General features: G+C 61.4%; 152 protein-coding genes and 2 pseudogenes. 66 read left to right on the top strand and 88 right to left on the bottom strand.

Going from position 1 to position 203550, the window contains the following annotated elements:
* Positions 1-41: 41 nt before the first annotated feature.
* The 6 genes and pseudogenes from CFE428DRAFT_RS20495 to CFE428DRAFT_RS20520 all read right to left on the bottom strand — a co-directional run bounded on the left by CFE428DRAFT_RS20495 (position 42) and on the right by CFE428DRAFT_RS20520 (position 8659).
* Positions 42-1559 (bottom strand): IS110 family RNA-guided transposase, encoded by a 1518-nt coding sequence (locus tag CFE428DRAFT_RS20495; RefSeq protein ID WP_006981552.1) that lies wholly within the window; start codon positions 1557-1559, stop codon positions 42-44.
* 324 nt (positions 1560-1883) lie between these two features.
* A complete protein-coding gene (locus CFE428DRAFT_RS20500; RefSeq protein WP_006981553.1) occupies positions 1884-3131 on the bottom strand; it encodes a hypothetical protein in 1248 nt (415 codons plus the stop codon).
* Positions 3132-3160: 29 nt separating this feature from the next.
* A complete protein-coding gene (locus CFE428DRAFT_RS20505; protein WP_006981554.1) occupies positions 3161-4510 on the bottom strand; it encodes a neutral/alkaline non-lysosomal ceramidase N-terminal domain-containing protein in 1350 nt (449 codons plus the stop codon).
* Between the two features lie 28 nt (positions 4511-4538).
* Positions 4539-5534, bottom strand: coding sequence for a DUF4838 domain-containing protein (locus tag CFE428DRAFT_RS20510; RefSeq protein WP_006981555.1), 996 nt, complete (start codon positions 5532-5534; stop codon positions 4539-4541).
* A 79-nt stretch (positions 5535-5613) separates the two neighbouring features.
* Positions 5614-6357: pseudogene (locus CFE428DRAFT_RS41245) on the bottom strand (DUF4838 domain-containing protein); the annotation flags it as partial.
* 196 nt (positions 6358-6553) lie between these two features.
* Positions 6554-8659 (bottom strand): alpha/beta hydrolase family protein, encoded by a 2106-nt coding sequence (locus CFE428DRAFT_RS20520; protein WP_006981556.1) that lies wholly within the window; start codon positions 8657-8659, stop codon positions 6554-6556.
* A gap of 152 nt (positions 8660-8811) precedes the next feature.
* On the opposite strand from CFE428DRAFT_RS20520, the gene CFE428DRAFT_RS20525 reads away from it, so the two are divergent.
* The 6 genes from CFE428DRAFT_RS20525 to CFE428DRAFT_RS20550 all read left to right on the top strand — a co-directional run bounded on the left by CFE428DRAFT_RS20525 (position 8812) and on the right by CFE428DRAFT_RS20550 (position 17072).
* Positions 8812-10311 (top strand): hypothetical protein, encoded by a 1500-nt coding sequence (locus CFE428DRAFT_RS20525; RefSeq protein ID WP_006981557.1) that lies wholly within the window; start codon positions 8812-8814, stop codon positions 10309-10311.
* Complete coding sequence (locus CFE428DRAFT_RS20530; protein WP_006981558.1) at positions 10308-12947, top strand: PVC-type heme-binding CxxCH protein; 2640 nt, start codon at positions 10308-10310, stop codon at positions 12945-12947. The genes CFE428DRAFT_RS20525 and CFE428DRAFT_RS20530 overlap by 4 nt, the downstream gene beginning before the upstream one ends.
* Before the next feature lie 186 nt (positions 12948-13133).
* Positions 13134-14180, top strand: coding sequence for a Gfo/Idh/MocA family protein (locus tag CFE428DRAFT_RS20535; protein ID WP_042725436.1), 1047 nt, complete (start codon positions 13134-13136; stop codon positions 14178-14180).
* A 28-nt stretch (positions 14181-14208) separates the two neighbouring features.
* Positions 14209-14985, top strand: coding sequence for a PIG-L deacetylase family protein (locus CFE428DRAFT_RS20540; RefSeq protein WP_006981560.1), 777 nt, complete (start codon positions 14209-14211; stop codon positions 14983-14985).
* A complete protein-coding gene (locus CFE428DRAFT_RS20545) occupies positions 14982-15920 on the top strand; it encodes a sugar phosphate isomerase family (RefSeq protein WP_006981561.1) in 939 nt (312 codons plus the stop codon). Before CFE428DRAFT_RS20540 ends, CFE428DRAFT_RS20545 begins: the two co-directional genes overlap by 4 nt.
* Before the next feature lie 21 nt (positions 15921-15941).
* Positions 15942-17072, top strand: a complete 1131-nt coding sequence (locus CFE428DRAFT_RS20550; RefSeq protein WP_006981562.1) for a glycosyltransferase family 4 protein — start codon at positions 15942-15944, stop codon at positions 17070-17072.
* Positions 17073-17509: 437 nt separating this feature from the next.
* Here the strand turns inward: CFE428DRAFT_RS20550 and CFE428DRAFT_RS34095 are convergent, their stop codons facing one another.
* Genes CFE428DRAFT_RS34095 through CFE428DRAFT_RS20560 form a run of 3 tightly spaced genes read right to left on the bottom strand, consistent with a single transcriptional unit; the run spans position 17510 to position 20953 of the window.
* Positions 17510-17722 carry a hypothetical protein gene (locus CFE428DRAFT_RS34095; RefSeq protein WP_162145294.1) on the bottom strand — a complete coding sequence of 71 codons (213 nt, stop codon included), beginning with the start codon at positions 17720-17722 and terminating at the stop codon, positions 17510-17512.
* On the bottom strand, positions 17676-19763 hold the full coding sequence (locus CFE428DRAFT_RS20555; RefSeq protein WP_006981564.1) for a hypothetical protein: 2088 nt from the start codon (positions 19761-19763) through the stop codon (positions 17676-17678). Before CFE428DRAFT_RS20555 ends, CFE428DRAFT_RS34095 begins: the two co-directional genes overlap by 47 nt.
* Positions 19760-20953 carry a sialidase family protein gene (locus tag CFE428DRAFT_RS20560; protein ID WP_006981565.1) on the bottom strand — a complete coding sequence of 398 codons (1194 nt, stop codon included), beginning with the start codon at positions 20951-20953 and terminating at the stop codon, positions 19760-19762. Before CFE428DRAFT_RS20560 ends, CFE428DRAFT_RS20555 begins: the two co-directional genes overlap by 4 nt.
* Positions 20954-21070: 117 nt before the next feature.
* Between CFE428DRAFT_RS20560 and CFE428DRAFT_RS20565 the strand changes: the two genes are divergently transcribed.
* The 5 genes from CFE428DRAFT_RS20565 (at position 21071) to CFE428DRAFT_RS39015 (ending at position 27274) form a co-directional block, all read left to right on the top strand.
* Positions 21071-21535 (top strand): RidA family protein, encoded by a 465-nt coding sequence (locus tag CFE428DRAFT_RS20565; protein WP_006981566.1) that lies wholly within the window; start codon positions 21071-21073, stop codon positions 21533-21535.
* 6 nt (positions 21536-21541) lie between these two features.
* Positions 21542-22642, top strand: coding sequence for a D-TA family PLP-dependent enzyme (locus CFE428DRAFT_RS20570; RefSeq protein WP_006981567.1), 1101 nt, complete (start codon positions 21542-21544; stop codon positions 22640-22642).
* A gap of 51 nt (positions 22643-22693) precedes the next feature.
* A complete protein-coding gene (locus tag CFE428DRAFT_RS20575) occupies positions 22694-26182 on the top strand; it encodes a DUF7133 domain-containing protein (RefSeq protein ID WP_006981568.1) in 3489 nt (1162 codons plus the stop codon).
* A 105-nt stretch (positions 26183-26287) separates the two neighbouring features.
* Positions 26288-27103 carry a Gfo/Idh/MocA family protein gene (locus CFE428DRAFT_RS20580; protein WP_006981569.1) on the top strand — a complete coding sequence of 272 codons (816 nt, stop codon included), beginning with the start codon at positions 26288-26290 and terminating at the stop codon, positions 27101-27103.
* Between the two features lie 9 nt (positions 27104-27112).
* A complete protein-coding gene (locus CFE428DRAFT_RS39015) occupies positions 27113-27274 on the top strand; it encodes a hypothetical protein (protein WP_202797474.1) in 162 nt (53 codons plus the stop codon).
* On the opposite strand, the gene CFE428DRAFT_RS20585 is transcribed toward CFE428DRAFT_RS39015, so the two are convergent.
* From CFE428DRAFT_RS20585 to CFE428DRAFT_RS20600, 5 genes are all read right to left on the bottom strand, one after another.
* Entirely contained in the window at positions 27271-28722 is a 1452-nt protein-coding gene (locus CFE428DRAFT_RS20585; protein ID WP_006981570.1) for a DUF1501 domain-containing protein, read from the bottom strand. The two genes, CFE428DRAFT_RS39015 and CFE428DRAFT_RS20585, sit on opposite strands and share 4 nt — an antisense overlap.
* A 121-nt stretch (positions 28723-28843) precedes the next feature.
* A complete protein-coding gene (locus CFE428DRAFT_RS20590) occupies positions 28844-30937 on the bottom strand; it encodes a DUF1549 and DUF1553 domain-containing protein (RefSeq protein WP_157447585.1) in 2094 nt (697 codons plus the stop codon).
* A complete protein-coding gene (locus CFE428DRAFT_RS35960) occupies positions 30873-31517 on the bottom strand; it encodes a c-type cytochrome domain-containing protein (RefSeq protein ID WP_083805262.1) in 645 nt (214 codons plus the stop codon). Before CFE428DRAFT_RS35960 ends, CFE428DRAFT_RS20590 begins: the two co-directional genes overlap by 65 nt.
* 173 nt (positions 31518-31690) lie before the next feature.
* Positions 31691-33664, bottom strand: a complete 1974-nt coding sequence (locus CFE428DRAFT_RS20595; RefSeq protein ID WP_162145295.1) for an O-linked N-acetylglucosamine transferase, SPINDLY family protein — start codon at positions 33662-33664, stop codon at positions 31691-31693.
* A gap of 19 nt (positions 33665-33683) precedes the next feature.
* Positions 33684-35768, bottom strand: a complete 2085-nt coding sequence (locus tag CFE428DRAFT_RS20600; RefSeq protein ID WP_157447586.1) for an O-linked N-acetylglucosamine transferase, SPINDLY family protein — start codon at positions 35766-35768, stop codon at positions 33684-33686.
* Between the two features lie 595 nt (positions 35769-36363).
* Here CFE428DRAFT_RS20600 and CFE428DRAFT_RS37615 point away from each other — a divergent pair.
* The 4 genes from CFE428DRAFT_RS37615 to CFE428DRAFT_RS20620 all read left to right on the top strand — a co-directional run bounded on the left by CFE428DRAFT_RS37615 (position 36364) and on the right by CFE428DRAFT_RS20620 (position 65249).
* Positions 36364-60957 (top strand): autotransporter-associated beta strand repeat-containing protein, encoded by a 24594-nt coding sequence (locus CFE428DRAFT_RS37615; RefSeq protein WP_006981574.1) that lies wholly within the window; start codon positions 36364-36366, stop codon positions 60955-60957.
* 246 nt (positions 60958-61203) lie between these two features.
* Positions 61204-61410 (top strand): metal-sensitive transcriptional regulator, encoded by a 207-nt coding sequence (locus tag CFE428DRAFT_RS20610; protein WP_006981575.1) that lies wholly within the window; start codon positions 61204-61206, stop codon positions 61408-61410.
* A complete protein-coding gene (locus CFE428DRAFT_RS20615) occupies positions 61407-63920 on the top strand; it encodes a heavy metal translocating P-type ATPase (RefSeq protein ID WP_006981576.1) in 2514 nt (837 codons plus the stop codon). The genes CFE428DRAFT_RS20610 and CFE428DRAFT_RS20615 overlap by 4 nt, the downstream gene beginning before the upstream one ends.
* 186 nt (positions 63921-64106) lie before the next feature.
* Positions 64107-65249 (top strand): GTP-binding protein, encoded by a 1143-nt coding sequence (locus CFE428DRAFT_RS20620; RefSeq protein WP_131989498.1) that lies wholly within the window; start codon positions 64107-64109, stop codon positions 65247-65249.
* Between the two features lie 87 nt (positions 65250-65336).
* Here CFE428DRAFT_RS20620 and hpf read toward each other — a convergent pair whose 3' ends face one another.
* From hpf to CFE428DRAFT_RS34100, 8 genes are read right to left on the bottom strand one after another with little or no spacing between them, the layout of a single operon-like run.
* Positions 65337-65912 (bottom strand): ribosome hibernation-promoting factor, HPF/YfiA family, encoded by a 576-nt coding sequence (gene hpf / locus CFE428DRAFT_RS20625; protein WP_006981578.1) that lies wholly within the window; start codon positions 65910-65912, stop codon positions 65337-65339.
* A 25-nt stretch (positions 65913-65937) separates the two neighbouring features.
* Positions 65938-66699 (bottom strand): LPS export ABC transporter ATP-binding protein, encoded by a 762-nt coding sequence (lptB, locus tag CFE428DRAFT_RS20630; RefSeq protein WP_006981579.1) that lies wholly within the window; start codon positions 66697-66699, stop codon positions 65938-65940.
* Positions 66696-66893, bottom strand: a complete 198-nt coding sequence (locus CFE428DRAFT_RS37620; protein ID WP_006981580.1) for a hypothetical protein — start codon at positions 66891-66893, stop codon at positions 66696-66698. Before CFE428DRAFT_RS37620 ends, lptB begins: the two co-directional genes overlap by 4 nt.
* Positions 66881-67255 carry a hypothetical protein gene (locus CFE428DRAFT_RS20635; RefSeq protein WP_006981581.1) on the bottom strand — a complete coding sequence of 125 codons (375 nt, stop codon included), beginning with the start codon at positions 67253-67255 and terminating at the stop codon, positions 66881-66883. The genes CFE428DRAFT_RS37620 and CFE428DRAFT_RS20635 overlap by 13 nt, the downstream gene beginning before the upstream one ends.
* 1 nt (position 67256) lies before the next feature.
* Positions 67257-67724, bottom strand: a complete 468-nt coding sequence (locus CFE428DRAFT_RS20640) for a hypothetical protein (protein WP_006981582.1) — start codon at positions 67722-67724, stop codon at positions 67257-67259.
* The gene (locus CFE428DRAFT_RS20645; RefSeq protein ID WP_006981583.1) at positions 67721-68470 is read right to left on the bottom strand and encodes a hypothetical protein; all 750 of its coding nucleotides are present in this window, start codon (positions 68468-68470) and stop codon (positions 67721-67723) included. Before CFE428DRAFT_RS20645 ends, CFE428DRAFT_RS20640 begins: the two co-directional genes overlap by 4 nt.
* Entirely contained in the window at positions 68454-69260 is an 807-nt protein-coding gene (gene kdsA, locus CFE428DRAFT_RS20650; protein ID WP_042725465.1) for a 3-deoxy-8-phosphooctulonate synthase, read from the bottom strand. The genes CFE428DRAFT_RS20645 and kdsA overlap by 17 nt, the downstream gene beginning before the upstream one ends.
* Positions 69261-69281: 21 nt before the next feature.
* Positions 69282-69743: a DUF1844 domain-containing protein gene (locus tag CFE428DRAFT_RS34100; protein ID WP_006981585.1), complete on the bottom strand. Its 462-nt coding sequence runs from the start codon at positions 69741-69743 to the stop codon at positions 69282-69284.
* A gap of 166 nt (positions 69744-69909) precedes the next feature.
* Here CFE428DRAFT_RS34100 and CFE428DRAFT_RS20660 point away from each other — a divergent pair, with 166 nt between their 5' ends.
* A complete protein-coding gene (locus CFE428DRAFT_RS20660; protein ID WP_006981586.1) occupies positions 69910-70605 on the top strand; it encodes a DUF4336 domain-containing protein in 696 nt (231 codons plus the stop codon).
* A 373-nt stretch (positions 70606-70978) separates the two neighbouring features.
* Here the strand turns inward: CFE428DRAFT_RS20660 and CFE428DRAFT_RS20665 are convergent, their stop codons facing one another.
* From CFE428DRAFT_RS20665 to CFE428DRAFT_RS39030, 3 genes are all read right to left on the bottom strand, one after another.
* Entirely contained in the window at positions 70979-72580 is a 1602-nt protein-coding gene (locus CFE428DRAFT_RS20665; RefSeq protein ID WP_006981587.1) for an FAD-dependent oxidoreductase, read from the bottom strand.
* A gap of 373 nt (positions 72581-72953) precedes the next feature.
* Complete coding sequence (locus tag CFE428DRAFT_RS39025; protein WP_006981588.1) at positions 72954-73466, bottom strand: substrate-binding domain-containing protein; 513 nt, start codon at positions 73464-73466, stop codon at positions 72954-72956.
* The gene (locus CFE428DRAFT_RS39030) at positions 73463-73999 is read right to left on the bottom strand and encodes a LacI family DNA-binding transcriptional regulator (RefSeq protein WP_006981589.1); all 537 of its coding nucleotides are present in this window, start codon (positions 73997-73999) and stop codon (positions 73463-73465) included. Before CFE428DRAFT_RS39030 ends, CFE428DRAFT_RS39025 begins: the two co-directional genes overlap by 4 nt.
* A gap of 83 nt (positions 74000-74082) precedes the next feature.
* On the opposite strand from CFE428DRAFT_RS39030, the gene CFE428DRAFT_RS34115 reads away from it, so the two are divergent.
* The 6 genes from CFE428DRAFT_RS34115 (at position 74083) to CFE428DRAFT_RS20705 (ending at position 80965) form a co-directional block, all read left to right on the top strand.
* Positions 74083-76431 carry a sialidase family protein gene (locus CFE428DRAFT_RS34115; RefSeq protein ID WP_006981590.1) on the top strand — a complete coding sequence of 783 codons (2349 nt, stop codon included), beginning with the start codon at positions 74083-74085 and terminating at the stop codon, positions 76429-76431.
* A 503-nt stretch (positions 76432-76934) separates the two neighbouring features.
* A complete protein-coding gene (locus tag CFE428DRAFT_RS20685; protein WP_006981591.1) occupies positions 76935-77777 on the top strand; it encodes a phosphate ABC transporter substrate-binding protein in 843 nt (280 codons plus the stop codon).
* A 6-nt stretch (positions 77778-77783) separates the two neighbouring features.
* Positions 77784-78653: a phosphate ABC transporter permease subunit PstC gene (gene pstC, locus CFE428DRAFT_RS20690; protein ID WP_006981592.1), complete on the top strand. Its 870-nt coding sequence runs from the start codon at positions 77784-77786 to the stop codon at positions 78651-78653.
* Entirely contained in the window at positions 78646-79494 is an 849-nt protein-coding gene (gene pstA / locus CFE428DRAFT_RS20695) for a phosphate ABC transporter permease PstA (RefSeq protein ID WP_006981593.1), read from the top strand. Before pstC ends, pstA begins: the two co-directional genes overlap by 8 nt.
* A complete protein-coding gene (locus CFE428DRAFT_RS20700) occupies positions 79487-80284 on the top strand; it encodes a phosphate ABC transporter ATP-binding protein (protein WP_006981594.1) in 798 nt (265 codons plus the stop codon). Before pstA ends, CFE428DRAFT_RS20700 begins: the two co-directional genes overlap by 8 nt.
* Positions 80285-80515: 231 nt before the next feature.
* Positions 80516-80965 (top strand): type II toxin-antitoxin system VapC family toxin, encoded by a 450-nt coding sequence (locus CFE428DRAFT_RS20705; protein WP_042725438.1) that lies wholly within the window; start codon positions 80516-80518, stop codon positions 80963-80965.
* Between the two features lie 61 nt (positions 80966-81026).
* Here the strand turns inward: CFE428DRAFT_RS20705 and CFE428DRAFT_RS20710 are convergent, their stop codons facing one another.
* Entirely contained in the window at positions 81027-81515 is a 489-nt protein-coding gene (locus tag CFE428DRAFT_RS20710) for a hypothetical protein (protein ID WP_131989495.1), read from the bottom strand.
* A 194-nt stretch (positions 81516-81709) separates the two neighbouring features.
* On the opposite strand from CFE428DRAFT_RS20710, the gene hprK reads away from it, so the two are divergent.
* The 5 genes from hprK (at position 81710) to CFE428DRAFT_RS20730 (ending at position 85512) form a co-directional block, all read left to right on the top strand.
* Complete coding sequence (gene hprK, locus CFE428DRAFT_RS20715; RefSeq protein ID WP_006981597.1) at positions 81710-82672, top strand: HPr(Ser) kinase/phosphatase; 963 nt, start codon at positions 81710-81712, stop codon at positions 82670-82672.
* Positions 82672-82980 carry an HPr family phosphocarrier protein gene (locus CFE428DRAFT_RS20720; protein ID WP_006981598.1) on the top strand — a complete coding sequence of 103 codons (309 nt, stop codon included), beginning with the start codon at positions 82672-82674 and terminating at the stop codon, positions 82978-82980. Before hprK ends, CFE428DRAFT_RS20720 begins: the two co-directional genes overlap by 1 nt.
* Before the next feature lie 35 nt (positions 82981-83015).
* Positions 83016-84146 (top strand): phosphoenolpyruvate-utilizing N-terminal domain-containing protein, encoded by a 1131-nt coding sequence (locus tag CFE428DRAFT_RS40560; protein ID WP_006981599.1) that lies wholly within the window; start codon positions 83016-83018, stop codon positions 84144-84146.
* The gene (locus CFE428DRAFT_RS40565) at positions 84043-84786 is read left to right on the top strand and encodes a putative PEP-binding protein (RefSeq protein ID WP_272941131.1); all 744 of its coding nucleotides are present in this window, start codon (positions 84043-84045) and stop codon (positions 84784-84786) included. The genes CFE428DRAFT_RS40560 and CFE428DRAFT_RS40565 overlap by 104 nt, the downstream gene beginning before the upstream one ends.
* A 111-nt stretch (positions 84787-84897) precedes the next feature.
* Positions 84898-85512, top strand: a complete 615-nt coding sequence (locus CFE428DRAFT_RS20730; RefSeq protein WP_006981601.1) for a hypothetical protein — start codon at positions 84898-84900, stop codon at positions 85510-85512.
* On the opposite strand, the gene CFE428DRAFT_RS20735 is transcribed toward CFE428DRAFT_RS20730, so the two are convergent.
* The 6 genes from CFE428DRAFT_RS20735 to CFE428DRAFT_RS20755 all read right to left on the bottom strand — a co-directional run bounded on the left by CFE428DRAFT_RS20735 (position 85494) and on the right by CFE428DRAFT_RS20755 (position 91734).
* Positions 85494-86240, bottom strand: coding sequence for a M14 family metallopeptidase (locus tag CFE428DRAFT_RS20735; RefSeq protein ID WP_006981602.1), 747 nt, complete (start codon positions 86238-86240; stop codon positions 85494-85496). The two genes, CFE428DRAFT_RS20730 and CFE428DRAFT_RS20735, sit on opposite strands and share 19 nt — an antisense overlap.
* Entirely contained in the window at positions 86237-87622 is a 1386-nt protein-coding gene (gene mpl / locus CFE428DRAFT_RS20740) for a UDP-N-acetylmuramate:L-alanyl-gamma-D-glutamyl-meso-diaminopimelate ligase (protein ID WP_006981603.1), read from the bottom strand. Before mpl ends, CFE428DRAFT_RS20735 begins: the two co-directional genes overlap by 4 nt.
* 276 nt (positions 87623-87898) lie before the next feature.
* Positions 87899-88540, bottom strand: coding sequence for a hypothetical protein (locus tag CFE428DRAFT_RS20745; RefSeq protein WP_006981605.1), 642 nt, complete (start codon positions 88538-88540; stop codon positions 87899-87901).
* 314 nt (positions 88541-88854) lie between these two features.
* Positions 88855-89793 carry a thiamine pyrophosphate-dependent enzyme gene (locus tag CFE428DRAFT_RS20750; protein ID WP_006981606.1) on the bottom strand — a complete coding sequence of 313 codons (939 nt, stop codon included), beginning with the start codon at positions 89791-89793 and terminating at the stop codon, positions 88855-88857.
* A 134-nt stretch (positions 89794-89927) separates the two neighbouring features.
* Positions 89928-90089, bottom strand: a complete 162-nt coding sequence (locus CFE428DRAFT_RS39045) for a hypothetical protein (RefSeq protein WP_202797476.1) — start codon at positions 90087-90089, stop codon at positions 89928-89930.
* Positions 90073-91734 carry a 2-oxoacid:acceptor oxidoreductase subunit alpha gene (locus CFE428DRAFT_RS20755; protein ID WP_006981608.1) on the bottom strand — a complete coding sequence of 554 codons (1662 nt, stop codon included), beginning with the start codon at positions 91732-91734 and terminating at the stop codon, positions 90073-90075. The genes CFE428DRAFT_RS39045 and CFE428DRAFT_RS20755 overlap by 17 nt, the downstream gene beginning before the upstream one ends.
* Positions 91735-91942: 208 nt before the next feature.
* Between CFE428DRAFT_RS20755 and CFE428DRAFT_RS20760 the strand changes: the two genes are divergently transcribed.
* Together CFE428DRAFT_RS20760 and CFE428DRAFT_RS20765 are read left to right on the top strand one after the other, a co-directional pair.
* Entirely contained in the window at positions 91943-92410 is a 468-nt protein-coding gene (locus tag CFE428DRAFT_RS20760; RefSeq protein WP_131989492.1) for a hypothetical protein, read from the top strand.
* 11 nt (positions 92411-92421) lie between these two features.
* Positions 92422-93201, top strand: a complete 780-nt coding sequence (locus CFE428DRAFT_RS20765; RefSeq protein WP_006981610.1) for a CE1 family esterase — start codon at positions 92422-92424, stop codon at positions 93199-93201.
* Positions 93202-93290: 89 nt separating this feature from the next.
* Here the strand turns inward: CFE428DRAFT_RS20765 and CFE428DRAFT_RS20770 are convergent, their stop codons facing one another.
* The 6 genes from CFE428DRAFT_RS20770 to CFE428DRAFT_RS20795 form a co-directional block, all read right to left on the bottom strand.
* Positions 93291-95696 (bottom strand): protein translocase subunit SecDF, encoded by a 2406-nt coding sequence (locus CFE428DRAFT_RS20770; RefSeq protein WP_006981611.1) that lies wholly within the window; start codon positions 95694-95696, stop codon positions 93291-93293.
* 48 nt (positions 95697-95744) lie between these two features.
* The gene (yajC, locus tag CFE428DRAFT_RS20775) at positions 95745-96077 is read right to left on the bottom strand and encodes a preprotein translocase subunit YajC (RefSeq protein WP_006981612.1); all 333 of its coding nucleotides are present in this window, start codon (positions 96075-96077) and stop codon (positions 95745-95747) included.
* 240 nt (positions 96078-96317) lie between these two features.
* Positions 96318-97220 (bottom strand): N-acetylmuramoyl-L-alanine amidase-like domain-containing protein, encoded by a 903-nt coding sequence (locus CFE428DRAFT_RS20780; RefSeq protein WP_006981613.1) that lies wholly within the window; start codon positions 97218-97220, stop codon positions 96318-96320.
* Between the two features lie 120 nt (positions 97221-97340).
* Positions 97341-98633 (bottom strand): glucose-1-phosphate adenylyltransferase, encoded by a 1293-nt coding sequence (locus tag CFE428DRAFT_RS20785; protein WP_006981614.1) that lies wholly within the window; start codon positions 98631-98633, stop codon positions 97341-97343.
* Between the two features lie 147 nt (positions 98634-98780).
* Complete coding sequence (locus CFE428DRAFT_RS20790) at positions 98781-101060, bottom strand: response regulator (RefSeq protein ID WP_006981615.1); 2280 nt, start codon at positions 101058-101060, stop codon at positions 98781-98783.
* Positions 101045-101599 carry a thioredoxin domain-containing protein gene (locus tag CFE428DRAFT_RS20795; protein WP_006981616.1) on the bottom strand — a complete coding sequence of 185 codons (555 nt, stop codon included), beginning with the start codon at positions 101597-101599 and terminating at the stop codon, positions 101045-101047. Before CFE428DRAFT_RS20795 ends, CFE428DRAFT_RS20790 begins: the two co-directional genes overlap by 16 nt.
* Before the next feature lie 295 nt (positions 101600-101894).
* On the opposite strand from CFE428DRAFT_RS20795, the gene CFE428DRAFT_RS20800 reads away from it, so the two are divergent.
* Together CFE428DRAFT_RS20800 and CFE428DRAFT_RS20805 are read left to right on the top strand one after the other, a co-directional pair.
* Complete coding sequence (locus CFE428DRAFT_RS20800; RefSeq protein ID WP_006981617.1) at positions 101895-102512, top strand: DUF1326 domain-containing protein; 618 nt, start codon at positions 101895-101897, stop codon at positions 102510-102512.
* 31 nt (positions 102513-102543) lie between these two features.
* Positions 102544-103344 carry a DUF2182 domain-containing protein gene (locus CFE428DRAFT_RS20805; RefSeq protein ID WP_006981618.1) on the top strand — a complete coding sequence of 267 codons (801 nt, stop codon included), beginning with the start codon at positions 102544-102546 and terminating at the stop codon, positions 103342-103344.
* A gap of 49 nt (positions 103345-103393) precedes the next feature.
* On the opposite strand, the gene CFE428DRAFT_RS20810 is transcribed toward CFE428DRAFT_RS20805, so the two are convergent.
* The 6 genes from CFE428DRAFT_RS20810 to CFE428DRAFT_RS20835 all read right to left on the bottom strand — a co-directional run bounded on the left by CFE428DRAFT_RS20810 (position 103394) and on the right by CFE428DRAFT_RS20835 (position 108780).
* Positions 103394-104050 (bottom strand): class I SAM-dependent methyltransferase, encoded by a 657-nt coding sequence (locus CFE428DRAFT_RS20810; RefSeq protein WP_042725475.1) that lies wholly within the window; start codon positions 104048-104050, stop codon positions 103394-103396.
* Positions 104051-104094: 44 nt separating this feature from the next.
* Positions 104095-104577, bottom strand: a complete 483-nt coding sequence (locus tag CFE428DRAFT_RS20815) for a GNAT family N-acetyltransferase (RefSeq protein ID WP_006981620.1) — start codon at positions 104575-104577, stop codon at positions 104095-104097.
* Between the two features lie 77 nt (positions 104578-104654).
* Positions 104655-105248, bottom strand: coding sequence for a hypothetical protein (locus CFE428DRAFT_RS20820; RefSeq protein ID WP_006981621.1), 594 nt, complete (start codon positions 105246-105248; stop codon positions 104655-104657).
* A 57-nt stretch (positions 105249-105305) separates the two neighbouring features.
* Positions 105306-105701: a hypothetical protein gene (locus CFE428DRAFT_RS38285; protein WP_162145296.1), complete on the bottom strand. Its 396-nt coding sequence runs from the start codon at positions 105699-105701 to the stop codon at positions 105306-105308.
* Positions 105702-106050: 349 nt separating this feature from the next.
* Positions 106051-106917, bottom strand: a complete 867-nt coding sequence (locus CFE428DRAFT_RS20830) for a glycoside hydrolase family 18 protein (RefSeq protein ID WP_006981623.1) — start codon at positions 106915-106917, stop codon at positions 106051-106053.
* Between the two features lie 120 nt (positions 106918-107037).
* A complete protein-coding gene (locus CFE428DRAFT_RS20835; protein ID WP_131989491.1) occupies positions 107038-108780 on the bottom strand; it encodes an alkaline phosphatase family protein in 1743 nt (580 codons plus the stop codon).
* A 1047-nt stretch (positions 108781-109827) separates the two neighbouring features.
* Here CFE428DRAFT_RS20835 and CFE428DRAFT_RS20840 point away from each other — a divergent pair.
* Positions 109828-110007, top strand: coding sequence for a hypothetical protein (locus tag CFE428DRAFT_RS20840; protein WP_042725443.1), 180 nt, complete (start codon positions 109828-109830; stop codon positions 110005-110007).
* A 3-nt stretch (positions 110008-110010) separates the two neighbouring features.
* Here the strand turns inward: CFE428DRAFT_RS20840 and mbfA are convergent, their stop codons facing one another.
* Positions 110011-110964: an iron exporter MbfA gene (gene mbfA, locus CFE428DRAFT_RS20845; protein WP_006981626.1), complete on the bottom strand. Its 954-nt coding sequence runs from the start codon at positions 110962-110964 to the stop codon at positions 110011-110013.
* Between mbfA and CFE428DRAFT_RS20850 the strand changes: the two genes are divergently transcribed.
* Positions 110963-111385, top strand: a complete 423-nt coding sequence (locus CFE428DRAFT_RS20850; protein ID WP_042725444.1) for a hypothetical protein — start codon at positions 110963-110965, stop codon at positions 111383-111385. The genes mbfA and CFE428DRAFT_RS20850 overlap by 2 nt on opposite strands.
* Positions 111386-111466: 81 nt before the next feature.
* Entirely contained in the window at positions 111467-113317 is a 1851-nt protein-coding gene (glmS, locus tag CFE428DRAFT_RS20855) for a glutamine--fructose-6-phosphate transaminase (isomerizing) (protein WP_006981628.1), read from the top strand.
* A gap of 105 nt (positions 113318-113422) precedes the next feature.
* On the opposite strand, the gene CFE428DRAFT_RS20860 is transcribed toward glmS, so the two are convergent.
* Positions 113423-113833, bottom strand: coding sequence for a hypothetical protein (locus CFE428DRAFT_RS20860; RefSeq protein WP_006981629.1), 411 nt, complete (start codon positions 113831-113833; stop codon positions 113423-113425).
* Between the two features lie 171 nt (positions 113834-114004).
* Here CFE428DRAFT_RS20860 and CFE428DRAFT_RS20865 point away from each other — a divergent pair, with 171 nt between their 5' ends.
* The 5 genes from CFE428DRAFT_RS20865 (at position 114005) to ligD (CFE428DRAFT_RS20885) (ending at position 118211) form a co-directional block, all read left to right on the top strand.
* Positions 114005-114310, top strand: a complete 306-nt coding sequence (locus tag CFE428DRAFT_RS20865) for a hypothetical protein (RefSeq protein WP_006981630.1) — start codon at positions 114005-114007, stop codon at positions 114308-114310.
* Positions 114311-114459: 149 nt separating this feature from the next.
* Positions 114460-114612 (top strand): DUF3309 family protein, encoded by a 153-nt coding sequence (locus CFE428DRAFT_RS36045; RefSeq protein WP_006981631.1) that lies wholly within the window; start codon positions 114460-114462, stop codon positions 114610-114612.
* 99 nt (positions 114613-114711) lie between these two features.
* Positions 114712-115560: a non-homologous end joining protein Ku gene (gene ku / locus CFE428DRAFT_RS20875; protein WP_006981632.1), complete on the top strand. Its 849-nt coding sequence runs from the start codon at positions 114712-114714 to the stop codon at positions 115558-115560.
* A 132-nt stretch (positions 115561-115692) separates the two neighbouring features.
* A complete protein-coding gene (gene ligD, locus CFE428DRAFT_RS20880) occupies positions 115693-117279 on the top strand; it encodes a non-homologous end-joining DNA ligase (RefSeq protein ID WP_006981633.1) in 1587 nt (528 codons plus the stop codon).
* 2 nt (positions 117280-117281) lie between these two features.
* Positions 117282-118211, top strand: coding sequence for a non-homologous end-joining DNA ligase (gene ligD / locus CFE428DRAFT_RS20885; RefSeq protein ID WP_006981634.1), 930 nt, complete (start codon positions 117282-117284; stop codon positions 118209-118211).
* A 191-nt stretch (positions 118212-118402) separates the two neighbouring features.
* On the opposite strand, the gene CFE428DRAFT_RS34120 is transcribed toward ligD (CFE428DRAFT_RS20885), so the two are convergent.
* On the bottom strand, positions 118403-119311 hold the full coding sequence (locus CFE428DRAFT_RS34120; RefSeq protein ID WP_006981636.1) for a site-2 protease family protein: 909 nt from the start codon (positions 119309-119311) through the stop codon (positions 118403-118405).
* 72 nt (positions 119312-119383) lie between these two features.
* A complete protein-coding gene (locus tag CFE428DRAFT_RS20895) occupies positions 119384-120349 on the bottom strand; it encodes a site-2 protease family protein (protein WP_237705537.1) in 966 nt (321 codons plus the stop codon).
* 263 nt (positions 120350-120612) lie between these two features.
* Between CFE428DRAFT_RS20895 and CFE428DRAFT_RS20900 the strand changes: the two genes are divergently transcribed.
* The 3 genes from CFE428DRAFT_RS20900 to hemC all read left to right on the top strand — a co-directional run bounded on the left by CFE428DRAFT_RS20900 (position 120613) and on the right by hemC (position 123395).
* Positions 120613-121410, top strand: a complete 798-nt coding sequence (locus CFE428DRAFT_RS20900) for a cytochrome C assembly family protein (protein ID WP_006981638.1) — start codon at positions 120613-120615, stop codon at positions 121408-121410.
* A gap of 69 nt (positions 121411-121479) precedes the next feature.
* Positions 121480-122475: a glutamyl-tRNA reductase gene (gene hemA / locus CFE428DRAFT_RS20905; protein ID WP_272941130.1), complete on the top strand. Its 996-nt coding sequence runs from the start codon at positions 121480-121482 to the stop codon at positions 122473-122475.
* Positions 122472-123395, top strand: coding sequence for a hydroxymethylbilane synthase (gene hemC, locus CFE428DRAFT_RS20910; protein ID WP_006981640.1), 924 nt, complete (start codon positions 122472-122474; stop codon positions 123393-123395). The genes hemA and hemC overlap by 4 nt, the downstream gene beginning before the upstream one ends.
* A gap of 349 nt (positions 123396-123744) precedes the next feature.
* Here the strand turns inward: hemC and CFE428DRAFT_RS20915 are convergent, their stop codons facing one another.
* From CFE428DRAFT_RS20915 to CFE428DRAFT_RS20950, 8 genes are all read right to left on the bottom strand, one after another.
* A complete protein-coding gene (locus CFE428DRAFT_RS20915; protein WP_049975705.1) occupies positions 123745-124893 on the bottom strand; it encodes a sensor histidine kinase in 1149 nt (382 codons plus the stop codon).
* 338 nt (positions 124894-125231) lie between these two features.
* Positions 125232-126266, bottom strand: coding sequence for a zinc-binding alcohol dehydrogenase family protein (locus tag CFE428DRAFT_RS20920; RefSeq protein WP_006981642.1), 1035 nt, complete (start codon positions 126264-126266; stop codon positions 125232-125234).
* Position 126267: 1 nt separating this feature from the next.
* Positions 126268-127200, bottom strand: a complete 933-nt coding sequence (locus CFE428DRAFT_RS20925; protein WP_006981643.1) for an aldo/keto reductase — start codon at positions 127198-127200, stop codon at positions 126268-126270.
* 9 nt (positions 127201-127209) lie between these two features.
* A complete protein-coding gene (locus tag CFE428DRAFT_RS20930) occupies positions 127210-127632 on the bottom strand; it encodes a hypothetical protein (protein ID WP_006981644.1) in 423 nt (140 codons plus the stop codon).
* A 176-nt stretch (positions 127633-127808) separates the two neighbouring features.
* Entirely contained in the window at positions 127809-128255 is a 447-nt protein-coding gene (locus CFE428DRAFT_RS20935; RefSeq protein WP_006981645.1) for an RbsD/FucU family protein, read from the bottom strand.
* Between the two features lies 1 nt (position 128256).
* On the bottom strand, positions 128257-128742 hold the full coding sequence (locus tag CFE428DRAFT_RS20940; protein WP_006981646.1) for a hypothetical protein: 486 nt from the start codon (positions 128740-128742) through the stop codon (positions 128257-128259).
* On the bottom strand, positions 128739-129554 hold the full coding sequence (locus CFE428DRAFT_RS20945) for a sugar phosphate isomerase/epimerase family protein (protein WP_006981647.1): 816 nt from the start codon (positions 129552-129554) through the stop codon (positions 128739-128741). The genes CFE428DRAFT_RS20940 and CFE428DRAFT_RS20945 overlap by 4 nt, the downstream gene beginning before the upstream one ends.
* 207 nt (positions 129555-129761) lie before the next feature.
* Positions 129762-131012, bottom strand: coding sequence for a tagaturonate epimerase family protein (locus CFE428DRAFT_RS20950; protein WP_006981648.1), 1251 nt, complete (start codon positions 131010-131012; stop codon positions 129762-129764).
* Positions 131013-131118: 106 nt separating this feature from the next.
* Here CFE428DRAFT_RS20950 and CFE428DRAFT_RS20955 point away from each other — a divergent pair, with 106 nt between their 5' ends.
* The gene (locus CFE428DRAFT_RS20955) at positions 131119-132012 is read left to right on the top strand and encodes a helix-turn-helix transcriptional regulator (protein WP_006981649.1); all 894 of its coding nucleotides are present in this window, start codon (positions 131119-131121) and stop codon (positions 132010-132012) included.
* Between the two features lie 25 nt (positions 132013-132037).
* Here the strand turns inward: CFE428DRAFT_RS20955 and CFE428DRAFT_RS20960 are convergent, their stop codons facing one another.
* Together CFE428DRAFT_RS20960 and CFE428DRAFT_RS20965 are read right to left on the bottom strand one after the other, a co-directional pair.
* Entirely contained in the window at positions 132038-132631 is a 594-nt protein-coding gene (locus CFE428DRAFT_RS20960; RefSeq protein ID WP_006981650.1) for a hypothetical protein, read from the bottom strand.
* Positions 132632-132880: 249 nt separating this feature from the next.
* Entirely contained in the window at positions 132881-134536 is a 1656-nt protein-coding gene (locus CFE428DRAFT_RS20965; protein WP_006981651.1) for a beta strand repeat-containing protein, read from the bottom strand.
* A 282-nt stretch (positions 134537-134818) separates the two neighbouring features.
* Here CFE428DRAFT_RS20965 and CFE428DRAFT_RS20970 point away from each other — a divergent pair, with 282 nt between their 5' ends.
* The 5 genes from CFE428DRAFT_RS20970 to CFE428DRAFT_RS20990 all read left to right on the top strand — a co-directional run bounded on the left by CFE428DRAFT_RS20970 (position 134819) and on the right by CFE428DRAFT_RS20990 (position 141937).
* The gene (locus tag CFE428DRAFT_RS20970) at positions 134819-136324 is read left to right on the top strand and encodes an inorganic phosphate transporter (protein ID WP_006981652.1); all 1506 of its coding nucleotides are present in this window, start codon (positions 134819-134821) and stop codon (positions 136322-136324) included.
* Positions 136325-136521: 197 nt separating this feature from the next.
* Entirely contained in the window at positions 136522-137073 is a 552-nt protein-coding gene (locus CFE428DRAFT_RS20975; protein WP_006981653.1) for a thioredoxin family protein, read from the top strand.
* A gap of 103 nt (positions 137074-137176) precedes the next feature.
* Entirely contained in the window at positions 137177-137713 is a 537-nt protein-coding gene (locus CFE428DRAFT_RS20980; protein WP_006981654.1) for a sigma-70 family RNA polymerase sigma factor, read from the top strand.
* On the top strand, positions 137714-139294 hold the full coding sequence (locus CFE428DRAFT_RS20985) for a LamG-like jellyroll fold domain-containing protein (RefSeq protein WP_006981655.1): 1581 nt from the start codon (positions 137714-137716) through the stop codon (positions 139292-139294).
* A gap of 3 nt (positions 139295-139297) precedes the next feature.
* Positions 139298-141937 carry a DUF7133 domain-containing protein gene (locus tag CFE428DRAFT_RS20990; protein WP_006981656.1) on the top strand — a complete coding sequence of 880 codons (2640 nt, stop codon included), beginning with the start codon at positions 139298-139300 and terminating at the stop codon, positions 141935-141937.
* Positions 141938-142019: 82 nt separating this feature from the next.
* Here the strand turns inward: CFE428DRAFT_RS20990 and CFE428DRAFT_RS20995 are convergent, their stop codons facing one another.
* Positions 142020-143183, bottom strand: coding sequence for a sialidase family protein (locus tag CFE428DRAFT_RS20995; RefSeq protein WP_006981657.1), 1164 nt, complete (start codon positions 143181-143183; stop codon positions 142020-142022).
* A gap of 201 nt (positions 143184-143384) precedes the next feature.
* Between CFE428DRAFT_RS20995 and CFE428DRAFT_RS34125 the strand changes: the two genes are divergently transcribed.
* Together CFE428DRAFT_RS34125 and CFE428DRAFT_RS21000 are read left to right on the top strand one after the other, a co-directional pair.
* Positions 143385-143735 (top strand): SGNH/GDSL hydrolase family protein, encoded by a 351-nt coding sequence (locus CFE428DRAFT_RS34125; RefSeq protein ID WP_006981658.1) that lies wholly within the window; start codon positions 143385-143387, stop codon positions 143733-143735.
* On the top strand, positions 143698-146766 hold the full coding sequence (locus CFE428DRAFT_RS21000) for a DUF7133 domain-containing protein (protein WP_006981659.1): 3069 nt from the start codon (positions 143698-143700) through the stop codon (positions 146764-146766). The genes CFE428DRAFT_RS34125 and CFE428DRAFT_RS21000 overlap by 38 nt, the downstream gene beginning before the upstream one ends.
* 43 nt (positions 146767-146809) lie before the next feature.
* Here the strand turns inward: CFE428DRAFT_RS21000 and CFE428DRAFT_RS21005 are convergent, their stop codons facing one another.
* A complete protein-coding gene (locus CFE428DRAFT_RS21005) occupies positions 146810-148903 on the bottom strand; it encodes a discoidin domain-containing protein (protein WP_083805272.1) in 2094 nt (697 codons plus the stop codon).
* A gap of 211 nt (positions 148904-149114) precedes the next feature.
* On the opposite strand from CFE428DRAFT_RS21005, the gene CFE428DRAFT_RS21010 reads away from it, so the two are divergent.
* Positions 149115-151913, top strand: a complete 2799-nt coding sequence (locus tag CFE428DRAFT_RS21010) for a DUF7133 domain-containing protein (protein ID WP_042725451.1) — start codon at positions 149115-149117, stop codon at positions 151911-151913.
* A gap of 4 nt (positions 151914-151917) precedes the next feature.
* Here the strand turns inward: CFE428DRAFT_RS21010 and CFE428DRAFT_RS21015 are convergent, their stop codons facing one another.
* The 4 genes from CFE428DRAFT_RS21015 to CFE428DRAFT_RS21030 all read right to left on the bottom strand — a co-directional run bounded on the left by CFE428DRAFT_RS21015 (position 151918) and on the right by CFE428DRAFT_RS21030 (position 159055).
* Positions 151918-153228 carry a DUF1552 domain-containing protein gene (locus CFE428DRAFT_RS21015; RefSeq protein WP_006981662.1) on the bottom strand — a complete coding sequence of 437 codons (1311 nt, stop codon included), beginning with the start codon at positions 153226-153228 and terminating at the stop codon, positions 151918-151920.
* On the bottom strand, positions 153225-155768 hold the full coding sequence (locus tag CFE428DRAFT_RS21020) for a DUF1592 domain-containing protein (protein ID WP_006981663.1): 2544 nt from the start codon (positions 155766-155768) through the stop codon (positions 153225-153227). The genes CFE428DRAFT_RS21015 and CFE428DRAFT_RS21020 overlap by 4 nt, the downstream gene beginning before the upstream one ends.
* A 54-nt stretch (positions 155769-155822) precedes the next feature.
* Complete coding sequence (locus CFE428DRAFT_RS21025) at positions 155823-157478, bottom strand: arylsulfatase (RefSeq protein WP_006981664.1); 1656 nt, start codon at positions 157476-157478, stop codon at positions 155823-155825.
* Positions 157479-157978: 500 nt separating this feature from the next.
* The gene (locus CFE428DRAFT_RS21030; protein ID WP_006981665.1) at positions 157979-159055 is read right to left on the bottom strand and encodes an ADP-ribosylglycohydrolase family protein; all 1077 of its coding nucleotides are present in this window, start codon (positions 159053-159055) and stop codon (positions 157979-157981) included.
* A gap of 504 nt (positions 159056-159559) precedes the next feature.
* Here CFE428DRAFT_RS21030 and CFE428DRAFT_RS41250 point away from each other — a divergent pair.
* A pseudogene (locus tag CFE428DRAFT_RS41250) lies at positions 159560-159920 on the top strand (cupin domain-containing protein).
* Positions 159921-159993: 73 nt separating this feature from the next.
* Positions 159994-161697 (top strand): transglutaminase-like domain-containing protein, encoded by a 1704-nt coding sequence (locus CFE428DRAFT_RS34130; RefSeq protein WP_006981668.1) that lies wholly within the window; start codon positions 159994-159996, stop codon positions 161695-161697.
* 8 nt (positions 161698-161705) lie between these two features.
* On the opposite strand, the gene CFE428DRAFT_RS21045 is transcribed toward CFE428DRAFT_RS34130, so the two are convergent.
* Positions 161706-162128, bottom strand: coding sequence for an OsmC family protein (locus CFE428DRAFT_RS21045; protein WP_006981669.1), 423 nt, complete (start codon positions 162126-162128; stop codon positions 161706-161708).
* Between the two features lie 137 nt (positions 162129-162265).
* Here CFE428DRAFT_RS21045 and CFE428DRAFT_RS21050 point away from each other — a divergent pair, with 137 nt between their 5' ends.
* Positions 162266-163375, top strand: coding sequence for a cellulase family glycosylhydrolase (locus CFE428DRAFT_RS21050; RefSeq protein ID WP_006981670.1), 1110 nt, complete (start codon positions 162266-162268; stop codon positions 163373-163375).
* Here CFE428DRAFT_RS21050 and CFE428DRAFT_RS21055 read toward each other — a convergent pair.
* From CFE428DRAFT_RS21055 to CFE428DRAFT_RS21070, 4 genes are all read right to left on the bottom strand, one after another.
* Positions 163372-163917, bottom strand: coding sequence for a VOC family protein (locus CFE428DRAFT_RS21055; RefSeq protein WP_006981671.1), 546 nt, complete (start codon positions 163915-163917; stop codon positions 163372-163374). The genes CFE428DRAFT_RS21050 and CFE428DRAFT_RS21055 overlap by 4 nt on opposite strands.
* Before the next feature lie 21 nt (positions 163918-163938).
* Positions 163939-164190 (bottom strand): hypothetical protein, encoded by a 252-nt coding sequence (locus CFE428DRAFT_RS21060; protein ID WP_006981672.1) that lies wholly within the window; start codon positions 164188-164190, stop codon positions 163939-163941.
* Positions 164191-164338: 148 nt separating this feature from the next.
* Positions 164339-164938, bottom strand: coding sequence for an NAD(P)H:quinone oxidoreductase (gene wrbA / locus CFE428DRAFT_RS21065; protein ID WP_006981673.1), 600 nt, complete (start codon positions 164936-164938; stop codon positions 164339-164341).
* A 90-nt stretch (positions 164939-165028) separates the two neighbouring features.
* Entirely contained in the window at positions 165029-165724 is a 696-nt protein-coding gene (locus CFE428DRAFT_RS21070) for a pirin family protein (RefSeq protein ID WP_042725485.1), read from the bottom strand.
* 85 nt (positions 165725-165809) lie between these two features.
* On the opposite strand from CFE428DRAFT_RS21070, the gene CFE428DRAFT_RS21075 reads away from it, so the two are divergent.
* From CFE428DRAFT_RS21075 to thpR, 3 genes are all read left to right on the top strand, one after another.
* Positions 165810-166691, top strand: coding sequence for a LysR family transcriptional regulator (locus CFE428DRAFT_RS21075; protein WP_237705538.1), 882 nt, complete (start codon positions 165810-165812; stop codon positions 166689-166691).
* Positions 166692-166763: 72 nt separating this feature from the next.
* Entirely contained in the window at positions 166764-167189 is a 426-nt protein-coding gene (locus CFE428DRAFT_RS21080) for a hypothetical protein (RefSeq protein ID WP_131989485.1), read from the top strand.
* 161 nt (positions 167190-167350) lie between these two features.
* Positions 167351-167890, top strand: a complete 540-nt coding sequence (thpR, locus tag CFE428DRAFT_RS21085; protein WP_006981677.1) for an RNA 2',3'-cyclic phosphodiesterase — start codon at positions 167351-167353, stop codon at positions 167888-167890.
* A gap of 110 nt (positions 167891-168000) precedes the next feature.
* Here thpR and CFE428DRAFT_RS21090 read toward each other — a convergent pair whose 3' ends face one another.
* Positions 168001-170244 (bottom strand): redoxin family protein, encoded by a 2244-nt coding sequence (locus CFE428DRAFT_RS21090; RefSeq protein ID WP_006981678.1) that lies wholly within the window; start codon positions 170242-170244, stop codon positions 168001-168003.
* 122 nt (positions 170245-170366) lie between these two features.
* Between CFE428DRAFT_RS21090 and CFE428DRAFT_RS21095 the strand changes: the two genes are divergently transcribed.
* Positions 170367-170669, top strand: coding sequence for a hypothetical protein (locus CFE428DRAFT_RS21095; protein WP_131989484.1), 303 nt, complete (start codon positions 170367-170369; stop codon positions 170667-170669).
* Between the two features lie 37 nt (positions 170670-170706).
* On the opposite strand, the gene CFE428DRAFT_RS21100 is transcribed toward CFE428DRAFT_RS21095, so the two are convergent.
* On the bottom strand, positions 170707-171948 hold the full coding sequence (locus tag CFE428DRAFT_RS21100; RefSeq protein ID WP_049975706.1) for a tetratricopeptide repeat protein: 1242 nt from the start codon (positions 171946-171948) through the stop codon (positions 170707-170709).
* Between the two features lie 184 nt (positions 171949-172132).
* On the bottom strand, positions 172133-172927 hold the full coding sequence (locus CFE428DRAFT_RS21105) for a PEP-CTERM sorting domain-containing protein (RefSeq protein ID WP_006981681.1): 795 nt from the start codon (positions 172925-172927) through the stop codon (positions 172133-172135).
* 166 nt (positions 172928-173093) lie between these two features.
* Here CFE428DRAFT_RS21105 and CFE428DRAFT_RS21110 point away from each other — a divergent pair, with 166 nt between their 5' ends.
* The gene (locus CFE428DRAFT_RS21110) at positions 173094-174110 is read left to right on the top strand and encodes a capsular polysaccharide export protein, LipB/KpsS family (RefSeq protein ID WP_006981682.1); all 1017 of its coding nucleotides are present in this window, start codon (positions 173094-173096) and stop codon (positions 174108-174110) included.
* Between the two features lie 63 nt (positions 174111-174173).
* Here the strand turns inward: CFE428DRAFT_RS21110 and CFE428DRAFT_RS21115 are convergent, their stop codons facing one another.
* A complete protein-coding gene (locus tag CFE428DRAFT_RS21115; RefSeq protein ID WP_006981683.1) occupies positions 174174-175031 on the bottom strand; it encodes a sterol desaturase family protein in 858 nt (285 codons plus the stop codon).
* Between the two features lie 133 nt (positions 175032-175164).
* Between CFE428DRAFT_RS21115 and CFE428DRAFT_RS21120 the strand changes: the two genes are divergently transcribed.
* The gene (locus CFE428DRAFT_RS21120) at positions 175165-176781 is read left to right on the top strand and encodes an FAD-dependent oxidoreductase (RefSeq protein ID WP_006981684.1); all 1617 of its coding nucleotides are present in this window, start codon (positions 175165-175167) and stop codon (positions 176779-176781) included.
* Positions 176782-177152: 371 nt separating this feature from the next.
* Here the strand turns inward: CFE428DRAFT_RS21120 and CFE428DRAFT_RS21125 are convergent, their stop codons facing one another.
* From CFE428DRAFT_RS21125 to CFE428DRAFT_RS21165, 9 genes are all read right to left on the bottom strand, one after another.
* Positions 177153-179798 (bottom strand): outer membrane protein assembly factor BamB family protein, encoded by a 2646-nt coding sequence (locus tag CFE428DRAFT_RS21125; protein WP_006981685.1) that lies wholly within the window; start codon positions 179796-179798, stop codon positions 177153-177155.
* A 15-nt stretch (positions 179799-179813) separates the two neighbouring features.
* Positions 179814-180560 (bottom strand): cadherin-like beta sandwich domain-containing protein, encoded by a 747-nt coding sequence (locus CFE428DRAFT_RS21130; RefSeq protein WP_083805269.1) that lies wholly within the window; start codon positions 180558-180560, stop codon positions 179814-179816.
* Positions 180505-180861: a fibronectin type III domain-containing protein gene (locus CFE428DRAFT_RS21135; RefSeq protein ID WP_006981687.1), complete on the bottom strand. Its 357-nt coding sequence runs from the start codon at positions 180859-180861 to the stop codon at positions 180505-180507. The genes CFE428DRAFT_RS21130 and CFE428DRAFT_RS21135 overlap by 56 nt, the downstream gene beginning before the upstream one ends.
* Positions 180804-182948 (bottom strand): outer membrane protein assembly factor BamB family protein, encoded by a 2145-nt coding sequence (locus tag CFE428DRAFT_RS21140; RefSeq protein ID WP_042725453.1) that lies wholly within the window; start codon positions 182946-182948, stop codon positions 180804-180806. The genes CFE428DRAFT_RS21135 and CFE428DRAFT_RS21140 overlap by 58 nt, the downstream gene beginning before the upstream one ends.
* A gap of 132 nt (positions 182949-183080) precedes the next feature.
* Positions 183081-185618 (bottom strand): PQQ-binding-like beta-propeller repeat protein, encoded by a 2538-nt coding sequence (locus tag CFE428DRAFT_RS21145; RefSeq protein ID WP_006981689.1) that lies wholly within the window; start codon positions 185616-185618, stop codon positions 183081-183083.
* Between the two features lie 208 nt (positions 185619-185826).
* Positions 185827-187089 carry a PQQ-like beta-propeller repeat protein gene (locus CFE428DRAFT_RS21150; protein ID WP_006981690.1) on the bottom strand — a complete coding sequence of 421 codons (1263 nt, stop codon included), beginning with the start codon at positions 187087-187089 and terminating at the stop codon, positions 185827-185829.
* Positions 187090-187223: 134 nt separating this feature from the next.
* On the bottom strand, positions 187224-187787 hold the full coding sequence (locus CFE428DRAFT_RS21155; RefSeq protein WP_006981691.1) for a hypothetical protein: 564 nt from the start codon (positions 187785-187787) through the stop codon (positions 187224-187226).
* A gap of 50 nt (positions 187788-187837) precedes the next feature.
* Positions 187838-189415, bottom strand: coding sequence for an outer membrane protein assembly factor BamB family protein (locus tag CFE428DRAFT_RS21160; RefSeq protein WP_006981692.1), 1578 nt, complete (start codon positions 189413-189415; stop codon positions 187838-187840).
* A 45-nt stretch (positions 189416-189460) separates the two neighbouring features.
* Entirely contained in the window at positions 189461-189811 is a 351-nt protein-coding gene (locus tag CFE428DRAFT_RS21165) for a cupin domain-containing protein (RefSeq protein WP_006981693.1), read from the bottom strand.
* A gap of 135 nt (positions 189812-189946) precedes the next feature.
* On the opposite strand from CFE428DRAFT_RS21165, the gene CFE428DRAFT_RS21170 reads away from it, so the two are divergent.
* A complete protein-coding gene (locus CFE428DRAFT_RS21170) occupies positions 189947-190441 on the top strand; it encodes an asparaginase domain-containing protein (protein ID WP_006981694.1) in 495 nt (164 codons plus the stop codon).
* A 6-nt stretch (positions 190442-190447) separates the two neighbouring features.
* Here CFE428DRAFT_RS21170 and CFE428DRAFT_RS21175 read toward each other — a convergent pair whose 3' ends face one another.
* The 6 genes from CFE428DRAFT_RS21175 to CFE428DRAFT_RS21200 form a co-directional block, all read right to left on the bottom strand.
* The gene (locus CFE428DRAFT_RS21175) at positions 190448-190918 is read right to left on the bottom strand and encodes a hypothetical protein (protein WP_006981695.1); all 471 of its coding nucleotides are present in this window, start codon (positions 190916-190918) and stop codon (positions 190448-190450) included.
* 54 nt (positions 190919-190972) lie between these two features.
* Complete coding sequence (locus CFE428DRAFT_RS21180) at positions 190973-191311, bottom strand: hypothetical protein (protein ID WP_042725455.1); 339 nt, start codon at positions 191309-191311, stop codon at positions 190973-190975.
* Positions 191312-191445: 134 nt separating this feature from the next.
* Positions 191446-191943 (bottom strand): hypothetical protein, encoded by a 498-nt coding sequence (locus tag CFE428DRAFT_RS21185; protein WP_006981696.1) that lies wholly within the window; start codon positions 191941-191943, stop codon positions 191446-191448.
* 488 nt (positions 191944-192431) lie between these two features.
* Positions 192432-195011, bottom strand: coding sequence for a DNA gyrase subunit A (gene gyrA / locus CFE428DRAFT_RS21190; protein WP_006981697.1), 2580 nt, complete (start codon positions 195009-195011; stop codon positions 192432-192434).
* A 54-nt stretch (positions 195012-195065) separates the two neighbouring features.
* Entirely contained in the window at positions 195066-195338 is a 273-nt protein-coding gene (locus CFE428DRAFT_RS21195) for a hypothetical protein (RefSeq protein ID WP_006981698.1), read from the bottom strand.
* 119 nt (positions 195339-195457) lie between these two features.
* On the bottom strand, positions 195458-198019 hold the full coding sequence (locus tag CFE428DRAFT_RS21200) for a DNA gyrase subunit B (RefSeq protein ID WP_006981700.1): 2562 nt from the start codon (positions 198017-198019) through the stop codon (positions 195458-195460).
* Positions 198020-198319: 300 nt separating this feature from the next.
* Here CFE428DRAFT_RS21200 and CFE428DRAFT_RS21205 point away from each other — a divergent pair, with 300 nt between their 5' ends.
* From CFE428DRAFT_RS21205 to CFE428DRAFT_RS21225, 5 genes are all read left to right on the top strand, one after another.
* Positions 198320-199828: a glycosyltransferase family protein gene (locus tag CFE428DRAFT_RS21205; RefSeq protein WP_131989482.1), complete on the top strand. Its 1509-nt coding sequence runs from the start codon at positions 198320-198322 to the stop codon at positions 199826-199828.
* Positions 199825-201246: a dihydrolipoyl dehydrogenase family protein gene (locus CFE428DRAFT_RS21210; RefSeq protein WP_006981702.1), complete on the top strand. Its 1422-nt coding sequence runs from the start codon at positions 199825-199827 to the stop codon at positions 201244-201246. The genes CFE428DRAFT_RS21205 and CFE428DRAFT_RS21210 overlap by 4 nt, the downstream gene beginning before the upstream one ends.
* 173 nt (positions 201247-201419) lie before the next feature.
* A complete protein-coding gene (locus CFE428DRAFT_RS21215) occupies positions 201420-201818 on the top strand; it encodes a bactofilin family protein (protein ID WP_006981703.1) in 399 nt (132 codons plus the stop codon).
* A 12-nt stretch (positions 201819-201830) separates the two neighbouring features.
* Complete coding sequence (locus CFE428DRAFT_RS21220) at positions 201831-202646, top strand: polymer-forming cytoskeletal protein (protein WP_006981704.1); 816 nt, start codon at positions 201831-201833, stop codon at positions 202644-202646.
* 94 nt (positions 202647-202740) lie between these two features.
* Positions 202741-203466, top strand: a complete 726-nt coding sequence (locus CFE428DRAFT_RS21225; protein WP_006981705.1) for a DUF7796 domain-containing protein — start codon at positions 202741-202743, stop codon at positions 203464-203466.
* Positions 203467-203550 lie beyond the last annotated feature (84 nt).

Consider the following 203550-nt stretch of genomic DNA (forward strand, 5'->3'; position numbering starts at 1 on the left):
GGCAGTTGGCCCAAGCTTCCATCCAGGGAGTTGTTGGAATTTCAGTCGCCAAAGACGCGACGGCGGATGACTGGAACAGCTACCATCCGATGGAGGTCCTCTCGACGTTTGCGGATCGCGCGCAGCTTCGAGATAGAGGCCGGTTCCGGCCATTCTTTTTTGTACCGGAGAGTCGAAAATACGCCAGCATCAGCCGTCAGCTTCCACCGCCCACCCGCCCCCGCTTCGCTCCCAAAGAACCTTAGAGGGAAGCAGGTGCCGGAGCGAGGTGGAAGCCGAAGGCTTTTGCGGTCTTTTCCAAGTAGCGGAGTGTTTGCTGACGGTATTTTTCTTCGTAGCGGCGGACGCCTTCTTCCACATAGTTCAAGCCCTTGGTGAAGAGGTTGTAGTAGAGGACGGCCAGCTTGCGGGCAATGGCGACCATGGCGACGGGACTGCCCTTTCTCGCCTTGATACCGGCGGTAGGCTGCGCCCAAGGCCAGGTGTTTGCTTTTGGCGAGGCTTAGCACCGCTTCGCGAAAGATCTGCCCAGCGACGGTTTTCTTGCGGGCCAGGCGTTTGCGTCTCTTGCCGGATTGCGAACTGCCGGGCGACAACCCCAACCAAGAGGTAAAGTGCTTGGCCGTTTGCCATTTGCGCAAGTCGGTGCCGATCTCGGCGATCAATTTCATGAAGCCCAGCGGGCTGATGCCCGGCAACTGCGTGGCATCGCACCCGCCGGTCATGGTGATCAAGAACCGATGCAGCCCTTCGATCTGCGGCGCATTGTGCCGCACGACTTTGACCTTCTGCCCGGGGGCGGGCGTTTGCGGCGGCTGATCCTTGGTGATCCGCTGGAGCAACGCCTCGATCTGCCGATCGCAGGCCACCATCTGGCGCAAACAGAACTCGTAGCTCTCCAGCGCCTGACCCAAGGCAAAGAGATGATGCTCCTGCCAATGGCCCTGCAGGCTCTGGATGACCTCCGCCCGTTTGCGTTTGAGGATCTGGCAGTCGCACAGCGCGCTCAAGGCCACCGGGTCACGCTCTCCAGCCAGGATCGCCTTGATCACCCGCAACCCGCTGACCCCGTGCAATTGGCTCAAGACCACGTGCAGTCGCACGTTCATCAGGTCCAGCGCCCGCTGCATGTGCTGGATGTGCTCGGTGGCAATGCTCAGGTGATCCTCCCGCAAGCGATAGTAGCAGCGCAGTTGGCGGATCTCCTCCGAGGGGATGAAACAACTCACCAGCAGCCCATGGCTGTGCAGCATGGCATGCCACTGGCAGTCCTGCACATCGCTCTTGCGCCCCGGCATATTGCGGGCGTGCGCGCCATTAAAGACCGTCACCTCGATCCCCTTCTTCTCCAGCAAATCGTGCAGGGGAATCCAATAAACTCCCGTGGCCTCCATCGCCACTCGTCGGATTCCCCGCTGCACCAAGTGGTCTGCGGCCAGCTCGAGCTCCGCACTGAAAGTACCAAAGCTCCGGACCGCTTCCTCCCCACTGCAAGCAATGAAGATCTTTTCCTGGCCAATATCGATGGCCCCATAACCAGCAAGTATTCGTTGAATCATGAATCGTCAGCTATTGAAAATGCCGACGTGCCCTGCGGAGAAAAGGAAAGAGCAAAGCTCCCAAACGGGATCACCCCAAAGCCCCAGCTTTGAACCTGAGGCCAGTGGTGTCACCAAACAAACAATCTCACGCGCAGGAACCAGTCTCAGGAACGGGCAGCTTGCACCAAGCTAAGGCCGGCCACTTCGCACGCCAACCCCGCGAATCTACACCGGTTCTTGCGTCAGCAAACAATCTCGCGCAGCGGTTTGGGGTCTCAGGATGACAGGTTTTTTTGGGGGCGCTTCGCGCTTCTTTGCCGTACGCCCTCTGCGAATCCAAAATCACCGCGGCGTAAGCTCCTTCAACAACTCACCCGCCTTCGCACCGCGCGCCGCGCCCCAGAGCCCATTCTTCTCCGGCGCCAGGCCGAAGACCGTATCTTGAGCGATGATCTTCCCATCATCCACGGCGAGTAGGTGAAAACCGAGCATGGTCACATGCTGTAGATCGAGCGTCGCATCCTTGCCCACGCGCGCTTCCGCGGGTGCCACATCGCGACGAATGAAGACGTTGTCCAGAGTCAGCGAAAGCTTCCCCGTATTCGGCTCAGCCGTGTAAACGGAAGCCACGGTGTGGGCATGCGAGAGAACCACGCCGTTGTGAATGGCGTGGCGATTGGCACCGAAGAAGAGCAGGTCGACACCGAGGATGCCATCGATGTAGACGTGATCGTATTCGGTGATGCTATCGCCAGTGTCCGCGATGCCCGTGGAGTTACCGATGGAAACGAGCCCATCGACCTTGTACTGGCAATCGTCATGGGCGCTGATGCCGTCGTCGCCGCATTCGAAAGCGCCAATGTGCTCGAAGAGCACATCGCGGCACTTGCCGTGAATGTTGTAGCCGTCGTTGTAGACGTGGGTGGCGTTGATGTTGCGAATGGTGATCCAACTGTTATCACCGCTGATGGCCACACCGGCGGAACGGATCGGCGCCGCGATGTGTGCGTCAGCCAGCTTCTGGCCGGGAGGCAGCTTGACGAAAAATGCACCATGGATTTGCCCATTCGGTCCGTTCTGCGCCGGATCCTTGATGAACGACCACTCGCCGGGTTGCAGGTCCGCGGGCTTTTTGAAATCGGGGCGCAGGCCTTTCGAAGTGCGGCCCATGTGGTTCATCTTGCCGTCCCACAGAAAGAACCAGCGCTGGATGACCGCGTCGTCGAGACGTAGCAGGTTGTCGTTGTGGAAGAGTCCCGGGGAGACTTCCTTCCAGTCATCCGGGTTGAGCGCGTCCGCGCCGTCGAGCATCGCACCGTGGCCATCGAGCGTGATCGGTTTGCCCGCTTCGCCGGCGCGATTGTGGAAGATCGCCGATTCCTTGTAGTTGGCCTTGGCGAGGTTCACCGTATCGCCCGGTTTCGCGGCCTTGATGGCGCGGGCGATCGTCTTCATCGGACCGTTGGCCCCCTCGGGCTTGGCGGCAAGGCCATTGGCGTGATCGTCGCCGACCGCGGGATCGACGTAGTATTCCGTGGCGTGCAGCGACAGGGCGGAGGCAAACAGGGCGGCAAGAAACAGGCGGGGCATGCCTCGATGACCTTCGAGCCCGCAATTTCTTATGGGGTGAGTCCGCGAAGCAAAGTGTGCACTTCGCCGACGATCCGCTCCTCGGTGGTCGGAGCCCACGGCCCGGGCAGACTGCCAAATTTCATGGAATCGCCTGCCTCGTAGCCGCCCTCCTCGAGCACGCGCCGGCTCGGGATGTAACCCATCACGTCGTTGCAGTAACCGGCGATCCACACTGGCGGCCCGGCTAGTTCGCGTTTCAAGCGCAGCGAATAGTCCACGACCGTCTCTCCGGCGAGGCCGACGAAGGTGAGCCCATCGCCAAAGCGCAACACTTGCACCGGATACGGGTAGTGCGTGGGCAGCGCCTGACCGGCGTCGAGTTGCTGGAGCAAGCGTTGTGCGTGGCCCACGGTATATTTGTCCTTGGACTTCGTCTGCGCGTCCAATTCAGCCCGCGTCGGTACCGCGGCGAAGTCGATATCGACGTCCGCGAACTTCTCCCGCAATGGACCGTGGACGGGTTGTGTAGTCGCGGTTAGCGCCGCCTCGACAGATGTGGCCAACGATTGCCCATGCATCTTCGCCAGTTCGAGTTTGCTCCGCGGATATGGATTTTGATCACCACCGCAGCCCTGCATGAAAAGGGCGATTGCCCCCGGATGTGCCTCCTCGATATCCGCCTCGGCGAAGCCGGCGTAATCGCCGCACCATTGGTAAAAGCCGAGCGTGGTATTGTGACAGGCGTAGCCGAAAAGAACGGCGCGGATGTTGCCGTCCACATCGGTGATGCGTAGGACGGGCACGGCCTGATCGACCGGGCCTTCGGGATTGGGTGAGTTGGCGTATCCGCCATTGAGGGGCAGCCGGCGATTCATGGAGAACCCGCAACGTGCGTGGTGATAGCTCACGTTTGCCGGAGCGAGATGGGTGAGCGCCTCGCCGATAATTTGAAACAACGTGTCTTCCAGAAATTTACCGTACGCTTCCGCCTGCGCCGCGGCGGCACTGTTGAATTCCGCGAAGATACCCGGCTTACTATCGACACGATACTCCGGCCCGCAATGGGTATGGGAGGCATTCAGGAGCAGCCCTTCCGGTGGCAGGTGATACGCCTCGGTCAGCCGCTTTTCCAAATGGGTGTGCAACGTGCGCGGCACGCCGATGAGGTCCAGCGTGACGAAGACGAAGCGCGTGCCCTGCTTGTCTTCGAGGGCCAGCGCCTTGGCGAAGAGATCGGAAGCGGTGCCTTCGGCGGGTTTGGTGCGCCCCGCGTAGCCGGCCATGGCCATCGGTTCCTTGGGCGTAATGACTGCTTTCGTCGCGGCCGCTTTCCATTCGGTGTCCACGGCGTAGAGAGGAATCGCCGCGAGGGTCAGAAAAAGAAGGATGAGTTTCATGAGGGGAAAAGAAGGTTCGTTACGGTGGTTAAGGTTCCTTGATCTCGAATGTCTTCCGCCAGCCGCTCCACATCTCCAGCCTGCGCAACACCGCCATGTTCGCCGCTTCGAATGCCGAAGCGTGCTCGGCTCGATAGCGATCGAGGGTTTGTTTTGTTTCCGCGAGAGCGGCTTTCAAAGCGGGGTCTTTCGGGCTGGCCTGCAGCGCGTGATAGGCGGTCAGGGTCTTCATGCACAGCTCCGCATGCGTCAGCCAGGTGGCCAGAAATTCCACGCGCTTGGTAACCTCCTCGGAACCGGCAGCGGCCCGTGCGGCCTCTTCCAGGAGTCGGTGGCCCTCCGCGAACGCTTCCGGGGTAAAGATGACGTCACCTTCCCGGCTCATCGCGGCCCAGCCTCCTTTGTGGGTCGCCAAAAACTCGGCATTCATCTTCCGGGTCACTTGTTCCCAATGGGCGAAATAGGCTCGGACCTGATTCGCGGCCGGACCGAAGCTCGAATAGAACTCGTCCAAAATCGCATCGATCTTCATCTCCGGTTGTTCTTGCAAGCGTCCGAGCAGGTAGAGATTCGGGCTCTGCGTTCCCCACATGCCGGTCAAGGAATCAAAATCCGTCGCCACCATCCCGTGCGCCCGGGCATACTGGAATTCTTCCCCGAACTCCCGGGAGAAAATGTACGGCATGCAATAACCCCCGAGGAAATAGTTGGGCCGCAGGAAGAGGCGCGCCCCCGTTTTGGCCCAGCCATCCCAAAGTTTCCTGAAGGCCTCCCGGTCCTTTTCCTCCAGGGGAAAATAGTACGGCGGCACGATGCCGACGATGATGTGATCGTTTAACTGGACGCCTTCCGGCGGCTCGCTGTAGCCCGCATAGGCCAGCCCAAAAACCGTCGCTTCCGGATCGTGTTTGCGGCCTTCTGCCTGGAGAGCGAGCCAGAATCGGGCGTAGCGGTTGGAGAGCGAAACCGAGCTCCCGCTGACATCCCACGCACGGCACTGGGCACAGTTGCAAGGCGGATCCATGGCGGTTTTGTCGTTCTCGCAACCATTGATCCAGGGGCGGGGAGGAAGGTTGTGCCGATCCTTGAGCCAGTTGGAGATGGATGAGCCGGTGCAGGTCGGGATTCGACACACACATTTGCACGAGGTGTCCGTCGTTCACCGGCTCGCGTTTACCGTCCGGGCGCAGGGCAAAATACTCCGGATGCTCCTTGCCGTACTTCTCCCAGTATTTTTCAAACGCATGAGGATAGTCAAAGTTCACGCCGCGAGCGATCCGGTGGCGCCGGAGCCACACGTTGGTCTCCTGCATGTAGCGATCGCCCACCGTAGCGTTCATGTCGGCGAACCCAAACCCAATGCGGAGCCGCGTGTGCAGAAAAGCAGGAAGCACCGTCCGTTCGCTGCTGGGTCCACTGGAGAGATCCTGCGTGTGAGTCACCACCGTCCCGGAATCGCCCGGCCAGAGCCAGCGCGCGCCTACATGGCTTTCCAACCAGTCGTAGACCGCAAATAGCGACCCCATCGAAGTCGCGTCGTCACGCGGTGGGATTCCCGGTCCGTCGTTGCCGGCTAGAAAAATGGCATCCTTCGTCGTGCAGACCCGAAAAGCGTTTGCCGCCAGGTCTTTCACTTCGATGTCGGCTTTTCCGGTGGCCGCGCAGGGCCCGACATAAATGCGCCCCGTTGCGTCGGCGGCCTGCCTCTCCGGGACAATGGCCAGGCGCGCGCCAGTAGCGAGGGCGATGTGTGTTTGCAGTTCCTGAGCTGCATACTGCGCCACTGGAGACGCGTTATCCGGCTGCACGATCACTGCGCGGGGTTCCCCATTCACCACGATATCCATGGCGTGGAGGGTGAACGTCGCGAGGACGAAACTGAGGAGGACGAATTTCACAACGGCCGGGGGGTAGTAATTAGTATTCAGTGGTCAGTAATCAGTTCAGCACCGCGGCTACTAATCACTGATCACTGATTACTGATTACTGATTACTGATTACTGATTACTGATTACTGATTACTGATTACTGATCACAGAGTGACTACTTGGTCGCCGCATCGAGCGGTTCGCGGATCTGGACACGCTTATCACCGAGGTTGAGTAGCGCGGCGATGCTCTTCGCATACTGCCATGGTGTGCCGTCATTGGTGTAGAGCGCGAGGGTGGAGCGCTCGGCCGCCATGGCCGCAGCTTGCGGCAGATCGAGATGACGCAGGACGTTCAGGTAGATCGGTCCGTCGTGTTGCGAAGCGGGCAGGGCGTGCAGGTCGAGACGCTTGACGTCGGGGATGAACAGCGAGGCGTAGAGCGCATTTGCCGCCATGGTCTTTTCGGCTTGGATCCACAGCGGGGTCTTTTCAAAACCGCGCACCGAACGCAGCGCCGCAGCGGCGCGGGTGATGTCCCAGACACGCCCGCTGTCCAGCGATTCGCCGAGCAGGAGCAGGCGGCGGCGCAATTGCGTTTGCTTGACCGGCGACAAATTTGTGATGCTGGTCGGGCCGTAACCGCGAGGGCAGAAATAGGCCATCGCCCACTTTGTGCCTTTCAGCATCTTTTGCTCCTCGGCGAAGGCTGCGGCGTCGGGCTTCGCGCCGGGAAATTGATCGCCGAAAGCCGTGGCGGCCAGATTGCGAAACTCTTCCCAGCCGCTGTCGTCCAAGGCGTTCAGAACGATGAGATCGAGGTCCCATGGTTTCGTATCCGACCGATGGAGCAGGTAGAGCGTCAGCGGGATGTCCTCTTCGCTTTTGAAATCGACCTTGGTCAGGGTGAGGCCTTCGAGGACAAAACTGTCCGTGCGGATGTCAGGTGCCTTCGTGTTGTTCGGCCATGCGCGGAAGGATTCCTGACGCAGCGCCTGCATCCAGCTGTCGCGCAACTGCGGCCATTCCGCCGCCGTGGGCGGCTCGCTCTTTGCGGTGAAAGCGGGGGCGAAAGATTGGTCGATCGTCGTGACCTTCTCGTCCTTCGGGATCTCCGTGAAGACCTTGAGCTCATGCGGCTTGAACGCTGGGCGGGCGGGTTCGTCGATGAGGTCATCCAGCTTGCCACCCTTGAGAAAGCGGTTGATCCAATTGAAGGCGCCGAAGTTGAGCTGCTGTGTGTCCTTGTGTGGTCCTTCGGCAATGTGAATCCCAATGTTCGCTTCGTGACCGAGCTTGCGATAGAGTGCGCGGGTGTCGTTGTAGATTTCGACCACGCCATCGAGCGGAAAAATCCCATCCTTGTCCGTATTGGCGATGAGCAGGCCACGCGGCGCGACGAGCGCGGCCACGCGATCGAAATTCCAGCGCTCCGTGTTCACCATGAACATGCAATCGCAGTGGCCCTCGATCGCGCCGTCGAGAATGTGATTCTTCAGCGTGGTGATGCCAGCCGTCGGCACCGCGACCTTGATGCGTTCATCGAGCGCCGCGATGTACCACGAATACGCGCCGCCGCCCGAGCGGCCAGTCAGGCCGAATTTGGTGCGATCCACTTCGGGGCGCGTTTCGAGATAATCGAGCGCGCGGATGCCATTCCACGCTTCCACGCCGGCGGGCGTGTAGCCGCGCTCGGCCCACCACCAGCGGCCTTTATTGTAAGTACCGTGATGCTCGCCGTGGATTTCGCCGAGTTCGATCGTATCGATGATCAGGCACACATAGCCATGCCGCGCGAACCACACACCGTGGTGTTGATAGCCGGTCTTGTTGCCCATGCTCACGCCGTCCTCGGTGACATTGGCGTGGCCGCAGACGTAGAGGATCGTCGGCAGCGGCTGGGTGACTTCCTTCGGCCGATACAAGTCGCCGGTGACATACAGGCCGGGCAGGGATTGGAACTGCAGTTTCTCCACCACGAACCCGTCGCCTTGCACCGTGCCGGTGATCACCGGATGCAAATCGTCGCGGGCCGGCCAGGGATCGAGCCCGAGCATCCGCTGGAGTTGCTGGCGCATCTCGGTCTTTTTGGCCGGCCAATTTTCCGGGGTGATGTCCTTCTGCCAATCGGTGCTCGAGAGCTCTGCCACGCGGCGCGCGCAGTATTGATCAAACGGCGCCGGGAGGAATTCGCGCGGCTCGTGTTTGGGCGTCTGCGCGGGGAGCGCCGTGGTCAAAGCAAGGAGGGCGAGGGCGGCGAGGAAGAACTTGGGGAGGAACATGATCTGGGACGTTTTAGGCCGGGGATACGTGGGAGATGAGAAACATCGAATATGACATCTTAGGCTAAGAAATTTCAGAAACGACGATTTTCACGCTTGCACGGATTGGGGCCAAAGCTTCAATAGCCGCGCTGTTTCCTAGAAAGCACCCCATGAACAAAATTTTCTTTGCCGCCTTGATCTGCGCGTGCCCGCTGCTCGCGCGCGCTGGTGTGAAAGCGGGATTTGCCGAGCGCGACATTACCCCCGAGCTGGGAATGGAAGTGCCCGGTGGCTACGGCAAGGCGTTTGCCAAAAAGATCCACGACCCGTGCAAGGTGCGCGCGTGCGTGTTTGACGATGGCCAGCATCGCGTAGCCATGGTGGGGCTCGACGCGCTGGGCGAACCGCGTGCGCTGGTACTCGAGGCGCGGGCGAAGATTGCCGAACGTTGTGGCATCCAGCCGGATTCGGTGTTGATCAATTCGTCGCATTCGCATTCGTCGGGACCGTTGGTCATGATCCAGCCGGGCGATTTCGACCAGGCATCGGAGCTGGTGAAAGACCTCGCCTATAACAAGTCGTCCAATGCGAATCCCGCCTACATCGCCAGGGTGCGCGATGCCATTGTCGACGCGGTGGTAGCGGCGAATGACGCGCGCGCCGAAGGGACGCTGAGCTTCGGCGTGGGACACGAGCCGACGGTGGCCTTCAACCGCCGCATCCGCATGAAGAATGGGCTGAGTTATTCGCACCCCGGCAAGGGTAATCCGGATAACGTGGATTTCGCGGGGCCGGTCGATCCGGAAGTCGGCGTCATCGGCTACTGGAGTCCGGAAGGAAAGCTGCTCGGGTGTGTGGTCAATTTTGCCTGCCACGGGACGGCGAGCGGTCCATGGGTGAGTGCCAACTGGATCTATTATATGGAGAAGGCGATCCAGGGCTTCTATGGAACCGACGCGAAAGTCGTCTTTCTGCAAGGCGCATGCGGCGACGTGACGCAGGTCAATAATCTCGACCCGCACGCCAATCCCGACGGCGATGCCTGGTCGCAACTGGTTGGCGGTCGGGTGGGCGCCGAGGCGGTAAAAGTGCTCGTTGGCATGTCGCAAACGCGAATCGCCGATGTGCCCGTCGCCGCCCTGCAAAAGACCTGGCAGATCACCCGCCGCGTGCCGGCTCCGGAGCGGGTGAAAGCCGCGCTCGAACTGGCGCCGAAAGATCCGAAGACTGCCGGCCCCGATTGGGTGTGGGCGAAGGAAACCGTGCTGCTCGATGCGATGATTGCGAAGAGTCCGAAAGTGGAAGTCGAAGTGCAGGCGATCCAGGTTGGGCCAGTGGTATGCATCTCCGATCCCGCGGAATACTTCTGCCAGTATGGTCTCGAATTGAAGAAGGGGAGCGGATTCCCGATGACCTTCCCCTGCGAGTTGGCGAATGGCGATGTCGGTTACGTCCCCACGTTGGAATCGTTTGGCCCGCACGGGGGCGGTTACGAGACGCGGCTGAGTAGCTACAGCAATCTCGACATCACCGCCGGCGATCAGTTCCGCGACGCCGGTCTGGAACTCGCCCATAAATTGAAGCCAGCACCGTTGCCGGAAGTGCCGATGGCACCCCCGTTCAAAGGCTCGGGATGGCTCTACGGAAATCAACCCCCACAACTAAAATGAAAACCATTATGAACCGTCGAGGCGCCGAGATGCCGAGAAATTCGCGCCCCATCCTTTCTGGTCCTCTGCGTCTCTGCGTCTCTGCGTTTTTCCTTTCGGCTGTTTCGCTCTTCGCCAACGACACGGCGAATTCTCCAGCGGACGAACTCAAGACCTTCAAGGTCGAGGCACCGTTGAAGGTCGAGCTCGTCGCCGCCGAGCCGCAAGTCGAGTCGCCCTGTGCGATGGCCTTCGACGACCAGGGCCGTATTTATGTCGCGGAGAATCGCGGCTATCCGCACACGGACGAGCCCCCGCAGGGGCGCATCGTCATGCTCGAATCCACCCATCATGATGGGCACTACGACAAGAGCACGGTGTTCGCCGATGGCCTGACCTATCCGAACGGCGTGATGCCGTGGAAAGGCGGCCTCATCGTGACCTCGGCGCCGGACGTCTATTTCCTGAAAGACACCAAGGGCACCGGCCACGCCGATGAGAAGAAGGTGTTGCTCACCGGTTTCGATTACGCGAAGAGCACGCAGTTGCGCGTCAATTGTCCCACGCTGCGCCCCGACGGCTGGATCTATTTTGCTGCGGGACTGGTCGGCGGGACGATCACCTCGCCGGAGCATCCCGAAAAGCCGGCGGTGAAAATGACCGGCGACTTGCGGTGGAATCCGCAGACCGGCGACATCGAGACGCTCGATGGCCGTTCGCAATATGGCATTTCCTTCGACGCGCTGGGGCGTCGATTCATCTGCATGAATCGGTTGCCGGTCCAGCATGTGGTCATCGAGTCGCGCTGGTTGCGGCGGAATCCGCACCTGTCCTTTGCCGAGACCGTGCAGGACTGCAACGAGCGCACGGTGAAGACTGGCCTGCGCGGCGGCGGTGACGGCGTGCGCGTGTGGCCGATCAGTCACAACATCACCACCGCGGATTCGCATGCCGGTTCATTTACCGCGGCCTGCAGCGTGCGAATCTGGCCCGGGGGCGCATTGGCGATGATGTATGATGGCTGCGCCTTTTCCTGCGAACCGACGGGCAATCTGGTGCACGTGGACCGGCTCGTGCCGCATGGTGCGACCTTCATTGGCGAGCCACTGCTCGATAAACGCGAGGTGTTCGCCTCGAGCGACGATTGGTGCCGGCCGGTCTTCCTCACCCGCGGCCCCGATGGCGCGCTCTACATCTGCGATATGTATCGCAAGATCATCGAGCATCCGGATTATCTTCCCGCGGAAATTCGCAAGCACAGCGACTTCGACGCGGGCAAGACCTTGGGGCGCATCTGGCGCATCACCTCCGCGGATGCCAGTGGACGCAAAGCGAAAGCGCCGGTCGCGTCGCCGGAGCAAAGTCTCGAGCGCGAGGATGTGGATAAGGTGCCGATCGATCAATTGCTCGCCGGCGCGAAGAATCCCAGCGCGCGTGTTCGGTTCCGTGCCGCTCTGGGTCTCGGCAGCTCCCAGGATCCCCGGGCAGTCGCCGCCCTGACTCATGTGGCCTTGGCGGAAGCGGATGACAAATGGACGCGAGCCGCGGTGCTCAGCGGCGTCGGTGGCCGCGAGCGCGAATTTGCCGCCGAACTTTTCAAGGAGGCCAAGGAAGAACCCGGCGTTTCGGATTTGATGGAAGGACTGGGAATGCTCTTTGGCCGGGCGGCGCTCGCCGAGAAGCGCGACGCCCTGGCGAAAGAATCTCTGCCGCTGAATGACAAAACGCCCGCGGTGTTGCGGATCGCTTTTCTCGCCGGCGTGGCGGATGGCGCGAATGCCCACATCGGCGACAACGCGTCACCCTCGCTTTCGGCGGCGATCGCCGATTCCGCCAAGCTCGCGCAGCAACACGATGCCGCGATCGAGAGCCGCGAGCGCGCCATTGGTCTGCTCAAGCATGCAGATTGGCAAACCGCTGGTCCGGCGTTGCTGGCGGTGATCATGAGCAAGGAACCCACGGAATTGCGGACCGCAGCCATCCGGGCGGCGGCGAGCTTCGATGGGACCGATGTCACGAATGCTCTGCTTTCTGCGAAACACTGGGCGGCCATCGCTCCCATGGAACGCGAGACCACGCTGGCTGCGTTGCTGGCCAAGCCGGCGCACATCCCACGAGTGCTGGATGCGATCGAATCCGGCGCCCTGCCGAAGAATGCGCTCAGCGCTGTTCAACGCACGGCTCTTTCCAAGAGCAAGGATGCCGCAGTGCGCGATCGCGTGACCAAGCTGCTCGGCGCCGCCGCCGATGGCGACCGCATGAAAGCTTACGAAGCGGAAAAGGTTGTGCTGACCCTGACGCCGAATCCCAAGCACGGCGGCGAAATTTTCAAGAACATCTGCTCGACCTGCCACCGTCTCAATCAAGAGGGACATCAAGTGGGGCCCGATCTGCTCGACATTCGCAGCCAGCCAAAGGAGTCGATTCTCCTGCACATCGTCGTGCCCGATTACGAAATCGCACCCGGCTTCGCCGCGAGCAACGTCGAGCTCAAAGATGGCAGCCTGCGCCTGGGGATCGTGATCTCCGACACGGCGGAGTCCGTCACCTTGCGCGAACCGGCTCGCCGTGGAAGGAAAACATTCTGCGCTCCAACATCACCTCGATCACCGCCAGCGAGCATTCGCTCATGCCGCCCGGCCTGGAGGCCGCCATGAGCAAGCAGGACATGGCCGACCTGCTCTCCTTCCTCAAGGGCGAGAACTAATAACCACGGAACCGCCTCAAGGGAATGGCCACGAAAAAGCACAAAATGCGCAAAAGGGAGTATGCGGCATCGCTTCCCTTTTTTGTGTTTTTTGTGCCTCTTTGTGGCCAACCCTCCACTTACCCACACCCTTCAAATGAACAAAAAATATAAAGTCGCCATCATCGGTTATGGTTGGGCTGCCACTGCTCACATCGCCGCGATCAATGCCACCACCAACGCTGAAGTGTGCGCAATCTGGTCGTCGCGAACGCTCGATTCCGAGGAATTGAGCCGGAAGCACGGGAGCAAGATCACGGCTTACACCGATCTCCAGAAGATGCTGACCAGCCCGGAAGTGCAGATCGTGGATATCACGAGCTATCCCAATCAACACGCGGAGCAATTCATCGCCGCGGTGCGTGCGGGCAAGCATGTAATCATCGAGAAGCCGCTGGCCATCGAGTGGAGTGAGATCCTTGCCATGAAAAAGGCCGCGGACGAGAGCGGGGCGAAGGTGTGCGTGTGCTTCGAGTGCCGCTGGTCCTCGCAGTTTCTCGCCACCAAGGCGGTGCTCGATGCCGGACTCATCGGCTCGGTCCACTATGGCGAGGTCGATTACTATCACGGCATCGGACCGTGGTATGGGCAGTATCGCTGGAACACGAAGCGTGAGCTGGGCGGCAGCGCGCTCCTTACGGCAGGTTGCCACGCGCTTGATGCGCTGCTGCTCTGCATCGGCGGGGATGTCGAGGAAGTCACCAGTTACAGCGCACAAAGCCAGAACGCGGTCTTCAAGCCCTACGAATATGCGACCACGAGCACGACGCTGCTGAGGTTTGCCAATGGCGCGGTCGGGAAGAGCGCGGCGGTGGTCGATTGCCTCCAGCCTTATTACTTCCACTCCCATCTCGTGGGCAGCGAAGGCTCGATCCTCGACAACAAATTCCACAGCCAGAAGCTCAATGGCCTGAACCGCCATGCGTGGTCGCAGCTTTCCATGCAGATGCTCGACAGCGGCGATGTGGATGATCATCCGTATCAGTCCCAATTCCAGGCCTTCTTCGACGCGCTGGAGCAGGGCAAGGACATGCCGCTGACCAGCTTCGCCGATGGCTTTGCCACGCACCGGGTCATTGCCGCCGCGGATCAGTCCGCCGCGGAAAAGCGCCCGGTGAAGATCAGCGAAATACCTGTCGCCTAAAGGCTGCAGCCTCGCGCACTCTGCGGACATGCCCTCGGCCCTCGCTATCGCCGCGCACCCGGATGACATCGAATTTGTCATGGCGGGAACGCTCCTGCTGCTCAAAGAAGCTGGCTGGCAGATTCATTATTTGAATCTGACCGACGGTGACATGGGCAGCACTGTCATGAATGCCACCCAGACCGCGCGGACGCGGCGGAAGGAGGCGCAGGCCGCGACCAAGCTGATGGGCGCGAAATGGCATGCCCCATTCTGCCCGGACCTCGGCGTTTTCTACACGGAGAAGAACATTCGCCGTCTCTGCGCTGTCGTGCGCCAGGTGAAACCCACCGTGGTGTTGACCCACGCGCTGGCGGATTACATGGAGGATCACATGATCACCGGTCGTCTTGCGGTGACGGCGACTTTTGCGCGGGGCATTCCGAATTACCGCTCGAACCCGCAGCGCCCAACGACGCTCGAGCCCTGCGTGATCTATCACGCCATGCCGCACGGACAGTGCACGCCGTTGCGCGTGCCGGTGAAGCCGGAGATCTACGTCGATACTTCCAGCGTGCATGCGCAGAAGCGCGCGGCGCTGGCCTGTCATATTTCGCAGAAACAGTGGCTCGATGACACCCAGGGGATGGATAGCTATCTCATCACGATGGATACATTTTCCCAGCGACTCGGGAAGCAGACGCGCAAGTTCGCGCAGGCCGAAGGCTGGACGCGCCATCTGCATTTCGGTTTCGGCGCCGAGGAGGATGATCCACTCCGCGACGTGCTCGCCAAAAAATATCTCCGCAATTCCCAATATCCATGAACCTCCGTACCTCCAGCATCAGCCCCGATTGGTGGGACTACACTTGCCTGCCGCTCGACATCGTCGAAGAAGTCGCCCGCCTTACGCTGCGCGATGTGGAAAAGCTTTCGCGGCCGGGATTCAAGGTCGTCTTCTACGACACGCTCGAGGATTTCTATCTCGCCGAGGCGCTGGAATACATCAGCGCCTGGAAGCAAAGTACGGATGACAATCCGGTGGGCATTTGCGGTCCCATCGGGCCGACCGAACAGCTTCCGCTGGTCGCGCGATTGGTGACCGAACTTGGGCTCGACGTGCGCAGCGGGCATTTCTGGGGGATGGATGAATGGTTCGACGCCGCGACGGGCAAGGAGGTGCCGGTTTCGCACCCGCTGTCGTTTGAAAAGGCGGATCGCGAAATGTGTTTCAATCGCATTCCGAAAAAGCAGCGCATGCCCGATGCGAACCTGCACTTCCCGAAGGCGGACACGACGGCTTTTCGCAAGACGTGGGATGCGGGTGCGCGTTGTGCGGTGATCCAAGGTGGCCAGGGCGACGTGAAGCACTGGGCCTTCAACGATCCGCTGCAGCGCAACGGTAAATACAAGTCGGCGCCGCCGACGCCGGAGGAGTATCGCAAGCTGGCCACGCGGGTGGTCGATTTGCATCCGTTGACCATCGCGCAAAATGCCCGCACCAGCGGTGGCGGCAACATCTCGATGGTCCCGACCCAGGCGATCACCGTGGGCCCAGTGGAAACGTGGAAGGCGGAGAAGGTCTCGATCTGGCAGGCCGGCACGCACGACAATCCTTTTGGCCAGCGGCTCACAGCTTATCTCATTTCCAAGCGCCTGCCGACATCCTGCGTGCCGATGTCGCTGCTCGCCGATCACCCCAACGTGCAGTTTAACTATTACCGTGGCGGCCTCGGCACTTGCGCGGTGGAGATGCACTAGGAACTCGCACCGTTAAGCTGGATGAGGATCGGGTTCGGTGAATTCTCCAAATGGGACTTCCACGCCTGCAGCGTGGAGACGATGCCCCTTGGTGGCTCGCAATCGGCGGCGTGCTATCTCACTCAAGCGCTCGCGCGACAAGGGCATGACGTCTTCCTGCTGAACAGCACGTCGACGCCGGGTTCGTACGGCAACGTGACTTGCCTGTCGTTGCCAAAAACATCGCAGAAGGAGCTGCGCGACCTGGGGTTGGATGCGTTCGTCTGTCTGCCAGGCGCGGGCTTTGGCAAGCGCCTTCGCGAGGTGCTGGGTGACAAAACGAAGCTGGTGCTGTGGACGCAGCATCGCATCAACCAACCCGCCGTGGAGGCCCTTGCCGATGTCAATGAGAGCGGAAGCTATGATGCGTTTGCCTTTGTCAGTGAATGGCAGCGTGAGGAATTCCGGCTGGGATTCGGCTTGCCGGGGGCGCGGACACACGTCTTGAGAAATGGTGCTGCGCCGGCATTCGTAGAACTGTTTCCGGAGGATCAGTCGATCCTGCCGCAGAAGTCGATGCCGCCCGTGCTTGCTTACACGAGCACGCCGTTTCGTGGATTGGATCTGCTGATTGAGGCATTCCCATCGATTCGCGCCCAAGTGCCGGAGGTGCGATTGCGCGTCTTTTCCAGCATGTCGGTTTACCAGGTGGCAGCCGCCGAGGAGCAGGCGGAATTTGGTGCACTCTATGAGCGGTGCCGACAAACGGCCGGTGTCGAATATGTCGGCTCGATGGCGCAACCAGCGCTCGCTCGCGAAATGCGTTCCGCGGCGATGCTGGCCTATCCGAACACGTTTCCCGAAACCTCCTGCATCGCTGCCCTGGAGGCCATGGCCAGCGGTTGTCGCGTTGTCACGAGTGGGCTCGGTGCTTTGCCCGAAACGACTGCGGGTCTTGCGCAGTTGATTCCCCCGCGCCAGGAGCGCGGCGCATATCTTCAACAATTCGTGGAACGCACGGTCGCCTCGCTGAGCGAGATGCAGACGAACCCGGCCGCGACGGAAGAAACGTTGCGCCAGCAGGTGCATTACATTCGCGAGAATGCGACCTGGGACGTGCGTGCGCGGGAATGGGGAAGCTGGTTGGAGCGGCTCGGCGGTGGAGCGGTTTAGATCGGCAGGTATTACGACTTCGAGAGCGCGAGCTTCGGACGCTTGCGTGCTAGTAGTGCGGCGCTGCTGCGCCGCTTTTTGAGAATTCGCTTCCGAAGCACCGAAGCTCCCCCACCTACGAAATTGTTTTCTCCCCGCGGTCATTCTGAGCGAAGTGCCCCGGTGGAAGGTGGCGGGGCACGCAGTCGAAGAACCCCGTCGAATAACCGGCGAGCATCTCTGGTAAAGCGACGGGGTTTGCCCCACAGTCCCATAGGCGTCTCGCAAGCTCCGCTTTCGACTGCGTTCCAGTCGTTACACTCCCTCCACTTCGCTCAGGATGACACCGAGGAGAAAACGTCTTTCCGGCCTCGATGACCAGTCCCCGAAGCGGCACGGCAGCTCCGCACTAAAACGCTGCCGCGTTACGCCTCGCGCAGCGCAACTCATAGCGGGTCCTAAAACTTCAACTGCTTGTGCAGGAACTCGAAGGTGCCGACGCCATGAATGGTGTGTGGCCCATCGAACCACTCGATCTCCGTGCGGTCGCCGACGCCGAGTTTGTCGTAGCCGCGCTTCACCTTGGCGAATTCGTAGCCGACCCACTCGTCGAGGCCGACACCGTCATTGTGTCCGCGCTCGACCATGAAGGGGCGCGGTGCGATGAGCATGGCCATCTCGGCGTAGTTGGCGTTGTTGGCCAGGTTCCATTCGGGCATTTCGTACTCCGGTGAGACCATGTACGTGCCACGATAGGTGAGGCTCACATTTTTGCGGATCCACTCGTTGAATCGCCGGACAGATCGAGAGACAATAGCGATCGAGCATCGCGGGCACGCGCATCGCGGTCTTTCCTCCGTAGCTCAGGCCGTAGAAGGCGATGCGCTGTGGATCGACGAACGGCAGGTTGGCCAGCCACTGCGTGGTGACGTCGTGCTGGGCGATGATGAAAGAGAAGAGCGAGAGCCCGAGTGGGTTGGCACGGCGCTGCAGGACGCGGAATTTGTCCTGTCCGCGATACGGATTGTGCGGCGCATAGGTGATGAAACCTTGCTCGGCGAGTTGAGTGGCGAAGCCTTTGTAGAAATGATAGTTCGGCCCCTTGGGGTCCGGATTCACCGCATCTTCCGGGAGGCCTTCGAGTCCGTGCTGGCAGACGACCACGGGGCGCCGCTCACCGGGCTTGAGGTCCTTCGGCACAAGCAGCCAGCCCCAGGCATAGACATCGGGGTAGACATCGAGCATCACCTCATAGGCGCGCACTTTGTCGGTCTCATAAAGCAGGCGGGTGCGCGGATTGGGCGGAAGAAATGGCGCGTCGATCTTGCCGATCGAACCGCGTGAGACGCGCTCATAAAGCGCGTGCCGGGCGGTGTCCCATTCCGGACCGGGCTTCACTTTGGACCACACATCCGCATCGCGCTGGATCTCGATAGGGGCGACCAGACTTTGTGTGAAGCTTTCCAGTTCCTTCACCGTACGCTTCTGGCGAGCGTCGATGAAATCGGCAGTCGGCGCAGGGAAGCTGGACACCGGCGTGCTTGGCGGAGGAGGGGGAGAGGAACTGCTCAAGGTTGCGGCGAGATAGGACCAGGCGTCCGGACCCGATGCGCCGCAAACCTTGATCTCCGGCGTGCCCAGGGAATGCAAAATGGCATTGGCTCGCGTGCTTTCTGCGGTGACCTCGTCGTTGGAGAATGCCGTAATCGCGCCCGGCGCCGCCCCTTTCCGTTGGCCGGTTGCGGGTGGCGGTCCGCTGACCGTTGGAGTGCCGTTGGGATCGACGAAAAGAGGATGCGGTGCGGCTAGGGCGGCCAATTCCGCGTTCCCAAAATTGCGGAGCAGGGCGAAGACGTTGCGATAAATCGGCTCGGAGTAGAGACGGTCGTGCGGTCCGAAATATCCGGCGACGGTCGCCGCCTGAATGCGCGGATCGAGCGCGGCGGAAACCAGCGCCACCAAACCGCCTTCGCCGCTTCCGGCCACGCCGAGGTGCTCGGCGGCGGTGGCATAAGGAGATCCGGGCGCGCGCAAGGCGTCGATGGCCGCGAAGACTTTCTGCGCTTCGTAACCGATGAGCGTGCGGCCCAATTCAAAGGCCTGCCGGTAAATCCACTCGCGATGGGGCTGATTCGTCACCCGCTGCAACACTTCGCTGCCGGACCAATTGTCGCGGCGATCCACGAGCGTCGGCGCCAGCACGAGCCAGCCCTGCGCGGTCAACGCCGCGGCGTGGGGCGCACGCTCGGGAATTTCATCCGCATCGGGCAAAATGATGATGACGCCACGCGGCGTTCCGGCGGGACGAAAGAGCACGCCTTCGCCGTGCACGCCTGGAAAAACCGGCCAGCAAACGTGAATCGCGCTCGGGGCGTTGTGGTCTTCCGCAGAACTCACGCCCGCGGTCCGAATTTCTTCGATCAATCCGGATTCGCGTTTATCGACGATTCCCAAAATTTGCCGCAATTCCTCGCGGCGGGCGTTGGCGAAGTCGTCCCAGTGCGCGCGATCACCCGCAGCCTTTCCCCAGGTGCGCGCCCGCTCTTCGGCAGTGTGAGTGGTTTCTCGATCCAGCCAATGATCGATGCCTTCGACCATCCTGGCGGAAAGATCGCCAGTGGCTTCGAGCGGTTGCGTGCCGGGGAGGGGATCGGCCTGCGATATTGAACCGAGGAGGACGGCGAAAAGCGAAGCGAGGGCGAGCGTTTTCATGTGGTGATTTTCCAGCGGGCCTGGCGCAGGACGGCGTAGGGGGATTCTTTGAGATGTTCGTACCAGACGGTGAGCAGCGACCCGTCGTCGAACTCAACGGTGCTGGGATAGCCAAGATCGCCGGAAGGACCGTCACCGTAGATGATGAGCGGCTCGGACCAGGTGCGGCCGGCGTCGGTGCTCACCCGCGCCTGATTGCCGAGCGGCGCGCGGCGATGACCGTAGGTCATGAGCAGGCGGCCATCGTGCAGGCGATTGAGGAATGAAGGCAGGCCCCACACGCCAATGGAATGCGGCTCGCTCCAGGTCTTGCCGCCGTCGGTGGATTCCGTCTGCAACGTCTCGCCGTGGCCGTTTTTGTTTTCGTTGCGGATATGGACGAGAAGGCGTCCCTCGCCGGCTTCGACCGCGTGCAATTCGTGATACTGCGCCACCGAATCTCCTGCTCGGGCCGGAATCTCGGCGAGCCATTGCCAAGCCGTGCCATCGTCGTTCGAGACGCACACGCCGACTCGCTTTTCTGGCGTCCAGAGTTGCTTGCCGGCGTAGAGCAGGCGGCCATCCGAGAGTTGAATGGGGCCGTGCGGACTATTCACGATCGTGGGATAGCGCGCCGACCAGGTGATGCCGCCGTCGTTTGAGCGGATCATCCATTCGCCGAGATTGGCTTTGCGCTCCTCGGCATTGAACCGGGTATAGGCGAGTTGCCAGGCCCGCAGGCGTTCCTCGGGCCATGCTCCGGGCTGACCCTGCTTCTTCTCCGCATCGAGCAGCAGACGCTCGTAGGCCAGCGAAGTGAAGGTGGTGGCCAGCAGCGTGCCCTTGGCCGTTTCGAGAATGCCGGCGTCGCGATCGTCACTCGGGCTGTCGAGGATCACTTGCGGCCAGTGCCAGGTCGCGCCCTGATCACGCGAGACCATCATTTCCACGCGGCCGAAAGGACAGATATGGCCCTGGCGTCCGCCGGAAACGACAAGCGCGAGGTCGCCGTTGCGACGACGCGTCACCGTTGGCCAGCCGTGGTAATATTGCGGCTGCAGGCTGATCGTTCGCACGTCCTCGACCACGGCGCGCGGCGCGGCGGATTGTGCGCGGACGTGGGCGCCCAGCACGGCGGCGGTAGTGGCGAGCCCTGCTCCATGGATGAAGCGACGGCGTGAGGTGACGATGGAAAAGTTGGGGGGAACCATGGTTGCCATTTATGGTAAATTATTGCCTTATGTGGCAAGAAACGATGAAGTCATTCTTTTGGGGATTGGCTCTGCTTTTCCTCCCGATTTCATAACCTCCACCCGCACTCATTTCTTATGACTCCCGAAGCCCGTGTTGCCGAACTGCATCTCGAACTCCCTCCCGCGCCCGAGCCGGTCGCCGTCTACAAGCCGCTCGTCGTGGTCGAGCGCATGGCCTATGTCTCCGGTCACGGTCCGCTGCGGCCGGACAAGACGCTCATCACCGGCGTCGTCGGGCGCGATCTCGATCTCGAGCAGGGCAAGGCGGCGGCGCGGCAGGTGGGGCTCGCGATCCTGGCCACGCTGCGCAAGCATCTCGGCGGTCTCGATCGCGTGAAGCGCGTGGTCAAGGTGCTCGGCATGGTCAATACCGCGGCGGATTTTTACGATCACCCGAAAGTCATCAACGGCTGCAGCGAACTCTTCGCTGAAATTTGGGGGCCGGACAATGGTGTGGGCGCGCGCAGTGCCGTCGGTATGGGGCCGCTGCCGGGCAACATCGCGGTGGAAATCGAAGCGATCTTCGAGCTCAACGACTAAGCCGCCATGGACTGGTTTCGCCTTTCAAACGAAGCGGAAGTCGCTTCTCCCGCACTGCTGATTTTTGAAGAACGCGTCGAATCGAACCTGCGGCGCATGATCGAGATCGCCGGCGATCCCGCGCGTCTGCGGCCGCACGTGAAGACGCACAAGCTGGGGCCGCTGGTCGAGCGGCAGCTCGCGCTCGGCATCAATAAATTCAAGTGCGCCACCATCGCCGAAGCGGAGATGTGCGCGCAGGCCGATGCGCCGGATGTGCTGATCGCCATGCCGGCTGTCGGGCCCAACGTCGCGCGACTCTGCAAGCTGGCGAAGAAATATCCGGCCACGCGCTTTTCCACGCTGATCGATGATGCCGGCGCCATGCAGGCGCTCGGCTTGGCCGCGGTGAAGGCGGGGCTGACGCTCGACGTTTTCCTGGACCTGGATTGCGGGCAGAACCGCACTGGCATCAAACCGGGGAACGAAGCGCTGGAGTTGTATCGGCAGGCCACGACCACGGCGGGACTGAAAGTGGCGGGTTTGCACGCTTATGACGGGCACATTCATGAAGCGGACCTGACGAAGCGGCGCGCGCTGTATGAAACGGCCTTCGGGCCCGTGCTCGCCTTTCGGCAGCAACTCGAAAGCGCCGGTCTGGCGGTGCCGGTGTTGGTCGCCGGTGGCACGCCGACGTTTCCCTTCCATGCAGAACAAACGGATCGCCAGTGCAGTCCGGGGACCACGGTGTTGTGGGATTTCGGTTACGCGGACAAGCATGTCGATATGCCTTTCCTCCCGGCGGCGCTGCTGCTCGCCCGGGTGGTCAGCAAGCCGGGGGCAAATCGGCTGTGCCTCGATCTCGGACACAAATCGGTGGCGGCGGAGAATCCGCATCCACGGGTGCGTTTCATCGAACTGCCGGACGCGCCGGCCATTTCGCAGAGCGAAGAGCATCTCGTCATCGAGACGCCGCGGGCGGCGGAGTTTTCCGTGGGCGACACGCTGCACGGCATTCCGCGGCACGTCTGCCCTACCGTGGCGCTCTACAATGAGGCGACCGTGGTGCGCGGCGGAGCGGCCGTAGGCACCTGGCCGATCGCTCGAGCGCGTCGACTGACGGTGTAACGCGCAATTGTTGTCAAAGAGTCGGCGCGGGTGCTGATTATCGCTTGTGCTATGAAGCGTCTTCATTCCCTCCAAAGCGCTGCTCTTGCCGCGATCGTCATTTTCGCCTCCCTGCCGGCTTGGGCGGAATGGCAGCAGATTCCCATGCCGACCACCGCCGCCTCGGCGGCGAGTTCACAGCCGGTGTGGTATCGCTGTTTCATCCGCGTGCCGGACAACCTGGCCGTGCCGGCGGAAAAAGACCTCATGCGCGATTCGATCCTGCTGAATGTCGGCGGGATCAGTGGGCCGTTTCGGGTTTTGTTGAACGGACAGAAGATCGCCGAGGGCGGTGCGATCAAGGCGGGCGAGCGCGAGCGCTTCAAAGTGCCGAAGGACATTCTGCAGAAGAAGGCCTTCAACGTGCTCGCCATTGAGCTCACTTCCGAAGCGGCGCCCGGCGGCGTGACGATGACGCCGATCCTCGCCAGCTATCACGATGAGTTGCCGCTGGAGGGAACATGGGAGCGCATGACTGGCGAACCCTCGCCGGACGATCTCAAGCCGCTCCCGGCTCAGCCCGCGGCCGCGTTCTTCCTCGAAACCCGTTTTCGCCCCGCTTCGACGGTAATGGGACCGAATCTCCAGCCGATGCCCACGGCGAAACTGCCGCCGCAGGAATCGCTGGCCAAAATGACCACGCCCGCCGATCTCGCGGTGGATCTGGTTTTGAGCGAACCAGAAGTCGCGCAGCCCACGCATATCAGCTTCGATGAACGCGGTCGCATGTGGGTTTCGCAGTATCGGCAGTATCCCTATCCAGCCGGCGTGAAGATGCTCAGCCGCGACAAGTATTACCGCGCGGTCTACGACAAGGTGCCGCCAGCGCCGCCGCACAACGATCGCGGCCGCGATATCATCACGGTTTCCGAATCCACGAAGAACGACGGTGTTTTCGATAAGACCAAGGTCGTGCTCGATGGGCTGAACATGGCCAATGCCGCGGTGCGCGGCCACGGCGGTATCTGGGTGATGAACACGCCCTACCTGCTTTTCTATCCGGATGCCAATGGCGACGACGTGCCCGATCGCGACCCGGAAGTGCGTCTGGCGGGGTTCGGCATGGAGGACACGCACTCCGTTGCGAATGGGTTGGTGTGGGGGCCGGATGGCTGGCTCTACGGCGCCCAGGGCAGCACGACCACGAGCCACGTCGTGCGACCGGGGATCGACCCGCCGAATTTTCCGGGTGTCTATCACGAAGGCGCGATGGCGTGGCGTTACCATCCCGAGAAGAAAATCTATGAAATCTTCGCCATCGGTGGCGGCAATGCCTTCGAGTTGGATTTCGATTCCGAGGGGCGGATGTTTTGCGGGCACAATGGCGGCACCACCTTTGGCTGGCACTACATCCAGGAAGGCATTTTTCCGAAGGGCGGCGCGGACCCGGGCAAGTACGGCCCGCCGGTGAACCCGTTTGCGTTTGGCACGCTGGGCGAAATCAAGAGTCACAATCCGATCTCGCGCTTTCGCCATGCCACGATCATCGGCGAAGGCTCGGCACTGCCCTCGAACTACCTTGGGCACTTCTTTGGCGCGGATCCGCTGCATCGCAATGTGGCGGTCGGCGAACGCTACCCGCATGGCTCGACGTTTGAGTCGAGTGACTCCGCGATTGCGCTGGCGGGAGGCGATCCTTCGTTCCGCCCCGTCTATATTACGAATGCGCCGGACGGTGGCATCTACGTTGCGGATTTCTGCGAGGAGTTCATTGCCCACGGGCAGCATTACCAGGGACAGATCGACGTGAATTCCGGTCGTATCTGGCGCATCCGCGGGAAGGACATGCCGCTGAACAAGGATGTGAAGCTCGCGGAGAAGACGAGCGCCGAACTGCTCCCTATGCTCTCGCATCCGAATCGCTGGCATCGGCAGACCGCGGTGCGCTTGCTCGGCGAGCGGCGCGATCCCTCGACGGTGAAACCGTTGCACGATCTACTGAAGCAGCCGGCTGAGCATCCAGCACTGGAAGCGCTGTGGGCGTTGCATCAGATGGGACAATTCGACGAAGCCACCGCACTGGAGGCCTTGCAGCATCCGGAGTTTGCGGTGCGGGCTTGGGCGATCCGTTTGCTGGGTGACGGCAAGACGCTGCCGCCGGCCTTCCTTGCCGCGGTCGAGCGCCTCGCGGCCACGGAACCGAATCCCGAGGTGCGTTGCCAGATGATTTCCACCGCGCGACGGCTGTCCGCAGCCCAGGCGTTGCCGTTGGTTAGCGCCATTTTGAAGCGCGATGTGGACAGTGACGATCCGGACATCCCGCTCATGTGCTGGTACACGCTGGAGTCGCATTGTGCGACGGATCGCGATGCGGTGATTGCCGCGGTGCCGATGGATTCGGCGATGGCCAGGCAATTCATCGTCCCGCGCCTCATGCGGCGTTTCGCCGCGGCGGGCGGACGCAATGATCTGCTCACGTGCGCCAAGCTGTTCAATAGCGCGCCATCTCGGGAGCATGAGAAGTTGCTGATGTCGGGATTCGAGGAAGCGTTCAAGGGACGCGCCTTGCCGCCGCTGCCGGATGAGTTGCTGGCGGCGTTGGCGAAGACCGGTCTGGCCTCGCCGTATTTGAAAGTGCGCCTGCACGATCCGCTGGCCATCGCGGAGGCACTGAGGGTCGTGAATGATCCCAAAGCGAAGATCGATGATCGGCTGCTGTGTGTGCGGCTCTTCGGTGAAGTGAAGGTGCCCGAGTCGGTGCCGGTCTTGCTGGCCGTGGTTGAGGCGAAGAATACCGCCCCGTTGCAGAAGTCGGCGCTCACCGCGCTACTGCTTTATCCGGATGCGGTGATCGCGGATCGCGTCGCCGCGGTCTATGCGAGCCTGCCCGCCGATGTGCAGGCGGCGGCGCAAACCTTGCTGACCAGTCGCCCGGCTTGGACGCTGGCTTTTCTGAAACTCGTGGAAGGCGGACAGGTACAGGCGACGATGCTTCCTCCCGCCACGATTACTGCTCTGCGGAACAGCAGTGATGTGAACGTCGCGGCACAGGCGAAGAAGATCTTCCACGCGCCGGTGCAAACTTCGAAGCCGGCGGCGCGAGCGGAGATCGAGCGCGTGCGCACGGTCCTCGCGGCGGGCACGGGCGATCCCTACAAAGGCGAAGCGACCTTCATGCAGCGGTGCTCGGTCTGTCACACGCTCTTTCACAAGGGCGGCCATATTGGGCCGGACCTCACGCCCTATCAGCGCGATGACCTCGGCACGTTGTTGACGAGCGTGGTCGATCCCAGCGCCGAGATTCGCGAGGGGTTTGTGAACAACACCCTCACCACCACGGATGGCCGGACGTTAAATGGGTTCATTGTCGACAAGGACAATGCGGTGATCGTGTTGCGCGGACTGGATGGGCAGGACGTGAGTATCCCGCAAGCGGAGATTCGCGACGTGAAAGCCTCGCCGATCAGTGTCATGCCGGAAGGCCTGCTGAACGGCCTGAACGATCAGGACCTGCGCGACTTCTTCGCCTACCTGCGGATCTCCCAGCCGATCACGCGATAGCATTGTGCTGACGAATCACATTGAGCGAACGAGTCCGCGACAGCGTTTTGGAGTGCGGCGCTGCTGCGCCGCTTTGAGGGGCGGGCTTCGAAAACCAGCACGGCTATGAGTACCGACTCCGCAGCTGATCTCCGGATCGGCACCATCGGCCTCGATACCTCGCATAGCGTCGCCTTTGCAAAATTGCTCAACGATCCCACGGCGCCCGCACATATTTCGGGTGGCCGCATCGTGGCAGCTGTGAAGACCTTCAGTCCCGATATGCCGGCGAGCGCGGAGCGGGTGGAAGGTTTTGCGGCGACGATGGTGAAGGACTTCGGTGTGGCGTTGGTTCCGTCGATTGAGGAACTGTGCGGGATGGTCGATGTGGTGTGCATCGAAAGCCTCGATGGCCGGGCCCATCTCGAGCAGGCCCGGCGCGTCTTCGCCGCGAAGAATCCGGTCTTCATCGATAAGCCGATCGCCGGAACGCTGCGTGATGTGATCGAGATCTTTCGCCTCGCGAGAGAAGCAGGCGTGCCCGTGTTTAGTTCCTCAGCGTATCGATTTCACGAGAGTCTTGCCGCGGTGCGAAGAGCGGACGTCGGTGAGGTGCGTTCGGCGATCTCCTACGGCCCGGCCTATCTCGATCCGGATCATCCCGATCTCTTCTTCTATGGTGTCCATCCGGTCGAAGCGCTCTACACGGTGCTGGGGCGTGGCTGCGATTCGGTGGTGCGTTCGCACACCGCAGATAGCGATGTGGTGACCGGGACGTGGAGCGGGGGACGGCTTGGGGTGCTGCACGGGCTGCGCACGAAGGCGATCTCGCATAAAGTGATCGTCTTCGGTTCTACTGGCTTTGCGGAGCAACAACCGACGGGAGACCCGTTGAGCCGCTTCGGTGCGCTCGGTGCCGCGCAGTCGAGTGGGGGGCGATAGCTATGTCCCTTGCTCCGGCAGATCATCGAGTTCTTCCAGACGAGCAGGCCACCGGTCGAAGCCGAGGAGACCATCGAGATGTTCGCCTTCATGGAAGCCGCCGATGAAAGCAAACGCAGGGGTGGGCAACCGGTGCGGTTATCCGAGGTGATGGAGAAGGCGCGACGCTAGGTGATGATCTCCTTCACCAGACGCCCACCCTGGTTGTCCGTGAGCGACATCGCGGTGCCGTTGCGGGTGAAGGTGAGCTTCGTGTGATCGAGGCCGAAGAGGTGCAGGATCGTGGCGTGATAGTCGTGATGGCTGACGATGTCCTTCACGGCGTGGTGGCCGAACTCGTCGGTTTCGCCATAGGTCATGCCGCCCTTGAAGCCGCCACCGGCCACCCACATGGAGAAGCCGTAGGTGTTGTGATCGCGGCCAACCTTGGCGCGGCCGGAATCGTATTGAATCACCGGCAGACGACCCATTTCGCCGCCCCAGTGCACGATCGTGGAATCGAGCAGGCCGCGCTGCTTGAGATCTTTCACCAAACCGGCAGCGGGAATGTCCACGTATTTACAAGCGGCTGGCAGGCTGCCGATGATGCCCATGTGGTGGTCCCAGGTTTGATTGGCAGTGAAGAGTTGCACGAACCGGACACCGCGTTCCACCAGGCGACGGGCGATGAGGCAGCGCGTGCCGAACTCCGCCGTCGCCGGATTGTCGATGCCGTAGAGCCGCTTTGTTGACTCGCTCTCTTTCGAAATATCGAGCGCTTCCTTCGCGGCGGTCTGGAGCTTGGCGGCGAGAGTGTAGCTGGCGATGCGGGCTTCGAGATCGCTTTCGCCGGGATGCCGGTCGAGATGCTCGTGATTCAATTGATTGAGAAAGCCGAGATAGTTGTCCTGCGCTTCGCCGCGCAGATACGGCGCGGCATCGAGATTCGGGATGCGCGGCTCCTTGGAACGCACGGCGGTGCCCTGGTAGATCGAGGGCAGCCAGCCATTCGTCCAGTTATCCACGCCGAGCACCGGCAGACCGCGCGGATCGGTGAGCGCGACGTAGGCAGGCAATTCCTGCGATTCGGAACCGAGCGCGTAGGTGAGCCAGCTCCCGATGGTCGGGCGTCCGCCGAGGACGCGTCCATTTTGCAGCGCGTAAATTGCCTGGCCGTGATTGTTCACGCTGCTCTGCATGCCGCGCAACAGCACCGCGTCGTCGACGATACTGGCAAAGCCCGGCAACAGTTCGCTGACCTCCGTGCCGCACTGGCCGTGCTTTTGATACTTCCACGCGCTGGCCATCACGGTGGTGCTGGCGTGCGCCGCGTCGTCGTACTTGATGTCGCCGGGGAATTTCTTACCGTCGAGCTTGTCGAGCTCCGGCTTGGGATCGAAGAGGTCGATCTGGCTCGGCCCGCCCTGCATGAACATCGAGATCATCGCCTTCGCCTGAGGCTCGTAATGCGGCTTCTTCGGCAGCAGATCGTAGTGCGGGACTTCGAGATCGGGTTTGTCCGGCGCGCCGAGCAGCCCATCCTGCTTCAGCAGATACGCGAGCCCGAAGGCGCTGAGATGAAAGCCGCTGGTGGCGAGGAAATGGCGGCGGCTCAGACAGCCGGAATTTTGCGGATTCATGAGATGGTGGAGAGGCAGAGATTTCTTAATCTTACTCTTAATCGTAATCTTAATCTCCGCTGCTGACGGTGGAGAGTAAGATTAAGATTAAGAGTAGGATTAGGATTAGGATTAAGAGTAATTAGTCGACGTAGAAGAACTCATTGGACGTGAGCAACGCCTGGCAGAAGCTGGAAAGCGCCTGCATGGCCGGCTCGGTGGGCGGCCCTTCCTTGCCCTTGGCCACTGCCTCCGGTTTCACGGGATCCGTTTTGAAGTGCGCGGTTTGCTTGGCGAGGAACGCGATGGAGTCTTTCAATTCCGCATCTGTCGGCGCGCAACCGAAGGCGAGCAACCACGCGTGCTTGATTTCCGTTGTGGGATCGGCGCCCACTTCGCGCGTCACGCGTTCGGCGAAGTATTTCGCCTCATCCAGGGTGAACTCCCCATTCATCATGGCCAGCGATTGCGGGGCGATGGTCGAAGCATTGCGCCGCTCGCAATTCGGTTCCATGCGCGGCAGATCGAAAGTCTCCAGCATGCCGAGCGGCTTGCTGCGGCGCATCTGGATATAAACGCTACGGCGAAACTCATCGCCGTTGAGCGGGATGTATTTGCCCGTCGGGCGCCCGGCCGTGTCGGTGGTGTCCACGCCGACGACGATCTGGCCGTCCTCATCGGTCTTCACCGGCACCGGCGCGCCAAACATCTTCGGGTTCAGCTTGCCGCTGATCGCGAGCATGGCGTCGCGCAGCGTTTCCGCTTCGATGCGCTGGATGTTCATGCGACCGAGCAGATAGTTGTCCGGATCGACGTGATCTTGCGCCGCGGTGTGCTCGGAAGATTGGCGATACGCGGTGGAGGTAACGATGAGCCGGTGCAGTTGCTTGAGGCTCCAGTGCTCGGCGACGAATTCCGAGGCCAGCCAGTCGAGCAACTCGGGATGTGTCGGCTTGTCGCCGAGGTGGCCGAAGTCGCCGACCGACGCGACGATGCCGCGGCCGAAATGGTGGTGCCACACGCGATTGACGAACACCCGCGTGGTCAGCGGATGCTTGCCGTCTGTCACGCTCATGGCGAAGGCCAGGCGGCGGCCGGTGGTCGGTTGCGCCGGCGTGGAATCCGGGATGTTGCTCGGATGAAAAGTGGTGAGCACCGTGAGATCGCTTGGCTCGACTTTGTCCTTCGGTTGCTGCGGATCGCCGCGTGAAAAAACGAAGGTCGGCGGAGGCGTCTTCGCCGCCGTGGCCGTCTCGGTGAAAGCGGGGATGAAGATCTCGGCCGGCTTGCGTTTGCGAATCTCCGCCTCCTTGTCGCTGAAGACCTTCAACTCGGCCTGATGCTTCGTGCCGTAAGTGCGGTCGTAGAGATAGAGCGAGCCGGGACTGAGTTGATTGATCGTCGGGTGTTCCTTGAGCAGCTTAAGTTGTTCAGGCGTGCGCTTCTTGGCCTCGGTGCGATAGGCCGTGCGGAGCGGTTCACGCAATTCCTCGGGCTTCTTTTCCAACTCCCACGTGAGCACTTTCTCAATGAATTCGTTCTCCTTGGCCTTGCGTTCGGTTTCGACGACCTGGGCCTCCTTCTCGACAGCGGCGGCCTTGGCGCGCTCCTCGTCGGTCATGAGCGAGATCAGGCGCGCATTGGGGGTGCGCCAATGCTCGAGATCGAAGCCCGGTTCGAAGATGGCGCGCAGGCGGTAGTAATCGACCTGCGGGATGGGGTCGTACTTGTGGTCGTGGCACTGCGCGCAACCCACGGTGAGGCCGAAGAGCGTGGAGGAGACGACCTTCAGCGTCTCGCTGACCACCGCATTGCGCGCCACGGTCTGTTCGCCGGTCGCGGCGGCGGCGGTGCCGTCGGGCACCATGCGGAGGAAAGCGGTGGCGGTGAGCTTGTCGATGTCGCCCGGCGAAAGGTTCTTGTAGGGCTGCTTGACCATTTCATCGCCGGCGAGTTGTTCGCGGATGAATTCGTCGATCGGCTTGTCGGCGTTGATCGAGCGGATGACATAGTCGCGATAGCGATACGCCCACAATCGCGCGGGATCGGAGTCGGTATAACCGTCGGAATCCGCATAGCCGGCGATGTCGAGCCAGTGGCGCCCCCAACGCTCGCCATAGTGCGGCGAGGCGAGCAGGCGATCGACCAGCCGCTCGTAGGCATCGGGCGCGTCATCGGCGAGGAAGGTGGCGACTTCCTCGGGCGTGGGCGGCAGGCCGGTGAGATCGATCGTCACCCGGCGCAGAAGGGTCTGCTTGTCCGCCCTCGGGACTGAAAGTGAGGCCCTTTTGCTCGAGCTTCGCGAGGAGGAAGGCATCGATCGGTGTGCGCACACGGGCCACGTCGGCGGCGTTCTTGAGCTGCGGCACCTTGCCGCGGCGGATCGGTTGAAAGGCCCAGTATTCGCGTTCCTCCTCGGTGATCCACACCTTCGGTACCTGCTCGGGTTCGGGGCGCAGCGTCTTCGCGCCTTGGGCGATCCATTGCTCGAGAGTAGAGATTTCCGCAGGGGTGAGCTTCTTGCCCTTCTCCGGCATGTCGCCATCGCGGACCAACTGAAGCATCTCGCTCTCCTCGGGCTTGCCGGGGACCATGACCTTGTCACCGTCCTTCGTCGGCTTTTCCATGAAGCGTCGCAGGCGCAGGTCCACGCCGCCCTTCAGCTTTTCGCCCTCACCGTGGCAGTGAAAACAGTGCTCCTTGAGGATGGGGCGCACGTCGCGCTCCAGAGTCAATTCATGCGGCTCGGCGAAAGCCAGGGCCGGTAGGAAAATGGCGGCGGCGAGCAGGATACTTTTGCTGGGGTGCGGGTGCATGCGGAACGCTCAAAAGCTTATGTCCGAGCACTATCCATCGCTAACGAAATCCTTAGAGTGGTTAAAGTGGTGAAGAATTTGGCCGGGGTGATGGAAAAGGGCCTTCGTCTCGGAAGTAGTAGGGCAGCTCTCCGGTCCCGCCCACACTGCGACTACAGTTTGTTTAAAATGTCCTAATCCTGCGACCGGCACCAATCGCCCCACATCTCCCGGTAGGCGGCTTCGAGATGGCGGGCGAAGCGCGCGGGATCGAGCAGGGGAGAGCGCATCACGCGATCGCGGAGCGTGCCGCGGAGGTGCGCAAGGCGGTCGCGATCGCCGGCGAGGGCGACGGCCGTTTCGCAATACTCGTCTTCCGAGGCGACGGCATATTCGGGCAGGCCGAGATTAGCCAGCAAGCTGAAGGAGGCGCGGCTGATGCCGAGGGTGCCGCGGAGTGCGATCACCGGCACCCCCATCCACAGGGCATCGCAGGTGGTCGTCATTCCATTATAGGGAAAAGGATCCAGGGCGATATCCACCTGCGCGTATCGCTGCAGAAAGTGGCTGGCACTGCGCTCGAGGGAGGCGGGTTCGTAATCGTGAAACACCAGTCGCTCGGCGGCGATGCCGTGCCGTTGAATCGCCTCGAGCGTCTTTTCCCGATGCGCTCCCGTCTTGAGCAGCAGAATGAGTCGCGAGTCGGGAACTCCCTGCAAAATCCGCGCCCAGAGCTGGAGGACACGCTCATTGATTTTGGAAAAGTTATTGAAGCACCCGAAGGTGATCTGCCCGGTGCGCGCGGAGGGCAGGTCGGTGACTTCGGGAGAGCTTTCCGGCGCTGGGTAGCAGCACCAGGCATCGGGTAAACGAATCGGACCATCGGCGTTTTCCGGGAGGTCGAGGTCGGGCGGGGAGAGGAAACGATCTGTGAGCCAATGATCGATCGTCTCGACCCCGGTCGACCCGGGGTAGCCCAGCCAGGAAACCTGGACCGGCGCCGGTCGGCGGGCGAAGACGGTCAGGCGGTGATACGCCGTGTGCAGGCTGAGATCGACGAGGATGTCGATGCCGTCCGTGCGGATTTGCTCGGTGAGCTGATCGTCGCTCCAGTGTTCCATATCGCGCCAGAGATGGGCTTTGGCCTGAAAGCGCTGGCTCACTGCGTCTGTCTGGCCGCTGGCATAGCAGACACACTCCACCTGCGTGGGATCGTGAGCTTCGAAGATGGGGAGCAGCGTTCTACCCACCACGTGGTTGCGCAGGTCGGCCGAGACGTAGCCGACCCGCAGGCGGCGCTCGGGGGAACGATCGCGAACGTGGGGAAGCCGCGCGGAGCGGAGAGGAACGGCGAAATGCGCATTCCAGAGACGCTTTTCCTCCTCGATGGCGCTGGGAGCGGCGTCGGGGTCGAAATGTAGATTGAAAATGAGATTGCTGTGCACGTCGGCGTTCGCTTCCACGGCGAGGCTCTGCCGAAGGACGTTCAGGGATTCGGCAATCTCGCCGCGGTCTTTGAGCAGGATGGCGAGATTGTTGAGGGTGACGAAACTCTGCGGCGCAAGCTCGACGGCGGCCTGATAGGCTTCGATCGCTTCGTCCAGCCGGCATTGCGCACCGAGGAGATTGCCGAGATTGGCCGCCAACGAGTATTCGAAAGGCAGCACGCGGCGGGCTTCCTGGTACATGGCGATGGCTTCCTCGGGACGGTTGGCGGAATGCAGCGCCATGCCAAGATTCAGCCACGCTTTCAGGTAGCGCGGATTCAACTGGAGAGCCTGACGGTAAGCGTCCATGGCGGGTTCCCACTCCTTCTGGCGGCTACGGGTATTTCCGAGATTGAAGTGGATATCGGCGTTCCCGGGTTGGAGTTGCCGCGCGGTTTCCAATTGGCTGGCCGATTCCTCGAGCTCGCCGCAATCGAGCAGGATGACTCCGTAGTTGCTGCGATAGCGGGCCACCTGGGGCTGTGCGGCGATGGAGCGTTTCATCCATTCGATGGACTCCGGATAGCGACGGGTGTCTCCCGCGACGATGCCGAGCAGGTGGATGATATCCACATTATCCGGATGCAAGGCATGCAGTTGCCGGTAGATCGTTTCCGCCTCGGCGAACTGACCGGCGCGATGGCGATCCATGGCCAGGTTGAGGGCTTGTTGGGCAGTCATCAGCGGCATGGAGATCCTCTCAAAACGAAGCCTCCTCCTGGCACCAACGCCGCCAGGCCGAGCGCAGGAGCGTGCCGAAGTTCTTCGCGAATCGTTCTCCATCGCAGAGCGGGGAAGAGGCGAGCTTCTCGCGCAAGCCGGCCCGGAGGGTGGCGAGTCGCGGAAGATCCCTCGCGAGGTCGACGGCGATTTTCACGTAATCGTCCGGATCACGCGCGATGGTTTCGGGAACACCGGCGGCGGTGAGATGGGCCAGACCGTGCCGGCTGGCGAAGGTTTCGCCGGGGCAGGTGACAACCGGGACGCCCATCCACATTGCTTCGCAAGTGGTTAGGCCGCCGTTGTAGGGGAGGGTGTCGAGAGCAATGTCGGCCTGGTTGTAGGCGGCGAGCAGCTCGGCGCGCGGGACCCAGCCTTGAAAAATAATCCGGCTGGGATCGATGGCGCGTTCGGCAAATCGCTTCCGCACGCGCTCGACTGCGGCCGGTGTGCCGAATCCGCGATTGCCCAAGGTCAATCGCGCTTCGGGCAATTCGCGCAGAATGCGGCTCCAAAGCTCGATCGTTTGCCCGGTGGTCTTGGGCACGATGTTGTAGCTGGCGAAGGTCACGAAGCCATTCGCGGCCGCTGGCAATGGACCCACCGGTGGGGCCTCCAGCGGAGGGTCGAAACAAATGTAATCGTCCGGCATGCGCAGCACGCGTTCGCGATAGAAGGGTTCGGCTTCCGGCAGGATCTGGCGCGCGTCCGCGACGATGTAGTCCATTGCGGCCAGACCGGTGGTGCCCACGTAGTCCAGCCAGGTGATTTGAATCGGCGCGGGTTTGCGCGCGAAGAGGAGCAGTCGATTGCCGGCGGTGTGACCGGCGAGATCGAAGAGGATGTCGATTTGGTCCTCGCGAATACGCTGCGCCAGTTGTCCATCGGAATTTCCGTGGACGCCATGCCAGTCCGTGGCGCAGGCCCGCAGGCGGGCGGTGAGGGGGTCGTCTTTGGTGCCGTCGTGATAGCAGACGATTTCGAACTGCGATCGGTCGAGATTTTCCAGCGGGCGGACGAGGAAGAAACCGACGGGGTGGATGCCGAAATAGGGCGAAAGAAAACCAAGGCGCAGCTTGCGATTGGGTTCGCGCGAGTGGGTGTGCGGCTGCCACGAAGCGCGCAGGGGTTCGGCGAAGCGGCGGTCGTAGGCGGCGTGGGCCTCGGCGATTTTCGCGAGGGTCATCTCTGCGCCGAAGTGCAGGACCGCGAGGTAATTGCTGTGCGCGGCGGACGAGCAGCGCGGCGATGCGATGGCGCGCTCGTAAAGCGCGAGGGAGGCTGCGCGTTCGCCGATCTGGTCGAGTTCGTTGGCCAGGTTGGTCAGCGCGAGCACCTGTGTCGGGTCGCGATCCAGGGCGCGCCGGTAGGAGGCGATGGCCTCGTCGACTTGCCCGAGAGACTTGTAGGCGGTGCCGAGATTGTTGTGCGCGAGGGCGAGATCCGGCTGAAGGGCGATTGCCTGCTGCAGGGCTGCGATGGCTTCGGGCACCTGGCGGTTGTCGAGCAGCGCGTGACCCAGATTGTTGTAGGCCATCGCGTAGGTGGGCTTCAGTTCGATGGCGCGTCGCAGCGTGGCGATGGCCTCGTCCAACGCGCCCTTGCGCCGCAGCACCGTGGCGAGATTACTGTGGATTTCCGCAAAACCGGGCTCGAGCTGCAGGGCCTGGCGATAGGCCGTGATGGCTTCCTCGAGGCGGCCCTGCGCATTGAAGTTATTTCCAAGATTGTTCTGGATCGGTGCGGATCGTGGCTGCAGGCGCAACGCCTGCCGGTAGCACCCCTCCGCTTCGGCATAGCGCGCCTGGGATTGCCACACGTCGCCGAGGTCATTGTGGTAAGCGGCATCCGCGGGATTGGCCGCGATCGCCTGCTGCAGCCACCGCTCCGCTTCGGCGGGCGAACCGGCCTGGAAGGCAATGGCCCCGAGCAGATGCAGCGTGCTGGCATTCCCGGGATACACGGACAACAACTGGTGGCACAACGCCGTCGCTTCCGCGAAACGCCCCTCATGATGGTGTCGTCTGGCGAGATCGAAGATTTGCTGGGGGGTGAGGGCGGCCACGGTGGAGGAAGGGCGGAACATCCAACATCCACTGTCGAACAGCCAACACCCAATTGGGAAAATCCGCGGAGATGCGTTTCCTTCCGGCGTAATGGACCGGTAATATCGGAGGCCGACAGCCGAGTGGATGGGTGAAGTTCGCAAATTTGCGCGAATGCAAAAGAGACAAATGGCGATAAAAACAAGACGGAACCGATGGATGTTTTACAGTGTGAAATATACGCACTAACACGGATTATTCCGTTTAGGTGTTAATTTTATGGTATAAAATATGCTATCAAAATGGCGAGTGGAGGGTCAGGAAAAACCATTACAGCTGGGCGAGGACTTGCTGTCAGGGGTGGAATTTTCAGAGAAAAACCGGCACTTTCGGCCGCGTTTTTTGGCTCCAATGTAGCCTTCTTGTGGCGAAAAAAATGACAGATGACGCCGGTGGTTTGGTGGCTGTCAATCGAGGGAACTTACGTAATGAAGAATTTATCTGTAAATTTTTTTTGACCCGCCCCATACGAGCCGTTACATCCCGTTCGTCAATTAGTGTCCAGTCCCCCACCCCCCCCGTCTCTCGAAGCCCCGTATTCGCACATCCCCAAATATGTACACGTCAACCGCTGCCAAATTCCGTAAAGGCGCCAAACCCTCCCGGTTCTTCATTCGCCGCCTTTCCTCCTGGCTCGTGCTCTCCACCGCGCTGACCCTGGGTGCGTCGAAAGTCGCGCACGCGAGCACACTGTACTGGGATGCCGACGGCAACGCATCGGGCGATGTCATCAGCTCCGGCGCCGGTCTCGGCGGCCCGGGAACTTGGGATACCAGCACCTCGCTGTGGTGGGACGGGGTTTCGTTGGGGGACGTGGCGTGGAGCAACAGCACCAACGCGTTTGATACGGCTTTCTTCACCGGCACCGCGGGGACGGTCACGGTGAGCGGCACGATCGACGCGGGGGTCTTGGCGTTCAATACCTCAGGTTATTTGCTCTCGGGCGGGACGATCAATCTGGACGGCACGTCGACCGGTGGCGCCTCGGCGGTCAACGTCGCTCCGTGGTCGCGGGACACGATTGCCTCGCTCCTCTCGGGATCGGCGGGCTTCGTCAAGACGGGTCGCGGCACGCTGGTGCTGACGAACAACTCCAATAGCCTTAGCGGGGATTTCACCATCAATGATGGCTCGGTGGTCATCACCAATGTCGCCCAATTGGGCATGGGGACGACGACGATTGCGGTCACGGGTATTGCCGGCACTGGCAACCCGGGCTACAGCGGCGGTCAGCTCGTGCTGCAGGGTGGTTTGGCGGGGACGACGTTCAATCGCGAGATCAGCCTCCTCGGGCGCGGTCCGGATGCGGCGAACTCCAGCGGGGCCCTTGTCAGCATTGGTAACAATACTTTCACCGCGGACGTCACCGTGGGAAGTGCCGCTTCCGAAACGCGCCTGGTTTCGGCTTTTGGCAATACCACGTTGAGTGGCGGGCTGCTCACGATCGGCACTGGCGGGGGCAGCGTGTTTTACGGCAACGGCAACTGGATCATCAATGACCAGGTGACGGGCTTCGATACCAGCACCGATCGCTTTATTAAGACGGGCAACACCATCAGCACCACGCTGACGTTGACCAACACGAACAACAACTTCCTCCAAACGGTTCGTCTCGATAGCGGCACGGTCCGCGTGAACGCTAACGCGCAGCTCGGCAACAGCACTGTGGCTACGACTAGCCAAGGGGCGGTGGACTTCAACGGCGGCGTTTTGGAAGTGCGCACGGATTCCACCAGTGACTTTGCCAACCGCAGCTTCCGCCTTCGCGGCAATGGTAACAATACACTGGTTGTAGGCCGGGCTGTCGGTGGTTCGGCGTTGAACCAGGCGATCCAATTCGGGGCGATGGATTTTGATGCCAACGGCACGCTGAACGTCAGCGGTATCGATGGGATCGGTGCCTCGTTTACTGGCACTGGGGCCACGGGATTGATTACTTTGGCGACTGGCGGCACGCTAGCGGTCAATAACAACAGCAACGGGACGGTGAAGATCGATGCCAGCATCACCCGGGCGACGGAAGGCTCGGTGCGCAACGTGACCTTCGGCGGCAACGGCGACATGTTGCTCACCGGTTACATATTGCAACCGGGGACGGCGGGCACGGGAAATATCCAGTTCGTCAAAACTGGCAACGGCACGTTCACGCTGACTGGCGCGAACATCACCGCGGCGAGCGCGAGCACCTACAATGGCAGCACGTTCGTTCAGGGTGGCACGCTGCAGATCCTGGGGGCCACAGCCACGATCAATAACCTTCTGAATGGCACGAATGGCGGGGCGCTGCAGTTGGGTAATAGCGCTACCTTTGGCGCGTTGGATTATCGCGGCGCAGGTGAGACGACGTCCAAGGTCCTCAATCTCCCGGGTTCGACGGGTGCAGGCATGGTCCTGGCTAACGAAACCGGAGCCACACCGCTGGTCTTCAGTAGTGCGGTGGGAGCGAGCGGTGTGGGCGCCAAAAACCTGTACCTCGGCGGCAGCAGCACACTGGCAAATGAAATTGCCGGCGTGATTAATAGCAGTTCGTCCGGTGCCACCTCGCTGGTGAAGATTGGTTCCGGCACCTGGCTGTACGATCCGGCTGCCAGTTCCTACGCCGCGGGGGGCGCGAGTGTCGCGTGGGTAAGCGGTGGTGGCACCAACACAAATACCTTTACGGTGGCGGCGAATACACCTGGCATCGCGATCGGTGAGACGGTCAGCGGTGATAATGCAGGTGGCGTCGTGATTGGCTGGGTTCCGGCGACCGGGGTGGTGACGATCAGCAACAACATCAGCACCGCGATGGCCGCGGGCAATGTGACCTTCGGGGCCAACAACAATTTCACTGGTGCCGTCACGGTCACGAACGGCACCTTGCAGGTCAAGCCCACCGCGGCGAGCGGTGCCAGTGGCGGCAATCTGTTCTCGACGACGAACAACCTCGTCTTCAATGCCGACAGCGGCGCGAGCAATGGTGCCGCGGGCGGCACTTTCGAGCTGGCCACGCCGACGGCTGCCACCCTCACCGCGAATCTGGCCCAGACCATGGGTGCCCTGACCGCCACGGCGGGCACGGGCAAGGTTCAGGTGGATTCGGGCAATGGCGGCTTCAGCAATATCCTCAGCTTCAATACGTTTGGCACCCGCTCGGCTGGTGCGGCGCTCAATTTTGCTCCGGCGGGCAGTCTCGCCGGCATCCAGTTTGTCACGGCTCCGACCGGGACGGCCATTTCGAACGGCATCCTCGGTGGCTTCGCTTACATTACCAATCCGACCAACGGCTCGATCGATTTCGTGGCCGCGCCTTCCAATGCCACTAACATCGCCGCGTTGAATTCGGTTACCCCGCTGCCGACCGCGACCGGCGGCGCCGCGAACGACTACGTCCTCAATGCATCCACCGCCACGACGGCTGGTGTGGCTGCGAACTCCATCCGCATCACCGGGACTCCGACCTTGGCGCTCGGTGGCACGTTGACGATTACTTCCGTCTCCGCGACTCAGCTCGGTGGCATCCTTTTCGACAATAGCTCGGGTGCCGCGACGATTAGCGGCGCGCAGAATATCGCGTCGTCCACTGCCGGTCAGGAATTGGTCTTCGTGGTTGGCGGAGCCGGCGGCACCGGTTTGGCGAATGCGCTGACCGTCAGTTCGACGATTGGCAATGGCAGTTCCTCGGCTGTAACCAAGGCCGGCAACGGTATGCTGATCGTTGGTGGGACCAATACCTTCACCGGTAACCTGACTTTGGATGAAGGCACGATCAAGCTGGCGGGTGGCACGGCGGCCACGCTGGGCAGTCCGGCGGCAGGTTCGCTGGCGGTCATGCGTCAGGGAACGGTGTTGGACGTAAATAATTCGGGCGCTTCGCTGGCTCCATACACCGGGGCGTCGGCGTTGAATACCACCATCATCGGCGTGCTCGCGGGCACCGGCACGATCGACAATACAAGTGCCACGGCTTCCGCCATCTCTCTGGGCAACAGCGCCAGCACTGGCTCGCAGAACTTCTCCGGCATCATCCAGAATAGCGGCGGCGGCGCGTTGACGGTGATCAAGGATGGCGCATCGGGCGTCCAATCGCTGAGCGGTCTCAATACCTACACTGGCGCCACGGTGATTCGCACCGGCACCTTGCAGGTCACTTCGCTGGCGGATGGCGGGCACTCCAGCTCCATCGGCGCCTCGAGCAATGCGGCCAGTAACCTCATTTTCAAGGGTGGCACGCTGCAGTACACCGGCGACACCACGACCGGCTCCAATATCTATCAGACGTCGCAAACGCCGTCGGTTTCCACGGATCGTCTCTTCACCTTGGAAGGCAATGCGACGCTCGATTCGTCGGGCACCTACGGCAACGTCGTAGCGGCCGCTCGCGTGGCCAACAATGCCGCGCTGGTCTTCAGCAACGCGGGGGCAATCGCGTACAGCACTACGGGAGCCAAGACCCTCACCTTGCAGGGTGACTCCATCGGCGACAACCAGATCAACCTGCAATTGGCCGATCCCACGGGTGGCGCCCTGTCCGTGACCAAGACGGGCACGGGTCACTGGATCCTCGGCGGCACGAGCAATTCCTACACGGGCACCACCACTGTCAGCAGCGGCGCCTTGGAAGCGGTGGACGGCTCCAGCTTGCCGTCGACCAGCAACCTGACTCTCAACGGCGGTGTCTTCCAGACCTCCGGCAACTTTACCCGCGCGTTCGGCACGGGCGCGGGGAAGGTGCAATTGACCGGCGGCGTCAGCGGCTTCGCGGCCTCGACCGCTCCGTTGAACATCACCCTCGATTCCGGCAACACGCTCACTTGGGGTTCGGCGACCTTCAACCCGACCGGTCTCGACTTCGGTTCCTCTTCGGCTCTCTTCGGCACGACGCTGACCAACAACATCAACCTCGGCAGCGCGGCTCGCGCCATTCAGGTCGATACCAATAGCAACACCAGTACCGCCCAGACCCAGGCGACCGTTTCCGGAGTGATCAGTGGTGTCGCGGGTGGCACCCTGACCAAGAACGGCGCCGGCAACCTGATTCTGGGTGATTCGAATACCTACGTCGGCAACACCATCATCACCAACGGTTCGCTGACCGTCTCGTCCATTGGCAACAGCACCGGCACCGTGTCTAGCAGCCTGGGCGCGAGCGGTGGCTCCCTGGTTTTCAACAGTGGCACTAACACTGCCAACCTGCTCTACGTTGGCCCTGGCGAAACGCCCTCCCGGCCGATCAGCATCACGTCGGGCGCCGCGACGATTCAAATCGATTCTTCGGGCAGCGGCGCCTTGGTTTTGCCGAGCATTACGAATGGCGGCACGAGCACCCTCACATTGCAGCTGCGCGGCACGAACATGGATAACAACATGGTCACCTCCCAGTTGACCAATGGGGTGGGCGTGTTAACCGTGACGAAAGCCGATGGCGGCGTCTGGATTCTCAATCCTTCCGTAGCCAACACCTTCTCCGGCAACATCAACATCAACGGCGGCACGCTGGGTTTGACGGCCAACGCGATCGGCAACGCCGCGGCCATTACGATCCAAAACGGCGCGCTGCTGGCGTGGGGGGGCGATCTCTCGACCACCAAGCCGCTCACGTTGACCAACAATTCGACGGCAGTGTTCGAGGGTTCGAACAACATCACCTTCACTTCGAACGTGACCAAGGCGGCCGGCGCCAATGACCAGACCATCAGCAACAACCTCGAGAACGGGGCGCTGCTGACGATCAACGGCAATTTGATTGACGCGGAAACTGGCACCAACGCCACGCGGACGATCAGCGTCCGTGGCAACGGCTCGACGGTTTGGAACGGCATTATTCAGGACAACACCTCGGTTACGACCAACATCATCAAGATGGATTACCGCATGGCGAACGGCACGACGTTCACCCTCAGCGGTGGGGCCAATACCTACACCGGCGGCACTGTGCTCGGTCAGGGCACGCTCATTCTGAACAAGGTGGGCGCTCTCGGCGGCACGAATGGCACCACCACGGGTGTTTTCACTTGGGATGGCGGTGTGATCCAGGCCTCCACGGATCTCAGTGGTGCGACCAATAAGATCGCCAACCCCGTCAATATGCAGGGCGACTTCATGACGGTGATCGGCACGAACAACATCGAGTTCGGCGCCGCGGCGGCCCTCAACGCGAGCCGGACCCTCTACAATAACCTCAGCTCCGGCACGCTCACCTTCTCCGGTTCAATCACCAATAGCGCAGCGGCGACCCTGACCATCGCCGGCACCGGAAACACCGCGATCACCGGCGTGGTGGGGACGGGCACCGGCGCGCAAGCCCTGACCTATTCTGGCACCGGCACACTTTCGCTCACCGGCACCAACACCGCTACGGGTGTCCTCACGGCGAACCGTGGTCTGATCACCTTGAGCGGGACCTCGGGTGGCACCTGGAATGCCGGCACGGTGGCGATCAATTCCGGCGGCATCCTCCGCCTCGACAACGGCGGTGGGGACAACGCCGCGGGACGCCTCCAGGACGCGGGCGCCATCACGGTCTCGGGCGGCACGCTCGACTTCATCGGCTCGGGCACCACGGCAGAAATTGCCGGCGCGGTGACGGTCAACAGTGCTCCTTTCCGTATCACCACCAGTTCGGGCACCGGCGGTACCCTCACCTTTGCCTCGATCAGTTTCGGCGCCTCCGGTTCGGCGCTCGACCTCAATGGTGTGACGGGCCTGGGGAGCACGAATAAAATCAAGTTTGCCAGCAGCACCGGTCTGGGTGCCAGCAACAACGTGCTGGCCCGCGTCTTTATCGGCGGCAGCGATTTCGCGGCTTACGATTCGACCAACGGCGTCGTCGCCTTCAGCGCTTACAACACGGCCAATAACATCGACGGAGCGGCGGCCGTCGACACGCTAAAGATCACTACCGGGACCACGGAAACGCTGACCAAGACGGTCAACGCCGTAATGCTTAATGGCGGAGTGACCCTGGGCGCCACCGGCGTCCCCGTGCTCACCGTGACCAGCGGCGGCTTCCTCGCCAACGGCGGGGCGAATACCCTGAGCGTTCCGGACATTGCCCTGACCACGACCGGCACCTTCCAGGTGGCCAACGGTTCGTCGCTCAACCTGACCGGCTCACTGACCGGCGCGCAGACCTTCTCCAAGGCGCTGCCCGGTTCGATGACCTTCTCGGCTCCGCAGTACTTCACCAGCACGATTAACGTGGTCGATGGCACCCTGAATCTCGCCGGGGGCCTGAACACCATCTACAACGCCGGCGGCGCCACCCTGTCTATCGATCGCACTGCGACCGTGGACCTCAATGGCAACACGCAGTACGTCGGCGCTCTGTCCTCGCCAGGCACCCTGTCCAATATTGGCGGCACGGTGACCTCAAGCAGTGGCAGTCCGTGGCTCGTCACTAACAACGGCGGTTCGACCTTTGCCGGGCAGATCACCGGCAGCGGCTTGAACTTCGCCCGCGTCGGTACGAACTCGACCATGGCGCTGGAAAGCGCCCAGACCTACCAGGGCCGCACCGTGCTCATGGCCGGCACCCTCACGCTGGAAAACGACGCCACAATCCTGAACACGAGTGCGATCGACATCAATTACGCCACGCTGAACCTGAGCAACAACAGCAGCCTGCAGATCGATAACACCAATCGCATCAGCGATTCCGCGCCGATCACCATGCGCGGTGGCACGCTCACCTTGACCGGTCGCGTGGATTCGAGTTCCGCGGAAACAGTCGGCGCGGTGAGCCTGACGGAAGGCGCCAACTCGATCAACTCCACCTGGGGCAGCACCGGTCAGGCTGGCGCTTTCTCCACGACGGAATTGACCCTGACCAGCCTGAGCCGCAGCGCGGGCACGACCGTCAATTTCTCGAACACCTCGGCCTCGGGTGGGACCCTCGGCGCTCCGGGTAACAACCCCCGCATCTTTATTACCTCTCCCTTGACGGCGCTGGGCGTCGGCGTGCTGGGACCGTGGGCTATCGCCAACAGCGGCGACTATGCAGCCTACAATACCACCAATGGTATCGGGGTGGTTGGCACTGGCGGGTTCGCCGGCTACGACGTCACCTTCGGCAGCGGCAAGATCGTGAACCTGGGCGGCAACTCGGCCGTGGCCGTCTCGACGACGCTGCCGGCGGGAACGACCGTCGCGGCGATGTTGCGTCTGTCCGGTGGTTTCCAGGATGACCTGCTCTTCACCAATAGCGGCGATCTCCTCGATTTGGAGATGGGCGGCTTATTGCGCAGCAACAACGCCAACAACTCGAACATCGGTTCGGTGGCCACTCCGGGCATTCTCACCGCGGGCACCAATGCCAGCACGAGTACGGAACTCGTGGTCTACAACAACCAGGGCACGGTCACGATCAACTCCACGATCCAGGATACGGCTGCGACCGCCATCGGCGGCACTGGTACCGTGTCGCTGGTCAAGTCCGGCGCGGGCACTCTCACTCTGACCAATTTCAACGGCTACTCCGGTGGCACGGTGGTCGACCAGGGCACTCTGAACCTGAGCGGCGGGGCCACGGCCAACGGCTCCACCAACGTGGTGATTCCGGGGAACCTGACGATCAACGGCGGCGTCACCGGCACCGGCACGACGGTGGCGATGGTGACCAATCAAGGCCAGATTGCTGCGACCAGCAACGTGACGATGAACGGTCACTCCACCTTGACTTTGGTGGGTAACAACACCCTCAACAGCCTCACGCTCAACGACGATGGCGGCGACACGGCCGGACCGACGGTGACGCCGACCGGCATCCTAACTCTCACCTCGACCACGCCGATCACCGCGACCTCGAGCAACGCGGCCACCGCGCCGACCCTCGGCACGGGCACGCTGGCCCTGGCGGCTGGCACGGATACGATCAGCGTGGGTGCGATCCAACTCGGGGGCCAGACCTACACGAAGATTGCGCCTGGGTTGATCATTAACTCGGCCATCATCGGCAACAGTGTCTCGCTGCTCAAAACCGGTAACGGCCTCCTGCAATTGGGTGGCAACGCCAGCACCTTCGCTGGTGGCGTTACGGTCAATGCCGGCGGACTGATTATCGCTGCTTCGAGTGTACCGGCGCAAGGCGGGGCGGGCCTCGCTTCCGGGCCGTTGGGCACCGGTACCCTGACGATGGGTGCGGGATTGCCGCTGCTCGTCAATGCCAGCCAGTCGGTCGGCAACAGCGTCACCTTTGCGGACGGCACTCCGGTCTTCGATACGAATGCGGCCGCGAACGCGACGATGTCGCTCAATGGCTCGCTGAGCTTCGGCAGCGCCACCTCCATCAATGCGTCCATTGCCAATCCTTTCCTGACGGTCGCCCTGCTGGGCCCGATCTCGAACATCAGCAACATCACCAGCATTTCGCGCACGGGTCTCGGTAACCTGGTCTTCAACTCCGCCGGTTACACCGGCAACTTCGTGTCCGACAATCTTGTCATGCAAGGCACCGCGGTGTCCTTGCTGAACGATGGCGACGGCTACGGCGACGTGCAGACGATCAGCCTCCCTGGCTCGGTGATCTTCGATACCGGAATCGTCCCCAATATCGCGGTGGGTCGCGCGGGCGGCACGCTGCCGCTGAACCAGGCGCAGAACAAGATCATCGCGCCCGCCAGCATCAACAACGCCAACCTGGGCATCACGGTGACCAACAACAACGGCTACGGCTTGCAGTCGTCCGATAACGTGACGTTGATCAACACGTCGACCTTCACGGTCGCGAATGCCACCAACTCGAACGTGGTTCAGGGTCTGTATCTCGAAGGCGTGCTCGGCGGCACGGGCTTCATCAAGACCGGCGCCGGCGCGGTGGTGTTGGGCAATGCGGGCAACACTTTCACGGGGAATGTCAACATCCAGCAGGGCGTCGTTTCCGTGGACGCGGACGCCGAACTCGGCACCTCCACGAACAAGGTCCTGCTGAATTCGTTGACCTCAACCTCGACCCTGCGGGCGACGAGCACGTTCACGCTGAATCACACGATCCAGTTGACGAACACGGCGAATACGCGCGCCATCGAAGTCACCGCGGGCAACACGTTGACCCTCAATGCGCCTTTCGATCTCAACAGCAACCCGACGGCGACGCTGGCCAAGAGCGACAACGGTACCCTCTCCTTCGCCAGCGGGGTGAACAACACCGGTTGGACCGGTATCTTCAGCATCAACGCCGGCGCCATTCTGCTCAACGCTGCCAACAACCTGGGCGGCGCCACGGTGAATATTACGAACGCGGTCGGTGGCGCGGTCCAACTGACGGGCGGCATCACGGTGGCCAACGCGCTGACGGTCAATGCGACGGGGAGCGGCGGCATCAATAGCGGCGGCGTGATCGAAAGCGTTTCCGGCAACAACACCTGGAGTGGCGCGATCACCCAGACCAGCGGCGATTCCACCACAGTCGGTGCGGATGTAGGGGCGACCCTCAACATCACCGGGACCTGGACGGCGGGGAATTCGGTGACCTTTACCGGCGGCGGCACCATTAACCTGCAAACGGCCCTGCCTGGGTACAACACCTTCAACATCCTCGGTGATGCGGCGGGCGATCCCACGACGGTCAACCTGACCACGAACAGCAGCGCGGCCTTTGCACCGCCGATCAACATTCGCAACGGCACTTTTAGCATCAGCGGAGCGGGAGTGAAGACCGCGGGCACAGGCCTCATCACGGTTTCGCAAGGCAGTGTCCTGTCCGTGGATGATACCGCGGCGACCACGAGCCGGTTCTCCGGACGTCCGCTGACTTTGGAAGCGGGCGTGTTTAACTACAAGGTGTCGGCCACCTCGTCCACGGAAGTGATGGGCGCTCTCGCGCTGAACTCGGGCGGTTCGACGATCAATATCGATGATTCGCTCGGCGGCAACAATACACTGACCTTTGCCAGTTTCACGAGCGGCGGCGGCGCCGGCAGTGCACTGAACGTGACCGGCACGTTTGGCACGGCGAGCAACAAGATCACCTTTACGACCGCACCCACGTTGTCGCCGGCGACCACGGGCATCCTGGCTCGCGTCACCACGAACGGCAACGAGTTCGCGACTTACAACGCCTCGACCGGGCTGACTCCGTTCGCGGGTTATTCCTCGGCGACGGATATCTCCACTACGGCCGCGACGGATACCTACAAAGCGACGACTTCGACGGCCAATACGGTCCCGACCTCTCAGACCCTGAATGCCCTGACCTTGAATGGCGGTCTTTCGGTCGACTCGGTGGATGGTGTCGTGCCCACGACCCTCACGCTGACCAGCGGCGCGGTCCTGAACCAGGCCGGCAATAACAGCCTCGACGTCCAGGTCGTGGCCTTGGGCGCCACCGAAGGCCTCATCCACGTGGCCAATGGAACCACCCTCAGCGTTTCCTCCGGCTTCTCCGGCACGGGAGGCATGACCAAGGCGCTCCCGGGCTCACTCGTCCTGACCCAGCAGCAATATGTCAGCGGCAATACCACGGTGGAGGGCGGGACGATGCAATTGGCCGGCGGCACCAACACCTTGCTGTTCAACAATGGCCTCGTCGTGAACAACGGCGGTACCTTGGATCTCAACGGCACCGCGCAATATGTCGGCAACCTTGCCAGCCAGTCGGCAGGTGCGGGCGTCGGTGCGGGTGGTGGCATCATCACCACCACCGGGGGCAGTGCCACGCTGGTGACTAATTCCGCGGCCAGCACGACCTTCGGTGGCCAGATCACTGGGGCTGTCTCTCTGATCAAGGCGGGAACGGCCGGTACGCTGACGCTCGTCAACTCGAGCAGCTACACGGGCCCGACCATCGTCACCGGTGGTACCCTCACGCTGACAGACGGCGGCGCATTGACGGGCACGAGTTCCGTGACCCTGAGCTACGGCTCGTTGAGCATCACCGACTCCGGTTTGTTCACCAGTACCAACCGGATCAACGATAGCGCGCCAATCACCATGCGCTCCGGTGTCATCGTCTACACCGGTCGCTCGCAAACGGCCTCCTCGGAGACCTTGGGTGCGCTGACTATCGATCAGGGCGGCAGCAACATCAACGCCACCACCGGCACGGTCACCGGGGTGCAATCGGTCGACCTCACCTTCGCCAGCATTACGCGGATCAACAACGGCACGTTGAACATCAACAACGGCAACGGTCAGCTCGGTAACGCGAGCCGCATCCTCTTCACCTCGGCTCCGACCCTGGTGAACAACCTTGTCACGGGCGGCGCGCCTGGGGATCGTGGCGGCTGGCTGGTTAACGGTGGCGCGGACTTCGTGACCTACGTGCCCGGCCTCGGCCTGGCGCCTCTCGGCGCGGTTGGTGCGCCGAACTACGATTCGACCGGCCTGCCGGTGCTCGGCGGCGCGACGCTCAACGTCAAGCTCAGCAGCAACAACTTCGTCATTCCGGACATCGGCGGAGTGGGTACGGCGGGCACTTATGCGCTGAACGCCCTGAACTTCACGACGAGCGCCAACCAGAACCTGACCTTCACGGATAATGCCGATACGCTGAACCTGACCTCGGGCGGCTTCCTGAAGAATGGCGCCAACACTTCCTTGATCGGCAGTGCGGTGGGGAATGGCATGATCACTGCGGGTGGCACGGTGGCGACCGGCACCGGCACGGCGCAATTGATCTTCCAGCAGACCGGTGCGGCAACCACGACGATGAACTCCGCGATCGTGGACAACGCGGCGACTGGCGATGCGGTGCGACTCGTCTACACCAGCTACAACACCGGCGTCCTCAGCCTGGCTGGGGTGAATACCTACAGCGGCGGCACCGTGGTCAATGGCTGGACGGGTGGCTCGTCGGGCAGCCTGCAGATCGCCAGCGGCGGCGTCCTGCCGGGCGGCGGTTTGACCATCAATGGCGGCACGGTGATTCAACAGACCGGCGGCGTGATTACGTCGCAGGCAGTGACGATCAACGGCGCTGGCACCCTCACGCTCGCGGGCAATAACACGTTGACCAGCCTGACGTTCAACAACAACGGCGGCGGCGCCTCCACGGTCACGCCCACCGGCGTCCTCACGCTCACTGGCAGCATCACGTCCAGCCCGTCGAACGTGGGTGGCATCGCCACCATCGGCACCGGCACGCTGGACCTCAACGGCAGCAACACCTTCTCGATCGTCGTCAATCCGACCCTGGTCAATACTGTGGACGTAGCTCCGTGGCAGGCCGGCTTGATCATCAATTCGGTCATCCAGAACGGTGGCATCGTGAAGACCGGCAGCGGCGTTCTGCAGCTCGGCGGCCAGAGCACCTTCACCGGTGGTGTGACAATCAGCCAGGGCGGGCTGTTGCTCGCCGCGGATAGCACGCCTCCGGGTTCGGGTCCGGTGACCTCCGGCCCGCTCGGCACCGGCACATTGACGATGGCCAGCGGCACCTCGCTGATCTCCAACGTCGCAGTCCGCAACATCGCCAACGACATCGTCTTCCAGGGCAACACGACCTTCAATGGCACGACCAATGGTGCGGCGGCCATCCTGAACCTGAACGGCAATACCACTCTGCCCTCGACGTGGAATGCCACGATCACGGCTCCGCAGTTGACGGTCAATATCGCCAACGTGATCGGCTCCACGATCAGCGACGTCATCAACAAATCGGGTCTCGGCGTCCTCAACGTCGGCAACTACCTCGGCACCCTGCAGATCAGCGGTGGCTTGGTGATCAGCGGTGACGGCAATACGCTCGGCACGGCCGAGAACGTCAACCTCGGTGGTCCCATCAGCATCACCGGCAACACGGCAATCGCCATCAACCACTCCGGTGGTGCGATCACCGCGCTGAACAAGACGCTCCAGAAATCCGGTCTGACGATTGGGACAAACACCCTGGCACTGACCAACAACAGCGGCTACGGCCTCGAGATCACTGGCACGACCACCCTCACCGGCACGCCGACGTTCACCGTCGCCAACGCGACCGCGTCGAATGTGACGCAGGGTTTGATTCTCACCGGCCCGGTCGTCGGGGCCGGGGACGGCATCGTGAAATCCGGCAACGGCACGCTGGTGCTCTCGAACGTGGGCAACAGCTTCGGCGGTGTGGGTTCCAAGGTGGAAATCCGCAAGGGCGTGCTTTCCGTTTCGAACGACGGCGCCCTCGGCGATTCGCACAACTCCGTGCTCCTCAACGTGAACGCCCAGACCGGCGCGGGCTTCCGCGCGACCGGCACCTTCGCCTCGTCGCGCCTCTTCACGCTGAACCAGGCGTCGAACGCCTTTGAAGTGACGGTGGGTAACGTCCTCACCTTGAACACCGCCTTCGGCATGAGCGCGCCGAGCGATGCGCTCTACAAGAACGACAACGGCGTGCTCGAACTGGCAGCGGACAACACCGCCTCCGGTTGGAACGGCGGCATCTTCATCAATGCCGGCGCGGTGCGTCTCAGCAACAGCAACGCGGCGGGTATTTCGACGAGCGTCATCACCATCACGCCGGCGGTGGCTGGCGCGGCCCTGCAGTTGAACAACGTCACGATCGCCAACCCGATCGTCCTGGCGAGCACCGCGAACGTGAAGTTCGGCGGTCTCGACTTCGGTGGTCAGGTGGAAGGCGTTGCCGGAACCAGCACGATCACTGGCCAGATCACCAAGAGCGCGGATAACGCCATCGGCGTGGACAGCGGCGCGGTGCTGAACATCAACGGCGGCATCAACGATGTCACCGTCACCGCCCACGCGGAAGTCTTCAACACCGCCGGTAGCGGTATCATCAACCTGAACAGCAGCCTCACTTCGGCCACTCCCACGGCGAATCAATACTTCAGCGTGGAAAAGCACGGCACCGGCACGCTGAATATCACCACGGCCAACCCGATCATCTTCACCAGCAACTTGACCATCTTCGCGGGCACCGTTTCGCTGAATGGTGCGGGTACCCTCACTGGCGGCAATGGTATCGCGGCGACGGTCAATCCGGGCGGCACCCTGGTGGTCAACGACAACTCGCTGACCCCGACAAACAACCGCCTGGGTTCGCGTCCGCTGACCATGGTCGGTGGTAACTTCACCCTCGTTGGCAACACCAGCGGCAATACCTTGGAAACGCTCGCGGTGCCGACTTTGAACCGCGGCTATTCGGTGATCACCGTTACCGCGCAATCCGGTGAGCAGGCCAATCTCGTCTTCACCGGCTCGTCCAACGTGCCGGCGGGCGCCCAAAACAGCGGCACCACCCCGAGTGGCACCTCGATTCTGTTCCGCGGCACGAGCCTCGGCACGGGGGCGGGCCCCGGCATAGCGACCATCCAGGACACCAACGCCACCAACGGCTTCGCGATCGACGGTTCCACCGGTGCGACCAACACTACCACCAAGAGCATCCTTCCCTACGCCATCCTCGAAACCAGCGATACCGGGACCGGCGCCACGGCGCAATTTGCGACCGGCGACACGGTCGCCGGCGCGGCGGGTACCACGGCGATCCTGCGCCAGTTGAGCGCCAACGAAATGTCCACCTTGAACGCGGCATTTGTGGCCAACGTGAACGAGCATCTGAATGGCAACGTGAATGTCACCGCGTCAGTCGCGCCCAACTCCCTCACCATGGACAGCGGCGGCCAGGTCACGATCAGCCCGTTGATCTCGCTGAACCTTGCCAGCGGCGGTATCCTCGCCAAGTCGGGCAACGGTGGCATTAGTGGCGGTATCATCAACCAGACGAACGGCTTCTCGCCGCTGGAATTCTGGACCATCGGCGACCTGACCGTCACCAGCCTCTTCAACGGCGGTAACGGCACGACCAACGGCGCCATCAGCCTGGTCAAGGCGGGCGCGGGCACCTTGACGCTGAGCACTCCGCTTTCCCTCATCCCTGGCCTCACCTCCATGAGCGCCAACTCGATGTCCGGCCTCACGGTCATCAACCAGGGCACGATCAAGCTCAACGGTGGCAAGAACACCCTCCTGGCCAATAACTTCATGGAAATCGGGCTGGGCGGGACGCTGGATCTGAATGGCAACTCGCAGCAGGTCGAAGGCCTCTTCACCGATGGCGCGGTCCCGAATTCGGGTGGCACCGTCACCAGCAGCACGGGCACCGGCAACCTTGTAGTCAACGCGGACAATACCAGCCGCATCTGGGCCGGTTCCATCACGGGCAATGTCAACTTCACCCGTTCCGGTCAGAACACCCTGACCTTGGAGAGCGACAATACCTACGTTGGCCTGACTCTCATCAGCGGCGGCACCACCGTCCTGCGCGATAGCGCCAAGCTCAGTGGCACGACCGGCATCGAGATCGATTACGCGACCCTGACCGTCGACAATAACGCGAACTACGGGACGAATGTGGCCGATCGCATCAACGACGCCGCGCCGATCACGATGCGCGGGGGCACGTTTACGATCAATGGCCGCGCCCAGGCGGCGTCTTCCGAGACCATCGGAGCCGTCACCCTGGCCCAGGGCTACAACGTCTTCACGCCCACCATCGGTGGCACGGGCGTCAGCTCGATGGACCTCACCCTCGCCAGCCTCACGCAGAATGGCGATGCGACGGTCAACTTCAACGCCACGCTGGGCCTCATTGGCAGCAATCCGCGGATCCTCATCAACACCCTCAACGGGGTCTCGTCCTCGACTGTGGGTGCGGGCCTGACGAACAACATCATCGGCGGCTGGGCGATCGTGGGCAACGATTTCGCCACCTACATCCCAGGCCTCGGCGTGGCCGCGCTCGCTCCGGTCAGCACCTCGACCGGCGCCTTGACCTACGACCTGAGCACCATCGCCCCAGGCAACAACTCCACCCTCAACGCCCGCCTCACCGCGTCGGCGGCCGTGCCCAACGGCGGCGCCACGCTGAATGCGTTGAGCATGACGGGTTCGAACATCGCGATCACGTTCACCACCGCGACGGATACCCTGAACCTGACCAGCGGCGGTCTCATCGGGCCGAACAACAACCAGAGCATCGGTGGCTCGGTCGATTCCGGCCGCCTCACCGCGGGCGGCCTCACGCCGACAACGCCGAGCAACCTCTATATTTACAATCGCGCCAACACGCTGACCATCAACTCGCGCATCATCGATAACCCGAACAATGGCGGGTCCTCGGTGCGCGCGGTCTTCAACGCCAGCGGCGGTGCGATTTCGCTGACCGACACAAATAACAGCTACACCGGCGGCACGACGCTCAACGGCGGCACCCTCAACCTGCTCGCTTCCGCGACGGGATCGGTCATCCCGCTGGCTGCCAATCCTGCCAACGGCCTCGTGATCAACAACGCGACGGTCACCATGGGTTCGTCGACCAACTCCGTTTCCCAACAGATCGCCGCAGGGAACGTTGTCACCCTCAATGGCAGCTCCACGCTGAACCTCTTCGGCAACAACACCCTCGCCGGCCTCGTCTTCAATAACGAAGGCGGCACGGGCAACCCGACCGTCCAGACGTTCTCGACGGCCACGTCGACCGGCCTGGGTTCCACTGGCGTCCTGACCATCGGCAGCTCCGGTATCGTCGCCACGTCCTCGAACATCGGCACCATCGCCTTCATCGAAGGTCGCGTCGACTTCGGCAGCGGTGCCAACACCATCAGCGTCGCCACGATCAACGCCAACGGTGTCACCGACATTGCTCCGCTCCAGCGCGGCTTCCTTCTTCGCAGCGTGGTGAACTCCACCGGCGGCATCACCAAGCTCGGCAACGGCGTGCTCGAAATCGGCGCCCAGGATACGTTCACGGGAGCCTTCACCGTGGCGGCGGGCGCGATTCGCAACGGCCTGACCAATGCGGGTTCGCGTTATTCGGATCTGACCCTGAACTCCGGCACTCGCTACGACCTGAACGGTGCGAGCTCTACCTGGGGTTCTCTAGCGGGCTCCGGCAATGTCTTCAATAGCGGCGGTACCGGCGCCAACGGTGGCGGCGCGGCGACGCTAACGGTGGGCTTCGACAATGCGAGCACGACCTTCTCGGGCCAGTTCGAGCGTTACAACGACGCCAATCCTTCCTTCACCGCCTTTACCAAGATCGGTAACGGCACTCTGCACCTCACGGGCACGCAGAGCGCCTCGACCGGCACGACCGGTACGGTCACCGTCAGCGGCGGCGTTCTTGCCTTTGATAGCACGGGCGCCTGGTTCACCGGCACGACCAGCCCGGCCTTCGCCGGCACCTTCACGGTCAATGCCAGTTCCACGCTGCTCCTCGACAACACCGGCACCAACGTCAACAACCGCCTCGGCTTGAATGCGACCGGCACCCTGAACATGCAGGGCGGCACGCTCGTGATCAACGGCAACAGCAGCGCCAATACCTCGGAGACGATCAATAGCTACACAGTGGCCAACGGCGGCGGTACGCTCCAGCTCAATGCGAATGCCAATTCGCTGTTGAACATGACCATCCTGACTCTTGGCCCCCTCAATGGCAACGGCAGCGAGTTGTTCCAGGGCATCAACGGAACAGCGGCGGCCAACGGCAACGCGACGCTCAGCATCATCAATGCGCCCGCATTGGAAGGCAGCCAGGGCGGCGGCCTCAACGGCACCTCGAACATGAGTGTGCGGCAGGACATCCTCGTGGACGCTTCGACCACCGGCTTGGGCACTGGCTTCCTCGTCAAGGACACCGGCACCAATCTCTATCGTGCCTTGGGTGGCGCCCAGGGCCTGGCATCCACCGAATACAATCTGGCGCCGGCGACTTGGGCCACCGCTCAGAACGGCGGGATCAATGCTTCCGCACAGACCCTCCGATTCACGACTGCCGTGAATACCCTCACCGTTGGTGGCACCTCTTCGCTCGCCTCCGGTCTGAACACCACGGCGTTCGGCATCTTCGGCCCGGGTGGCTTGCTCAGTTTGACCGAGAATACATCTACCGTTCTCGTCCTCAACGGCGGCATCTTTACCGACACCGTGGCCTTGAACGGCACAGCGGGCAATACGCTCACCGTCCACACCGTGGGGACCGGCGTGTTCAACCAAAACGGTTACTATGGCATCGGTAATACCGCGGGCCTCATCAAAGCCGATGACGGGACGATGAACCTGAATAACTTAGCGCTGTTCACCGGCACTGTGACCGTCAATGGCGGCACGCTCAACCTCAATAGTGGCCAGGACAACACCATCGCCGTCGTTCCGGGAGCGACGACGCCGACGGTGAGCAACCTCGCCGTCAACGGCACTAGCGCTCAGGTGGATCTGAAGAACAACAACCAGACCTTCGGATCGATCAGCACGATCAATCAGCTCCCGGGCAAGGGTGGCACGATCACCAACAGCGGCGCGACGGTTGTCACGCTGACTTCGACCGGCGGTGGTACCTTCGCCGGCAGCATCACCGGTAATATCGCGTTCACCCGGGCGGGCAGTAATACGACCACGCTGACCAGCGCGAATACCTACACCGGCCCGACGATTGTCCGCGGCGGCGTCCTGCAGTTGCGCGATTCCGGCAGCATCTCCAGCACCGCCGGCGTCACCGTCGATTACGGCACCTTGCTGTGGGATAACTCCGCTCTCAATCCGTTGGGCAACCTGAACCCGACGCGCATCCTTGCGACGAACCCGCTCACCCTGCAGGGCGGCATCCTTACGATCAATGGTGGCGGTTCGACAGATACCGTGGTGGCGATGAATTCCATCACCGTGACCGGCGGTGAGAACATCATCAATACCACGCCGTTCATCAGTGAAGGCAGCACCGTGAAGCTCACCGTCGGCAACCTCGTGCGCAACACGACGAACCACAGCGGCGTGAACTTCAACGGTTTCACGACCAACAACAGCTCGGCGGGCAGCAACACGTTGGGGGGGCAGGGACTGGTGACAAACAGCAACATCATCCTCAACCAGATCAACGGCACGACCTTCAATGCTTCGAGCCTGGTCAACGGCCTGATCGGCGGTTGGGCGGTGGCGGATGGTTCGGCTTTCGCCACCTACGACAACAACTTCGGTGTCGTGGCCATGAACAACACCTACGGTGGTTTCACCGCTCCTGCCTTCACCGGCACGGACGTCACCAATACGGTGGTGACCGGCAACTACAACGATGCCGGTTCCGGTACCACGGCGCTCGTTCGCACGATGACCACCGGCGCGAAGACGGCCAACTCCTGGCGCTTCGCCCAAAGCGGCGCATCGACGACTGTCACTCCGGTCTCGGGAACCACCTATTCGTTCGGCGTCGGTATCATCACCAATGCGAACCAGACGGTGACCCTCGGCGCGGTGGACGCGACCAACACGATCACCGGCACCGGCACGGATCTCTACTTCTACGTCAACACGAACACGTTGATCATCAATCCGGCCATCATCGGCAATGAGGCGGTTGTCGCCAACGGCGGCAACACACTGCGCCTGGCTCCGTTGTTCGCTTCGAACACCTACACGGGTGGTACCTACATCAACGCCGGCACCACCAACCTCCAGGCGGCCACCGGCCTGATCGCCATCCCGGGTGACCTGAATATCAACAATGCCACGGTCACCCTGGGCAACGCCACGTCGGGCCAGGTTGCCAGCACCGCCAACCTCAACATCAACGGTGGCGGCATATTCAACCTGTTCAACTACGTCACGGCCACCACGCAGTCGCTGAACAGCGTGAACTTCAACAACCAGGGTGGTAATGGCAACCCGACCTTCGCCTTCGGCACGCAGACCGCGCCCAGCACCATCATCCTCACCGCGGCCAACGCAATCACTTCGAATAACGATTCGGCGGCCTTCACACCGCAATTCACGACCAACTCCGCGACCTTCAGCGCCCTGCAGTTGAGCAACGCCAATCCCGTGATCACGACTTCCGGTCTCTCGCCGGATGATCTGAACATCGCGGTGCCAATCACCAGTGCCGGCGGTATGGTCACCAAGGCAGGCAACGGTTCCCTGACCCTCAGCGCGGCCAGCACCTTCAGCAACGGCTTCGACCTGAACCAAGGCACGTTGATCTTTGGCGCGGCCACCGCGGGGACGCCGCCGACGATCACCAGTGGTCCGGTCGGCACCGGCGCGCTGCAGATCGACAACGGCACGACGGTGTTGGGCGCCAGCGCTCTCACGATCGGCAACGCCGTGAACGTGACGGGCAACTTCACCTTCGGCGGTGTGACCTCGACGAACAACCTCACCTTCACCGGGGCGGTCAATCTCGGCAACGCCACGCGCACGATCTCGGTGAGCAGCCCGGCGGTCACCGCTACCATCACTGGCCTGATCTCGAGCACTGCGACGGGCACCGCCTTCATTAAGGATGGTCCCGGAACGCTCGTCCTCAACGTGCTCAACACCAACGCCAACTTCGGCGGTGCGGGTGTCACCGTAAACAACGGTCTGCTCAAGAACGGCGTCGACAACGCGGTGCCGAACGCCAGCCTCCTGACCGTCAATGCCGGTGCGGGTTACGATCTGAACGGCACCAACGAGACGCTGCTGCAGGTTGCGGGCGGCGGCTTTATTACGAACTCGGCCGCTTCGTCCAAGGTCCTCACCCTGTCAGGTTCGAGTGCCACGGACGTGACGACCAACCTGAACTCCACGATTGGGGCGATCACCGACAACCACGGCGTGAGCGCCAGCAGCATCCTCGCTGTGACCAAGGTCGGTCTCGGCTCGCTGACCCTCAGCGGCGCTGGCAGCAACTACTTCGGCACGACCACGGTCGTGGCGGGCAGTTTGATCGCAGGCACGGACAACAGCTTCTCACCGAATAGCACGGTGGTCCTGAGCAATACCACGACCGCGGCGCTTACCGCGACGCTGGACGCCACCAATGGCAACCAGACGATCGCCGGCCTGCAGGTGACCGATAACAATGCGACGGGCGGCGCCAGTGTCATCGTGGGCAGCGGCAAGACGCTGACGGTGAACGGCAACGTGACCATCGGTTCGAATGTCAGTTCCACGGATGTAACGAACGCCAGCTTCACCGGCGGTGGCAGCTTGGTGGTGAACAGCAGCAACGGCACGATCCAGCTTGGTGGTGCGGGCATCGCGCCCAGCACCAATGCCAATTCCGCCATCGTAGACATGAGTGGATTGAATAGCTTCACCGCGAATCTGGGTTCGGGTGGCACCTTCCGCATCGGTGACATCACCAATAGCAACGGTGGCACGGGCTCTGGGGCGTCGTCCTTGACCCTGGCGGCGAACAGCACGATCAACACCGGCACCCTCAGCGTCGGCGATGCGGAGGACGTAACCAATGCAGCCAACGCGTTGCACTTGGGTTCCGGGACGAACGTCATCAATGCCAACACAATCAACATCGGTTCGCTCACCGGCGGTCGAAGCAATGGAACGCTGAACTTCGCTTCCGGCACTGGCACTCTCAAGATTCGCGCCTTCGACGGCTTGAGTGCGGCCAACCTGAATATCATCAATGCCGGCAACAACGGCACCGGCACCAACCTGGCCGGGGTGTTCGACGTCACCGGCCACAATGCGGATCTCCTCATTAACACGCTGACGATGGCGGCCCGCAGCGCTGGTAATACCGGCAGCGGCCCGGCGACGGCAACCTTCTCGTTCGACACCGGCACGCTCGGTGTGAGCACGCTGAACATGTCCAACCGCAGTGGCACCGACACGACGGGAACGGTGACCTCCATGGTGAATATCGGTGGCGGCACGGATTCGCTCGGTGTGGTGACCATGGCGGTCAATACCGCCGCGGCGGCGACGGGCAGCGCGGTGGCCACGTTGAACGTGAGTGGCGGTAGCGTTAGCGCGACGAGCATCAACCTCTCCGGCGCCAATGCGACCGGCGCGGTGGCGACCGGCACGTTGAACATCACCGGCGGTACCCTCACCATGGCGGGTGACATCACCCACGCTTCCACCACGGGCTCGCAGAATACGACCCTCACACTCAACGGCGGCATCCTCGACATGGCCGGCCATAACATCGGCTCGGTGAGTGCGGTCGTCGGCTCCGGCAGCGGTGGGCTGAACCTCCAGTCCGGCACGCTCCGGAACGTCGCCCAGATCAATGGCGGCGCGGCCATCAGCAAGACCACGGCGGGCGTTCTCAACATCGCCGGCACCAACACCTGGACTGGCGCGACGAATGTCAACGGCGGCACGCTGAACCTCGTCGGTGGTGGCAGCCCGACCTTGGGCGGCACGGCGGTCTCCGTCGCGACCGGCGCGACGTTGAGCGTCAGCGGCACGACGGTGATCGGCACGACCAGTGCGGGCACCCTCTCGATCTCCGGGGGCGGTAACTTCAGCCTGCTCGATGGCGGTATCAATACGCTGACCTTGCTGAACACGACCGGCGGTTCGCTGAGCATGGGCAACGGGGCCGGCCTGCAACTCGACCTGAGTCCGAGCGGCTTCTTGAACACCGTCGATAGCGCCACGGTCCAGTCGTTGACCCTCACGGGCGGCAACTCGATCGTCAGCCTGAACAACCTCTCGGCGGGCACGCTGACCAACGGCACCTACACGCTGCTCAACTACGCGAATGGTTCGACGCTGAACGGCTTCGACTTCACCTTCGCTGGCGGCAGCACGGCGCAGCAGATCGGGGGCGGCCGCAGCTATACGCTGGTGACCGGCGCCAATAGCCTGCAACTCGTCGTAGGCAGCGTCACGACGCCGACGCCGGTTTACTGGCAGGGTGGCCTCGGTGACGGTAGCTGGGCCTCGATCACCGGGGTGGGTAACTCGACCAACTGGGTGAATGGCCCGACCGGCACGGACACCAACCAGATTCCGGGTAGCGTTTCCGACGTCTTCTTCACCGCCAACTCGGCGACGAACCTCGTCACCACGCTCGATCAGAGCTTCGTGATCAACAGCTTGAACTTCACCGGCGCGGGAACCACGGCGGATTCGACAAACGTGACGATCAATAACGGCGTCGGTTCGAACACGCTGACGATCAATAACGGCGTCACCGACGTGAGCACCTCGGCGGCGCACACCGTCAACGTGCCGGTGGTGCTCGGTAACGATCAGACCTGGTCGAACAGCAGCACGGGCGACCTGACCTTCAACGGCAATGTGACTGGTGTGAATACCAACCTGACCGTCACCGGCAGCGGCAACACCGTCATCAACGGCGCCATCCAGACCGGCAACGGCGGGCTCAACAAGACGGGCGTCGGCATGCTGACCCTCGGCTCCGGCTCGAACAGCTACGCGGGCACGACGAACATTGCCGCGGGCACGGTGAAACTGGGCGCGGATAACGCGATTCCCTCCGGCTCGGGCAAGGGCAACGTCACCGTAAACGGCACCCTCGACGTCAACGGCCACAACCAGACCGTCAACGGCCTGAGTGGCACCGGCACGATCGACAACACCGCGGCGGCGACTTCGCCGACGCTGACCGTAGGCGCGAACAACCAGACCAGCTCTTTCGGCGGCACCATCCAGAATACGGCTGGCGCCCTGGCGGTGAACAAGGTCGGCACCGGCACGGTGACGATGAGCGGCGCCAATACCTACAGCGGCGGCACGAATGTGAGCGCCGGCACGCTGGTGGTCAGCGGTTCCATCCAGGGCAACACCACGGTGGCTTCGGGCGCTACGCTGGCCAGCGGCAATAACATCACTTCGCAGATGGCGGCGATTAGCGCCGCCAGCGACGCGCTTGGCGGCGGCACCGTCGCCCCCGGTAACACCGGTGGTGTGGCCGACCTGAGCACCGTCGGCCAGCTGAATGCGACTGGCGCGGTGACCCTCGGCACGGCCAGCACGGCGGGAGTCGCCCATCTCTCCATCGAGATCGGCGGTAATCAGGATGGTTCTGGGGTCGGCCCTGGTGTCCTCAACACCACCAACCCAGGCTCGCTGCAGAATGACCGCGTGACCATGTCGGGCAGAACGTTGACCATGAATAACGCCAACCTCGATATCTCGCCGGTCAACAGCTTCACCTACACCGACCCGAGCGACAACAACAGCACCCAGCAGTTCAACCTCGACGGGCACATCTTCTTCCTGATCACCGGGGCATCGAATGTGGCCGGGACCTTCGGCAACCAGCAGGGAGTGGATCCGAATCTGCCGGGCTTCAACACCATGTACGGCACCGACGGTCAGGAGTTTGCCATCAGCTACCAAGCCAGCTTCTCCGGTGGCACCTTCACCGGGGGTAACGACGTGGCGATCATGGCCATTCCGGAACCGAACTCGATGGCGATGCTGGCGGGCAGCCTGGGCATGGCCCTCGGCCTGCAACGCATCCGTCGCCGGCGGAAGTAAAATTCGGCGCCAGTGAGCCAAAACATCATCACCGGCCGGGACCGAAAGGTTCCGGCCGGTTTTGTTTTCAGGCGGCGCGTCGCTGGGACGTGTGAATGCCGCATGGCCAATCGCTCCGGTTCGTGAAGTTTTGACAATATACCCGTGGGGGGTATATGTAACGTATGAATTCCGAGACACGAACCAAACTGCAGGCGCGAATGAAACGCATCGGCGGACAAGTTGCCGGCATTCAGCGTATGCTTGATGAAGACCGCTATTGCGTGGACGTCCTCAATCAATTTCCGCGTCCGTTCGGCCCTCGATGCCCTCGGGGTCGAGTTGCTCACCAACCATGTCGAATGCTGTGTGGCCGGACATGGCACGCACAAGGAGCACGCCAGGGCGAAACCGATGAAGCCGGCGGAGTTGCTCGCCGAATTGCGCACCGCCCTCCCCCGTTTCTTGAAATGATCGGCGAAACCAAGAGCGCGGTCTATACCGATCCCGTCTGCGGCATGCAGGTGACCGCGGAGTCGGCGGCTGGGCACGCGGAGTTCAAAGGCGAGACCTATTATTTTTGCTCCACGCATTGTCAGCGGAAATTCGAGGCGGACCCGGCCACTTTTGTGAAGGAGTCCCACTCCTGCTGCGAAAGTAAACCTGCGCCGCAGGTGCATTCCTGTTGTGGAGGGCACACCGTGACCAAGCCTGTGGCAACGAAAGCGCCTTACTTTTGCCCGATGTGCCCGGGGGTGGAGAGCGACCGGCCTGGCACCTGCCCGAAGTGCGGCATGGCCCTGGAGTCGGCCTCACCGCAGTTGGTGCGGTCGAAAACCATCTACACGTGTCCGATGCACCCCGAGGTCGAACAGGATCACCCGGGAAATTGCCCGATCTGTGGCATGGCGCTGGAACCCAAAACGGTGACGATGGAACCAGAGGACGGCGGCGAATTGCGCGACATGACCCGCCGCTTTTGGATCAGCGGGGCTTTGACTCTGCCGGTCTTTCTGCTCGCGATGACGCATCTCTTCCCGGCAGCGCCAGAGTGGACGATGGGTGTGGTTTCGCGCTGGGTGCAATTCTTTCTCTCGACACCAGTCGTGTTGTGGGCCGGTTGGCCTTTCTTTGAACGGGGCGCGCGTTCGTTGAAGACGGGCCACTTGAACATGTTCACGCTCATCGCCTTGGGTGTCGGTGCGGCTTTTGGCTACAGCGTGGTCGCCATGTTGGTGCCGGAGGCCTTTCCCCACGTGCCGGGCCATCTCCACGCCCCGCCAGTCTATTTCGAAGCGGCGGCGATGATCGTGGTGCTGGTTCTTCTCGGCCAAGTGCTCGAGTTGCGGGCGCGCCGACGCACGGGAGATGCGCTGCGGGCCTTGCTGGATCTGGCCCCGAAGACCGCGCGAGTGCTCAGTGACGCGGGTGAACAGGAAGTGCCGCTCGAAGACGTGCCGGCGGGGGCGCGTTTGCGAGTCCGTCCGGGCGAGAAAGTGCCGGTGGACGGTGTCATCCTCGAAGGCAAATCCGCCATCGATGAGTCCATGCTGACAGGAGAGTCGATGCCGGTGGAGAAGATCGAGGGCGACGCGGTGACGGGCGGGACGATCAATGGTACCGGCGGTTTCATCATGCGTGCGGAACACGTCGGCAGCGAGACGGTGCTCGCGCGGATCGTGCAGATGGTTTCCGAGGCGCAACGCAGTCGCGCGCCAATTCAGGCGTTGGCCGATCGCGTGGCGGGATACTTCGTGCCGGCGGTGCTCGGTGTCGCGGCGCTCACGTTCGTGCTGTGGTTTTGGCTCGGGCCGGAGCCGCGCTTTACCTCGGCGATCGTCAACGCGGTTGCCGTCCTCATCATCGCTTGTCCGTGTGCCTTGGGATTGGCGACACCGATGTCGATTATGGTTGGCGTCGGGCGAGGGGCGCATGCCGGTGTGCTGATCAAGAACGCGGAGGCGATCGAGCGCTTGGAAAAGGTGACATCGGTCGTCGTGGATAAGACGGGCACGTTGACCGAAGGCAAACCGCGAGTGGTCGAGGTGCACGCGTTGGACGGCCTGGAGGAAAACGAACTCATTGCGCTGGCAGCGGCAGTCGAGCAATCGAGCGAGCATCCACTGGGTGCAGCCGTCGTGGCGGCGGCTCACGATCGCAAATTGCCGATCACCTCGGCGCAGGATTTCCGTTCTACCACGGGCGGGGGCGTTGCGGCGAAGGTAAGCGGGCCAGACCGTGATCGCCGGGAAACTTTCGTTCCTGCGCGAGCAGGGGGTGGCGGAGATCGATGCGTTAGCCGCCCGAGCGGAGTCGCTGCAAAAGCGTGGCGAGACGGTGATCTTCGTCGCGCGCGACGGACGCGCCATTGGTTTCATCGCCGTGGCCGATCCGATCAAACCTTCAACGAGGCCGCCATTCAATCCCTGCACGGTCTCGGCCTCAAAGTGCTGATGCTCACCGGTGACAATGCGCGCACCGCGCAGGCCGTCGCGGAACAGACGGGCATCGACCAGGTGGAGGCGGGCGTCGCGCCCGGCGACAAACACGCCCGGGTCGAGGCCTTGCGCCGGGGTGGGGAAGTGGTGGCCATGGCGGGAGACGGGATCAACGACGCGCCCGCCCTGGCCGCGGCCGATGTTCGGCATCGCCATGGGGACCGGCACCGATGTGGCGATGGAAAGCGCCGGGGTAACCTTGGTGAAAGGCGATCTCGTCGGGATCGTGCGCGCCATCCATCTGAGCCGCGCCGTCATGCGCAACATCCGGCAGAATCTCTTCTTTGCCTTCGTCTACAACTCGATCGGCATTCCGATCGCTGCCGGGCTGCTCTATCCCTTCTTCGGCATTCTGCTCAGCCCCATCATCGCCGGAGTTGCGATGAGTCTGAGTTCCGTTTCCGTGATCGGGAACGCGTTGCGTTTGCGCGCCGTCAGCCTCGAAGGCCCACGTTAGCGGAAAGAAGGAAAACGCAGAGACGCTGAGGCGGAAGAGAGAAACGGGGAAACGACGAAGGGGAGAAAGGGGGAGGGGTCACACGCTCCAATCTTCTCCTTTCAGCGTCGCTGCGTTTTTAGATTCCCCTGGTTGCGCTCCGTGCGCCCCATGGAAAATTCATAGTCGAATCGGTCGCGACGCTATATGCATGGTGTCGCATTTTTCCCTCCTGCATGCCTGAATCCTCATCTCCAGCCAAAGCCCGTTACATCATGATCGGCGGGTTTCTCGGCGCCGGCAAAACGACGGCCGTCGCGAAACTCGCCCAGCGCCTCACGGAGCGCGGATTGAAAGTCGGACTCATCACCAATGACCAGGGCCGCGAGCTCGTGGACACGCAGATGTTGCGGGCGAAGGGCTTCGCCACGGAGGAAATTCCCGGCGGCTGTTTTTGCTGCCGGTTTAATTCGCTGGTCGAAGCGGCGGATCGGTTGACCACCGCGTCGCAGCCCGATGTCTTCATCGCCGAGCCGGTGGGAAGTTGCACGGACCTCGTGGCCACGGTCACCTATCCGCTGCGCCGCATCTACGGCGACCATTTCACAATCGCGCCGGTGAGCGTGCTGGTCGATCCGGTGCGCGCCGCGCGCGTGCTCGGCTTGGAAAGCGGCGGCAATTTTTCCGAAAAGGTGATCTACATTTACAAAAAGCAGCTCGAGGAAGCGGATATTATCGTCATCAACAAGCTCGACCTGCTGGGCCCGGAACGCGTGGACCAGTTGCACGCTGGGTTGGCGGCGCAATTTCCGCGGGCCACGGTGCTTTCCGCCTCGGCGCGCGCCGGGACGAATCTGGACGCGTGGTATTCGCGGCTGGAGCGTGATGTGCACGGCATGAGTCCCACGATGGAAGTGGACTATGATGTCTATGCCGACGGCGAGGCGTTGCTCGGCTGGCTCAATGCCACGGTGGAATTGGAAGCCACCACGGCATTCGATACCGAGCGCGTGCTCACCGAGCTGGCACGCGATATCCAGGATCGGCTCCGCGTCCAGCACGCGGAGGTCGCGCATCTCAAGATGACCTACAGCCCGGCTGAGGCACTCGCTGGAGAAATCGCCGCCGTGAATCTGGTGCGCAATGATTTCGTGCCGGAGCTTTCTCTCAAGTTGCCCGAGCCTTCCAAGCGCGGGCAGCTGATCATCAATCTCCGCGCGGAAAATGCCCCCGAAGCGCTCGCGCAAACGGTGCGCGACGCGATTCGTACCGTCCAGGAATTGACACCCACGCTCGTCGCGCAGTTGCACCACCTCGAGCATTTCCGGCCGGGTCGGCCGACGCCCACGCACCGCGATCAATTGCCCGCGGCGAACTGAATTTTCTCAATCGTAATCTTACTCTTTCTCCCGATCAGATCGTCGGGGGATTAAGAGTAAGATTATGATTAAGATTAAGAGGCCGGGTTAGAACGTCGGCTCCATCAGGCCGAAGCCGCCTTCCTTGCGCCGGTAGAGGATGTTCACCTTTTCCGTCTTGGCATTGAGGAAGACCACAAACTGGCGGTTCGACATTTCGATCTGCAGCACGGCTTCATCGACGTACATCGGTTTCACCGGATAGCGCTCGGTCTTGATGACCGAGGGTTCCGATTCCTCGTGTTCGTGGAAGGTGGGGCTGATCTCGAGGACCTGTTCTTCGAGATGGCGGATCGATTGCTGCCGCGGACGATGGTTGCGCAGGATCTTCGTCTTGTACTTCCGCATCTGCTGCGCGATCTTGGCCGCAACGCCGTCGATGGAGGCGTACATGTCGTCCGTCTCGTGGCTGGCTTCGATCGTGATGTGGTTCGTGCAGTGGAGGATGATCTCCGCAAAATGCCGGTGCTTCTCGACGTCGAGAATCACGTGCGCCTCGATGATTCGCGGATAGTCGAGATGCAAATGCTCGACGCGGGAGGTCGCGTAATCCTTGATGGGGTCGGTGACACTGACGTGGCGTCCGGTGACTTTGACGGGGACGTTGACGTTGGCTGTTTGCATGTTTTGGGGTCTCCTTTTGTTGAGATTACATTTGGAACGTTTCGCCGAGATACACGCGACGCGCGATCGGATCGTTGAGCAGGAAGTCCTTTTCGCCCTGCGTCACGACCTTGCCTTCATGAACAAGATAGGCTCGGTCCACGATGTTGAGAGTTTCGCGTACATTATGGTCGGTAATGAGAATGGCCAGTCCGGAATCACCGAGATTTTTGATGATCTGCTGGACGTCATAAACAGCAATCGGATCCACGCCGCTGAACGGTTCGTCCAACATCAGCAAACTCGGCTTCATGACGAGCGAGCGGGCGATGGTCAGGCGCCGCTTCTCACCACCGGAGAGCGTCAGCGCGAGCTGTCGGGCGACGTGCTCGATGCCGAATTGATTGAGCAATTCCTCGCAGCGATGCTTGCGCTCGCGTTTGTTCAGCGAGGTGAGCTCGAGGATGGCCATGAGATTTTGCTCCACGGTGAGCTTGCGGAAGATCGACTCTTCCTGTGGCAGGTAGCCCATGCCGAGGCGCGCGCGCCGATACATCGCGTAATCGGTCACTTCCTTTTCCTGGAAGAAAACCCGGCCGCTGTCCGGGCGGACGAGACCGACGACCATATAGAAGCTCGTCGTCTTGCCCGCGCCGTTCGGGCCGAGCAGGCCCACGATTTCACCGCTGCGCACATTGATGTCGACGCCGTTGACCACGGCGCGTCCGCCGTAGACTTTGACCAACTTGTCCGTCCTCAACACCTCCGGCCCGATCGTCTTCTTCTTCGACTCGACTGACAGCATCATCGCGATGACGGGGAAGGGGCCGGCGTAGCGGCGCCGGGCTGGGTAGAAGCGCTCTGGTTCGATTGGCGGTCGGTATCGACGATGATCGTTTTGTGTGGCCCGTGGGCTTCCATGCGGCCGTCGCGCATGAGCTTCATCCAGGTATCGGGCGACGTAGCGATACAACGGTTCGTCCCCTGGGTCACGTCGGGCATGCCGTAGAGGAAGACGTCGCCGGTATCGGCGAAGTATTCCGCGCGATTGGAATACCGATGCTGTGGGTGATCGAGCCGTCCGTCTCGACCTTGTCTTGCGTGATGATCACGCGCCGATCACTGGTCGTCACACCGATGGCTTTATCCAGGCCGCTCTTCTTTTTCACCGGGGCTGGGGTGCCCGTTGCCGTCGTGCCGGCGGCCGGAGTCGCACCGGGCTTGGGACTACCGGCAGGCGTGGTGCCGGCTGGCTTCGGGGTGGCGCCAGTCGGCTTCGGCGTGGCTCCCTTCGCTCCCGGAGCGGGCTTCGTCCCGGCGGGCGTCGCATCTTCGTCTTTCAGGTAGCCGTCAACTTGTCGCACGTCATGTTGAATTGCGGATCCTGACGAACACGTTGATCAGGAAGACGGCGATATTGGCCTTCTGGTTGAAGGTCGCTTCCATGGCCGTGATTTCAGTCGGCTGCTGCTGTGTGCCATCCGGTCCCGTCGGTTTGGTCTCCGGTCCGGTGGCGCCCGGAGCCAGAATGCTGGAGCGATCCATCGGTTGTCTCGGTCCGATTCCCGATGTGCCATTGGCACTGGGAGTGGCCGTGGGACTCGGCGCGCCGTTCAATTGCACCTGGGTCGACGCTGTGGAGAGCGTCCGCGGCGCAGTGGCGTCGATCGTGGCGCCTGGGGTGACCACGGCGGCCTTGAGCGGTTTCAATGCCTCAACTTCCTTGAGCAATTCCTCATCGGGAATGGGCTTGATGGGGTTTTCCGCCAGTACCGCCGAGCACGCGATGGCCGAGGCGATGAAAATAGGGAGTCGTTTCTGGATCACTGTCATTTGGCCGAAGGCGTGTAAAATTTGTCGGGCTTTTCTGTCGAAAGGGAAGAGGAAGGGGCGCTTTGCCGCCGGCCCTGGCTCGTCTTGAAAGTGTCGGGTTCGTACAAGGATTTGTCCACCTTGGTGACCGTCTTGGGTTCCTTCTCCCGGGCCTTTTCCGCGTCGGCCTCGTTGCCGGAGGCTTCTTCTTTCAAGTTGAAAATCGTCATGTGGACATTGCCGGCGAGCCCACCCTGTTGGCTGCGGGTATAGAAGATCATCGAGTCACCGGACAGCACGAAATCCGCCCGGTTGATGGTCACGTGCGTCTGCGTGGTGATCGCGCTCTTGTTGTTGTCGAAGACGGAGAGAGGCAGATCGATCTGCATGTCATGCTCGCCTTGCTCGTTGAAGGTCTCAATCGTCATGTCCTTCATCTCCACGTGATCGTCATCGATGCGCGTGGCCACGCCGATCTTGAAGTTCATCTGGCGTTTTCCCGTGCCGTCGAAATAGGGGATGCTCAGCCCATAGGAGGGGTGGTCCTTGATGACCGGGATGTCCACCTTCCTCGGCCCATCCGGACTCGGGGTCCCTTCCGGTTTCTTGTTCTTCTTCTTTTTCTTGGCACCAGAATCCTTGCTGTCGGTCTTCCCTTTGGGATCGGGAGTGCCAGCCTTGTTGGCGTCGTCGGATCTATCCCCCAGTGCCGTAGTCGCGATCAGCGCGGCGGCGAGCACCGCGATATGCTTAGCGAACGAGGTCATGAATCTGCCGTAATTGTTTCAGCAAGGAGGGGAGTTGCGCGAGAGGAATTTGATTCGGTCCATCCGACAACGCCTTGGATGGATCTTCGTGCGTTTCAATGAAAATGCCATCACAACCTGCGGCCGCTGCCGCGCGAGCCAGCACTGGGGCCAGCACGCCATCGCCGCTCGTCTTGTCGCCCCCGCCACCGGGGCGCTGGACGGAATGCGTCGCGTCGAAGACGACCGGATAGCCCGCCTCGCGGATCCAGTAGAGGGAACGCATGTCGGCCACGAGGTTGTTGTAGCCGAAGGTGGCCCCGCGTTCGGTAAAAAAGAATTGGTCGTTGCCGAAGGAGAGGAGCTTGTCGGCGATGTTCTTCACATCCCAAGGCGCGAGAAATTGCCCCTTTTTTACATTCACCACGCGCTTCGTCTCAGCGGCGGCCTGGATGAGGTCTGTCTGCCGGCAGAGGAAGGCGGGGATTTGCAGGATGTCGATATACTCTGCGGCGATCTTCGTCTCCTCGGGCGAATGGACATCGGTCGTCACCGGCACGCCCAGTTCCTTGCCGATATTGGCCAGGATCTGGCAACCCTCGCGCACATCGAGTCCGCGAAAGGATTTCACCGAGGTGCGGTTCGCCTTGTCGTAGCTCGCCTTGAAGACGAATTGGATGCCGACTTCGGAGGCGATCGCTTTCAACTGGCGCGCCATGCGCCAGACGAATTCCTCGGACTCGATCACGCACGGGCCGAGAATGTAGAGCGGTTCAGGGCCACCGAGGCGGTGGGGCCCCACGGATATCAACGGGCGCTGCTGCACTGCGGATCAGGCTCCGTAACTTTTCGAGAAACGTTTGCGGCTTTCCTCGGGCTGAGGGGCCTCGGGAGCCGGTGCGGGCGCGGGAGCTTCCGCGGCCGGAGCTTCGACTGCCGGCGCGCTGGCCTCCGGAGAGGCCTCGGGAGCGTCGTCCTCGGGAGCCAACGACTCGCCGGGATGGTAACCTTCCGTGCGCGCCACAACGTGGACGAAAGCGGCCTCCATCTGTTCCAAAGCGCTGTCGATGACCTTCTGCTCGTCGGGTAAAAGATTGCCGGCCGTCTTCGCCTGGATGACGGCGAGTTGGTCGATGAACATCTTGGCCAGGGGGATATTGACCTGTGGCTGACCCACGCGCGGATCGGTGATCTGACCGAGACAAAGCGCGGTGTTTTGTGCCTGCATCATGACGAATTCGACGAAAATCTGCGTCATTTCGCCCGCGTCGGTTCTGGTTTGGACTTCAGCCATAGGGGGAGAGACTAAGCGTGGGTGCCCATCCACGCGAAGGAAATTTTACAGGTGGCCGTCAGTAGCAACACGGGTTGGGGCAATTAGATGTGGCAAAAATACGGCGGCGCTTTGGCCCCTCAGAATTCGCGGACGAGACGATTCTCTCTATAGAAAGTCCTTCTCCATGTCCGATTTAGAGGCGTTTGCGGAAAACATTTTCCTGATGGACGGTCCCCCGGTGCACGCCGCCGGTATCCCGTTTCCCACACGGATGATTATCGTGCAGCTGGCGGATGGCGCCCTGTGGGTGAATTCTCCCGTTCACGTGACCGAGGAGGCGAAGGAGCAAATCAGCGACCTCGGTCCGGTGAAATACCTCGTCTCGCCCACGAAGCTGCACCTGTGGCGCTTGGAGGAGTGGCATGGCTTGTTCCCGGAGGCCGAGCTTTGGGGGACCGAACAGGTGCCGGATGAATTCAAGCACCTGCCGCTGACGGGTGTGCTGGACGACGTTCCGCCTCGCGGATGGGCGGAGGACATCGATCAAGTGATTTTTCGCGGCAATCTCTTCCTCGAGGAAGCCGCTTTCCTGCACAAGCGGTCGCGCACGCTGATCGTGGCTGACTTCATCCAGAACCACGTGCTGGTCAAAGGCCGGCCCCTGCGCAACACGCTCTATCGATTGGCCGGGGTCGTCTATCCTAACGGCGGGGTGCCGCTGGATATTCGCTTGTCCACCATCCACCGGAGCCTCGCGCGGCAAGCGGCCGAAAAACTTCTCTCGTGGGATTTCGACAAGCTGATCATCGCCCATGGCGTCTGCTTGCGGGAGAATGCGCGGCCGTTCGTCGAACGGGCGTTCCGTTGGTTGGTGGGCTGACTCTTATACCCATCTTTCAAGGCAACGGCGTGCGGGCGGTGAAGTGGAACATTGTCCCGGAGGGGCAAAGGACATTAGCCCGGGGGTAAGCGAGTCTGCGAGCGCCACCCCCGGACACCCATCCTCCACGAGATCCCATCCCGGAGGGATGGCGGAACCTCCCGCTCAGCGAAAAATTCCCGCATCACCTCCGGGGTGCATTCGTTTTTAGACGGTTTCCCGGGGTGGCGCTCGCAGGCTCGCTTACCCCCGGCTTATGTCTTATATCCCTTCGGGATAGCCTGCCGCTTCACCGCTCCGACTTCAACGTCACTCGCGAAGATGGGGATAAGGGTCAGAGGAGCCTATTCTCCTATCCGCACCCGGCGCGTGCCTAAAACTCCACCGTCTTCGTGTCGGGGAATTTTTCCGGTTGGCCGGGGATGAAATCGATCACCTGTTTCTGCGCCCGGAGCTTTTCCTGCAGCGCCGGGATGTCGATGGCTTGCACGTCCTTGCCATCCTTGGCAGCGAGCGCTGCCGCGACTCCGGCGGCGTGTCCGCCCATCATCCACGTGCTTTCGAGACGATAGGTGCAGTAGGCCACATGCGTATAGCTCGCCGCGCCGGCGACGATCAGGTTCGTGCATTCCGTGGCCTTCGGTGTGAGTGCGCGATAGGGGATCTGGTAGGCGTAGCCCACGCGCCAAATGCGGCCTTCATTGATGAACTCCGTCGGCGAAAGAGCGAGCCGCTGCACATGGTGGCAATCGATGAAGTGGCTGCCCATGGCGATGGCGTCGGGCTTGTGCCGGTCCTCCTGCACATCGCGCTGGGTCATCACGTAAGCGCCGCGCATGCGCCGGCCTTCGCGCACGTAGAGTTGGTAAGGCCAGTGGCCGTTGTCCGGAAACTCCTCTTTGTGCAGGCCCCATTGGGCGGTCTCGGCGCGCAGCTTTTCCGGGACCGCGTCGTCGGTGGCGAGGAAATGGAAGAGACCGAGGGTGTAATCGGTGTGCTCGGCGATGATCCGATCGCGCGTGGCGTAATCGCCATCGGGGTATTCTTTCTGCGCACCGAAGTCGCCGATGGAAATGATCGCCGCCTGTTTGTTGTTCACTTCCTTTTTGTCCGGGCGATTCGGGGCGTGGCTGTAGAGATCGATGATGTCGTCGAGCTTCACTTCCTTGCCGGCAGCGGTCTTTTCGCGGAGCCAATTCTCGAGCAACCGATAGCGCGCGCGATCGTAATGCGTCGGTGCCGGCATTGGCACGCGCCAGGCGGGATCTTTGGAAAAGCAAAGCCGCCAGTTGTAATTCATGACCGTCTTGTCCGCGGCGGCTTCCTTGAAATCGCGCGCCCACCCACTCATGCCGGGAAGGAGATTGCCCTTTTCATCGACCGTCGCTGCCCGCCGCGAAGTCTTGTCAAAACGAATGCCCGCCGCTTCCTCGCCGAATTCATCGCGGGATTCCCGGCCCCAGGTATACGCCACTCCCGCGCGGGCCATGAGATCGCCTTCGTAACCGGCATCGACGAAAACCCTGGCCGTGACCTTCGAGCCATCGCTCAGCGTGAGGCTGCCAATGCGCGTGCCTTCTTTCTCCACTTTCTCGACGCGCAGACCGTATCGCACCTGCACCTTGGCCTCATCCAGCATCGCCAGGAAGGTCTTCTCCGCCACGCCCGATTCAAAATAGTAAGCCGGCCCCGCCTTGCCGTAGTGCCGTCCGAGCCGCGTGTAAAATTCCTGGGCGATCCCGCCGAAAGTCCACTTGAGCATGTGCTCGGTCTCCGCGGTATTGAGGCCGCTGGTATTCAACCCACCGACATGGCGGGTCGGTTCGATGAGCAGGGTCTTCTGTCCTTCGCGCGCCGCGGCGATGGAGGCGCTGATGCCACACGGCACGCCGCTGTAGACGACGACATCATAGTCCTGTGCGAACACGCTGACGGCGGGGAAGATGAGGAACCAAAGAAGACGGGATAGGCGCATGAGAGGAGAGGGGATTTTCCATTAAGTCTGCCGGCAGCATTTTTTGGACAGTCTTTTTACACATGGCCTTCGCTTGAAATGCATCGGCGTTTTGCGAACACTCGGCCCGTTCAGAATTACTGGGCCATCTATGATGAACGCGAAATTCCGATTTGTCTGCCGCGGCGTGGGGATACTTTTGCTGGCGACTGGGATCGTGAGGATCATTGTGGAGGCGATTCACACCGCCTCATTTGATAGACTCCCGTCGTTTAACGGGTTTTCGGGTGGGTTCCACCTTTCCGGGAGCGGGATTGTCGCGATTGCCATCGGTGGCCTCCTCATTTATTTCGGATTTCGGGCGCCGCGAAGGCCGGTTCCATAGACGGACGGTTTACCTCTGCGGTCGAATGCTCGGCCCTTCGATCCAGGCGGGCGGAATGAGAATCTGGCGGGGGACTTCCGGCACACCGCGCTCGTGATGCAGCAACTGCGTTGCAACGAGGTCCACCGCGGCCACGGCGATGTGATCGCGACGCTGGAAGATGCCGGCGAAATCGCGCATCGACTCCGCCCAATCGTGCACGACGAGACCGATGTCTTCCGGTATGCGCAGCTCGAGTTGGCGCAGCCAATCGGGGACATGGGTATCGAAAGAAATCAGCGCATCGGGACGATGCCGGCGGATCCATTTGCGAAAGACGTCGGCGCCGCGGCGGAGATCGTTGTGCGGAAAGAGCAGGAGCGGCACGCGCTGGGGTCGCGGCATGCTCTGCTGCACCTGGAGCATGGCCCCGCTGTAGGCGTGTTGGGCGCGAGCGTCGACCCACTGTGTGATGGCGAGGCCGATTCGCTGATACCCACGCGCGATGAGCTGGGCGACGGCTTGCTGGATGCCGACCGTCATGTTTCCCGCCGCGCGGTGCAGGGATGGATGCTGCAGTCCGTAACCAAAGTCACCGCCGCGAAATGTGAATAGTCGAGTTGCGCGCACAGCATGCGTGAGGATTGCGGGGAGACGATGAGGCCTTCGATGCCGCGCGCTTGCAGGATTTTGTCAAGACGCTCAGGGCCGAGGCCGTCGCGCCCGAGCCAGAATTCCTCCGCATGATAGCCGTGCTGCTCCGCGCGGCCGCGGATGTAACGCAAGGAAACGTACTGGTAATTGGGTGCGTGCAACTCGTCGTGTGGCAGGTCTTCCCGCACGATGGCGATGACCGCACGGAGGCGGGGCGTCTTCCGACTGCGCACCACGTTCATTAATCGGGCCAGGTGAGGATCGGGCCGGTATTTCAGCGCCCGTGCGGCCGCCAGCACCCGCCGCCGGGTGGTCGGCGCGACGTTGGGCGAATTGCGCAACACGCGCGAGGCCGTCATGGCAGAAACACCCGCTTTTTGCGCGATCGTTTGCAGGCTGATGGAGGAGTGAGTGGCCGCCATGGTGTTATCATAACATGAGGTTTGCTTTGGCGGTCAATTCCCCGTGTGTAGGTGTTGGCACCCGGTTCCCTCTTTCATCTGCCATGTTCCATTTGCCATCCCGTTGCCTTGCTCTCCTTTTCGCTGGCGCTGCTGCCGTCTACGCCGCGGATGAAGCTCCTCTATCCCAGGAAGCGCTCGATCTCTCGCTCGAAGCGCCGATGGTCAACACCCATCCGGGACCGGAGTACGCGGATGCGGTGCGGCCGGGAAATATGATCATCGGTCTGGAGCGCACGGCGAAGGGGCGGCTCTGGGCGTGCTGGGTGGGGAATGGCGACAATCCCAATGGCTTCTTCATGCTGGCCACGAGCGACGATAACGGCGCGACCTGGTCGAAGCCGCGCGTGGTCATCGATCCCACCGATCCACCGAATGCCCCACAGCGGCGCGCGCTGGTGGGCAATCTCTGGACCGACCCGACGGGCAAGCTCTGGCTCTTCTTCGACCAAAGCCTCGGTTACTTCGACGGGCGCGATGGCGACTGGTTCATCACCTGCGACAATCCCGATGCGGATGAGCCGGTGTGGTCGAAGCCCACACGGTTCGCAGACGGCTGCACGCTGAACAAGCCGACGGTGCTTTCCAATGGCGACTGGCTGTTACCCGTGGCGCTCTGGACGCGCGACCACATCGGATCAGCCTCGCTGAAGGAGGCGCATCACGAACTCGACCCCATCCGCATGGCGAATGTCTTTGCCTCCACCGACCAGGGAAAGACCTGGGCACGCCGTGGCGGAGTGGCGTTTCCCGGCTCGGAGTTTGACGAGCATATGATCGTCGAATTGCGCGACGGGCGGCTCTGGATGCTCGCGCGGACGAAGAAAGGCATCAGCGAAAGTTTCTCCACAGACCACGGCGTGACCTGGGGTGAGCCGCACCCTTCCGCCATCCAGAATCCGAGCGCGCGCTTTTTTATCCGCCGTCTCGCGTCGGGCAATCTGCTGCTGGTCAAAAACGGACCGATCGAAACGCGCCTGCCGCGTCGCTCGAGTCTCACCGCGTTTCTTTCCACGGACGATGGCAAGACGTGGGGCAAGGGCTTGCTGCTCGATGATCGCGCGGTGGTCTCGTATCCCGATGGCGTGCAGGCGCCGGATGGCACGATCTATCTTTCCTACGACTGGAATCGCCACACCGACGCGGAAATCCTGCTGGCTAAATTCCGCGAGGAGGATGTGGTCGCGCAGAGATTTGCATCCGCCGGCGCGAAGCCGCGGATGTTGATCAACAAGGCGCTTGCGCCCGTTCTGCCTGCCGCCATCCGGCCCGATGCCAAATGGACCGCCCAGGCCGCAGAGGACGCGAAGCAGGATTTCCACACCCTGGCCTACGATGGCGTAACGCCGAACAAGCTCGTCTGCGACACCACGCTGCGGCAGTTGCCCGATGGTTCGTGGGCGCTCTTCATGCTCGCGGGCGACGACTTCGAGCCGTCGCCGAAAAATTTCACCGGATTCACCCGCAGCACCGATCACGGCAAGACCTGGTCACCGCTGGAAACGGTGGATCTCGGTTTCCCGCGCGAAGGTCTGACCAGCGGGCAGGGACCCACGGAACTCATGGTGCTCGGCCAGCGCTGCACGCTTTTCTTCAGCACGCATTCGCAGACCTGGGGGCGCGACTGGCGTTCGTGGATGATGCACAGCGATGACAATTGCCACACGTGGTCGAAGCCCGAACCCGTTCCCGGCCGGCTGGCCAATTTCACCTTCATGCGCAACCACGTCACCACGCATGATGGGCGCATCCTCGTACCCTTCCAGCATTACGATGGCCCGCCCGCCGGAACGCCGCCTCCGCCGCCGGAGGAAAAGCCGTGGCACAAGGCGCTGGAGCATTATGTGAGCAATCCGCGCAACGGTGTGCTCGCGAGTAACGATGGTGGGAAGACATGGACGGAATACGGAGACGTGCGTCTCACGCCCGACGATCGCTATTCCGGTTGGGCGGAAAACAATATCGCCGAGCTGGCCGATGGGCGCATCGCGATGATCATCCGCGGCGATCGGCTTGGCGGAATGCTCTACTACGCGGAGTCCAAGGACGGCGGCAAAACCTGGCCGGAATACGCTTCGGTGACCAGCATTCCGAACCCCGGGAGCAAGGCCACGCTCTATCCGCTCGGCGGGAATGTCGTGGCCATGCTGCATAATCCCAACAGCAAATTCCGCAGCCCGCTTTCGCTCTGGATCAGCTTCGATGGGATGAAGACGTGGCCGTATCAACGCGTGCTCGTGCCGGAGTCGACCGATGGTCCGAAAGGGAAGCTCAACTATCCCGATGGATTCGTGAGCGCTGACCAGCAGTGGCTGCATTTCGCCTATGACGACAACCGGCATCGGGCGGTGGTCTATTCCGCGAAACTGCCGCCGCTGCCGGAGCCGAAGTAGTTCGCGAGTTCGAATCTGACAGGATTCGGTGCGGTCGCTTTTGGTGCCGCCCTATCGCGTCGCTCGAGGAGGCGGTCGTCGAAAGGCGGCGCCGCAGCCTAAGCATTCCCCACATCTTTTATGGATGGCGAACGAGCCCAGTCCCGAAGGGACGCCGGAATTTAGCCGGTGGCGAAAGCCACCGGAATCGTCCGTCTCACACTCTGGGCCCCGGAGGGGCGCGGGACGCGACACTGATCCCCTTTCCGCCGCCCCTGTCGGGGCGAATCGTGGAGGGGACGGGATCCGGTGGCTTTCGCCACCGGCTAAATTCCATGGTCCCTCCAGGACTGCCGGCCACCTCGCCGCAATGACTTCGTCATTGTCTTGGAAGATGTGGGTAATGCTTAGGCCGCAGCGCCGCACTAAAACGCAAGCACCGGGGACGAGATTGCAAATTTTGCAAAGATATTTGCCAATCGAGGCATATAAACTTATGCCCGCCTGCGTTACCCGCTTGTCACGTGAAAATTCTTCCCTCCCTCCTCGCTCTCCTGGTGGTCACGCCCACGCTTTTTGCGGAGACGCTCAAGATCAACGGTTCCACGACGGTGAATCTTCCGGCCGCCGAAGCCGCGGAAATCCTCCGCGTGGAACAGAAGATGGACATCCAGATCGATACGCAGGGCGGCAGTTCGGGCGGCATCTCCATGCTGGGCGATGGCCTCATCCAGATCGGCATGGCCTCCAAACCGGTGAGCGATGACGACCGGGCGAAGTTCCCGAAAGTGAAGTTCGACGAGATCCACGTTGGGCAGGACGCGGTGGCCATCATCGTCTCGAAGGACGTGTGGGACAGCGGCGTGCACGCGCTGACCAAGCAGCAGATCCAGGAAATCTACGAGAGCAAGATCACCAACTGGAAGGACGTCGGCGCGAAAAAGTCGATCCGCATCGCTTTCTTCAACAAGGAGCCGGGCCGTGGCACGTGGGAAGTTTTTGCGCACTGGGTTTACGGCGATCCGAAGAAGGCGCCGCAGGTCAGCTTCCCCGAGGTGGGCGGCAATGAGGAGACCCGCAACAAGGTAAGCTCCACGCGCGGCGCGCTCTCGCAGCTCTCGTCCTCGTGGGCGGATGGCAAGAAGGTCTTCGCACTCGGGATCAAGGGGGACGATGGCAAGGTGGTCGACCCGACCAACGAGAACATTGCCAACAAGAGTTATCCGCTGAGCCGCCCGCTCTTTTTACTGACGAATGGTGAACCGACCGGTGCGGCCAGGACCTTTGTCGATTTCATGCTGAGCGATCGCGGCCAGGAGCTCGTGAAAAAACACGGCTATATGCGGCTGAAGGATTTAGGCAAATAACCTTCCATGACGCGTGCTCTCAGTTGGTTTTTCAGCTTCGTCGCGCTGGGCGCGGTTACGTTGCTCGTGGGCGTTTTCGTCTGGCAGAGTCTGCCAGTCTGGCACCACGAGGGCTGGCATTATATTACCGGGACGAAATGGTTTTTCCGGCAAAAGGAATTCGGCACGTTGCCGATGATCTATGGCACGGTCATCGTGGCCTTGATCGCGCTCGTGCTGGCGGCGCCGCTGGGCTTTGGCGCGGCGATTTTCACCGCGGAATATCTGCCGCGCCGCGTGCGTCTCGCGGTGAAAGTGCTCATCGAGTTGCTCGCGGGCGTGCCGTCGGTCGTTTACGGATTGCTCGGCATTTTACTGCTCCGCGATTGGATCTATAACCTCTTCGAGAAATTCGAGCCGCTGAGTGGCGACACCTTGCTCACGGCCGGCGTGCTGCTGGCAGTGATGATCCTGCCAACCATCGTCACGCTGAGTGATGATGCATTGCGCGGTGTCTCCTCGGCGCAACGCCGGGCCGCTCGTGGGCTCGGGCTCACGCATGCGGAGACGGTTCTCTCCATCGCCCTTCCACAGGCGAAACGTGGGCTCGGCGCCGCGCTGCTCCTCGCCCTCGGCCGCGCGCTCGGGGAAACCATCGCGGTGTTCCTCGTCGTCGGCCGGCAGGACAACAACCTGCCGGAACACGTCTTCTCTCTCCGCGCCTGGCTCGATGCCGGGCAGACGATCACCAGCAAGCTCGGCGGTTCGGAAACGAACATCGCCTATGGCGATCACGTGCATTGGGGCGCGATGGTCGGCCTGGCGTTGCTGCTCCTCATCATGACCGGTACCGTGACCCTGCTCGGCACCGGCTTCGGCAAACGTTCCGATGCGTAAGTCTCTCGATTTCCTTCTCGCTGCCGTCACTGCGTTTTGCGCGCTGGTCGCTGTGGCTTTGCTCGTCGGACTCGTGGCGGTTATCGCACAACGCGGCGGTCCGGCAGTGAACTGGGGATTTCTGACCGAGCAGATCCGACTCGTCGGCGCCGCGGGCGGCATCTTTTGGAATCTCGTCGGGACCTTGATCCTGCTTTCTTCGGCTCTCACCGTGTGTCTGCCGCTGGCCATCGGCCTCGCCCTGGTCGAGCGCGTCTGGCTGCAACGCGAAGGGCCGCGCCGCCTTCTGCGCACACTGCTCTATACGCTCAATGGCGTGCCGGGTATCGTCTTCGGCATCTTTGGATTTGTCGTCTTCGTGCAGTGGTGTGGCTGGGGAAAGTCGTGGCTCAGTGGCGGATTGGTGCTCGCGCTCATGATAATTCCGACGGTGGCGGTATCGCTCATGGAACGGCTCAAGGCCGTTCCCAAAAAATACGTCGAGGCGGCGGCCGGCCTCGGCCTGAATCGGGCGCAAATCGTCTGGGCGGTCCTGTTGCCGCAGGCCTGGGGCGGGGTGGTGACGGGTTCGCTGCTCGGCCTGGCGCGCGCGGCAGGGGAAGTGGCGCCGATCATGTTCACCGCGACCATCTTTGCCGGCGCGACCCTGCCAAAAGGAATCAAAGAAAGCCCGGTGCTTTCGTTGCCGTATCACATTTTCATCCTGGCGCAGGATTCTTTCGATCCGAGTGTGGGATCGAAGCTCTGGGGCGCGGCGCTGGTGCTGCTCGCCCTGGTGTTGTTTCTGAGCGTGATCGCTCTGCCCAGCCGCCTCAAACTTCACGAAGAAGCCAATGTCTGATTGCTGCCCGCCGCCCGTTGCGACCGATGTCGCACCCATCCTCGAAGCGCGAGGACTCGAAGTCCGCGCCCAAGGGCGCGCGCTCATTCGCGAGGTGAACTTCAGCGTGCGGCCCGGCCAGGTCTTCGGACTCATCGGCCCCTCCGGTGCGGGCAAAAGCACCCTGCTGCGCGCACTGAATCGTCTCGCGGATTTGATTCCCGGGCTACGCGTGAGCGGCGATGTGCGCTTGCACGGCCAATCCATTTACGCTCCCGGCACCGACGTGAACGCCTTGCGCGAGAAGGTCGGGATGCTCTTTCAACAGCCGGTGGTTTTCCCCACGAGCATCGCCGAAAATGTGCTCTTCGGCGCGAAGCGGTTGCGCCGGCTTTCGCGTGGCGAGCGCGCCGAGTTGGTGGAATTCGCGCTCACCGAATCGGCCTTGTGGGATGAAGTGAAGGACCGCCTCAAGCATCCGGCTACGGCGCTTTCCGTGGGGCAGCAACAGCGCCTCTGCCTGGCGCGCACGCTGGCCGTGAAATCGGAGGTCATCCTCATGGATGAACCGACCAGCGCCCTCGACCCGAAATCGACGCAGGCCATCGAGGAACTCATCCGGCGATTGAAGGAGCGGCACACGATTGTCATCGTCACGCATAACGTCTCCCAAGCCCGGCGGGTGACGGATTGGATCGCCTGCGTGTGCGTGCGCGATGGAGTAGGCGAGATCGTCGAGAGTGCGTGTTGCGATGCCGTGCTCGATAACCCGCAATGCCGCGAGGTCATCGAGTATCTTTCGCACGCCTGAGGTATTTGCTTTGGTATCCATTGATTGCCTGCTGCCGGCTCGCCTGACTTGACCAAGGTTGGTATCAGGAGCATTCTGGGAGCATCAAATGAAGACCGATATGCGCAGATCTCGGCGCAAGCCTGTGGCAAAAGCTCACCCGCATATGACGCGCGAAATTGCAGAGGCACGTGCGATATCTGGGGGTAAGGGGAAATTTGATGGTGCCGCCTTCTTGCGCACGTTGAAGAAGTGAGAGTTTATGCGGATACGTCCTGGTGGATCGCTTGTAAAATCACCAGTGACGTAAACCATGAACTCGCGATTCGAGTTTTCGACCTCTGGCCGGAGATCGAAATTGTCTGGACGCCGTGGCAGCGCGTCGAAGTTTTTAACTCGCTTCGTCAACTTGAACGCGCGGATTTGATTCTGGCTGGCGTTGCTCATGAATCGATTCGCCTTTTGGAAAGAGAAATACGGCTTGGCTACTGGTCTCACGTAGAGTTTGACTGGAGGAACGCGATCCGGACGGCCTGTGGGATAAGCGCGAAGCATGGGCTTGATATCCCGATTCGTGGCATGGATTTATTCCACGTGGCCATCGCCATCGAAACTGAGGTTGGCGCATTTGTGACCTTCGATCGAGAACAAGAAGCACTGGCGGATGCCGCTGGGCTGCACATTTTGCGGCCGCGCAGGTAACGCCAATCGGCGCATTTTCCTGCGCACTCGCCCCGGTACGCGGGCAGCTATCCAATCAAACCTAGCTCTGCCGCAGAACGTGCGCGTCGGTCACTGTTCCTCCGCGGATCGTGAAGCGGACGGTCGCGTTGCTCCAATCGCCGGAGCGTTGCAGGACTTTGTAGCGAACGATCACCGACCAATCCGCGCCGTTGTTTTCCAGGCCAGACCAATCCTCGAACTGAATCGAGGAAGGCGAGCTGGCGTGAGCGCGCATGTAGTTGGTGACCACCGTCTGCACGCTGCGCATTTGGTCGGGTGTGAAGGCAGATTGCGCGGTTCTTTGCGGAACGTTTTTCCATGTGGCAGAGAGGCCAAAGATCGCCGCCCCGGCGACGATGAGGAGCGTCAGCCAGGTGGTATTCAAACCGCGTCCCGTGAACAGGCGCATGACCATCCGGAAAGCGAAGAAAACCAGGTAAATCGCTTTGGTGATGTAAAAGGCATCACCCGGCGATACGGCTGCCGCGGCCAGCACCAGGTGCTGCGGGATGGCGGCGAACGCCAACACGACGTCATTAACCGGAAGACTCGGGAAGCCCATGCGGGTTTAATATCAACGTAAACGAGGGCGGGCGGCAAGGTTCTATTGGCCGGCGATCACGGTCACGGCGTCCCGGATCACGAATGAAAATCTCGGAAAAGCACTTTCCTTGCATTTTCGGCTTTCGGCTGGTTTTTGCCGGTGACTAGAGTGGGTGATTGATGAGTTCCTCGGAGGCCAAACACCCCAATCTGTCCGTCGGCGAGTTTTACACCCGCCATTCCGAGTCGCTGCAGATGAAATTGATCGGGCCGACGGTTGGCTTCGATCGCCGCATCCGCGAACCCACCATCAACCGGCCGGGCCTGGCCCTCTCCGGGTTCTTCAGCTATTTCGCCGACCGCCGCATCCAGGTGCTCGGCAGCGCGGAGCTTTCCTACCTGAAAAGCCTTTCCGAAGCCGACGCCCGGGCGCGCTGCAAAGCTCTGTGCTCGAGGCAGATCCCTTGTCTGGTTGTTTCGCGTAGCGCGAAGCCCCCTACGGCCCTGACCGAGGAAGCCGAGGCAGCGGGGATCGCGGTCTTTCGCACGCCGATGGTGACGATGAAGTTCATCAACGCGGCGACGCTGGCGCTGGAATTCGACTTCGCCCCAACGAAGAGCGAATACGGCAGCATGATGGACATCATGGGCGTGGGCACGCTGATCCGCGGCTCGAGCGGCATCGGCAAGAGCGAGTGCGTGCTTGGCTTGATCGAGCGCGGGCACAGCCTGGTGAGCGACGACATGACCCGCTTTCGGGCGCTGGAGGGCCGCGAACTGGTCGGCACATCGCCGGACCTGACCCGCAACCACATGGAGATCCGTGGCTTGGGGGTCATCAACGTCATGTCCATTTTCGGCATCGGGTCCGTCCGGCACGAAAAGCGCCTGGATTTGATCGTGACACTAAAGGATTGGCAGGAACTCGAAGACGTCGATAGAATTGGTTTGGATCAGGAGTTTTTCGAGCTACTCGATATCCTGATCCCACACGTCACCATTCCTGTGAGAACGGGCCGCGACCTGGCTCGCCTCGTGGAAGTGGCTGCGCTGGACCAGAAACTCAAGAGTACGGGCCAGAACAGCGCGGTGGAATTCAATCAGCGTCTGCTAAACCTCATGCAAAAGAAGAAAGAGCAATAATGGGCCTTTTGAGCCGTAAACCCGATACTGCCTCCCAGTCCAAGACAGCGAAAGAGCTGACGATTATCAACCGACTCGGTCTGCATGCCCGCCCCTCGGCGATGTTCGTGAAGACGGCGAGCCGCTTTAAGTGTGAAGTGTGGGTCGAGAAGGATGGCGAGCGAGTGAACGGCAAGAGCATCATGGGTCTCATGATGCTGGCCGCCGGCCAGGGTTCGAAGCTGCTCATCACTTGCGAGGGCCCCGATGGGGACAAGGCGCTCGAGGAAATCGAGGGAATCGTCCTCCGCAAGTTCGATGAGGATTGACGGCAACGCGCCCTTTCCGCTCATCCTCCCCACTCATGAGCAATGACGCCGCCGGCCCAAATCAGGAGAAACGCTTCCATGGCGTGGGCGTTTCGCCGGGTATCGCTCGCGGCACGATCTTCGTTTACCGTCCCGAAGACGAGACGCCGGCGCTGAGGCGGATCGAGGAACGGGAAATCCCGGAAGAGATCGCGCGCTTCGAGGCGGCGCTCATCGCCACGCGCACGCAGATCCTGGAGATGCAGCATCGCATCGCCGAGTCCATCGGCGCGAAGGATGCCGGCATCTTCGATGCGCATCTGCTGGTGGTCGAGGATCGCACGCTGATCGATGAAGTGTTGCGCACGCTGGCCCGCGATAAGACGAACGTGGAGTACGTCTTTCAAAACGTCGCCGGGCGCTATGCGAAGACGCTGAGCGAGATCGACGACCCGTATCTGCGCGAACGCGCGCTCGATATTCACGACGTGACCCGGCGCGTGGTGCGCAACCTCATGGGCAAGGAGAGCCGTGACCTAGCGAGCGTTACCACGCCGCACATTCTCATCGCGCACAATCTTGCGCCGTCCGATACGGCGCAGCTCAATCGGCAGCTCGTGCTCGGGTTTGCCACCGATATCGGCAGCAAGACTTCGCATACGGCGATCATGGCGCGGTCGCTGAATATCCCGGCGGTTGTCGGCTTGCACGATGCGAGCTCGCAACTGGCCACGGGCGATCACATCCTGCTCGATGGCTACAATGGCCTCGTGATCGTGAACCCCAGCGACCAGACGCTGTGGGAATACGGCGAGCTGGAGGTCAAGAAGACGGAGGTCGAGGAGAAGCTGACGCAACTCCGTGAGACCGTCTCCACCACGCTGGACGGACGTCACGTCACGCTTTCCGCGAATATCGAGCTGCCGGAGGATCTCGAACAGGTGCAGTTGAGCGGCGCCGAGGGCGTGGGGCTGTATCGCACGGAATTTTTCTATATCGGCAAATCCGAGCTCCCGAGCGAGGAAGCGCAATACAAAGCCCTACCGCAAGGTGGCCGAAAGCGTGCTGCCGCACAGCGTCATCATTCGCACCCTGGACCTCGGCGGCGACAAATTCATGAGCGCGCTGCACATGCCCGAGGAGCTCAATCCTTTCCTCGGCTGGCGGGCGATCCGCTTCTGCCTTGAGCGCGTGGATATTTTCAAGACGCAGCTCCGCGCCATGTTGCGGGCCAGTGCCGTGGGTAACGTCAAGATCATGTATCCGATGATCTCGGGCGTGGATGAACTGCGGCGCGCGAATGTCATCCTCGAGGAATGCCGCCAGGAGTTGCGCGCGGAGGGCAAGCCCTTCAACGAGGAGATGGAAGTCGGCGCGATGATCGAGATTCCGAGTGCGGCGATCGCGGCGGATATCCTCGCGCGCGAGGTCGATTTCTTCAGCATCGGCACGAACGATCTCATCCAGTATTCGATCGCTGTCGACCGCCTCAACGAGCACATCGCCCATCTCTACGAGCCCACGCATCCGGCCATCATCCGCCTCATTCGCATGACCGTCGACGCGGCGCATGCGCACAATCTCTGGGTCGGCGTCTGCGGCGAAATGGGCGGCGACATCGCGCTCACCCCGCTGCTGCTCGGACTCGGCGTGGACGAACTCAGCACCGGTGCGGCCCTGGTGCCGCGCGTGAAGCGTGCGGTGCAGGCGCTGGATATTGCCGCGTGCCTGAAGTTGATTGAGGATATCAAATGTCTCGATAGCGCCGATGCCATCCTGGCGAAGTGCGAGGAAGTGGCGCGCGCCCATTATCCGGAGTTGCTCTAGCCCCGCGGCTCCGATTTTCCCCCAAACATCAAAAAGAAGCGAAAGATTCGGCCCTTCTCCGACGTTTCCTTAACAGAGTGCTAAACAAAGCACCGTCCCATCACCGCAAAAATGAACATTCGACTCGTCCCCGCGTTGCTGGCTGCCGCCAGCCTGCTCCTCGCCAGCTGCCTGCCGGAATCGAAGAATCCGCTTTCCACGCCGTCGACCTCGACCGTCGATGGACGTCTCGGGGGCGTCTATGTCCAGAAGCGGGAGAAGAAGGATGATGATCTCAGCACCTGGCATTTCCATTATCGGGAGACGAATGTCCGTGGCCGAATCAGCGTGACGCCGTGGCTGGAGGTCTTGAATCTCGAGCATCGCCGCGGAGATGGTCTCAAGGGCACCACGTATCGGGCGCTCACCACCCATCTTGGCGTGCACGACTACATCAGCTTCATGGAGGTGGGAGATGCGGTGAGTAAAGACCATGCCTCGCTCTACGGCTTTGCGCGTTATGAAGTGAATTGGTCCGGCGACATCCAGGTATGGTTTGCCAATTCCGATTTCCTCGCGCAGGCCATCAAATCCGGCAAATTACATGGGACTGTAAGATCCGATTCGACCGGAAAAAACGTCTTGTTGACGGACTCGACAGAACGCCTGGCTGCATTCGTCGCGGCCAGCGATCCGGCCAGGCTGTTCGGCGGCAAGCCGCTCATTTTCTACCGCCTCACGCGGTAAATCACGTCCTCGATCACGGCGATGTGCGCGGCGACGCGCAACTCCAGCGCGAATTCGGAGGGCGTTTCGACGGTGAAGCTGCGCGCGGAGTGTTCGAGGTGCAGCCAGACGGCTTCGGGATAGCCGATGCGCGCGAAACGTCGCCGGTCAATGCGCCGTCGATGGATGCCGTTGGCGACCATGCGACCGTCGATCTTCGGACGTGGGTCGGTGGGTAGATGCACCCGTGCGGCCGTAAGCAGGGCCTCGCCCCAATACGGCTGAAGGCGCTGAACTTCGTAAAGATAAACACCTTGCCCATCGTAGTCCTCGTGCAACATCACCGCGGCATCGAACTGATGTCCGGCGACCGCTTTCTTCACGGCCTCGATCACGGGAATGTCGGTGCGGTGAAAGCTGCGGTTGAGGTCCGCACCCTGCAGGGTCAGGCGAACGTTTTGTACCAGGCCCCAGGCATTGAGGCAGGGGAACAGGAAGAGTGGCAGGTCGCGCAACTTGCGGCCCTGTTGTTCCGCCCAAGTGATCAGCGCTTCCGTGGAGGCAGGCTCGTCTCCGTGGATGCCGGCGGAAAAATAGATTCCGCCGCTCGCGGTCAGCGCCGGAGTGCGCAAATAAAAGTGCTCGAAGCCATCCGTCCGGCCCAGCGAGCGCAGCGGAATGCCGGTCTTCCGTGCCACCGCACGCCACCGCTCGATGAGGTAGCGATAGTCATGGGCGCGGTGACTCACAGCTCCTTCAGCAAACGCTCGTGAATGCCGCCGAAGCCGCCGTTGCTCAAGATGACGATCACGTCGCGCTCCTTCACCAGCGGCTTGAGGCGGGCGATGATGGCCGTAACGTCGGGTTCGTAGAAGGCGGGTCTGCCGGTGGCGGCGATGTCTGCCACGACCTTGGCCGGATCGAGGCGGTTATCGGCGGCGAGTTGATCCATGCGCGCGACCTGGGCGAGGATCACGCCATCCGCTTCGCCGAGCGCGGCCGGGAGTTCGTGCTGGAAGACGGCTCGCCGGGTGGTGTTCGAGCGCGGTTCGAAAATGGCCCAGAGGCGCCGGCTGGGATATTGATGGCGCAGCCCGCGCAGCGTCTCGCGAATGGCGGTGGGGTGATGCCCGAAGTCGTCGATCACCGTCATGCCACGCACTTCACCGCGCACTTCCTGCCGGCGCTTCACGCCTTCGAAAGCGGCGACGGCCTTGGCGATGGCGGAAAGCGGGATGCCGTAGAAGTGGGCGGCGCTGATGGCCATGGCGGCATTGCGCACGTTGTATTCGCCCACCATCTGGATGGTAAAACGGGTGTCGAGCAGTGTGAAGGCCGACCCGTGCGCATCGTAGGCGACGTCTTTGATGTGCCGCGAGGCGTTCGCCGAAAAGCCGACTTCCACAAGCTGCGCGCGGCAGTTCTCCGCGACGTCGATGCAATTCTTGTCGTCACCGTTGATGAGCACCATGCCACTTTCCGGCACGATATTGAGCAGGCGGCGGAAGCTGAGTTTGATCGCGTCGAGATTGTCGAAGATATCCGCGTGGTCGAACTCGATGTTGTTTACGATGACGAGTTCCGGCAGGTAGTGCAGGAACTTCGAGCGCTTGTCGAAGAACGCGGTGTCGTATTCATCGCCCTCGAGGACGACGTGCCTGGCATCGTGCAGACTGGCGCCCTGGCCGAGATTTTTGGCGATGCCGCCGATCATGTAAGCGGGATTGAGCCCGGCGCTTTTCAAGATCCAGGTGAGGAGCGAAGTGGTGGTCGTTTTGCCGTGGGTGCCGGTGACGACGAGGTTGTGTTTCCCGCGGAGGAAGAATTGCTTCAGCGTCTCGGGCAAGGAGAGGTAGTAGAGCTTGCGGTTGAGTACCGCCTCGATCTCCGGGTTGCCGCGCGAAATGGCGTTGCCCACGACGATGAGGTCGGCATTGGCGGGCAGATTCTCCGGCTTGTAACCTTCGCTGAGCTTGATGCCCTTGCTCTCCAGGAAGGTGCTCATCGGCGGATAGACCGATGCGTCCGAACCGGTGACGATGTAACCCTGCTCGCGCATCGCCGCGGCGACGGCGCCCATCGCGGTGCCGCAAATGCCGATGAAGTGAATGTGACGGAAGTCCTGGCTCATGATTCGGGAAAGAACCGTTGAAGCTAGCGGGCTTGAGGAAAAGGCGCAACGGTGGTGGTGAGGATGCCGCCGACTGGCTGTAAAAAACTAGATGTGGGAGTGCACGAGGAAGAGCGTGCTGCCGGCAAAAAGGAAGATGAGAAGTCCTCCGAAGTTTACGACGAAGGCCTTTGTCCATGGCCGCTTCAGGATAAAATTCATATCGTAGAAATGCTTATCACCCGACCAGGAGTTCAGGCACCGTGGTTGTGAGGATCTCGTCGGAGATAGGAAAATTTAAGCGCGGGAGCGGAGGAAAAGCACCTTGCCGATGAAGCAAATGAAGGCAAGAAGACCTCCGTAGTTGAGTGCCAGAGCCAATTTCCATGACCACGGAGCGGCTGCGACGCCGGCCGGATCGCGCCGACGGCAAAGGCGGATACCCAGTGCGTAAAGGACGATGCAAATGACGATCAGGGTCACGAGGATCTTGATGGCAAAAGACCCAGGCAAAAGGAGTCCGCGATAGCCGCCGATGCAGATTTGCAGGATCCACGACTGGGTGGCGAGTAGCCCCCAGAGAATCGCTCTCCAGGCTTTATCCTGAGCCACGTCGCTTTCAGTCATTTGATCCGGCGTTTTCCAACCACGGAAGCCCAGCTTGGATCCGGGTGGCGGATTTCGGATCCAAGTGGCGAGGAAAACGGGGAAGAGGATGAAACCGAGCACAGTGAGCGCGCCACCCCCCATCAAAGGCAGAACCCCGACGACCAACTTGATGGGGATGTCGCCTTCGTTGGTTTTATCGATGTCCGCAAAACTCTTTTTAAGCCCTTGCTCGAGTGAATCATGAGTGAAGCAAAGGAGTGCAATCCCTGCCACGAGGCAGACCACGCTAATAGCCATGCCCCAGGCTGCACGCTTCTTCAGAGAAATCATACCGCAAGGGAGCCTATCAAGGTTGCGGGAGATAACGCAGCTGCAAAGTGAGCCATCGCTTCGAAGAGCTGCCGCCGGGAACGTCGCGAAGCGTTCCCAAAAACGCCGTCATTCTTGAGCGAAGCGAAGAGCCTCTGATCTTGCTCTGGCATCTTGCGCGGTGGTTGCTGTGAAATCCCTCGTGCCATTCTCCGCCGAAAGTTTGAAGGAAGGCAGAGATCAGAGGTCCTTCGCAGGCTCAGGATGACGAGTGTTTTCTTTTCGATCCCGCCGCGGGGACCAGACTGCGTTTGGGCCGGTTCTACCAGCGAACGCTACTTCATCCGATCGAAGTTCTTCTTCAGGATCTGCCAGTCGGCGAGGCCTTCGACCTTGGTGCGGTTCTCGGCGATGATCTTCGCTTCGTTGGCGTTTTTGGTCGGGCGATTGACGTTGTAGAAGATGCCAAAGATACCGGGCGCAGGCGCGTCGGAGAGCTTGTAGGCCGCGTATTCGTCGGTGACGTCGTGGTCGGCGGGCACTTCTGGGAAGACGCCGCCTTTGCGCGGGATCGAGCCGTCAAAGGCGCCGGGGTAAAACTCGACGCATTCGCTGAGGCATTCGATGAAAGAGAAACCGTCGTGGGCCATGGCTGCTTCCATGCACTTGAGCAGGTGCGGGATGTTTGAGGCAGCGCTGCGGGCGACAAAGGTCGCGCCGGCGGCGATGGCCTGCTTCATCGGGTTGATCGGGCGATCGGTCGAACCCCAGACGTCGGTCTTCGATTTGAAGCCGATGGGGGAGGTGGGCGAGGTCTGCTTCTTGGTCAGGCCGTAGACGTGGTTGTCCATCACCACGTAGGTCAGCTTCACGTTCTTGCGTGCGGTGTGGTTGAAGTGATTGCCGCCGATGGAGAAGGCATCACCGTCGCCGCCGAAGACGAAGACATGCAGGTCGGGGCGCGAGAGCGAGACGCCGCTGGCAAAGGCCAGCGCGCGGCCGTGGATGAAGTGCACGCCGTGGGCCTGAACGAAATAAGGGAAGCGCGACGAGCAGCCGATGCCGGCCACGGTGCAGATATCTTCGTGCCGCTTCTGGTGCTTCTCGATGAGTTTGTAATAGAGCGCGAGGACGGAGAAATCGCCGCAGCCCGGGCACCATGTCGGGTGATCGGCAGCGGTTTCTTTCTTGGTCAGCGGCTTGCGTTCAGAATCCGGCAGATCGGGAACGTCGCCGGGAGCGTTGGTCGTGCGGGGGAGGATGAGAGTGCTCATGAGATTTTCGGGGAAAGGGGAGTTTCTTAATCTTAATCGTAATCTTTAATCCTTAATCTTAATCCTCCTATCCGTTCCGGTTTTCGACCGAGATTAAGGATTAAGAATTAAAGATTAAAAATTAAGGAAGTGGGCTACTTCGTAAGGGTGAGAACGTGCTGGAGGATTTCCTTCACCTTCCAGGTGAGGCCATCGGTCTTGGTCACGGCGCGAATGCGCGGATCGCAGTAGCGCGCGCGGAGCACGGTGCAGAGTTGGCCGTAGCCGTAGAGGCCTTCGTCATTCAGTTCGACCACGATGACGTGGGTGAAGCCACTGAAGATTTTCTCCAAAGCCGTTGGGCAGCGGATTGAGGTGCTTCAAGTGCAGGGAGGAGATAGCCTCGCCGTGCTTGCGCGACTGTTTCACCGCTTCCTCGATCGGACCCTTGCTCGAACCCCAGCCAACGAGCAGGACGTGGCCTTCGCTCGCTCCGTAGACCTGCGGCACAGGCAACTCTTCGGCGAGCTTGCGCAGCTTGTTGCGGCGCTTGGCATTCATGTCCATGTGGTTTTTACCGGAACCGCCCGGATGCCCGAGCTCATTGTGTTCGAGGCCGGTGACGACCGGGTATTTGCCGCTGGCGATCCGCGTCCCGGGCGCGACGTGGCGCGTGATGCCGTCGGGGGCCGAGAGGTCGTAAGGCTTGTGATCCACCACGGGAGTAAGATCGGGCGAGATGTCCTGGCAGACCTTCTCGAGATCGGGATAGGGGAACGCCTCGATGCGGGTGGCGATGCCCTGGTCGGTGAGGAGCAGCACCGGGGTCGAGTATTTGCGGGCGATGTTCACCGCTTCGATCGCCGTGTAGAAGCAGTCTTCCACGCTCGAGGGCGCCAGCACCACGCGCGGGCTGTCCCCGTGGCCGCCGAAGACGGCGATGTTCAGGTCGCTTTGCTCGACACTCGTCGGCATGCCCGTGCTTGGGCCGCCGCGTTGCACATCGATGATGACCACCGGCATTTCCGCCATGCTGGCCCAGCCGAGCGCCTCGGTCTTGAGCGAGACGCCGGGGCCGCTGGACCCGGTCACGGCCACGCGCCCGCCGTAGCTGGCGCCGATGGCCATGGAGATGGCCGCGATTTCGTCTTCGGTCTGGACAAAGGTGCCGCCGTATTTCGGCAACTCGCGGCGCAGCAGTTCCATGATGTCGCTCCATGGAGTAATCGGATATCCCGCGCCGAAGCGGACGCCGGCGGCGAGAATGCCATAGCCCAGCGCCTCGTTGCCGCTCATGACCACCTGCGCGCGGCCGGCATTTTCGCTGGGATGAAATTGGAACGATTCGAGAAGGCCCTGCACTTGGTGGCCATAGCCGGAATTGAAGCAGTCCAGGGCATTCTGCACAATGGTCGGATCCTTGCCGCCGAAGCGCTCATCGATGAGCTTGGTGAGCTTCGGCACATTGAGATCGAACATGCGGGCGAGCAGGCCGAGAGCGTAGATATTCTTGCCCTTGTCGCGCCCCGTGCCGCCGATGGCTTCGACGGTGAGCGAGGAGATCGGCACGCCGACGTGGTGATACATGGTGAGCAGTTCTTCCTTCGGCTTCACGTGATCGGAATCGTAAAGGACGATGCCGCCCTTTTTCAGCGAGCCGATGTGGCTCGCGTAGCTGTGGTCGTAGAAGCAGAGGAGCAGGTCGGCTTCGTCGCCGGCGCTGAGCACTTCGCCCGAGCTCATGCGGACCTGGAAAATGGAGGGGCCGCCGGAGATGGTGGCGGGAATGGTCATGAAGGTCATGACTTCCTGTTCGCTGCGGCCGGCGAGGCGGGCGAGGAAGCCGCCGATGGCCTGGATACCATCTTGCGAATTTCCGGCGATCCGGATGACGGCTTCGGAGACTTGAGAAACGCGGGGGGAATTAGGAACTGGGGTGGGAGCTACAGTAGAATCACTCATGGCAATAGGGGACAATCGGACGCCACTGGCAATCTTTGGGGGATTCAACCTGGGGGGCGCAGACTTTTGGTAGGCTTTGGACGCTACCAGTAGAGGCTGATTCGTCAAGCGGAGGCTGAAATGCACCGGAGTGATGGGAGGGGGGATATAGAGGGAAATCGGGCTTCTGGTTTGCCTTGCCAATTCGACGTACTATACTGCCCGGCCTATGGCCGGCGTTTCGTCAGTTCCTACTTCGGTTGTCTTCCTGATAGGAATGCTGGCCTGCCTGCTTTCGGGAAGCGCGCTTCTGCAGGCGGAGGACGAGCGGACACTGGTGCGATTGAACTTTCCCAAAACCGACCTGCGTGACGTGCTGGCGTTTTATGGACGGTTGGTCCGGAAACCGGTGCTGATGGATGTCCAAATACAGGCTTGGGTGACCGTCGATCGGGAGAAGGAGTTGCCGCTGAAGGAAGCGGTCGAGTTGATCCGCAAAACGTTGCTCGAATCGTATGGAATCGAAATGCGAGACAGTGACCGGGGAGAGGTCCTGGTAACGTGGTCTTCGGATCCCAAGTATCCGCACCACAGCGATGCGCCGGAGACGGGAAGCCGCCGCGGTTCTTTCAACGTAAACGGAATCCAGGTGAGAAGAAAAACTGTCCCATTGCCAGAGCCCGAAGGGAGCAAATGAGGAGCTGCGCGATGCTGGGCGCACTGTGGGTGATGGCGGGGCTGTGCACAGCGAACGCCGTGGAGCCAAAGATCATCGGCTGGCACATCGTGGGCGAGGAACGGGCGGCGATCGTTTATCCGCCGGCGGTGCAGACGAAGGGGGCGAAGGCGCCGCTGATCTTTGTCTTCCACGGACATGGCGATAATGCGTGGTTTGCCACCGAGCAGTTTCCGTTTCAGACGCTATGGCCGGAAGCGATCGTGGTATTTCCGCAGGGCTTGCCGACGCCGTCGGCCAGCGATCCGAAAGGGGAGCGGCGTGGCTGGCAGCATCAACCGGGCGAGATGCGCGACCGCGACTTGAAGTTCTTCGATGCCATGTTGCGCACGATGCGCTCGAAGTTTCGCGTGGATGACCGGCGCATCTATGCCGCCGGTTTTTCCAATGGCGGATTCTTCGATTACATCCTCTGGGCTCAGCGCGGGAATCTCTTCGCGGGGTTTGTGCCCTGTGCGGCGGCGATCCGGGCGCCGTTACAAATGACGGTGCCGAAACCGGTGTTCGTCGTGGCTGGAGAGAAGGACGATCGCGTGCCCTTCGCCGAGCAGCGCAAGACCATCGCGATGCTGCGGGAGATCAACGGTTGCGCGAGGGAAGGCAAAGCGTCCGGTGATCCGCGAACGATGCGCTACGAATCCAGTGCAGGAGCGCCGGTCGTGGCCTTTGTGCATTCCGGTGGCCATGCGGTGCCGCCGGTCACGCGAAAGCTCATGATCGAGTTCCTCAAGCAGCAGACGCTGCGACTGTGAAAAGCGCTCTCTCCCATAACTCCTATTCTTCCTATCTCTCCTATTCAGCGAAATAGGAGGAATGAGAAGAACAGGAAGAATAGGGAACCTTACGCCGTGGCGATCTTCGGCGTCTCTTCGACCTTCGGAGTATTGTGCGCGGTGCCGGGCTTGTGGCCGCTCCACCACAACACGATCGGCGAGGCGATGAAGATCGACGAATAAGTTCCGACCACGATGCCGATGAGAATGGCGAACGCGAAGTCGTGCAGCACCGGACCACCGAAGATGTAGAGCGCGGCCACGGAGAGCAGGGTGCACCCGGAGGTGAGCAGCGTGCGGCTCAACGTTTCGTTGATCGACGCATTCATGATCGACTGAATCGAACCGCGTCGGCCGCTGTGCAGGCCTTCACGGATCCGGTCGTAGACGACGATGGTGTCGTTGATTGAGTAACCCGCGATTGTCAAAATCGCGCCGACCATGATGAGCGAAAGCTCGCGGCCGAAGATGGAGAAGAGACCCACGGTGATGATGACGTCGTGGAGCAGCGCGACGAGCGCGCCGACCGCGAAGGACGCTTCGAAGCGCATCGTGACGTAGAGGAAAATACCGAGCATGCCGAGGCCGAGCGCGATGAGCGAACTCTTGGCCAGTTCGCCGCCGACGATCTTGCCGACCTTATCCTTCTTGTGCTCGCTGAAGCCGGTGTCCGGCATCGTTTCCTTGAGGTGGGCTTCGATCTTGTCACCCGTATCGATGGGGCTGCGGATGGCGATGAATTCGCTGTGCGACGACGGGTCCGTTTCCTTTTGGATGGCGACGTCTTCGATCTTCAGTTCCTCGATGTGCTTGCGGATATCGGCCACTTCCACCGGCTTGACGGACTTGAGCATGAGCAGGTCGCCGCCCTTGAAGTCGATGCCGAGGTTGTTCGGGAAGCGCACGGCAAAGCCGATCATGCTGACCACTGCGACCGTCACCGAAATGCCGATCCAGAGGAAGCGCCTGCTCATGAAGTCGACGCCCTGGCCGGAGATGAGGTGGAGCATCGTGATGCGCTTGAGGAAGCCGATCTTCAATGCCCACGAGAAGAGCATGCGGGTGACGACCATCGCGGAGAAGACCGAGGCGATGATGCCGACGACCAGCGTCACGGCGAAGCCTTTCACCGGGCCGCTCGCCTGCCAGAAAAGGATGGCAGCGGTGATGAGCGTGGTGGCATTCGCGTCGAAGATCACGGTGAACGCTTTGTCGTAAGCGGCATTGATGGATGAGGCGAGGGTCTTGCCGGCGGCCATTTCTTCGCGCAGACGCTCGTAGATGAGCACGTTGGCATCGACCGCGAGGCCGATGGTGAGAATGACGCCCGCGATACCGGGCAGCGTGAGCACGAAGCCGAACATGGCCATCGCGCCGAAGAGCACGATGATATTGATGACCAGACCGACGACCGCGACCAGACCGGCGAAGCGGTAGTAGATGACCACGAAAATGAGCACGAGGACCAAGCCGCCGATGCCCGCGGTGATACCGCTATTGATGGCGTCCTGGCCGAGGGTGGAGGAGGCACTGCGTTCTTCCTCGATTTGCACCGGGGTCTGCAGCGGATTCTGCAGGGCGCTGGCGAGGTTGCGCGCTTCCTTCTCGCTCATGCTGCCGCCGCTGATCTGCGCGCGGCCACCGACGATACCGGCGGTCGCGTATTTCTCGTCCACGGTCGGCGCGGACTGCACCTTGCCGTCGAGGAGAATGGCCATCTGCGAATGTTCACGGGCGACCTGCGCGGTCAGCTTGGCGAATTGGTCAGCGCCCTTGCTGTTGAATTCCAGGGCGACGCCCCACTGGCCGTCGTAGTAAGCGTAAGCGTGAGTGACATCGGAGCCGAGCAGATCGGCGGTGTTCTTGATCAGCAGCTTGCCTTCGACCGGCTTGCCGTTGCGTTCCATGGAGGTATCCACCAAGGTGTAGCCATGCGGAGTGGGCTGGACGCCGGCTTCAATCGCCTGGGCGAGCGCCTGGCTTTGCGGGTTCACAAGGTGAAACTCGAGCTTCGCCACCTTCTTCAATTGCTCGCGCGCATCGGCGATCTGCCCCTGATCGAGACCGGGGATCTGCACCAGAATACGGTCGGTGCCTTGCGGCGTGATGATCGGTTCGCTGACGCCGAACTGGTCGACGCGCTTACGAATGGCCTCCATGGCCTGATCGACCATATCCTTGGTGATGTCCTTCTTTACGCCCTTGTCATCCGCCGGCGGATCGAGCCGGATGAGGAAGGAAGTGCCGCCCTGCAGGTCGAGACCGAGATGGATCTTACCTGCCGTCAGAATATTGCCGTTGGCATCCTTGATGTCACGAGGAGGAGAGACCTCCCATAGGCAGAAAGCGGTGAGCAGGATGGCGAGCAGAGTGCCCAGGTTGCGTTTTACCCGCTCGCTATCGGTGAAAAAATACCAAGCGAACAACACCATCAAGAGCAGGCCAAAGAGGAATATAGCGACGTTTTGGTCCATCGGGAGACGAAGAAAAGAGTGGAGGTGGGGGTGAGAGGAAAGGGGAGATTAGGAGTCGGACGACTTGTCCTTTTCCACAGAGGCGATGGCCGATTTATCGAGCTCGATTTTCACGTTGTCGGCGATTTTCAGGATCAGCGTGCTGCCTTCTTTGACATTGGCGATGATGCCGTGGATGCCGCTGCTGGTGACCACTTTGTCGCCGGTCTTGAGGGTGGAGACGAGGGAGCTGAGCTCTTTCTGGCGCTTGTTTTGTGGGCGGATGATGAGGAAGTAGAAGATGACGCCGACGCAGATGAAGGGAACGATGGAGGAAAGCGGCGAGGGCCCGGCGGCGGGCGTGGCGGTGTCAGCGAGCGTGAGGAAAATCGATGAAGTCATGAATGGAGAGTGGCAAAAGCCGTCCTACAGCAGCCCACAGCCGCCGGAAAAACGGGAGCGGAAGATTAGGCAGCGCCCGGGGATTGTCCAAGGAATTCCGTGAGCGGTCCAGAGGGCGGGTTGCGCTTTTTCCTAATCGTAATCTTCAATCGTTAATCCTTAATCCCTTCGCGGGGAGGATTAACGATTAAGGAATAAGGATTAAAGATTAAGGATTCGGAATCAGGCGCTTACCTGATGCTACTTCAACGGCCGGGCGACCATGATGCCGGCGTCGCTGCGGAAATGGTAGAGGTAATCCGAGAGCCGCTGGTCGAGGACGACCTTGCCGTAATTGTGGGGGGCGGAGGCGTGCATGAAATGCAGGACGCCGTCGTTCGTCCGGTAGGCGAGGCCGACATGCGAGGTGCCGATGAGCGCGCCGTCGTGCGAGCAGACGCCGATGATGTCGCCGGATTGCAGATGCGATTCGATACCGGCGACCTGGCTCTTCGGAATGTAGTAGAGCGGCTCGCTGGCCACGCGGGCTTCCATCTGGGCGATGCCAGCGCGCAGGTCGGGGTTGTGGGCCATGTAGCGGTAGCTCTTCCAGGCCTTGGTCATCTCCACGGCATCATGCGCGGCGGGGACACCGCCAAGATCGCGGGTGAGGTCCTTGACCATGCCGCGGCGGTTGTTGTCATGCAGCCAGTCTTCGAGATAGTGCAGCCGCGAGAGATAGCTGCCGGTGCATTTGCCGTCCCGATAGCGGTCGAGCTCGATGTACTTGAGCATGGTCTGCGGCGTCCAATTTTCCTTCGGCTCATCGAGCATGCGGGCAAAGGCCAGGGAGGTTTCGAAGAAGGTCCAGCAATCGAGCCCGGTGAGATTCACCGACGGCGCCTCGATGCGGTTATCGATTTCCAGGGTGAAGCTCTTGTAATGCGTGCCGGCCTGCGCCCGGCCAATCTCCGCCACGCGCTGGCCGATCGGCAGGTTCTTCCATTTGTCCGCCTGCGCGACGAGGGCGTCGAACTGTTTGCGGCCCTTGAAGACGGTATCGAACGGCAGCCCCGAGGCGTGCGACGGTGTGACGACCGGCGCGACCAAAGCGAACATGCAGGCGGCGATGAGGGGGCGGAGGAAGGAGGAAAGCTTGGGCATGGGACAGGGCGGAAAGTGTGACAGGAGGGCGCGCGGGCTGTTCAAATGACGAATGGCGAATTTTCCAATGCGAATGACGAGGAATTCACCGATACCGCGATTTCGTCATTCGGCAGTTTCCTAAATCCAAGTCCCCGCTGGAATGGCCGCGCCCTTGGGAATGACGACGATGCCGTCGCGCACGTACCAGTTCGGGCCATCGCAGTTATCGGGCTTGCCGTCCGGCGTAATCACGGCGCCGTCGCCGATCCGGGCGTTTTTGTCGATGATCGCGTGGTCGATCACGCAATTGCGGCCGATGCCGAGCTCGACGTCGCCGGCCTTGTTGACCTTGTCGACGTCGTAAAAGTCCGCGCCCATGATGATGCTGTTGCGGATGGTCGTGCCGCCCTTGATGTAGCTGCGGACTCCGATGACGGAATGCTCGATGTGGGCGTCGTCGATGATACAGCCATCGGAAATGATCGCCTGCTTCACCGTGGCGCCGTTGATCTTGCTGCCGGGAAGGAAGCGCGCGTGGGTGTAGATCGGTGCGGTGGTGTCGAAGAAATTGAATTCCGGCACCCGGTCGGTGAGCTGGAGGTTGGCGTCGAAAAAGGCGCGAATGGTGCCGATGTCCTCCCAGTAACCCTGGAAGATGTAGCTGTGCACCCGGGAGCTTTTGATCATGCCCGGGATGACGTGCTTGCCGAAGTCGACACAGTCGTTGTCCAGCGCCTTGATGAGCACTTCGCGGTTGAAGATGTAGATGCCCATCGAGGCCTGGTACAGTTCGGCGTCGGCGGGTTGACCGAGTTCCTTGAGCAGCGTGGGTGGAATCTTCAGCGCATCGAGCAACTCGGGCGTCTTCGGCTTTTCCTCGAAGCGCACCACGCGGCGATTGGCATCGGTGTGCATGATGCCGAAGTCGGTGGCCGCCTCGCGCCCGACGGGGATCGTGGCCAGCGTCATGTCCGCCTTCGTGTCGATGTGCTGCTCGAGCAGGTCGCGGTAATCCATGCGGTAAAGCTGGTCGCCGCTGAGGATGACGAAATACTGATACGGATACTGGAGGAAATCGCGGAGGTTCTGCCGCACGGCGTCGGCGGTGCCCTGATACCAGTTCGTGTCCGTGGGCGTCTGCTGCGCGGCAAGGATTTCGACGAAGCTGCGGGAGAAGTTGTCGAACTTGAACGCCGAGTGGATGTGCTTGTGCAGCGAGGCGGAGTTGAACTGCGTAAGGACGTAGACGCGGCGCAGGCCGGAGTTGATGCAGTTCGAGACGGGAATGTCGACGATGCGGTATTTGCCGGCCAGCGGCACGGCAGGTTTGGAGCGTTCCTTGGTCAGCGGGAAGAGACGCGTGCCGGCACCGCCACCCATGATGATGGCGAGCGTCTGTTCGGTGATGGAAGGCCAGTTGGAAAGTTGCATAGAGGCTTAAAAATCAGGGAAAAAACCGCGGCGGGAGCCTGCCAGAGCCCGCCCGCGGTTGTCACCAGTCATTTACGTGAAATGCAACGAGGCCGGGCGTCGCGCAGTCGTTGTTCTGATCAGGCCGATCAAAGTGTATCAACCGCTTTACTCGCCGGCGGTGTTGTCCAGAACGGTCCGCACTTTCTGGGCGAGCCGGGCTGGCGAGAAGGGCTTTTCGAGAAAGTGCAAACCTTCATCGAGCACTCCGTGGTGGGCGAGCGCGTCATCCGTGTAGCCCGACATGAACAGAACCCGGGCGCCCGGTGCTCGCTGCATGATTTTGCTGTAAAGTTCCTTGCCGCTCATTTGCGGCATGATGACGTCGGTGATGACGAGGTCGAAGGCCCCATGGCGATCGATGATGGCGAGGGCTTCGATCGCATCCACCGCTTCCTGGATCTGGTAGCCGCAACTGCGCAGGAGCGAGGCGGCGAGCTTGCGCACGGAGGAGTCGTCTTCGACCATCAGGACCGATTCCTGGCCGCGCGGCAGTTCTCCCGACGCCTTCGGGGTCGAAATCTCCGCGGACGAGGTGAGCAGGCGCGGCAGGTAGATCTTGAAGGTGGAACCGGTGCCCGGCTCGCTGTAGACGCGAATGTCGCCGCCGCTCTGGCAGACGATGCCATAGCAGGTGGCCAGACCGAGCCCCGTGCCCTTGCCGACGCCCTTGGTGGAGAAGAACGGCTCGAAAAGATGCGCCTGGATTTCCTCGCTCATGCCCACGCCGGTGTCGCTGATGGCGAGCATGACGTACTCGCCCACCTCGAGCTCGCGATTGCGGGCGACGGACTTCTGATCCAGGTAGACATTGGCCGTCTGGATGGTGAGCTTTCCGCCGTGGAGCATGGCGTCACGGGCGTTGACGGCGAGATTGAGGATGACCTGCTCGATCTGCCCCTGATCGGCTTTGACCTGGCCGAGCAGGGAGTCGAAAGACGTGCGTAGCTCGATGTCTTCCCCGATCAGGCGCCGCAGCATGGCGCCCATATTGGCGACGACGCCGTTCAATTCCAGCACCCGCGGCTGGAGGACCTGTTTGCGGCTGAAGGCCAGCAACTGGCGGGTGAGCGCCGCGGCTCGCGCAGCGGCGTGCTGGATTTGCTCCGCGTCCTCGCGCAGTGGATTGGCCTCGCTCAGCTCCCGCAGGAGCAAATCGCTATAGCCGGTGATCACGGTCAGCAGGTTGTTGAAATCATGGGCCACACCGCCCGCGAGCCGGCCCACGGCCTCCATCTTTTGCGATTGCCGCAGCTTCTCGTCGCTCTGCCGCAATGCTTCCGCCGCCCTCTTGGCCGCGGTAATGTCCTGCGCAGTGCCAATCATCCGGATGGCCCGGCCTCTGGCATCCGCAACGATCTCGCCCCGGCTGTGAATGACGCGCTCGATGCCTCCGGGTGTGACGACCCGATGCTCGCATTCGAAGGGCTTCAGGTTCCGCATCGCTTCTTCCATGATCGACCGGGCCCACACGGCGTCCTCGGGATGGACCCGCTGAAAACATTTGGCCATCGGCGAGCCCAGGTCTTCCGACCGCTGGCCGTAGAGACGCCCGGTTTCATCCGACCAGGTGACGCTGTCGGCGACGATGTCCCATTCCCAGCTTCCCACGTGGGCGATCTGCTGCGCCTGGGCGAGCTGCGCCTGGCTTTTCTTGAGTCGCTGCTCGGCCTGCCGGCGCTCGGCATTTTCGCGGATCAATTCTGCGGTGCGCTCCTCCACGACGCCCTCGATGTTGGCGTTCAAGGCCTCGAGCTCAGCCTGGCGCGCGGCGACACTGAACATTTCGCTCTGGCTCTTGCGAATGGAGATGACCAGGAAGGCCACTTCGAAAATGACCCACGCGGCATGTTCCAGCGAGCGCCAGACCGGCGCCGCCAGCACGCCGTAGACTGATTGCGGCCAGAAATACCCGCGCGCCAGATGATCGATGTAAACCACGGTGGTGGCGGACATCAGGACCCTCCAGTCGCGATAAAACGCCAGGATGGCGAGCGAGCCGAAGACATGAAAATGCGTCTCGATGCGCCCGCCGGTGAGGTGGATGAGCAGGGCCGACATGAGCATCTGGCCGATGGCCACGGTATGGCGGGTGAGCGCTTTCCCAGGTTGGTTGAGCGTGAGGAATACCGGAAGGCTGGTAATGGCGCCGCCGAGCAGCACCGCCGCCCAGATATGGGGATGAATCTGGCTCTCCGTGCCCGCCCAGGTCCGTGGCGAGACGAAAAGCGCGACGATGATCCCGCCGATCCATTGCAGGGGCATGAGACGCGCAAAGATCCAGTCCGTGTGCTGGATGATGTTTTGCTTTTGCTCTTCGAAGAGTTCCGCGCGACGTGCTTCGACGGTGCCGGAGGCCTTCGGGACAGTGGCTATGGCTTGATGCATGCCTCGACTCCAAATTGGGAAGCGCGCTCCGGATTCTGCAGGGTACAACCGAAAACCGGCGTGCGCTCGGTCTCCGCCTGCCTGGCGCCCAGCAGGGCGGCGATCGCCGTTTCTCCGGTGTTGTCTCCGGCGTGCCCGCGTGCGGCGGTGACTCCTCCGTGGAAGAGCAGTTCCCCACGCGGATCGTAAAGAACGACATAGCCCGACGTTTCGGCGCCAAAGCGCGCAGCCTGGCGGCCGCCCAAGTCCGCCTCCACACGGAGTCCCGGAATCGCCCGTGCGCTTTGCCACAAACCGGTCTGTGTCCAATCCGTCGCGGCGTCCTCCGGAGTGAAGAACAGGATGTGCGTGGTCACCTGCCCCTGGCAATGCGTGAGCAGCCGATTGAGTTCCTCGAGACTGGCCCGGGTGCAAGGGCACTTCGGGTGGGCGAACATGAGGAGCGTGGCGTGGAAATGGTCGAGGGCGACCGTCGAATCCGTCGGCCAGTTTTGCGGCGTTCGCCCCGTCGCACCCGCAGTGTGTTCATAGCGGGCCATTCCGCAAAGCCCGGCCACGGCTGTGAGCAGCCATAACAGACAGAGAGTGGATGGGCGCGATAAAAGTTTCACTGCGATGCGTAAACATACATATCAATCTGTATGCTCGTGTCGACGCCAAAGCCTACGGTTTTTCCCTTATAATGGTTAAGGTGGCTTGGGAGCGCCCGAGGGGGCAGCAGTCATCGATGTGAAATGTAAGGGAAGACTCTGATTAAACAGCCAACTCCGATCCCAACCTCGGACATCCAATTTACGATTTGTTTTCTCAAACGAAGTGTCGCACATTTGCGGTATGAATGCGCCGCAGACCAAGTGGTCGTTCGAGGCCGATTTCCTCCAGGCGTGCAATTGTGACTATGGTTGTCCCTGCGAATTCTCCGCGCCACCGACGCGCGGCTTTTGTGAAGGGACCGGTGCCTGGCGGATTATCCAGGGGCATTTTGGCGATGTGCAACTCGATGGTATCACCGTCGGTTTCGCGGCCCATTGGCCGAACGCGATTCACGAGGGTAACGGAACGCTCGTGGTCTTGATCGATGAACGGGCCAACGCGAAGCAGCGGGAAGCGTTGCTGACGATCTGCTCGGGCCAGGCTGGCGGCCTGCCTTTTGAAATCCTCGCTACCACCATTTCCAAGGTGCTCGATCCCATCTTTGCGCCGGTTGATTTTCAGTTGAACGGACGCGAAAGTTCGGTGCGGATCGGCAATGCCCTGGCCGTGGCCATGGAGCCGATCAAAAATCCAGTGACTGGCGAACCGGAATCCGTGCGCGTGGAGCACGCCACCGGTTTCATTTTCAAAAGCGCCGAAGCAACTTCGGGAAAGGAGTGCCGTATCAATGCGCCGGGACTGCAATTTTCATGGCCGGACAAGGCGGCGTTCGTGACGCGGGTGAACTACGGGAACTGATCCGTCCGCAGCCGACGATTCTCCGCAGGCGATGGCTTTTCCCGATCGATTGGAAGCCACGCTGCGTCACGATCGCGTGATCGTGATCGTGGCGCTGACCGGCGTCGCCGGCCTGGCGTGGGGTTACATGATTCGCGAGGCGCAGGGAATGGCGCAGACCGGGATTTGCCAGTGCGCCGGGATAGCGATGTCGGGACCCGATACCCAGCCGTGGTCGCCATTCGCCATCGTGCCGCTGTTTCTCATGTGGGCGGAGATGATGGTGGCGATGATGATCCCTTCCGCCACCCCGATGATCCTGACGTTTGCGCGGGTCAATCGTCAGCGCCGCGAGCAGGAGCGGCCCTTCGTGCCGACCGGGCTTTTCGTTCTTGGTTATCTCATCGTCTGGTGCGGGTTCAGCTTGATCGCCGCGCTCGCGCAGTGGGGGTTGCATGGGGCCGCATTGCTCTCGCCGGTGATGAAGAGCAACAGCACGATCCTGAGCGGATTGCTGCTCATGGTCACCGGCATCTTCCAATGGACGCCGTGGAAACGCGCCTGTTTGCGCCATTGCAACTCGCCGCTGGGCTTTCTGCTCGGTGATTGGCGCGAAGGGCGCGGCGGCGCGTTGGCCATGGGACTCAAGCACGGCGTCCATTGCACCGGCTGCTGTTGGTTGCTCATGGCGCTGCTTTTTATCGCCGGGGTGATGAATCTGCTCTGGGTGGCGGCGATTACGCTCGTCGTTTTGCTGGAGAAAATGCTGCCACGCGGGGAATGGTTTTGCCGGGTGGTAGGCGCCGGCTGCGTTGCGTGGGGTGGATGGATCCTCGCCAGTCCGCCAGCCTGATGGCGCTTACAGGTATTTCGCCATCGCTTCCCGGAACCGTGCAAGCTCGTCATTCGGCGAGGTCATAGCTCGCGCACCAGAAATAGGTGAATTCCACGATGCGCACGGAATTGGAATAGCACTGCAGGATGTCTCGGAGTTGATTGGCGGTCGGGAAGTTTTTCAGGACTTCGTGCGAGGTGCCGTCATCCAGTTGGCGCTGTTGGTAGGTATTGCCGGCGGCGTCGGCCCGGCAGATCGGCGTGCTGCTGGCGGGCACGTAGCGATTGTCCATGAAGACGACCCGTGCACCCGGTTGCAACGCAGCGTGGAAGTCCTCGAGAAACGCCGGAAGCCGGGCCAAAGGGACATGCGACCACCAGTGGGCGGCAAAACCCGCGGTGAACTTGCCGGGATCGCGAGGCGGCGAAAAGGCGTCCCCGCGCGCAAACGTGAAGCGAGTCGGGTCCAACTGTTTCGACCGGGCGATTTTCAGCACTTCCGCATTGGCGTCGAGGCCGTGAACGGAGGCGACGACTTCGGCAATCGCGGCGGTCCAATAACCGGTGCCGCAGGCCAGTTCGAGGATGTGTCGTCCGCCCAATTCCCGCCGCAGATGCTTTTTCACCCGCGCCAAATCTTCCTGCCGCTCCGGCTTGTTATAGATGCGCTCGTACTCGCTGGCGCGCTGACGATAATAGTCGATGAGTTTGGTGTCGGCGGACATCAGTCCCGCTTTCATCCTTCATCCTTCGATCCAAGGCAATACTCCTACTCCACAAATTGCCGGCGATACTTTACGAAGGCGCGCTTGGTCTCGCCATTGAAGCCACACTTCCCGAAAAATACGTGGGCATCCCGGCGCGTGCGGTTACTGAGCAGCATGAGTTTGCTGCAGCCGTGATGCGTCGCGATCTGCTCGATCTGCAGCAGTAGACTTCGCCCGAGTCCGCGACCGCGCTTCGCCGGCGCGACGACGACATTTTCGATCACGCCAAACGACTGCGTGCCATACATTACGTCCGGGCACAACGTGAGCAGCGCGGTGCCATGGACCGTATCGTCGATCTTGGCGACGAGGAGAAAGCTGGTGCTCGATTCCGCCAGCGCCGCGAGGTGTTCCGGCAACACTTGAATGTCACCGTCTGACACGAGCTCGCGGTAGAGCGCCTCGATAGCCGGCGCATCGGCTCCCGTAGCGCGTCGGATGGAGCAGGGCGGGCCTGCCAGGAGGGGTTTTGGGGCGGAGTTCACGAGTGGTTCCTATTCTCTCAGCTATCCAGATGCCATCTGGCGGATGAATCTTCAGGATTCGCTACCGGGCTTGGTCATCATGCAGGGTTGACAGTGTCTTGGTTTTCGCCCGACGGCTTCGCGGCTGGCGCGTGGTAACGCTTGATGAGCTTTGTCGCGAGTTTGCGACCATTCAAAACGAGCGCGAGGCCGACGATCAGCTTCACGAGATATTTGAAGAGCGTATAGAAATCGCCTTCCTGCTGCGGAGTGAGCCGGCCTTCGGTAGAACTGTGGGAGAGGGTGTAGTGCAGCCAAGTGAGCGAAGGACCAAAATTGGTGACGGCCACGTACAGGCCGACGAGGAAAAAGCCGAAGCTGTAGAGATCGAGCAGGGTAAGTTGCGTTGCGGAGAGCGCGGCGTTGTGCCCCTTCGTCACGCGTCGGGCGACCCATCCGGCCAGGCACCAGAGCCAATAGACAATGAGGAGGCAGACAATGGGAAGAACCGCGTCGAAAACCAACAAGTTGGTCGGCTGATGAAAACGGTCCCTCAGTTGTGGACCGTAGAACCAAGTGAGACCGCTTAGCGAAGAAAGACCGAATTCGATTGCGAGGAGCCGAATGAGGACGGTGACAATGTCGCAGAGGGTGATTGAGGTCGGCGGAGGCGTGGGGGACGTATCAGACATGGAAAGGGGAGTGGCTGGTGAAATGGTCGTGGATTCTGTGACGTCGCGTTGCTTCCGCTAACCCTCGAAAACCCACACATTTGGAGAGACCCGCAGAGCGCGGTGAGTCATATCGATTGTGCTTGGGTCCACGTCCTTTCCCAAGGTCAAAATTACGCCGCTGCCGCCAGACGAAGTGAAGCCGCCTCCTCTGATGGTGATCCTCAGGATCCAATCTTCCTTCGGTCGGAAGAAATTGAAGCGCGGCCCACCCAATCCTTTCAGAGGAATCGCCTGCCAGACGTCGTTTGGTATCTCCTTCTCGTCGACGGAATTCCATCCCCCATTACCGTTTTGTGGGATACGGGTAGCCGCCCAACGTTTTACCGGTTTCAGGTCCGCATGACGGACTCGTTCCGCGAGGCCTTGTAAATAAAGATCCCGAAAATCGGGGAAGTAAGCGGGGATATTCAAATAAAGAGCGAACGTCAAAATGACCGCTGCCGGGCGGAGCCAACGAGATGGCTTTCCGTCCACTGCCATCAGGACCACTCCTACAATGGGATACGCGAGGAGAATGAGAACGAAGAGATTGTATGGTGGTATTTCTCCGGCGAGGCCCGCTCGATAAGACCCAACAGCCAAGCCTGCTGTGCTAATTGTCAGCACTAAAAAGAGTGCCGCGAAAAATCGGGGCCACGTGAGGCCTTTGGTGCGAGCGGTGGGCTGCGGCGGGAGAGAGGGTGGTTCAGGAGTGGGAGATTCGGGCATTTCCGTGGACCTTACTCGTATGCATGACCGCCAGACATTTCTGGCCGGCAGCCTACTTGAGCTGGTCGTTATAGCAATGCCACGCCCACCCCAGATAATGCGACTGGGCGCTTTGGCGTTCGTCCACGCTCTTCAACATGTTGGGCAGCTTGTCGCGATAGTCGGGGGTGCGCAGGCCGATGATCATGGGCGCGAGATGCGTGTCATCGAGCCCGGCGTAGGCCATCGAGAGGTAACGCTCCGCGGCGTTCTGGAGTTTGCGCACCTTGGAATCGTCGCTCTTTCCATCATCCGGACTGCTGAGTTCGTAGAGCATGAGCGTCACGCGATCCACGGAGTTGAGCAGCGCCTTGCGTTGCTCGAGGTCGCCTTTGAGGAGTTTGTTGGGAATGTCTGCATCGACGATCAGATGCGCGGCGCCGGCGATGGCGCGCACGCCACGGAAGGTCTCGATGAGGCCCGAGAGAAAGCCGAGGTTGCCGGCGCCTTTATTCTCCGCGCGCTGGTGCGGCTCGATATCGAGGTGGATGCCGTCGAAACGGCTTTGCGGGTGCGTCTCGTTGAATTGCACGATGGTGCGGGCGAGGGCGAGAAAGGAATCGCGCGGTTGTCCCGCTTCATCGGCGTCGATGCTATCGAGCAGAGCTTCGACACGAATGTGCGCCTGGTGGAGTCGGTCGATGAGCGCGATGAGCGGGGCCTCGTGCGCAAGGTCGTCGCGGCGCGAGACGGAGACATAGATTTCGTTGATGTCATGGGCCTTCGCGAAATCGCGCAGCTTCTCGGCCGCGCCCGCGGGCATGAGGACCGAGGGCGTCTTCCACACCCAGAGGCCGTGGAGGGGCGCTTCGGCGGCGAGCGGGAAGGCCGGGCGAGCGAAACAAACCGTGAGGAAGCAGAGCAGGATAGTGAAACGCATCTTAAATAACGCCGGAGAGGTGATGAGTTGTTAGCCTCGCCGCAGAAGTGAGGAAACGCTAAAAAATACGACCGGGCCCGAAATCGGGCCCGGTCGTTGGTGAACCGTAGATGTCTGATCTTAGAAGAGCGTTTGGGTGCCTTCGAGGCGGACGGCCTGCAACTCGTTCGGATTGAGACCGAGCAAGCGGAGGATGGTCGGCGCGATCTGCGTGGTTTCGACCGGATCCGAGTAACCGGAGCCACCGGGCGCGTTGGGGAAGGAAAGAAGAATCGGCACATTGCGGTCTTCGGGATGGCCGCCGCCGTGCTCGGAGATCTTGCTCTTCTTGCTTGTGTAAACGACGCCGTACTGGGCGATGCCGATGACATCAGGGAGGCGCGGATCGTTCGGGTTGGCCCCGATGAACTCGGCCGCTTCCGCGCCGGCAAAAACCTGCATGAGCCCTGCCGAGGTGATATCCTTGCCGTCGACGCTTCCACCCGGAACGTTGTAGTTGAGGAGGAAGTTTTTGGCGAACGGCGCCGCAGTCGGATCGTTGTGCCATTGGTTGTCGATCCAGATCAGCATTCCGTCGTCGTTGACGCTGAAGGGTACCAGGTCGTTCCCGTTATGGCCGGCGCTTTTCCAGGCGGCGTTGAGCGCGTCGATGATGGAACTGTCCTTGATGCGATTGAGCGCGGCCGGATTCATCGGCGACTGGCCATGTTTGGCGGAAATGATGATCGCCGTGTCGTTGTAGAGTCCGCGCTGCTGGAGCGCGGCCACCATGCTGCCGAGCGAGCGGTCGACAAAGTCGAGCGCGTTGGACAGGACGGTGCCGGGCGTCGCGCCATCGGCCAGGTAGCCGCCGGGAGCGTTGCCGGACAAATCACCGTTCGTTGGCGAGGTCGGCAACTTTTGCGCGGTCGACACGGTCTGGAAGTTCATGCCGAAGATAGCGGGCGTGCCGGGATTCCCGGAGCCATCGTGGCGGTGACCGTTGATCCAGTTGATCACGGCCTGGACCTTGTAATTGTCGTACTGCTGCGTGCTGAGGTTGTTCGTGGTCCAGTCGTTCTGGTTGGGATCCGTGGGCGCCGCTGGGTTGGCGCTGCTGTTGATCTCCGGGGTGAAATAGTCGTCCACGCCGAGGCCGGAAGGACCTGAGAGAATCTGATAGGCCGGATGTTTGTCGGACCAGGCGGTGAGCAGGTGGTGCTCATGAGCCACCTCGAAGATGGTATTCACGCGGAGATACTCGCCCGGGTAAATCGGCTTGCCGGTGTGGGCGTCGACGGGCAACTGCTTGGGATCGATGAGATTCACCGGGTTGCCGCTCAACTGGAGGATATTTGCCCAGGGATCGTTGCCCGGCGCCGGGACGATGCCCTGGCCGGCGTCGAGAGCGCCGAGATTCAAGTCCAGTTGCTCGAAGTAAGTCACCTCGGCTCCGGGAGCGGGGCCAGTGGGGTTGATGGTGCCGGCCGGGAAGACGGCGCGATTCCAAGTGTCATCGTAATAGATGCCGGTCGAGGAAGGGTTGCCACCCGTGGCCTGGCCGACCATTCCGGGAAACGAGTCGGAAGGGAACGGAGTGCTGGCATTGATGTAATTGACGCCGCTGGCGGCGAGGGCGGCCAGGGTCGACTTGGGATGACTGCGGATATACGAGGCGAGATCCGACTGGTGGAGACCGTCGACCGAGATGAGGAGGACGTGGTTGACGAGTTTCCCGTGGCCAAAGTTTCCGCCGTGATGCTCGCCCTGGCCGCCACCGCCCTGGGTATCCTCGTCGGCCTGAGTGGGAGTGGAAGCAGCGGCCAGCAGCAGGCTGGCGATGCTCGTCGCGAGAATGCAGCGGCCCAGTCGGAGCAAACTCATGGTAATGGAGTTGCCCGAAGTGCGGTCTGTTGCGATTGCGGTGTGTTTCATCGTGTCCGAATTATTGGGTTTGTATTTTGAGGTGATGCCGGCGTGAATTATCGCGCCGCACGGGATAATTCGGTGGCGTTTGTCACGACAGTGCGTCGGAAATGATAAACCTTTGTGAACTTATCTCTCTCGAGAAATAGTAACTATAAGTCGCTGCCGGTAGCCGAGATACGTTCATCTACTTATCCGTTCCGTTCGTTGTCTCGAAAGCAGCCTCCATTGGATGTTTCGAAGGTGAATTCATCGTATTTAGTGACGGTAACTACGGCATCTCGAGCCACCGTACGCCCACGTAACATTGGCGGGAGCGGAGCGCTTCAGCCGGGAAGCGCAGCCAATTCATTCCCTCGGATATTTACTTTGCGAAGCCGATTCTCCGATCGCTCGAGGCGATGTTGACGAATGATGGTAAAGCGAGCCAATGACGCTTGCGTTCTTGGAGTGCGGCAGTCCTCTCTAAGCATTACCCACATCTTTGCCCGGTGTTTGGACGTCGATACGGATAGCGCCTTGGGAGCGGCGACCCCGCCATGGCAGGGTCGCCGACCGGAACAAACGCGCGGAGCGCCATCTTTTGGGCGTCGCTCCGCGACGCAGGGCGACTGGAAAGTCGCCCCTCCCAGTGAGCCGCAGCCGAATTCCCCGCTGTCCCTAAACCGACCAAAGATGTGGGTAATGCTTAGAGTCCTCTACCGCTTTCGAGAGGTGACTCCCAAAGCGCCAGAGGACGGGCGCACTCCGAAACGCTTTCGCGCCCAGTCACGCCAAACGGTGTTCGTAAACACTGCCTTGCCTCAATGGCTCGCTCTTCTCCGCGGTGCGCGACACTACTAGTACGTAGATTTTCCAGCCAACCTGTCGGCGGAGGTATTTGTTATCGGATTAGCGATGGGGTGTTTATGGAGCGAGAAAATGAAGGGTGGACAGACGATAAATATCGGCGATGCTCCCGCGCCCTCCCTCCATTCCGCCATCACCCGGGATGCGATTCCTATTATGATGCAAGTCATTCGTCTTCAAGAATTCCATGTCTCTCAGGCCGGCAAACGGACCTGGATGTCCGTGCAGCGCGCGTGGGGCGAACATCCCGAACAACGCCCGCAACTCGCTGACAATCTCCGCCGCATCGTGCGCGCGGTGAATGGTGTCGTCAGCCAGCCGCTGCGCCCGCAGTAATCTTTAACCCGCGCCGATCAACCAGCCGGCGAGGAAGACGAGAACGCCGCCGACGATGACTTGGAAACTCGCGGAGAGGAAGGGCGTGTCCATGTAGCGGTAGCGGATCCAGGAGATGACGGCGAGTTCCACCACGACGACGGCAATGGCGATGCTCGTGGCGAGGTGAAAGTTGTGAATGAGATACGGCAGGGTGTGGCCGATGCCGCCGAGCGTGGTCATGAGTCCGCAGACGGTGCCACGCAGCCAGGGATGGCCGCGGCCGCTCAGCTTGCCATCATCGGAGAGCGCCTCGGCGAAGCCCATGCTGATGCCTGCGCCGACGGACGCGGCGAGACCGACCTTGAACGTTTCGCCGGTGTTGCCCGTGGCGAAGGCGGCGGCGAAGAGTGGAGCGAGTGTGGAGACGGAGCCATCCATGAGGCCCGCGAGCCCGGGCTGCACAAAACGCAAGACGAACATGCGCTTCGCGGTCTCGTGCTCCTGCTCGACTTCGCCGGCCTGGGTTTGCTCGGCATTGACGCTCTCGGCGGTGGCCTCGTGTTTCAGTTCTTCATTGGCGAGATCGCCGAGGAGCTGGCGCACGGCGGCGTCGGTGGCCTTTTGCGCCGAGGCCTCGTAGAAGCGGCGGGCGTCCTGTTCCATGATCGCCGCTTCCTCGCGCGCCTTCTCGGGACGCAGTGAGGTGGTGAGCCAGGAAGGCCGCCGGATATTGAAGCCCTCGACGTCCTGTCGACGAATGAGCGGCACGTGTTCGCCAAATTTCTTTTGGTAGAGATCGAGCAAGCGATGGCGGTGCCCGGATTCCTCATCGGCCATGCGGGTGAAGAGTTCGGCGGTGGCGGGAAAATCGGCGCGCAGCCCCTCGGCGAAGTCGCGATAAATGCGCCCGTCTTCCTCCTCCGAAGTGATGGCGAGCGCGAGAATCTGGGCCTCGTTGAGATCACGAAAATGCATGGTCGAGTTTTACGGACGAATCGAGGGTGAGGGAAGGCGGAACGGAATGACGAATGAGGCATTCGTGCTTTTTGCCTTCGTTCGTCATTCGTCATTACGCATTCGTCATTTCCCATCCATCCAGTGCGACGGCGGGATGCGATCACCACTTGAGCTGTCGCTTTTGTCAATGTCTCTCCTGCTTAACGCCAATCCGTTTGTTCTCTCCACGCAGCACAAAGTAGATATCGCGGTGGCGGAAGGAGAGCGGCTGCTGGCGAGGTTCGATTCGATCCAAGGACGCAACGATTTGCTGGCGTTGCGTTTACAGCGCGCGATCTGCCGCCTACGCGGCCACTTCGACCAGGGCATCGTCGAGCTTTGCCTCCAGCGACTGCGCGTGGCCGCGGAGCAGAGAAGGTATCCCACGGAATATTTGTAAGCGGTCCGCCGGTCCTCGCGCCGCTTGCGCAACCCTGCCTCCTCTGGCAGGGTGCGCCTTCACTTCATCATTCCTTATTTTATGTGCGGCATCATCGGCTACATCGGCAAATCCCAGGCGGTTCCCATCCTTCTCGACGGCCTGCGTCGGTTGGAATATCGCGGCTATGACAGCGCCGGTGTGGCCATCTACGACGGCGGCAAAATCGAGACGCGCAAACGCGTTGGCCGCATCGCCAACCTGGCCGAATTGATCAAGCAATCGCCGCCCGCCGGCACCGCGGGCATTTCGCACACCCGCTGGGCCACGCACGGCGGCGTGACGGATGAAAACGCGCACCCGCACTCGGACGAAAGCGGCCAGCTTCACCTCTGCCACAATGGGGTGATCGAAAATTACAACGTGCTGAAGGACCAGCTCGTTCGCGAAGGGCACACTTTCAAAAGCCAGACGGACACCGAAGTGCTCGCGCACCTCATTGGCAAACACTATGACGCGATCGGTGGCGAACCGACGAAGGGGCGCCTGGTGGAAGCGCTGCGCCTCGCACTGAAACAAGTCGTCGGCACCTACGGCATCGTGCTCATGCACAAGGATCTGCCGGATGTGCTCGTCGGCGCGCGGCGGGGCAGCCCGCTCGTGCTCGGCGTGGGCAAGGGCGAGAATTTCTTTGCCAGCGACGTCTCGGCCATCGTGGCCTACACGCGCGACGCCATTTATTTGAAGGACTACGACATCGCGGCGCTGACCCGCGAGGAGTTCGAGATTAGCAGCCTGCTCGGCGGGGCGAGCGGTTTCGAGGTATCGAAGGTCGAGTTCAGCGAAGAGGACGTGAACAAGGGCGACTTCCCGCACTACATGCTCAAGGAGATCTACGAGCAGACCGAGACGATCCAGGACGCGATGCGTGGCCGTCTCAGCCGCGAGGAAGCCACCTCCAAGCTCGGCGGACTGGAGATGACGAATGCCGAACTGCGCAGCGTCGAGCGCATCATCCTCACCGGTTGCGGCACGGCCAGTCACGCGGCCATGGTGGGCGAGTACATCATCGAAGAACTCGCGCACGTGCCGACGGAAGTGGAATTCGCCAGCGAGTTCCGCTACCGCAACATGCCGCTGCCGAAGGATTCGCTCGTCTTCGTGATTTCGCAAAGCGGTGAGACAGCGGACACCCTGGCCGCCCTCCGCGAAAGCCAGCGCAAGGGGCATCGCACGCTGGGCGTTTGCAACAACGTGGCCAGCACCATTGCCCGCGAGAGCGACGGTGGTGTCTACATGCACGCGGGGCCGGAGATCGGCGTGGCGGCGACGAAGTCGTTCACCTCGCAGGTCACGATCCTCACCCTCATCGGTCTGCTACTCGGGCGCATCCGCCACATGAGCACGACTGAGGGTTTGCGCATCATCGATGAACTCGAAGCGATCCCGGCGAAGGTGGCGAAGATTTTGGAGCAGACCGATCATATCAAGAAGATCGCCGAGAAGTACAGCGGCGCGCATTCGATGATGTTCCTCGGCCGGCAGTTCAACTATCCGGTGGCGCTCGAGGGCGCGCTGAAGATGAAGGAGATTTCCTACATCCACGCCAGCGGCCATCCCTCGGCGGAGCTCAAGCACGGCGTCATCGCGCTGATCAGCGCGGATGTGCCGAGCGTCTTCATCGCGCCGGACGATTCGGTGTTCGAGAAGAACGTGAGCAACATCGAGGAAGTGCGCGCGCGCAAAGGGCCGATCATCAGCATCGCCACCGAGGGAAATACGAAGATCGAGAAGGTCTCCGACGACGTGATCTTCATCCCGCCGTGCCCGGATTTTCTCTCGCCGATTCTCACTTCGATCCCGCTGCAATTGCTGGCTTATCACACGGCCGTGACGCTCGGCTGCGACGTGGACAAGCCGCGCAATCTCGCGAAGAGCGTGACGGTGGAGTAGCGGTCAAAGCGGCTACGTCGCTCGCGATAGGAAGTATGGGAGGAATAGGAGCTACTGTGCTCCCATACCTCCTATTCTTCCCATTCCTCCTATGTGCCAGGCCGCCTAGTGAGCCGGAAAATTCACCCCTGGCGGAATCGTGATGCGTTCGCCGGAGAAAGTGACCATCTCGTAATTGTGGAGTACGACCACGCTGCCATCGCGTGCGATGACCTGGCCGCTGCGATCCACCGAGTAGCCTTGGGCGAAGCGTTGGCGCTGGTAGAGGCGCGTGGCGGCGCCATCGCGGATGTAATAGTAATACCGGCCCACCCGCCCGATGCCTTCCGGTCGGCCCACCCCCTCCACGGCGACGCCGGTTCGGCCGCTGGCGCCGGGCTTCAGATCCACCGAGGTGGTGCTTTGGCCCGCTTCCGCGAAATAGGCATCTCGGGAGGGGGTCTCGCAGGCGGAAAATCCCGCGAGGAGGCAGGCGGTGGCGAGGGCGGTAAAGGACAGACGACCGGTGGGGTTCATATCGAATGTTTCGAGAAAGAAAGGAGCTATGGACGCGTTGAGGTAGATTAAAAAACGATCGCCATACGAAAGCCCACAACCAATTTCGTTCCGTTGGGTTTGAAAATAAAATCGTTTCGGGTAAAAGAGGTGAAGCCGTCCGCTCGGCTGTCCGCGAACCACACATTGACTATGAAATACGCGAAACTGGCTTCTCTCCTCCTCCCACTCGTTTTTCCAGGCGCCGGGTCGGCCCTGGCGGGCGATACCACGGTCTACTCCGAACACACCACCACCGTTCGCGTTCATGAGCACCATCAGCCGTTCGTCTATGTTGGCCGGGCGGTGGAAAGCTTTTTGCACTGGCCCCGGCTCTTGTCGGAAGGCATCGAGGGGGATCGTGCTCTTTTTAATCGGCGCGGTTTCCTCGGCACCAAGGAAGTGCCGGTGGAGGACTGCATCATCTCGCCGGCGGATGGAGTGCTGGTTGTGAGGTAACGCTGGCCGCGAACGCTCGGAAGGACGCGTGCCGGCGGGTTCCCATCTTCGGCGAGGCGAGGAATATTGGGGCACGCACGGCAGCGCGTCCCTCCAACCTCCCATCCACGCCAACGGGCGAAAGCGATTTAGGGGTAAAGGAGAAACCTATGTCATTGCTTCTGATTATATTGTTAGTGCTGCTCCTGGTGGGGGCGCTCCCGATGTGGCCATATAGTAATAGTTGGGGTTATTACCCCGGTGGCGGCCTCGGCTTGGTGCTGCTCATCGTCGTGATCCTGGCCTTGACCGGCCACCTGTAGAGCGAGACGCATCCAGAGATTGCCTGCGGTTTCGTGGAGCGAACGTGTCAACGCGTCCGCTCCACGCTCCGCCGACGAATCCTTGGGGCCCATCTAATTATGAGAGTTCTCTGGAAAGGTTCCATTACCTTTGGCCTGGTAACGATTCCCGTTTCGCTTTACCCCGCCACCCAACGCGAGGAATTGAAATTCCGCCTCTTGCGGTCGACCGATCATAGCCCGGTGAATTACAAGCGCGTGGCCGAGGCGGATGGAAAGGAGGTGCCTTGGGATCAGATCGTGAAAGGGTATGAATACGAGAAGGGAAAGTTCGTCATTCTCAAGGAGGAGGATTTTGCGCGGGTGGATGTCGAGGCGACGCAGACGGTCGATATCATCAATTTTGTGAGTCTCGCGGATGTGGATCCGTTGCTCTTCTACAAACCGTATTATCTGGAAGTGGGCAAAGGCGGCGACAAGGCCTACGTCCTTTTGCGCGATGCGCTGATGGACACCGGCAAGATCGCCATCGCTAAAGTGGTCATCCGCGCCCGGCAACATCTCGCGGCGGTAAAGCCGCAGAAGAAAGGCCTCATGCTGGAACTCATGCATTTCCCGCGGGAACTTGTCGACGTTTCCGAATTCGATCAGCCCAAGGAGAAGACGGTGGGAAAGGCCGAGATGCAGATGGCGCGCCAACTCATCACGAGCATGTCCACCAATTGGCATCCGCAGGAATACACCGACGAATATCATCTGGCCCTCGAGAAGCTCATCGAGGACAAGATCGAGCATGGCGACAAGGCCGGCCCGAAGCCGGCGAAGAAGCATAAGGCGACGAACGTCATCGATCTCGTCTCGGTGTTGCAGAAGAGCCTGCAGCAAACCAAGGGCGAGGCGAAGGGCGGCAAGAAGCGCGCGGCGAAGAAATCGCGGGCGCACCACGCTACTCACAAGAAAGCGGCGTAAGAGACTGTGAAAAAAAGGCCCGCAAATCACGCGAATGACACGAATGGAGAAATTTTCATTCGCGTCATCAGTGTGATTCGCGGGCCAAACAATCTCTCCGCCGGTTTATTTCACAGTATTTAAGCACCGGCCATGTCGCTCAAGGAGTACACCCGGAAACGCGACTTTCGCAAAACGCCAGAGCCGGATGCTGCACCGGCGAAACGGAAAGCAGGGCATCGCTTCGTCGTGCAGAAACACGATGCCAGCCGGTTGCACTACGACTTTCGTTTGGAGATCGGTGGGACGTTGAAATCGTGGGCGGTGCCGAAGGGGATGCCGTTCGCGCACGGGGAAAAACATCTCGCAGTGCACGTGGAGGATCACCCACTGGCCTATATCGATTTCGAAGGGACGATTCCCGAGGGGCAATATGGCGGCGGAACGGTGATGGTGTGGGACCAAGGGACATTCGAGCCCCAGAGCAAGTCGCCGGCGAAGGATCTGGAGAAAGGGAAACTGCACTTCACGCTCCATGGGAAAAAACTGAAGGGCGAGTGGTATCTGGTGCGGTTGCGGGATGAGAACCAATGGCTGCTCATCCGCGGCGGGGAAAACATGAAGCCGGTGTCGAAGAAACAGGAGGACACGTCGGCGCTTTCCGGGCGTTCGATGCACCAGCTTTCGCAGGGCGATCGCGTGTGGCAATCGAAGTCCGCGAGTGAGACAACGTCGAAGGGAGCAAAGCGTCGCCCGGCTCGGCCGGCGCCGCTGCCAAAATTTGTCGAGCCAATGAAGGCTCGACTCGCGGCGCATCCGCCGCACGGGGAGTGGAGTTATGAGATTAAGTTCGACGGCTTTCGCGCGCTGGCCTTGAAGGGGGGCAGTCAGGTGCGTTTGCTCTCGCGCAACGAAAAGGATTTTGGGGCGAAATTTCCCGAGGTGATGGAAGCGGTGCTCGCGCTCGACGTGCAGGACGCGATCGTCGATGGCGAGATCGTGGCGCTCGATGGCGAGGGACGTTCTTCATTCCAATTGCTCCAGGCACGCGAACTCGGCGAGGAACGGCCACCGCTGTTTTTCTACGCCTTCGATTTGCTGCAGCTCAATGGCGAGAAGCTGGTCGGCCTGCCATTGGATGAGCGTCGGGAAAAGCTTGCCCACTTATTGCGTGGCGCACCGGAAGTCATTCGCTTTTCGGATACGCTGGGCACCGATGCCAAACGGTTGCTGGCCCAGGTGCGGAAGCTGAATCTCGAAGGACTCATCGGGAAGCGCGCCGATTCGCTCTACGAAGCGGGCAAACGCACGGGCGCATGGATCAAGCTCAAGATTCAGCAAGAGCAGGAGTTCGTCATCGGCGGCTATACCGATCCGGAAGGAAGCCGGCCGCACTTTGGTGCGCTGCTGGTTGGCGTGCAACAGAAGGGGAAGCTGATCTACTGCGGGAAAGTCGGCACGGGGTTCAACCACAGCGTGCTCAAGAGTCTGTATGCGGCTTTCAAGAAAATCGCGCGCCAGAAGTGTCCTTTTGCCAATCTACCTGCGAAGAGTAGCGGGCGTTGGAAGCAAGGGATCACCGCCGCGGAGATGAGGCGCTGCCATTGGGTCGAGCCGAAGATGGTGTGTCAGATCAAGTTTGGTGAATGGACACGCGACGACGTGTTGCGCCAGCCGGTCTTCCTGGGCCTGCGCGAGGATAAGGACGCCAGCGAGGTGGTTCGCGAAAAAGCATCCTGATTATGAGCACGAAAGCGACGCTCGATGTGGCCGGACGAAAGGTCAATGTCAGCAACCTGGAGAAGGTCTTCTACCCGAAGGTCGGGTTCACCAAGGGCCAGGTGATCGACTATTACATCCGCATCTCCGAGGTGCTGCTGCCGCACTTGAAGGACCGGCCGATCAGCCTCAAGCGCTACCCGGAAGGTGTCGACGGTTTCTTCTTCTATGAGAAGCAGTGTCCGAGTCACCGGCCCGATTGGGTGAAGACGGCAAAGGTGGCGAAGAACGAGGGCGGGGCCATCGATTACTGCGTGATGAACGACCTCCCGGCCCTGGTCTGGGCCGCCAATCTCGCGGACCTCGAGCTGCATACCTTTCTGCATCGCGCCAAGGCGATCGACAAACCGACGGCGCTGGCCTTCGACCTCGATCCCGGCGCTCCGGCGGACATCGTGCAATGCTGCCAGGTCGGCCTGTGGGTGAAGGAGATATTCGATGGGTTCGGCTTGGAGTCATTTCCGAAAACCTCGGGGTCGAAAGGCCTGCAGGTCTACGTGCCGCTGAACACTGCCGTGACTTACGAGAAAACCAAGGCCTTCGCCCACACGCTGGCGCTGCTGCTGGAGAAGCAGCACCCGGAGTTAGTCGTCTCGCGCATGCAAAAAGTCCTGCGCAAAGGCAAGGTGCTCGTCGACTGGAGTCAGAACGACGACAAGAAGACGACGATCAATGTTTACTCCCTGCGGGCCAAGGAGCGGCCCACGGTATCGACGCCGGTGACTTGGAAAGAAGTGGCGGCGGCAGTGAAGAAGAAAGGGGCGGAATCCTTGAGCTTTGACAGTGAAGAAGTGCTCCGGCGCGTGAAAAAACTGGGCGACCTTTTCGAGCCGGTTCTGACCTTGAAACAGAAGCTACCCGCCTTGCGGCGGCTCGAAAAACTGGACGATTAAACTGGGGGGACTGCGGGAGCGGCTGCCTGACTCACGACGTCATGAGGAGCGCGGCCAAAATGAACCACACGAGTCCCCAAAGAAATGAGTCGGTGTTCATGGCAGAAGCTCTTCGGGGACGAAGCGAAGGGCGGTTGCATTCCATTTCAATTGACGCGCGAATTTTTGGGGATGGACCGCTACGACGCCCTTCAAGAGACGCGGCGCATCCAGTCGAAAAGTGGATGAGACTCCCGGCAGTCGATGCAGATCGTCGTCGGAAAAGTGGTATGACAGTGCGGACATTCCGCGCGGGTCTCAAAGGTGTCGAAGCCAACTCCGCACTGATGGCAGCGCCACAGAGCCCCGATCGGCGGGTGCACATGACAGGATGGACAGGTGAACTCCGGTCGACGCGGCAGACGCTCGAGCGCGGTGAGTGTCTTGGCGTGGTCCCAAGCGCGGCGGCAATTCGAGGCGAGGTAAAAGGTGATGAGGCCCAGCCAGATATCCCGCTTCGTCAATGCCAACACTCCGAGCGCGGCGGCGCCCAGAAAGCCGAAAATGGCAGCAACATACATGCTGCGGGCCCGACCGATGAAGAACCACAGGAGCGAGCGAAAGATTTGTCCCCCATCCAACGGATAGACCGGAAGCAGATTGAAGATCAGCAGTCCAGTATTGATCCACCAGAGGTTGCGCAGGAAGGTCTCTAGGTCGGGAAGGTGCGCATCGAAGGATAGGGGGATTTCCTGAAACCGAACCACTGCGGTGAATACGAAAAACAGTACCACATTCACCAACGGGCCGGCAGCAATGCTCCAAAGCTCCGCACCCGGCCGGGCCGGCGGCGAGACGTAGGCGATGCCGCCGAAAGGCCAGAGGAGAATTTGATCCGCTTTGCCGCCGACCTGCCGGGTGGCCAGCGCGTGACCGAACTCGTGAATCAGGACGATCAGGAACAGCGACAAATACTCCGCTATTTTCCAGCCGATGGAAGAGTAGGCATGGGCCCGGTAGTTGATCTGGTAAATGGCCACGAAAATCCACGCCCAGTGAACGTAAACGTCGATCCCAAAGACGCGAAACAACCGTAGCGAATCTGTCCTTTGAGAGGCCATACCAGTCACTCTCGCCGACGGTCTTCTGCGCGGCAAGGAACATCACCTGGCGGCAGTCTTTCCGGGCCCTGCTCAGGACGTCAGTGGCGAACCGGCGGCCCACGCCGCGATGGGATGTGATTCCTGGCAATACTGACATTGCGTGCCCGGAAACACCGTTTTACACTGTGGGCATTCCGACGGCGGGGCGAAGGCGTCAATGCGGGTTCCGCACTGCTGGCAGCGCCAATGGGTGCCGATCGGTGGATGCGCGTGGCAGGAGGGGCAGAAGAGTTCCTTTCTTTGCGGCAGCCTCTCCAGGACCACGAGGCCTTTGGCTCGCTCCCAGTTCCGACGACAGGTCAGGAAAAGGTAGAAGGCCAAAACGCCGATCCAGATGGACTCTCTGTAAAGCGCCCAATATCCAAGGGCGAGCGTGGCCAAAAATCCGCACAGCACGGCAACATACAGGCTGCGCGCGCGGCTCAGGAAGGACCATAGGAGAGTCCGTAGGATTCGCCCACCGTCCAGCGGATAGATGGGCAGCAGATTGAAAAGTAACACGACGATATTGAGGAACCACAGGTTCCGCAGGAGCCTGTCCAGATCGTCGACGGCTGGGAGGGATTTGGCCGTGAGCGGAATTCCGTCGAGCCAGAGCAGAGCCGTGAAAACGAGAAAGAGTCCGACATTCACCAGAGGTCCCGCGGCGGCGCGCCAAAGCTCGGCGCCACGACGCGGTAAAGAAGAGACGTAAGTCGTGCAGCCCAGTGGCCAAAGGAGGACTCCAGTCGCCCTGCCTCCGACCTGCCGGGTGGCCATCACCTTGCCGAAGGCGCAGATCAGGAGGATGGCGAAAAGCCCCAGATATTCTGCTGCCGCCGAAGTGAGAGAGCTGTAGACGTGGCTGCGGTTTTCAATCTGCCAGAGGGCGACGAAGAGCCACGACCAGTGCACGTATACGTCCACCCCCGAGACCCGAAACAACCGTAGCGATTTTCCTCTCCCAGTAAACATCGGCGCACTCTGGCCAACGTGTCCGAGAGTAGCAAGGGACATTGCTACGCGCGGCGGCCGCTGCCTTGGCCAGAGAATGCCGTCTCGGAAGACGATCGCGCGAATTTGCCTATCCTGCCGAATGAGGTTCCATCATCAGGACTGACACCGGAGTCGTGCGCCACTGGACCAGCGGGTGCACGGTCTTGCAGGTCATATGGCTTCACTCAGAGGCAGCCGCTTCGGGCGTGCACTTTTTGGTGTCTTACGCACCCGCGTGATTTGCCAAACCCGGTTGAGCCCGATATATCTTGCCTCCCCACCGCATGGATCGACTCCTGTTGGTCATCGCTACATTCTGTTTTCTCTTTGGCTTTGCTTATACGATGCATGCCTTGGGGGCGCGCGTGTACAAGGCTTCGCGGCTCAATTTCTTCGCGATCCTCACCGGTTTTCTCTGTCAGACGGGCTTTCTTTACCTTCGGGGGCATGCCCTGGGGCGGTGTCCGCTGACCAGCCTCTTTGAGGTGCTGGTCTTCCTGAGTTGGTCGACCGTTCTCTTTTACCTGCTCATTGGTCCGACTTACCGCCTTTCCCTGTTGGGGGCGTTTACCTCGCCGCTGGCTTTTCTCTTTCTGGTGGCCGCGCTGCTGCTGGCTCACGATCATGCGCCGATCAAGACAGCCAATCCGCCCAATGGCTGGCTGGAATTGCACGCGGCTCTCTCCGTGGTCGCCTACGGCGCCTTCGCGCTGGCCTTTGTTGCGGGGGTGATGTATCTGGCTCAGGAAAAGCAGCTTAAGAGTCACAATATCCACTCGATCTTCTATCATCTCCCGCCGATCCGCGATCTGGCCGTAGCCAATACCCGGCTGATTATCGTCGGCTTTCTGTTGCTCACCGTCGGGCTCGGCGCGGGATTTGGCCTTGGGAGCATCTTCACTCACTCGGTCGTGACCGCGTGGGCGGTCGGCGTCTGGTTCCTTTACGGGTTCATCCTCACCGCGGAATGGCGGCATCGGATCAGCCCGCGGCGCGTTGCGTGGTTGTCCGTGGCGGCGTTCAGCGTCCTGTTGATCACGCTGGGAGGTCTAAATTTCATTACGCAGAAAGGTGGTCTGTAGCGATGGAGATTCTCTGCCTCGGCCTCAGCCACCATACCGCCCCCGTCGCCATCCGGGAAAAATTTGCCATTGGGGAAACCGAAGCCACGGAGGTCGCCCAAGCAGCTTCTGGGATCAGAGGGCGTGAGCGAGGTGGTGGTCGTCTCCACCTGCAATCGCGTGGAATTCTACGTGGCCGCGGAGCAGGCAGCGCAGGGTTTTGGCGCGGTGAATGAATTCCTGACCACGCGCCTCGCCGAGCCGCCGGGCAGCGCCTTTTTCCAATTGCCCACCGCGGCCGCCGTCCGCCACCTCTTCCGCGTGGTCAGCGGGCTGGATTCCATGGTGCTCGGCGAGACCGAAATCCTCGGCCAGGTGAAGAAAGCCTACGCCGCGGCCAGCGCCGGAAAGACGACGGCAAAACATCTGAACAAGTTTTTCCAGCGCGCCTTCAATGTGGCCAAGGACGTGCGCACCAACACCAACATCACCCGCGGCTCAGTGAGCGTCGGTTCGGCGGCGGTGGAACTCGCCGAGAAGATTTTCGGCAAGCTGTCGACCTGCCACGTGATGATCCTCGGCGCCGGCGAGATGAGCGAGCTGACCGCCGGGGCACTTTCCGCCCGCGGCGTGAAATCGATTTTCGTGGCGAATCGTTCCTACGATCGCGCGGTGACCCTGGCGGAGAAGATGAAGGGCAAGGCCATTCATTTCGAAGACTGGCCGCGGGAGTTTCACGACGTGGATATTCTCATCGGTTCCACGGCCGCTCCGCATCACGTGCTCACCGCGGCGCAACTCGGCCCGATCATGCGCACGCGGCCGGATCGCCCGCTTTTCTGCATCGATCTCGCCGTGCCGCGCGACATCGAGCCCGCGGTGAACGACATCGAGGGAGTGTATCTTTATGACATCGACGCGCTGCAAGCGAGGGCTGACCAATCCATGAACGTCCGCAAACAGGAACTCGTGATTTGCGAGCAGATGATCGAGCGGCATGCTGTGGAATTTGGCGAATGGCTGGCCGGCGGCTGGACGCAGGCTGGGGTGCGCTATTCGGAAGCGGTGTCGGGAGGACAGAGTTGAAGTCGATCATTCTTGGAACCCGCGCCTCGGCGCTGGCCGTTGCCCAGGTGGAGTTGACGACGAAGGCGCTGGCTGCAGCCTTTCCCGCCATGCAGATCGAGCGGCGGGAATTCGTGACGCGCGGGGATAAGAAGCTCGACCTCAGCCTTCTCCGCGCCAACGAAGCCGGCGGCAAAGGTCTCTTCACGAAAGAGCTCGAGGACGCTTTGTTGAACGGCTCGATCGATGTGGCGGTCCACAGTCTCAAAGACCTACCCGGACACAATCCACCAGGCCTCGACATCACCGCGGTGCTGGAGCGTGCGCCGACCGCGGATGTGCTCATCACCAAGCAGCCGCAGACCTTGCTCGACCTGCCGCAGGGCGTGTTGCTCGGCACGAGCAGTGTGCGCCGGGCGCGGCAATTGCAATGGCGCCGGCCCGATGTGCGCGTCGAAGAATGGCGCGGCAATGTGCAGACGCGTTTGCGCAAGTTGGCGGAGCGGGACGATGTCACCGGCATCATCCTCGCGCAGGCGGGGCTGGAGCGGCTGGGTCACGATCTCAGCGCTGGCCGGCTCGAAACCGAGCATGGGAAATTTTATGTCACCTCGCTGGCGGAGGATTTGTTACCGGCCATCGGCCAGGGGGCGATCGCTTTGCAAAGCCGCGCTGACCGCGCGGAAGTAGCGGCGGTATTGCAGAAGATCGACCATCGCGAGACGCATCTCGCCATCCGCGCCGAGCGTGAACTGCAGCGTTTGTTGGCCGGCGACTGTGCGTTGCCGGTAGGCGTGCGCACGAAGCTGCTCCCCGGCGGCATCGCCATGCGGGCGATCCTCTTCGGCCCGCCCGACGCCCCGCCGAAGCAGGCCGAGGCAGAAGCCGCGACGCCGGAGGCTGTGGCGGCGGAGGTGTTTGCTCAGCTAGAGCAACACTGAATGGCCTGTCCTGTCCGCTGAATCGCTGATGCCATGCCTGCCGATCGAGATTCTGGGATTCGGAGATTCCGTGGATGGCTTCTGATCGTTCTTTTCGCGATTGCCGTGATCGCCACGCTGTTGACCATCTCGTATGTGCGAGCTCGCAGCCAAGCCGAACGAGTGCTGGTAAAACAGGGAGGGCATTGGAAACGTCTCTCCAGCCGAATGTGGTTTATAGACAGGACCGGTTCGTTGACACTGTCTTGGGAGTTTACGTACGAAACATTGGATTACTTCGCAGATTGGCCGGTCTACTTCCGCTACACTCTTACTGGTTACCCGATCCCGCCCACACCGACGGAAGATTCTATCCCACACTGACCGGCGGTCGCACCACTCCCGAGCGCGCCGGTCGCTCGATCCCCGAGCGCTTCGACGATGCCGGCAAATCGGTGCGGGCCACCGAAGGCAGATCGATGGTAAACGTCGTGCCTGCGCCAAGCCCCGGGCTCGCTCCAGTGAGCGTGCCATCGTGTAATTCCACAATCCCACGCGCGATGGCCAGGCCGAGGCCGAGACCACCATGTTTGCGATTCGTCTCGCGGCCGGCCTGCTCGAAGGGATGAAAGATGCGCTCCATCGATTCCTGCGTGAGGCCGACGCCGCTATCGCTGATCCGCACCGCGATCCGACCCGGGGCCGGATTCGTGGTCTCGATTTCGATGTGCCCATCCTGCGGCGTAAACTTGGCCGCATTGCGCAGGATGTTCCAAAAAACCTGCAGCAACCGGTCGCGATCGCCTTCCATCCGCGTTTCCTGCGCGCGGAGGTGAAGCGCGGGCAACGGGCCCATGAGCTGGCCATCGATGCCCGCCGTGCGCACCGCTTCCGTCAGGAGCAGGTGCAGATCGAGCGGCCGCAATTCGATCTCGAACTTGCCGCGCGTGAGCCGCGTGAGATCGAGCAGATCCGAGATGAGCCGCGCCTGCATGTGCGCGTTGCGATCGATGAGGTCGAAATCGCTCCGCACTTCCTCGGTCAACGTCTTGTCCTTCAATCGATCGGCCACGCAATAACTGATCGCGCTGAGCGGGCCGCGTAATTCGTGGCTGAGCACGGCGAGGAAATAATCCTTCGTCCGGTTCAATTCATCCGCGGCTTCGTGGGCCCGGCGCTCGGCCTCGTAGAGATTGCGCAATTCCCCTTGGGCGGCGTCGCGCATGAGCAAGGCGCGGTGCAGGTAGCCGGCGCAGAAGCTGATGACCAGGCCTTCGACCACCGACATGGCGAAGGTGATGGTCGCCGCGGAGGAGTGGATGTGAAACGAGTAGCGGGGGAGGAAGAAGAAATAGTTTCCGAGAAGCGTGCCGACGAGGGTGGAGAAAATGCCCGGCCCACGCCCGAGCAGAAATGCACTGACCGCCGCGGCGAGGACGAAAAAGAGCATCCGCGACGAGTTCGCCAGGCTGGCGTCAAAAATCCAGCGGGTGAGAAAGGCAATGAGAGTAAGCCCCAAGGCACAGCCATATGCCGGAGGGGGATGGCGAAACACCGGGCCAACGCGTGATGACCGGTGTTTCTCGCGATGGCAGATCGGCTGATGGAGTTGCCATGTATTTGCAAAGTAAAGCAGCACTCGGTGCAACACGCTAGTGGCATTTGTTCTAAAACAACCCATCTCATCCGCGGGAGTGCGGATTACTTAGCAAAGGAAGATTTCACCGCGGAGAGAGCGGAATGACGAATGACGAATGAATGCCAAAGCACAAATGCCCAAGCGGTCATTCGGCATTCAATGTGACCTTCTGCCTTCCGCGTTCGTTACCGTCTCCGCAGGATCATTCGTCATTCCCCTCACGCCACCTCGACGACCGCCTTGATCACACCCGTCTCCGGCCTCAACCAGCCGGGGAAGGCGTCGATCATCGTATCGAACGCGGCGTGGTGCGTGATCCACGGGACGGTGTCGATCCTGCCTTCCTCGATGAGCGCGATGATGCGCTTGAAATCGGGTGGCAGCGCATTGCGTGAGGCCATGATCGAGACTTCGCGGCGGTGCATGATTGGCGAATGCAGGAAGCTGACCTCCTGCTGGGTGATGCCGACGTAGACAAGCCGGCCGGCGAAAGCGCAATACGCGAGCGCGGCGGACATGGATTTGTTGCTGCCAGTGGCATCGATGACCACGTCGGCGAGTTGACCATTGGTGATGGCGCTGAGCTGCTCGACCGCGGCGGCTTCTCCGCCGGGCGTGAGCTCGATGGTATCGGGTACGCCCATCTTCTCGCGGACAAACGCGAGTCGGCCGGCATTCATATCCATGACGATGGTGCGCGCGCCGCTGAGTTTCGCAAACTCGATGGCGGAAAGCCCGATCGGTCCCGCGCCGATGACGAGCACATGCTCACCGGCCTGCGACGCGCCGCGATTCACGGCATGGCAGCCGATGGCCAGCGTCTCGACGAGCGCGAGTTGATCGAAGGTGAGCTGGCGAGAGATGTGTAGCTTGCGCGCGGGCAGCACGTAACGCTCTGCCAGGCCGCCATCGCACATCACGCCGAGCGTCTTGTTGTGCTCGCAGCAGTTCGTGTGGCCGCGACGGCAGGCGTAGCACTTCTGGCAATTAAGATACGGCTCGACCGAGCAGCGGTCGCCCGGCTGCACATTGGTCACGCCTTCGCCCACGGCCAGCACTTCCACACCGAGCTCGTGCCCGGGAATGCGCGGGTAGCTGAAGAATGGCATCTTGCCGAGATAGCCGCCGTAATCCGTGCCGCAGATGCCCACACGATGCACCTTCACCAGCGCATCGCCCGGTCCGGGCGCGGCCGGTTCGGCGGTGTCGATGAGGCGAAACTTTTGCGGTTGATCGAGGGAGATGGCTTTCATGTCAGTTGTTCTCGGGAAGGCCTTCGCGGTGGCCGATGTTTTTCACGGGAGCGAAGATGTCCTGCACTTCGCGGAGCAGCGTTTCGTCGAGCGGTTCGGCGGCCCACTTGGCCCAGTTGCGAATGTTGTTCGGGTTGGCGCTGCCGGAGACCGTAGTGGTGATGTCCGGGTTCGCGAGGCAGAACTGCAGCGCGAGCTTGGCGATGTCCACGCCCTTGCTGGCGCAATGCTCGGCGGCCTGACGCGCCGCGGCTTTCACGTCTTCGGGTTCCTTCAGCCACGGGGGCAACGGGGCATTGGTGAGCAGGCGCGCGCTGAAGGGGCCGGCGTTCATCACCCCCACGCCTTTTGATTTGAGATACGGAACGGCCTCATCGGCGAAGCGCGTGTTCTGCAGCGTGTATTGATTGTAGCTGAGCACGCAATCGACGCTCGTCTGGTCGAGGATGAAACGGAAGATCTTCATCGGGTAGCCGGAGAAGCCGATGTAACGAACCTTGCCAGCCTGTTGGATCTTGCGCAACGCGGGGATCGTTTCATCGACGATCTGCTGCATGGGCACGAATTCGATGTCGTGGCAGAGGATGATGTCGAGGTGGTCCGTGCCGAGGCGGTGGAGCGACACGTCCACGCTTTCGGCCACGCGCTTTGCGGAAAAGTCGAAGTGCTGGAGATCGTAGCGGCCGAGCTTGGTGCAGAGCGTGTAGCTGTCGCGCGGCACACCGCGCAGGGCGATGCCGAGCAGCACTTCGCTCATCCCGCGGCCGTAAAAGGGCGAGGTATCGATGAAGTTGAGTCCGGAATCGAGCGCGACGCGCACGGAGTCGAGCGCTTCGTCGAGTTTCACGCTGCGGAATTCCTGCCCGAGCGACGAAGCGCCGAAGCTGAGGATGGGAAGCTGGAGGTCGGTCTGGCCGAGGCGGCGGGTTTGCATGGGAGAAAATCAGCGGGTGCTCATCTGCGGCTTGGTCGAGGTGCGCTTGAGCGTGATCTCGCCGTAGAAAACCGTGGCGCGTGGGTCGGTGACCTTGCTCGGCTTGAGCGAGAGGTGATACAACTTGCCGTCGTGGCGCAGGACGCCGGTGCCGGCGTTGTCAAAGCTGTCGGTCCATTTGAATTCGAGTTCGCCCTTCGCGTTCACCGTGCCTTCGCCATCGCCATCCGGCGCGGCGCCGGAGCCATCGGCATGCGCGGCGGAAAAGGAGGTCGTCGCGGTTTTGCCCTTTTGCTGCACGTCGAGGGAAAGCGGCGAATTGTTTTTCTTCGCGAGTTCGTAGTGGCCGGTGAGGCTGGCTGCCGCGGGATCAGCCGCGCGGACGGTCGTGGTGGTGATGGCGAGAAGAGCGAGAGCGAGGAGGCGTTTCATATCGCTAGTTGCGTTTGGGTGTGGAAAACACCGGCATCGGCGACTTCCCAGTCGCCGACCGACCCAACGCGTGAAGCGCCATCCCTTGGGCGTCGATTAGCAACGCAGGGTGACTGGGAAGTCGCCCCTCCCAGGTAACAGTTCGTTTGGCTGGGCGTGACATTCTATTCGGATGCCTAGTCCACCCGGCACCCCAGCGTGAGGAGCACATTGGCCCACAGCGACTGGTCGGCGGTCTGGATGGTGAGGATGTGGTCGGGCGATTCGACGTGTTGGTAAAAGTCCCATTTGAGGATCGGCTCGAGCGTGAGCTTCATGCCGGACTCCGCGACGATCTGGCGATACTCGGCCCACACCGGAGGGTCGCCCTGCTGCGCGTAGGGATCATCCGGCGGAATGCCCATGGTATTTACGTGATCGATGGGCAGAGCGCTGAGCAATGTGCGCAGCACTTGCGAAACGGTCGGCACGCCGGGCGTGAGTTGCAGGCACACCAGCTCGGCATTCGGGCCTTTCTTTGTCGCCGCGGGATAATTGCCATCGGCGATGAGGATTTTCGAATGATGCCCCCCGCGCGCGACGATGCGCAGGATATCGGGATGAAGGAGCGTGGTCTTGAGCATGCTATTTGGCGTCTTCGTAGTGGATCTTCAGGAAGGGCTTGAAGCTTTTGACGATTTTTTCCACCCAAGGATCATATTCCCTCGCTTTGACCTGCGAATACGTGAAATGCAGCACCGCGCAATTGTCTCCCTTGGTGTGGACCTTGCGGTAGAACTCCGTGCCATCCTTCACGCCCGAGACGACATACCAATTCGCCGCTTTCCGCTTGTAAGTAATGTGCCTGCCGAACTCCTTGAGGTCGTCTTCCCAGAGGGAGTTCAGGGTGGCGTCGACCAGGTAGTGTCCGTAGGCGGTGACGCTGAACTCCTTATTCTTGGTATGGTATTCGCGACCGTCGCCGTTCTCCGGTTCAGCGCTGGCAACCAGTTCGGCCGGGTAGCTCATCTTGAACCCAAAACGAAGGTTGACGTAATCACGCCATCCTGTGTCCGCCAGCGTGGATAACGGCAGCGCGAGAAGGATGAACCAAAACCAAACGTGTCTCATGACGCACTGCATTTGCGGAAGCTTTCGATGGTCTGGCGTGCCGCGGTGAGCGCATCCGGCTGCGGAAAAATTTCCGCCGAGAGATAGCCCGTGTAGCCGATCTCCCGCAGGGCGGCGATGATCGGCTCGATGCGCGTGTGGCCGCAGCCGATGGCCTGTCGATTCGAGTCGGCGAAATGCACGTGGCCGATCCAATCCTTGCCCGCGCGAATGGCCGCCGGGAGATCGCTCTCCTCGATGTTCATGTGGAAGAGATCGGCGAGGACCTTCACGCCCTTTGTCCTCAGACCACGGACGAAGTCCACCGTCGGTGCGACGCGATTGAACAGATTCGTCTCGTAGCGATTGAGGAATTCATAAAGCAGCGGCTGGCCGTGCGAAGCAGCGTGATCACCGAGTTCCTCGAGCCCTTCCGCAAGCCACTCCAGCGCGTGTTCGCGGGTGACGTCGACGTCGACCTTGCCCTGCATGGAACCAATGATCGCCGGCGCGCCGAAGCCCGCGGCGACATCGATGATCGCGCGAATGAAATCGCGTGCCCGCTGACGGAACGTCGGGTCCGGATTGGTCAGCGACCAATTATGAATAACCCAGCCAGCGCCGGTGCCGATGGCCGCGACCTTCAGCGAATGATGATCGAGCAATCCCTGCAGTTCGGCCTCGTCGATGGCGTTCGCTGCCGGCGGGAAAATTTCCACGGCATCGAAGCCGAGCTTCGCGGCTTGCTCGATCCCGTCGGCCAATCCGTCGTGAAAAACAAACGGACCGCGACGGGCTTGGGGAGTGATGGAGATGGTGATGGCGGAGCGCACGGGGAAGAAGGTTGAATTTAGCTTATAGAAACTGTGTGGCAGCGCAGATGCTCTTAATCATAATCATAATCTTACTCTCTTTTGTTAACCCGCCGTCAGAAGGAGGGATTAAGATTACGATTAAGCGTAAGATTAAGAAGCTGGTTTCTGGATTCGAGAATCGGTCCCGTGGTGGGAACCAGAAACTAGAAACCAGAAACTTTCGTCCTACCCGATAAACAGCGGCCGGAGATGCCGCGCGTAAATGTTCCCGGTCACATTGCGGCCGACGACTTCCGCGTTGGCTTCGAGCAGGTCGAGGTAACGGCGGCCGGCCTTGGCGGCGAGCTTGAAGCCGACGTGCAGGAGTTGGCGCAGGCTGGAGTTGAATTGCGGATCGCTCGGCACGTGGCGCAGGGCGCGGACGAATTGCTCGCTGGTCCAGCCATTCACCGTCTCAGCGCTGGGCAGCTTGGCGCGATCGATGTCGATGACCGAGGCATACGGCGCGCAGAGTTCATCCACATGACCGATCGCTTGCGCATACATTTCCCTGGCGAAGGCCAGGCCTTCGCCACCCGCTTCGGCGAGGCCGATGATTTCCTCCAGCCACGTCGTCCCGGCGGTCTTGAGGTGCAGGCCGGCGCCGAACTGCGGCAGCGTGCGGCGGATGATCGGGTAGAGCGAAAATTTGTCCGAGCCGCTGTGGACCGAGAGCTTGAGGTTCGCCGGCAATCCGTAGCGCGCGATGGCGTGGCGGATGACGGCGAGGTCGTCGTGGAATTCCTTCTCGAACTGCACGAGATCGCCGACGTAATCGACACCCTTGTTAAAGCGCCCGGTGAATTTCGGCGCGATGGTCTGGACGCGCACTTTTTCATCGGCCAGCGCGGCGAGGATGACGAGCAACTCGGGCGGCGTCTGCGGCGAATCCGTTTCGTCCATGGACACCTCCGCGATGATGTTGCCTTCGCCTTTGGCCTCGGCGATATGCCGGTAAATCTTGCCCGCGTCCTGCACGGCGAGAAGGAATTTGCCGGCGATGCGTGCGACTTCGTCGCGGGTGATTTCAAAGGGGCGATCGATGCCTTCGATCTGGACGCGGCCGAGGAGTTCGGGATGGCGATCGATAAAGGCGCCAACCGCTTCCGGCGCGACGGGCTGGGCGATGGAATCGGCGACGTCGATGGTGAAGAAATCAGAGCAGGGGAGGAAGCGGCCGACGGTCTCGAGGCGGATGTGATCGGCGTCCACGTGCCAGCCTTTTTCCCAGCCGAGGGATTTCACCGCGGCCTGCGCGGCGTCGAAGACGCTCTGCGGTTCCGAGCCGACGAAGGTGTGTTCGCGGTTCGATTTGTTCCAGACGGGTACGACTTCGACGCCATCCCTGGCGGCTTGTTGAAAGGCGCGCAACTGCGCGGCCGCCTGGTGGGCGAAACGGTCGCCGACGCCGATGGTGAATTTTTCGAGGGTGAGCATAAACGGGAAAGGGGAAGAGCGAGGGAGATAAGGCTATGCCGAGGGGACCGGGTTTGGGAATGGCGGGGATTGACTAAGGCATGTCGAATCTTGACCTTGTTTACGGTTGAACGTCCAAACGCACTTTCCCGAAAAACGTCCCAGCTTCGTCTCCACCCAGGTGGCGGAGGCGCGCCGCTATTATCTCGATCTCCAGCCGCGGGCGACGCGTGAGATCACGGTGGTATGCGGTGGCGTCGAGCGGGTGCGGCCCGATTATGTCGTGCAGCGGCGGACGTTTCCGTATTACGCGGTGGAATTTGTCGCGGAGGGCGAGGGCTCATTGCTGCTCGCGGGGAAACGGTGCCGGTTGCGGCCGGGTGTGGTCTTTGCCTACGGGCCGCGCGTGCCGCACACCATTCGCACGGAGCCGGGGCGGCCGATGTTGAAATACTATGTCGATTTCGTCGGGCGTCGGGCGAAGGAGTTGCTCGAAGACGGCCCGGTGCGGCCGGGGCGCCTGGCGCAGGTTTCGACGCCGGGGGAGATTCGCGAAATTTTCGAGTCGCTGCAGCGCAATGGTGGCGGCGAATCGCCATTTGGGCCGGCATTGTGTGCGGCGTTGATCCCGGTGTTGTTGCTCAAGATCGCCGAGCGCGCGGTGCCGGCGGGTGGCGCCGATCCGCGGGCGTTGGCGACCTATCAGCGGGCACGGGCGTTGATCGATGCACGGTTTCTGGAGTTCAAGACGCTCGACGACGCGGCGCGCGCGGCTGGGGTGAACCTGTCATATCTTTGCCGGCTGTTTCAGCGTTTCGATCACCAGACGCCGTACCGCCATCTCCTGCACCTGAAAATGAATCGCGCGGCGCAGTTGCTCCTCGATCGCGGAATGCTGGTGAAGGAAGCGGCGGCAGAGCTGGGATTCAGCGATCCGTTCAATTTCTCCCGGGCGTTTCGGAGTGTCTTCGGACTGGCGCCGGAGAAGTTCCTCGCACGGACGCAGCGGAGGGGGGAGTGAGGAATTCGGAATGACGAATATTGCCCTATTTGGCCTTCCCCGCTTCGAGCGTGATTTTTGCGACCGAGCCATTGGCTTCGACGTCCTTACTGAAGGCGAGCTCGACCTTCGCGGGGGCGGATTTGACGTTGGGGACGGTAACTGTGGGCGCTGAGGAATAGCCGTAGCCGCCGCTCACGACTTCAAAGCCGGTGACCACGCCGTTTTGCACGAGAGCGTTGGCGACGGCGGCCTTGGTCGGCCACATTTCGCCATGACTGCGGACGTAGCGGTAACGATTCGAGGCGGCGTCCAGTTGGTCGTTGGTGATGCCGTATTTCCCGAGTACGGACATGAGCGCGGCTTTGTTCGCTTGGGCTTCTTCGCGGGTCGGCCCGCCGCTGTCCACGCCGGCGGGATGGACGCGGCTGAAGGCGTCGCGGAAGACTTCCGGCGCCACGCCGAGCGCACCGGCGACGAGCGCGACCGGCCGTCCGTGATCGCGTGGATCGGTTTCATGGCCACCGGAGAAGACGACCGGCACTTTGGTGACCGCGCCTGCGGCGCCATCGGCTGCCGGGGTGTGGGTGACAGAAACAGTCAGGGCGATCGCCGTGAAAAGAAAAAGGACGGATTTCATGGAGCGAGGGGAGATTTGGCTGGGCCGGGGGGACTTTCCTTTAACAACTCCGCCGCCGCGCGGCTTTCTCTACGTAATTGCCAGTAAATGACGACGCGGAGGGGCGCGCTCGCCAGAACTCGGCTGCAGGGTGCTCGGCAACGACTGTGGTTTTAGCCCGGGCGATTCGAAAACGAAATCGAACGTCATACCGCCCCGCCTCGCCTACGCCCTACGGGTGCAGGTGAAAATGCCAACCTGTTCCCCGCGTTATTTCCTCCGCGAGCGGCGTCCGAATAGCGCGACGCCGCAGAGCAGCAGGGCGATGGAGGAAGGCTCGGGGATGAATTGAGGGGTGAAACTGATGCTTTGGGAGCTCAAACGAATGCTCTGGGTGGTAAGCGACGGCGTCGTCGATTCAGCTACTCCGAACTCGCCGCTGTGGTCGATGACCGCCCACACGGTGGAATCAGCAGCGTCCACGCCGTATTCGCCGAGATTGAAATCATTCGCCGCGTCATAGGCGCCCGAAACAAATTGGTGACTCGCGCCAGCATCGCTATCGCCGTTCACCGCGTTCTTCCAGGTGCTGTCGGAAGTATCCAGCCACGCCAGATACAGCTTCGAAGGGTCCGTGACCAAGCTGGGGTTATAGCTCATCTCCAGCACGTATTTGTCGTTCGCGGCCGGCGTTTCGGTGATGTTCAGCGAAAGGGGATCGCTGACGAGATTCTGCGCGGCCGGCAAAAAGAGCAGGGAAACCGTGCTGGCATTCGTCACCGCGCCACCGAGGAACGTGACCGTCGTGCCGTTGCTTCCGGCGACGCCATTTTTGATCGGGGGCAGCTTGGAGAGAAGGGTGGTCGCCGGCAAATTGAGATTCAGCGTGCTCGAACCGTTCAATGTAATGAGGTTGGCTTGAGGGATGCCTCCGGTGGTGAGATTCAGGGTGGAGGTATTGTTGATCTGGAACGCGGAGAGGGAGCCAGCGCCGATTACCGGGTTCACCGTCAAGATCGACCCGGTAGCGGGATTAATGGTTCCGATGCCGCCGGCGAGCGTCAGAATGCCGCTTCCACCGCGGATTAATGGTGCGGTCCCGACGATGCTGATCGTGCCGGCCGCTACATTATTGATCCCCACATTATTGATCCCCAAACTCAGGGTGGCACCTGAAGTGGTGAAAGTCGCGCCGGTATCCAGACTGCCGTTGAGGTTGAGCGTGGGAACGATCGAAGTCAGGATCGAACCTCCGCTTAGGTTCACCGCGGAAGTTACCGTGCCGGTCGTGGTAATGCTGCCACCGTTCCCAAAGGTCAGGAGGCCGCCGGCGAGTGTACTGTTGACGCCCGCAGAAACGGTTCCGCCCGAATTGAGGAGCGAACCGACAGTGAGATTCAGCACTCCGTTGGAAGTCAGCGTCGAATTGGCGCCGAGCAAGATCGGAACTCTACTGTTGAGGACGGAGCCCGCGTTGGTGATGACCGTTGAGCCGGTATAGAAGGATCCGCTGTTCAAAACCAAAGTGCCCCCGACAGAAAAGGTTGATCCCGCGGCCAGCGAGATGTTGTTGTTGCCGACAAACCTCGCTGAGTTATTGAGCGTCAGGCCGGTGTCGAGCGTGGCACCGCTGAATGTGTTAGTCGCGAAAGAAAGGTTCCCGATGCCGGTTTTTTCCAACGAGCCGACATTTTGCAGGGTGCCGTCCTGGGCGGCGTTGAAGACGGTCACCGTGTTTACGCCGGCAATGTCACCGCCGGTGTAAGGCAGGTAAGTGGAGCCATTGACCGAGAGCATCCCAGTGGAGTGGCCGGAATACATGATCAAGGTGGCGCCCCCTCCGGAGACGTCTTGCGCCTGGGCAGAAAGGACCGCGGCGGACCATGTGAGCACACAACCGACAACAACACTGGGAAAAACTTTCATACGCTTGTCTCTTGAAACCTGGAGTCCGCAGCATTGCGTAGTTCCCCAGGTAGACTCAAGGCTGAATAATAAAAACTTGATGCGCCTTTTGTTCAACAATTGTAGGTGTCGTTCGGGAGTCTTGGTGGGCAGGAAAGTGGCAGAAAGTCTCCCGCTGTTTTCGACCACGAATTCGTGATCTATCCCTGTGGCAGACGTTACTTTCCGTTATCTGCCTTCACAGGAATATTACAATCCCAGCGTCGCCAGTCGGCGGAGCCGTCGGCTAGGGGAGGGCGCGTTATGCACATGCTCGCCGACCTTGCCCTCGCCTCGGGATCGACAACCACTACGTGGATCTTTCTCGTGCTCGCCCTGGCGCTCGCGCTCGGGTTCGAGTTCGTGAATGGCTTTCACGATACCGCCAATGCGGTGGCGACGGTCATTTACACCCATTCGCTCAAACCCATGGTGGCAGTCGTTTGGTCCGGCTTGTGGAATTTGATCGGCGTGCTGAGCTCCACCGGCGGCGTCGCCTACAGCATCGTCGCGCTGCTGCCCGTCGAACTGGTGCTCCATGTCGGCTCCGGTTCCGGATTCGCCATGGTCTTCGCGCTGTTGATTTCTGCGATCATCTGGAACATGGGCACGTGGTATCTCGGTCTGCCGGCTTCGAGTTCGCACACGCTCATCGGCTCCATTCTCGGCGTGGGTATTGCCAATGCCATGCTCACCGGCCACTCGTTTGGCGAAGGCGTGAACTGGGGCGAAGCGCAGAAGATCGGCATGGCGCTGCTCATTTCCCCGGTCCTCGGTTTCATCTGGTCGGGGCTCCTGCTGCTCCTGCTCAAGATGATCGTGCGCAATCCCGCGCTCTTCGCCGAACCGGAGAAGGACAAGACGCCGCCGCCGTGGATCCGCGCCATCCTCGTTCTCACCTGCACCGGCGTCAGCTTCGCCCACGGCCGCAATGACGGCCAGAAAGGCATGGGGCTGATCGTTCTGATCCTTGTCGGTCTCCTGCCCGGCATCTACGCCCTGAATATGGGGCATTCGGAGAAGGAGATTCATGACCTCGTGGTCAAGGCTCAAGCGGCCCAGGCCTCATTTGCCCAGGATGCCGGTGGAGTGAAGGTCGAGGCCGGTCAACCGGCGGCCGACGAACTCAGCGCTTACATCAAACCCTCCGGCGCTCTGCGCAAGGAAACCTTCGCCGCCGTGGCCGCGCAGAGCCAGTCGATCGCCACGAAGCTGGACGCGCTTAAATCCTTCCACGATCTTCCCGAAACGGAGCGTCGCGCCATGCGCACCGAGCTCTATGTCCTCGGCAGCGCGCTCACGAAGATGGACAAGGGCGGCAAGTTCACCAGCCCTGCGGAAGCGGAGCAGGGCAAGGCCTTGATGAAAGACCTGGACGGGGTCACCAAATACATCCCCGATTGGGTGAAGTACGCGGTCGCCGTCGCCCTCGGCCTCGGAACCACCGTGGGCTGGAAACGCATCGTTGTCACCGTGGGCGAGAAGATCGGCAAATCGCACCTCACCTATGGCCAGGGCGCCAGCGCGGAACTGGTGGCGATGTGCACCATTCTCCTCGCCGACGGCCTGCACATGCCGGTGAGCACCACGCACGTGCTTTCCTCGGGCATTGCCGGCACCATGGCGGCAAACAAGTCCGGCCTGCAGATGCAGACGCTGCGCAATATCCTCTTGGCCTGGGTGCTCACCCTGCCGGTGTGCATCTTCCTCGGCTCGCTGCTCTTCGCCTTCGGCAACTTCGTCGTGCTGCACGTGCTCGGCGTGCATTGAGGTGGGGCGACGGGGGAATCTTTATTCCTTAATCCTTATTCCTTAATCGTTAATCCCTCCCTCTTCCTGCGGGCTGGGATTAACGATTAAGGAATAAGATTAAGGATTAAGAATTAACGGCTTTTTCCTCGGTGTAAAAACACCGTGCTTTGGCGGCGATTTTTGGGTAAGTTTGACGCCTTAACCCATTACACCCCATGAACATGAAATCATTCTATGCCACCGCTTTGGTGGCCAGTGCGTTGTCACTCGCGGCGATTGCCGCGGAACCGAAAGGCTGGACCGATAACTACACCCAAGCTGTGGCGAAGGCCAAGGCGGAGAAGAAATATGTGCTGCTGGATTTCACCGGCTCGGACTGGTGCGGCTTCTGCAAGGTGCTCGACAAGGAAGTCTTCAGCACACCGCACTTCGAGTCGTGGGCGAAAAAGAATGTCGTCCTCGTGACGGTGGATTTTCCTCATCAAACGCCGCTCAGCGCGCAGGTGAAAAAGCAGAACAGCGAGCTCATGTCCAAGTATCCCACCCGCGGCTTCCCGACGATCGTGATTACCGATGCGGACGGCAAGGAACTGGCGAAGGAGACTGGCTATCAACCCGGCACCGGCGCAGTAGCCTATGTGCAAAAGCTGGAGACGGAATTGAAGAAGAATGGGCCGCTGCCGGGGGAGACCAACGGCGGTAGCAGCAGTGCCGGCGGGACGCAGGAGCCTTCCATCTTCAAGACGCCGCCGGCGGGCACGAAGTAGTCGCAGGCTGCGAATAAGGACAACCGCAAAAGACGCCCGAGGGCCTTCGGGAAAATCTGCTAAGGTTTGCGTGCGCGCGTGCATCAACGCACGTCCCACGCTCATGCCAGATTCCCTCCCACCTTCCGACCAGCAGGTCGCCCTCGTGCAGATGTTGTTTGTGCAACACACGGCGGCTCTGCGTGGCTTCGTCCACGCGCTCATGCCGGATTTTGGGCGCGCGGATGATATCGTGCAGGAGACCTTCCTCACCGTCACCAAGAAAGCCGGTGACTTCGAGCAGGGGACTAATTTCCTCGGCTGGGCGTGCACCATCGCGCGCTACAAGGTCATGGAAACCGCGCGCAAGCAGCAGCGCTCCACCGCGCTTTCGCCGGACATCATCGAATCCCTCTGCGCCTGCGAGCCGGAGGCCGAGGCGAGCGACGAGCGGTTGCGCCATCTCAGCGAATGCCTGAAGAAACTCGCCCCGCAGGCCCGGCAGGCCGTGGAGATGCGTTATCAACAGGCGCACAAGCCGGCGGAAATCGCCCGGCGGCTCGGCTGGGGAGCGGAATCCGTCTACGTCGCCCTGTCGCGCGCCCGCGCCATGTTGCGCGAATGTGTGGCCCGCAAGCTCGCCGAGGAGGCGGTGCAGTAAATGGATTCCGCGCGTCTCGAACGCCTGCTCGACCGTTATCTCGACGAAGCGCTCACGCCCGAGGAGAAGACCGAGGTCGAAGGCATGCTGCGCACTTCGCCGCAGGCGCGGCAGACTTTCTGGGAACGCGCCCGCTTTCACGCGCTGCTGCGCGAAGCCGGCGCGGAAGGCCGTGGCCGCGAACTGGCCCAGGAACCCGATCGCCGCTGGCTGGACGTGCTCGCGCGATTGATCGGGTTGCTGCAACGCCACGCCGGTTGGGCGGTGGCCGCCGCCGCGGTGATTGTCGCGGTCGTCGGCATCTGGATGGCCTGGCGGCAGATCGAAGCACGCGGCGACCAGACCACTTCCGCCGTCGCCGTGCTCACCGAGGCCGTCGACATGGAGTGGGCGCCCGGCACTGGCGATCACGCCGTCGGCGGCCCGCTCTCGCCCGGCTGGTTGCGATTCGACTCGGGCCTCGCGCAGATCGAATTCAACGACGGCGCCCGCGTGATCGTCGAGGGTCCGGCGGAATTGGAAATCCGCTCGCGCTCCGAAGCCTATTGCCGCGAGGGCCGGCTCAGCGCGCAAGTTCCCGCCGCCGCGCACGGCTTCAAGATCGGCTCGCCGAAAATGACAGTCGTCGACCTCGGCACCACGTTCGGTTTCGAGACCCACGCTGGCGCCGCTCAAGTCCATGTCTTCGAAGGCAAGGTGCAGATCGCCGATGCCCGCAACGCGCCCAAAAAAGAGCTCCTCGCCGGCCAGGCCCTGAGCGTCGATGCCGATGGTCAGTGGCGCGAGATCACCGCCACCGCCTCGCTCTTTCCCAGCTCGGCGGCCCTCCAGCAAAAGGCCGCTTCGTCCTGGCAAAAGCGCGAAGCCGATTGGAAACTCGCCTCCAGCGCGCTGCAAGGGGACCCGACGCTCATCCTGCATTATACCTTCGAGAGCGATTCGAATTTCGATCGCCGCCTGCCGAATGTCGCCCATGGCGAGCCGCGCGCCTCGGATGGTGCGATCGTCGGCTGCCGCTGGGCCGAGGGTCGCTGGCCGGGCAAAGGCGCGCTGGAGTTCAAAGGCGCCGGCGACGGCGTGCGCGTGGAAATTCCCGGCGTCTTCGATGCCCTCACACTCGCCGCCTGGGTCCGCGTCGATGGCCTCGATCACAATTTCAACTCCCTCCTCATGGCCGACGCCTTCGACCGCGGCGCCATGCATTGGCAGATCACCAAGAAAGGCACGGTGAAGCTCGGCCTCGCCGGCGCCGGCGATTTCGACACCCCGGTCATTTTCCTGCCGGAACGCCTCGGTCAGTGGGTCCACCTCGCCGTCGTCGTCGACCGCGCCGGACACCGCGTCGCCCATTACGTCGACGGCGCGGAGGTGAGCACCGCGGCCTTCAAGATCGATTTGCCCTTAGGTTTTGGGCGCGCGGAGGTTGGGACATGGAATCCGGCGCCCCGGCAAGACCGCACGCCCGTGCGCACCTTCAATGGGCGCATGGATGAAATGCTCGTCTTCCGCCGGGCGTTGAGTGCTCAGGAAGTTCGCGACCTGGCCCGCAACGCCCTCCGGCCCGCTCCCTCCCCGCAATAAACTATGACCGCCCGTTCCTCCGTCCGCCTCGCCGCCGCGTCCCTCATCGCGTCGCTGCCGGCGTTCGCCGCCAGTCTCGACCCCGTCACCAAGCCGAACCCCTTTCCGCCGCAAAAGGCGGTGGTGGCGCGCACACCCGCCGAGACGCTCAAGGCCACGGAGTTGCCGCCCGGATACCATCTCGAGACCGTGCTCACCGAGCCGGAGATCAAGGAACCGGTCGCCATCGCTTTCGACGGTGACGGTCGCATGTATGTCGCCGAGTTGCGCAGCTACATGCAGGACATTGACGGCACGAACGAGCACGACCCGGTCAGCCGCGTCTCCGTGCACTGGTCCTCGAAGCACAATGGCGTTTACGACAAGCACGCCATCTTCGCCGACAAGCTCGTCCTCCCGCGCATCATGCTGCCGCTCGACAAAGGCCGCGTGCTCATCGGCGAGACCGACACCAGCGATCTTTACATTTACTCGGATACGACCGGCGACGGCGTGGCCGACAAGAAGGAACTCTTTTTCCAGGGCGGGCCGCGCGGCGGAAACCTGGAGCACCAGCCCAGCGGCCCCGTTTGGGCGATCGATAACTGGCTCTACACCACCTACAACGCCTACCGCCTGCGCTGGTCGCCTGATGGCCAGACGAAGAAGGAAAACACCGCGCCCAATGGCGGCCAGTGGGGCGTCTCGCAGGACGACTGGGGCAAGCTTTGGTTCGTCAATGCCGGCGGCGAAAAAGGCCCGGTGAATTTCCAGACCGGCATCGTCTACGGCGCCTTCAATACCAAAGACCAGATGGAGCCGAACTTCGAAGCCGTATGGCCAAAGGTTGGCCTGGCTGACGTGCAGGGCGGTGAGAATCGTTACCGCGAGGAGAATGGCACGCTCAATCACTTTACCGCCACCTGCGGCGGCGAGATTTATCGCGGCGATCGCCTGCCTGCCGAACTCCGCGGCGATCTCTTCTTCGGCGAACCCGTCGGCCGCCTCGTGCGCCGCGCCAAGGTCACGATGCAGGATGGCATCACGCATCTCAGCAATCCCTACGGCCAGTCGGAGTTCATTCGCTCCACCGATCCGCTCTTCCGCCCCGTCAATTTCAACACCGCGCCGGATGGCACGCTCTACATCACGGATATGTATCGCGGCATCATCCAGGAGGGGAATTGGGTGAAGGACGGCAGCTACCTACGCAAAGCGGTGCAGCAGTACGGCCTCGATAAACCCATCGGCCACGGCCGCGTCTACCGTCTCGTGCACGATGGCATGAAGCCTGGTCCGCAGCCGAGCATGAACAGCGAGACGCCCGCGCAACTCGTCGCGCATCTCGAGCATCCCAATGGCTGGTGGCGGGACACCGCGCAGAAGCTGCTCGTCATCAAGCAGGACAAATCGGTCGTCCCTGCGCTGGTCAAAATGGCCACCACGAGCAAGAACCCGTTGGCCCGCCTGCACGCGCTCTGGACCATCGAAGGGCTTGATTCCCTCACGCCCGAACTCGTTCGCGAAAAGCTCAAGGATGAAGACCCGCATCTCCGCGCCGCGGCCATCCGGGTGTGCGAGACGCTCTACAAGAATGGCGACAAATCCTTCGCCGCCGACGTCACGAACGCGACCAGGGACAAGGATGGCGATGTCGTCCTGCAGGCGCTGCTCACCGCGAAGTTGCTCGATATTCCCGATTGGAAAAAAACCCTCACGGACGTCGTGGCCACGAACAACCACCTCGGCGTGAAACAAATCGGCGACATGATCCTGCATCCGCCCGTGCAGCAGGCTCCGCTCGCCATGAGCAACGACGAGAAGAAGCTCTACAAGGCCGGTGAAGGCATCTTCCAGACCCTCTGCGCCACCTGCCACGGCATGGATGCTAAAGGTATGCCCATGGTCGGGGCCGCGCCCGGCGTCATGCTCGCCCCGCCGCTCGCCGGTTCGCATACCGTGAACGGCTGGCGCGAAGGTTCCATCCGCGTGCTCATGCAGGGCTTGAGTGGCGACATCGACGGCAAGAAGTACGAAGGCCAGATGATCTCCATGGCCACGAACGACGACACCTGGATTGCCAGCGTGCTCAGCTACGTACGCAACACCTTCGGCAACCGCGCCGGCTTCGTCACGCCGCAGCAGGTCGCCGCCGTCCGCGCCGTGGGCAAGGATCGCACGCAGCCCTGGACCGCTGCCGAATTGCGCGCCTCGCTCCCCCAGGCCTTGCTCAATCGCAAGTCGTGGATCCTCTCCGCCAGCCACAAGGCCGAGAACGCCGGCCTGGCCGTCGACGGCAAGGTCGAGACCCGCTACACCACCGGCACCCCCCAGGTGCCCGGCATGTGGTTCGAGATCGAGCTCCCGCTGGAAACGCAGGTCACTGGCGTGCAACTCGACGCCGGCGATTCGAAGAACGACTACCCGCGCGGTTATAAGCTCGAGCTCTCCAACGACGGCGAACACTGGAAGGAAGTCGCCAGCGGCAAAGGCACCACCGCCGTGACGGACATCCAGTTCACTCCCGCGAAAGCGAAGATGATTCGCATCACGCAGACCGGCTCAGTCCGTGGCAACTTCTGGTCGATCCACGAGGTGCAGGTCTTCGAGGCGAACACGACTACGGTGGCCTCCGCCGCTCCTGCTGCGCCGAAGGCGCACTGAGGCGGCTCCTATTATTCCTATTCGTCCTATTCCTCCTATCGGCGAATAGGAGGGATAGGAAGCATAGGAGGTATAGGACCCTCTACTCCTTGAGCCGCCAATGCGTGCTCAACAAGCTCGTCTTCTCCCCCGTCTGATCGATCTGGTAGTACACCGTGTAGATCGACCCATCCGCGAGTTGCACCGAACTCGGGTACCCCAAGTCGCTATTCGGCGCTGTGCGTAGAGTGATTTCATGCTCCACATCCCACGTCTTCCCGCCGTCCTTGCTGATACACGCATGCTCCCCAAACGGCTCCCGCCGCACGCCATAGACCACCAGCAGCCACCCATTCTTCAGCATTAGCAAATGCGGCGGGTAACCATAAATCGGCGTCTTGTGTGTGGTCGTCCAGGTCTTGCCGCCATCCGTGCTTTCCGTCTGCCGCAGATACGTCTGTGAATGGTCCTTCGGTTCCGCGCGGATCATTGCCACCAGCTTCCCATCCGGCAGTTCCACCACGTGCGGTTCATCCTGCATCCGCACGCGCCAATCCGGATCGCGCTGATCCTCCTCCGCCACCGGAATCTCCGCCAGGTATTGCCAGCTTCGCCCATCGTCGCGCGATTCCTCCACCCCGAGCTTGAGCACCTTTTCGTGCGTGCTCAACCCCACATAAAGCAGCCGTCCATCCTGCAATTGAATCGGCCCATGCGGCGCCGAGCCGATCGTTTTCACCGGCTTTTCCCAAGTCTTGCCATCATTCACGGAGCGCCGCGTCCAGTTCCCGTGATCCGCCACGATGGTCTCCGGGCTGATCTTCTCGATGTGCCGCTGCCACGAGGTCAGCAACTCCGGAGGCAGATTTTGCCACTTCAGTTTCTCCGGATACATAAACGCCGTCGAAGTAAACCAACTCACCAGCAGCGCCCCGGACTTCGTTTGAATGATCCCCGCATCGCGATCATCGAGCGGCGAGTTATTGATCGTCTCCGGCTCGCTCCACGTTTTCCCATCGTCGTGGCTGCGGACTATTTGCGTTTTGCCCCATGGACAAATATGAGCATCGCGATCCCCGGAAAAAACGACCAGCAATTCGCCGTCGCGAGTCCGGGTAATCGTCGGCCAGCCAATGTAATGCCCGGCCTGTTTGCAGACCGTGCCTTGCGAAAGAATCGTCGCCCCGTCATCCGCCGTGGCCACGGAAGGGGAGAACAGCAAGGCCAGGACAGGGGAGAGCGCGAGGAACCAAAGAGAGCGTTTCATGAGTTTTGGGGAGGGGGAGCAGGATGATCGTTGCCCAGAACAATCCCGCAGGCTGTGAAATGAAGAGAAAAATCAGTTTTCTGAGATTTCCCGCAAAAATCTCCCGCTAAGGTTTGGGTATCCCGTGCAATGTAGCCTTGCCAGTCAGACCGCATTCATTCCCCATACTCTGCCCCACTTTTCCCTGATCACCTCATGTCAATGAACCTACGACCCGTCATTCTCTCTCTCGGCATCGCGACGCTGCTCAGCGGTTTCCTGCACGCCGCGGCGCCGGCCACTCTCGAACTCAAAAAGGACGACAACGTCGCCATCGTGGGTAGCGGCATCGCCGACCGCCAGCAGTATCACCCCTGGCTGGAGGCGCTCATCCACAAGGCGTATCCGGATCTCCATCTCAAGGTGCGCAACCTCGGTTTCACCGCGGATGAAGTGAACGTGCATCCGCGCAGCGACGAAGTGCCGACCATCGAGCAATTCCTCAACATGAAGCCCGGGGACGACGACCCTCACGGTGGGCAAGACGGAAGTGACCTACCACTGGGGCGCTGATTTCCATGCCAATGTGATCCTCGCCTATTGGGGCTTCAACGAATCCTTCAAGGGCGAAGCGGGCCTCGAGGATTACAAGAAGGCACTCGACGAGTATCTGAAAAATCTGAAGACCTCGGACTTCGGCAAGGGCCACCCCCGCGTGGTGCTCTTCTCGCCCATCGCCAATGAAAACCTGAAGAGTCCGAACTATCCGGACGGCACGGCGAATAACAAAAACCTCGCGCTCTACACCAAGGCGATGGCCGAAGTGGCCAAGGCGAACGATGTGCAGTTCATCGATCTCTTCACTCCCTCGGAAAAACTCTACAGCCAGGCCGCGCATCCGCTGACCATCGATGGCGTCCATCTCACCGACGAAGGCGACAAGGAACTCGCCCCCGTGCAGTTCAGGGCGCTCTTCGGCAAGGACGGGGCGAGCACGACCGATCCTACGGTGGACAAGATTCGCGATGCGGTGCTGACCAAGAACGACGAGTGGCATCATCGCTACCGCACCGTGGACCAGTACAACATCTATGGCTCGCGCTCGCGCATCAAATACGCCTCGCCGGACGATCCCAAGAACGCGCCGGACAACGCCACCATCATGGGCGAAGAAATGGCCCAGCGCGATGTGAAGACGGCCAACCGCGACCAGGCGGTGTGGGCCGCCGCGGAGGGCAAAGCCTTCACGGTGAAGGATGACAATCTGCCTCCGGTGGACAAGGTGCCTTCCAATCGCGTCGGGCCATTCCCGGTGCAGACCAAGGAGGATGCCACGGTGAATACGACCACGGCGAAGCCTTCGCCGAAAGCGCCGCTGCGCCCCTACATCGAGAAGGGCGAAGACACGCTGAAGTACATCAAGGTGCCGGAAGGTTGCAAAGTGGACTTCATCGCCTCGGAAAAGGAATTTCCCGAGCTGATCAATCCCGTGCAGATGGCCTTCGATACCCGCGGGCGTCTGTGGGTGGCCTCGTGGCCGAACTACCCGGAGACCACGCCGACGACGAAGGTCTTCGACAAACTGCTCATCTTCGACATCGACCCGAAGACCGGAAAATTCACCAAGTGCACGACGTTCGCCGACGGCCTGAACTGCCCGACCGGCTTCCAGTTCTACAAGGACGGTGTGATCGTCATGCAGTCGCCGGACATGATTTTCCTCCGCGATTCGACGGGCAAGCAGATGCATGCCGACACGAGTGAGCGCATCGTCAGCGGTCTCGACGCGGCGGACTCGCATCACGAGACGAACTCGATCTGCTACGAGCCGGGTGGTGCGGTGTATTTCAGCGACGGCGTCTTCCATCGCACGAATGTGGAGACGCTCAACGGGCCGATCCGCAACCAGAACGCCGCGATCTATCGTTACGAACCGCGCACTTCGCGCTTCGATCGCTACGCGCCGTATGGCTTCGCGAATCCGCACGGGCGCGTGTTCGACTACTGGGGTAATGACATCATCACCGATGCCACCGGCAACAATTCGTATTTCGCGCCGGCGTTCAGTGGGCATCTCGACAGCGGCGCGCACCCGAAAATGAAGCAGTTCTGGGACCGGCCGTCGCGTCCGTGCCCGGGCACGAACATTCTCTCCAGCCGGCATTTTCCGGATGACTGGCAGGGGCAATTCCTGGACGGCAACGTGATCGGTTTCCAGGGCATCTTCCGTGCGAAGATTTCCGAGGACGGCGCGGGCCTCAAGGCTGTGACGATCGATCCGCTGGTCGAAGGCCTCCTTGGCGATGACACACACGAGGGGAACCCGGACTTCCGCCCGAGTGGCATCGCCGTGGCGCCGGATGGTTCGCTCTACTTCATGGACTGGTCGCAGATGCTCATCGGCCACTTGCAACACCATCTGCGCGATCCGAACCGCGATCACCTGCACGGCCGCATCTACCGCATCACCTATCCCTCGCGTCCGCTGCTCACGCCGAAGCCGATCTACGGCCAGAGCATTCCGGCGTTGCTCGAGCTCTTGAAGGAACCCGAGGACAACGTGCGCCAGCGGGCGAAGATCGAGCTCGATACTCACGACACCGCCGAGGTCATGGCTGCGACGGACAAGTGGGAGAAGGCGCTCGATAAGTCGGACAAGAATTACGAACACAACCGCCTCGAAGCGCTCTGGGTGCACCAGTGGCAGAACGTGGTGAACCTCGATCTGCTGAATGACGTGTTGAAGTCGCCCGAGCCGCGGGCTCGCGCGCAAGCCGTGCGCGTCCTCTGCTACTGGATGGATCGCGTGCCCAACCACATGGCGTTGCTCGAGACGGCGATCAAGGATCCCGCGCCGCGGGTGCGTCTCGAAGCCGTGCGTGCGCTCAGCTTCGTGAAGGGGCAGGATGCTCAGAAGGCCTTCGATCTCGCCCAACTGGAGATGATGGATAAGGACTACTATATCGACTACTGCTTCCGCGAGACGATGCGCCAGCTCGGTTCGCTGCCGGAGAACCAGGGGAAGATCGAGAAGACTCCGATCCTCGCCGCGCGTCTGCGGGCCGTGCCGGATGCGAAGTATGGTCCCACGCGCAAGAAGCTGACTGCTGCGGAGCAGAAGATGTACGACTTGGGCAAGGAGGTCTTCAACAAGGACGTGCATTGTGCGACCTGCCATCAGCCGGACGGCAAAGGGGTGGAAAATACCTACCCGCCGCTCGCCAAGAGCGAGTGGTTGGCGGACCAGGATCGTGTCATCAAGATCGTGCTCAAGGGACTTTATGGAGAACTGAAGCTCCAGGGCAAGACTTACGGACCGTCGAAGAACACGCCGCCGATGGTGGGCTTCGGCCCGCTCGACACCGACGAGGAGATCGCCGCGGTGATCTCTTTCGTACGCCAGTCGTTCGGCAACGACCTCGACTTCGTGAAGCCGGAAGAAGTGAAGCGCGTCCGCGAAGAGGTCAAGGACCGGAATATCTTCTACATGACGGACGATATCCTGAAGGAGCATCCGCTCGTGCCGAAAGACGCGAAGGCTCCGGATGCAAAGAGCGCCGACGCGAAGAAAGCTTCCGAGACAAAGGCTCCGGCAACCAAATAACTTCGATCCGGGTTCGCCCTCGATCGCGATGCAGTTCGCCAGGTTATGGCGAGCGCAATATCGAGATCGACCAGGCAGGAACGGTCAATAGTTGATCGGCCCTCACGGTGCGTTGCAATGGCGGTTCATTCCGCGTTGGGCGCCCGTGGGGGCCTTCTGCGTACCAATGGTATTGCCGCGCGGAATAAGTGACGAGCGTGGCTGCGCCGTGAAACGCCCGGTCGCCGCGAAGCGTGATCAGGGCCGGTCGGCTGGGATCTTTGTTAATCATCAACAGGGACGCCGATCCATCCGGGCGCTGCAATGCGAATGCGCTGAAGTGATCTGCGGGAAGGTTGGAGTGGACGCGTAACACCTGATGCAGACCACCTTGCGGATTCAGCCAATCGCTCGAGATCATGCGCAACGCATGGAAGGTGGCCACGGGGGTGACGTCGTTTTGGCCTTTCGCTTGCAGCAACATGACATGCCGTCCCCACGAACCGGTCGTCTGATTGAGCGCATCGGGTTCGCACCCGTAGAAGTAAGCGGCCTGCCCGCCACTGCAGAGAAATTGCGCGACGGTCTCGGCATTCAGCATCGCGCCACCGAGGTCGACTTCGTGTTCCGTGAAATAGGCGGAGTAGTTGTATTCGCCGAGGATGATGGGCAGATGCTCCGTGCTGAAATGCCGCATGGATCCCGCCAGTTTGCCGGGGGCTTGTGCCAGTTGCCCGGCCTCCGGCGTCCAGACATCATCGAAGGGGTAGGAAACTCGAAGGAGAGGAATTGGAAGTTCACCCCGCTTGTCCGCGAATCCAGCCAGGGCGCGACGGAATCGCCGCAGCCAGTCGCGATAGAGGAGCCCGAGGTAATCGGCATCGCCGGTCATGAAACTCGGCCCACCGAGGATGGCGTGCGGTTCGATGTGACGAATGCCACGCGCCACTTGGGCATAGAGCACCGCGAAGTCGCGTGGATCGACGCGTTGGCCATCCGGTTCTTCGCCGAGTTCGAAACGCGCGATGGGATGGTTTGCTCGCCGCATATAAGCCGCGAGCGCGATGGCATCCTCCGGCGTGCCGTAGAGTACCGGCACCGCGAGCATCGTGGGCAACCCGCGGGTGATACCTGAGCGAAAGACGAGATCAATGCCGGGTTGTTCGGTCTGGCGATCACGATCGGAGGCGCGATGCCAGGGGTCGGTCGAGGAGACGTAGGTGATCGTCTGCCGCTGATTGGCCGAGTGGTGCACCTGGTCGTGAAACACGCCTGCGGCGTCGCGCCATCCTGCCTCGATCTCCCGAATCGCATAACCCAGCCGATCCCGCACATCCTTCGAACCTGTCGCCGCGGTGCCCGATCCTTCCGTCATCCAGATACGCAGATAGCGAGCCTTGATCGGGTCCTTCGAGAGGATCGAGAGCGGTGCGCCGCCGGTCCCACGAGTGATCCTTCCATTTTCAAAGCGATGCCACACGCCTCTCGGATGCTGGCCGAAATAGACGCACCCGCTGTCCGCATATTCCACGTCGAAATGCGTGGCGTAAGGATCGGCCCAATGAATGCGAATGGCATTGAGCGGAACGGGCTTTTCGAAATCGATCAGCACCCACGCTGGGTGATGCGCATCCGGTTCACCCGTGAACTGCGAGGCGAGGTACGGATTGCTCTTCCAAAACGTCGCGGCATCTCCGTCGTCGAGCATCGAGTAGCCATCGTCATTCGCTTCATCGTGCGTATCCCCGCGTCGCGGGAGCTTGTAGCCGTAGGAGAGAAGGATCGGCCGGTCACGCTGCGGCGTAGCGCTGGAGGTCCAGTATCCCTGCTGATGCCGCGGATCGCTCCATGTGCCGCGCGGGTTCCAATGCCATGCCTCAACTCCAAGCTCCGTGCGCAGGCGAAACGAGACCGGGCCAAGCCCCGCGCGCAATATCTGCCGCACATTCTCCGGCGAAAGCATGCGCGCGACTTCGCCATCCCGATGGCCATCGATGCCTCCACCCAACGCAACCTGCGGATCAAACTGTGCTGTCGGGTGAACCGAGTCGATGGTCAGCCGAATCTCTTGCGGTTGCGCCGCTACGGCAGGCAAAAGCGCTCCCAACAAAAGCAATGAGGACGCTACGTACGATCGACGGAAGACAGGGAATTTCATCAAGGACGGACTGTTGGGCGGCACCGTTCTATTTTCCGCAGGTGGGTTTGGCTACCGCAGACGTCGGGCCGGCGAGCAGCTTTTCCGGGCCAAATGCCATCAAAGGAATTGCATCATTTCGGGTAAGTTGGCTAATAACTTCACATTTCCGCGTGATGGTGATCCGTCCCTGTCCGGGACGCCATCCACGCACGTTCGCCCCCAATTCGCCGTGAAAACCTTCCCTCTTGTTCTCGCCGCCTCCCTGTTCCTCGTCCGCGCCGTGGCCGAAACGCCCAGCGCCACACTACCCGACGGCTACACCCTCGACGTCGCCGCCGCCGCGCCGATGGTGCGGCATCCCATTATGGGCTGCATCGACGATAAAGGACGTCTCTACGTCGGCGATGCCGCCGGCCTGAATCTCAAGAAAAGCGAGTTGGAGGAGCAACTGCCCAACCGCATCCTGCAACTCACCGACACGAAGGGCGACGGCCATTACGACAAGGTCTCCGTCTTCGCCGACAAGATGACTTTCCCGCAGGGCGGTTGCTGGCTCAACGGCTCGCTCTACGTCGCGTCGCCGCCGGGCATCTGGAAGCTCACCGACACCGATGGCGACGGCGTGGCGGATCAGCGCGAGATGATCGTGGGCGGCTTCGACTACACGGGTAACGCCGCGGACGTGCACGGCCCGGTTTACAATCCGCGGAACGGGCGCCTGTACTGGTGCCATGGCCGCAAGGGGCACAAGGTGGTGCAAAAGGATGGCACGCTCGTGCACGAGGGCCTGGCGTCGGGTATCTGGTCGTGCAACCCCGACGGCACGGACATCCAATGGCACGCGCTGGCCAGCGCTGACAATCCGGTGCGGATCGTCTTCACGCCCGAGGGCGAGATCATCGGCGACGTGAATCTCTTCTACAGCCAGCCGCGTGGCGACGTGCTCATCCACTGGCTCTACGGCGGCGTTTATCCGCGGCCCGATATGCTGCAGGCCATCGCGGGCTTGCCGCGCACGGTCGATCTGCCGGTCATTCACAACTTCGGCCACGTCGCCGTTTCGGGCATGTGCCTGTTGCAATCGGGTGCGCTGAATCCCAAGTGGAAGGGGCAAATCTTCATCACCCATTTCAACACCCAACGCGTGGCCCGCATGGAATTGATTCCCGATGGCGCGACCTATCGCACGCGCGAGCACGAGTTCTTCAAGCTCAACCAACCGGACGCGCATCTTACCGATGTGATCGAGGATCGCGACGGCTCGCTGCTCGTACTCGACACGGGGGGATGGTTCCGCATCGGCTGCCCGTCGAGCCTCACGGCGAAGCCGGAAATCATGGGCGCGATCTATCGCATCAAGGGGCCGAACGCTGGGAAGCCGCAGCTCGCGCCGACGCCCATCGCCAAGTCCACGCCGCGCAGTGAAGACGAGTTGCTCGTGGCTCTGGTCGGCACTGCGCCGAAGGCGCGACTCGCGGCGTGCGACGAGATCTCCTGGCGCCGGTTGCACAGTCCGAGAATCGAGAAGGCGCTGCTCACCATGCTCGCGCAACCGCTCGAGCCGGCGCTGGAACATGGCGCGATGTTCGCCGCGTTGCGCACCGGGCTTCCGATCCTGCCGAACTTGCGCGAAGCGCAGAACCCGCTCCTCGTCCGGCGGCTCCTGCTGCTCAGCGATCAGGGGGCGAAAGGCACGACCGACGCGAAGGAGATCGTCGCTCTGGCCAGCCGCTATTTCTCGTCAACGGATCAGGATCTCGCCGCGGCGGCGATCAAGGTCGCGGCGCGCCAGCCCGACAGCGTGGCCTTGCTGCACGATGACTTCGAGCATTGGCTGCAAGGCAAGGAACCGGACGCTGCGCACCTGCACGTGCTCGAAGCGGTCGTCGGTCCGCAACTCGCCAGTCCCGCCGCGCAGGACACGCTCACGAAGATGCTTGGCCACGCCTCGCTCGCCGTGCGGCAGGTCGCCTGGCAGGCCATCGCCCAGCAGACGGGCACGGCCAGCAATCCCGCGTGGATTCCCTTGCTGAAAGCGCAGTTGTCCTCCGCCGCGCCGGGTGATTTGCCGACGGTGCTCGCGGCGGTGAAGAAGCTGCGCAACCCCCAATTCCGGGATGCCTTGGAGACGCTCGCCAAGGACGAGAAGCAATCGCTCACCACCCGCTTGCGCGCGCTCGACGCCATGGTCGGCAGCCAGAAGCTGGCGCCCGAATCGTTCGCCCTCCTGCTCAAGACGTTGCAGGATTCCATGGTGCCGGCGAGCGCTCAGATTCAGGCGTCCACGATGCTCGGTGCGGCGGTGCTGACGCGCGACGAGCAATTGGAACTCGCGCCGCAATTCACCGCGCTCGGTCCTATCGAGTTGCGCGAAGCGATCCACGCGATCAACAAGACCAAGGATGTCGAGGTCGGCAAAGCCTTCGCGCATGCGCTGGTCAATTCGCCCGTGCTCGCCTCGGTCCAGGAGAGCACCTTCCGCACGCTCTTCCAAGGCTACCCGCCGGAGATCTTCGAGCAGACGCTTCTGCCCGCGTTGCACAGAGCCGACGAGGCCGTCGAAGCCAAGCGCCGCCGGCTCGTCCCGCTATCGGAGAAGGTCATTGCCCAAGGTAAACCGGAGAACGGCCGCAAGCTTTTCGAGACGGGTCATGGAAGCTGCATCGCCTGTCACCAGATCGGGAATGTAGGTCGCTCGATCGGGCCGAACCTCTCGCACATCGGTTCCATTCGGCGTGAGATCGATATCCTCGAATCCATCATCTTTCCGAGCGCGACGATTGCCCGCGATTACGAAGCGCACTCCATCGAGTGCGCGGGTGGTGAGACCTTCGTCGGCATCATCAAGAGCCACACCGCGGAAGGCGTTCTGCTCGTCGACCTCGGTGGGCAGGAACACAACATCCGGCACGATCAGATCACCGCCGACACGCAGTTGCCCACGAGCCTCATGCCCGTGGGACTGGATCAGACGTTGTCGGAGTCGGAATTGGTCGACCTCGTGGCCTTTATTCGCAGTAACAAGTAGCAACCTACGCGATCTCCAGTCCCTTCATCGTGCCCGTGCTCGAGGCGAATTTGTTGGCTTCGATGCCGAGGCGTTGGAGCATGGAGACAAAGAGGTTGGGCAACGGATAGTTACGCTCGCGATCGAAGAGCAGGTGCTGGCCGTGCTTGAAACCGCCGCCGGCGAAGAGCACGGGGAGGTTCGTCGTCACGTGGGTGTTGGCGTTGCCGAGGTTGCTGCCGTAGAGGATCATCGTGCGATCGAGCAGACGGTCCGCCCCTTCGTGGGCGGTCTTGAGTTCGCCGAAGAGTGTGCCGAGCAGCTTCATGTGCTCGCGATCGATCATCTCGAGCTGCGCCAGCTTGGTCGGCGATTTCCCGTGATGCGAGAGGTTGTGATACCCGTCCGTCGTGTTCTGTCCTTCGACCTCGATGGCCGGTGAGTTCACGCTATCGAGCATGAGCGTGACCAGACGTGTGGAATCGTTCTCGAACGCCAGCCGCGCCATGTCGTACATCAGCCGGACCTTGTCCATGTATTCGCGCGGGCTCTCGGGATCCTTCGGGATGGCGGCGTTCACCACCGGCTTCGGCTTGCGTTCCCAGGCGCGCGCATCGCCGAGACGCTTCTCGAGATCGCGCACGCCGGTGAAATACTGGTCGAGCCGTTCGCGATCGCGCGGGCCCACATCGCGCTGCAGACTCTTCGCCTGACCGGCCACGGCGTCCATGATGCTCTGCCCGAGAGCCAGCTTGCGCTCCTGTGCCGCGACCTGTTGCGGCGTGCCGTTGAGAAAGAGTCGCTTGAAAACTTCCGACGGCTTTTCCTCGCAGGGAATGAGCGCGCCGGTGCCGGTCCACGAAAGGCTGCGCTGGCCCTGCTGCACATTCACGCCGAGCGTGAGGGAGGGAACACGGGTGAGATTGCCGATGCGCTCCGCGGCGTATTGATCGAGCGAGATGGTATTGCGGAAGCCGCCGCTGCCCGGATGCGGCGCGGCGGTGAGGAAGCAGTTGTCCGCCGGATGCCCGCCATCCACATCGGGATGCGACACGCCGCTGAAAACCGTGAACTCATTGCGGTGCTCGCTCAGTTCCTGGAGATAGGGCGAGAGGGCGTAATCGCGCCCGGCCTGCTCGGGGAAAAACTTCTCCGGCACGAGGCCGAGGTTATTGCAAACGGCGAGCATGCGGCGTGGGGGCAGCACTTTGGCCTCGCGGGCAAAGGCGGGCATCATCGCCTCGAGAAAAGGCAGGGCGAGGACCACGCCGGTGCCGCGCAGAAACTGACGCCGGGAACAAACACGCTTGGTGGAGATATAGGAACTCGGGTTCATTTGTTTTGGAAGAGGTCGCTTTGCACGATGGCCATCACGAGCGATTGCACACCGTAGTCTTTGGCTTTGGTTTGATCGAGGATCTGCTCCACCTGTGGGCGGTCGCCGAAACGCACCGGCGCTCCCGTGGCGTAAACCACAAGTTGCCTGGCGAGATTGCGCGCGATCAGCCGCTCATCGGCGAGGAGCAGCTTCTTGAGTCCGCGAATGTCGGCGAAGGCGCGGCCATCCGGCAGGTTGCCGCTGGCGTCGACGGCCGGGCCTTGGTGATAAGCGAAAGCCTGGCCATTCTTGCCGAAGCCCTTCACGTGCTCGCCATCGCCCATGGCGCGGTAGTGATCGCGCCAGCCGCCGAAGACGTCGAAATTCTCCAGCGCGAAACCGGCGGGATCGATCTTCGCATGACAGGTGGCGCACGACTGGAGGCTGCGATGCTTCTCGAGTTGCTCGCGGATGGTCGTGGCGCCGCGCGTGTCCGGATCGATGGATGGCACTTTCGGAGGCGGCGGTGGCGGTGGGCAACCGAGGATGCGTTCCATGACCCACGCGCCGCGCACCACGGGCGAGGTCGTCGTGCCATTGGCCGTGACCTTGAGCACGCTGGCCTGGGTGAGGAGACCGCCGCGCACGCTATCCGCGGGCAGGGCCACGCGGCGCAGGTTCACGCCATCGACATTCGGAATGTCGTAGTGTTTGGCGAGACGCTCATTGAGCATCGCGAAATCCGACGAGACGATATTGCGCGCGGGCAGATCGTTGCGGAGCAATTCATTGAAAAAGAGCTGTGTTTCCGAAGTAGCGGATTCGACGAGCAAGTCGTCGAGATAGTAATCCGGATAAAGACTCGCGTCGGGAGCGGTCGCGTTGGCCTTGCGCAGGTCGAGCCAGTAGTCGAGGAAGGCATCGACGAAGCGGCGCGACTTCGGGTCGGCGATCATGCGGGCGGTCTGCGCGTGCAGCACGTCGGGCTTGTGCAGTTCGTTGTTCAGCGCCAGAGCACGCAATTGCGCGTCGGGCTCGGAGTTCCACAGGAAATAGGCGAGACGCGAGGCGAGCGCGCGGTCGTCGAGTTTGCCGGGCTTTTCCTCGAGGCAGATGAAAGAGGGCGAGCAGAGCACGCCGGAGTAACCGGCAATCATGGCATCGGCAAAACTGCTGCCGGACTTGAGCGCGCCATTGACGATCCCGAGAAAGCGCTGCACGTCCTCCTCGGTTGCCGGTTCGCGATAAGCCTGCTGGAGAAAGGCGCGCATCAATCGGTCGGCGTCCTTGGCCGGGTTGTTCGAGACGACCTCCACGCTGCCATTCTTGCCGGGCTTCAAGGGCAGGTTGCCAAAGAGCAGCTTATGGCCGGCACTGGGCCACTGATCGTAAATCGGTCCCTCCACTTCCATCCAGCGGAAGGCCACGGCGGGTTGGCCGTCTTCCTGCGCGAGCGGGTTGTGGTAATTCGGCGGACGCGAACGAAACAACCGCGCGGCATCCGGTCGGATGCTTTCGCCGGAGAGCAGCCAGGTATCGATCTCGCGCACGGTGGGATCGGGATTGACGTCGAAACTGCCGAGCAGGCGGAGCAGCCGGGGCGGCGTTTCCGAGTAAATGGTGATCGGCTCCGGGCGCCGGCCGGCGGAAACCTTGTCGAGATCCGGGCGCCACCATTTGGGCGCGGGGCCGGGGCCGACCCAGACGGAGTAGGCGCTGAAGCGCAGTTTGTAATAGCCCGCGGCCGGCGCCTTGAATTTATCGAAGCGCAGCTCGATCGGCTCGTAACTGCTCGCCACCACGCCCATCGCTTCCTCGTCCTTCTTTGCGGGGTCGCTGATCGGCGCCTTGCCGGCGCGCACGTCGGGTTGCGCCTGGTTGCCGATGAGCGGGAAAGTTGCACGCTCGGGGCTTTTGTTGAACACGCTGAACTTCATCTTCGCGGCGAAGACGCGTTGGTCGCGCGCATAGTAGCGCACCGTGGTCGTCGGTGGCCGCGAGACTTGCGAAGCCATGACCTGGCGCAGCGCGTAATCCGCGGCGGAGAGATAGCGCGACATCTGGACATGCGAGATGTCGAGCGCTTCGCCGACTTTGTTAAAGCGATAGGCCTCGCCATCCTCGGGCAGCATTTCCTTGATTTGCAACCACGGGGCATGCAGCAGATCGCGCAGAGTGTTTTCGTATTCGTAGCGATTCAGCCGGCGCTGCGTGGCGCGGCCTTCCTTGGCAGCGCGCGTCTCGTCCGCGGCGATCATTGGTGTGCCGAGGGTCTTGAGAAAAGCGTCACGTTCAGCCGGATCAGGCTGGGCTTTTTTCTTCGGCGGCATCTCACCGTCGCGCACCCGATCGTGCACCTTCACCCACTCCGCGAAGACCTTCGGATCGTCGAGATAGAAGGGAAGGGCCGTGAGGTCGAGGTTGCCCTTCTTCGTCTCCGAGTCGTGGCAGTCGTAGCAGCGATTCTCCATAAAATCCTGGCCCGGTCGGGCCGGCTGAACCGCCGCCCAAACGGTGGTGGCGGAGAGCAGGAGGAGAGAGGCTGGGAGATGCTTCATGTGACTGAGAGACAATGCGATGGGGGAGGGTTTCTTAGTTCCGGTATTCTTGCGTTAATCCGCTTCTTTCTTCTTCGGCGCGCCCTTGGCTTTCATCTCCGGCGTTGCGTCTTTCAATGCGAGGGCGCGATATTCGCCCGTTTCCTTTTCCCACTCGGCGACCAATTCCTTGAGCTTCTCGGGTTGCGAACTGGCGAGGTCGTTTTGTTCACCGCGATCCTTGCTGAGATCATACAGTTCCCACGGACTCTTCTCGCCCGAGGCGACGATCTTCCAATCGCCCATGCGCAACGCGCGGTTGCCTTCGTGTTGCCACCAGATGGATTGGCGCGGGATGGTCACATCCTTGGCGAGCGCGGGAACGAGACTCTTGCCGGGGCGCGGCGGCACGGGTTGGCCTTCCCACGTGTCGAAGGGTTTTCCGCCGGCGAGTTCCATCAAGGTCGGCACGACATCCACCAGATGACTGGGCGTGTGCCGCAGTTCGCCGTGGGTGGCGATGCCTTTCGACCAATGGACGATGAACGGCGTGGCGATGCCGCCTTCGTGTGTCCAGGTCTTGTGACGGCGGAAGGGCGTATTTGCGAGGCTGGAGAAGCCGGGGCCGAGGCAGAGAAAGGTCTTCGCTGAACCCATCGGCGCACTCGGGTCGTGGCCGTCGCCGCGCACCATCATCTCCGCGCTGGCACCATTATCGGAGAGGAAGAGGATGATGGTGTTTTCGTACTGGCCCATGGTCTTGATCTGCGCGAGCACGCGGCCGATTTCCTGGTCCATGCGGTCGACCATGGCGGCGTGGATGGCCATCTTCGTCGCCTGGAAATCTTTCTGCACATCGGTGAGCGTGTCCCACGGCACGGGGCGATCGACTTCACCGGGCCCGAGCAGGGCGACATCCTTCGGGAAGGCATACGGCGGGCCGAGGCTGCGCTCGATGGGCGAGAGTGCGCAATCGACGATGCCCATGTCTTTCAGACGCTGCCAGCGTTCGACGCGCATTTCGTCCCAGCCCTTGCGGAAGCGGTCGCGGTATTTGGCGATGTCTTGTGCCGGAGCTTGCAACGGGAAGTGCGGCACGGTGAAGGCGAGATATTCGAAGAAGGGCTGATCCGAATATTTCTCGGCGTGTTCCTTGAGGCACTTGATGGCGTGATCGGCGTAGGCGGTGCTGGTGTAGTAACCGCTGTCGGGCTTGACCGGCGGCAGCTTTTGGTCGTCCTCGAAGATGAGCGTGGGATTGAAGTTCCGGTTGTGGTCCTCGATGTCGTAGGAATGGTCGAAGCCGTTCTGCAGCGGTTTGCCGTCCACGTGCCATTTGCCGGAGTGATAGGTGCGATAGCCCTGCGTCTTGAGCATCTCGGGCAGGAGCTTCGCCCAGCCGGGACGAATGCCGCGGCCGCCGCTGAGCACGCCGGGCACGGTGTCGCGCCGGATCTCCTGTGCATAATAGCCGGTGAGGAGCGCGCCGCGCGAAGGCCAGCAGCGTGCGGTGTTGTAGAATTGGGTGAAGCGCAGGCCGTCTTTCGCGAGGGCGTCGAGATTCGGCGTCTGCACTTCGCCGCCGTAGCAGCCGGCATCGGAGAAGCCCATGTCATCGGCGAGGATGATGAGGATGTTGGGCTTCGCGGAGGCGGCGTGGGAGAAGGCGGCCGCGGCGAAGAGGAGACAGGCGACAGCGAAGGACCGGAAGAGCTTCGAAGGGGAGAACATAGGCTTGGGGTAAAACTGGCAGGAATCCGCGCGGTTGCGCAATTTTCGCGAACCGCATGGGAAACAAGGAAATCGCGGAGGCTTTATTAGGGCAACTCGGTTCTCGATGGCAGGGCTCACTTAAACGCGGATGGCGCGGAGAACGCGGAGGATCGTCGAGGAGGGTGTTTTAAAACGCAGAGACGCAGCGCGGCAGAGCCGCCACCAAAAGGGGAGCCACGAACCTTCGAAAAGACAGGGAAGGGAAAGTGACCCGCGAATCACCCGAATGACGCGAATGATCTGCCCCTATTCGTGTCATTCGCGTGATTCGCGGGCCAAAATTTCTACGCGTCGTGCGGACATTTTCATGGTTAGCACTGCAGAGACGCGGAGGGGGGCTGACGGCCGAAATGACGAATGACGAATGACGAATGATCCCGTCGCGCAAGAACCAGTGACGAACGTCGGAAATGTCGCCTATTCTCTGCTCCTTCTCTGCGTCTTTGCGTTTCAAAAAATTACTGCCCCGCTGTCCGACCGAGCTCTCGCGCGAGCTTGAGCAGTTCGGCGGAATCTTCCAGGCCGTCGAGGAAACGCTGCGGGATGCCGGCGAGGCCGACTTGGGCGCCGACCAGGGCGCCGGTGAGCATGGCGCGGGCTTGATTCTGGCCGCCGCCGTTGATGGCGTGCAGGACGGCGGATTCGAAGTCGTCGCGGAAACGCGTGGCGAGATAGTAGGCGGCCGGGAGCTGATGATAGACCGCGCAGGGCATGCCATAGACGATGGAGACTTTCCACGCGGGCTCGATCTGGACGTCGGGATCGCCCGCGGCCTCGGCGATGTAGGACGGCGTGAGCAGGGCGTCGGGTGAGGAGAAGTGTCCGGCGCGGGCGGGTTCGGCGTCAGATTTGGGTGGCTGCAAATGGCCGGAGGTGACGGCGTGAAAGGGGAGCGCGCGGGATTTCACGAGGTCCATGAGTTTGTCGGAAAGCTGTTCGTCGAGACGTTCGCCGGCGACGAGCTGGCCGAGCACGCAGCAGTAGGCAGTGCTCATGGCGACGATCGCTTCGTCGCTCTGTGTGAGAAGGCAATTGGCACTGACGGTTTCGGCGAGTCGCTTCGGATCGAGCGCGTAGCGGGCGCCGAGGACGAGGGCACGTTCGATGGCTTCGGTGGTGTCGGCTTGTCCGCCGGTCTCGCGCCAGGAGGCGCCTTCCTTCACCCGCTTTTTCCACGCCTCGCGAATGGACTGGCTGGTGTAGCCGCCGGGGCCATTCTTCGGTGTGCCGTCGAGTTGCGGGAAGAGGTCTTCATCGAGACGGCGGCAGAAATCCGCTTCATCGTAGCCGCCCTGCTCGACGACCGAGTGCAGGAGCATGACGAGAATGATGCCGGCTTGCGAAAGCGCGCCGGCTTTCAGTCCGTCGTGATAGCGCCCGGGCTTGGGCGTGGTGTAATCGGTGATCCACGACCCGTGGTCGCGACGCAGTTCGGCGAGGTCGTAATACCAATGCGGGCCGACACCGAGGGCTTCGCCAATGAGTGCGCCCATGACGGCACCGGCGGCACGATCGGAGAGAGTGGAGGAAGACATGGGAGTGAAAAGTAAAAGTGAAGGTGGAAAGTGGGACGCCGCGCGTGGGTGAGCGCGATTCGCGGGCTGGATCGCTTTTCGAGGAGATGGCAGATGTGCGGAAGTTTAAAAATTGGAAAACGACGGGATTATTCGTCATTGAGGTTCATCTTCTTCCTCTGCAGCGCTAACCTGAAAAGTGTACGCAGCTTGCGGAAATTTTTTTGACCACGGATTTCACAGATTTCACGGATTAGAGGTCGCCGCGGATTCTTTAATCCGTGAAATCCGAGTAATCCGTGGTTGATCTCCTCCTCAGTCGAAAACCGTTTGGTTGCGGCTCGCTGCGCTGGGGCCCTCTGCGTTTAAATGGGTGGGTCCTTGGTTGCGGCTCGGCAGCGCTGCGTTCTCCGCGTTAAAATCGGGCTCCGATCTCCCATACGTTTTCCTCAGCATCCTGGCGTTTCAATCCTCCTTGAATTGCGGCTGGCAGCGCGTAGCCAGTGGCTGATTGAATCGGCGTCTATGCCTACGTTGATTGAGAAGCCGACGCAGATCGAAGCGGCGGGGAACAAGCCGAAGATCATCCAGGAATTCATCGGACGCGTGAATTCGGATACGTCACAGGTGAGCGTGGCGCGGATGCGCAGTCCCTCGGGTTGGGTCGAGCCGGGGCAGACGCCGGAGTTCGATGAATACACTGTGGTGCTTGCGGGTTCGCTGCGCGTGGAGTCGCACGCCGGCACTTGATGTCGGTGCGGGGCAGGCGGTGATCACTCATGCTGGTGAGTGGGTGCGCTATAGCACACCGCATCCGGATGGCGCGGAATACATCGCCGTGTGCCTGCCGGCGTTTTCGCCGGACAGCGTGCATCGCGACGCGTGAATGCCGGAGGGATGCGCTCCTGCGCGTGCCTCCGGATTGACTTCGCGGGGGCGAAGTCATTAGCTCCCTCCGAATGAACACCGCTCTCCGCTCGGTTCGCATGCGCATGGCGATCGGTTTCGTCTGCGCGATCTTCACTCTTGCTATGCCCGCATCGGCGGCGTGGATTGCGTTGCGCGATTTCAATGGCTGGTGGACCGATGATTTGCAAAACGGCGCCTCGGTGAAGGCGAAGGAAGTCGCCGATCAGAAGATGAAATTGAACGACGTCGCTTTTGCGCCGTCGGGCGATTGGGTGGTGCTCTTCGGCGGCAATGGTTACTGGACGAGCGATGTCAACCTGCACGCTTGCAAGAAGCTCACCGAATTGCAGTCCGGCGCGCACACTTTCAAGTGCGTGGCGTTTGCGCCGAATGGCGGCTGGGTGGTGTTCTACGACCTCAACGGCTACGCCTATGAAAGCATCCCGGCGGAGGCGGTAAAGGCGATCGAGCAGGTAGCGAACTCCGGCGGCGCGCTGAAGTGGTTTGCCTTTGCTCCCGGCGGCGGCTGGTGTCTTTTCCACGGGAGGAATAGCTATGTGACGCGCGACATACCGGGGGATTGTTTCAAGAAAATCCAGGAGGTCTCCGGGCACGGTAGCGAATTGGAAACGGTCTCCTTCTCGGGTGGTACGGGCTGGGTCTTTTTCTTCGACAAGGGTGGATTTTACGCGGGGAATATTCCGGACGATGCATTCCAGCGGTTGGTCGAGCAGCAGAAGACGGGCACGCCGCGGGCGATTGCCTTTGCGATGGGAGCGCGGTTTGATCCGAAGGCGACTTATGTGCTCGAGGAGAAGCCGGCGCGTCATATTCACGCGACCCTGAGCACGGATATCGCGCTGCCCAATGGGCAGGTCGACGAATGGTATCTCTACGCGCCGGAGTTTCCCAATCTACCGAGCCAGCGGGAGATGAAGACGACTTTCGAACCGGCGGGGCAGATCGTGCGCGACGAAAGTGCGCTGAAGCGTCCGCTCTTTCTCACGCGGCTCACCGATCACCGCAAGGAAGTGCGCACGGTGCTGACCATCGATGGCACGTTGTATTCGCGGCAGCTGCGGGTGCTCGGGGCCGGTCAGACGGTGCCGGTGGTGAAGGAGCTTTTGCCCGAGCAGGCGCAGTATTTCACCCGCGTGTCGCCCACCAGCGATATCGAGACCGCGGCCTTTCGGAACTGGGTGCAACGCAATGGCCTGACGCGCGCGGCGAGCGAGAGCGAGTTGGTTTTTGCGCATCGCGTGTTCGCCTTCATCGTGCATCACAATACCTACCAGTGGCCGACGGAGAATCATACCGCGACCCAAGTCTGCACCACGGGGAAGAGCGATTGCGGCGGGCTGTCCGCGCTTTTCACCGGCGTGATGCGGGCGAATGGCATTCCGACGCGGTTGCTCGGCGGGCGCTGGGCGTCATCGCAGAAGCCGGGGAACAAGACCGGCGATTACGGGAACTGGCATGTGAAGGCGGAGTTCTTCGCCCATGGTGTCGGCTGGGTGCCGGTGGATGGCGCGAGCGCGCTCAGCGATCCGGATGGCGAGAACACTTTCTTCGGGCACGACCACGGCGATCACGTGGCCTTCGTCATGGACGAAGATATGGTGGTGAATTCGTTCGTCAGCGGCCCGCAGAAGGTGCCGCTGATCCAGGGGGTTCTCTACTGGTGGCGTGGTCGCGGGAATGGCGACAACAGCCGGTTCGAGGATCTGTGGACGGTGCAGCAGGAAAAGCAATAGGCCGCTGTCTACACCAGCTGCGCGTCCATGGTGATGTGCGCGTTGAGCAGCTTGGAGATCGGGCAGCCGCCCTTGGCCTTGGTCGCGGCTTCGTGGAAAGCTTCCGCGCTCGCACCCGGCACCGAGGCGCGCACGTCGAGATGGCTGGAGGTGACGGCGAAGCTGCCATCCTTCTGCTCGAGGGTGACGGTCGCGGTGGTCTCGATCTTCTCCGGCGTAAATCCGGCCTGGCCGAGGATATTCGACAGCGCCATGGAAAAACAGCCAGCGTGCGCGGCGCCGATGAGTTCCTCGGGGTTCGTGCCCGGCTCGCCTTCGAAGCGCGTGCGGAACGAGTAGGCTTTATCGACGAGCGCACCGGAACCGGTGGACATGGTGCCGCTGCCTTCCTTGAGGCTGCCTTTCCAAACTGCGGAGGATTTGTATTTCATGGGTGTGTGGGTGAGGGTGAAGAGCAGTCGCTTTCTCCATTCGCAGGGTGTCAGTTCTGCGGACGCAGTTATTTTACTTTCTGGATGATGTGCTTTCGGCGTTGCGCGGCAGCCGAACCCGGGCATGAATCGGGAGTATGACACGGCGATTCCTTCTCGTCCTTGTGCTGCTGGGGATGTGCGCCACTGGCTGCCGCGCGGCGGATTTGCCGCGAGTCGTGGTCGCTGAAGACAAGCGTGGATTTATCCTGGAGGGGACGCAGCAGGCCTTTCACCCATGGGGGATGAACTATGGCAACGACGGACGGCTGATGGAGGATTTCTGGGACACGGATTGGCAGACGCTGGCCAACGATTTTCAAAAGCTGCGTGAGATGGGCGCAAATGTGGTGCGGGTGCATTTGCAGTTCGGCAAATACATGCGCTCGCCGACGGAGGCGGATCGACATGGGCTGGCGCAATTCGCGCGGCTGCTGCGATTGGCCGAGGCCACGGGTCTGCGGCTCGATGTCACGGGGCTTGCCTGTTATCGACCGGCGGACACGCCCGGGTGGTACGATGCGCTGGATGAACCGGCGCGCTGGGCGGCTCAGGCGCGCTTTTGGAAAGCGATTGCCGAGGTGGGCGCGACGAGCACCGCGGTCTTTTGCTACGACTTGATCAACGAGCCGCTTTCACCGGGAGGGAAGCGCGAGCCGGGGCAATGGCGCTCGGGCAGTTCCTTGGGTGGATATGATTTCCTGCAATGCATTGCGCTCGATCCCGCGGGGCGAAAGCGCGAGGACATCCCGGTGGCGTGGATCCGGCAGATGAGCGCTGCGATTCGCCCGGCGGATGCCCATGCGTTGATCACCGTGGGTTCGCTGCCGTGGTCGCGGCAGTGGCATTTTCTCTCCGGATTCCTGCCGGAGAAGATCGCGCCGGAACTCGATTTTCTCTGCGTGCACATTTATCCCGATGCGAAGCTTCCCGACGAAGCGATGGAATGTTTGCAGCATTTCGCCGTGGGGAAACCGGTGGTGATCGAGGAGACGTTTCCGTTGAGCTGCGGTGTGCCGCAACTGGAGAAATTCCTGCGCGACTCGCGGGAGCTCGCCTGCGGCTGGATCGGGCATTACGATGGGCAATCGTTGACGGAAATCGATGCCTTGGAGAAGGCGGGAAAAATGACCGCGAAGGAAGCCGCGTATCGCGAGTGGCTGCGGCTCTTCGTGAAACTCACCCCGGGGTTTTCCGCCGGGAACTAAACGCGACCGGCCTGTTCTCGTTCATGGCCCGCATTGGCAGCCGACGCCGTCGTTTCGTTGCCGGCTTCCAACAACTGACGAAGGTCGAGCGGATGGCTGAACATGGCGAGGCTGCCTTGCCCGTCGCGCGGCCACTCTTCGCGTGGGCGGTCCCAGTAGAGTTCCACGCCGTTGTCATCGGGGTCGCGCAGATAGATTGCCTCGCTCACGCCGTGGTCGGCGGCGCCTTCGAGTGGGATGCCGGCCCGCATCACGCGCCGCAGGGCGTCGGCGAGTTGGGCGCGGGTGGGATAGAGAATCGCGGTGTGATAGAGGCCGGTCGTGCCGGGCGGTGGGGGCGCACCGCCGGCACTTTCCCAAGTATTCAAGCCGATGTGATGATGATAACCGCCCGCCGAGAGAAATGCCGCCTGTCGCCCCATGCGCTGGGCAACCTCGAAGCCGAGCACGCCGTGGTAAAAGGCGAGCGAGCGTTCGAGATCGGCCACTTTCAAATGCACATGGCCGATGTGCACACGGGGATCGATGACGGGCGGATTCATGGAGTGACCGAGAGCGTGTCCTCAGGCCTTCCACACGCCGGCAAAAGATTGCCGGTGATAGGCGAAGACTACCAGGAACAGGATGGCAACCACGATGGCCAGCGGCAGTCCGGAGGGTTCAAGGAAGGCGTGGAAGCAGAGAATGTTCACGATGACCGGACCGAGCAAGGTGAGTCCGATTGGAACGAAACGGCCGATGAGCAGGAGCGCTCCTCCCACCACCTGAAATGCGGCTACGACGTAAATATAGCCGCTGGTGAAGAGAGCTCCCATGAACGCGCCAGCCTGGGCCTTGCGGTGGCGGCATTTTCAGGAAGTGCAGGTAGAGATTGAGGCCGAACACCAGAAAGATGAGCCCCAATAAGGTGCGACAGATGATTGCGGCGATTTTCATAACTTGTCCTTCGTTTGATGAGGTTGGTTAGCGTGTAAGCTTCGCCGCGATGGTGGCGACGTGTTTACCCTGGAAGCGGGCCATGGCGAGTTCCTTGGCGCTCGGCTGGCGGGAGCCATCGGGGCCGGCGATGGTGGCCGCGCCCCACGGCGAGCCGCCCTTGACTTCGCTGATGTCGGCGAGTTCTGGACAGGCGTAGGGCAGGCCCACATAGAGCATGCCGTGGTGCATGAGGGTGGTGACGAAGCTGATGATCGTGCTCTCATTTCCACCGCCCGTGCCGGTGCTGGTGAAGACGCTGCCGACTTTGCCGACGAGCGCGCCGCTCATCCAGAGCTGGCCGGTTTGGTCGAGGAAGTTGCGCATCTGCGCGGTCATGTTGCCGAAGCGCGTGGGGCTGCCGAAGATGATGGCGTCGTACTCGCCAAGTTCCTTGGGCGAGGCGACCGGGGCACTCTGATCGAGCTTGGCGCCGTATTGTTTGGCGACTTCTGGTGGCATGGTCTCGGGGACACGCTTGAGGGTCACTTCCACGCCGTCGACGCCGCGTGCGCCTTCCGCGATCGAGTTGGCGAGAGTTTCGACGTGGCCGTACATGGAGTAATAGAGAACGAGGAGCTTGGTCATGGTGTATTGGATGTTGGGTGGTGGGATGGGTTTGGGTTGAAGAAGAAATCGCCCGCACCACCGGGAGCGGCGGTGCGGGCGGGTGAGGATTTAGTTCAGGTCGAAGAGCAGGACCTGCGAGGCTTTTTGGCCGCGCAAATCGAGCTGGCTCTCATCAGCCACGGCTACGGCGTCGCCGCCGCTCAAGGTCTGGCCATTTAGCGTGACTTCACCTTCGGCCACATGCAGCCAGGCATGGCGTCCCGGCGCGAGCGTGTGGGTCAGGCTTTGATTCGCGTCGAGCTTGCCGAGATAGAGATCGGCATCCTGGTGGATGGCGATCGAGCCGTCGCGGCCCGTCTTGCTGGTGATGAGGTGCAGCTTGCCGGTCTGGGCGTCCTTCATCGACTTCTCCGCATAGTGCGGGGTCACGCCATTCGCATCGGGCTGGATCCAGATCTGCAGCAGGTGGACGGCTTCCGTGCCGGACGGGTTCTGCTCGCTGTGGAGCACGCCGGTGCCGGCGCTCATATATTGGAATTCGCCGGGCGTGATGACGCGTCCGTTCCCCATGGAATCCTGGTGCGCCAGTTGGCCGCTGAGGATGTAGGTGATGATTTCCATGTCGCGATGCGGGTGCATGCCGAAGCCGGCGCGCGGCAACACGAGGTCGTCGTTGATGACGCGCAGACTGCGGAAACCCATCCACTTTGGGTCATGGTAATCCGCGAAACTGAAAGTGTGGTAGGTATCGAGCCAGCCATGTTCGGCATGGCCGCGCTCATTGGCTTTGCGGGTGATAATCATGGTGGGAGAATACGTCCGGGAAATGTTCTGCGGAAATACCATGTTCCTTGCCTTACGATGCCGAAAAGGCATGCTCGGCGCATTCATGGAACTTCGACATCTTCGCTATTTCGTGGCTGTGGCCGAGGAGGAGAACGTGACCCGCGCGGCGGCGAAGCTGCGCGTGGCGCAACCGGCGGTGAGCCGGCAAATTCGCGACCTGGAGGATGAGCTCGACCTGCCGCTGCTCGAGCGCACGGCGAAATCCGTGCGGCTCACGGATGCGGGCCGGGTGTTTCTGGAGGAAGCGCGCGCGGTGTTGCAACGCGTGGACGATGCGGTGAAAGCGGTGCGCGCGGTGGCGGGAGGAACGCGTGGCGAATTGCACGTGGGCTACGCGCCTTCGCTCACCGTGCAGATTCTGCCGCGGGCCTTGCGGCGGTTTCAGACGGTGCTACCGGGTGTGCGCGTGTCGTTGCACGACCTCTCCACCGAGGAAATGCTGGCCGGGTTGCGGGAGGGACGCTTGCACCTGGCTCTCATGGTCGCGCCCAGCGGGGGGCAATTGCGCGGGCTGCGCTTTCACGAACTGGAACGGTATCCCATGTGCGTGGCCGTGGCGCCGGGGCATCGCTTTGCCCGGCAGCGTGGCTTGACGCTGGAGAAGATCGCGGGCGAGCCGTTCATCGGCTACAGCCGTGCGGGTTATCCGGAGTATCACGCCGCACTGGCGAAGATCTTCGCGCCGACGAGACGCGTGCCGGAGATTGCCGAGGAGCACGAGAGCGTCACCAGTCTCATTGCGGCGGTGGAAGTCGGTCGCGGAGTGGCGCTGGTGCCGGATGCCATGGCCTGCATGGCCGGGCCGCGGCTGAAGATCGTGCCGATCAAGCCGCCGATAGAGCCGGTGATCGTAGGAGCGGTCTGCTGCCGGGCCGGCGTATCGATGCCCGCGCAGAGGTTCATCGAGGCGGCGGGAGAAAAATGACGGGGTGGTTGCGTTTGTTGCTTGGAGGCCACGCCGTGTTTTTGCTAAGACCCCGCGGAGAAAGAGTTCCCCATGAATCGTGTCCAACAGTGTCTTTTGATGATCCTCCCCATTGGGTTGTTCGCGGCTTGCGTCGCGACTTCCGACGTGACCCCGCTCCTGCCGAGCGATGATTGCGGGCCGCGACCCGACAATTACAGGGCCATCGCCGCTGCCTGGCTGAACGCGCATTGCCGATATTCTCCTCCGAATCCGATCAAGCCGGAGGAACTCTCGATGACGGCGCCCGTGCGGGTGGCGACGGTGGACGAGATGCATGGCCGCAATGTCGGCTGGCGAGTGATCCTCGGGCCGGAGAACAAGGTCGTCTGCAATTTCGCGGATGCGAAATACACGCGGATGATCATCAATCGCGGGCGAGTAATTTCGGTGACCTCGGATAATCGGTTGGCGGCGCTGCTGCCAACGCCTCCGTCGAAGGTGAAGGCGAAGCGGTAGGTCTTCATGGAGGTACGCGCTCCTGCGCGATCCCCAATCTCCTGCCGTCTGAAGAAAGATGGGGAGCACGCCGGAGCGTGTCCTTCCCTGCAGGCGCCCCTTCGGGGCGCGATCGAATGCGCTCAGTGCTGACAGCCGGGGCACACAGGTTATATTGAACCGTGTTCAAACGTCTTTTTGTCGGGCTGGAGCTGCCCGAGGGCAGCCGCCACCTTTTTCGCAAGCTCGATCCGCAGATTAAGGGGCTGCGCTGGTTGCCGCCGGAGCAGTTGCATCTCACGATGAGCTTCATCGGGGATGTGGATGCGGAGCATGAGGAGCAACTGCGGGGAAACCTGGCACAGGTGCGGGTGTCGCCGTTCTTTTTGCCGATCACCGGTGTGGGGGCGTTTGGCGGTGAACGGCCGTCCGTGGTGTGGGCGGGAGTGGGGAAGGGGCATCCGCATTTGTTTGCGCTGCATCAGCACATCCAGGATGCGGTGTTGCATGCGGGACTGGACCCGGATTTGAAGCCGTTTCATCCGCACATCACGCTCGGTCGGGCGCGCGGTGTTTCGCGCGCGGCGCTGAAACCCTTTTTGCGCGATTACCAGGAATCGGAATTCGACCTGTGGAAGGTGACGAGCTTCACGCTGTTCTCCAGCCGGCTCACGGCGGAAGGATCGATCTACACCGTCGAGTTGAGACAGGAACTGCAGTAAACCTTAAACCTTAATCCTTAATCCTTAATCTTTGATCGTTAATCCTTAACCCCGATCGAAATGAGGATTAAGGATTAAGGATTAAGAAATACGATTAAGGAACTGCACCGCTACTTCTGCGCGACCTTGTTCGGCGTGTAAGGCGTGAAGTGCTCGACGTAACCGATCATCATTTCGTTGCTCGTCTGTTCGCCCCAGCGGACCGTCTTGTTCGGGTCGGGATTCGCCGGATTATTGGCGCTGTTGTCGTAGACGGCGGTAATGCGCACCTTGCTGCCGGCCGGGATGAATTTTGGCTGCGCGTATTGATACTGGATCTGCCAGTTGAAATCGTAGTGCGGGACGTCGAGCAGGGTTTCGGTTTTCCCGTCGGGCGTGGTGACCTCGTATGTGAAGGATTTGCCGCGCACGTGCATGTGCGGCATGAAGCTCATGAACATCATGTTCGTCGGGATGACGGTATCTTTGGTCTCCACGTGGTTGGCGTCCCCGGGCGGAATGTTGATGCCGGGCTTGGCGATCCCCACGACGTGGACTTCGTACTGCGGCGGCTGCGCGGCGAAGAGCAGGCCGATCTTGAGCTGATCCTGTGTGGCGTGGCCGTTGGGCGTGTAGTGAATCTGGAAGCTGATGCGCGAGCCGGCGGGCAGGAGCTTGGCGAAACCCTCCGGCAGCAGACGGTAGCTATTGCCGGGCACATAGGCGGCAAAGAAGCCGTCGCGGCCGTCACCGGCCTCCTTCAGCCCCGCGCCTTTCGAATGCACGCGGACGATGACATGATGCACGACGGCACGATCGGTGGGCTGGATCTCGTAGCCGCGCACCCAGCGGTCTTCGGTGAGGTTCGTTTCCACGACAGCGGTTTGATACGGCATCGTGCCCTCGGCCTTGATCTGGATGGGCTGGGGGATTTGATACACCACGTCGGGTTGGCCGATCATCCAGCCTTTCGAGAAATGATGCGGCACCGGCGCATCGGCGGGGTTGCCTTTGGGACGATCAGAGTTCAGCCAGGCGAGCAGGTCGGTCTTGTCGATATCGGAGAGCGAGCGGTCGTTCAGCCATTCGTGTTCCTGTCCGGGTTCCTTGACGGCGAACCATGGCGGCATGGCGCCGCGATTGATCTGCTTCTTCATCATGCCCGCGTGCTCGATGACATCGGCATAGTTATCCAGCGGAAAGGGAGCGATGCCATCCGCGCGATGGCAGCCTACGCAATTCGCCTGCAGGATGCGGCTGACGTCGTGGTTATAGGTGAGCGTGGTGTGCGCGGGCTGCGGGGTGTTGGGAAGGTCGAGGGCGCAGCCGGGGGCGCTCGTGGCGGCAATCGGCGGAGCGGCATCGCGCAGTACGGCATCGAGGGCATCGCGCAGATAGTTTTTCCCCGGCGCATTTTTGGAATAGCCGAGTCCGTACTGGTCGTTGATCGCACCGCGATAGACGAGGGTGCGCGCGGCATCGAGGACGAAGACTTCGGTGGAAGTCGTGGCGCCGATGGAGCGCTCGAAAACCTGCGCCGGGTCGTTGAGCGCGGGTGATGTCAGGCCGAATCCGGTGAGGAATTTTCGCACCTCCGCGACTTTGCTTTCGGGGGCGATGTTCACGAGGAAGAAGCTGACGTTCTTCGCCGCGTATTCTTTTTCGATGCGGGCCAGCTCGGGTCCGAGCTTGTTGCTGATTGGGCAACTGGAGCTGAACAGCGCGACGACCGTGGCCCTGGCACTCTTCGGTGCCGCGAGTTTCACGTTGCTGCCGTCGAGGTTCTTCAAGGTGAGGTCGTCGACTCGACGGCCCACGCCGCGTTCACCGGTCTTGAGCAATTGCGGTTGCTCCTTGAATGGCGCCATGTCGGCCTCGGCGAAAGTGGTGGTCTGGGGCAGGCCGCGATCGGAGCCGCGATGGGCAATCGACTCGGCAACCACCTTGAGGGCTTCCTCCAATGTGACCACGCCATCGTGGTTCAGATCGAGTTTGTCGAACCAGGCCTTGTCGGGCAATTCGTCGGGCGTGAGCTTGCCGTCGCCGTTTTTGTCGAGCCGCTTGAAGAGTAATTCGGTGGCGATGCGACCGTTGCCGACGCCGCCCTCGCGCAGTTTTTCCTTTGGTCCCTGACCCGCTTGTTTGAGTTTGGTCAGGGCTTCGCGCGCCTCCTCGAGCGTGACCTTGCCATCGCCGTTGAGGTCGAGTTGGCGCAGGATCGGGGAGGCATTGAGTTCATCGCCGCTGAGGACGCCGTCGTGGTTGGTGTCGTACTGCTTGAACTTGTCCTCGATTTCATCCGCCGCAGCCGCGTGCAGCAGGAAGGCGGCGACACTGAAAGCGGCGAGGCTGGAAAGGGGAATACGGAAGCGCATGGACAAAAGGAGAGTGGGAGTTCGGTTTATAGAACGCTGCGGCGCGGATTAAGTTACAAAGTAGACGAATCGATTGCGCGCTCTGGAGGGTTTCAGGCGCGGGAGGTGCTTCATGGATGGCCGTGAAACAGACTATCCGAACCGCCCTTTGGGGCTTCTTCTGGGGATACCTTGTCGCGTTTTTGCTTTGCATGGGCCTGCTCGAGATCGGATTCGGGTGTCCCTGGCTCGGCTGGGATGGGCTGCTCGACATGGTCCGCTACGTGTTCATTAGCCAGGCACAATACTTCTTCCTCTTTGTCGGGGCGCTGGTGGCGATATTTCGCGCTCAATATGCCAATATGGATGAAGAGGCGAGGAATCAGCAGTTCCTCGACGATTGTGAGGAAACCATGGAATCGTGGTGGGAGAATCGGCCGAAGTAAACGCAGCGGGTGCAGTGATTCCGCCGGTTGGTCGATCCTACCGCAGCGATTCGACGAAGCGCTCGTATTTGGATCGGCTGGGATTGTCCTTGGACAGGGAGCGGCGGGCGCCGGCGAGCAGTTCGTAGCCGAGGCGGCGGGCCTCCGGGAGCCGGCGCTGGTCTTTGCGCAGGACGGCGTATTCGTAGAGCACGCTCAAGGTCGTGGGATGGGTCGCGCCGGGCGACTCGCGCAAGCCGGCGAGCGCGCGTTCGTAGAGCGCGACGGCGCCTTCGGTGTCGCCCTTGTCGCGGAGGATGTCGGCGAGTGTCGAAGCGCTGTTGCAAGTGGCGGGGTGTTGAGCACCGAGGGTGCGCTCGCTGGCGGCGAGACAATTGCGGGCGACGGTCTCGGCTTCGGGCAATTTGTTCGCCTTGCGCAACGCACCAGCCAGGTTGTCCATGGTGTTGAGCGTGTCGGGATGATCGGGACCGAGCGCCTTTTGCCGGCCCGCGAGACAGCGGCGATAGTCGGCTTCGGCTTCGCTGTAGTTTCCGCTTTCGAAGTAGTAGGTCGCGAGATTGCCGAGCGCGAGCAGGGTCTCGGGATGTTCCGCGCCTTGCACGCGCACGCGCGTGTCATAGCAGCGTTGATAGACGGGACCGGCGGCGATGTAGTTGCCTTTGCGGAGGAGGAGATTGGCGAGGTTGCCTTCGCCGGCGAGCGTGGTCGGGTCGTCGGGGCCGAACTTCACCTGCAGCTGGTCGACGAGTTGCCGGTAGAGCGGTTCGGCGCGGGTATAATCGCCCATGTCCGAGAGGAGATTGGCGAGGTTGTTGAGCATCGAGAGCGTGTCCGGATGGCCCTCGCCGGAGACGCGCTGCATCGTCGTCCACCCGCGGCGATAGAGCGGTTCCGCGCCGGCGAAGTCGCCCTTGGCGCGCAGCACGAGGGCGAGATTGTTGAGGCTGCCGAGCGTGTGCGGGTGGTCCGGCCCGAGGGTCTTCTCGCGCAATTCCAGACAGCGGCGATGGAGCTTCTCTGCCTCGTCGAGTTGGCCGCGGTCGTGCAGTAGATTGGCGAGGTTGTTTAGCGCCGCGAGCGTGTCGATGTGCTCGGGGCCGAGGGCGCGTTCGCGGACGGCGAGGCACTGGCGCAGCAGCGGTTCCGCGCCGGCAAAGTCGCCTTTTTCCTGCAGCTGGAGCGCGGTCTTTTCCATCGCGACATCGTCCTGCGGCGCCGGTGTCGCAGCGGCGCGCAGAACGGCGGGTTTGGCTGGCGCGCGATGATCATGACGCACCGCCCAGACGAGGCCGACCAGCGCGACAGCGCCCAGGATGTAGGCGCGATTAATCCACTGCCGCCGCTGGGCGAGGCGGCCTTCGTCTGCAGGCTCGAGTTGGGGCGAATGCGGATCGATCCGCCGAGTCTAGCGTTTCCTCCGGCAAAGAGGATGAGAATTTCGCTGTGCCGCTCGGTAGCTACTAGCGGCGTCGACGGACCACGAGTCCGAGCCCACCCGCGATCAGCAGTCCCGCGCTGCCCGGTTCCGGGATCGGGACGAAAGTGACGTTGGTGTTGCTGATCGTGAACTGGTCGGCCTTGAGACTGCTGCCCGCGAGGAAGCCCACGCGATTGTAGGCGAGGGTAAGCGGCGTCGTGTCCACGAAACTCCCGCTCAGGGTATAGCCGGTGGTCGAGGTGCGGTTGAGGGCGTAGGCGATGTTGACCGCGTTTCCAGCTTGAAGCGTCAGCGTGAGAGTGAAGTTGTAAGTGCCGTCGGCGATGGAGGGACTGCCGGTCGCCAGCGTCGTCGCGAGCTGCGTCTCGCCCGTCGTGGAAGTGTAGAGTGCCGTATTGCCGCTGCTGCGCTCGAAAAAAGAGCCGGTGTGAGTGCCGTCCGACTCCGAGGCGCTGTAGCCCAGCCAACCCGTAGCGGTGGAACTGCCGTTCGTGTTGTACAACCCGAAGCTGAGATCGCCGCCGGCGTTGCCGTTGTTAACCCCGGCCAGCGTGAATGTGCCGGTCATCTGGATCATGTCTCCGATCGCCGCGAGGGTGGCATTGCCCGAAAGAGAACCGGAAATCGAAACACCGGATGCGCTATCCTTCGCCCCCGTTCCGACAACTACTGTCGACGTGTTTGTGCCGGAGATGGCCTGACTGCCGGCGTCTTCTGTCCAAGACGTGATGAGCGTCGCCTCGGTAATACTCGGTATGAAAACCGCCAGTAACGTTAACCATCGTGCCGCTGACCCTATAAAGGTGTTTACACTCATGTCGACTGGGGTATACGTGTCGACTAGTGGCGACGCAAGGCAATTTACGTGAAAATACCCTTATCTGTCTTTGAAATGCCTCAATTTCGCGCGTTAAATGCCCGGTTTGGAGCCACTTGAAGTTCCGTATCGCCGAAGCGGTATTTTCTCTGATAAAGCGGCAGGGATGATCGTGCCTGACAGCTATTGCTGGACAAACCCGTACATGAACGGGTGGATCCACCATTTTTACGGCCTCCATTTTCGGAATCTCTACGAAAAGAAAATCTTCACGGAGTTCGAGTTTTATGAACTGCTGATGACCCGCAAGGAGCGTCCGGAGATCATGCTGAAGTGGTGCTTCGATTCGGATCGCGCAGGCATGGTCTATCTCTGCCGCGAACACGGCATCAATGTCGCCTTCAGCGAGGACGGGTTTTTCCCGCACTACTCGACCATGCACGTGGATCCGCTGGGCTTCTGCTGGGAGTCGTCGCTCTCGCGAATGGTGTTTCGTGGGGCGTCGGACAAGCAGCGGGCGCGGGCGCAGGCCGCGCGCAAGGCCTGGCTGCAAAAGCCGGGCAAGGAATTGCCGGCGTCGGTGAAGAAGCCATTCGTTTTCTGGCCGCTGCAGTTGCTGCACGACCAAGTGAACCAATGGGACCTCCGGGTGAAGAACTGGTGCGACCTGCTGCGGCACTTCCGCTCGGTCCTGCCCGACGAATTCCAGCTCGTGCTAAAAAAACATCCGCTGACCGATACGCCCGACATGGCCGGCCTCGAGGAATTGATACCGACCCTGCCCAATACCGTGCTGCTGCCGAAGGAGGTGGACCTCACCACGCTGCTGCGCGAGTCGCGCGCCGTGGCGGGCGTGAATTCCAGCGTGCTCTATGAAGCGCGGCTCATGCATCACAAGCCGACGTATGCCTACGGGCGGAGCTGGTTCACCGGGCACAGCGATTTGATCGTGCCCGTGCTGCGCCACGACCGGCGGCCACTGCCGCGCCTCGATTGGCTGGCGGATCCCACGCTAATGCGCAACGCGTGGCTCGACGATTACACGGATTGGTTTCTCGCACAGTTACTCGCGCGGCAGTTCGATCACAAGCTCGGGGAAAAACAGCCGGCGGAATTCAAGAAAAAGGTCTGGCACTTGAGCTGGCAGTCGTATTGCCAGCACGGCGAGGCGATCTTCGATTGAGGTGTTGCGCACGTAGCGGCGAACGCCGGAGGGACGCGCTCCTGCGCGTTCCCCATTTCCAGTTCAGGAAGAAGGAGGGGTGGGAGCGCGCAGGAGCGCATCCCTCCGGGGCAGCCGCAGCGCCCGCGCGAAGGGGTGCACGAGCTGCCCGACAAAATCCTGCGGAAATTCCTCGGGGATGCCAAAGTTCTCCGGCACACGATCCTTGGGCATGTAGAAGGTGCCGAAGAGCAGATCCCAGAAGACGAAAAGGCCGGCGAAGTTTTTGTCCCACGCTTCACGATCCCTCGAGTGATGCCAGCGGTGGAACCGCGGGGTGGCGATGACATAACGCAGCGGGCCGAAGTCCCAGCTCACGTTGGCGTGCAGAAAGATGGCGTAGAGGGTGAAGAAACCGGCCGCGGAAAATGCGGCGATGGGCTTGAAACCGAGCAGGAGGAACGGTGTGACCTGGCAAACTTTCGAAACGAAATCATTCACCGGATGGACGCGCACGCTGCTCAGCCAGTCGAGATCCTCGGAGCTGTGGTGTACGGCGTGAAACGGCCACCAGCGTCCGCGATGAAAGAGCCGGTGCGACCAATAGCCGAAGAAATCGAAGAGCACGTAAATCTCGATGATTTCCGCCCAAAGCGGCTGCCGCGAGAGCGGGCCGAACCCGTGATACGCGCCGCTTTTCAGCCCGTCGGCGCTGGTGATCCCGAGCCCGATCAGGATCAACGCAGGAAGAATAAACGCGCCGCGAGTGATCACCTTGGTGACCAGTGGAGTGAAGAACCAAAAGCAGATGTCGGTGAACCAGCCCCGGCGCAGGATCGGGCGCTGGCGATTGCGCGCGATGACGCGTTCGATGATGAAGAAGAAGACCGAAAGAACCGCGAGTCCAAGTGTGATGCGGAGAATTTGAGCGTCGGGTTTCATGGGGAGGTTTATTTGCCTATCAGACGCGACTTGTGGCCGGCGGTTACATTCTCCTATTACCTGCAGCGTTGCACGGAAAAGGCCACTGCTCGAAAGCGGGTCGACCGGCGCGACTTTTTTATTTTCCTTTTTTATGATGCGTTCGTTCCTCCTGCAGTGGGTGTGCGGTCTCGCTTTGATCGCGAATGGCGGTTTGGCCGCCGAGAATTTCGATGTCGTGGTCTATGGCGCGACGCCGGCCGGTGTTTGCGCGGCGACGGCCGCGGGGCGCGCTGGGGCGAAGGTCGCCCTGGTCGAGCCGCTGCCGGTGGTCGGTGGGATGATGTCGAGCGGTCTCAGCTTTAGCGATTCGAACCAATGCGATCGCCGCACCCTCGGTGGCTTGTTCGAGGAGTTTCATCTGCGCGTGGAAGCGGACTATCGGAAGCGCGGGGTGACACTGCCCTATGAGGTCGCGGTGAAGGACAATCGCCCATGGACCTACGAACCGCATGTGGCCGAGCAGGTCTTCCACGATCTGTTGCGCGAAGCCGGCGTGCAGATTTTCACCGGTCAGCAACTCGTTTCGGCGGTGAAAGAAGGCCCGCGCATTCGTGAGATCAAGACGGACCATGGGGAATTCGCGGGGCGTGAGTTTGTCGACGCCAGCTACGAGGGCGATCTGCTCGCCGCGGCGAAGGTTTCATTCGTGGTCGGACGCGAGAGCAAACAGCAGTACGGCGAGACGCTGGCCGGCCAGCAATACAAGAAACCGCGCATGGCCTTCTCGCCACGCGATGCCGCGGGAAAGCTACTGCCGCTCATGACCGCGGAGAGTGCCGGGCCGGATGAAGGCGACGCGCACATCATGACCTACAGCTGGCGGATCACGATGACCAAAGTCCCCGGCAACAGTGTGCCGCAAGTGCAGCCGCCGAATTATGATCCGGCGCGCTTCGAACTGGCGCGCCGCCTTCTGCAAAGTGGCAAGGACCCGCGCATGGTGGCCGTGGATATTTACCCGATTCCCGGCGACAAAGTGGACGTGAACAACGGCATCGGGAGACAGATCTCCATGGGGCTCATCGGCGCGGCGGATGCCTGGCCCAATGCGAGCCCGGCTGAGCGTGCGAAAATCTGGCAGCGGCACAAGGACTACGCGCTCGAGTTTCTGTGGTTTCTCGGCCACGACCCGGCGGTGCCGGAGGCAATCCGCGCGGACATTTCCAGCTACGGATTCGCCAGGGATGAAAACGCCACGCCGGACCATTGGCCACCGGTGATCTATATCCGCGAAGCGCGGCGGATGCTCGGGGAATTCGTGATGACCCAGGCGGATATCCGGAAGGAGATCACCAAACCTGATTCCATCGGCATCGGCTCATTTCCAGTCGATTCGCACGACTGCCAGCGCGTGCCGACGGAGGACGGCGGATGGGTGAATGAAGGCACGATTTTCCCGGTGCACATGGCCGGCACGAAATACGGGCAGCCGTATCAGTTGCCGTATCGCGCCATTCTCCCGAAGCGCGCGGAGTGCGACAATCTCCTCGTGCCTGTCTGCCTTTCCGCATCGCATGTCGCACTGGGCAGTGTGCGCGTGGAGCCGACCTGGATGGTGCTGGGACAAAGCGCGGGCGTGGCCGCGGCCTTCGCGGCGAAGAAGGATGTGCCGGTGCAGGACTTGCCCGTGCCGGAACTGGAAGAGCGTTTGCGCGTAGTCCATCAGGTGCTCGACTTGCGCCCGGAACATCTCGCCGCCGTGCAGTAGAGGATTTAGGAACGGTTCTCGGAATTCGTTTCCGCATCACGGGAAGCGCTGGAGGGCCGAGGAGGTGGAGGGGAATCGCGGCGGCCGGTAATGGGCGAGTCACCGCGCCGTCGGTGCTGAGAGAACACGCTGACTAAACCATACTGTAGCCTCGGCTGGATTAAACGCAGAGGCCGCAGCGCGGCGAAGCCGCAACCAAAGAAATTTTTAAAACGCACAGGTCGCAGAGACGCAGAGAAACGGAGGGATGCGCTCCTGCGCGTTCCCCAGTTTTGGTGGACGGGAAATTTCCGCAGGCTGCGTACACTTTTCAGGTTAGCACTGCGGAGAACGCAGAGGGCCGCAGAGAATGACAGTCGCGAGTGGACGAGTTATTGTCCCGTGACCTTCACGTGGAAATATTTTGGCGGGACGCCGTTGACGAGTGGCGGGAAGGGGACGGTGACGGCTTGGAGCGTACCGTCGGTGGCGACGATTGTCGGTGTGTCGGTGCTGGGGATCCAGATGGAGAGATCGGCACTGAACTCGACGGTGTAGGTGAGGCCGACGCCGGTGGCATCGACCCGACGGCCGAAGAGGGCGTATTTATCGAGACCACCGGAGCCGTTCGGCACGGTGAGCAAGACTGGCGTGCCGTAGCCGTTGATGGCATTGCCGTTGACCTGGATCGGGCCAAGCGGGGCGGAGCCGAAGCCAGTGAGGAAGGCCCACTTCAGAATGTTCTTGAGACCGTCGCCGTTGAAGTCGCCCAAGGGATCGAGCGCGTTATCGGGAAGGCCGGCGCCGGAGGCCCAATCCTGCAGCAAGGACCGACGGGTGACGGTTACGGTGTAGGTCTGGCTGGTCTGGCCATCCGCGGCCGTCACGATCACCGGGATCGAGGTGACACCGGGTGCGAGAGTGATCGAATTGCTCGCGTTTCCAGAGGTCGTCGCCACGCCATTGACCGTCACGGTAGCAGTGGAGTCGAAGGTCGTGGGGGTAAGGGTGATCGCGGCCGTCGCGTTCGAAACACTATCGATATAGGCGTAGGTGGCCGAATCGAACGAGGGCGAAAGGGTGCCGGCGCTGGGTTGCAAATTGCTGAGGGTGGTACTCGCAGGCAAGGTGGTGAAGTTGAGCGGACTGCCTTTTACGTTGCTCAAAAGATTGGAGGTGCCGCCGAAGACGAAGAAGGTATAAGTGGTGCCAGGTTGAAGACCAGAGATGTTGGCACTGACGGGAGCACTCGTGTTGCTGGTGACGAACGCGGGCGTGGCCGCGACCATGATGGTGCTGGGCGGAGGAAAAATCGCGCCGCCGGTAAAAGGAGTATAACCAAATGAGGCGGGCATCGGCCCCCCTTGGGGGTTGAGGAGCCCGTTCAAGGTGGCGGACGTGGCGGTGATATTGGTCGCGACCTGAGTGGTCGCCGTGGCGGCAATCGTCACAATCGGGCCGATGCCCGTATTATTGGCCGGGCTCGGATCATAAACCGTGGAAGAGATGGTCGCGGTGTTGCTGATCGTGGCATGTCCTGCCAAGGTTGAAGTGAGTTGGAGCGTGGCGGTGGCGCTGCCTCCGCTGGGAATATCGCCTACTGTCCAGACGATAGAGGATCCCTCTTGCGCGCAACTTCCCTGGGAGGTGGTGGCCCCCACATAATTGAGGACAACGCCGGGCAATTTGTAGAGTGCCGTTGCGGCAGTTGCGGTGGTTGGGCCGTTATTTGTCGCCGTGAGGGTGACGTAAACCGAACTCCCGTAACCGATTTGCGCGGGTGACACCGACTGTGAGATCGCAAGGTCGGCGGTCGGCTGGGATGCGGGATAGTAGCTGTGGACCGCGCCGCCGTCGTTGGAGAGGTACAAGACGTTGTTGGCCAAGGATGCCTGGCCGCCGAGCGGGATGGTTTGTCTCAGCGCGTAAGTGGCACGATCGAAGATATAGGTGTGTGAACTGGAAGAAACGATGACCGTATCGATGGTGACGAGCGGTTGACCGTAGAGCCCTACATCGTCACCGGTGGCATAGGTGCCGAGGAGCGCACCGGTCGTGGCGCTGTAGGCCTGCACGCCCGGTCTGGCGATGATGTAGACGATGCCATCGGCTACCGCGGGCGTTCCCCAGAATTGGCCGGCCACACTCCACGGGGAGCTCTGGGCAGTGAGGTTGACGGCGTAAAGATTGGTCGGGCTGGCTACGAAGGCGAACCCTCCGTCGATGGCCGGCACCGTGTTCAGCGTGGCATTCGGATTCAGGTTGCCGAGGCTGACCGACCAGAGAATGTTGCCGGTTACCGGATCATGAGCGCGAAAGCTATTGCTGATCCAGGTGTAGAGCAGGCCGTTGTAATAGGCGGGAGTCCATTCGGTGCCATTGTCCAGCGATTCGTTGAGGAACCGCTGGTTGCCGTTGGCGGTATCGAATCCGTAAAGGCCACCAAAATTGCCGCCGGGCGTCCAAACGCCATCATCGACCACCACCGGCGCGTAATAGGGACTTCCTCCGGGCGCTTCGATGGGCGCGGTCCAGATCGCATTGCCCGTCGCCGCGTCGAGACATTGCAACGTCGGTGTATTGGTGGAAGCCGACGCCCAGGTGTTTTCCACGTAGACTCTGCCACCGGCGAGAGTAGGCGGAGTGAATGCCGATAGCCTTCCAGAATTCGTTTGCCGCCAAAGCTCGATGCCGGTGTTCGCGTCGAGGGCGCTGATGCAGTTCGTGTTGGTCGCGCTGCTGATCGAGGTGACCAGCATGATCCCGTTTTCGATCGATACGGGATTCAGATTGGTAACGTTGCTATAAGACACGCTCCATCCGGCTTGATAGAGGGCGCTGCCGAGGGTGACGGGTTGATAGCCGGTGTGCGCCGGACCGTTGCCGAAGGTCGGCCAGTCGCGGTAGGTTGCGGGAGAATCTGCATGCGCGCTGATGGCGAAAAGACCGACCAGGCAAAGCGCGAGGCGGGCGGCGGTAGAGGTGAGGCGACGATTTATTTCATACCGGCGGGCCAGCCGGTTTCCAGATGATACCATAACTGAAGGACGATCTTACTGCCCCGTGACCTTGATGTGAAAGTATTTTGGTGGGACGCCGTTGACGAGCGGTGGGAAGGGAACCGTGACCGCCTGGAGTGTGCCGTCGGTGGCGACGACGGTGGGCGTATCGGTGCTGGGGACCCACGTGGAAAGATCGGCACTGAACTCGACGGTGTAGGTGAGGCCGACGCCGCCGGCATCGACGCGGCGGCCGAAGAGCGCGTATTTATCGAGACCGCCGGAGCCGTTCGGCACGGTGAGCAGGACTGGCGTGCCGTAGCTGTTGAGGGCATTGCCATTGACCTGGATCGGGCCGAGTGGGGCGGAGCCGAAGTCAGTGAGGAAAGCCCACTTCAAAATGTTTTTGAGACCGTCGCCGTTGAAGTCGCCCAAGGGATCGAGCGCGTTATCCGGGAGGCCGGCGCCGGAGGCCCAATCCTGGAGCGGCGTGCGGCGGGTGACGACGACGGTGTAGGTGGCGGTCGATCCATCCTGGCCGGTTTCGACAATGGTGAAGGTATTCGGACCGACGTTGAGTGGGATGGGGTTGCTGCTCCCGCCGCCGCCCAGGATGACGATGAGATTGAAGATCCCTTGATGAATGGGGTGGCCATCGACCGTGGCGGAGCCGCCGTTGGGGTAGGTCACATCCACCACCAGCGAGGTGGTGGCAGAGGAGACGCTGGCAGTGTAGCTGGTAATGTTACTGGAGAAAGCGGGGGGAGAGTGTACCGGGTGGTGAGGGAAGAGACTGGACAGCTGCGCGAGGGGGCGTCCCGGTGGTGAAAGTCATGCCGGCTCCGAAGCCGGTGCCAGCGGCGCTCTCGGCGCGGGCGCGGTAGTAATAGGTGGTGTTCGGCAGGAGGTTTCGGAGCGAGGCGCTGAAACTGGTGCTGCCCCGCGAACCGAAGAGGATGCCGGGGATGTTCGAGCCGTAGGAGGTATCCAAGCCGTAGTCGAATGAAATGGTGGTGGGGAGGCCGTGGCCATCGTAAATGCCGTTCACTCCCGCGGCGACACCGCCGGCGAAAGCGGGCCCCGTGGTGGCCGTGGGCGCCACGGGGTTCGAGACGGCCGTGGCGCGATTATTGTCGCTGTTGGCGTCGTAGACGTCGGAACTGACGCTCGCCGTGTTGACGACGTTGATCGTGCCGTCCGAGGTGGCGGTGATGGTGATGGTGGCGGGTGGCGCCCACGGGCAGGGTCGCCCACCGCGCAGGCGACATTGTTGACCGAAGCCGAGCACGTGCCCTGCGTGCTCGTGGCGGAGACGTAGGTGAGCGCCGAGGGAAGTGGATCGCGAACGACGACCGAGGTGGCGGTGGCGGGGCCGGCATTCGTGACCGTGAGGGTGATGGTGACCGGCGAGCCATTCGGCGCGGAGGCGGGCGCGATGGTTTGCGTGATCGCGGTATCGGCGAGGACGGTGCCCGGCGGATAGTAACTGCGCACCACGCCATCGCCCCCGGCGACGAAGAGGATGTGATTGGCGAGGCTGACACCGCCGCCATTGGGCAGCGTTTGCTGAAGCGCCTGCGTGGCGAGATTGAAAAGAAAAGTCTGCGTGGGAGAGGAAACGATCAGCGTGTCGTTGGTCACCAGCGGCTGGCCGGCGAGAGTCGAATCCGGCGTGGAGTAAGTGGCGACCAGCGCGCCGGTCTGCGCATTGTAGGCGAGGACGTCGCTGTTGCTGATGGCATAGACGATATTCGACCCGGCCGCCGGAGTGCCGGTGAAAGTGCCGCCGACCCGCCAGCTCTCTTTCTGGCGCAAAAGATCGATGGCAAACAAAGCGTGCGAGCCGACGACAAAGGCCTGCCCACCGCTGATGGCGGGAGCACGATCGGACTCCATCAAGTTGGGAATCGGGCCGTCGAGCGGAAGCGTCCAGAGCCGAACGCCGGTGACGGCATCGCTGGCCGAAAAGATATCGCTGGCCCAGCTGTAGGTGACGCCGTCGCGGTAGGAGGGAGTCCATTGATCTCCCGTGGGACTGGGATCGTAGAAACGCTGGCTGCCGTCGCTGATGTTGATGCCGTAGAGGCCGGCGGTGCCGCCGGCCATCCAGAGGCCATCCTGAACGACGACCGGCGCCATGGGCTCGGTGCCGAAGGGGTCGAGGGGGACGGACCAATCGGTGACGCCGGATGCGGCATCGAAACGCCAAAGGAAACCGTAGGGAATGAAACCGAGTCCGATCTGCTCGATGTAGACCTTGCCCGCATCGACCGTGGGCGCGGAGATTTCGCCCTGCAAGGCAACCTGCCAGCGGACGACGCCGGTGGAAGCGTCGGCCGCGCTGACATTGCCCGTACCGACGGCACTCGCGTAAAGGACACCATCGGTAATGGCGACGGGGTTGAGGGAATCGACCCCGTCGATGACGAGAACGTTCCCCAGCGATTGGCTACCCAGCGTGCTGGTCCATCCGGCTTGATACAGCGCACCGCCGGTGGCGACCGGTTGATAGCCGGAGTGCGCGGGGCCATTGCCCCAAGTGGGCCAGCCGGTGGTGGCATCGCGACCGTTGTCGAGCACGTTGAGCGACACCGTGCCATCGGTCCAACCGGCGACGTGGGCGGTGATGTTCGAGGGCTGCGTGCCGTTGGGGATGCCATCGTCCTCGGCATAGACATCGAAGGTGATGCTCGACTGGCCGGCGGGGATGATGATGAAGGGCGGAAGAGAGAGGTCGGGATTGGTGGACGAGAGGGCAATGCGGACGTCGGAATCGGGAGCCTGGGTGAGGCTGATGGTGACCTGATACTTGCCGCCCTTGGTCACCACGGCAGCGCCGCTGAGCGCGAGCGTGTCGGACTCGTTGTCGTTGACGGTAATAGTGGTGCGGCCCTCGACGAAGAGGAAGTTGGGACCCTTCGCTGAGACCGTGATCGTCTCAGAACCGTTGACCAGCGCGTCGTCAACGGCCAGCACGGGGAAGGTGGCGCTGAGCTGATTGGCTGGGATGGTGACAGTGGGCGGCAAAAGCAGGCGGGCCGGATCGCTCGGAGCGAGCGTGATGACGGTGTCCGTGAAGGACGTGCCGGAAATGCTGACGGTGCCGATGCCGCCCGCATCTCCCTCGGTGACCGATGCCGGCAGTGAAATGGCGACCGTGGTCATGCCGTCGGGGCGGTAGGTTTGCAACGTCGGCGTGTTGACGCCGGCGATGTAGAGGATGCCATTGGCCAGGCTGAGGTAACCGCCGTAGGGCAGAGTCTGGTCGAGGGTGAAAGTCTGGAGATTGAAGATGTAGGTCTTCGTAAGCGAACTGACGATCTACGAGTCGTAGGTCACGATCGGTTGGTCGATCCAGATGGTGTCGCCAGTGGAGTAGATACCGACCGGCGCGCCGGTTTGCGCATCGTAGGCGAGGACATCACCGCCGCTGATGCCGTAGACCACGCCGTGAGCGACGGCAGGTGTGCCTTGGAAATTGGCGCTGGCGCTCCAGGCGACGGCGTGGGTGGTGAGATCGACGGCGAAGAGTGAGGGACTGGAGACACCGAAGGCGTGGCCATTGGCGAGGGCGGGAGTGCGGCTGACCTGCGGCCCGCCGGGAGTGACCGCCGTGGACCAGAGCACGACGCCGGTGGCAGGATCGAGGGCATTGAGGACACTCTGATCCCACGTGTAGAGCGTGCCGTTGTACCAGGCAGGAAGCCAGTCGCCGTTGTCGGCGTTGACGCTGTTGGAGAAAAGAGGCTGGCCTTGGGCAGCGTCGAAACCGGCCTGACCGATCTCTTCTCCGGCATCCAGCCAGAGCTGCCCGTTGATGGCAGTGACGGGCGTCACGGGACGGAAATTAGTGGCGGTGTAGGTGCTGTTCCAAAGAGGCTGGCCGGTCGTGGCGTCGAAGCTGTAGAGCAGGCCAAAGGGTTGAGTGGTGAGATTGGTCGCCGTGGTCTGGATGAAAACACGGCCGGCATCGACGGTCGGGGCGCTGGGGGAATTGACGTTGCTCAATGACTGCCGCCAGAGTTCCAGGCCGGTATCCGCGTCGAGCCCGGAGAGGAAGGCGGTGGTGGCATAGAGGAAGGAGGGGGCCACGTGGACGACACCGCCGGCGACGGTGATCTGCTGAAGGGAGGCTGCGGAATCGTAGGTGACGGACCAGCCGGGGACATACTGGCGATGGCTGGTGAGGATGGCCTGATAGCCGGTGTGGCCGGCACCGTTGCCGAACGAAGTCCAATCGGTGTAGGAGGGATCGGTGACGGTGATCGAGCCGGTGCCATCGGTCCAATTGTCGACGTGGGCGGTGATGGGCGCGATTTCGAAACCAATGAACTGGCCTGCTTCGTTGGCCGCGAGATCGAAAGTCCCGGTGGTGTGTCCCGCGGCGATGGTGACGGTCGCAGGGACAGAAACGGCGTCGGTATTCGAGGCCAGGTGGACGACGATATCGCTGTCCGGCGGCGCGCTGAGGAAGACGCTACCGTGGACGGTGCCGCCCTGCGTGACACCAAAGGGCAGGAAGACCGAGAGCGTGGCCTGCTCGTTATCGTTGACTTGGATGTTGCCGCTTGCGGTGGCGAAACCGGCCGCGGCGGCGTTGACGCTGACCGTTTGCGGGCCGTCGAGCAGGGCATTGTCGATGACGGTGACGTCGAAGGTCGCGGAGAGTTGGCCGGCGGGAATCGTGACTTGGGCGGGGACGGTGATCTTCGAGAGATTGCCGGAGGTGAGATTGATGACGGTGTCCCTCGGCTGGGCGTCGGTAAGTGTGACCTGGCCGGCGGCGGGGAGAGTGCCCGCGCCTTCGACCGTGGTGGCGGGCGGCGAGACGCCAATCACCGATGGGACGATCGAGTCGTCATCGACGATCACGATATTGCTGAAGCCGCAGATGAAGGCGAGGCGATGGCCGCCGCAGCGGATGACGCGATCGGCCTGTTCGGTGGCCGCGGGAATCGGCGTGGTCGCGATGATCGCGTAGGTGGTGGCGTCGAGCGCGACGAGGTTGGTGGTGTAATCACCATTCGTGTTGGTTTGCTGGAGGACGTAGATGCGGTTGCGGGCGAGATCTGGGCAGACGTGGCCGGTGACCGGAAGGGTTGCGACGACGGTGCGGGTTTTCGGGTCGACGACCTGGCCGTCGTTTCCATAAACCAGCGTGCCATCGGAAATCAGGGAACCGTTGTCGAGCAGGTTGGGAGTGAAGTCCAGCAAGGCGATGCCGTTGGCGTTGATCGCAAAGCGGTCGAAGCTGGATGAGGCGCCATTGCTGGGCGTGCCATAGAGCATGTCGGCCGAGGAGCCGAAGGCGAGGGACTCGAAATTATAATCGTAGGCCGTCGCCGGCCGTGGGACGCCGTCGTCCAGCACAGCGATGGAGAAAGTATTGTAGCCGGAGACGACGATGGAGTGCGGATGACCGGGGAGGACGGAGAGATCGAAAGCGTCGCCACCGGCGATGTCGAATTGCGCGTCGACGGTTTGCGTGGCGAGGTCGATGCGGGCGACGCTGCCGAGTTCCACTCCGAGATAAAGGAACTGGCCGTCGTCGGAAATGGCGAGGGCACCGCATCGGACGCCGCTGACGTTGATGGGGGCGCCGAGTTGGAAGGTGGCGGGATCGAGCGGGATGACGCAGGGCTGGAAATTGGTGTCGGCGGTGCCGTCGGTGCTGAAGTAGATTTTGCCGGTGATGGCGTCGTAGGCGATGTCGCTGGGCGGGGAAACGGTGAGCGAGGTGATGGTCGACGCGGCGTGGGTGAGGCCAGTGAGGATGAGGAAGAGAGCCAGCCACGCGCGGCTGAGCAGTCGGCGTGAGGGCAGACGGAATGGAGAGACGAGCCTGGAGGGAAAATACATAACGAGCAGCGGTAACCGGGAATGCGAACTTCCACGGAGATAAAACCCTTTTCCGCTCCGGTGCGCAACGCCGGAATGCCAGGAGGTCTGTTAAGACCGCGTGACGATAAGTGATCTTAACTAATGATGTAAATTCCTGCTTTCCAGTAATTTACGCTAATGGATCAGAGAGAGGCGATCGGCCTCCTTTTCCAAGCCCATCCGGAGCTTAGTTCTCGATGCGATAGAGGGTCGTCTTGGTGCGCAGATAGAGCGCTTTGCCCGAGACGGCGGGCGAGGCCATGAAGCCATCGGGGAATTCATTCGTCGCCAGGACCTTGAACTGGCGGCCGGCGTCGAAGACGTAGAATTTGCCCTCTTCATTGCCCGCGTACATGTGGCCGTCGGCATAGATGGGCGAGGCGCTGAAATTGCCGCCGAGGCGCTCATTCCAAATCACGTCGCCGGTCTTCGCATCGAGGCAGGCAGCGATGCCGCCGTCATTCACGGTAAAGAGTAGGCCATTGACGAGCGTCACGCTGGGTTTGTTCGGCGCCTTTTTGTTCATGCGCCAGGCGAGGTCATTGGCGGAAAGCACGCCGTGGCCGCCGAGTTTGATGGCGAGCAGGCCCGCCTTGCCGAAGCCCGCGGGAATGTAGACCAGCCCATCGCCGACTACCGGGCGGGTGGCAGCGCTGTGGGCGTCGGGTTCGTCGAAGCGCCAGATCTCCTTGCCGTTGCGCGGATCGTAGGCGTAGTGCGCTTTCGCGCCGCTGCTGAGGAGGATTGGCTGGCCACCCTGCATGTAGACGTGGCAGGTGGCGAAGGCCTTGCGGTAGTCCCCTTCGTTTTTCACGGTCCCATCGGGGGCGAGATCGCCGTAGTCGGTGGAACGCTTCGTTTCCCACACGGTCTTGCCGGTCATCTTGTCGAGCGCGACGATGAACTGATGGTCGCTGCCGTCGAAATTCATGATGAGCAGGTTCTGCCAGAGGATCGGCGAGGAGCCGGCGCCGCGGTAGTGGTTGCAGACGAAATCGGTGCGCTGCCAGAGCACCTTGCCGGTCTTGGTGTCGATACAGGCGGTGCCCGGCGAGCCGAATGTGACGTAGACGCGGCCTTCCTCGATGGCCGGCGTGGGCGAGGCGTAGCTGTTGAACTTGTGGCAGAACTGCGGGGTGGCGATGTGAAAGAGGGTGTCGTCGCGCAGGATTTTGCCGGAGTCCTTGTCGACGAGGACCACGCCGAGCTCGGTGCCTTCTTCATTCGCGGTGGTGAGCCAGATCTGCGAACCCCAGATGACCGGCGAGGACCAGGCCTTGCCATGGATGGGCGTCTTCCACTTCACGTGATCGCTGTCGCCGAAGGTGACCGGCAACCCGGTGGCATCACTATGACCGTCGCCCGTGGGGCCGCGAAAGGTGGGCCAGTTCTCGGCGGCCAAAAGCGAGGTGCTGAGAAGGGCGAGGGCAAGGAGGGGACGGAAGAACATGGCTACCTGATAACCGCGGACGGGCCAGGATTCTAGGCCGAATCGATGCCAGTCTCGGAGGGATGCGCTCCTGCGCGTTTCCCAATTTTCGTGGATGAGACGTGGCGAAGGAGTGGGAACGCGTCCCTCCGGCTTTATCGACGCCGAACTTCCACCGGGCCTATCGTCGCACCGCTGTAACCGTTCCGATACGGCACACCGCCCCTCATGCGTCCGGGAATGATGGTGGAAAAACCAGGCACGACAAAGCCACCCACCGGATAGCCGTCATAGGTGAATCCTGGGCTGTCCACGGTCACCTCGAGACCGGTCTGGTTGGTTGGCCGATACGTTTCCGGCGTGGAGGCGTTCGCGTTCGCCTGATTCTGAGCGGCCAGGGCCCTGGCACGAGCGAGGGCTTGTTGCGCGGCCAGCTCCGCGGCTTCACGGCGTTGGCGCTCCGCTTCGAATTTCTGCTTCCAGCCTTCCGCGTAGGTTTCCACGTTGTAGCCAAAGTCCTTTTGATCCGCCTCGCTCATGTTTTTGAAATCGAGGAACGTCACGCCATCGTCGTGCATGATCTGGATGCCCGTCGCGTCCTTGGAGCGGACTTCGATGTTTTTGAAAACGTCGCCGCTCAGGGTCTTGATATCACGCGCACCGGCACTTCCACCGAAGACAAGAGTGGCGACGAGCAAAGAGAGAAATGCCCGTTGCATAATAAACAACGATACAACATCCGGGGTCCCGCGCGAGGGGATTTATGATCCTACTTCACCGCCGTCGGCGCTTCTTTTTTCAACAACGCACCTTCGCGCAACGCATACAGATCCGTCATCGTCGCCACGAAAAGCGTGCCATTCGCCACCGTCGCTGTGGCGCTGATACCTTTCTTGAAATCGACCATCGCGAGCACCTTCTTTTCCTTGCTCGCGGCGAAGATCCAGAAGTCGCCCTTGCGCGTGCCGATGTAGACCTTGCCATCGGCGACCAGTGGAGACGCCCAGAAATCGCCGCGCGTTTCCTGCGACCAGTATTCTTTTCCCGTCTCCGCATCGATGCAGTGCACCTTGCGCATGGTGTCGGCGATGAAGACGAGTCCATCGGAGATGGCCGGGGTGGACATGACGTGGCGGTCGAGCGGCGCCGACCAGACTTCCGCCGTGCCGCTGACGTCGCCGGTGCGCGTGGCGTCGATGCACTTGAGCCACGCGTCGTTCTTGCCCCACCACACGTCGCCACCGCCGGCGACGTAGATGCGGTTTTGATAGAAGACAGGCATGCCGTAGATGTCGCTCGGGCCGATTTGGCGATTGCTCGTGAAGCGGTGCACGTCTTCTTTCGGCGCGGTGGGATCGGGGTCGAAGGACCACACTTTTTTCAGCTTGAGCACCTCGCCCGTGGCGGGACTTTTCTTAATCGGCTCAAACGCGCGGATGATGCCATCGCCACCGGCGAAGAAGATGAGCGGCTGGCCATTGACCACGCCGTAGGAAGGCGAGGACCACGTGGCGTGAAAGATATTCGGGCCGATATGCTCGTCGTCGCGCGCCACGTAGCGGCCGGTCTTTTTGTCCAGCACGATGAGGCTCGGTGCGTCAGGCGCGCGCATGCCGCGGTGCGTGTTGTCCACGCCGGTGCCGGTGTTGAGGTAAAGGTAATCGCCGAGGATGAGGATGGAACTGTGCGCGCCATCGTGCGGCCAGGTGCCGGCGCTGGCCGGCATGTCGAAGAGCCAGATGATATCCGCATCCGTGGGACCGGGCGACGGAATGGCGGTGCCGGGCGGAACTGGGTCGGGCTGGAAGGTGGGCGGCAGCGCGCGGCGCGGCAGCATGTGCAGACCTTCGTCCTGATAAGGGCCGTCGTTGCCATTGGCCATGCCGTTGACATCGAGGCACAGGACTTCGCCACGGTTGTCGACGAAGTAGGCGCGGTCACCTTCCACGGTCACCGGCGAGGCCATGCCGGTCTTCGGCCAGTCGAAGTATTGATCCTCGGTGCGTTTCGGCACGGCGAGTTGCCAGAGGAAATGGCCGTCCTTTTCATCGAGGCACAGGAGAATGCCGAAGTCGCCGATCTCCTTCGGGTCACGTGGGTTTTCGTTATTGGTGCCGATGAAGACGCGGCCGCCGGCGACGACCGGGGTGCTGTGGGTCTGCGTACCGAGTGGGGCGATCCATTGGATGTTCTTGCCGGTTTCCAGGTCGAATGACCCAGGCAGGCCGCGCTCGGCGGAAACCATGTTGCGCGACCAGGCCTGGCCCCATTGCGGTTGATCCGCGGCGGTGAGGGGAAGAGTGAGGAGAGCGAGGGCGCCGGAGGCCAGCGCGAGGGGGAACTTCATTGGAAAAAATGGGTGCAGCGGGGCCATCCATGCATCGATGCGGGCTCAATCGAACCATTCGTCCTCGGGATCGAAGACCGGGAGGACGATATTCAGCACCTTGAGCTTGCCGACGGCGCGATGGCGGCAGCCGGGATGAATCTTCACCGTGGTCAGCGGCTTGAGCGGGATGCGTTCGCCGTCGAGTTCGAGATAGCCTTCGCCTTCGAGCACCACATAAGTCTCGGTGAGCGTCTTGTGATAATGCGTGCGCGCATCCTCGAGGATCTCCACGAGGTGCACGCTGGCTTTCGATTCCGCGGGATCGGCGAAAGCGCGGCGGCTCCAGCCGCACGGGCAACGCGTGGGATCGAGCGTATCGAGTTGAGCGACTTCGTAGCGAGCGGTGGAGGTCATGGTGAGGAAGGACTTACTATGACTATGAATCACCGTCGGGCACAACTCTTGGCGAGATTCTCGCGGTGGGTGGGCGTTGTCTTCCGGGACAAATCAGTCGCCGTGCTCAACGCAAAATCGTAACTCCTCCTGCGCATGAATGAGCTGAAGATTCGCATCATCACCACCGGCGGCACGATCGATAAGATCTACTTCGACGCGACCAGCACCTACGAGGTCGGTGCGCCGCAGGTGGTGCCGGTGCTGACCGAGGCGAACGTGAGCTTTGAATATGTGGTGGAGCAGGCCTGCCAGAAAGACAGTCTGGAACTGACCGATGCGGATCGTGCGGATATTCGCCGACGCGTGCTGGCGGCGCCCGAGCGCCATATTCTCATCACGCACGGCACGGATACGATGACGGAAACCGCGAAGTGCCTGGCGGATATTACCGACAAGGTGATCGTTTTCACCGGTGCAATGGCTCCGGCGCGTTTTCGTTCCAGCGATGCGCCGTTCAATTTCGGCTGCGCCATTGCGGCCGTGCAACTCGCCGCACCGGGTGTTTACATCGCGATGAATGGGCGGATCTTTCCCGGCACCGCGGTGCGTAAGAATCGGGAGAAGGGGAGATTCGAGGCGATCGAATGATCGTGATCAGCGCGCGCTACCGGGCTGGGTCAATTGCTCGAGTGCGTCGTGAACCGCGACGTCATGATAGACGAGCAACCCACCATCCGGTTGGATGAAGCGGCGGTTGCCGGGCGGGAACAGGCGTTCGATTTGATCGCGGGTGCTCACGCCTTGCACGAGCGAGGCGAGGCTGCGCGCAGTTTGCGGATCGGGCTTCACCTGCACGATGTAGGCGGGCGGAGCAGCGAGTCGGCCGGCGCGGTTGAAACGAAAAGCGATGACGTCGTTGCCGTAGCCGCGGTGCAAGGGATCCGCTGTGTCTGAGACGGGGGCCTGATCATAGCCGAGCTTTTTCTGCAAGGGCGAGCCCGGTTCGATGATGTAGTAGCCGCGGTGCGAACCGAGAGACACAAAGTGCGAGGTATCGGGCTGCGTGGCGCAAGCGGCGAGGAAACCGGCCAGGACGAGGGCGGGGAGAAACGAGAGCGTCTTCATCTATCTACGATGATACGCGAAGACGTGGGAATTTAGGAAAAGGATTCCGCGAAATTACGGCCACGTCGAACCGGGCACGACGCCGACTAGAGGATGCGCGCCGCCCGAAGCGGGCGCGTTCGGCGGGAGCGTCGTATCGGGAGACATCAAAGCATCGATGCGCCGGGAACTTCCGGTGGCATCGGTGTCGCCGTGAATGCGTGGGAGAGAGGCCGTGGACGAAAGAGCGGGGGTGTTGCGCAGGTCGTTCGTCGAATTGCCGTGAGTCGTCGAGTCGGAAATCGCGCCCGCGTGATCGCGGCGGGAATGACGCGAGGAGATGTCCTGCGTGCTGGCACAAGCTGCGAGCAAACACGTCGTGGCGACCGCGAGGTGGGTGGAGCGGAATCTCACTCCCCAAACTAGCTGCGGGGCATCAGCCACGCAAATGGCGGATGGAAGGGCAAAAAATGTGGGCGCTGCCGAAGCAGCGCCCACGGAGTTTTCTGAGACGGCGCGGTGCGTCGTCCCGGTCAGCAGAGGTGAAGTTAATTCTTCTTCGCGACCGGATTGAGCAGTTGCCCGTTCGAATCGAGCGATGAGCGTTCGACGACGGCGATGCGCGCCGGGCTCTTTTTGTTTTTGCGGATGAACCGCAGCAGACGATGCGGCGGCAGGTCGGCGTCCTGGGCGACCGATTCGACGATGATTGCTTCGATGCTCGCGCCCTCCAGGCCCATCCACGGATGGGAATACACGCCGTTGAGATTGGCCCGGCGGCAGGCCGCTTCGCCCGCCTGGTCGAACGTAAGGACGTAACCGCGGTGCTTGGCGATGGCGACCAGGGCATCGTAGGCGGAGACATCGTGGCAGGTGAGCCGGAAGTGACCGGGAGCTCCGTCCCCTGCGGAGAACTCCAGGCCGGCCTTCGAGCTTGCGGGCTCGGTGTGTTTGGTGGCGGTTTTAGCCAACGCAACGGCAGGAATGGAGAAGGCGCCAATCACTGCACAGAGGGTGGCCGCGACGGGGAGCTTAGTTGTTCTCATAATTATGAAAAACAGCGTTTTTTATTCCCCTGTTTCGCTGTTCGCCTCAGACGCCTTAAGACATTGGTGCGTGTTCTTCTCTGGTGAAAGTGCGTGTCAATACGTGCTAAAATTTTTTCCTAAATAGAGGCGATGTGTCCTGTTTTTGGGCACCATCAAGTGGACAGAAGACTGCGAGAAGAGGGGTACGGGAGCGGATAGCTGAACCGGGATTGCTGTGAAAGCGCTGCCGGGGGGAGCTCCGGGGAGCGCGCCCCTCTCGGGTGCTGGTTTCGGCGTCTCGCCGAAACGAACTTTCCGAGCGTGGCAGGAACGACGGAGGAGAAGTTTCGAAAGTTCGCGAAGGTGGGGACACTTTCGCCAGCACCCGGGACGGGCGCGCTCCCCAGAGCACCGCTGCGCGACCATTCTCCCATGGCAAAAGCGAAACGACGCGAACGGGAGACCCATTCGCGTCGTTTGAGTGACCGGCTGACCTTCCTGGCGCTTTACGTCGCGCTTTCCGGCTCGCCTTCGGCTTTCTCTTCGTCCTCGTTGCTAACCACCGGGGCGATGCCCTGCAGAATTTCGTTTTCGCGCAGGTCGATGAGTTTCACACCTTGGGCATTGCGGCCGGTTTCGCGGATTTCCGCCACGCGAGTGCGGACCATCTTGCCCTTGTTGGTGATGAGCATGAGTTCGTCCGTCTCGACCACGGTCAGGGCGCCGGCCACGCTGCCGGTCTTGTCAGTCGTTTTCATCGTGATGATGCCCTTGCCGCCGCGCGATTGGATCCGATACTCGTCGAAGCCGGTGCGTTTGCCGATGCCGTTTTCACCGGCCACGAGAAGCATGGCCTCTTTGTTGACCAGGGCGGCGGCGACGACGTAATCCTTGGTATCCGGGCGGATGCCCCAGACGCCGACGGTGTTGCGACCTTGATCGCGAAGCTCTCCTTCATTGAAGCGGATGCTCATGCCTTCGTGGGTGATGAGCACGATTTCATCGAGGCCAGTCGTCAGCTTGCAATCGATGAGGCGATCGCCCGTCTCGATCTGGATGGCGATGATACCGCCTTTGCGGATGTTCTTGAACTCGTTGAGGTTCGACTTTTTCACGATACCACTGCGCGTGGCGAAGACGATGTGCAGCTTATCGCTCCACGTTTCTTCCTCGGTTTTCTGGCCCTGGATGCGAATGGTCGCGGCGATCTTCTCGTCCTGGCGAAGCTCGAGGACATTGGCGATACTGCGGCCTTTCGACGTGCGCGTGCCTTCGGGAATCTCGAAGACGCGCTCCACGTAGCAGCGGCCTTCGACGGTGAAGAACATGAGATAATCGTGCGTGGTGGCGGTGAAGAGATGCTCGACGAAGTCGCTGTCCTCCTCGGTCTCACCTTCGCGCGCGGTCATGCCGATCACGCCCTTACCGCCGCGGCGCTGGGCGCGATAGGCGGAAACGGCGGTGCGCTTGATGAAGCCATTGTGGGTGAGGGTGACGATCACGCCTTCGTTGGCGATGAGATCTTCGATGGCGATCTCCCCTTGCTCGGGCACGATCTCGGTGCGGCGCTCGCTGCCATACTTATCCTGAATGGCGCGGAGTTCGTCCTTGATGATGGTGAGCACGCGATGCTCCTTGGCGAGGATGTCCATGAGGTCCCTGATGACCACAAGGAGCTTGTCGTACTCGTCCTTGATACTCTCGCGTTCGAGACCGGTGAGCTGATAAAGGCGCAGATCGAGGATGTGACCGACCTGTTTCTCGGTGAATTTGTATTGGCCATCGACGACGCGCGCTTCGGAGCGAATGAGGACGCCGAGTTGCTCGACGGCCGCGCGAGCCCAGGAGAGGGCCATGAGTTTGGCCTTGGCGTCGTCGCGGTCGCGCGAATCGCGGATGATCCTGATGAAGTCATCGAGATTCGCGAGGGCGATGAGAAAGCCCTCCAACTTCTCCGCTTCGACCTCGGCGGCATTGAGCAGGAAGCGCGTGCGGCGCAAGATGATCTCGCGGCGGTGCTCGATGTAGCAGGCGATCGCGTCCTTCAGACCGAGCAGGCGCGGGCGGCCGTGATCGATGGCCAGCATGTTCACGCTGAAAGAAGACTCCAGCGCGGTATGCTTGAAGAGATTGTTGAGGATGACCTTTGGGTTGCCATCGCGTTTCAGGTCGATGACCACGCGGGTGTTTTCATCCGATTCATCGCGCACGTCGCTGATCCCGGTGAGCACCTTTTCATTCGCCAGCTCGGCAATGCGCTTCACCAGTTCGGCGCGATTCACGTTGTAGGGAATCTCGGTCACGATGATCTGCTCGCGTCCGCCCTTGGCCTCTTCGAAACTGGCCCTGCCGCGCACGCGCACCGAGCCTCGTCCCGTCTCGAAATACGAGCGGATGCCGGCGGATCCCTGGAGGATGCAGCCCGTCGGGAAATCCGGCCCCTTCACGTATTGCATCAGCTCATCGAGCGTAATGTTGGGATTGTCGATCTGCGCGCAGATGCCGTTGATGCATTCGCTGAGATTGTGCGGCGGGATATTCGTCGCCATGCCGACGGCGATGCCGGTGCCGCCATTGACGAGGAGATTCGGAAACGCCGCGGGGAGCACGACGGGCTCCATGAGACGCTCGTCGTAGGTCGGGACGAAATCGACGGTCTCCTTGTCCATGTCGTCCATGAGCGAGGCGCCGAGCCAGCGCAAGCGGGCCTCCGTGTAACGCATGGACGCCGGTGGGTCGCCTTCGACGGAGCCGAAGTTGCCCTGGCCATCGACGAGCATGTCGCGCATGGCCCACGGTTGCGCCATGTGGACGAGGGTGGGGTAGATCGCCTGGTCGCCGTGCGGGTGATAGTTACCCATGGTGTCGCCGACGATCTTCGCGCACTTGATGTGCTTGCGATTGGGCAACACGCCGAGGTCATTCATCGTGACGAGGATGCGGCGTTGGGAAGGCTTGAGCCCATCGCGCGCATCCGGCAGCGCACGGCTGATGATGACGGACATCGAGTAGTCGAGAAACGACTTCGACATCTCCTCGGCGACGTTCATCGGCTGGACTTTTTCGTTGGGGTTCTGGTTGGGCATGAGAAAACGGAAATTCGGGGGTGTTTAATTCACGACTGGGATTTTGCGTCGTGCTTAATCTTCTGGCGTTTCGTTCACCGAAAATGGAGCGCAGCGATATCTGGCGATTTCTTCGTCCAACTCGGCAATGCGCCGGCGTGCCTCGGCAACTTCCTCAGTCAGCTCTTCTGCGGGCACGAACGCTGGCTTTCCATCGCGCCGCGTGACCACTGGGCGGCCATCGCGCTGATGTTCTTCGACGACCTTGATAAACGAGCGATTGAGGCCACGTTCCGTCAACAGTTCCATCGGAACGCCACGGGCGAGAGGAAAGGTTTCGGGCTTCATAACGTTATTTTAAGGAAGTCGAGGACCGCAAAATCGTATCGGAGAAAGTCACGTACGAAAGTCGTCTTTCCCGCACCATTCGGACCGGCAATGACGTAGAGCGACGGCATTTCACGTCGTCACACATCCAGTCGCGCATTCAGCGCGTTGTCTTCGATGAACTGACGGCGGGGTTCGACGACGTCGCCCATCAAGATGGTGAACATGCGGTCGGCTTCGACGGCGTTGTCTTCGTTGAGTTCGACCCTCCACATCTTGCGTTTGTTCGGGTCCATCGTCGTCTCGTAGAGCTGTTTCGGATTCATTTCGCCGAGACCCTTGAACCGCTGAATGCTCAGCCCCTTTTTGCCGATCTCGATGACCTTGCTGTGAATCTCGGGGACGGTGAAGAGGGAGTGGGTAATCGCCTTGTCGCCTTCGCCTTCGATGAGCTCGAAGATGGGATGATCGCTGTCCGCGAAATGCTCGATCATTAGTCCCTTGCGGGCAATGTCCGCCACGAGCTTTTGCACGGCGTCGGACTCGTGCAACTCGATGAGACGGGCACGGCGGACCGGACCTTCCTCCTTCTTTCGGGAGGCGACTGGTTTTTCCGCGAGAGCTTCCCCCTCGACGGGATTTTCGGGTGCGGGATCTTCAAAGAGGCCGAGGTCGCGATTGTCCTCGTGGTAGCCACGGACGGCGGCCTCATCGAGGAAGTACTCGACGCTCTCATTGTTGCCGTCGCGCACCTTCACCATATAAGCGGGGAAGGCGCCGGTCGTGGAGTCGCGCCGGGCGAGATATTGCTCGAAGTCACCGCCGTGCCGCCGGATGGCTTCGCTGAACTTGGCCAGACGCTCGAGCAGATCGAGCAATTCCTTGAGCTGCGTGGCGGTGAAGATTTTGCCGTCGGCGAGATTCTTCAGCTTCACGTCCTCGGAGCCGAGCGTGATGAGGATGCGGTTGAGGGCGGCGTCGTCCTCGACGTATTCCTCGCGCTTCTTGCGTTTAATGAGGTAAAGCGGCGGACAGGCGATGTAGACGTGGCCGCCGCGGACGAGCTCGGGCATTTGCCGGTAGAAGAAAGTCAGCAGCAGAGTGCGGATGTGCGAACCGTCGACGTCGGCATCGGTCATGATGATGATGCGGCCGTAGCGGAGCCGTTTGATGTCGAAGGTGCCCTCGTTCTCCTTTTCCTTTTCGCTGGTAGCCATCCCGATGCCAGTGCCGATGGCGGTGATCAGCGTCTGGATTTCGGTATTCTGCAGCACCTTGTCGAGACGCGCCTTCTCCACGTTGATGATTTTGCCCTTGATGGGAAGGATCGCCTGAAAACGTCGGTCGCGCCCTTGTTTGGCGGAGCCACCGGCTGAGTCGCCCTCGACGACGTAGAGTTCGGTGAGCTCAGGGTCACGTTCGGAGCAGTCGGCGAGCTTGCCGGGCAGGCCGCCGCCGGTCATCGCACCCTTGCGGACGGTCTCGCGAGCCTTGCGCGCGGCTTCGCGAGCACGCGCGGCCATGAGACACTTGTCGATGATCTTTTTGCCAACGCCGGGGTTCTGATCGAAGTGGAGCATGAGCCCCTCGTAGCTAATCGAGCCGACGATGCTTTCCACCTCGGGCGAGATGAGCTTCACCTTGGTCTGCGATTCGAAGCGCGGATCCGGATGCTTCACGCTGACCACGGCGGCGACACCTTCGAGCACGTCGTTGCCGGTAATGGCCGGGTCCTTGTCTTTCAGCAGCGAGTTGTTCTTGGCGTACTGATTGATCGCGCGAGTAAGCGAACCGCGGAAGCCGCTGGAGTGCGTGCCCCCATCCGGATTCGGCACGGCATTCGTGTAACAGAGGAGCTGCTCGTTGTAGCTGTCATTGTAGTGCAGGCCGAACTCCACGATGATGCGGTCGCGAGTGCCCTTCACGAGGATGGGCTTGGGGTGCACGAGCGTTTTATTTTCCGAGAGTCGCGCCACGAAATCCTCGACTCCCTTGGGGTGCACGATCTGCACGGGACGCGCGCCCTCGGTGCGCTCGTCGAGGAAGGTGAAGGAGAGCGGCGCATTGATATACGCGAGATCATTCAAGCGGGTGATAATGCGCTCGCTCTTGAACTCCGTAGTCTCGTGAAAAATTTCCGGATCGGGCTTGAAAGTGATGAGGGTGCCGGTGTGGCGATTGTTCTTCACCTCGGCGATGACGTGAAGCTGCTGCTTGGTCGTGCCACGCTCGAACGACATGGCGTGGATTTTGCCATCGCGCGTGACTTCCACCTTGAACCATTCGGAAACGGCGTTGACGCATTTCGCCCCGACGCCGTGCGTGCCGCCGGAGTATTCGTAGTTGCCCTGGCCGTATTTGCCTCCGGAGTGCAGGCGGGTGAGCACGAGCTCGACGCCGGGGATGCCTTCCTCCTTGTTGATGTCCACCGGGATACCGCGGCCATTGTCGCGAATGGAGATCGATCCATCCGAGTGAATCGTGACATCGATGTGCGTGCAGTAGCCGGCCAGGAATTCGTCGACCGAATTGTCGAGCACTTCACTCACGCAATGATGCAGCGCCCTTTCGTCCGTTCCGCCAATGTACATGCCCGGCTTTTTGCGCACCGCCTCGAGTCCTTTCAACGAACTCAAGTCGTCAGCAGTATACTGCGTTTTGGTAGCAGCAGTTTCGGAGTTTGAGACAGCAGAATCGGCCATAAAGCGGGTGGGAAAAAATTACTCAGTTCAATGTAGGTTTGGGCATGGAAGCCCACAACGCTTTTTTTCCGCCAGCGCCAGCTTTTATCCAACCAATTGTGCTATTCAAATGAACATACCACAATATGTAGGTGGACAGGAGGCGAATTGCGTCATAATTCGCTTCTCGTGAAAACCGCCCTCCGACTCGGCTGGATAATCCTATGCCTCGTATTAACGCTAGGGGTGCGGTGCTGGAATATCCGCGAGGTTTTCGTGGAGGGCCACATTTACTTTTTGGACCCGGATTGCTATTCGCGGATGACCCGCGCGAAAATGATCGTGGAACATCCTGGAACGATCGTGCGACACCACGATTTCGAAAACTGGCCGCAAGGGGTGACCGCGCATACGACGGCGCCGTTCGACTATTTGATCGTGAGCCTCAAGTGGACGCTCGATGGACTCTTCAAGGTCTTCGGCAATGCGCAGAAGCCGAGTGTGCTGCGCGCGCAGACGCTCGATTTGGCTGGAGCGCTCGTCTCGCCGCTGCTCGGTGTGGCCGGGGCGCTGTTTCTGGCCTGGTGGCTGGCCAGGTTTCGCGTGCGGTTTGGGGGCGCGGCGCTGTTGTTTTATGCGCTCAGTCCGATCCTGGTGCATGGCACCGTGCTGGGGCGGCCGGATCATCAATCGCTACTCATGCTCACGCTCACCGTCGCGCTCGGCGCAGAACTCGCGCTGGCGCGGAAAGCGGAATCGCCGGATGCGGAATCGCTGGCGAGTGAGCGGCGCTGGGGATTGGTGAGCGGGATCGCGTGGGGCATGAGTCTGTGGGTGTCGCTCTATGAGCCGATCATTATGCTGGTGGTGACCGGGGCGCTTTGGCTGGCGCTGGATCGGCGGGCGTTTCTCTCGCGGCCACGGGTGCCGGGAGCGGTGGCCGGTCTGGCGATCGTGGTGTTTTCGATTCTGCTCGAAGGCTGGCCGGTGGCGATGCCCGATGCGGCGATCCGGCAGTATTTCGGGAATTGGGAAGGGCAGATTGGTGAACTGTCGCGCTTAAGCTTCGTGCAACTCTTTCCGTGGGTGGGGTGGTGGTGCCTGGCCAGCGTTGTTTTGTTATGGCTCGCCCGACGCGAGGATCGTCGCGCGCTGCCGATGTTGGTCATGCTCGTGGTCATCACGGCGCTTTCGATGTGGCAGGCGCGGTGGGGATACTTCCTCGGCATCGTCTTTGCGTGGACGTTGCCCTGGCAGATGCAGGCGCTGCGGCGTGGGTGGGCGGCGTGGCTCTTCTTCGTCGTGGGTTGGTGGCCGGTCATGGACGCGTGGGACAAGAGTCTTTTCCCCGATGATCTCATGCAGGATCAGCGCAACATGAAACGCGCGGAGTTGGTCGCGCTGCGCGGCCTTGCGTCCAATGTAATGAGCCAGAATGGCGGGCCGTTTCTCGCTTCATGGTGGCTGTCGCCGGAGATCGCCTACTGGTCGGGACAACCCGGTGTGGCCGGCAGTTCGCACGAGAGCCTGTCCGGCATTGTCGATACCGCGCGTTTCTTTTTGAGCGGCGATGCCGCGACGGCGGCAGAGATTTTGCGGAGACGTCGTGTGTTCTGGGTGGTGTCGGACGATTCCTCGCGCGATGTCGAAATGTCGGCCGAATTGCTCAAGGAGAAGCCGCCCGAAAAACCGCTGGCCGTGACGCTTTGGGATCACCCGGAGGATGCCCCGGATTTTCTCGTGGAGTGGAGTGGGCGCGTGGCGGTGCGGCCGGATGGGCTGCGCTTCTATCGCCTCTACGAAGTGGATAATGCTACACTACCCAAATGAGTGAATCGGATTTCGATTTTATTGTGATCGGTGGCGGCAGCGCGGGCTATGCCGGCGCGGCGACGGCTTCGCGGCTGGGACTGAAGACCGCGGTGATCGAGGGTGGGCCCGAGGTGGGCGGCTTGTGCATTCTGCGCGGCTGCATGCCGAGCAAGACCTTGCTCGAGAGCGGGCATCGCGCGGAGGAGATTCGCCACGCGGGCGAGTTTGGATTACGCGCCGCATACCAGGGCGCGGATGGAGCGGCGATTCGCGCGCGCAAGCGCAAGCTCATCGGCGAATTTGCCGACCACCGCCGAGGGCAGCTCGAAAATGGAAAATTCGATTTCATCCGCGGCGAAGCCGCGTTCGTCGATGCGCACACCGTCGAGGTGCGTTTGCTCGACGGGGGCACGCGCACGCTCACTGCGCGGACCTTCCTCATCGCTACTGGATCAAGCATCCAGTGGCACGATATTCCCGGCCTGCGTGAGACGGGATGCTGGACCAGCGACGAGGTGCTCGACAGCGAGCACATTCCGGCCTCGGTCGTGTTGCTCGGCGGTGGCGCGATCGCGCTGGAACTGGCGAGCTACTACCAGGGAATCGGCTCGCGCGTTACCGTCATCCAGCGCAGCGAACAAGTGCTGAAGGAGACCGATGCCGACGTCGCGGAGGAATTGGTCAAAGCGCTGGAGCATCGCGGCATGGAGATCTGCCGGAAGACCAAGCTGCTCAGAGTCGAGCGCGTCGGCGCGTTGAAGCGCGTCCACTTTTTCCATGAGGGGAAGGAGCGCTCGATCGATGCGGAGGAAATCGTCTACGCCTTGGGGCGTGCTCCGGCGATCGAGAAGCTGCAACTCGCAAGGGCCGGAGTGAAGACCGGGCATCACTCCATCGCGGCTGATTTACACCAGCGCTGCGGGCCGACTCACATTTTCGCCGCCGGTGATGTCTGTGGTCCGGTGGAAGTCGTACACATTGCCATCCAGCAAGCCGAGATCGCCGCGCGCAATGCCGCGCGCACACTCGGTCATCTCGATGGTGCGATGGAAAAAACCGACTACCGCCTCGCGCTCTTCGCCGTCTTCACGGATCCCCAGGTGGCCGCAGTCGGGCTCACTGAGCGGGATGCCCGCAAAAAGCATAAGATCGTCGTCGCAAAATATCCATTTGCCGACCACGGCAAAGCCATGATTCACGGTTCCCAGCACGGTTTTGTGAAACTCATCGCCGAGCGCGACAGCCAGCAAATCATCGGTGCTTCCTGCATCGGGCCGGATGCCGCGGAACTCATCCACGAGATCGTCGTGGCCATGCATTTCCGGGCCACGGCCCGCGATCTGATGCACATCCCGCATTACCATCCCACGCTCAGCGAAATTTGGACGTATCCGGCGGAAGAAATCGCGCACGAAATCAATCTCATGCCGCCATGAATCAACTCTTTCGATCAAACCCTTGACACCCCCAAGGCCGCACAGAATAGTCGCCCGTGTTTAACCGACTACGCTCGGGCGAAGCGAAGGGTTCCGATGAGGCTGAAGAGCCCACTCCCCCCGCTCCGCCTGTATCTGTACCCGCACCCGTATCACACACACCAAAACCAATCATGGCTGATCCAATCTCTGGCAAAAACCTGCTTTCCGCTGACGTTGAAATCAAGGGTTCCATCAAGTTTCAAAACGAACTCGTCATCGACGGTAAAGTCGAAGGCGAAATCACTTCCGCCGGCATTTTGACCGTCGGTGAAAATGCCGAAATCCGTGGCGAAATCAAAACGAAGTCCGTGACCGTGCTCGGCAAAGTGCACGGCAACATCACCGTCGAAGAGCGCTGCGAGCTCAAGGGCCGCGCGGTTCTGCAAGGCGACCTGAAGGCCGCTCGTCTGGTGATCGAGGACGGTGCGACGTTTGTCGGTAAATCGGAGGTCACTCCGGTCAAGGGCGCCATCAAGCAGCAATCGGAAGCGCCGCGCCCTCCGGCGCCGCAACCCGCACCCGCCCGGTAATCGCGGCCCTCTGTGGCCAGTCCTAATACACCGAAGCAACCCGAAAAGATCAGCGCTGATTGCCCGCACTGCGGCTTCAGTCAGCTTGAGTCTGCTTACGCCAAGTCGACCTTCTGCCGGAAGTGCGGCCAGCACTACAGCATAGAGAAGTTGCTCGCCAAAGAGGTCACGAGCCTCAAGGCGCCCTCGTTTCTCGACAAGATCACCAAGCTTGTCCAGGGCGAGAAGATTCGCGACATCTGCTGTTTTAGCTGCGGACACCGGCAGCAGGTCAGTACTTCCGCGCAGTCAAGCATCTGTCCGGGTTGCGGTTCCTACATCGATCTCCGCGATTTCAAGATCAGCGGTCCGTTCGGTCGTAGCATTCAGACCCAGGGAGACGTGGTCGTGACCTCGAAAGGGGAGATCACGAGCTCCAAGGTCTCGTGCGGCTCTGCGTACATCGAAGGCAAATTGCGCGGCAATCTCTTCTGCACCGGCATCGTCTCGGTGAAGATGCAAGGGAAGCTGCTCGGCAGCGTCGACACGCATCACCTCAATATCGTCAAGCGGGCCGACGTGGAATTCGTCCGCCCGGTGAAAGTCCATTCCGTGGAGATTCACGGGAAGATTTCCGCGCGCATCATGTGTGAGACGGGCGTGACTATTGCCAAGGGCGGCTGCCTGGAGGGAGTGGTCTACGCCAAGGCGATCAACATCGAGCGCGGTGGGATCTTCAGCGGCGAGCTCTTCATCGGGCAGCAGGAATTGACCCAGCCGGATTTGCTCGGCAAGGACGAGCATTCGGGGCTCTTTGGCGACGAATCGCTGGGGCTCGGCCCGGCTTGATTTAGATCGGCGAGGTTTCCCCCAAACAGATGGCGCGTTTCTTCCGCCGCAAACTCCCACCCCGGCTTGCCGTTCGGAAAGCCGGGTTATCCGAATGAGAGTCGCTATTCTGGTCTCCGGCCAGTGTCGGACGCTGGATGTTTGCCTGCCGAGCATCCAGCGGCAGGTTCTGGCCCATTTTCCCTCGGCGGATTTGTGGATCAGCGTCGCGGATGGATCGGACTCCGCGCAGGCATCCTTGCTGGCCAATACTGGCCTCCGGGTTTGCCTGCTGGAAAAGGTGAATCAGCCGACGCTGGACGAACGCGACTACCGCGCAAAATCGGTCGGCGGCAATTTTTATATCGGCGAGGGGTTGCACGATCGCACGATCGTCCAGCGCATTCTGCGGCAGGCCTGGCATCTGCGTCGGGTTTACGAGTGGTCGGCGACGAGTGGAAACGACTACGATGTTTACATCCGTTTGCGTCCCGATCAGTGGTTTTTCGTCGGCGTCCAGGGTTTGCCGGATATTTCTCCGACCACCGCGGTGGTGCCGTGGTGGGGGAGTTTCGATGGCGTGAACGATCGCTTCGCTGTTTTGGGAAAACACGCTGCGGAGGCCTATTGCTGGTGGCCATGCCTGGACCGTTGGCTGGCCGAAGGCTGCCGATTCCATCCCGAGACGCTAACCAAATATGCTCTGATGCGGGCGGGTTGTAAGATCGTTCACACCCCGGCGTCCGCTGCGACCCTGAAGCGTGACGAGTCCGGAAAGGTGAGCGTGCGGCCACCCGAGGTTCTGCCCACCGAGGTCATGGAATTGCAGTTGCCGAAGTAAGTTGGGGGATTGTCTCACAATCCAATTTCCGCATCGCAAATGATGCGCGTGCCGGTGGGCGCCGCGCCGTCGGTGCCCAGGAAA

It is taken from the genome of Chthoniobacter flavus Ellin428, assembly GCF_000173075.1.
Lineage (GTDB): Bacteria > Verrucomicrobiota > Verrucomicrobiia > Chthoniobacterales > Chthoniobacteraceae > Chthoniobacter > Chthoniobacter flavus.

What these genes read in the sequence shown, in the direction of transcription:
- CFE428DRAFT_RS20495 (WP_006981552.1), bottom strand. Translation starts at nt 1,559, where the DNA reads ATGATTCAACGAATACTTGCTGGTTATGGGGCCATCGATATTGGCCAG.
- CFE428DRAFT_RS20500 (WP_006981553.1), bottom strand. Translation starts at nt 3,131, where the DNA reads ATGCCCCGCCTGTTTCTTGCCGCCCTGTTTGCCTCCGCCCTGTCGCTG.
- CFE428DRAFT_RS20505 (WP_006981554.1), bottom strand. Translation starts at nt 4,510, where the DNA reads ATGAAACTCATCCTTCTTTTTCTGACCCTCGCGGCGATTCCTCTCTAC.
- CFE428DRAFT_RS20510 (WP_006981555.1), bottom strand. Translation starts at nt 5,534, where the DNA reads ATGGATCCGCCTTGCAACTGTGCCCAGTGCCGTGCGTGGGATGTCAGC.
- CFE428DRAFT_RS20520 (WP_006981556.1), bottom strand. Translation starts at nt 8,659, where the DNA reads ATGTTCCTCCCCAAGTTCTTCCTCGCCGCCCTCGCCCTCCTTGCTTTG.
- CFE428DRAFT_RS20525 (WP_006981557.1), top strand. Translation starts at nt 8,812, where the DNA reads ATGAACAAAATTTTCTTTGCCGCCTTGATCTGCGCGTGCCCGCTGCTC.
- CFE428DRAFT_RS20530 (WP_006981558.1), top strand. Translation starts at nt 10,308, where the DNA reads ATGAAAACCATTATGAACCGTCGAGGCGCCGAGATGCCGAGAAATTCG.
- CFE428DRAFT_RS20535 (WP_042725436.1), top strand. Translation starts at nt 13,134, where the DNA reads ATGAACAAAAAATATAAAGTCGCCATCATCGGTTATGGTTGGGCTGCC.
- CFE428DRAFT_RS20540 (WP_006981560.1), top strand. Translation starts at nt 14,209, where the DNA reads ATGCCCTCGGCCCTCGCTATCGCCGCGCACCCGGATGACATCGAATTT.
- CFE428DRAFT_RS20545 (WP_006981561.1), top strand. Translation starts at nt 14,982, where the DNA reads ATGAACCTCCGTACCTCCAGCATCAGCCCCGATTGGTGGGACTACACT.
- CFE428DRAFT_RS20550 (WP_006981562.1), top strand. Translation starts at nt 15,942, where the DNA reads ATGAGGATCGGGTTCGGTGAATTCTCCAAATGGGACTTCCACGCCTGC.
- CFE428DRAFT_RS34095 (WP_162145294.1), bottom strand. Translation starts at nt 17,722, where the DNA reads ATGCTCATCGCACCGCGCCCCTTCATGGTCGAGCGCGGACACAATGAC.
- CFE428DRAFT_RS20555 (WP_006981564.1), bottom strand. Translation starts at nt 19,763, where the DNA reads ATGAAAACGCTCGCCCTCGCTTCGCTTTTCGCCGTCCTCCTCGGTTCA.
- CFE428DRAFT_RS20560 (WP_006981565.1), bottom strand. Translation starts at nt 20,953, where the DNA reads ATGGTTCCCCCCAACTTTTCCATCGTCACCTCACGCCGTCGCTTCATC.
- CFE428DRAFT_RS20565 (WP_006981566.1), top strand. Translation starts at nt 21,071, where the DNA reads ATGACTCCCGAAGCCCGTGTTGCCGAACTGCATCTCGAACTCCCTCCC.
- CFE428DRAFT_RS20570 (WP_006981567.1), top strand. Translation starts at nt 21,542, where the DNA reads ATGGACTGGTTTCGCCTTTCAAACGAAGCGGAAGTCGCTTCTCCCGCA.
- CFE428DRAFT_RS20575 (WP_006981568.1), top strand. Translation starts at nt 22,694, where the DNA reads ATGAAGCGTCTTCATTCCCTCCAAAGCGCTGCTCTTGCCGCGATCGTC.
- CFE428DRAFT_RS20580 (WP_006981569.1), top strand. Translation starts at nt 26,288, where the DNA reads ATGAGTACCGACTCCGCAGCTGATCTCCGGATCGGCACCATCGGCCTC.
- CFE428DRAFT_RS20585 (WP_006981570.1), bottom strand. Translation starts at nt 28,722, where the DNA reads ATGAATCCGCAAAATTCCGGCTGTCTGAGCCGCCGCCATTTCCTCGCC.
- CFE428DRAFT_RS35960 (WP_083805262.1), bottom strand. Translation starts at nt 31,517, where the DNA reads ATGCACCCGCACCCCAGCAAAAGTATCCTGCTCGCCGCCGCCATTTTC.
- CFE428DRAFT_RS20595 (WP_162145295.1), bottom strand. Translation starts at nt 33,664, where the DNA reads ATGACTGCCCAACAAGCCCTCAACCTGGCCATGGATCGCCATCGCGCC.
- CFE428DRAFT_RS37615 (WP_006981574.1), top strand. Translation starts at nt 36,364, where the DNA reads ATGTACACGTCAACCGCTGCCAAATTCCGTAAAGGCGCCAAACCCTCC.
- CFE428DRAFT_RS20610 (WP_006981575.1), top strand. Translation starts at nt 61,204, where the DNA reads ATGAAGACCGCTATTGCGTGGACGTCCTCAATCAATTTCCGCGTCCGT.
- CFE428DRAFT_RS20615 (WP_006981576.1), top strand. Translation starts at nt 61,407, where the DNA reads ATGATCGGCGAAACCAAGAGCGCGGTCTATACCGATCCCGTCTGCGGC.
- CFE428DRAFT_RS20620 (WP_131989498.1), top strand. Translation starts at nt 64,107, where the DNA reads ATGCCTGAATCCTCATCTCCAGCCAAAGCCCGTTACATCATGATCGGC.
- hpf (WP_006981578.1), bottom strand. Translation starts at nt 65,912, where the DNA reads ATGCAAACAGCCAACGTCAACGTCCCCGTCAAAGTCACCGGACGCCAC.
- lptB (WP_006981579.1), bottom strand. Translation starts at nt 66,699, where the DNA reads ATGATGCTGTCAGTCGAGTCGAAGAAGAAGACGATCGGGCCGGAGGTG.
- CFE428DRAFT_RS37620 (WP_006981580.1), bottom strand. Translation starts at nt 66,893, where the DNA reads ATGCCCGACGTGACCCAGGGGACGAACCGTTGTATCGCTACGTCGCCC.
- CFE428DRAFT_RS20640 (WP_006981582.1), bottom strand. Translation starts at nt 67,724, where the DNA reads ATGACAGTGATCCAGAAACGACTCCCTATTTTCATCGCCTCGGCCATC.
- CFE428DRAFT_RS20645 (WP_006981583.1), bottom strand. Translation starts at nt 68,470, where the DNA reads ATGACCTCGTTCGCTAAGCATATCGCGGTGCTCGCCGCCGCGCTGATC.
- CFE428DRAFT_RS34100 (WP_006981585.1), bottom strand. Translation starts at nt 69,743, where the DNA reads ATGGCTGAAGTCCAAACCAGAACCGACGCGGGCGAAATGACGCAGATT.
- CFE428DRAFT_RS20660 (WP_006981586.1), top strand. Translation starts at nt 69,910, where the DNA reads ATGTCCGATTTAGAGGCGTTTGCGGAAAACATTTTCCTGATGGACGGT.
- CFE428DRAFT_RS20665 (WP_006981587.1), bottom strand. Translation starts at nt 72,580, where the DNA reads ATGCGCCTATCCCGTCTTCTTTGGTTCCTCATCTTCCCCGCCGTCAGC.
- CFE428DRAFT_RS39025 (WP_006981588.1), bottom strand. Translation starts at nt 73,466, where the DNA reads ATGACGGTCGGCATCCAGCAAGCCGTCGCCCAGCTCATCGCGCGTGGG.
- CFE428DRAFT_RS39030 (WP_006981589.1), bottom strand. Translation starts at nt 73,999, where the DNA reads ATGGCGGCCACTCACTCCTCCATCAGCCTGCAAACGATCGCGCAAAAA.
- CFE428DRAFT_RS34115 (WP_006981590.1), top strand. Translation starts at nt 74,083, where the DNA reads ATGTTCCATTTGCCATCCCGTTGCCTTGCTCTCCTTTTCGCTGGCGCT.
- pstC (WP_006981592.1), top strand. Translation starts at nt 77,784, where the DNA reads ATGACGCGTGCTCTCAGTTGGTTTTTCAGCTTCGTCGCGCTGGGCGCG.
- pstA (WP_006981593.1), top strand. Translation starts at nt 78,646, where the DNA reads ATGCGTAAGTCTCTCGATTTCCTTCTCGCTGCCGTCACTGCGTTTTGC.
- CFE428DRAFT_RS20700 (WP_006981594.1), top strand. Translation starts at nt 79,487, where the DNA reads ATGTCTGATTGCTGCCCGCCGCCCGTTGCGACCGATGTCGCACCCATC.
- hprK (WP_006981597.1), top strand. Translation starts at nt 81,710, where the DNA reads ATGAGTTCCTCGGAGGCCAAACACCCCAATCTGTCCGTCGGCGAGTTT.
- CFE428DRAFT_RS20720 (WP_006981598.1), top strand. Translation starts at nt 82,672, where the DNA reads ATGGGCCTTTTGAGCCGTAAACCCGATACTGCCTCCCAGTCCAAGACA.
- CFE428DRAFT_RS40560 (WP_006981599.1), top strand. Translation starts at nt 83,016, where the DNA reads ATGAGCAATGACGCCGCCGGCCCAAATCAGGAGAAACGCTTCCATGGC.
- CFE428DRAFT_RS20730 (WP_006981601.1), top strand. Translation starts at nt 84,898, where the DNA reads ATGAACATTCGACTCGTCCCCGCGTTGCTGGCTGCCGCCAGCCTGCTC.
- mpl (WP_006981603.1), bottom strand. Translation starts at nt 87,622, where the DNA reads ATGAGCCAGGACTTCCGTCACATTCACTTCATCGGCATTTGCGGCACC.
- CFE428DRAFT_RS20745 (WP_006981605.1), bottom strand. Translation starts at nt 88,540, where the DNA reads ATGATTTCTCTGAAGAAGCGTGCAGCCTGGGGCATGGCTATTAGCGTG.
- CFE428DRAFT_RS20750 (WP_006981606.1), bottom strand. Translation starts at nt 89,793, where the DNA reads ATGAGCACTCTCATCCTCCCCCGCACGACCAACGCTCCCGGCGACGTT.
- CFE428DRAFT_RS20755 (WP_006981608.1), bottom strand. Translation starts at nt 91,734, where the DNA reads ATGAGTGATTCTACTGTAGCTCCCACCCCAGTTCCTAATTCCCCCCGC.
- CFE428DRAFT_RS20760 (WP_131989492.1), top strand. Translation starts at nt 91,943, where the DNA reads ATGGCCGGCGTTTCGTCAGTTCCTACTTCGGTTGTCTTCCTGATAGGA.
- CFE428DRAFT_RS20765 (WP_006981610.1), top strand. Translation starts at nt 92,422, where the DNA reads ATGCTGGGCGCACTGTGGGTGATGGCGGGGCTGTGCACAGCGAACGCC.
- CFE428DRAFT_RS20770 (WP_006981611.1), bottom strand. Translation starts at nt 95,696, where the DNA reads ATGGACCAAAACGTCGCTATATTCCTCTTTGGCCTGCTCTTGATGGTG.
- yajC (WP_006981612.1), bottom strand. Translation starts at nt 96,077, where the DNA reads ATGACTTCATCGATTTTCCTCACGCTCGCTGACACCGCCACGCCCGCC.
- CFE428DRAFT_RS20780 (WP_006981613.1), bottom strand. Translation starts at nt 97,220, where the DNA reads ATGCCCAAGCTTTCCTCCTTCCTCCGCCCCCTCATCGCCGCCTGCATG.
- CFE428DRAFT_RS20785 (WP_006981614.1), bottom strand. Translation starts at nt 98,633, where the DNA reads ATGCAACTTTCCAACTGGCCTTCCATCACCGAACAGACGCTCGCCATC.
- CFE428DRAFT_RS20790 (WP_006981615.1), bottom strand. Translation starts at nt 101,060, where the DNA reads ATGCATCAAGCCATAGCCACTGTCCCGAAGGCCTCCGGCACCGTCGAA.
- CFE428DRAFT_RS20795 (WP_006981616.1), bottom strand. Translation starts at nt 101,599, where the DNA reads ATGGCCCGCTATGAACACACTGCGGGTGCGACGGGGCGAACGCCGCAA.
- CFE428DRAFT_RS20800 (WP_006981617.1), top strand. Translation starts at nt 101,895, where the DNA reads ATGAATGCGCCGCAGACCAAGTGGTCGTTCGAGGCCGATTTCCTCCAG.
- CFE428DRAFT_RS20805 (WP_006981618.1), top strand. Translation starts at nt 102,544, where the DNA reads ATGGCTTTTCCCGATCGATTGGAAGCCACGCTGCGTCACGATCGCGTG.
- CFE428DRAFT_RS20810 (WP_042725475.1), bottom strand. Translation starts at nt 104,050, where the DNA reads ATGTCCGCCGACACCAAACTCATCGACTATTATCGTCAGCGCGCCAGC.
- CFE428DRAFT_RS20820 (WP_006981621.1), bottom strand. Translation starts at nt 105,248, where the DNA reads ATGTCTGATACGTCCCCCACGCCTCCGCCGACCTCAATCACCCTCTGC.
- CFE428DRAFT_RS20830 (WP_006981623.1), bottom strand. Translation starts at nt 106,917, where the DNA reads ATGCGTTTCACTATCCTGCTCTGCTTCCTCACGGTTTGTTTCGCTCGC.
- CFE428DRAFT_RS20835 (WP_131989491.1), bottom strand. Translation starts at nt 108,780, where the DNA reads ATGAGTTTGCTCCGACTGGGCCGCTGCATTCTCGCGACGAGCATCGCC.
- CFE428DRAFT_RS20840 (WP_042725443.1), top strand. Translation starts at nt 109,828, where the DNA reads ATGATGCAAGTCATTCGTCTTCAAGAATTCCATGTCTCTCAGGCCGGC.
- CFE428DRAFT_RS20850 (WP_042725444.1), top strand. Translation starts at nt 110,963, where the DNA reads ATGGTCGAGTTTTACGGACGAATCGAGGGTGAGGGAAGGCGGAACGGA.
- mbfA (WP_006981626.1), bottom strand. Translation starts at nt 110,964, where the DNA reads ATGCATTTTCGTGATCTCAACGAGGCCCAGATTCTCGCGCTCGCCATC.
- glmS (WP_006981628.1), top strand. Translation starts at nt 111,467, where the DNA reads ATGTGCGGCATCATCGGCTACATCGGCAAATCCCAGGCGGTTCCCATC.
- CFE428DRAFT_RS20860 (WP_006981629.1), bottom strand. Translation starts at nt 113,833, where the DNA reads ATGAACCCCACCGGTCGTCTGTCCTTTACCGCCCTCGCCACCGCCTGC.
- CFE428DRAFT_RS20865 (WP_006981630.1), top strand. Translation starts at nt 114,005, where the DNA reads ATGAAATACGCGAAACTGGCTTCTCTCCTCCTCCCACTCGTTTTTCCA.
- CFE428DRAFT_RS36045 (WP_006981631.1), top strand. Translation starts at nt 114,460, where the DNA reads ATGTCATTGCTTCTGATTATATTGTTAGTGCTGCTCCTGGTGGGGGCG.
- ku (WP_006981632.1), top strand. Translation starts at nt 114,712, where the DNA reads ATGAGAGTTCTCTGGAAAGGTTCCATTACCTTTGGCCTGGTAACGATT.
- ligD (WP_006981633.1), top strand. Translation starts at nt 115,693, where the DNA reads ATGTCGCTCAAGGAGTACACCCGGAAACGCGACTTTCGCAAAACGCCA.
- ligD (WP_006981634.1), top strand. Translation starts at nt 117,282, where the DNA reads ATGAGCACGAAAGCGACGCTCGATGTGGCCGGACGAAAGGTCAATGTC.
- CFE428DRAFT_RS34120 (WP_006981636.1), bottom strand. Translation starts at nt 119,311, where the DNA reads ATGGCCTCTCAAAGGACAGATTCGCTACGGTTGTTTCGCGTCTTTGGG.
- CFE428DRAFT_RS20895 (WP_237705537.1), bottom strand. Translation starts at nt 120,349, where the DNA reads ATGTCCCTTGCTACTCTCGGACACGTTGGCCAGAGTGCGCCGATGTTT.
- CFE428DRAFT_RS20900 (WP_006981638.1), top strand. Translation starts at nt 120,613, where the DNA reads ATGGATCGACTCCTGTTGGTCATCGCTACATTCTGTTTTCTCTTTGGC.
- CFE428DRAFT_RS20920 (WP_006981642.1), bottom strand. Translation starts at nt 126,266, where the DNA reads ATGAAAGCCATCTCCCTCGATCAACCGCAAAAGTTTCGCCTCATCGAC.
- CFE428DRAFT_RS20925 (WP_006981643.1), bottom strand. Translation starts at nt 127,200, where the DNA reads ATGCAAACCCGCCGCCTCGGCCAGACCGACCTCCAGCTTCCCATCCTC.
- CFE428DRAFT_RS20930 (WP_006981644.1), bottom strand. Translation starts at nt 127,632, where the DNA reads ATGAAACGCCTCCTCGCTCTCGCTCTTCTCGCCATCACCACCACGACC.
- CFE428DRAFT_RS20935 (WP_006981645.1), bottom strand. Translation starts at nt 128,255, where the DNA reads ATGCTCAAGACCACGCTCCTTCATCCCGATATCCTGCGCATCGTCGCG.
- CFE428DRAFT_RS20940 (WP_006981646.1), bottom strand. Translation starts at nt 128,742, where the DNA reads ATGAGACACGTTTGGTTTTGGTTCATCCTTCTCGCGCTGCCGTTATCC.
- CFE428DRAFT_RS20950 (WP_006981648.1), bottom strand. Translation starts at nt 131,012, where the DNA reads ATGCTCACCCTCGAAAAATTCACCATCGGCGTCGGCGACCGTTTCGCC.
- CFE428DRAFT_RS20960 (WP_006981650.1), bottom strand. Translation starts at nt 132,631, where the DNA reads ATGAAATCCGTCCTTTTTCTTTTCACGGCGATCGCCCTGACTGTTTCT.
- CFE428DRAFT_RS20965 (WP_006981651.1), bottom strand. Translation starts at nt 134,536, where the DNA reads ATGAAAGTTTTTCCCAGTGTTGTTGTCGGTTGTGTGCTCACATGGTCC.
- CFE428DRAFT_RS20970 (WP_006981652.1), top strand. Translation starts at nt 134,819, where the DNA reads ATGCACATGCTCGCCGACCTTGCCCTCGCCTCGGGATCGACAACCACT.
- CFE428DRAFT_RS20975 (WP_006981653.1), top strand. Translation starts at nt 136,522, where the DNA reads ATGAACATGAAATCATTCTATGCCACCGCTTTGGTGGCCAGTGCGTTG.
- CFE428DRAFT_RS20980 (WP_006981654.1), top strand. Translation starts at nt 137,177, where the DNA reads ATGCCAGATTCCCTCCCACCTTCCGACCAGCAGGTCGCCCTCGTGCAG.
- CFE428DRAFT_RS20985 (WP_006981655.1), top strand. Translation starts at nt 137,714, where the DNA reads ATGGATTCCGCGCGTCTCGAACGCCTGCTCGACCGTTATCTCGACGAA.
- CFE428DRAFT_RS20990 (WP_006981656.1), top strand. Translation starts at nt 139,298, where the DNA reads ATGACCGCCCGTTCCTCCGTCCGCCTCGCCGCCGCGTCCCTCATCGCG.
- CFE428DRAFT_RS20995 (WP_006981657.1), bottom strand. Translation starts at nt 143,183, where the DNA reads ATGAAACGCTCTCTTTGGTTCCTCGCGCTCTCCCCTGTCCTGGCCTTG.
- CFE428DRAFT_RS34125 (WP_006981658.1), top strand. Translation starts at nt 143,385, where the DNA reads ATGAACCTACGACCCGTCATTCTCTCTCTCGGCATCGCGACGCTGCTC.
- CFE428DRAFT_RS21005 (WP_083805272.1), bottom strand. Translation starts at nt 148,903, where the DNA reads ATGAAATTCCCTGTCTTCCGTCGATCGTACGTAGCGTCCTCATTGCTT.
- CFE428DRAFT_RS21015 (WP_006981662.1), bottom strand. Translation starts at nt 153,228, where the DNA reads ATGAACCCGAGTTCCTATATCTCCACCAAGCGTGTTTGTTCCCGGCGT.
- CFE428DRAFT_RS21020 (WP_006981663.1), bottom strand. Translation starts at nt 155,768, where the DNA reads ATGAAGCATCTCCCAGCCTCTCTCCTCCTGCTCTCCGCCACCACCGTT.
- CFE428DRAFT_RS21025 (WP_006981664.1), bottom strand. Translation starts at nt 157,478, where the DNA reads ATGTTCTCCCCTTCGAAGCTCTTCCGGTCCTTCGCTGTCGCCTGTCTC.
- CFE428DRAFT_RS21030 (WP_006981665.1), bottom strand. Translation starts at nt 159,055, where the DNA reads ATGTCTTCCTCCACTCTCTCCGATCGTGCCGCCGGTGCCGTCATGGGC.
- CFE428DRAFT_RS34130 (WP_006981668.1), top strand. Translation starts at nt 159,994, where the DNA reads ATGAACACCGCTCTCCGCTCGGTTCGCATGCGCATGGCGATCGGTTTC.
- CFE428DRAFT_RS21045 (WP_006981669.1), bottom strand. Translation starts at nt 162,128, where the DNA reads ATGAAATACAAATCCTCCGCAGTTTGGAAAGGCAGCCTCAAGGAAGGC.
- CFE428DRAFT_RS21050 (WP_006981670.1), top strand. Translation starts at nt 162,266, where the DNA reads ATGACACGGCGATTCCTTCTCGTCCTTGTGCTGCTGGGGATGTGCGCC.
- CFE428DRAFT_RS21055 (WP_006981671.1), bottom strand. Translation starts at nt 163,917, where the DNA reads ATGAATCCGCCCGTCATCGATCCCCGTGTGCACATCGGCCATGTGCAT.
- CFE428DRAFT_RS21060 (WP_006981672.1), bottom strand. Translation starts at nt 164,190, where the DNA reads ATGGGAGCTCTCTTCACCAGCGGCTATATTTACGTCGTAGCCGCATTT.
- wrbA (WP_006981673.1), bottom strand. Translation starts at nt 164,938, where the DNA reads ATGACCAAGCTCCTCGTTCTCTATTACTCCATGTACGGCCACGTCGAA.
- CFE428DRAFT_RS21070 (WP_042725485.1), bottom strand. Translation starts at nt 165,724, where the DNA reads ATGATTATCACCCGCAAAGCCAATGAGCGCGGCCATGCCGAACATGGC.
- CFE428DRAFT_RS21075 (WP_237705538.1), top strand. Translation starts at nt 165,810, where the DNA reads ATGGAACTTCGACATCTTCGCTATTTCGTGGCTGTGGCCGAGGAGGAG.
- CFE428DRAFT_RS21080 (WP_131989485.1), top strand. Translation starts at nt 166,764, where the DNA reads ATGAATCGTGTCCAACAGTGTCTTTTGATGATCCTCCCCATTGGGTTG.
- CFE428DRAFT_RS21090 (WP_006981678.1), bottom strand. Translation starts at nt 170,244, where the DNA reads ATGCGCTTCCGTATTCCCCTTTCCAGCCTCGCCGCTTTCAGTGTCGCC.
- CFE428DRAFT_RS21105 (WP_006981681.1), bottom strand. Translation starts at nt 172,927, where the DNA reads ATGAGTGTAAACACCTTTATAGGGTCAGCGGCACGATGGTTAACGTTA.
- CFE428DRAFT_RS21110 (WP_006981682.1), top strand. Translation starts at nt 173,094, where the DNA reads ATGATCGTGCCTGACAGCTATTGCTGGACAAACCCGTACATGAACGGG.
- CFE428DRAFT_RS21115 (WP_006981683.1), bottom strand. Translation starts at nt 175,031, where the DNA reads ATGAAACCCGACGCTCAAATTCTCCGCATCACACTTGGACTCGCGGTT.
- CFE428DRAFT_RS21120 (WP_006981684.1), top strand. Translation starts at nt 175,165, where the DNA reads ATGATGCGTTCGTTCCTCCTGCAGTGGGTGTGCGGTCTCGCTTTGATC.
- CFE428DRAFT_RS21125 (WP_006981685.1), bottom strand. Translation starts at nt 179,798, where the DNA reads ATGGTATCATCTGGAAACCGGCTGGCCCGCCGGTATGAAATAAATCGT.
- CFE428DRAFT_RS21145 (WP_006981689.1), bottom strand. Translation starts at nt 185,618, where the DNA reads ATGTATTTTCCCTCCAGGCTCGTCTCTCCATTCCGTCTGCCCTCACGC.
- CFE428DRAFT_RS21150 (WP_006981690.1), bottom strand. Translation starts at nt 187,089, where the DNA reads ATGTTCTTCCGTCCCCTCCTTGCCCTCGCCCTTCTCAGCACCTCGCTT.
- CFE428DRAFT_RS21155 (WP_006981691.1), bottom strand. Translation starts at nt 187,787, where the DNA reads ATGCAACGGGCATTTCTCTCTTTGCTCGTCGCCACTCTTGTCTTCGGT.
- CFE428DRAFT_RS21160 (WP_006981692.1), bottom strand. Translation starts at nt 189,415, where the DNA reads ATGAAGTTCCCCCTCGCGCTGGCCTCCGGCGCCCTCGCTCTCCTCACT.
- CFE428DRAFT_RS21165 (WP_006981693.1), bottom strand. Translation starts at nt 189,811, where the DNA reads ATGACCTCCACCGCTCGCTACGAAGTCGCTCAACTCGATACGCTCGAT.
- CFE428DRAFT_RS21170 (WP_006981694.1), top strand. Translation starts at nt 189,947, where the DNA reads ATGAATGAGCTGAAGATTCGCATCATCACCACCGGCGGCACGATCGAT.
- CFE428DRAFT_RS21175 (WP_006981695.1), bottom strand. Translation starts at nt 190,918, where the DNA reads ATGAAGACGCTCTCGTTTCTCCCCGCCCTCGTCCTGGCCGGTTTCCTC.
- CFE428DRAFT_RS21185 (WP_006981696.1), bottom strand. Translation starts at nt 191,943, where the DNA reads ATGAGAACAACTAAGCTCCCCGTCGCGGCCACCCTCTGTGCAGTGATT.
- gyrA (WP_006981697.1), bottom strand. Translation starts at nt 195,011, where the DNA reads ATGCCCAACCAGAACCCCAACGAAAAAGTCCAGCCGATGAACGTCGCC.
- CFE428DRAFT_RS21195 (WP_006981698.1), bottom strand. Translation starts at nt 195,338, where the DNA reads ATGAAGCCCGAAACCTTTCCTCTCGCCCGTGGCGTTCCGATGGAACTG.
- CFE428DRAFT_RS21200 (WP_006981700.1), bottom strand. Translation starts at nt 198,019, where the DNA reads ATGGCCGATTCTGCTGTCTCAAACTCCGAAACTGCTGCTACCAAAACG.
- CFE428DRAFT_RS21205 (WP_131989482.1), top strand. Translation starts at nt 198,320, where the DNA reads ATGACCCGCGCGAAAATGATCGTGGAACATCCTGGAACGATCGTGCGA.
- CFE428DRAFT_RS21210 (WP_006981702.1), top strand. Translation starts at nt 199,825, where the DNA reads ATGAGTGAATCGGATTTCGATTTTATTGTGATCGGTGGCGGCAGCGCG.
- CFE428DRAFT_RS21215 (WP_006981703.1), top strand. Translation starts at nt 201,420, where the DNA reads ATGGCTGATCCAATCTCTGGCAAAAACCTGCTTTCCGCTGACGTTGAA.
- CFE428DRAFT_RS21225 (WP_006981705.1), top strand. Translation starts at nt 202,741, where the DNA reads ATGAGAGTCGCTATTCTGGTCTCCGGCCAGTGTCGGACGCTGGATGTT.